The following is a 191,833-nucleotide window of genomic DNA, read 5'->3' on the forward strand; positions in this document are numbered from 1 at the left end:
CTGGACCGCTTGACGGTCGACGCAAGGCGGGAACTTTTACGGTTCTCCTTAAGGCCGCGCCTTGCGCCCGTGAAGTGCCGTTCTCCCGTCCGGGTGAGACTCCCGGGGCCGAGGTCTCCCTGTCGCGAAGCTTGCTCCCAGGGGCAGGCAAATCAAATCCGAAAGGAGCGAAAAGCCTGGTCATGGGGAGGCCGCCTAATAAGGATTGACATAATGTGTCAAGAATTGTTAGGTTTTTTGAACCAGGTCTACGTTATGGTCAGGGCTGAGGAAATAATGGTTAAAGACGTGGCGGTCGTGCGCCCGGACGATGTGGTGACCGACGTGGTGGGCCTCTTCGTTGAAAGGAACGTCACCAGCGCGGTGGTAGTCGACGAGAAAAATACCGTCAAAGGCATTATTACCGACGGCGACATTATGGCCGCCGTAAGGCGCCGTCGTCCGTTGGTGGTAGACTTTTTTAATTTTATATGGGCGGCCGGGGACGAAGTCGATCTGGCCGTCAAAGCGGAGGCCCTGTCGACAATGAAGGTAAAAGACCTCATGACCAAACAGGTTATAACGGTAGGAGAGGATACGGAGATACTTGAAATCGCCCGGCTGATGGCCGAACATAAAATCAAACAAATACCTGTAGTACGGGGAAACTTTTTAGTAGGACTGGTCCGCCGTTATGACATCGTCAAGGCTGTAGCCTGGCAGGTAAATAGATTACAGACCGATACAGAGTAGAGAAGCAGAAATTAATTTAGCAGACGGTGGTGTGGCGGCCAAAAATTTATTCTTTAGCAGGAGCAATAACTCAACCTGGATTGGAGTGCCCGGCTATAATATTGACAGAGGTAGCCAATAAATCAATCCCGGTTTACGCGGGATTTTCTGTTTTCGTGGCGTAACCATCAAAAAGCGTCATGACTACCATATTAACGAAAATAGTAGATGCTGGTAAGTTGAAATCATATAACGGTGGAAGTGCCGGTCAGGGATTCCTGGGGATGTACCTCCTGGCCGTTACTCCGGCGGAGCCCGGTGGAGGAGCATAGTCCGGCAGCTATCGAGATGTCTGGGGTTGCCGTTATGATAACCGGGGAACCTGAGGGTGCCTCTGGTGTAAAAATTATACCCGACCGTGATCGGGAACCTTTTAGCATTACAGAAGCGCCATAACTTAATAAAGGTGGGTCGGCTTTGAAAATATTAATCACCGGCGGTACAGGCCTTATAGGACGTTCCCTTTGTACAACACTCTTCCACGCAGGATATGATCTAATAGTTCTTTCACGTAACGCCTCAAAAGCGAGGGGTAGGTTACCCTCCGGGATTCAGCTTATCCAGTGGCAGCCCGGCGCGGAAGGGGTACCTTTGGAGGCACTGGAAGGTGTAGAAGCGGTTATCAACCTGGCCGGGGAGAATATCGGCGTCGGGCGCTGGACTGCTTCGCGAAAACAGCTTATTATGCAAAGCCGTGTGGGTATAACCCGGGCATTGGTAGAGGGCTTTCAAGGATTGAGTAAGCCTCCCCGGGTGTTCATTAGCGGGTCGGCAATCGGTTATTACGGCCCCTGCGGTGACGAAGAACTGACCGAAGCATCGTCACCGGGAAACGATTTTTTAGCTAAAGTCTGCCGGGCTTGGGAGCAAGAAGCCAACCGGGCCGGGGAATTGGGGGTGAGGGTAGTAACTATACGCACCGGTATTGTCCTGAGCAGGGAAGGAGGAACCCTGCCGCGTATGGTTACCCCTTTTCGTTTGTTTTTAGGCGGGCCGTTGGGCAGCGGCCGGCAATGGGTTTCCTGGATTCACATTGTTGATGCTGTAGGGATCATCCAACTGGCCCTCGAGCATACAAGCGTGGCTGGACCGCTAAATCTTACCGCACCCCAGCCGGTACGGATGGAGGAATTTGCCTCGGTTCTGGGAAGAGTGCTGCAGCGGCCTTCCAGTTTGCGAGTACCGGCATGGGTGCTGAAAATGGCCTTAGGGGAAATGGCCGCTCTTCTGCTTACCGGCCAGCGGGTGCTCCCGGCCCGGGCTTTGCAGGAGGGTTACCAGTTTCGCTATCCCGAGTTAGCAGGGGCCCTGGAAGATTTACTCATATCCTCACGCTATGAAAGAAGGGGATAAGGTGGACACCGGCGAAAGAAGGCTACTGTTGAGGAAAACATTAATTATAATGACCCTGCTACCAATCCTCGCCTTTACAGCCTGCGCCCGATCGTCTCCATCGCCAAAAGAAATTGGGGAGGCAGTAGCCATTGTAAATGGTCAACCAATAAGTAAGGAATCCCTGGAAAAAGAAATGCTTAGTATGCAATTCACGGCTGAAATGAGGATTCAATCAGGAACTGTTTCTATAGACGAGTTTCTAAAGAATTCCGGACGGGACTGGTCCGAGATGTCGCCAGAAGAAAAGCGTTACTACCTGCGGGCAAAACGTCAAAGCGAAATGACAGGGGAGAAGAATGAGGCTTTTAACCGGCTGGTGCGGGAAGAGGTTCTGTACCAGGAAGCGGTTAAAGAGGGATATAAAGTTTCTATAGACGAGGCCCGGCAGCGTTACCAGGAAATAGAGACCCTTTCCCGGGAAACCCTAAAAGAGGCGCTTAAAGATGCAAAAACCAAGGAAGAGATAGAAAGGCTGCAAGAGGTTGAAAAGAGGTTCATGGAATTGATGGGCTTTACCAGTCCGGAAGCGCTAACAGAATACCGGGTGCAAAGGCTCATGCGGACAATGCCCATTAGCCGTTTACGGGAAAAGTTTAAAGCGGATTGGGGCAATAAACACCCGGAAATCCGCGGGGATGAGTTCCGGTACATGGTGGAAAATCGCTGGGAAGATTATACTAACGAACTTTTGCGAAAGGCCGATATTCGTATCAAAGACAAAGACCTTGAAGTAATTTATGATTAGTCTTTTTCCCCACCTTAGCAGGAACTCCTGTTCTGTTGGCGAATAGCAAAAGTTGGGGAGAAAACCACCGGGGGGTTAACCATGCTAGCCATTGTCAATTCCGTCGTTCTCGTGGGTCTGGAGGGGCACGGGGTCAGGGTAGAGGTGGACATCAGCAGCGGGCTTCCGGTTTTTGATATAGTAGGCCTGCCGGACCCCTCCGTGAAAGAGGCGCGGGAACGGGTGCGGGCGGCAATTAAAAACTCCGGCTTTGACTTTCCTTTACGCCGGATAATCGTTAACCTGGCCCCTGGTGATATTAAAAAAGAGGGTCCCATCTATGACCTGCCTATTGCCCTGGGTATCCTGATGGCTGCGGAAGAACTTGGCAGCGGGCCGGCGGCGGCCATCTATGCTGTGGGCGAGCTTTCCCTGGAAGGGAGCCTCCAGCCTATTCCCGGGGTTTTGCCCATGGCCTTGGCCCTGCAAGAGTTTCAGCCGGGGGCCACCTTTATTGTTCCGGCGGCCAATGCCAATGAAGCCGCCCTGGCCTCCAGGTTAAAGGTGCTGGCGGCAGAAAGCCTGGCCCAGGTGGTGGCTTACTGGCGCGGTGATGAGGAGCTACCGGAAGTTAAACCGGCAACAGGTGATAGCCCACCCCCGGTTTTTAATGGGGTGGACTTGGCCGATATCAAAGGCCAGATAGCTGCCAAAAGGGGGCTGGAAATAGCAGCTGCCGGGGGCCATAATATTCTCCTTATCGGCAGTCCCGGGGCGGGGAAAACCATGCTGGCCCGGAGCCTGCCTTCGATCCTGCCGCCCCTCACCTATGAAGAGGCCCTTACCGTAACCAAAATTTACAGCGTCGCCGGATTGCTGGCTCCCGGCCAGGGGCTGATAACGGAACGCCCCTTCCGCACACCCCACCATACAGCCTCGACGGCCAGCATCATCGGCGGCGGCCGGATTCCCAAACCGGGAGAGGTCAGCCTGGCCACCCACGGCGTGCTTTTCCTGGATGAAATGGCCGAATACCGCCGTGACGTCCTGGAGGCCCTGCGCCAGCCGCTGGAAGACCGGGTCGTCACCGTGTCCCGGGTGGCGGCCGCCATTACCTATCCCGCCGATTTCCTTCTAATCGGTAGTATGAATCCCTGTCCCTGCGGATATTACGGCGATGGGGTTAAAGAATGCCTGTGCACCCCCCACCAGGTTGTCCAGTACCGGAAAAGGTTATCCGGGCCTTTACTGGACCGGATAGACCTGCACCTGGAAGTTCCCCGCCTGACTTATAGCGAAGTTGAGGCCGGGACCGCCAGGGAAAATTCGGCTGTGGTTAGGGAGCGGGTGCGAACTGCACGCCAGAGGCAGCTGGAGAGATTTAAAGGTACAGGCGTTACCTGCAATGCAGCCATGTCCTCCCGCCAGGTACATCAATTCTGCCGCCTGGACCCCCAGGCGCGCACCCTATTGCGCGATGCCTTTAACAAGCTGGGCCTCTCCATGCGGGCCCATGACCGCTTGCTCAAGGTGGCCCGGACCATAGCCGACCTGGAAGGGTCGGAGTTAATTGCTGCCGCCCACCTAGCCGAGGCTATCCAGTACCGCAGCCTGGACTGGGGGGAGGAGAAACAGGGTGCTTAGTTATAAAGTTATTTAAGGTAGGGCATGTTATCTGGTGTGAAACCAGGAGTTACCTGCCCGCCTCAAACATAAAAAGGAGGAGAACCTGCATGCCTGAATTTCAAGCCATGGGTTTAATCGCCGAGCTGATGGCCATTGCCGCCAGGACGGCGCCCAAGGCCGCCGGCAAAGACTTTATTGAGTTGAAAATCCTCCAGGGGGAAGCCCTGGAGCAGCTGGCCGCGGCTATGGTCCGCTATGGCCAGGAGAGCGGGAAAAAGAACTTTGACCGTGATGGCGATAATGTCCGCCGCTCGGATGCCGTTCTTCTGGTAGGGCTGAAAAATGCTGCTAAAACCGGCCTGGATTGCGGTGCCTGCGGAGTTCCCCGCTGTGCCGACCTGGAAAAGATCCATGATGGTCCCGAGTTTGCCGGGCCGATCTGCGCCTGGCGGTTAATGGACCTGGGGATAGCCCTGGGTTCAGCCGCCAAGATGGCGGGAATGCTCAACGCCGACAACCGCATTATGTACCGTATTGGTGTCGTAGCCAGAAAGATAGGCCTTATGGATGCCGACGTTATTGCCGGTATCCCCATCGCCGCTACCGGGAAAAACATTTATTTTGACCGCTAGGTTATTTCAAACGTGTTAACCTAATGACGCCCAGGGCCCTCCCCTGGGCGCCCATTCATTAAAAGAGCTTTGTGGAGGCGATTAAAATGACCTTCCGCTTTTACCTGCCTACCCGGGTATTTTTTGGCGAAGGGGTATTAAACGAGTATGGCGATTATCTCGGCCGGCTGGGCCGACGGGCCCTCGTAGTTACGGGTCGCAAAAGCGCCGTTGCCAGCGGTGCCCTGGCTGATTTTGAAGTCCTGGCTAAAAAGTTGGGGTTAAGCTGGGTTGTTTTCAACGAGGTACCGGCCAACCCGACCCTGGAGACAGTAGCTCAAGCTGTTGACCTGGCCCGCCGGGAGGGGGTTGACCTGGTCATTGGCATTGGCGGCGGGTCCCCCCTGGACACGGCCAAGGCCGTGGCTCTCCTGGTACCCAACAAAGCAGCGGCAGCCCGGCTTTACGAGGCCGACCTGCCGGAGCCCCCGCTGCCGCTGGCAGCAGTACCGACTACCGCCGGTACCGGCAGCGAGGTTACCCAGCATGCCGTTTTTACTTTACCGGCTAAGGAAATAAAAAAGGGTTTCAGCGACGACCGCTGCTTCCCCCTGGTGGCCCTGGTGGACCCCCGCTATACCTATACTTTACCCCGTGATATTACCATAGATACCGCCCTGGATACCCTGACCCATGCCATCGAAGGTTACCTGTCCAGGCGCTCCAACCCTTTAAGCGACACCCTGGCCCTGGAAGCCGTGCGCCTTTTTGCCGGGCAAAAGGAGGCTCTGCTGGCCGGAAACTTGCTCCCGGCAGCCAGGCGGGATCTCATGTATGCCGCCACCCTGGGAGGCATGGTCATTGCCCAGACCCGGACGACTATCCTCCATACCCTGGGTTATCCTTTAACCTACAGCCATGACATACCCCACGGCCGCGCCAACGGCTATTTGTTGGCGGCCTACCTGGAATTTATCCAGCCGGCAGAACCGGTTAAAGTTAACAATCTCCTTAAGGCCCTGGGGATGGCTTCCATAGAGGAAGTTCGGGAACTGATCCGGCACTTATTACCCCCCCTGGCCAAATTTCCAGCTAAAGAGCTGGATAGGATGGCCTCTCTGGCAGCAGCCAACGCGAGCAGCCTGGCCTGGACGGCCCGCCAGGCGACTGCTGCCGATTTAGGCAATATTTTATACCGGAGCCTGGGCTAGTATTCAAGAACCCGGCTCCGGGTTCCCATACCTTTAGGCCTGCCGCACCTCTCATGTCCCTCCAGGGGGACTTTTTTAATTCAGTCTTGACGGGACGGTAAAGAATAGATATGCTTTTAAAAAACCAGGTAACTTAAACTGCTAGTAGCAGGAAATTTCACCCAGACCGCGAAAGGTAACTGTTACAACTACTAAGCAGGGGAGAAACCATGGAAGAAAAACCGTTCTGGGTAGCCCTCCAGCAGACGCCGGGCCTGGGAGCTCGCCGGTTCCTCCAGCTGGTTAAAATTTTCGGCAGCCCCCGCGCTGCCTGGGAGGCACCGGATAAAGAGCTTCTGGCCGTAGAAGGTCTGGGTAAAGCAGCAACCGGCTTGATTAAGTGGCGCCGCCAGGTAACACCGGAAAAAATTATGGCTAAACTAGATACTGCCGGGATAAGAGTCCTGATCCTGGAGGATGCAGCCTACCCCCTGGAGCTCAAGCGCATTTATGATCCGCCGCCCGTCCTCTACTGGCGGGGCAGCCAGCTGCCGGGGGAAGGCCTGAAAATAGCCATCGTCGGTACCCGCCGGGCGACGGCCTATGGTCTTAAAGTGGCAGCCGATCTCGCTGCGGGTCTTGCCGCCGCCGGCGTCGGGGTTGTCAGCGGCCTGGCCCGGGGCATAGATGCTGCCGCCCACCGGGGAGCCATCCGGGGGAACGGTCTCACCTGGGGCATTCTGGGTTGTGGGGTAGACGTTATTTATCCTCCGGAACACCGGGAGCTTTACCATCAGGTAATGGACCATGGGGCCATCCTTTCCGAGTTTCCCCCGGGTACGCCGCCGGAGGCCGGCCATTTCCCGGCCCGTAACCGCATTATCAGCGGCCTGACGAGCGGTACAGTGGTCGTCGAGGCTGCAGCCAAAAGCGGCGCTCTGATTACAGCTGACCTGGCCCTGGAGCAGAACCGCGACGTCTTTGCAGTACCGGGGCCTATCACCAACCGTTACAGCCAGGGTCCCAATGAATTAATTAAACAGGGGGCCAGGGTGGTGACCGGGGTGGCCGATATTCTGGCCGAATATGAGCACCAATCCCTGTGGACCTTGTCCCCGCAGGAAAGCCGGGTGGAGGTGGCCCTGTCGGCCGCCGAGGAAAAGGTTATGGCTGCCCTCAGCGTTATGCCTGTTCACCTGGATACCATTATGGCCACAACCGGCCTGCCGCCGGGGGAAGTGAATACCGCCCTGCTTCAGCTGGAGATAAGAAAATTAATCCGGCGGTTGCCGGGAGGTTTTTACCTGCGCTGTTAGGGGGGAAAATTTTTGGCCCATACGCTGGTTATCGTGGAATCGCCGGCCAAGGCCAAGACCATTGGCAAATTCCTGGGGCGGAACTATACCATTAAATCATCCATGGGGCATATCCGCGATTTACCCAAGAGCCAGTTTGGCGTCGACGTCGAGCACGGTTTTGAGCCCCACTATATCACCATCCGGGGTAAAGGGGCGATTGTCAAGGAACTGCGGGCCGCTGCGCAGAAATCCCAGCGCGTTTTACTGGCTACGGACCCGGACCGGGAAGGGGAGGCCATTGCCTGGCACCTGCAGCATCTTCTTGAGCTGCCTCCCGGGCCTGTACGCATCGAGTTCAACGAGATAACTCGCAACGCCGTCCAGGAAGCTATAAAAAAGCCCCGGGAGATTGATCAAAACCGGGTCGATGCCCAGCAGGCCCGGCGGGTGCTGGACCGTGTCGTGGGGTACCGTTTGAGCCCCCTCCTGTGGCGCAAGGTACGTAAAGGTTTAAGTGCCGGCCGGGTGCAGTCGGTAGCCGTGCGCTTGATTGTCGACCGGGAAAGGGAAATCGAAGCCTTCCAGCCGGAAGAATACTGGAGCCTGACAGCCTGGTTGCTGGCCGGCGGTGACGGCGAGGCTTTCCCAGCGAAACTCTTTAAGTATGCCGGTGAGGAGCCGAAGATTAAAAATGAAGGCGAAATGCAGGCCATCCTGGCAGCCCTGGAAGGGGCTAGCTATGTCGTAACTGAGGTCAAGCAGCGGGAACGGCGCAAGAACCCGGCGCCTCCCTTCACCACCAGTACCCTGCAGCAGGAGGCTTCTCGCAAACTGAATTTCACCGCCAGGCGAACCATGCAGGTGGCCCAGCAGCTCTACGAGGGGATTGACCTGGGTGGCAGTGAAGGTCCTGTCGGCCTGATAACCTATATCCGTACCGATTCCACCCGTATTGCCAGCGTCGCCCAGCTGGAAGCCCGGGACTTTCTCATGGAGCGCTTTGGCCCCGAGTATGTCCCGGAGGACTTAAGGCAGTTTAAAGGCCGTAAGGATATCCAGGATGCCCACGAAGCCATCCGGCCCACTTCCGTCTGGCGGGAACCAGAAGCCTTGAAAAATGTCCTGACCCGGGACCAGTTCCGCCTCTACAATCTAATCTGGGAGCGCTTTGTGGCCAGCCAGATGCAGGCTGCCGTAATGGATACCATGACAGTGAAAATTAGCGCCGGTCCTTGCCTTTTCCGCGCTACCGGTTCGGTAGTTAAGTTTCCGGGATACTTACGGGTTTACCAGGAAGGTAGCGACGGTGAAGGTAAAGAGCAGGAACAAAGGCTGCCCGCCCTGGCAACCGGCGAGGTTTTAAAACTCCAATCCCTGGAACCCAAACAGCACTTTACCCAACCGCCGCCGCGTTATACCGAGGCCACCCTGGTGAAAACGTTGGAAGAGTTGGGTATCGGCCGGCCCAGTACCTATGCCCCGACCATTGAAACCATCCTGGAGCGCGGTTATGTGGTCAGGGAGCAAAAACAGTTTATCCCCACGGAATTGGGCCGGGTGGTGGTGGATCTCCTGAAGGAGCATTTTCCTGATATTATTGACGTCGAATTTACAGCCCAGATGGAACAGCAGCTGGACGAGATTGAAGCCGGAAAATTATCCTGGCGCCAGGTAGTAGCCGAATTTTACGAGCCCTTCAGCCGGGTCCTGGAACGAGCCGAAAGGGAAATCGACACCATAGAGCTCCCGGAAGAAGTCAGCGAAGAAAAATGTGAACTTTGCGGCCGCAACCTGGTTATCAAGACGGGCCGCTTCGGCAAATTTTTGGCCTGTCCCGGCTTTCCCGAGTGCCGCTTTACCAAGCCCTTGCTGGAGACCATCGGTGTTAATTGCCCCCGGTGCGGGGGAGAAATTGTGGCCCGGCGCACGAAAAGGGGGCGCAAATTTTACGGCTGCCAGAACTACCCGGAGTGCAATTACGTTTCCTGGGATAAACCCACTAACCGGAACTGCCCCCGCTGCGGGACCCGCCTGGTGGAAAAGGCTTCCCGCCAGGGGGTACGCCTGCTTTGCCCCAGCAAGGAATGCGGCTATGAAGAAAAGATCCAGCAGGCTAAATAGTTTGTTTACGGAGGCGATAAGTTGCCGGAAAAGCTGATCATTATTGGCGGCGGCCTGGCCGGCAGCGAGGCCGCCTGGCAGGCGGCCCGGCGGGGAATTAAAGTCGAGCTGTGGGAGATGCGGCCGGGTAAGATGACGCCGGCCCACCGTACCGGTTATCTGGCCGAGCTGGTCTGCTCCAATTCTTTGCGGGCCGATACCCTGGAGAACGCGGCTGGCCTGTTAAAGGCGGAGATGCGCCTGGCCCGTTCCCTCATTATGGCCGTAGCTGAGGAATGCCGCGTGCCGGCCGGCAAAGCCCTGGCCGTAGACCGGGAGGAGTTTGCCGCCCGGGTGACTGCGGCCCTGGAGGCGGAAGAACGGATTACCATTATCCGGGAGGAAGCCCGGGCCATACCCGTACAGGGCCCGGTGATCATTGCCACCGGACCGTTAACTTCACCGGCTCTGGCCGAAAGCCTTAAAGGTTTAACCGGCGCCGAGTATCTATACTTTTACGATGCGGCGGCACCCATTGTTACTGCCGAATCTTTAAATTACAGCCGTATTTTCAAGGCCTCCCGCTACGGGCGGGGGGAGGAAGACTACCTCAACTGTCCTTTGAATGAAGAGGAGTACCGGCGCTTTTACGAGGCCTTAATTACGGCCGAACGTCACCCCCGGCATGAATTTGAGCCCGAGGTAGTTTTTGAAGGGTGCATGCCGGTGGAAGTCATGGCCAGACGAGGACCGGATACCCTGCGCTTCGGCCCCATGCGCCCGGTGGGGCTTATAGACCCGGCTACCGGGAAGGAGCCCTATGCCGTGGTGCAGCTGCGGCGGGATAACCTGGCCGGTACCCTGTATAACCTGGTGGGTTTCCAGACGAGCCTCAAGTGGGGAGAACAGGAACGGGTCTTTCGCCTTATCCCCGGCCTGGAAGAGGCGGAGTTTGTCCGTTTTGGCGTCATGCACCGCAACACATATATTAATTCGCCCCGGGTGCTTAAACCTACCCTGCAGTTAAAAGAACACCCGCAGGTTTTCCTGGCCGGCCAGCTAACCGGCGTGGAAGGTTACATTGAGTCCGCCGCCAGCGGCCTGGTGGCGGGGGTCAATGCGGCGCGTTTAATCAAGGGCCAGGAACCCCTTACCCTGCCGCCGGCTACGGCCCACGGTGCCCTTCTTCATTATATTACTGATCCCACCCATACCCCCTTGCAGCCCATGCATATTAATTTTGGCCTGCTGCCGCCCCTGGAGCGCCGGGTGAAGGCCCGGGAGGTGCGTAATCGGGCTTTAGCAGAGCGGGCTTTGGAAATATGGTTCAGCCTCGGTGAATTTTCCGGCAATTGACTTGCACTATATAAGTGAATATGTTAGCATATATAGGGTTCGGGAGTGAGGGTATGATCGGTACTGCCTTTCAAGAAGGGCTGGAAGGGTTTATCTTATACCTGGAAGGTGAAAAGCAGGCCTCTCCCTGTACCGTTACCGCCTACCGGGCCGACATCGAGCAATTTGCTGCCTTTGTGTACGAGCGCCGGGGCCCGGGTGCCGGGCCGGGCGACGTTGATACCTGGCTGGTGCGCCGTTTTTTAGGATGGCTGAACCAATTGGGCCGGGAAAAGAGCAGCATGAACCGTAAGCTGGCTGCTTTACGGTCCTTTTATCGCTTCTTGCTCCGGGAGGGAAAGGTGGAGAGCAGTCCGGCGGCCCTGCTGGCAGGACCGCGCCGGGAAAAGCGTTTACCACGTTTTTTAAGCTATGCCGAGGTGGAAAAACTACTGGCCATACCGGCTGCTACCCCGCTGGGGTTACGGGACCGGGCCATGCTGGAAACCCTGTATGCTTCTGGCATAAGGGTGAGTGAGCTGGTCGGCCTGGACCAGGAAAACCTTGACCTGGAGGCCGGTTATGCCCGGGTTCTGGGCAAGGGACGGCGGGAAAGGATCGTCCCCCTGGGTGACCAGGCTGTTAGAGCCTTACGGGATTACCTGGCCCGGGGCCGGCCGGCGCTGGCCGCCCGTCGCAACCCGCCGGAAGCAAAAGCTTTGTACCTCAACCACCTGGGCGGCCGTCTGACCGTGCGGGGCGTGCGAGAGCGGTTGAACCACTACGTCGAGAAGGCGGCATTAAGGAGTGGTATCTCCCCCCATACCCTGCGCCACTGTTTTGCCACCCATATGCTGGAGCGGGGGGCGGATCTTAGGGTAGTTCAGGAACTCCTGGGTCATGTTAACCTTTCAACCACCCAGATCTATACCCATCTCAGCCAGGCCAGGTTACGAGAAGTATACCAGCAGGCCCACCCCAGGGCTAAAAGAAGTGAGGGGTAGAACCTGTGCAAGGTACAACGGTAATAGCCGTACGCCATAAAGGCAAGGTGGCCGTAGCTGGCGACGGCCAGGTGACCTTTGGCCATACCATTATGAAGCATAAAGCCCGTAAAGTACGCCGTTTATACCAAAATAAAGTCCTGGCCGGCTTTGCCGGCAGTGTAGCCGACGCCTTTACCCTCTTTGAAAAGTTTGAGGCCAAACTGGAGGAATACCACGGTAACCTCCAGCGGGCTGCCGTAGAGCTGGGGAAAGAATGGCGTACGGACAGGTTTTTACGGCGCCTGGAAGCCCTGCTGGTGGTGGCCGACCGGGATCATCTTTTGGTAATTTCAGGTAACGGTGAAATAGTTGAACCCGATGACGGCATCGCCGCCATCGGCTCCGGCGGTCCCTATGCCCTGGCGGCAGCCCGGGCCTTAGTAAAACATACCGACCTGGAGGCCGGTGCCATCGTCCGGGAAGCCATGGAGATTGCTGCTTCTATCTGCATCTATACCAACAATAATATTGTGGTAGAAGAACTCTAATGCCCAAGGGGAGGGGAAAAGTTTGGACCTTACACCCCGGCAGATAGTAGCCGAGTTAGACCGCTATATTGTCGGCCAGGAAGAAGCGAAAAAATGCGTGGCCATCGCCCTGAGGAACCGTTACCGCCGGCAGAAACTGGGCCCCGATTTACGCGATGAAGTCCTGCCCAAGAATATCATTATGATTGGCCCTACAGGTGTAGGCAAAACCGAGATTGCCCGTAGACTAGCGCGCCTGGTAGGGGCGCCTTTCTTAAAGGTAGAAGCTACCCGCTACACGGAAGTTGGTTATGTCGGCCGTGATGTAGAATCCATGATCCGGGAACTGGTAGAAAATGCCGTGAGAATGGTTAAAATAGAAAAGCGGGTTGAAGTAGAGGCAAAAGCAGCCAAACTGGCGGAAAAGCGTTTGCTGGACCTGATCGCCCCCCGGGTCGGGAAGGAAAGGGGTAGCCGTTCCCCGTGGGAGGTTCTCTTTGGTGGGGGATCGGCCGGCGGGGAAGGGATGGCGACCGAAGACGAGAATACCGCCGAACAGCGAGCCATCTTCAGGGAAAAATTAAAGCGCCAGGAACTGGAAGACATGATGGTGGAGGTGGAAGTAGAAGATAATGCCGTCCCGGGGTTTGTTATGGGCGGCCTGGGGCTGGAAGAGCTGGGGATGAACCTCCAGGATATGCTGGGCAGTATGCTCCCCCGGCGCAAGCGCAAGCGCCTGGTAACGGTGGCGGAAGCCCGGCGGATCCTCACCCAGCAGGAGGCCGATAAACTGATTGATATGGACGAGGTGGCGGCCATAGCTGTCCAGCGCGTGGAACAGGATGGGATCATCTTCCTGGATGAGATCGATAAGATAGCCGGGCGGGAAAAAGGGGGTGCCCCTGACGTTTCCCGGGAAGGAGTCCAGCGCGATATTTTGCCCATTGTGGAAGGTACCACTGTCCAGACCAAGTACGGCCCGGTGAAAACCGACCATATTCTCTTTATTGCCGCCGGGGCCTTCCATGTGGCCAAACCCTCAGATCTCATCCCTGAGCTCCAGGGGCGGTTTCCAATCAGGGTAGAACTTAAAAGTTTGAGCCGGGACGACTTCAAACGCATTTTAACCGAACCCCGAAATTCCCTGTTGCGCCAGTACACGGCACTTCTGGCAGTAGATGGTATAGAACTGCATTTTTCAGATGATGCTATTGCGGAAATTGCCGATATTGCTTATACTGTAAATAATCAGGGCGAAGATATCGGCGCACGCCGGCTGCATACTATCCTGGAAAAGGTTTTGCAGGATCTCCTTTTCCGGGCGCCAGAAGTGGAGGAACGCAAGATTGTTATCGATGCAACTTATGTCCGGCAACAGCTGGGCGACATAATGCAACATGCCGATTTACAAAGTTATATACTTTAAGGGAAGGAAGATGGTTGATGGAAACTTTGTTGGAAAGGTCAAGGAAAATCAACCGCCTGCTGCAGCGGGCGGCCGGTAATCCGGTGGACTTTCAAGAAATGGCCAATGTAATGCGTGATGTCCTGGGAGCCAACACTTACATTGTAGGCCGCCATGCCCGCGTCCTGGGATATGCCTTTGTTGAAGGTTTCACCTGCGACATTATGGAAGACATTGTCTTCCAGTCCGAGCGTTTTCCGGAACAGTACAATGAACAGCTCCTGCGCATTGACGAAACCCAGGCCAACTTTTGCCAGGTAGGCAACGCCTGCGTTTTTGACCTGGATAAAAAATGTGTCTTCAACAACAAGCTGACCACGGTCGTGCCTATTGTCGGCGGCGGCCAGCGCCTGGGTACCCTGGTCCTCTCCAAGTTTAACGTCCGCTTTGATGACGAAGACCTGGTCCTGGCCGAATATGGTGCCACCGTAGTTGGTATGGAGATCTTGCGTTCCAAAACCGACAAAATTGAGGAAGAAGCCCGCAAACGTGCTGCTGTCCATGTTGCCCTGGCGACCCTGTCTTACTCCGAACTGGAGGCCGTGGAGCACATCTTTGCCGAGCTGGACGGCGACGAAGGTATTCTGGTGGCCAGTAAGATCGCCGACCGGGCGGGTATAACCCGTTCCGTTATCGTCAACGCCCTGCGGAAATTCGAAAGTGCCGGCGTCATCGAATCCAAGTCCCTGGGCATGAAGGGGACCTATATCCGCATCCTCAACGATCACTTGCTGGAGGAGTTAGAAAAGCTTCGCCGTTAAATTGAGAGTATGACTTGCCGGGCACCATGGGTTTATGCTATACTAACCTCTGGTGCTTAATTCCACACGCACCGGAAGGTAGGAGAAGTGCCGTTTGCCAAGGTCCTCCTGACCTGATGAAGGTAGCGGCGGCTAAAACTACAGGAGGTGCAGTTCAGTGATTATTTCCATGAAGCAGTTGCTGGAGGCCGGTGTCCACTTCGGCCACCAGACGCGGCGCTGGAATCCTAAAATGGCACCGTATATTTTTACGGAGCGCAACGGGATTTATATCATTGACCTCCAGCGCACCGTCAAAAAGATTGAAGAAGCCTATAATTTCGTCCGGGACCTGGCCCGCGACGGGGGCAAAATCCTTTTTGTGGGCACCAAAAAGCAGGCCCAGGAAGCCGTCAGAGAAGAAGCCGAGCGCTGTGGCATGTTTTATGTCAACGTACGCTGGCTGGGTGGGACGCTGACCAACTTCCAGACCATCCGCCGGCGCATCGAGCGCTTAAAAGAGCTGGAGCGGATGGAAGAAGAAGGCACTTTTGAGGTGCTGCCCAAAAAGGAAGTAGCCCGTTTACGCAGTGAGAAGGAAAAACTGGAGCGTTATCTGGGCGGCATTAAGGAAATGAAGAACCTGCCTGATGCCCTCTTTATTATCGACCCGCGCAAAGAGCGAATTGCCGTGGCCGAAGGGCGGCGGCTGGGTATACCTATTGTGGCCATTGTCGATACCAACTGCGATCCCGATGAAATAGATTACGTTATTCCCGGTAACGACGATGCCATCAGAGCCGTCCGTTTGCTGACCAGTAAAATGGCTGACGCCGTTTTAGAGGGCCTGCAGGGCCAGGATCAACCGGAAGAAGTCGTGGGAGAATAATATTACTGAGCGTAGGTTTTACCTACGCTTACATAGTGTATACGTGCTGTCAATACCCGGCTGGCTGTTATAGTTTGTAACCTGCCAGTAAAAGTAAACAGTGGAGGAGTGAAGTTATGATTTCGGCTGCTGACGTCAAAGAGCTGCGGAACCGGACGGGAGCAGGAATGATGGACTGCAAAAAGGCCCTGGAAGAGTCGGGCGGCGACATGGAGCAAGCCATTGAATATTTACGTAAGAAAGGTCTGGCCACTGCAGCCAAACGGGCCGGTAAAATAGCCAGTGAAGGCCTGGTGCATGCTTATATTCATGGCGGGGGCCGGATAGGCGTTTTAATTGAAGTCAACTGTGAGACCGACTTTGTCGCCAAGACCGACGCCTTTAAGGAACTGGTCCACGACCTGGCCATGCAGGTAGCTGCTTCCCGGCCTGAGTATATAGCCCGGGAAGATGTACCGGAAGAAGTCCTGGCCAAAGAAAAGGAAATCTTAAGGGCCCAGGCGTTAAATGAAGGCAAGCCGGAAAAAGTAATCGACAGGATTGTTGCCGGCCGCCTGGAAAAATTCTTCCAGGATAATTGCCTCCTGGAGCAGCCTTTTATTAAAGATATGGATCGGACCATTCAGGACCTTATCAACGAGGCCGTAGCCAAGCTGGGCGAAAAGATTGTTGTCCGGCGTTTTGTCCGCTATGAAGTAGGCGAAGGTATCAAGGCGGAGGAATAAAGGGCAGAAAAAAAGGGCACCGCGGTGCTCTTTTTTTCCACGGGTGAAGAGGATTTTTCGGGAACGTGTAGAAAGTATTCAGGAGTTACGGAGGTATATACCAGGTATGGGGCAACCCAAGTTTAAACGGGTAGTTCTAAAGGTTAGCGGGGAAGCCCTGGCCGGCACCCAGGGTTTTGGTATCGACCAGGAAGTCCTCACTTCTATAGCCGCGCAAATAAAAGAAGTAAGGGATCTGGGAGTGGATGTAGCCATAGTTGTCGGCGGCGGCAATATCTGGCGGGGAGTTAAGGGTAGTGCCAGGGGTATGGACCGCGCCACGGCCGATTACATGGGTATGCTGGCGACGGTAATTAACGCCCTAGCCCTGCAAGATGCCCTGGAGAGCCAGGGTGTGGATACCCGGGTGCAGACGGCCATTGAAATGCGCCAAATTGCCGAGCCTTACATCCGCCGCCGGGCCATCAGGCATCTGGAAAAGGGCCGGGTAGTTATATTTGCTGCCGGGACAGGTAACCCTTATTTTTCCACGGATACTACCGCAGCCCTGCGGGCGGCCGAGATAGAAGCTGATGTTATTTTAATGGCCAAACGGGTTGATGGCGTTTATGATTCCGATCCCGAGATAAACCCCCATGCCAAGAGGTTGAAGGATCTCGATTACCTGGAAGTATTGAACGGTGGCCTGGGAGTAATGGACGCAACCGCTACTTCCCTGTGTATGGATAACCGCATTCCCATTATTGTCTTTGGCATAAAAGAAAAAGGCAATATCCTGAAAGTAATCATGGGTGAACCCATCGGTACCTTTGTCGGGAGGTTAGAGTGATGCTGGAGGAAATTTTAAAAGAAGCCGAGAGCAGAATGCAAAAGGCAGTCGAGAACTTACGCCGCGAGATGGCTTCTATCAGGGCGGGACGGGCCAATCCGGCCCTGCTAGAGAAGGTTACCGTTAACTATTATGGTACACCCACCCCCATTAACCAGCTGGCCACGGTTTCCGCCCCGGAAGCCCGGCTTCTGGTCGTCCAACCCTGGGACCGCAATATCCTGCCGGAAATGGAAAAGGCCATTTTAAAGTCGGACCTGGGGTTGACGCCGGCCAGCGACGGCACCGTTATTCGCATTGTTATTCCTCAGTTAACAGAAGAGCGGCGTACCGAGCTGGTCAAAATGGTCCGTAAGAAGGCTGAGGAATTCCGGGTACTGGTCCGCAATGCCCGCCGGGATGCCAACGACAAGTTAAAAGCTCAGGAGAAAAATAAAGCTGCTTCGGAAGATGAGGTCAAGCGGGCCCAGGACAGGGTCCAGAAGCTAACCGATAATTACATCCAGACCATTGATAAGATCCTGGCCAATAAAGAAGCGGAAATTATGGAGGTCTAGCTTTGACCGTACCTGACTGCCTGGGCTTAACCCTCGCTGAAGCCAAAAGGCTCTTGGCAGCTAGCGGATGGCAGGTGCATAATTACTCCTTTACCGGTCCCCTTCGCCCTTTACCGGGTGAGGAAGAAGAGGGCCGCGTCGTGCGTTTGCGCCTGGTGGGAGCCGGCCAGGTTGACCTGGTCCTGGCTTATGTAGATACTAACCACCAGTGAAAGGAGGTGTAAGGACCTATGCCCCATCGGATAACAGAAGAGTGCCTGTCCTGTGGCGTTTGTGCAGATGAGTGCCCCCAGGGCGCTATTTCCGAAGGCGAAGACACCTATGTTATTGACCCGGAACTCTGCACTGATTGTGGTACCTGTCGAGAAGCCTGTCCCAATGAGGCCATCGTCGAAGAATAGGATGGCGACAATCCCCCTCCTTGAGGGGGTTTGTTTTATAGGCTGCTAGCATTAGGGGGGAAACTGGTGGCTGGTTTCCTGACCAGATGGCTCCGCCCCGGACCAACCAAGGCAACGAAGGATACGGAACTCGAACCAGGCAAGCTACCGCGCCATGTAGCCATTATCATGGACGGCAATGGTCGCTGGGCCAGGAAGAGGGGCCTGCCCCGGGCGGCCGGCCACCGGGCGGGGGTCGAGGCTTTACGCGATATTGTCCGAGCTTGCGTTGATTGGGGCATTGCCATCCTTACAGTATATGCTTTTTCTACAGAAAACTGGAAAAGACCCCGGGAAGAAGTGGAAGCGTTAATGAACCTCCTGGTCGAATACATGCACCGGGAGTTACCCGAATTAAAGAAAGAAGGGGTCCAGGTGCGGGCCATTGGCCGCCTGGAAGCCCTGCCATTAGCGGCCCGGCAAGAACTGGCCCGAGCCCGCCGGGAAACGGCCGGCAACAACCGGCTCATCCTCAACCTGGCCCTCAACTATGGCGGTCGGGCCGAACTGGTGGATGCCTGCCGGCAGATTACCCGCGAAGTTTTGGCCGGTAAACTCCGTCCCGAGGATATAGACGAAGGGGTGCTTAAAGGTGCCATTTATACCGGAGACCTGCCCGACCCCGATCTCTTAATTCGCCCTTCCGGGGAAATGCGCCTCAGCAACTTTTTGCTCTGGCAGCTGGCCTATACCGAACTATGGTTTACTGATGTCTGCTGGCCTGATTTCCGGCGGGAAAATTTACGCCAGGCCCTGCTGGCTTACCAGCAGCGGGAAAGGCGTTTCGGCGGCCTAAAAAATTGACCCGTGGTGGTGTTGATTGTGCTAGGCACCAGAATTTTAGTTGCCCTGGTGGGTATCCCGTTATTACTGGGAGCGGCTTACCTGGGTGGCTGGTGGTTCCTCCTGCTGGTAATCCTGGTGGCCTTTACCGGGCTGGTGGAATTTTACCACCTGGCCGCCTGCCTGAAGCTAAAACCGCTGGTCCCGGCCGGTATTATAGGGGGGCTGATGTTTGTCCTGGCAGCATATCTTAATAAGGGGATGGTCGCTTGGCCGGGTGCTGGACTAACAGTGGGGATGCTCTTACTCTTCCTGACCCTGTTTCCCCGCGTGGCAGCGGCCGATGTGGCCATAACCTTACTGGGGAGCTGGTATGTAGGGGGGCTGCTGGCTTACCTGCCTTTGCTCCGCCTTTTACCCGGCGGTGCCGCGATCCTCATCCTGACCTTCCTCATGACCTGGGCCAATGATACCGGTGCTTATTTTTGCGGCCGTATCTTCGGCCGCCGCCACCCCTGGCCCAGCCTCAGCCCCGGTAAAACCTGGGCCGGGGCCATCGGCGGCCTGCTGGTAACTTTAGTGATGGCTGAAGTTTTGGGCCCTCTCATTTTGCCGGCTTTAAATAGCTGGCTACTGGCAGGGCTGGCAATACTCTCCGCTATTGCCGCCCAAGCCGGCGATTTAATTGAATCGGGTTTTAAGCGCCAGGCAGGGGTTAAGGACAGCGGCTGGCTTTTACCAGGACACGGGGGAATTTTGGACCGTTTTGATAGTTTGCTCCTGGTGGCTCCGGTGGTATACTATTATCTGGTCTTCTTTTTACCAAAAATGGAGTGAAACCTTTGGCTAACTTTGACGATCGGTTTAAACAAACCTTTCAAACTTTACTGGTAGCCTTAATGGCTGCCCTCCTTTTCCTGTTGCTTTTTTATTACATATTACCCGCTACCGGGGAAATCATTAGAGCCCTGGTACCGGTAGTGCTGCCCTTTGCCCTGGCCGCCCTACTGGCAGCAATTATCGATCCGGTTGTTAACTTTATTGAAAGCAAGCTTAAAATAGGCCGTGGCTGGGCAGTAATTATCACCCTCTTGTCTATTCTAGCCATCCTTAGCATAGCTATCTTTTATCTGGTGACCAACCTGATTGTCGAGCTGGAGAGCCTGGCCTTAACCCTGCCGGCCCAGGCACGGGCCTTGGGGGCTGCCTTCCAGGAGTATTTTACCCGCCTCCAGAGTTTTTATTTTGCGGGTAACCTGCCCGTTGAAGTCTTGAATACCCTGCAGTCCTTCCTGGACAATGCGGTTGCCTGGCTGAAGAACCTGCTTGGCCTTACGGTCCAGTGGCTAATAGCTTTTATCAGTTCCCTACCGGAACTCTTTATTTCGCTGATCATTACCCTGGTGGCCACTTACTTTTTCAGCCGGGATAAAGATTTTATCCTCCGCACCCTGCTCCAGATAGTTTCACCGCCCTGGCGGGAACGGATGAGTAAGGTTTTCAGCTCCTTGAGCCAGGCTATTATCGGTTACCTGCGGGCAGAAATTTTACTGGTAAGCCTGCAGATGACCCAGAGTATTATCGGGCTTTTAATTTTAAGAGTTGATTATGCCCTAACCCTGGCCTTTTTAATCGGCCTGGCCGATTTGTTGCCCATTGTTGGTCCGGGAACGGTTTTCATTCCCTGGATCATTGTCGAATTTATCCTGGGCCATTATGGCCTGGGGCTGGCCCTTTTAACCCTGTATGCCTTTATCATTATCCTGCGCCAGGTACTGCAACCCAAACTGGTGGCCGTCAGCCTGGGGCTGTACCCGTTGACAACCTTGATTGCCCTGTACACCGGCTTGAAGCTTCTGGGGATTGCCGGTCTGGTCATTGGGCCCATGACGCTGGTAGTCTTAAAGGCTTTTTCGCGTTCCCGGCAGGGGGTGACTAAATAAGTGGTCAGAGAGATAGCAGTTCTAGGTTCAACCGGCTCAATCGGCCGCCAGACCCTGGAGGTTGTAGCCGCCCATCCCGGGCAATTCAGGGTTGCCGCCCTGGCAGCCGCCAGAAATGTAGAACTCCTGGCCGAGCAGGTAAAGCGGTTTCGTCCCCGCCTGGCCGTCCTCCTGGACCCGGCAGGGGCCAGGGAACTGGCTGCCAGGGTTAGCGGGTTAAAGGTCAAGGTCCTGGCCGGAGAGGAAGGCCTTCTGGCAACCGCCTGCCTGGCCGAGGTGGAGCTGGTAGTGGCCGCTATGGTGGGAACCTGTAGCCTGCCGGCGGTCCTGGCCGCCCTGGAGGCCGGTAAGGATATTGCCCTGGCCAACAAAGAGATCCTGGTAGCTGCCGGTGAGGTGGTCATGGGCCGGGCCCGTGCTCTGGGACGCCAGATTATACCGGTCGACAGCGAGCACTCCGCCATTTTCCAGTGCCTGCGCCAGGGCGGCCGGGTGATGCAAGTGATCATCACGGCTTCCGGGGGGCCTTTACGCGAGAAAACCTTGGAAGAAATGGCCGCCGTTACCCCGGAGGAGGCTTTAAATCACCCTACCTGGGTGATGGGGCCGAAGATTACCGTAGATTCGGCCACCCTGATGAATAAAGGCCTGGAAGTCATTGAAGCCAAACACCTTTTTAACCTGGACTATGACCAGATTGCAGTTTTGATCCACCCCCAGAGCGTCGTCCATGCCCTGGTGCGCTACAGTGACGGTGCCCTTTTTGCCCACCTGGGGCCCGCCGATATGCGCCTGCCCATCCAGTACGCCCTGACCTGGCCGGAACGCTGGGATTTAGACAGCCAGGTGCTGGACCTGGCGGCCCTGGGACACCTTGATTTCAGCCAGCCGAACCTGGAACGTTTCCCGTGCCTAGAGCTGGCCTACCGCGCCGGCCGGGCCGGGGGGACTTACCCGGCGGTTTTAAGTGCCGCCGACGAAGTGGCCGTCCAGTATTTCCTGGCAAGGAGAATACCGCTGACAGCCATCAGCCAGGTCGTAGCCAGGGTCCTGGAAGAACACCGGCCGACAGCGGCTACTGACCTGGAAGCAGTTCTTGCTGCCGACGCCTGGGCGCGGCGACGGGCGGAAGAAGTGGCTGAAGGGTTTTGTAAGTGAAGCCCTCATGGGGGCTGACGCCCGCCCCACGAATTATGGAAATGTAGCAGACAAGGGGCTGGATGGTACAGGCGGAAAGCGACTTGGCTCGAGGCGTCAGCAAACTCAGCTAAGTCATAGTGAGGCGGCGGTGAACGGGATGGGGATCATAACGTAGCTTCAGGAATGAGAAATGCCACGCCCCGTTATGGTTGATCAAAGAAACAAAGTCGGGCCACCCCCGCCGCCGAGCAAGGCTGAGCGCCAAGTTTGCTAGCCGAGAACCTCCGGAGCCTGGAGCCTGTACCGTCCAGTCCAGGCTAAGGGATAGTATTAAGAACCATTTTTGGTAGAAGCAAATTTTCGAAGGAGCTGAAGCCCAGTGACCATTATCCTGGCCCTGGTTATCTTCAGTATTTTAATCATGGTCCACGAAGGCGGGCACTTCCTGGCGGCCAAAAAAGCCGGCATCAAGGTGGAAGAGTTCGCTATCGGTATGGGGCCGGCCATCTGGCAGGTGAAAAAAGGGGAGACGGTTTACTCCTTACGCGCCTTTCCCCTGGGCGGCTTTAACCGCATGGCCGGGATGGAGGGCCCGGATCTCGACGACCCGCGGGGCTTCAACCGGCAGCCGCTGCTTAAGCGCATGGGGGTCATTGCCGCCGGTTCAGGCATGAATTTCCTCCTGGCCGTCCTTATTTTTATTTTCGTTTTTATGGTCCTGGGCATACCGGCGGATATTAATGTTATCGGCCGTGTGGAACCTGGGATGCCGGCAGCCAGGGCGGGTTTACAGCCGGGGGATAAAATCTTAATGGTCGACAATACACCGGTCAATAGCTGGCGCGACCTGGTGCACCAGATCTACCAGCATCCGGGGGAGGAAATTATCCTCACAATCGAGCGGGACGGCCGGCAGCAGCGGGTGACCCTGACCACCATCAGGGATCCCCAGTCAGGGGTAGGCATGATTGGTATCGGCCCTACCTGGGAGCGGCAGGGTTTGTGGACCTCGATCATCCTGGGCCTCAGACAGGCCTATGAAATTACCAGGCTTATTATCTTAAGCCTGGTGCAAATGGTTACCGGCAAGGTGGCCCCCGAGGTTGTCGGGCCGGTGGGCATAATTCAGCTGGTGGGTCAGGCGGCTACCTATGGCCTGGCCAACGTCCTGAACTTCATGGCGGTTTTAAGCCTGGACCTGGGGCTCATCAATTTGCTGCCCATTCCCGCCCTGGATGGCAGCCGGCTGGTATTCTTAAGCCTGGAGGCGGTGCGGGGCCGGCCAATAAGCGCGGAGAAAGAAAATTTAATCCACCTCATCGGCTTTGCCCTCCTCATGGGCCTGCTTATTTTAATAACCTACCACGATTTAATCCGCATCTTCAGCTGAGGTGACCTTAATGGAGATTAAGCGCCGGCCAACGCGGCAGATCCGGGTGGGCAAGGTGGCCGTAGGCGGGGGGGCGCCCATTTCCGTCCAGTCCATGACCAATACCGATACCCGGGATATCGCCGCTACTGTTGCCCAGATCCAGAGGCTGGCCCGGGCCGGCTGCGAAATAGTCCGCCTGGCAGTACCGGATCAAGAAGCGGCAGCAGCCCTGGCCAGGATCAAAGCGCAGGTGGATATCCCCATTATCGCCGATATTCACTTTGACTACCGCCTGGCCCTGGCCGCCCTGGAAGGCGGGGTTGACGGCCTGCGCTTGAATCCAGGGAATATTGGCGGGCCCGGGCGGGTGAAGGCTGTAGTAAGGGAAGCGGCTGCCCGGCGGGTACCCATTCGCATCGGCGTCAATGCCGGCTCCCTGGAGAAGGAGGCCATGGCCGCCCATGGCGGTGTAACGGCCGCAGCCATGGTAGCCAGCGCCTTGAAACATGTCCACCTGCTGGAGGACCTGGATTTCTTTGACATAAAAATTTCCCTGAAAGCTGCGGAGGTACCATTGATGATCGAGGCCTACCGCCGGTTGGCCGGGCAGGTGGATTATCCCCTGCACCTGGGGGTGACGGAAGCCGGGCGCGGCCTGGAGGGAGCTGTCAAATCGGCAGTAGGGATTGGCATTTTACTTAACGAAGGGATAGGCGATACCATCCGGGTATCTTTGACGGGCGACCCTGTGCAGGAAGTGGTAGCCGGTTTTGCTATCTTGCGTTCCCTGGGCCTGCGCCGGCGGGGCATCGAGCTTATTTCCTGCCCCACCTGCGGCCGCTGCCAGGTAGATGTGGAAGGGGTGGCAGCCCGGGTGCAGCAGGACCTTCAGGATGTAGCCAGGCCCCTGAAGGTAGCCGTCATGGGCTGTGCCGTCAACGGCCCCGGCGAGGCTCGCCAGGCCGATGTCGGTATTGCCGGTGGTCCTGGCTTCGGCCTTCTTTTTCGCCACGGTCGTCCCGTCCGCAAGGTCAAGGAAGAGGATATGGCCCGGGCCCTTATTGAAGAAGCCAGGCGCCTGGCAGCAGAAGAAGGGGAGGAAGAGAATGCGCACGAGTGAATTACTGGCACCGACTTTAAGGGAAACGCCGGCCGAGGCCGAGATCGCCAGCCACCAGTTATTACTGCGGGCCGGCTTCATACGCAAGGCAGCAGCCGGGATCTATACTTATTTACCCCTGGGACGGCGGGTGCTGGCCAAACTAGAGCGGATCATCCGCGAGGAAATGGATCGGGCCGGCGGCCAGGAGGTTGTTCTACCCATTATCCAGCCGGCCGAACTCTGGCAGGAAAGCGGTCGCTGGGAGGTTTACGGGGAGGAAATGTTCCGCCTCCGGGACCGGCACCAGCGCCAGTTTTGCTTGGGTCCCACCCACGAGGAGATTATCACCGCCCTGGTACGGAGCGAAGTCAGCTCCTATAAACAATTACCCTTGCTCCTGTACCAGATTCAAAATAAATACCGCGACGAACGGCGGCCCCGTTTTGGCCTTCTCAGAGGCCGGGAATTTATCATGAAGGACCTCTACTCCTTTGACCGGGATCAGGAAGGGCTGAACCAGAGTTATGCCAAAATGTACCAGGCCTACAGCAATGTCTTTCGCCGCTGCGGCCTGGATTTCCGGACGGTCCAGGCTGACACCGGCGCCATTGGCGGCAACTACAGCCATGAATTTATGGCCCTGGCATCTACCGGGGAGGCGCTGCTGGTATACTGCCAGAAGTGCGACTATGCGGCCAACGTCGAAATTGCCGCGGCCAGGGCGCTGCCCAAACCGGTAGCGGAAACACCGCAGTCCCTTAAAGAAGTGGCTACCCCCGGACAGAAAACGGTAGCCGAAGTTAGCACCTTCCTGGGGATCACCCCGGATAGGCTGATTAAAACCATTTTTTATGAGGCCGATGGGCAGCTGGTGGCCGCTCTGGTCCGGGGTGACCGGGAACTCAATGAAGTAAAGCTTCAGAATTACCTGGGCTGCCGGCATCTCGTCCTGGCCGACCCCGAGAAGGTGATGGCTGTAAGCGGCGCGCCGGTAGGTTATGTTGGGCCGGTGGGCTTAAGGGGTGTACCAATTTACGCCGACCTGGAGATTCCATACCTGGTTAACGCTGTAGCCGGTGCCAACCGGGAAGGCTACCACTTGGTAGGCGTCAACCCCGGCCGCGACTTTAAAGCGGAAGCCTTTGCCGACCTCCGCCAGGTGGAGGCGGGAGAACCCTGTCCCCAGTGCGGCGCCCCCTTAAGCCAGGCCCGCGGGATAGAAGTCGGGCAGGTTTTCCAGCTAGGTACCAAGTACAGCCAGCCCCTGGGCGCCACCTATACCGACGAGCAGGGCCATGAGCATCCCATTGTCATGGGCTGTTACGGCATCGGCGTCAGCCGCACCATGGCCGCCGTCGTCGAGCAGCACCATGATGAGCACGGCATTATCTGGCCTTTGAGCGTTGCTCCCTATGAAGTGGTCATTATTCCCGCCTCTTTAAAGGACAGCGGCCAGCGGGAAATGGCCGAAGGCCTCTACCAGGAGCTGTTGGCTGCCGGTGTTGAGGTGGTGCTTGATGATCGCGACGAACGGGCCGGCATGAAATTTGTCGAAGCTGACCTTATAGGCTATCCATTACGCTTGACTATAGGTAAAAAAACCCTGAGCCAGGGTACGGTGGATGTGAAATGGCGGCATGGAGGGCAGGAATTAGCCCTGCCCCGGGAAGGACTGGTGCCCCGGGTAAAAGAAATGCTAGCCCGGGAAATGGAAAAGTACCGGTAACGATTGGGGTAAGGATTGATGGCCATGGCTGGCAGGGAAAACCTGTGGCAGGAATTACTCCGGCAGGGGGCCGTGCATAAAGTTACAATTGACCGCAAGAGCGGCAGATGTTACCTTTCCCTCTGCCCTCCCTGCAACCTGGAACCCGAGGATATTGAAGCCTGCCGGCAGCTCCTTGCGCGGCAGTTTCCCGGCTTTGAATTTATATTTAATATCCTGGGACCTTCACCCCCTGCCGACCTGGCAACCTTTTGCCGGGAAAAGAAGGCCGCCATCCTGGATGAGGTGGCCCGGCGCCTGGGTAATGGTACCTCGGCCTGGCTGGCCGGGGCGCGGCTGGAACCCGGTGCTGGGGTGTTGCAGTTGATACTACCGGTCTCCCTGGCCGTGGAGGCCTTACGGTCCTGCCGGGGCGACAGGGTTTTGCAGGAAGTCTTGCAGCAGTATGGCTACCAGGTGCAGGTGGAACTGGTCGCCGACCGGGAATACCAGGAAGAACTGGCGGCCGTTTCCCGCCGGCTCCAGGAAGAGCGTTTAGTCCGGGTCAGGGAAGAAGCGGCCGACGTGGGAAAGGAAGACGGCCCGGCTAAAAAGGACGGCCAGGAGAAAAAAGGGAACAGCCGGCAAAATATGGACAACGGTTTCCTCCTGGGGAAAAAGATTACGGCTCCTTTCCTGCCCTTGAAGGAAATCCAGGAGGAGGAAAAGCAGGTTGCCGTCCAGGGGGAAGTTCTGGATTTTACGGCGCGGCAGCTGAAATCCGGGCGCTGGCTGGTAAGTTTTAATCTCACCGATTATACCGACTCCATCAGCGTCAAAGCCTTTGCCGACGCCGGTCCCCTGGTGGAGAACGGTTTGGCAGCTGGAGAATGGGTGCAGGTGCAGGGCCCGGTCCAGTACGACCGTTACAGCCAGGAACTGGTGCTGATTGCCGACGCCGTCGCCCGGGGGGAACGCCCCGAGCGGCGGGATACGGCGCCGGAAAAAAGGGTGGAGCTGCACCTCCATACCAAGATGAGCGCCATGGACGGTGTAACCGAGGTAGCGGCGGCGGTGAAACAGGCGGCCCGGTGGGGCCATGGAGCGATAGCCATCACCGACCACGGCGTCCTGCAGGCCTTCCCGGCAGCCGCCGAGGCCGGAAGTAAATACGGCGTAAAAATCATCTACGGCCTGGAGGGCTACCTTTTTGATGAGGACGACCAGCCACCCGACCGCCAGCAGACTTATCACATCATCTTGCTGGTGAAAAACAAGCAGGGATTAGAAAATCTATACCGCCTGGTTTCCCGGGCCCATCTGGAATATTTTTACCGCAAACCCAGGTTGCCGCGCCGTTTAATCCAGCAGTACCGTGAGGGGCTCCTTTTAGGTACGGCCTGTGAGGCCGGGGAATTAATCAGGCATTACCTGGCCGGGGCAAGCGCCGAACGCCTGGAGGAGATTGCCTCCTTTTATGATTTCCTGGAGATCCAGCCCCTGGCCAACAACGATTTTTTAATCCGGGAAGGTAAACTTGCCGACCGCCAGGCCCTGATGGACATGAATCGGCAAATTATCGCCCTGGGCCAAAAACTTCACAAACCGGTGGTGGCTACCGGTGACGTTCACTTTTTAAACCCGGAGGATGCCATCTACCGTCAGATCCTCCAGGCCGGGCAGGGTTATGCCGACGAGGTCCAGGCCCCCCTCTACTACCGGACGACGGAAGAAATGCTGGCGGAATTCAGTTATCTGGATGCCGCAACGGCCCGCCAGGTGGTAGTCACCAATCCCCGGCTCATTGCCGACCAGATAGAAGAGTTAAAGCCTATCCCCGACGAGTTTTACCCGCCGGAGATCCCCGGCGCCGAAGAAGAGTTAACCCGGATTGTCACCACCCGGGCCCATGACTGGTACGGCGACCCCTTGCCGGAACTTGTCCGGGCCCGCCTGGACAAGGAAATGAAATCCATTATCGGCCACGGCTTTGCCGTGCTGTACCTAATCGCCCACAAGCTGGTATTAAAATCCAACGAAGACGGCTACCTGGTAGGCTCGCGGGGTTCGGTGGGTTCTTCCCTGGTGGCCACCCTGGCCGGGATTACGGAAGTAAACCCCCTGCCGCCCCATTACCGCTGCCCCGCCTGCCGCTACAGCGAGTTTATTACCGACGGCAGCGTCAACTGCGGCGCCGACCTGCCGGCGAAAGATTGTCCCCGCTGTGGGACCAGGTTGTTAAAGGACGGCCATGACATCCCCTTTGAAGTCTTCCTGGGCTTCAAAGGCGACAAGGTACCGGACATCGACCTCAACTTTTCCGGGGAATACCAGCCCCGGGCGCACCAGTACGCCGAAGAAATCTTCGGCAAAGACCATGTATTCCGGGCCGGCACCATAGCCACCCTGGCCGAACGCACGGCCTTCGGTTTTGTCCATAAATACCTGGAGGAGCGGGGCCTCAAGGCCCGCCAGGCGGAGATCAACCGCCTGGTCAGGGGGATTACCGGCGTCAAGAGGACCACGGGCCAGCACCCGGGGGGGCTCATGGTTGTCCCCCGGCGGGTGGATATCCATCTCTTTACGCCATTGCAGCGCCCGGCCGACGACACCGGCAGCAATACCATCACCACCCATTTTGACTATGAAGCCATCAGCCACCGCCTGGTGAAACTGGACCTCCTGGGCCACGATGACCCCACGGTGATCAAAATGCTGGAGGACCTCACCGGTGTCGACGCCCGTGAGATCCCCCTGGATGAGCCCCGGACCATGTCCCTCTTTTCCAGTGTCGAGGCCCTGGGGGTGCGGCCGGAAGACATCGGTTCCCAGGTCGGCACCCTGGGGATTCCCGAATTCGGCACCCGTTTTGTCCGCCAGATGCTGGAGGAAACCAGGCCCCGGACCTTCGCCGAGCTGGTCCGCATCAGCGGTTTCTCCCACGGGACCGATGTGTGGTTAAACAACGCCCAGGATTTAATTAAAAGCGGCACGGCCAAACTCAGCGAGGCCATTTCCACCCGTGATGATATTATGAACTACCTCATGCAGCACGGCGTGGTGGCCGATATCGCCTTCCGGACCATGGAGGATGTGCGTAAAGGCAAGGGTGTAAAAAAAGAGTATGAAGAGGCCATCCGGGCGGCAGGAGTACCCGAATGGTTCATCCAGTCCTGCAAAAAAATCAGTTATCTCTTTCCCAAGGCCCATGCCGTGGCCTACGTAACCATGGCCTTCCGCATCGCCTACTTTAAAGTCTATTACCCGGAGGCCTTCTACGCTTCCTTTTTCAGCATCCGCGCCGATGAATTCGACGCCGATATTGTCGTTGCCGGCCTGCCCCGTATCCAGGAGGAAATCGCGACCCTGGAGAAAAAGGGCAGTGAGGCCACCGCCCGGGAGAAGAACATCCTCACCATCCTGGAGGTAGCCCGGGAAATGTACTGCCGGGGCATTACCATGGAGCGCATTGATTTGCAAAGATCGGCTGCCAGCCGTTTTCAGGTGGGCAAGGGTAAGCTGTTACCGCCCCTGGCGGCCCTGCCCGGGGTAGGTCAGGCGGCGGCCGAGGCTATCGTCCGCGCCCGCCAGGAACGGCCCTTTACCTCTCTTGAGGACCTCCAGCGCCGCAGTCGGGTGAGCAAAACGGTCATCGAAGCCCTGGAGAAACACGGTGCCTTAGCCGGCTTGCCTGCCTCCGATCAGCTGGCGTTTTTTGGCGGTTTTCTATAACACTCCCACTTTAGCTTTATTAGCATATAGATTGGGGGATATTAATGAAATATAATAATCTGGTCATCGGCATCGACTTTGGCACCGATTCGGTGCGGGCGGTGGTGGTCGATGCCGTCACCGGAGAAGAGCTGGCCAGAGAGGTGGCATATTACCGGCGCTGGGCCGCAGGTATGTACTGCGATCCGGGCAAGAATCAATTCCGCCAGCACCCCCTGGACTATCTCGAAGGGTTGGAAGCCGCCGTCAAGGGGGCCCTGGCTGGACTCCCGCCGGGGGCGGCGCAGCGGGTGGTGGGCATCGGTATCGACACCACCGGTTCAACACCGGGTCCTGTCGATGCTGGCGGACGCCCCCTGGCCCTGCGCGAAGAATTTAGCGAGAACCCCAACGCCATGTTCATCCTCTGGAAGGACCATACCGCCGTGCAAGAGGCCGGGGAGATCAACTATGCGGCCCGCCATTGGGGCGGCAGCGATTTCACCAAATATGAAGGCGGGGTCTATTCCTCCGAGTGGTTTTGGGCCAAGATCCTCCACGTTTTACGTCACGACCCGGCGGTAAGGGCAGCAGCCTATTCCTGGGTGGAACATTGCGACTGGATACCAGCCTTGCTCACAGGCACCGAAGATCCCCGGCTACTCAAGAGAAGCCGCTGCGCGGCCGGGCATAAAGCCATGTGGCACGAAGAATGGGGAGGGCTGCCGCCGGAAGAATTCTTGGTACGTATCGATCCCCTCCTGCAGGGCCTGCGCGACCGGCTCTACAGCAAGACGTACACCGCCGCTACCCGGGCCGGGAATCTCACGCCCGCATGGGCGGAGCGGCTCGGTCTACCGCCGGGGATCGCGGTAGCGGTAGGGGCCGTGGACGCCCACATGGGCGCCGTGGGCGGCGGGATCACCCCCGGAGCCCTGGTGAAGATTATGGGCACCTCCACCTGCGACATAATGGTTGCTCCTAAGGAAACAATCGGCGATAAATTAATCGGCGGCATCTGCGGCCAGGTAGACGGCTCGGTCATACCCGGCCTCATCGGCCTGGAAGCGGGCCAGTCAGCCTACGGCGACGTCTATGCCTGGTTCAAAGACCTCCTTTCCTGGCCCCTGGAGGTTCTGCTGCCAGAAATCTCCCTGGTGGACAGGGAAATCGGGGCAAAGCTACAAGAAGAGATAGAAGGCCGCCTCCTCCAGCGCCTTTCAGAAGAAGCAGCCAGGATCCCCGCCGGTGAGACGGGATTACTGGCCCTGGACTGGCTCAACGGCCGGCGGACCCCCTACGCGGACCAGACACTGAAGGGAGCCATTACCGGCCTGACCCTTGGAACCACCGCGCCTAAGATTTTCCGCGCCCTGGTAGAGGCCACGGCCTATGGAGCCAGGGCCATCAACGACCGGTTTATGGAAGAAGGCATCGAAATCAAAGAAGTTATCGCCCTGGGCGGCATCGCCAGGAAGAACGACTTTGTCATGCAGGTCCTGGCCGATGTGCTGGCCATGCCCATTAAAGTAGCCGCCTCGGACCAGACCTGCGCCCTGGGGTCAGCCATGTTCGGCGCCGTTGCTGCCGGGCTGTACCCGACGGTGGAGGCGGCCCAGGAAAAGATGGGCTGCGGTTTCGCCAAAACGTACATCCCTGACCCTGAAAATGCCGCCAGGTACCGCGAGCTGTACCGGGACTATCTGACCCTGGGCATGGTGCTGGAGGATCATTTGCGGAAGATGTAGAGGGGTACAATTCCTCATTAAACCTGGCTTAATTATGAAAATGGGAACATAAGCGGAGGAAAAACGGCGATGGTGTGGAGAGGGTGGGGGATATCCGGGTTAAGTACAACTTAACACTAAGGGGGAAGCCATGGGCTGCCGCAATTTTTCACCCAATCAGCGCCGGGGTTGTTAACCCATTCCGGGGCATCCTCGGCCGCTAGAATACCGCGCGTATTTTTAAATGCTTGAACTTGCATTTCGCGCTAAAGGGTAGAGAAATGCAACTTCCCATTAAGCGATCTGAACCGGGGGGGCATAGGCCAATTTATTTTTTCCCTTGCAGCCCGGAGCAACCTGTGCTATACTATTTTCAGGTTGTTTTCACTCAGACATTACCTGGTGTGTTGCTGGAAAAGAGTGGGTCAGTGCCCACTCTTTTATGTTGAAAACCTGGGAGGCTACCCTTTTGAGCAAACTGACGGAATTAATTCAGGGCCTGGTGGAACCGGTACTGACCGGGATGGGCTACGAACTGGTCGACCTGCAGTACGGCCGGGAAGGAGGGCGCTATATCCTGCGGCTGTTTATCGACCGGCCGGAAGGTATCGGCCTGGATGATTGCGAAAAGGTCAGCCGTGCCGTCGGTGACATCCTGGACCAGGAAGATCCCATCCCCAATAGTTATTACCTGGAAGTATCGTCGCCGGGCCTGGAGCGCCCCTTAAAGAAAGAAACCGATTTTCAGCGTTTTGCCGGGCGAAAAGTGAGATTGCGTATGTTTGCCCCCATTGACGGTCAACGTCATTTTCAGGGGCGGCTCCTGGGTTACCGGGAGGGGCAGGTGCAGGTGCAGCTCGATGATGGTCGCCAGCTGGCCGTCCCCCTGGACCAGGTAGCGACTGCCAGGTTGGTGTTTGACCTGGCGGAGGATGAGGAGGCCTAAGGATGAATATTGAATTTATCCAAGCATTACAGGACCTGGAAAAGGAAAAGGGTATTAAGGTCGACATCCTGCTGGAAGCCATCGAGGCAGCCTTGATATCGGCTTATAAGAAAAACTTTGGGTCGGCTCACAATGTCCGGGTGGAAATCCAGCGTGACACAGGGGAGATTAAAGTCCTGGCCCAGCGCCAGGTGGTCGAAGAAGTAAGCGATCCCCGGACGGAGATTTCCCTGGCGGAAGCCCGGGTTATAAATAGCAATTATGAGATCGGCGATGTGGTAGAAAAGGAGGTAACGCCGCGGGATTTTGGGCGTATAGCCGCCCAGACGGCCAAACAGGTAGTCGTCCAGCGTATCCGTGAAGCCGAGCGGAGTTTAATTTACGATGAGTTTATTGGCCGGGAAAACGATATTGTTACCGGGGTTGTCCAGCGCCAGGAAGGTAAAAATGTTATCCTGGACCTGGGCCGGGCGGAGGCCATCCTCCTGCCAAGCGAGCAAAGCCCCGGTGAGGTTTACCGCCAGGGAGAACGCTTCAAGGCTTACATCCTCGAAGTACGCAAGACCAACAAAGGGCCGCAAATTCTGGTGTCCCGGACCCATCCCGGACTGATTAAAAGGCTTTTTGAACTGGAAGTGCCAGAAATTCATGACGGGATTGTGGAAATTAAGGGGGTGGCCCGGGAGGCCGGTGCCCGCTCCAAAATTGCCGTCCATTCCCGGGATGAAAAGGTGGACCCCGTCGGCGCCTGCGTGGGACCCAAAGGCTCTCGGGTGCAGGCGGTAGTCCAGGAACTCCGGGGCGAAAAAATCGATATTATTAAATGGAGCGACGACCCGGCTGTCTTTGTGGCCAACTCCTTGAGTCCGGCCAGGGTCCTGGACGTTACCGTGGATGAAGAAAATAAGGCCAGTCAGGTAATCGTTCCCGATAACCAGCTATCCCTGGCCATTGGCAAGGAAGGCCAGAATGCCCGCTTGGCAGCAAGGATAACTGGTTGGAAAATCGATATTAAAAGTGAATCCGAAGCTGGTGACTGGGATACCTGGGATAACGACCTGGAACTTGAAGGCGGGATAGAGGAGGAGTAAGCTTGCCCAAGCCCAGGAAAATACCCGTGCGCATGTGTGTCGGTTGCCGGACTCGTGATGATAAACGTAATTTATTACGAGTTGTCCGTACACCGACGCAAGAGGTGGTCCTTGACCCTACCGGGAAACGTGCCGGGAGAGGGGCCTATATCTGCCCCAGAGTGGAATGCCTGCGCAAAGCCCTTAAAAGCCGGGCCCTGGAGCGGGCCCTGGGTGTAAGCCTAACCCCGGAGGTCATGGCTGACCTCGAAGCCAGCCTCACCCGGGGTAATGGTCATGAATAAAGTTTATAACCTCCTCGGCCTGGCTTACCGGGCTGGCAAGGTAGCCTGGGGATACCAGGCAGTTATGGCGGCTATCAAGAGGCGAAAGGTTTTTCTCTTATTGCTGGCAGTTGACAGCAGCCCCCGGATGAGGGGTAAACTACTGGCAACCTGCCGGGAATCCGGCATTGAAGCAATTGTTTATGGCGATAAAGTTACCATAGGAGTAGCGCTAGGTAAACCTCCATGTGCCGTCGTCGGCGTTACTGATGCAAATCTGGCCAGGTTAATCCGGCAACATGTACGGGAGGTTGGTGCATGAGATTATGGGGGTGGTTTAATGGCCAAAACACGCGTCTACGAATTAGCCAAGGAATTACGGGTTTCTAATAAGGATCTAATGGACACCATGGCTCAACTGGGCATCTATACCCGTTCCCATATGAGTGTCCTGGAAAACGGGGAAGTAATAAAAATCCGCAACCATTACCGGCAGATGTGGCGAGCAGCCAGGGCGGCTAAGCTCAAGCAGCAACAGGCAGGAGCGACGTCGCCGGTGGAAGTTGTTGCCCAGCCCCAGCAGGTTATCGGGAAAGCACCTTCCACACCGGCGGCAGAGGCAGGGGTTAAGACCCGTCCGGAAAAAGAACAGAAGCCGGCTGCAGGGGAACCTGCCCCAGCGGCAGCGCAACCGGAACAGCACCGGGAATATGAAAGTAAGGAACGTTCCGGCAAGGGGGAAAACGGGAACCAGCAATCAGGGAAACAACAACCCGGACAGGCTAAAAAACGGCAGGATCATAAGCAGGCCCGCCGGCGAGAAAACAAAGGCCAGGAGCAGGAAGGCCGCCGGGGCCAGGAACGGGAGGAGCGGACGGCCAGGGTTGACCAGCAGGTACAGGTACCAGCCCAGGTGGCTGCCCCGCGCCCGGCAGGTAAAGGCGCCGGCAGGCCGGCGCGAAATAAACAGCTGCGTATACCGAAACCGCCGGAGGCAGTTGCCAAGGAGGCGCCGGAAAAACGGCGGGAACGGCCGGTGGGTAAGCCGGCTGCCAAACAGGCTGAAACTGGCCGCAGCCGTAAGCTGGTAGAGCTTGAACAGCAGCGGGAGGAACGCCTGCTGCGGCGGGACAAAGATAAAAATAAAGCTAAGGTCGCTCAGCAGGAAGCACCCAAAGTCGTCCGCCGGATAACTTTGACGGGCAGCATTACTGTCCAGGAACTGGCAAAAAGGCTCGGTAAAACGGCGGCTGAAGTTATCAAGTTTTTAATGGGCCAGGGCGTAATGGCCACCATCAACCAGGAGCTGGATATAGATACGGCCGCCATTGTCGCCCAGGAAATGGGGGCCATTGTTGAGGTTAAAGAGGAGAAACCCATTACCCTCCTGGAAGACCTGCCTGATGACCCGGAAAGCTTGCAAGAACGGCCGCCGGTAGTAACCGTTATGGGCCATGTCGATCACGGCAAGACCTCTTTGCTGGATGCCATTCGGCGCACCAATGTTACGGCTACCGAGGCTGGCGGTATCACTCAGCATATTGGTGCCTACCAGGTAAAGGTTAAAAACCGGAAGATTACTTTCCTGGATACCCCCGGTCATGAGGCCTTTACGGCCATGCGCGCCAGGGGAGCCCAGGCGACGGATATAGCCATCCTGGTGGTGGCTGCCGATGATGGCGTCATGCCCCAGACGGTGGAGGCCATTAACCATGCCAAAGCTGCCGGCGTACCCATTGTCGTGGCCATTAATAAAATAGATCGTCCCGAGGCCAACCCCGACCGGGTCAAACAGCAGTTGACGGAGTACGGCCTGGTACCGGAGGAGTGGGGTGGCGATACCATTATGGTACCCGTCTCAGCCCTTAAAAAAGAGGGCCTCAATGAATTGCTGGAAATGACCTTACTCACGGCCGATATGATGGAGCTAAAGGCAAACCCCAATCGCCCGGCCCGGGGGATTGTCATTGAAGCCAAGCTGGATAAAGGTCGTGGCCCGGTGGCTACCATGCTGGTCCAGAAAGGTACCCTTAAAGTAGGTGACAACCTGGTAGCCGGGGCGGTTTACGGCCGGGTCAGGGCCCTCTTTGACGATAAAGGCGAGCGGGTAAAGAGCGCCGAGCCTTCTATGCCGGTGGAAGTCCTGGGCCTTTCCGATTTACCCCAGGCCGGTGACATTTTCCAGGTTGTGGAGGATGAAAAGCTGGCCCGCCAAATTGCCACCTTGCGCCAGGAAGAACGCCGCCAGGAAGAATTTAAGGCAGCCAACAAGACATCACTGGATGACCTATTCAAGCAGATGGAAGCAGGCGAGATCAAGGAGCTTAACCTGGTGGTCAAAGGCGACGTGCAGGGTTCGGTGGAAGCCCTGCGGGCGGCCCTGGAGCAGTTGTCTACCAACGAAGTTAAAGTTAATATCATTCATGGCGGAGTCGGTGCCATTACGGAAACCGACGTCATGCTGGCCGCAGCTTCCAAAGCTATCATCATCGGGTTTAACGTTCGCCCGGACGCCAACGCCCGGAGGGCGGCGGAAGAAGCAGGGGTAGAAATCCGTCTCTACCGGGTGATCTATGAGGTAATCGACGAGGTCAAGGCCGCCATGACCGGTCTTCTGGAGCCGGAGAAACGAGAAGTGGTCCTGGGCCGGGCCGAAGTACGGGCGACCTTTAAAGTGCCTAGGGTAGGTACGGTGGCCGGCTGCTTTGTCACCGAAGGTAAGGTTCAGAACCGAGCTCTGGCCCGGGTAATCCGGGACGGGGTAGTGGCCTTTGAAGGCCGCATTGAATCCCTGAAACGCTTTAAGGATGACGTCCGGGAAGTAGCCCAGGGTTATGAATGCGGCATCGGTCTGGAAAAATTTAACGATATTAAGATTGGCGACGTTATCGAAGCTTATATTATAGAAGAGGTTAAACGGGAACTGTAGGGAGGCGATGGCCGTGGCGCTGCGGGTTGAGCGGGTTGCCGAACAGATGAAAAAAGAAATTGCCCAGATTTTGCGGGATGAATTGAAAGATCCCCGCCTGGAAGCCGGCCTGGTTACAGTTACAGGAGTAGAGCTTTCCAACGACCTCCACTATGCCAAAGTATACGTCAGCATCTACGGGGATGAAGCCCAAAAGAGTGAGGTCATGGAAGGCCTGGCCAGGGCAACCAGCTTTGTGCGGCGGGAAATAGGCCAGCGCCTGAAACTGCGTTATACTCCGGAAATTACCTTTAAATTTGATGCTTCCATCGAGCACGGCGATCATATCAACAGGTTGCTGGCGCGCGTCAAGGCAGAGGAGCAGGGACATGACGGCCGTTGAAAGTATAGTTGCCGTCCTGGCCGCGGCCCGGGATGTTGCCGTTGTCTCTCATATTATCCCGGACGGGGACTGCCTGGGTTCCACCCTGGCCCTGGCCCTGGCCCTGCGGCAGCGGGGTGCAAGGGCAGTGGCCGTTAACGCCGACCCGGTACCGGAGATGTTCCACTTTTTGCCCGGCCAGGAAACCATCATTCCACCAGAGAAGGTAACAGAGGTACCGCCGCTGCTGGTAATGGTCGATAGTACCGACATGGAGCGGGCCGGGGAAGGCTTCAGCCAGTGGCGGGAAAAAACCCGGATGGTAATTAACATCGATCACCATGTCAGCAATACCCGTTTCGGGCACCTGAACCTGGTGGACAGCCGGGCGGCAGCAACGGCCGAGTTAGTCTATGCCGTCCTGGAAAGAATGCCGGTAACCATTACCCCGGCGATAGCCACCTGTCTTTATACAGCTCTGGCTACCGACACCGGCTCTTTCCAGTATGAAAACTGTACGGCTACGACCATGCGCCTGGCGGCAAGGCTCATGGAGCTGGGGGCGGATTTATCCCTGATCAGGGAATACCTCTGGGATAGGAAGCCCCTGGCCAGTATCCGGTTGCTGGCGGCAGTTTTACCCACCTTGACCCTGGCCTATGACGGTAGGGTAGCTTGGCTGACGGTTTCCAGGGCCGCGTTAGAGGCTGCTGGTGCCCGGCCGGAACATGCCGAAGGGCTGGTAAATTACCCGCGCAGCATTGCCGGCGTTGAGGTAGGCCTGCTCTTCCGGGAATTGCCTGGCGGCCTGGTTAAGGTTAGTTTGCGCTCTAAAAAAATCGTCGACGTTAACGCGGTAGCCGCCCGCTTTGGCGGCGGCGGCCACCGCCGCGCCGCCGGCTGCACCGTTAAAGGTGACCTGGATACCATTGTAGCCATGGTTGTTGCGTCAGCAGGTGAGGAACTTTAATGGTAACAGGTTTTATCAACGTATTAAAGCCTCCCGGCCTTACTTCCCACGATGTCGTCCAGGACTTGCGCCGTCTTTTAAAGGAACGGAGGATTGGCCATGGCGGCACCTTGGATCCCATGGCTGCCGGGGTGCTGCCGGTAGCTGTGGGCAAAGCCACCCGTTTACTGGAATATATCCAGGCCGGTGGCAAGGCTTACCGGGCGGAATTTATCCTGGGGCTCAAAACTGATACTCAGGATCTCGGCGGCCGCGTCCTGGCCAGACCGGGGTGCCCGGGCTTAAAGCTCGAAGAGCTTCAGGCGGCGGCCCGGCGTTTTACCGGTACAATCGACCAGGTACCTCCCATGGTTTCAGCAGTTCATTACCAGGGACGGCGCCTCTATGAACTGGCCCGGGAGGGGCGGGAGGTGGAAAGACCGACCCGCCGGGTCAACATCGAGACTTTCCAGGTGCTTAAAGGATGGCCGGACGGGCCGTTCTTCCGGGTTGTGGCAGATATTACCTGTTCCAAAGGCACCTATATCCGTACCCTGGGAGCCGACTGGGGTGATTACCTGGGTTACGGGGCTACCCTGGCCTTTTTGCTGCGCACCCGCGCCGGCGGTTTTAAACTGGAGGAGGCCTGGACCCTGGAAGAAATTAAGGTGCAGGTGGCCGGTGGCAGCCGGGACTTTCTCCTGCCACCGGCAGCGGGTATTACCCACCTGCCAGCAATTACCGTCAGGGATAAGGCCATCAAAGCAGTGGCTAATGGCGCTATCCTCGACCCGGCTGACTGCGCCCTGGTACCGGCGCTCCGGCCGGGGAGCCTGGTCCGCCTGGAAACCCCCGGCGGGGTTCTCCTGGCCGTGGCCAGGGTGGTGCCAAAAGGTGAAGGATATTGTTTTAAACCCGACAAGGTTTTGCAGTAAAGGAGTAAAGCGATGCAAGTACGGCAGGGAATACCTGAAGGGGAAATAGCCAGGGGCTGCTATCTGGCCCTGGGGAATTTCGATGGCGTCCACCGGGGCCACCAGCAGCTCATTGGCAATATTGTTCAGAAAGCCAGGACGGAGGGGAAACTGGCAGTAGTTATTACCTTTTCACCCCATCCCGTCCAGGTACTAGGTGATAACCCGCCAGGCCTTTTAACGACCAGGGCCATGAAGGAAAAATTGATAGCCGCCCTGGGAGTTGACTTTTTGTTTATCCTGCCCTTTACCAGAGAACTGGCGCAGCTTCCCCCGGAAACCTTTGTGCAGGATATTCTCTGGCCCCATTTTCAACCGCGCCTGGTGGCCGTGGGCTTTAATTTCACCTTCGGCCACCGGGGCGCGGGCACGCCGGCTTTATTGCACCGGTTGGGAGAAGAGCTGGGTTTTAAGGTCGAAGTAATGGCCCCGGTAACCTACAAAGGGTTAACCGTCAGCAGTACCGCCATTCGCAACGCCCTTGACCGGGGCGATATTTTGCTCGCCAGAAAACTCCTGGGCTACTGGCCGGTCTTGGCCGGTACCGTCGTTGGCGGCGACCGGCGCGGTCGTGAACTCGGTTTTCCAACTGCCAACCTGGCCGTACCGCCGGAAATCAAGCTGCCAGGATGGGGCGTTTACGCCTGCCTGGCCCGCTTCCAGGGCCAGGTGCACCGGGCGGTGGTCAATATCGGCCGCCGCCCTACCTTTGGACCGGCCCTGCCGGCAACTATTGAAGCCCATTTACTGGACTTTGAGGGCAACCTCTATGGCCAGGAATTAGAACTCGAGCTGCGCGCATATTTACGCCCGGAGCGCAAATTTGCTTCTATCAGGGAATTAGTAGCCCAGCTGCAGGAAGACTGCGCCAGGGCGCGCGAGTTACCTCTCAACCCTGAGACCGGCAGGCGTAACCACACGCAGGGCCATGGCGTAAAATATACTGCGGAGAATCCAGAAATTTACCATGGCCAGATTGGGGCTGGGAAAAATGAAGGTATTGATTACTGCCCACGCCAGGAAACGCCTGCAGGACTTTCGCCAGGAACAAATTAATGAGCATGATATCCAGGTAGCAGCCAGGAGTATCCCCGGCCATATACCCACGGCCACCCGTTTTCGGGGTTTTATTGCAGCTTCCGGGCGCCCCTTTGACCTGGTGGTGAAAGATGTGCTGGCCGGGCGTCTGGTGATTACCATTATTGGTAAGTAACAGGCAGGCAAAAGGAATAGTTGCGTTTAGTGCCCGGTAGGCCTATAATATAGTTAATGAACCCGAGGCGAGGATTAGCGAAGCTCCGACGCTTTTCTTGGCCCGCTGGGGATTTTAAGGAGAAGGAGGTGACGCTGATGGCCCTGGATCCAGCCAAAAAAAGGGAAATCATCGCCCGCTACCGGCAGCATGAAAATGACACCGGCTCACCGGAAGTCCAGATTGCCATCCTGACGGAACGCATCAACCACCTGACGGAACACCTGAAGGTGCACCACAAGGACCATCACTCGCGCCGGGGTTTGCTGAAAATGGTCGGTCAGCGCCGAGGTTTACTTAACTACCTGCGGGACAACGACATTGAGCGTTACCGGCAAATTGTTGATGCCCTGGGTTTAAGGCGGTAAATTTCTTGGGAGCGGTCGGGCCGCTCCTTTTTTTAATGAGTTTTTGACAGTATTTAGGGCGACATTGGAAGGAAATACTATAACAAATGTCGAATGAATTAAAGTTTATTAATGGTATGATTTAAGGGGGCTACTTGAAACTAATGCAAGGGGTATTAAGGAAAACCCTCACCATTGCCGGCCGGGATTTAATCCTGGAGACCGGTCGGCTGGCACGCCAGGCAGGTGGTGCCGTCCTGGTAACTTACGGCGGTACCATGGTGCTGGTCACGGCCACAGCCGCAGCGGAACCGCGGGAAGGAATCGATTTTTTCCCCCTGACGGTTGATTACGAAGAAAGGCTTTATGCTGCTGGCAAAATCCCGGGCGGTTTTATTAAACGGGAAGGCCGCCCCAGCGAAAAGGCCATCCTCTCGGCCCGGTTGATTGACCGGCCCATCCGGCCCTTATTTCCCAAGTATTACCGCAACGACGTCCACATCGTCGCTACAGTCCTATCGGTAGATCAAGATTGCCCGCCCAATGTGGCCGGTATCATCGGCGCTTCGGCCGCCCTGACCATCTCAGCCATTCCCTTTGGGGGGCCCATAGGGGCGGTAGGGGTAGGTTTAATCGACAACAAGCCGGTTATCAACCCAACCCTGGCTGAAGACGAAAAAAGTTCTTTAAACCTGGTAGTAGCCGGTACGGATACGGCTATTATGATGGTTGAAGCAGGGGCCAAAGAGGTTCCCGAGGATCTGATGCTGGAATGTATCATGCAGGCCCATGAAGAGATTAAACGTATTGTCGCTTTTATCAATGATTTCCGCGCTGAAGCTTTAGAGCTGGGCCTGGCCAAAGAAAAGCAGGAAGTAGTCGAACCCTGCCTGACTCCCGAACTGGAAAGCCAGGTCCGGGAGATTGCCGCACCGCGCCTGCGGGAAGCCATCTACACCAGCCGCGATGAAAAGCTCGCCAAGCAGGAAAGGGAAAAGCGGCTGGAAGCCTGCCGGGAAGAGATCAAGAACCTGGTGCTGGCCGGCAAAGAAGAGATGCTGGCGGAGCACCCGGAGGTACCCCGGTTGGTCAATGATTTAATTGCCAAAATAGAGAAGGAAATTGTCCGGAGAATGATCCTTACCGAAGGCGTCAGGATAGACGGCCGCGCCCTGGATGAGATCCGGCCCATTACCTGTGAAGTAGGGGTATTGAGCCGCACCCACGGCTCGGGCCTCTTTACCCGGGGCGAAACCCAGGTATTAACGGTAACTACCCTGGGCCCCATCAGTGATGAGCAGATCCTGGACGACCTGGGGGTCGACGAGTCCAAACGCTATATGCACCATTATAACTTTCCTCCCTATAGTGTCGGGGAGGCGCGGCCTATCCGTGCTCCCGGCCGCCGGGAAATTGGCCATGGTGCCCTGGCGGAACGGGCCCTGGAACCGATGATCCCCCCGGAGGAAGAATTCCCCTATGCCATTCGCCTGGTTTCCGAGGTCCTTGGTTCCAATGGCTCCACTTCCATGGGCAGCGTCTGCGGCAGCACCCTGGCCCTCATGGACGCCGGTGTACCTATTAAGGCGCCGGTGGCCGGGGTGGCCATGGGCCTGGTCAAGGAAGGGGACCAGGTGGCTATACTCACGGACATCCAGGGGATTGAGGATGCCCTGGGAGATATGGATTTTAAAGTTGCCGGCACCAAAAACGGCATAACGGCCTTGCAGATGGATATAAAAATCCCGGGCATAGACCGGGCCATTTTAGAACGGGCCCTGGAACAGGCGCGACGGGGACGCTTGTTCATCCTGGAGAAGATCCTGGCCACCATCCCGCAACCGCGGCCGGAGCTTTCCCCTTATGCCCCCCGGATGCTGACCATGACCATTGATCCCGATAAAATCCGCGATATCATCGGGCCGGGTGGCAAGATTATCAAAAAGATCATTGAAGAAACCGGTGTGGAGATTGATGTCGAAGACGATGGCCGCATCTTTATCGCTTCCACCGATGCCGCCAATGGGAAGCGGGCGGTAGAGATTATCCAGGCCTTGACCCAGGAAGTGGAAACGGGTAAAGTATATAACGGCAAGGTGACCAGGATAACCGAATTTGGCGCCTTTGTCGAAGTTATCCCCGGGGTCCTAGGGATGCCCGGCAAAGAGGGCCTGGTGCACATTTCGCAGCTGGCCAACGAGCGGGTGGAAAAAGTGGAAGATGTGGTCCAGGAGGGCGATTATATTCTTGTCAAGGCCATTGGCTTTGATTCCCAGGGGCGGCTTAAACTGTCCCGTAAAGAAGCCCTGCCGCAAGCAGTACCTGAAGGGGGCGGGCGCCATTTTCGCCGGCACGGCCGGGAAGGCGGTAACCGCATTTTAAACAGCCGGCGGCCGCGCTAGCCGCCGAGTCTGATTACGGCGTGAAGGGCATATACATTGATCAGTACTCAATAAAAGGTGGTGCGGTCAATGTATGTGCTCTACTACCGGCGGCAGTGGCTGCGGCGGTTAGGGGTTTTAGCAGCCGCGGGGTTATTACTGGTCCTTGGTTTTACTGCCTGGCGCTGGCTGGCGGGAAGGGCAGTGCCGGCCATGAAAACCCAGCCCATTTACCAAGGTGACCCGGGTCGCAAGGCCGTGGCCCTGACCTTTACCATAGACTGGGGCGAAGAATACCTGCCTGCTATTTTGCAGGCCCTGCAGCAAGCCGGCGCGCGGGCCACCTTTTTTCCCACGGGCCAGTGGGCCGAACGTCACCCGGACCTGGTGCGGGAGATGCTGGCCGGCGGCCATGAAATAGGTAACCACGGCCAGAGCCATCCCCATCCCGATAATTTAAGCCGGGAGGAGAACCGCCGCGACATCCAGGCAGGGGAAGCGACCCTGATGGCCATTACCGGCAAGAAACCTGCCCTCTATTCTCCTCCCTATGGTGAGAGTAAACCCCAGGTGGTGGCAGCGGCTGGGGACCTGGGGTATAAATTCATCATGTGGACCATCAATACCGGGGATTATCTGCCCAATACCAAACCCGAGGATATCCTGACGACAATAATCCCTAAATGCCAGAACGGTGCCATTGTCCTGCTGCACCCAACCGCACCGACAAGCAAGGCCATGCCGGAGCTTCTAAAACAACTAAAAGAACGAGGTTATGCCCTGGTAACAGTTTCCGAGCTCCTTTAAAGAAGGTGCCCGTTTTTTATAAGGCCGTCCTTCCCTGGATATAATAACCTCTGTTTAATGAAAATTTTCCGGGGGAGTGAAGGCCTGTTGCGAAGGTTTGTTTGCGGGCTGCTTCTAATCATAGGTTACTTGTTCTGGTCCGGAATGGCAAAGGCTGCCAGTGAACCTTACCTTACGGCACCGGCAGCTATTTTAATGGAAGCCAGTACCGGCCAGGTTCTGTATGAGCACGGCGCCAGGAAAGAGCGGCCACCGGCCAGTACGACGAAAATCATGACCGCCATCCTGGCCCTGGAGCTGGGCCGGCTGGATACCCCCGTTAAGGTAAGCGAGTATGCCGCCACCACGCCCGGGGCCAGTATCTATTTGACCACGGGAGAAATAGTGACCCTGGGCGACCTGGTTAAAGGCGCCCTGCTGAATTCCGGCAATGACGCCACCGTAGCTATTGCCGAAAGCCTGGCCGGCACGGAAGAGGATTTTGCTTGGCTCATGAATCGTAAAGCCCTGCAAGTGGGGGCCTATCACACCCATTTTAACAATCCCCACGGCCTGACGGATCCGGGCCATTATACCACCGCCTACGACCTGGCCCTCATGGCCCGTTACGCCCTGGGCAACCCTGTCTTTCGCCAGTTAGTAGCGACGCAAGAAGACCAGATCCCGGCGCCGGAAGGTGTGCGCTATCTCTATAATACCAACCGCCTGCTTGGCTCCTATCCCGGTGCCGATGGAGTAAAGACAGGCACCACCGACGCCGCCGGTCAGTGCCTGGTCGCCTCGGCTACCAGGGAGGGACGCCAGCTCATTGCCGTCGTCCTGGGCAGTTCCGACCGCTATGCTGACGCCCGCGCCCTCCTGGATTATGGCTTTAACGGCTTTTATAACGAAACAGCCAGGGCCGGGGAACCTGCCGGCCAGGTGTATGTCAAAAACGGGGAAGTGACTGCCGTCCCTGTAGCGCCGCTGATGACGGCCGGTTTTACCGTGCCCGTGGCCCAGGCAGCTTTCCTGGAAAAGCGCGTGCTCCTGCCAGCTTTTGTCAAAGCTCCCATCAGCAAAGGTCAGGAACTGGGCCAGGTAAAAATCCTGTACCAGGGCCGGGAGGTTGCCAGCTCTACCCTGGTAGCCACCCGGGATGTTGCCGCCCTGCCCTGGTGGTCAAGGTTCAAGAAATAAAGCAGAAAAAGTTAGGGGGAAGGGGATGTACCAAAAAAATATCCTGGATAACGGCATCCGGGTGGTAAGCGAAGAGGTTCCCTTTGCCAATTCCATAGCCCTGGGGGTATGGGTGCGTACCGGTTCCCGCAATGAAGACGAAACCAACCAGGGTGTTTCCCATTTTCTGGAGCACCTGTTGTTTAAAGGGACAACCAGGCGGACGGCCCGGCAGATAGCCGAGGAACTGGAAGCAGTCGGGGGGATAATCAACGCCTTTACAACCAAGGAATATACCTGCTTTTACACCCGGGTGCTGGCCGAACACCTGGACCTGGCCATAGACGTTTTGAGCGACATGCTTTTTAACTCCCTCCTGGCCGTCGAGGACATCGAAAAAGAGAAAAAGGTCATCCTGGAAGAAATCAAGATGTACGAGGATTCCCCCGACGAACTGGTCCATGATCTCTTTGCCCAGACCATCTGGCCCGGGCATCCCCTGGGCAGGGCCATTCTTGGTACTTATGAAACAGTAACCAATTTAAACCGCGATATCATTTACCGCTACTACAAGGAACAGTATAACAGTGCCAACATTGTCCTGGCGGCAGCCGGGAAATTTAACACCGCTGAACTGGTCGCCAAACTGCAGGCGACCTTCGGCCTTAAAACCTGCCCCGGCAAGCAGGGGGAATACCTACCCCCAAAAAGCCGGCCCAGGGTTAGCATTAACATTAAAGACACGGAACAAGTGCAGATCTGCCTGGGGGTTCCGGGGCTGCCCCAGGATGATGCAGCCATTTATGCCCTCCAGGCTCTGAACAATATCCTGGGTGGGGGTCTGAGCTCCCGCCTGTTCCAAATTATCCGCGAAGAACAGGCCCTAGCCTATTCCGTATACTCGTACCATGCTGGTTTCAGCGACAGCGGCCTGTTTACCGTTTATGCCGGTACCAGCCCGGACAATTACCTCCAGGTAATAGCCTTGATTTTGGAAGAAATCGCTTCCTTAAAAAACAAAGGGATAACGGCACAAGAATTGAAGCGAACCAAGGACCAGATCCGCGGCAATTTGCTCCTTGCTCAAGAGAATGTCAACCATCGCATGAGCCGGCTGGGCAAGACGGAACTCACCTTTGGCCGGGTAATTACGGCGGAAGAAGTAATCGAGCGGTTAAATGAGGTAACTGAAGATGACGTCCAGGCCATCGCCAGGCGTATCTTCCAGCCGGAATACTTATCCCTGACCACCCTGGGGCCGGAAGTCGAACCCCTGGACCTGGCCGAGTGCGCCCGCCGGGCCGGGATATAGGAGGATCACCGGATGGATCGTTTAGAACATATCTTTGCGCTGCAGGAGCGCTTCGACCAGGACCTGGCCCGGCGGCGCAGGCTGCCGGATTACAGCGCGGCGGAATGGATCCAGAAAGAAGTCCTGGCCATGGTCGCCGAGCTGGGGGAACTCCTGGAGGAAGTAAACTTTAAGTGGTGGAAAAACCCCCATCCTTTAGACCGCGAAGCCATCAAAGGCGAACTCGTCGACCTCCTCCACTTTCTCGTCAGCATGTGCCTAAAAGCCGGCATTACGGCAGAGGAATTTTACCAGGCGTATCTCGCTAAAAATAAGGAAAACTTTCGCCGGCAGCAGGGACTGACGGACCGCCAGGAATATGCCGCCCGGGAGGACACGGAAGCATAAAGCAAACATCTCCCTTCATATGTTTTAGCGAAGGGAGATGAAATCCATGCTGACGATCTTTTTTTCCGGCCTCCTGCTGCTGCTTTTTATCCTGGCCCTCAGGGCCAAGGTCGGCTTTTATCGCAACAGCAGTGTGGAAGCGGCAGCCAGCCCCGTTTCCCGGGCCCTGGCCGAACTGGTGGCCCTTGCCGGGGGTATCTACCTCTCCCTCGTGCTCCTGGTCAGCTTCTTAAAGATCAGCCTGCCGGAAACGATAGCCATCGGGGGCCTGCTGGTCGATCCCCTGGCCGTTGTCGCCCTGGTAATAGCTCTTATCCAACCCCTGGTGCTGGGTCTCTGGCCGCGGCTGAAGGGGCGGTAGAGGTTATGCGCCTGTCGGAACTCATGGGCAAAGAGATAATTAACCTTTACGACGGCTCCCGCCTGGGGCAGATTGGCGATGCCGACCTGGTCCTGGACCTGGCCGGGGGGACCATTGCAGCCATTGTCCTGCCAGCCCGGGGGGGATGGTTACCTTTCTTTGGCGGCCGCCAGGAGCTGGTGATCCCCTGGGAAGCCGTCCACAAGGTCGGCACCGAAGTAGTAGTCGTCAGCCTGGATCCCACCTACAGCCGCCGGCGCGAGAAAGATTGACAGGAATTTTTCCTGATGGTATCATAAGATAAACAAAGCTATAAACTCATCTCGTGTGCAGTGGGGTAGAGGTGCAGCGGGCAAGAGTACTGCCGGTGAGGCGGGCACCGGTGAGCCGGCAGGAAAGGGTACGCTGCCGAAGGGAGATGGTTGGCCCGGGCCATCTCCCTGGGCCGGTCGCTGAAGAAGGGCCGGACTGTCACCGTAGAGGCTGGTGCCACGAAGGATCGTTGCCTATTTACGGTGGAGCGCTACTCGCACGAAGAGGCCTGGCGAGATGAGTATTCTGGTAATCCGGGGGAAAACCGGAGCGGGATGCTCATGGTTTTCCCTTAATTTTTTAAGCGGGGTGGATAGCAACGATCAGGGTTGTAGTTACCGGTGCCGCCGGCCGCATGGGCCGGGAAATGACGAAGGGCCTGCTGCAGGCAGAAGACATTGAAGTGGTAGGGGCCGTAGACCGGGTGGCGGTGGGTACGGATATCGGCACCTTAAACGGCCTGCAGCCGCACGGTGTGCCCATTAACGACGACCTGGCGGCAGTGATAAAAACCACTCGTCCTCAGGTCATGGTCGACTTTACCGTGGCGGCCGCCGCCCTGGCCAACGCCCGGCTGGCCGTAGAGCAGGGAGTAAGCCCGGTGATTGGCACCACCGGCATCAGCCTGGAGCAGCTGGATGAGCTGCACCAGCTTTGCGAATGGAGGCAAGTGGGCGCGGTGGTGGCACCCAATTTTTCTTTAGGGGCCGTCTTAATGATGCACTTTGCCCGGCAGGCCGCCCGTTACTTCCCCCGGGCGGAAATTATCGAAATGCACCATGAACAAAAAATCGATGCTCCTTCGGGGACGGCCTTAAAAACGGCGGAACTAATGGCCGGGGAGATAGGGACGGTGCCGGCCCCGCCGGTGGGGGAAGAAAAGGCTGCCGGGGCCAGGGGGGCCACCCACCGGGGCCTGTCCATCCACAGCATTCGCCTGCCGGGAGCGGTGGCCCACCAGGAGGTAATTTTTGGCGGCGAGGGACAGCTCCTGACCATCCGTCATGACACTATCAGCCGGGAAGCCTTTCTGCCGGGGCTTTTACTGGCTGTAAGGCGGGTCCTCCACCTCAAGGGGGTGGTTTACGGGCTGGAAAACTTGCTGGAATTATAGACCTGGCACCTCCCGGAGCGCCCTCACATATATTGCAAGTAGTACAGGTGTACTAACTTGGCAGGAGGTCGTTCCGGCATGGGCGGGATACTGTCAGGGATCAGGGTGGCAATGCTTGGTGGCGATGCCCGGGAAGTCCTTCTCCTGGAGGAGCTGCTGCGCCAGGGGGCCGAGGTCAGGACAGCCGGCCTGGGAGACCTGCCGGAGCAGGAAGGCTGTACCCGTTGTGACGATCCCCTGGACGCCGTGCAGGGGGCAGGGGTAATTATCTTGCCGGTACCGGGGATTAAGGCTGGAGGTATAATCCATGCTCCGCGAGCGCGGCAACCCCTATATTTCACCCGGGAACTGGCCGGGGCCATCCCGGCAGGAACGCCGGTCCTGGTAGGGGTGGCGCGGACCTACCTGAAAGAAATAGCGGCGGAGCGCGGCTGGCAGCTGGTGGAGACGGCCGAGATGGATGAAATGGCCATCTTAAATTCCATCCCTACGGCCGAAGGGGCCATCATGCTGGCCATGCAGGAACTCCCCATTACCCTCCACGGTAGTGAAGCCTTTATCCTGGGACTGGGCCGGATCGGTTTTACCCTGGCGCGGATGCTGGCCGGGATTGGAGCCAGGGTAACGGTAATCGACCGGGGCGCGTCCGACCGAGCCCGGGCTTATGCCGAAGGCTGGCCGGCCTTTACCTTTACGGAACTGGCGGCCATAGTCGAGCGGGCTGACGTCATTTTTAATACTGTACCTGCGCCGGTCCTGACAGGAGAGCTCCTGGCCCGGACCAGGCCCGATGTCCTGATAATTGACCTGGCGTCGGACCCGGGCGGCACAGATTTCACTGCCGCTGCGGCCCTCCGGCGCCGGGCCATGCTCGCTCCGGGACTGCCAGGTAAAGTAGCCCCCCGGACGGCCGGGCGGATCCTGGCCCGTATTTATCCCGCCCTCATATTAAAGTGCCTGGGACGACTGTAAACCCTACGTGGAGGTGCTGAAAATGCGGCTCAAAGGCAAAAGGGTAGGGTTTGCCGTCACAGGCTCCCACTGTACCCTGGCGGCGGTTATCCAAGAGCTGGACAGGATAGTTGCTGAAGGTGCCCAGGTTGTCCCTATTCTGTCCCCGGCTGTCAGGGACAGCGATACTCGCTTTGGCACCAGTGCCTTCTGGCGGGCGGAGGTAGAAAGGATTACCGGGCAAAAAGCCATCGATACTATTGTTACGGCGGAACCAATCGGTCCTAAAAAACTCTTTGACGTCATCGTAGTCGCCCCCTGCACCGGCAATACCCTGGCCAAACTGGCCAACGGGATTACCGATACACCGGTCCTGATGGCCGTGAAGGCCCAGCTGCGGAACCTGCGGCCGGTGGTGCTCGCCATTTCCACCAACGACGGCCTGGGGGCTAACGCCGTAAATTTAGGCCGGGTAATGAACATGAAAAATATTTACCTGGTCCCCTTTGGCCAGGACGACCCGCACGATAAACCCAATTCTCTGGTAGCCAGTATGGATTTAATTGTTGATACCATTCTGGCAGCCCTGGAGGGGCGCCAGATCCAGCCCCTTTTACTGGGTCCTCCGCCAAAGGGGCAGGTGACAGGAGGAAAGTAATTAGCTGATGAAGACTTACAATGTCGCTGTAGTTGGTACCGGAGCCGTAGGCCAGACCATGCTCAAGGTGTTGGAGGAGAGGAATTTTCCCGTCGGTCAACTGAAGGTCCTGGCTACCAGCCGTTCGGCGGGCAAGACCGTGACCTTCAGGGGCGAAGAGTATGTTGTCGAAGAGACTACACCGGCCTCCTTTGCCGGGATCGACGTGGCTCTCTTTGCCGGCGGCGAAGCCAGCAGGATTTACGGCCGCGCGGCGGTTGAAGCCGGGGCGGTGGTGATTGACAACAGCAATAATTTCCGTATGGACCCCGAGGTGCCCCTGGTGGTACCGGAGGTCAATCCCCAGGATGTCCGCTGGCATAAAGGTTTAATTGCCAATCCCAACTGCTCCACCATCCAGATGGTGGTAGCTTTAAAACCCATTTATGATGCTGCCGGCATCAAGCGAATTGTTGTTTCCACCTACCAGGCCGTATCCGGAGCCGGCCAGGAAGCCATTGATGAGCTGCGGCAGCAGAGCCGGCAGGTATTGGCCGGGGAAGAGGTAACAGGTAAAGTTTTTCCCTGGCAGATAGCCTTCAACTGCCTGCCCCATATCGATGTCTTCCTGGAGAACGGGTACAGCAAAGAAGAGATGAAAATGGTTAATGAAACTAAAAAGATTATGGGGGATGATCAGATCCAGGTCACAGCCACTACGGTCCGGGTGCCGGTCTTTAACGGCCACTCGGAGGCAATTAACGTGGAGACGCGGGAAAAACTGACGGCAGCGGCGGCCAGGGAACTCCTGCGCCGGGCCCCGGGGGTCGTAGTGGTGGATGACCTGGAAGCAAAGGCCTATCCCCTGGCCATCCAGGCCGACGGCCGGGATGAAGTCTTTGTCGGCCGTATCCGAGAAGATTTTACCATCGCCAACGGCCTGAATATGTGGGTTGTAGCCGATAATTTGCGTAAAGGTGCGGCTACCAACGCCGTCCAGATTGCGGAACTGTTGGTGCAGGAGGGCCTTCTATAGAGCGAGGTGACGGCCATGAAGGTCCTGGTCCAGAAGTTTGGCGGTTCGTCGGTAGCCACCCCGGAACAGCGGTTAATGGTGGTCCAGCATATCGAAAGGGCCTGCCGGGCCGGCTACCGGGTGGCCGTCGTCGTTTCGGCCATGGGCCGCCGGGGGGCGCCCTATGCCACCGATACTTTACTGGACCTCTTGGGGGACAATCAGGTTTCGCCCCGGGAGCGCGACCTGCTCCTGTCCTGTGGGGAGATTATTGCCGGTGTCGTTTTAAGCGCCACTTTACAGGGACAGGGTATACCGGCCGTTTTTCTCACCGGCGGCCAGGCCGGCATCATTACCGATGCCCGCTTTAATGATGCCCGCATCCTCAGGGTGGAGCCCCGGCGGGTCCAGTCTTACCTGGAGCAGGAGCGGGTAGTGGTGGTAGCCGGTTTCCAGGGGGTTACCGAAGCGGGGGAAATCACCACCCTGGGGCGGGGCGGCAGCGATACTACAGCGGCAGCCTTAGGCGTGGCCCTGAAGGCGGAAGCGGTGGAGATATTCACCGACGTCGACGGTGTCAAGACGGCCGATCCCCGCATCGTCAGCGACGCCAGGACCTTGAGTACCATCACCTATACGGAAGTCTGCCAGATGGCCTATGAGGGGGCGAAAGTAATCCATCCCCGCGCCGTGGAAATCGCCCGGGAAGGAAATATACCCTTAAAGATAAAGTCAACCTTCGGCGACGGGCCGGGCACCCTGGTGGTGGCCTGGCAGCCCGGACCCAGCGGCGTGCACATCAGCCGCGACCGGGTGATTACCGGTATCACCCATATGGCGGGCCTGACCCAGCTCAGGGTTACTTTACCTGAAGGAGAAAGGGCCGAAGCTGTTTTCCAGACCCTGGCCCAGAATAACATTAGTGTTGACTTCATTAACGTCTTTCCCGGGGAACTGGTCTTTACGGTTGCCGCCGGCGCCGCCGGCCGGGCCGTGGAGCTGATTGAGGGGCTGGGCCTTAGCGTTGCCGCCCGCCCTGACTGTGCCAAGGTGGCTGCCGTGGGGGCCGGCATGCGCGGCGTACCCGGGGTAATGGCGACCATTGTCACCGCCCTGAACCGCGAGGGAATAAAGATTTTACAATCGGCCGATTCTTATACATCTATATGGTGCCTGGTAGACAAGGCAGACATGGAGCGGGCCGTGCAGGTCCTGCACCGGGAATTCAAGCTGAACGATGAAGAAACAGGTGAGGTGAAAGCTTATGCCGTGGGGTAGAATCCTCACAGCCATGGTGACTCCCTTTACAGCCGACGGCAAACTAGACCTGAACGGTGCTAAGAAACTGGCCGCTTACCTGGTAGAACATGGCAGCGACGGCCTGGTGGTGGCCGGCACCACCGGGGAGTCGCCGGCTCTAAGCCACGAAGAAAAAATAGCCCTTTTCCGGGCTGTTAAAGAAGCAGTGGGAGACAGGGCGGCAGTCATTGCCGGCACAGGTACGAACTCCACTGCCGCCAGCATCGAACTTTCCCGGGAGGCAGAAGCCCTGGGGGTCGACGGCCTGATGCTGGTGGTACCCTATTACAACCGTCCTTCCCAGGAGGGCTTATACCAGCATTTTAGAGCCATTGCCGAGGCCGTTTCCCTCCCGATAATATTGTATAATATACCTTCCCGGACGGGGCGCAATATGGATGCGGCAACGACCCTGCGCCTGGCGGAAATTAATAATATCGTCGCCGTAAAGGAAGCCAGCGGCGACCTTGACCAGGCGACAGCCATTATCAGGGAGGCACCAGCCGGTTTTCTCCTGTACAGCGGTGACGACTCCCTGACTTTACCGTTAATGGCCGTAGGCGGGTATGGCATTATCAGCGTCGCCGCCCATGTGGTGGGCGATAAGATGCAAGCCATGGTCAGGGCCTTTGTTAGCGGGAATGTGGCCGGGGCGGCAGCCCTGCACCGGGAGCTCTTCCCCTTATTTAAAGCCCTCTTTATTACCAGCAACCCGGTACCGGTGAAGGAAGCGCTGCAAATGCTGGGCCTGCCGGCCGGACCGGTACGTTTGCCCTTAGTCGGGGCTAGCCCGGCGGAAAAGGAAAAAATCGCTGCAGCCATGAAGGCAGCGGGTATTTTACCGGCGGGTTGATGTTGCGGGATAAGGCCCCTTGAGGTATAATATATTATAGCTGGTTTAGAACGTGGGTTAAAACCGGGCCGGCAGCAGGCCCGGTCTTTAATTGTGGTGGCGCTATAATTTTTTCTTTGACAAATGGAGGTGGATTGATGGCCGAAAATGAGCAAAAGGTTTCCTTGATTCCCCTGGGCGGCCTCGGGGAAATAGGCAAGAACATGATGGCGATCAGGTACGGGAACAGCATACTGGTCGTCGACTGCGGCCTGACCTTTCCCGAGGAAGAAATGCTGGGCGTTGACGCGGTCATACCCGATTACAGCTACCTGTTGGAACACCGGCAAATGGTGAAGGGGATCATCGTTACCCATGGCCATGAAGACCATATCGGCGCTTTACCTTATGTGCTGAAGGACCTGAATGTACCCGTGTACGGCACCAGGCTGACCCTGGCCCTGCTCCAGGCCAAGCTAAAGGAGCAGGGGAACCTGAACGGGGTCAGATTACAGCAGGTTAAGCCCCGGGAGACGCTCCGGATCGGCCCCTTCAGGGTGGAGTTTATCCATGTCAGCCATTCCATTGCCGATACCGTCGCCCTGGCCATCCACACGCCGGTGGGGACCATCGTGCATACCAGCGACTTTAAGATTGACTACACGCCCATCGATGGCGAGGTATTCGACTTCTACAGGTTTGCCCGGCTGGGGGAAGAGGGCGTCCTGGTGTTATTGTCCGACAGCACCAATGTCGAGCGCCCCGGTTATACCATGTCCGAGCGGGTAGTCGGTGAAACCTTTGATGAAGTGTTCCGCCAGGCCAGGGAGCGTATTATTGTCGCCAGCTTCGCGTCCAATATACACCGGCTGCAGCAGATAATCTCTACCGCCTACAAGTATAATCGTAAAGTAGCCGTGGTAGGCCGGAGCATGGTCAACGTCGTAAACATTGCCATGGAGCTGGGCTACCTGGATATCCCGGAAAAAACCCTGGTGGATTTAAGCGAGCTGGCCCACCTGCCCAAAAACAGGACAGTGATTATCTCTACCGGGAGCCAGGGGGAACCCATGTCGGCCCTGACCCGCATAGCCAGGAATGATCACCGCCAGATCGAGATAGTTCCCGGAGATACGGTGATTATATCGGCGTTGCCGATACCCGGCAATGAAAAACTGGTAGCGCGGACGGTAGATCAACTCTTCAGGCAGGGGGCTGACGTTTACCACGAAGCTATAGATGGGGTCCACGTTTCCGGCCACGCCAGCCAGGAAGAGCTGAAGCTGGTCTTAAGCCTGGTCAAACCCAAATTCTTCGTCCCCGTCCACGGCGAATACCGCATGCTCATCAAGCATGCCCGCCTGGCGGAAGAACTGGGGATCCCGCCGGAGAATATCTTTGTGGCGGAAAACGGCCAGGTGCTGGAGTTCACGCGCAAGCGGGGCGCCGTTACCGGCAGGGTGCCGGCCGGGAGGCTCCTGGTGGACGGCCTGGGTGTGGGCGACGTAGGTAATATTGTCTTGCGGGACCGGAAGCAGCTGGCCCAAGATGGACTTTTGATAGTCGTTGTGACTTTAAGCAAAGAAAGCGGGGCCGTCGTTGCTGGGCCGGATATTGTCTCCCGGGGCTTTGTCTATGTCCGGGAGGCCGAGAAACTGCTGGAGGAAGCCAAAGAAAAGGTCCGCCAGACCCTGGACAAATGCGAAGAACGCAGGGTGACTGACTGGGCGACCATCAAAGGCCATATCCGCGATTCCTTAAGCAAGTTCCTCTATGAGAAGACCAGACGCCGCCCCATGATCCTGCCGATTATCATGGAGGTGTAATTTTTGCACCGGGTGCTGGAGGGCCCCGGTTCTTTTATAAAACCCTCTTAAATTAAAGTGGGTTTTAAATCAAGGCTACCAGGGTTAAAGACACGCCGGGGAGTAAATTCCAGGATTGTGCCCGGCTGGAAGGGGCCGGCCAGGTAGTCCACTGGGTCGGTGCTGATCAGACGGACCACCCGGGCCTGGTTGAAGCTTAAGGGTTCGATTTCAATGGTTAAGTGACCAACCTTGATGTCCTGGCGGCGGGGGCAGAAATTTTCTGCCCCTTCCCAGATAAGCTCCCACGGCATAGGGCTGTAGATGTACATAATTATCACCCTCTCAGTGGAGTTTCCCCGGGCCGGGGACGCCTTCGGCAATGAGTCTCTTTAAATGTTGGACGGCCTGGGAAAGCCCGCCGACTTCATTTATCAAGCCCACCTTCACGGCATCCTTCCCCACCAGGATGGTACCGATATCCCGCGCCAGCTCGCCTGTCTGGAACATCAAGCGGCGCAGTTCCTGCTCTGAAATATTAGCATGCTCCACAATAAAGCGTATGACCCGGTCCTGCATTTTGTCCAGGTATTCGTAGGTTTGGGGGACGCCGATGACCAGGCCGGTAAGGCGAATGGGGTGGATGGTCATGGTGGCCGTTTCGGCAATGAAGGAATGATTGGCCGCTACGGCAATGGGCACGCCGATGGAATGCCCCCCGCCCAGGACCAGGGAGACCACCGGTTTGGACATACTGATCAGTATTTCGGCAATGGCCAGACCGGCTTCAACATCGCCGCCTACGGTATTTAAAACCACCAGGAGACCTTTGATGCCGGGGTCCTGCTCGATGGCCACCAGCTGGGGAATAATGTGCTCATATTTGGTGGTTTTGTTCTGCGGCGGCAGGACCAGGTGGCCTTCGATCTGGCCTACGATCTGCACGCACTGAATTTCACTTTTATAGTCAGCGACATTAGTTTGCCCCAGCTCTTTAATGTTTTCTACCTCCGGGCTGGCAGGGGGGCGGGCGGTGACGCGCACCGGTTCCCCCGGCGGCTGGGGCGGGGATGTGGCCGGTTGATTGGGCACAGGGTTGGGACTGATCTCAGGGTTGGGCATAATTCAAACTCCCCCTTGTTTAATTTAAACCTGACTCAGTAAAGACCTGCGCAGGGTTATTATAGGAAATAAAGCCCGCAAACATACATCCCCATCTTTTTATTTAAGAAGCAAGGAATTTCAAACCATAGTGTAGAATAGTAGCAACCGGGGTGATGGAAAATGGCTCCTGCCAGGACACTGAATGAAAAGATAAAAAATGAAATTATCGGTGTGGCCCTGGTGGCCCTGGCCCTCCTCTGCCTGGCGGGGTTGTATGTCCTGGACCTGGGTTACATAAGTTCTGCTGCCAGTATTGGCGCCGTGGGTCAATTGCTGGTGGGTTTTTTAAAAGCCCTGACCGGCGAGGGCAAATATGTATTTCCTATATTCCTGGCTGCCTGGGGCATCCGCCTCATTACCGGGGGTAAAGTGAAGGATTCACGGCCGCGTTTGATAGGAGGCATTTTACTTTTTCTTACTTTTTTAAGCGCCCTGCACCAGCCTTTCTTAAATGGCAGTACTTATAAAGAAGCCCTGGCCTCTGGTGTCGCCGGCCAGGGTGGTGGTCTTCTTGGTGCTCTGGGTTCCCTGCTCCTGCGATCCATTTTCGGCCGGGTGGGCACGTGGATTGTGCTGGCGGCCTTAGTTCTTATCGCTTTTCTCCTGACCACTGGCGTTTCTTTAACCCGCTTTACCAGGCGTCTGGGCCAAATGCTCTGTGTTACCTTCCAGTCCATTAAAAGCTGGCTCCTGGCCTTTCTCTTTACCGAGGTTGAAGAAGAGGAGCCGGAGGTAAAGGAAAAGAAAAGCCCAAAGGCCAGGGGGAAGGCTTTGTCGCGAGAACGGGAAGTAGTGCCCGTGGTCATTAACCCCCCACCAGAACCTTCGCCACCGCTCATTCAGCCAGCGGTCAGTGCGGAAGAGCCGGCCCAGGCCAGGGTCTACCCGGAAAGCCCGGTACCGCCTGTCGGCGAGGACGAGAAGAAAGCCCGGCGCCGGCCCAAAGTTAATATTCAGGCGGAGGATCCTGCCGGGAAAGAGGGGGAAGATACCACCTCCGAGCAACCCGGCCCCTATGTTTTACCGCCTTTGAGTCTTTTAACCCGCCCGGTAAGGGTAAAAAATCCCCGCCTGGAAAAGGACATTACCGACCGGATCAAGATCCTGGAAGATACCCTGGACAGCTTTGGTGTCAAGGTCAAGGTGACGCAGGTCAGCTGTGGCCCGACGGTGACCCGCTATGAAGTCCAGCCGGCGCCGGGGGTGAAGGTGAGCAGGATCGTCAGCCTGGCCGACGATATTGCCCTGAGCCTGGCAGCCGCCCAGGTGCGGATTGAAGCCCCCATTCCGGGCAAGGCGGCAGTGGGGATTGAGGTGCCCAATAAGGAAATCGCTGTGGTTCACCTGCGGGAGGTGCTGGAAGATCCTGCCTTTATGGAATCCAGCAGCAAGCTGACGGTGGCCCTGGGTAAAGATATTGCCGGCAACCCGGTAATTGCCGACCTGGCGAAAATGCCTCACCTCCTGATTGCCGGGACTACCGGTTCTGGCAAGAGCGTCTGCCTGAACGCCCTGATTTGCAGCCTGCTGTTTAAAGCCACCCCTCAGGAGCTAAAACTTTTGATGATTGACCCTAAAATGGTGGAGCTGACCCAGTACAATGGCATTCCCCACCTGCTGGCGCCGGTGGTCAGCCAGCCGAAGAAAGCCGCCGCGGCCCTGCAGTGGATGGTCGGTGAAATGGAGAAACGCTATGAGCTTTTTGCCGGCGCCGGGGTCAAGGATATTACCCGCTACAACCGCTTGATGCACAAGGAAAACGGCGGCCTGGGGGCCTTACCCCTGGTAGTAGTCCTTATTGATGAGCTGGCCGACCTGATGATGGTGGCCCCGGCCGATGTGGAGGACGCCATCTGCCGCCTGGCCCAGATGGCCCGGGCGGCCGGCATTCATCTGGTTGTGGCCACCCAGAGACCTTCAGTAGATGTCATTACTGGCCTGATTAAGGCCAACATCTCTTCCCGGATTGCCTTTGCCGTTTCCTCCCAAATTGATTCCCGGACCATATTGGATATGGCCGGGGCGGAAAAGCTTTTAGGCCGCGGTGATATGCTCTTTTTGCCCATTGGGGCCAGCAAGCCCATCCGCGTCCAGGGGGTTTATGTTTCTGACCGGGAAGTGGAAGACCTGGTGACTTATGTCAAACAGCAAGGCCGGCCGGAATATAACCCTAATTTCCTGAAAGGAGAGGAGAGCAGCGAAGACAACAGCGGGGCGGAAGACGAGCTTTTCCCTGCAGCAGTCAAGGTGATCCTGGAAACTGGACAGGCTTCCATCTCCATGCTCCAGCGGCGCCTGCGGATAGGTTATACCAGGGCGGCAAGGTTAATGGATATGATGGAAGCCAGGGGTTTCGTGGGCGGCCATGAAGGCACCAAAGCCCGCGCCATTCTTACTAACTGGGAGGAATACCAGGAATTATTTGGCGCAAAAGAAGAATGATAAGGGCAGGAATCTCTTGATACGGTGTCGAAGATGATTTAAACACCGGGAGGTGAGGCCATGGAAAAGGTAGGGGAAGTGCTCCGCGCTGCCCGCCAGGCAAAGGGGATCTCTCTACGCGAAGTGGAAGAAGCTACCAAAATTCGCCTGCGCTACCTGGAAGCCCTTGAAAAGGGTGAGTATAATCAGATTCCCGGCCGGGTGTATGCCTTGGGTTTCGTGCGCAGTTATGCCCGCTATCTAGGACTGGATGTCCATGCTGTTATGCAGCAGTTTAAACAGGAATACCCTACCGAAGAAGATAATAACCCGGTGGAAGAGCAGCGCCTGGCAGCCAAGGGGTATGCGCGGGAGAAAAGAAGGCACTGGCTGCTGGTCCCGGCAGTACTTCTTGTCCTCTGGGGTATTAATTGGTTATATAATCATTACCGTCCTTCCTTAGACCAATCCGCCTCACCACCACAGCCACAGGTAACAGAACCGGCGCCGGTGGCCCCAGCACCACAGCAGCCCGTCACCGAGCCACCGCCGGTAGGGACAACGCCGCAGGTCCAGGGGGTGGAAGTCAAGGTCAGGGCTTCCGGGGACTGCTGGGTAGGGGTTACTGTTGATGGCAAAAACGATTTTGCCGGGGTTTTAAAGGCCGGCGAAAGCAGGATCTTCCAGGGGAAAGAGAAAATTATTGTTACCCTTGGCAGCGCCGGCGCTGTTGAGGTAACCATCAACGGCCAGGTCCAGCCATCCTTAGGTAGGGTGGGCGATGTAGTTACCTTTGAGGCTACTAAAGATTCCAGCCAGGCTAAAATAATGAGGAAACGATGATCAAAACTGCTGTTGTAACCCTTGGTTGCGCCAAGAATCAAGTTGACAGCGAGTATATGTTGGGCGTCCTTGATAAAAACCGTTTTGCCCTTGTTGGCGATCCCCGCGAGGCTGAAGTAGTTATCGTCAATACCTGCAGTTTTATTACAGCGGCCAAGCAGGAGGCCCTGGAAACTATTTTGGGGCTGGCCCAGGGAGAGCCACGGCCCTATATTATTGTTGCCGGGTGTCTCGCCCAGCAGCACGCCCAGGAGCTATGGCAGGAATTGCCTGAAGTCGCCGCTTTCATTGGTCCGGGAGCCATCAGCCGTCTGCCGCGGATTATTGAGCGGGTGTTAAAGGGGGAACGGCTTTTGGACGTTCCGCTTCCTGATAAAGAGGAGGGGGAACTACCCCGCCTTACAGAGAAGGGAAGGCCCTATGCTTATTTAAAGATTGCCGAGGGCTGTGATAATCGGTGCAGTTATTGTACCATCCCCGCCATCAAGGGGCCTTACCGCAGCCGCCCCCTGGAAAAGCTGGTTGCCGAAGCCAGGACCCTGGCCGCAGCAGGCGTAAAGGAATTGATCCTGGTGGCCCAGGACACTACCGCTTATGGTCTGGACTGTTACGGCGAGTATCGCTTGCCACGGCTTTTGCGGGAACTGGCCCGGATTCCGGAAATTGAGTGGCTGCGCATCCTCTATGCCTATCCCACCAGAATTACACCGGAACTGGTGGAAGTAATGGCCACAGAGGCCAAAGTGCTGCCTTACCTGGATCTGCCCCTCCAGCATGCCAGTGAACCCGTCCTGCGGCGGATGAACCGTCCCGGGAGCCTTACCGCCAGCATCAAGACTATCGAACGCCTGCGCCGGGCCATGCCGGAAATAGCCCTGCGCTCCACTTTCATTGTCGGCTTTCCGGGAGAAAGGGAAGAGGATTTCCAGATTCTCCTGGACTTTCTAGGCTCTATAAAGTTCGACTGGGTGGGTGCCTTTAAATATTCCCCGGAAGCCGGTACTACCGCCGCCGGTTTGCCGGATCAGGTGCCAGAAGAAGTAAAGGAAGAACGCTACCGGAAATTAATGCTTTACCAGCAGCCCATTACCAGGGCCTGCAATGAACGCTGGGTGGGACGGCAGGTGCAGGTTTTGACAGAAGGGCCGGGGGTAGGCCGCAGTTTCCGCCAGGCTCCGGAGGTCGACGGCTTGATTTATATGCAAGGCGGCACCCTGCCGGCGGGAACTATGGCCACAGTTAAACTCACCCGGGTTCATGGTAATTACGATTTAATGGGGGAGGTAGAGGCTAAAGGTAGATGTGGCAGTCCTGCCAGGTAATTCATAAGGCCTGATTAGTTGAAATTTGTTATAATTGAAGGTGTTATCCCTGCGAGAGGAGTGTTATCTTTGCCCTTCAAAGGGTGGCGCCTTCATTTTATTTTTCTGGCAGCCCTTTTAACCGTGGGTTTGTTGACCGGGGGCCAGTGGGCCTACCGGCATTACAGCCGGGAAAAACCCCTGGCTAATACCTTGAAGGCCATTCCTGCGGTCCAGGAGGCAACGGTAACCCGCACGGCTGAAAGGCTGGAAATAAGGGTTATCCTTGGACCAGGAGCCGATCTGCCCCAGGCCTACCGGCAGGTACAGGAAGCGGTGCACAGGCTTTATGGCGAAGAACAGGTAAAGCTGGTCATCCAGGACCGCCGTTCCCCGGCCCTGGAGAGCCTGTGGCGGGAAAGCCAGTTTGCTGTCTATGAAGCGGCAGTGCGCGGCAACTTTACCCAGATGGCGGCCACCGTTGACCGGCTGGCGCGCCAGGCAGGCATCGACCATTATGCCGTCAATGTGGACGATAACTATATTTATCTTCAATTCAGCCAGGGACAGGATTACCTTTACCAGGTGGTACCCAGGCTCAATTATGTAACCCGGGGGGAGGGGTAAAGTGTTTAAAGAAATTAAAGAGATAATTGCTGGGACAGGCCTGGGGTTAATAATCTTTTTAGTTATCAAAGGGGTGGACATTACTCCTTTTTTGCTCCTGGCGGGTATGGGTTTCCTGGCCTACTGGGTAATTGAAAAAAAGGGACTGCTTCCTTCAACCCTCGGGGGGAAGGGGTATACGCCACCGGTTAAGGTTTCCTTTGCTGATATCGGCGGCCAGACTGCGGCTGTCCGCGAGTTAAAGGAAGCCCTGGAGTTTTTACTCCGCAGTTCTGAAGTTGCGGCCATGGGCATTCGCCCCTTGAAGGGGATCCTTTTGAGCGGCCCGCCGGGAACGGGAAAGACGCTTCTGGCCAAGGCTGCCGCAACCTATACAGATGCTGTTTTTCTCGAGGCCAGCGGTAGCGAATTTATCGAGATGTATGCCGGCGTCGGCGCCCAGCGGGTACGGGCCATTTTCAACCGGGCCCGGGAACTGGCCCGGCGCCAGCAGAAAAAGCGGGCCATTATCTTTATCGACGAGCTGGAAGTCCTGGGCGGCAAACGCGGCAGCCACACTTCCCACTTAGAATATGACCAGACCTTAAACCAGCTCCTGGTAGAGATGGATGGTTTAAAAGGCAGTCATGATGTCCAGATTCTAGTTATCGGCGCTACCAATCGCCCCGACTTGCTGGACCCGGCCCTTTTACGCCCGGGGCGTTTCGACCGGCAGGTCAAGGTTGACCTGCCTGACCGAGAGGGGCGGCTGGCCATTTTAAAACTGCATACGGCCAATAAGCCCCTGGCGCCGGAGGTGGACCTGGAAGCCGTTGCCCGGGAAACCTTCGGGTTTTCCGGGGCGCATCTGGAAAGCGTGGCCAATGAGGCCGCCATCCTGGCCCTGCGAGAAAAATCTCCCCTTATCACCCAGAAACATTTAATGGAAGCGGTGGATAAGGTAATGCTGGGGGAAAAGCTGGGCCGCAAGCCGGCGGCGGACGAGCTGTACCGGCTGGCCATCCATGAGGCCGGCCACGCCATTGTCGGTGAGCTGTTAAGGCCCCGGTCTATTTCCCACGTGACCATCACCTCCCGGGGCCAGGCCCTGGGCTATACCCGGCAAAAGCCGGATAACGATATGTACCTGTACACCAGGGAATACCTTGAAACCCAGATGGATATCTGCCTGGCCGGCGCCGTGGCTGAGAACTTGATCCTTGGCAGCCGCAGTACCGGGTCCCTCAATGACTTTAAAGAAGCCATCCGCCTGGCGCGGGTGATTATTACTTCCGGGCTGTCGGACCTTGGGGTAGTGGCCGAAGAAAATTTGACAAAGGAACAGATGCACAACACTTCTTCTAGTATCATCAGCCGGGAAGAAGCAAAGGTGGCTTCCCTACTGCGGCCTTACCAGGAGGCTTTAAAGGCTTTAGCCGGACAACTGGTAGAAAAGGAAACGGTAACCGGCCGGGAATTGCGGGCTCTGTTACAGGAACAGGCCATGGCCTCTTGAAAATTTTGTCACGTGGCAGCAGGATTATCAGGATTGGGAAGCGAATAGATCCTAAAAACAGGTGATCGGCATGCGGCTGTTTGTGGCCATAAATTTCTCTCCCGACCTGAAAGATGTCCTGGCAGGATTACTGGAAGAATTACGCCAGTTACCGGTAACGGTTAAATGGGTGCCCCCGGAGAATATCCATTTAACCCTCAAGTTTTTAGGTGAAGTGGCCCCGGCTAGAGTCGAGGAAATAGGAGCAGCCTTGCGGCGTGCCGCTGTGGGGGTTAACCCCTGGCACCTGGAGGTAAAAGGCACCGGGGTTTTTCCTAATTGGCGCAACCCCCGGGTTGTCTGGGTGGGGGTGGACTCCGAAGAGCCATTGTATGCCCTGCAACAACAGGTAACCAGGGAATACCTGGCTCTTGGTTTCCCGGCCGCTTCCTTTACCCCCCATTTAACCCTGGGCCGTCTGCGGCCGGGGACGGCCTCCGGACCGCTGCAGGACAGGCTCAAGAGTCTGGCCGGTGTGTCCTGGGGGCGGGAAAGGGTGGCGGCGGTAAGCCTCATGGAGAGCAGTCTGACCCCCCGCGGGGCTGTTTATAGGCCGGTGCTAACAGTTCCTTTGCCGGCCCCTGACGGCGGCCCGCTGCCGGGTTCGGAGGGGCCCCTCGGGGACTGACGCCCCCTCCGACGAACAATGAAAATGCACTTTTGGCAAAGGGGGTGGAGGGTACAGGTGGAAGGCGACTTGGTTCGAGGCGTAAGCAAACTCAGCGAAGACGCAGCGAGGCGGCGGTTAACGGGATGGGGATCGTAACGCAGCTTTAGGAACGAGAAGTACCACGCCCCGTTATGATTGATCAAAGAGATAAAGCCACGCCACCCCCGCCGCCGAGCAAGGCTGAGCGCTAAGTTTGCTAGCCGAGAACCACCGGAGCCTGAAGCCTGTACCCTCCACCCCAAAGAACATGAAGTACAGATCAACCAGCAAAAGCATTTGTGGTAGAACTTTACTTTCGTAGGAGGCGAACTTAAATAGTGGTTTTATCGGACAAACAGCGGGCCCTGGAAAATGCCCTGCTCCAGATCGAGAGGCATTTTGGCAAAGGTTCCATAATGAAGCTGGGGGAATCCGGCGCCAGGCTCAACGTAGAAGCCATTTCCACCGGCGCCCTGCCCCTGGATCTGGCCCTGGGGGTAGGCGGGTTGCCCCGGGGCCGGGTGGTGGAGATTTTTGGCCCGGAATCCTCCGGTAAGACGACGGTGGCCCTGCACGTCATAGCCGAGGCCCAGCGGGGCGGCGGCACGGCAGCCTTTATCGACGCCGAGCACGCCCTCGACCCGGTGTATGCCAGGAACCTCGGCGTCGACATTGATAACCTTTTAGTATCCCAGCCCGACACCGGGGAGCAGGCCCTGGAAATCGCTGAGGCCCTGGTTCGCAGCGGCGCCATCGATGTTATTGTCATCGATTCCGTAGCTGCCCTGGTACCCAAAGCTGAACTGGACGGTGAAATGGGCGACGCCCATGTGGGCCTGCAGGCCAGGCTCATGTCCCAGGCTTTACGCAAGCTGGCCGGTGTTATTGCCAAATCGCGCACGGTTGCCATTTTTATTAACCAGCTGCGGGAAAAGGTAGGGGTCCTCTTTGGCAGTCCAGAGACGACACCCGGGGGACGGGCGCTAAAATTTTATGCTTCAGTGCGCCTGGATGTGCGCAAAGTAGAGCAGGTCAAGCAGGGAACCGAGATTATTGGCAGCCGTACCCGGGTAAAGGTTGTTAAAAATAAAGTAGCGCCGCCTTTCCGCCAGGCCGAATTTGATATTATTTACGGCCGGGGTATTGACCGCGAGGGCTGCCTTCTTGACATGGGTACGGAATTAGATATAGTAAAGAAGAGTGGGGCCTGGTATTCCCTGGGGGAGGACCGCCTTGGCCAGGGCCGGGAAGCAGCCAAAGAGTTCCTGCGTGATCACCCCGAATTGGCGGCCAGCATTGAAAACCAGATTCGCGTTAAAGTCGGGTTAATCAAGACGGCCACGCCTTTAGAAGACGAAGGTGCGCAAAACGGATAATACCCCGACGGGAGCTGCCTGGGGGTGTGCCCTGAAAATATTAGCCCGGCGCCAGCAGAGTGAACAGGAGATACGCTGGAAATTGCAGGCCAGGGGTTTTTCCGGGGAAGTAGTGGCGGCAACCATAAACCGGTTAAAGGATGCCGGATTGCTTGATGACGCCCGTTTTGCCCGCGATTGGGCTGCTTATCGGCTGGCTACCCATCCGGTAGGCCGGAGGCGCCTCCGGCGCGAGCTGCAGGAGCACGGCGTGGCCCCTTCCCTAGCAGAAGAGATAATCAGCGACCTGCTTTCTCCGGAAGCAGAGTTGGCCGCCGCCCGGGAACTGGCGGGGAAATATCACCGGCGCCCGGAAGAGAGCGCTGATCATTATTTTCAGCGCCTAGCCCGTTTCCTCTGGCAGCGAGGTTTTAACGGGTACATAGTTCGCCAGGTACTGAAAGAACTGGCAGGACATATTTATATTGACAGTGATGATATAAACCTATAAAATAAAGTGGGAGAAACTAGGTGTAGGATCACCACCATTACCCTTTTATTCATTGACTTCACTACCAGGTTTAGCCTGGATGGAATATAACTTCTCTGACCTGAAATATGGATAGATGTGCTGTATTTTTGGGTCCCCAACAGGCGTAAGAAGTCCTGGTTTTGAACCTAAAAAGGGGATATGTGGTTGGTGTGCCTATTTTCAAGCCGAGTTTCTACTCGGCTTTATTTTATGAAGGGGGGGTGAAGAAAAATCCAGTATATCTTTTATGCCCTGATAGCTTTCCTGGTGGGTGCAGCCGGCGGTTATGCTATCCGCAAGTACCTGACCGAGGCCAGAATTGCTTCGGCCGAGAAGGCTGCAGCTACCATTATCGAAGAAGCCAAAAAAGAAGCTGAGGCTAAAAAGAGAGAAGCGGTCCTGGAAGCCAAGGAAGAAGCCCACCGTATCCGTAATGAAATAGAGCGGGAAAGCCGGGAACGGCGCAATGAGCTCCAGCGTTTCGAACGGCGGCTGATGCAGAAGGAAGAGGCACTGGACCGCAAGACTGAAGCCCTCGAGCGCAAAGAAGCCAGCCTCCATCGCCAGGAAGAAGCTGCCCAGAAGCTGAAGGAAGAGCTGGAAGAACTGCGCCGCCGGCAGATCAGCGAGCTGGAACGCATTTCCGGCTTAACGACTGAAGAAGCCAGGGCCATCCTACTGCAGAATGTGGAAAAAGAAGTAAGGCATGAAGCAGCCATGCTGATTAAACAAATTGAAACGGAGGCCAAAGAAGAAGCAGAAAAAAGGGCGCGGGAGATTATTACTCACGCTATCCAGCACTGTGCTGCTGATTATGTGGCCGAGGCGACGGTTTCGGTGGTGAACCTGCCCAATGATGAAATGAAGGGGCGCATTATCGGTCGCGAGGGCCGCAACATTCGCGCCCTGGAAACCCTGACGGGTGTCGATCTCATCATTGATGACACACCGGAAGCCGTTATTCTCTCCAGTTTCGATCCTATTCGCCGGGAAGTGGCCCGGATTGCCCTGGAAAAGTTAATTATCGATGGGCGTATCCACCCGGCCCGGATCGAAGAAATGGTTGAAAAGGCCCGGCGGGAGCTCGAGCAAAAGATCCGGGAAGAAGGCGAGCGGGCTACCTTCGAAGCTGGTATTCATAACCTGCATCCAGAGCTGGTGCGCCTCCTGGGTAAACTTAAATACCGCACCAGCTACGGCCAGAACGTCCTAAAACACTCCCTGGAAGTAGCTTTCCTGGCCGGGGCTATGGCTGCCGAGCTGGGGGTTGATGTCCAGCTGGCTAAGCGGGCCGGTTTGCTCCATGATATTGGTAAAGCCGTTGATTTTGAAGTCGAGGGCCCCCATGTCGCCCTGGGGGTTGAGCTGGCTAAAAAATACCGGGAATCCCCGGAGGTAATCCATGCCATTGAAGCCCATCATGGTGACGTGGAACCGCGTAGCATCGAAGCCGGCCTGGTCCAGGCGGCCGATGCCATTTCGGCAGCCCGGCCGGGAGCCCGGCGGGAAACCCTGGAGGCCTATATTAAACGCCTGGAAAAACTGGAGGAGATCGCTGATTCCTTTGCCGGCGTGGAAAAATCTTATGCTATCCAGGCCGGACGGGAGGTAAGGATTTTAGTTAAACCTGACAAGATTGATGATGCCATGGCCATGCACCTTGCTAGGGAAATCGTGAAAAAGATCGAAAAGGAAATGGAATACCCGGGCCAGATTAAAGTGGTAGTTATTCGCGAAACCCGCGCTGTCGATTATGCTAAATAATTTAAATGGCAGGGAAGGAAATAGTTTTTCCATCCCTGCCATTAAATTTTCATCGTTTCCGGAGGACAAGGCAGGCAGGAATTTGCTTTTGGTTGCAGAAGTAGTGTCTTATTGGTGGTAACATCTTATACATATACATAAAAGTACGGGGCAGGTGTTAACCTTGGGCCTGAAGTACAAACACGGCGGCGAAGTATCTGATACTATCGGTCTCCTTATTTCTATCCTGGTACGTTACCCGGAAGTAGGTACCATTAACTATGAACCCCAAGACCAGGTTTTACGCTTTACTTTTATGCTGTCCCAACCCCTGGCCGGGGAGGCTATCCAGCAGTTTGAAAAGAAATTCCGTAAATCCCTGGAAGTATATAACTACCTGGAAGACCGGGAAGCAAGGGTCATTAACCTGAAATATACACCTTATGACCAGCTGACAGCCCTGGAGGTACAACGGGATGTAACCACCCTTTCCCGGGATGAAATTGACCTCATTATTGCCCTGGTGCGGGAGGAATTTGGGTCCAGCCTGGTTGCGGAGAACAATGATAATATCATGGAAGAAGAGCTTTTGCTCCAGGAAGAGTTAATTGACCGTATGCTGGAAAGTGTTAGGGGTACCGTCCCGGAGCGCCAGCTAATTGCCTTCCGGGAAGAAGGTCGGGTCATGGTGTTTAATAAATAGAACCGGCGCGAATAATAATTTTAAGGTAATTCGAGGGGAGCCTTGTTTTTGCGGGTTCTAATGATTGGCGATGTAGTGGGACGGCCGGGCCGTAAAGCGATCCGGGAACTCCTGCCACCTCTGCTCCAGGAATACCGGCCGGCCCTCGTAGTAGCAAACGGCGAAAATGCTGCCGGTGGTAATGGTATTACGCCGGCTATTGCCGGTGAACTTTTTGCCGCCGGCATTGATATTTTAACCATGGGCAACCATGTCTGGGATAAGCGAGAAGCGCTGGCCCTCCTGGAGGAGGATGAGCGCATTGTCCGGCCGGCCAATTATCCTCCTGGTACTCCTGGCAGGGGCTATACCCTGGTAAAGGTCAAGGAAGACCTGCAGGTAGGAATTATTAATTTATCGGGGCGGGTGTTTCTATCATCCCTGGAGTGTCCTTTTCGCCTAGGACGCCGCCTGGCAGAAGAGATCGGGGAGATAACTAAGATCATTTTAGTAGACTTCCATGCTGAAGCAACTTCAGAAAAGGTTGCCCTGGGCTGGTACCTTGACGGACTGGTAAGTGCGGTCATCGGGACCCATACCCATATCCAGACGGCCGATGCCCGCGTCCTGCCCCAGGGGACGGCCTATATCACCGATGTAGGCATGACCGGCCCCAGGGATTCGGTCCTGGGGGTAAAAACAGAACTTGTCGTTAAAAAATTTCTTACCCAGCTGCCGGTGCGGTTTGAAGTCGCCGGTGGCGTTATTCAGCTGGAAGCCGTGCTGGTAGATATTGATCCCGCTACCGGCCGGGCAATGGCTATCCAGAGGTTGCAGCACTACGGCACGGCGTAAATTAACCATTGGACAAGATATCTATGCAGCTAGCTGATTTACATACCCATACTACGAGTTCCGACGGTCTGCTTTCACCCCCAGAACTAATCAGGCTGGCAAAGGCCAAAGGTTTAACGACCCTTGGTGTCACCGATCATGATACGGTAGCCGGCCTGGCAGAAGCCCTGGCTGCCGGCAGCAGTTACGGCGTGACGGTCATTCCTGGGGTCGAGCTGAGCACCGAGTGGGAAGATAAAGAAATTCATATTCTGGGTTATTACCTTGATTGGCAAAAGGAAAATTTGCTGGCCTTCCTGGAAACTATGCGCCAGGCGCGTTACCGGCGCACGGCCCGGATGGTCGCCAGATTACAAGAGCTGGGTTATGATATCAGCATGGGCGAGGTCGAGCAGGAACTCAGGGGCGAGGCCGTGGGCCGTCCCCATATCGCAGCCGTTCTGGTCCGTAAGGGATATGCCCCCTCTGTGGAGGCGGCCTTCAAAACCCTGCTGGCACGGGGCCGGCCTGCTTATGTCCCGCGGGAAAAAGTTGAACCTGGCCGGGCGGTGGAGGTAATATTAAAGGCTGGCGGAGTGCCGGTCCTGGCCCACCCGGGCTTAAGCCCGGCTGATGCCCTTCTTCCGGCCCTTGTTGATGGCGGCTTACAGGGTATCGAAGCCTATTATCCTCTCCACGATGCCGCTGCCACCAGGCGTTACCTGGAATTTGCCTCCCGGTATGACCTGGTGGTAACCGGCGGGTCAGATTTCCACGGCATGGTTGACAACAGCCATGCCGACCTGGGGACCTGCCGGGTGGGCACAGCGGAACTGGAGCAATTACAGAGGCGAGCGGAAAAGATTAAAGCTCAAGCGACTAAGGTTTGATTTCCAGGCATATACTTTAGCAAACTAATAATGAGGGGGTGGGGCCGTTGGCTGGCAATGAGGCAGCTGGCCTTTACCGGCGTATCCAGGAGCTGGAAAGTAAGGTAGAACAATTACGGGTCAGCCGGCGTGTCTTGCTACGCCTGATAGAAAAAAGTGAAGCCGAAAAGTGGGAGATGGTAAATCGCCTGCGCCAGGAAAAGGAAAAGCTCCAGCTCCGCAACCGGCGCTATGCCCGGGCTATCTGGGAAAAGAATAAAGAGCTGGCTATGATCACAAATAAGTTGCAGGGCATATCGTTACCCAGGGCTTGACTGATAGGAGGGAGCGATTTATACTATAATTAACTTAATAGGGAACAGGTGCCTGAAAGGTTAAAAGGGAATCAGGTGTAAATCCTGAGCGGTCGCGCCACTGTAACCGGGGAGCCTGCTTCAAGGCCACTGGTATTATACCGGGAAGGCGAAGCCAGGCAAGGAGCCGGAGCCAGGAAACCTGCCTGTTCATTTCACCCTCGCGTTAAGGGGCCTAAAGTTAGGTGATGTGACTCCAGCTGCTTCGTGGGGGCTGGAGTTTTTATTTTAGGAGGCCATTCTATGGGGTACGGGTCGTTAATCATGGTAACCGGGGGGGCCAGGAGTGGCAAAAGCCGCCTGGCTGAAGAACTGGCTGCTGCCGGAGGCGAAAAAGTAGTCTACCTGGCCACGGCGACCGTGGACGATGCCGAAATGGCGGCCCGGGTGGACATGCACCGGCGCCGACGACCGGCTGCATGGCTGACGGTGGAAGCTCCCCTGGCCGTCACGGAAGCCGTGGCCCGGGAAGGGCGGCGTGCCGGTACCATCCTCCTGGACAGCCTGGGCATGTGGCTCAGCAACCTTTTGAGCCAGGAGGCGGCTGGAGCAGGAGACAGCTGGGAAAAAAGTACGGCGGCTGTAGAAGCCATCATGGTCAAAGTGAGGGAACTGGCGGCCGTAGCCCGGCAGGTACCGGCGCGGGTAATTATTGTTACTGAAGAAGCGGGAATGGGGCTCATTCCTCCCTATCCCCTGGGCCGGGTTTTCCGGGACCTGCTGGGCCTGGCCAACCAGGAGATTGCTCGCCGGGCCGACCAGGTCTACCTGGTGGTGGCCGGCCTGCCCCTGGTTTTAAAGGATAATAAGGCTAATGAAGAAAGGTTGTTGGGAGGAACTTCTCCGAAAATACAATAAAAACTGGAGGAGAAATCGTTGCAGAGGGAGTTACGGCGGGGTTATACCACAGGTACCTGTGCGGCTGCTGCGGCGAGGGCGGCGGCCATAGCTTTATGGCAGAAACAACTGGTGCGGGAGGTTACCCTTACCCTGCCGCGGGGGGAAAAGGTAACCCTGCCGGTTACCGTGCACCAGGGTCCGGGCTGGGCCGAGGCCGTGGTGGTCAAAGACGCCGGCGATGACCCTGACGTTACCCACGGGGCTGCCATCCACGTCCGCGCCCGGCAATCCGGCCGGGGGTTGACTTTGCGCGGCGGACCCGGCGTCGGGACAGTAACCCGTCCCGGCCTGGCTATACCGCCGGGGGAACCGGCCATTAATCCCGTTCCCCGGCAAATGATCGCCGCGGCAGTTGCCGATGTAACCCCGCCCGGCCAGGGCCTGGAGCTGGAAATCAGCATCCCCGGGGGGGAAGAGCTGGCCCGGCGGACCCTCAACCCCCGCCTGGGGATTGAGGGCGGCCTTTCGATCCTGGGCACTACCGGTTTTGTCGAACCCATGTCCGAAGAGGCCTACCGTACTTCCCTGATACCGCAAATAGACGTCGCCCTGGCTGCCGGCTGGGAGACCCTCATCCTGACCCCCGGCCGCCTGGGGCAGCGCCAGGCCGAAGAACGCTATCACCTGCCGGCTGCGGCCATTGTTCTGACCAGCAACTTTATCGGCTACATGTTGGAGGCCTGCGCCGGGCGGGGGGTGAAGCGGGTGCTCCTGTGGGGGCACGGCGGCAAGCTCATCAAGGTGGTGGGAGGCATCTTTTATACCCACAGCCGCCTGGCCGACGCCCGCCAGGAAATCCTGGCCGCCTGGGCCGCGGCGCGGGGGGCATCCCCGGAAGCCGTGCGGCAGCTTTTAGAGGTAACTACAGTGGAAGCTGCCCAGGAAATTATCCATAGCCACGGTCTGGGGCGAGAGTTCTGGGACACCCTGGCGGCCCGGGCCAGCCGGCGGGCCGAGGACTTTGTCCGTGGTGAGCTCACCGTAGGTACGGTTTTGCTCAACCTGCAGGGAGAAATTATGGGCCGGGATGCGGTGGCCCGGCAGATACTGGAGGCGTGGGGCCATGGGAGCTGATGGCCGGTGGCTGACCGTCATCGGGGTTGGACCAGGCAGCCCGGAATACATAACGCCGGCGGCCCGGCGGGCAGCGGCGGCGGCCGAAGTCCTTATCGGCGGCCCCCGGGCTTTGAACCTTTTTCAAGATTTAGAACGCGAGAAAAGGGTTATCACGGGCGACCTGGAGGGGTTACGCTCCTGCCTGTTGCAGATACGCGGCCGCCCTACGGCTATCCTGGTATCCGGGGATCCCGGCTTTTACAGCCTCCTCGCGTGGCTCAAGCGCCAGTTTCCCGGCGAAAAAATCAACGTTATCCCCGGCATCAGTTCCGTTCAGCTGGCTTTTGCCCGCCTGGGGCAGGGCTGGGAAGATGCCGTTTTCTTAAGCTGCCACGGACGCTCCCTGGAGGTTCTGGAACCGTACCTGCCCCGGCTGGCGGCCGGGCAAGCGAGGCTGGCTATACTCACCGGCGGGGCCAACACCCCGGCAGTTATAGGTAAATACCTGTCCGACCACGGCCTGGCCGGTATCAAGCTGTGGGTGGGGATCGACCTGGGCAGCAACCAGGAGCAGACGGCCTGGCTGACGGCAGCCGAACTGGCCCGGCAGCATTTGACCAGGCCCGGGGTGGTGATAGCCGGTTATGAACCGGATTCACTGGCCCTATAGTACGCCCGGGATACCTGACCATTACTTTAACCGCAGCCAGGTCCCCCTGACGAAAGAGGAAGTCCGGGTCCTAACCCTGGCCAAAGCCCGTTTGGGACCGGGTATGACCGTTTACGATATTGGCTCCGGAACCGGGAGCCTGGCCGTTGAAGCGGCCAGGCTGGTGGCTCCGGGACAGGTCCTGGCCGTAGAGGTAAACCCGGAGGCCTGCACCTTGATCCGGGAGAATGTAAAACGTTTTGGCCTGGATAATGTCCAGGTGGTGGCCGGCAGGGCCCCGGCGGCCCTGGAGGGTCTGCCGCCGCCGGACCGGGTTTTCATCGGAGGCAGCGGCGGGCACCTGGAAGAGATTTTACGGGTCTGCCATGAAGCTTTGCGGCCGGGAGGAATTATCGTCCTCAATGCCATCACCGTCGAGACCTTGAGTACGGCCCTGGCCTTCGGCTATCAGCGGGGCTACCAGGTAGAGGCCCTGGCTGCCAACTTGGCCCGCCTGGAACCGGCCGGCCGCTACCACATCTGGCGGGCCCTGAATCCCGTATATATAGTGCAGCTGGTGAAGCAATTGCGCCGTGACGAATAGGAGGCAGGAGTGGTGAGTGGAACCCTCTATGGCCTGGGGGTTGGACCGGGAGACCCGGACCTGTTAACCCTGAAGGCTAAAGCCATTTTAGAACAGGTACCGGTCCTGGCGGTACCGGTTTCCCAGCGTGGCGAGGAAAGCCTGGCCCTGCAGGTGGTCCGGCCTTTTCTCCGGCCTGAGCAGAAGATACTAAATCTTTTCATGCCTATGACCCATGACCTGGCTTACCTGGAACGTTCCTGGGATGCAGCGGCGGCAGAACTTTTGAAAAACCTTTCAGCAGGCCAGGATATCGCCTTCCTGACTCTGGGGGATGCTTCCCTTTACAGCACCTATAGCTACTTAATGCAACGCTTGCAAAAACTCAACCCGGATTTAAAGATTGTTACCGTTCCCGGGATCACTTCCTTTGCTGCGGCTGCTGCCAGTTTGAATGTTCCCCTGGCGGTAGGGGACGAACCTCTGGCCATCATCCCGGCCCTCAAGGACCCGGCTAACTTAAAGGAATACCTCTCCCTTTTTCCCAATCTCGTCTTAATGAAAGTCGCCCGCCATTATGACGCCATCGTTACCGTGCTGGAAGAGGCGGGCGTGGCCGGGCAGTCGTTCCTGGCCAGCCGCTGCGGCCAGGCCGGGGAGAGCTTCAGCCGGGACCTGGTAGCCGAAAAGGGTAAGAAACAGGATTATTTGTCATTAATTATAGTCAAAGGCACCCCATGAAGGGTGATTGTTAGCAGACAGGAGATAGAAAAGCTTCGGCGGCGATTATAGGTGGGGATATGTCCCGGAGCCGCGAATAGTGGAGCGCCGGTAACAGGACAGGCGAGGTGAGGTAACCGTTGCCGCCGCCGAGGACGCCTGAGCGTGCCCTGGCGAGGAATACAGAGTGACCTCATAGAAGGATTCAGGCCAGCGGAGCAGGAAGCCTTTTCATTGGCAATCCGCAGGCGGCGAGCAACGGTCCGAACCGAGCCGTAGTCCTGTCGGCGCGTAACTCCTGAGCGGCGAAGGGACATATCCCCACTAGAAGGCACCATTTTTAGCAGAACGTTATTTTTGGAGGAGCAGAGCAGGCATGAAGGTTTATTTTGTCGGGGCCGGGCCGGGAGACCCGGAGCTGATTACCGTCAAGGGGCGCCGCCTTTTAGAGGAAGCCGGGGTCATTATCTATGCCGGCTCCCTGGTGAACCCGGAAATTTTAAAGTATGCGCCGCCGGGAGCCAAGCTGTATAACAGCGCTTCCCTCACCCTGGAAGAAGTCCTGGCCATCATGCAGGAGGCGGTAGCCAGGGGCGAAAAGGTGGTCCGCCTGCATACGGGCGATCCTTCCCTGTACGGGGCCATCCAGGAGCAGATGGACGCCCTGGAGGGTCTGGGTATACCTTATGAGATCGTGCCCGGCGTCAGCTCCTTTGCAGCGGCGGCAGCAGCCGTCAGGAGGGAATTTACCCTGCCGGGAATAAGCCAGACGGTGATCCTCACCCGGCGGGCCGGCCGCACCCCGGTGCCCGCCGGGGAAAGTCTGCCCGATTTAAGCCGCCACCGCGCCAGCCTGTGCCTTTTCCTCAGCAGCCAGGACCTGGCGGCGGCAGCGGCCGAGCTGGCCCGTGGATATGGGGAAAATACCCCGGCGGCAGTAGTCTACAAGGCCTCCTGGCCGGAAGAAAAGATTATCCATGGTACGCTGGGGGATATTGCCGCTAGAAGCAGGGAGGCGGGCATTGACCGGACGGCCCTGCTCCTGGTCGGCGATTTCCTGGCCGGCAGCTACCAGCGCTCCTTACTGTACAACCCGGCCTTCAGCCACGGCTACCGCGAGGCTAAGACACCCCATGACTGAAGGACAGGGAATAGCCATTGTCACCCTGACCCGGCCCGGTTTCCAGACGGCCCTGCAGCTGGCCCGTTCTTTACCGGCGGGGACTACGATCTTCATCCCGGCCGGCCTGGTTCCAAGGGCAGGGGCCGGTGAAGGGGACCCGTTCAAAGTAGTGCCGTATGCGGGGCCTTTATCCCCGTTCCTGGGGCGGATTTTTCACCAGTACCGCGGGTTAATCCTTATTATGGCTGCCGGCATTGCCGTGCGGGCTTTGAGCCCCCACCTTGTTTCCAAAAAAGCAGATCCGGCCGTGGTGGTGGTGGACGTGGGGGGTAAATACGCCATCAGCCTCCTTTCCGGCCACCTGGGCGGGGCCAATGAACTGGCCCGCAGGGTGGCGGCGCTGCTGGGCGGCCAGGCGGTTATTACCACCGCCAGCGAAGTGCAGGGGCTGCCCCCCCTGGACCTGGTGGCCCGGGAGTTGAACATGAGTGTCTGGCCGGCAGCCGCCTTTACCAGGGTGATGGCGGCCCTGGTCAACGGTGAGCCAGTCGATTTGCTGGTAGAAAAGCCTTTACTTAAGTCCCTGGAGGAGGCCCTGCCCGCCTTAAGGCCCCGTCTCCTTGGGGCCTGTCCAGCAGGAGGGGAAGACAGGGCCGGAATTATGGTTACCTGGCGGCGCCTGCCCCTGCCGGGCCCGCGTTGGGTTTACTGGCGACCCATGGTGATCAGCGCCGGTATCGGCTGCCGCCGCGGCGTATCTGCCGGTACCATCCTCTACGCCCTGGGCCTGGCCCTGCGGGAAGCGGGCCTCAGCCGCCGGAGTCTAGCAGCCCTGGCCAGCGTTGATTTCAAGGGCGGGGAACCGGGCTTGCAGATGGCAGCCGCCCGCCTTGGTGTAAAGCTTCTTACCTTTACGCCCCGCCAGCTGACGGACTGCCTGGAACGTCAACCCCATTTGCATCGTTCGGAAAGGGTTAGGCGGTACGTTGGCATCCCCGGCGTTTGCGAGCCGGCGGCAATCCTGGCTGCAGGAGAGGGGGAATTGATATGTCCCAAAAGGAGTTACCGGGGAGTGACAGTAGCCCTGGCCCGGGGGAGATAATGGTCGTCGGCCTGGGCCCGGGCCGGGAGGAAGAAATGACGCCCCGCGCCCGGCAGGCCCTGGCCCGGGCGGAAGTAATCGTCGGTTACCGCACGTATATTGATTTAATAGCCTCCCTGACGGCCGGGCGGGAGGTAGTGGTTACCGGCATGACGGGGGAAGTAGCCCGGTGCCGGGAAGCCGTCGCCCGGGCTGCTGCCGGGGCCCGCGTGGCCGTTATTTCCAGCGGCGATCCCGGTGTCTACGGTATGGCCGGATTGATTCTGGAAGTCCTGGCCGAACACCCCCGGGGGAAAGAAATAATGGTGAGGGTTATTCCCGGGGTGACGGCAGCCACCGCCGCGGCAGCCGTCCTGGGAGCGCCCCTGATGCATGACTTTGCCGTCATCAGCTTAAGCGACCGTTTGACCCCCTGGGAGGTTATCGCCCGGCGCCTAGAGCTCGCAGCAGCGGCTGATTTCGTCCTGGTCCTGTACAATCCCCGCAGCCACGGCCGTCCCGATCACCTCCGCCGCGCCCGGGATATTATCCTCCAGTACCGCCGGCCGTCCACACCGGTAGGGGTGGTACGTAACGCCGGCCGGGAGGGAGAAGAAGCCTGGATCCGCGACCTGGCCACTTTCCTGGAACTACCGGTAGATATGGTCAGCACGGTCATCATCGGCAACAGCCAGACCAGGGTGCTGGATGGCCGCCTGGTAACACCCCGGGGGTACCGGCTGTGATTCTGGTACTGGCCGGGACGGCCGACGCCAGGGGAGTTATCGGCACTTTAAAGGCCGAAGGCTACCGGGTGGCAGCCAGCGCTGTTTCAGGGTACGGGGCCAGGCTGGCCAGGGAGGCTGGAGCCGATTTGGTCCACGAAGGCCCCCTGGGGGAAGAAGACCTGCTGGCCTTTTTAAAGGACCACGGCGTCAGGGCGGTGATTGACGCCACCCATCCCTTCGCCACCGCCATTACCGGTGCAGCCCGGCAGGCCTGCCGCACTCTGGGGCTGCCCTATTTCCGTTACCGCCGGCCGGAGGTTAAATTGCCTTCCCACCCGGCTCTGTTGCCGGCCGCTAGTTTTGAGGAAGCGGCGGCACTGGCCTCCCGGGGACAGGTAATATTTCTAACCACCGGCACGCGTCACCTGGAGTGCTTTACCACGGCACCGGCTCTGGCCGGCAAGAGGCTCGTTGTCCGGGTGCTGCCGGAGGAGACTTCCCTGGCCCGGTGCCGCCAGCTGGGCATCTGGCCGGGGGATATCGTGGCCATCCAGGGTCCCTGCAGTTATGAGTTAAACCAGGCCCTTTACCGGCAGTTCAAAGCCGATGTAGTTGTAACCAAGGACAGCGGCACCACCGGCGGGGTGGTGGAAAAAATCCAGGCTGCCCTGGACCTGGGGCTAACGGTCGTCGTCATCCGCCGCCCGCCGGAGCCTGACAGCTTGCCGCTGGCAGAGATCATCCCTATGCTGGGAGAAGCGCTGGAGAGATAAGGAGAGGGTAACAATGGGCACGGGTATTATTTTACTGGGCCACGGCAGCCGCATACCGGAGGCCAACGAGCACCTAAAACTCCTGGCGGCCCAGGTAAAGGAAATGCTGGGGGGGATGCGGGTACAGCCCTGCTATATGATGCGCACCCACCCGGATCTCATGGAAGGGATTACCATGCTGGTGGAAGAAGGCCTGCAGAAAATTATTGTGATACCAATGTTCTTCTGCAACGGCCTCCATGTCCAGCGGGACATTCCCGAGCTGCTGGAGGCGGCCCGGAAGCGTTTCCCGGACACTACCTTGATCTATGGCACCAACCTGGGCGCCGACCGCAGAATCGCCGAGGTTATTGTCGAGCGCATCCAGGAGGTGGCCCCCGGTGTCGTATCTGCATGATCCCCGGGCCATTGAGGCCCACAGCCGGGAGATCATAGCGGCCCGGGTGGGGGACCTCGGCCTGGGGTGCGGGGAAAGGGCTATTGTAACCAGGATCATCCATGCCACCGGTGACCTGGATTATGCCCGGCTGGTAGTCATTCACCCTCGGCTGGTTGAGACAGCGACGGCGGCCCTGCGCGGGGGGGCGGATATCATCACCGATATCGAAATGGTGCGCCAGGGGATCAGCAGCCCTTTACTTGCCCGGGGCGGAGGCCGGGTAATCTGTGCCATCCGGGAAAAGGAGGTCATCGAGGCAGCAGCAGCCAGGGGGGTGACCAGGGCCATGGCGGCCATGGAATACCTGGCACCCCGGATGGCGGGAGCCGTTGTGGCCATCGGCAATGCCCCCACGGCCCTTTTCCGCCTGCTGGAATTGATGGCCGCCGGCCGGGCGGCGCCGGCGGCCGTAATCGGCACGCCGGTGGGTTTCGTGGGAGCGGCGGAAGCTAAAGCGGCCCTGGAAACGGCCGGCATACCCTTTGTCACCGTCCGGGGTACCAGGGGCGGCAGCACGGTGGCGGTTGCCGCCGTCAATGCCCTGCTGCACCTGACCTGGGACGGGGAAGGTGACCATTAATGGCCCGGGCAGTTATGCTCCAGGGGACGAGTTCCAATGTCGGCAAGAGTGTCCTGGCGGCGGCCCTGTGCCGGATTTTTTACCGCGCCGGCTACCGGGTTGCTCCCTTTAAGTCCCAGAACATGGCCCTCAACTCCGGCGCTACCCCGGACGGCGGCGAAATGGGGCGCGCCCAGCTGGTGCAGGCATATGCGGCCGGGGTGCAGCCGCGGGTGGAAATGAACCCGGTCCTGCTTAAACCCACGGCCCACGCCCGCTCCCAGGTAATCCTCCTGGGAAGGCCGGTGGGCAACCTGGGGGCCCGGGAGTACCACGGGAACTTTAACCAGGAACTGTGGCGCCACGTCGAGGCGGCTTATGCCACCCTGGCCAGGGAATTTGAGGTTATCGTCATTGAAGGCGCCGGCAGCCCGGCGGAGGTTAATCTGAAAGCCCATGAAATCGCCAATATGCGGGTGGCCAAAATGGCCGGGGCGCCGGTGCTCCTGGTGGCCGATATCGACCGCGGCGGCGCCCTGGCGGCCATTGTCGGGACCCTGGAACTCCTGGACCCCGACGAGAGGGAGCTGGTGGCCGGGTTGATTATTAACAAATTCCGGGGCGATATGGATTTGCTGCAGCCGGCCCTGGATTTTCTGGAAAGGAAGACCGGCAAGCCCGTCCTGGGAGTTATACCCTTCCTGGCCCACGGCCTGCCGGAAGAAGATTCCGTGGTCCTGGAAGGAGCCTCCGGCCGTCCCACCGCTCCCGGCGAGGTGGAAATAGCCGTAATCAAGCTCCCGTGTATTGCCAACTTTACCGACTTTGACGCCCTGGAACGGGAAGACGGCGTTAACCTGCGCTATGTAGAGGATAAAAGTGCCCTCGGGAAGCCGGATCTCATCATCCTGCCGGGCAGCAAAAACACCATCGGCGACCTTTTATGGCTGCGGCAGCGGGGCCTGGAGGAGGCCATCAAAGAACTGGCGGCGCAGGGGACCCCGGTGGTGGGCATCTGCGGCGGCTACCAGATGCTGGGCCGGGAGATCGCCGACCCTGGCCATGTGGAGACTGACCACGACGGTATCGCCGGGCTTGGCCTCTTACCGGTGCGGACGGTATTTCAACCTACCAAGGCCACCAACCTGGTACAGGGACGGGTAACAGGTACGGGACCTTTCCTGGGGCCGCTGCACGGCCTGGAAGTAAAAGGATACGAGATTCATATGGGGGCCAGTTACCTGGTAGGAGGCCGGCCGGCTTTTAAAATTACCCGGCGCGGGAACAACCCGGTCGACATTGACGACGGGGCGCAAAGTCCTGACGGGCTGGTCTGGGGTACCTATATCCACGGTATCTGGGACAACGATCCCTTCCGCCACCGGGTACTGGCCGCTTTAAGGGCCAGGCGCGGCCTGCCGGCCAGGGAAAGCGGTCTGGACTTTACCGCCGACCAGGAGCGCCGTTTTGACGCCCTGGCTGCCGTGGTGGCCAGGCACTTAGATCTGAAACGATTGGCGGCGATCATGGGTCTGGACCGGCCCCTGGCAGGTGACGGCCTTGGAGCCTAGCGTCCTTTTGCTGGTCCTGGCCCTCCTCCTGGACCTGGCGGTGGGGGATCCGCCCTGGCTCCTGCACCCGACCCAGGTCATGGGTGCGGGTATCAGCGCCCTGGAAAAACTTTTGTGGCGGCCAAATGCTTCCCAGGGTTACCTGTTAGTTACGGGCGGGGTGGTAGTCGTCGGCATCGTCGGCGCCAGCTGGGCCATCACCTGGGGCTTGCTGGCAGCAGCCGGACGGATTAATTACTGGGTGGAGGTATTGCTGGCCGCGTGGCTGCTGGCTACAACCATAGCTCCCCGTGGCCTGGCGACAGCGGCCGCGGGAGTTGCCCGCTCCCTGGCGGCAGGCGACCTGCTGCAGGCCCGCCGGCAGGTGGGCTACATTGTCGGCCGGGATACGGCCGGCCTCTCGGCAGGCGAAGTGGTCCGGGCGACGGTGGAAACCGTAGCCGAGAATACCAGCGACGGCGTTATCGCTCCCCTGTTCTATTTTTTCCTGGGCGGTGTGCCCCTGGCCATGGCCTACCGCGCCGTCAACACCCTGGATTCCATGCTGGGTTATAAAAACGACCGCTACCTTTTTTTCGGCCGGGCGGCGGCCCGGCTGGACGATGTGGCCAATTATCTTCCCGCCAGGCTAACGGGGATAGCCTTATGTGTGGCGGCCGCCCTGCTGGGTTATGGCCGGCGGGCCTGGACGATTATGCGGCGCGATGCCCGCCGGCACCCCAGCCCCAACAGCGGTTTTCCGGAGGCAGCGGTAGCCGGTGCCCTGGGGGTGCAGTTGGGCGGCCTCAACTACTACCAGGGGCGACCATCCCGGCGCCCCCTGATCGGCGAGGCCCGACAGGCGTTAAGGAAGGAGCATATCTCGCAGGCTGTCTGCCTCATGGCGGCGACCACGCTATTAGTATCCCTGGTCGGCGGGTTAATCCTGGGCCTTAAGGGGAACTGGTACTAAAAAGGAGCACCTGTATGAGCCACAAGCGGATTGTTATTGCCGGCACCCGCAGCGGGGTGGGCAAAACGAGCATCGCCACCGGTTTAATGGCCGCCCTGGCGGCCAGGGGCTTGAAAGTCCAGGGCTTTAAAGTCGGGCCTGACTACATCGATCCCGGCTACCATACCCTGGCCACCGGCAGGCCCTCCCGCAACCTGGACACCTTTTTAATGTCTCCGGCAAACGTCCTGGAGGCTTTTTCCCGGGCTGCCGCCGGGGCTGAGATAGCCATTATCGAAGGTGTCATGGGCCTCTATGACGGCCACAGGAGCAACGGCAGCGGCAGTACGGCGGCCGTCGCCCGCCTGCTGGCCGCCCCGGTCCTCCTGGTCGTGGACGCTACCTCCCTGGGCCAGAGTGCAGCCGCCGAAATCCTGGGTTACCGGGACTTTGATCCCGGGGTGCACCTGGTCGGGGTGATCCTCAACCGGGTCAGCAGCGAAAGCCACCTGCAGCTGCTCTGCCGGGCCATTGAAGAATATACCGGTATAAGGGTGGTGGGCTGGCTCAAAAGGGGAGCTTTACCGGCCCTGCCTTCCCGGCACCTGGGGCTGATCCCGGCTGGAGAGCAAAAGGGATTAAAAGGGGTTCTGCAGGAGCTGGCTGCTGCCGTGGCGGCCGGCATCAACCTGGAAGAGGTTGTTTCCCTGGCCGCAAAGGCCGGGCCCGCACCGGTCGGGGCGAGCCGGAGCTTTGCCGCGGCAGCCCTGCAGGCCGGCGGGCCGGTGCCGGTGGCCGTCGCCAGGGATGAGGCCTTCACCTTTTACTACCAGGATGCTCTGGATTATTTAACAGCCCTGGGAGCCGAGCTGATACCCTTCAGTCCCTTACACGATACCGCGCTGCCGGGGGAAGCCGCCGGGGTGATTATCGGCGGCGGTTTCCCGGAAATCTTCCTGGACCACCTGGCAGGCAACCAGCCTATGCTTACCGACCTGCGCCGGCGGGTAGCTGAAGGTATGCCGGTTTATGCTGAGTGCGGCGGCCTCATGTACTTGACCCGGGGGATAACCGACCTGGAGGGCCGCACCTGGAAGCTGGCCGGGATAGTGCCGGCGGACTGCCGGATGCAGGCCAAACTGGCCGGCCTGGGCTACCGGGAAGCCGTTTTATACCAGGATAACCTCCTGGGCAAGAAAGGCGATCCGGTCCGGGGACACGAGTTCCACTATTCGCTGCTGACCGGTATGGCCGCAGACTTCCCGCCTGCTTATACCTGGTACGCCCGGGGGAACCTGTACTACGAAGGTTACGCCACTCGTGGGCTGCTGGCTTCTTACCTGCATTTACATTTCCTGGGCAACCAGCAGGCCGCAGCCAATTTCCTGGCGGCATGCAGGAGATTTTTTAAAACCTACCGGAGGAGGAATGCTTCGTGCAATTATTAAACCAGACTCTGGCCGCCATCAAACCCCTGGATGAGGAGGCCATGGCCAGGGCCCAGGCCCACCTCGACGACCTCACCAAGCCGCCGGGAAGCCTGGGGACCCTGGAGGCAATTGCCCGGCAGCTGGCCGGGATTAAAGGAGAAGTGCCGCGGCGGTTATCCCGCAAGACCCATATCCTCATGGCCGGGGACCATGGGGTGGTAGCTGAGGGAGTCAGTGCTTTTCCCCAGGAAGTTACACCCCAGATGGTAATGAACTTTGTTAATGGCGGAGCGGCAATCAACGTTCTGGCCCGCCATGCCGGGGCGGAACTGGTTCTGGTGGATGTCGGGGTGGCTGCCGAACTGCCGGACCTCCCGGGTTTACTGAAAAGAAAAGTAGCCCCCGGTACGGCCAACCTGGCCCGGGGCCCGGCCATGACCAGGGAGCAGGCCATTGCCGCCCTGGAAGTCGGTATCGAGGTTGCCAATGAGAAAATTGCCGCCGGCAGCGATCTGCTGGGCATTGGTGAGATGGGCATCGGCAACACCACCCCCAGCACGGCCATCCTGGCCGCCTTCAGCGGCCTGCCGCTAGACAAAATTACCGGCCGGGGGACGGGGGTTGATGATCAACGCCTGCAGCTAAAAATTAATGCCATTCGCCGGGGGCTGGAAGTAAATCGCCCCAATCCCGAAGATCCCCTGGATGTCCTGGCCAAGGTAGGGGGATTGGAGATTGCCGGCATGGCCGGGGTTATCCTGGCCGGGGCAGCCGGCCGGGTACCGGTGCTTATCGACGGCTTTATTTCCGGAGCGGCAGCCTTGGTGGCCGCCCGCCTGGCACCGGGGGCCAAAGCATACATCCTGGCCTCCCATCTTTCCGAAGAACCCGGGCATGCAGCCGCCCTGGAACTGCTGGGCCTTAAGCCCATGCTCACCATGCAGATGCGCCTGGGCGAGGGTACCGGGGCCGCCCTGGGAATGACCCTGGTCGAGGCAGCCATTAAGATCTACCACGAGATGGCTACCTTCAGCCAGGCCGGCGTTTCAGGGGCGCTTGACAGTTGAAAGGCCAGCTCAATGCCTTCCTTGCCGCCCTCCAGTTTTTGACACGTATCCGTTTAAGCAGCGGGGATAATCCTCCGGAAGCCTGGCAAAGGAGCGTCGCCTATTTTCCCCTGGTAGGGCTGCTTTTAGGGTTAATCCTTGCCGGTGCCTGGCAGGCATTGAGCTACCTGGTCCCTGCTTCCGCCCGGGCCGGCCTGGTTCTGGCCCTGGCGGTTTTCTTAAGCGGCGGCCTGCACCTGGACGGCTTTATCGACAGCATGGACGGCCTTTTTTCCGGCCGGGAGCGGGAACGCATCCTGGCCATCATGAAAGACAGCCATGTGGGTGCCCACGGCGTAACGGCAGTAGTCACCCTGCTGGTATTAAAATACAGCCTTTTGGCGGCCCTGCCGCCCGGGCACCTCTGGCTGGCCGGGCTGCCGCTACCGCCGTCGCTGGTGTTGATGCCTGTCTTGAGCCGCTGGGCCATGGTACCGGCCCTGACCTGTTTCCCTTATGCCCGCAAGGAAGGGCTGGGCACCCTTTTCCAGGCCGGCCGGGGCCGCCGCAGCCTGGTTACAGCCACCCTGATAACTGCCCTGCTGGGCTGGTTGATAATGGGACCTGCGGGCCTGGTTTACCTGCTGCTGGTGGGCCTGGTGTCCCTGGGCTGGTGCAACTGGATCCGGCGGCTCCTGGGGGGGCTGACCGGCGATACCTACGGTGCCCTGGCCGAAATAACCGAGGTCTTTATCCTGGCGGCGTATTTTTTCAGGCCGTGGTAAGGGGGTGGAAGCCATGCAGGGCGTAGCCCTGGCCCGTGGTGCCTGCGGCGAATTAGTGCAGGGGATGGTCGACGGTAAATACTTCCTCATTACCTGCCCGATTAATATTAGTGCCGAAGCGACTGTAACTCTGGTCCCCGGGGGCCGCTTTCAGGGTCCTCCCGGCAAGAGTAAGGCTCTGGCGGCGGCACGCCTGACCATGGCCCGGCTGGGAGAAAAGCAGTGGGGCGCCCGGTTGACCATAAACAACCCCCTGCCGCCGGGCAAGGGGTTGGCCAGCAGTACAGCCGATGTGGCGGCGGCAGCCGCGGCTACAGCCAGGGCCCTGGGAGCCGAACTATCCCTGGAAGAGATTAAAAGGATCGCCTTGGCCATTGAACCGAGTGACGGTACCTTCCTACCGGGTATTGTCCTTTTTGATCACCTCCGGGGTGAATTCTGGGAGAGTTTAGGGGAACCGCCGCCCCTGGCCATTTTAATCGTCGATCTGGGCGGCACGGTTGATACCATCCTCTTTAACCAGCGCCGCGATCTTATGGCTTTAAACCGGGCCAAGGAAGGGGCTGTCCGCCGGGCGGTGGCCCTGGTGCGGGAAGGGCTGGCCTCCGGCCGGGTGGAATTAATCGCCCGGGGTGCTACTTTAAGCGCCCTGGCCAACCAGGAAATTCTCCATAAACCGGAACTGGAAACCCTGGTGGAGCTGGCTACCGGCCTGGGAGCCCTGGGGGTAAATGTAGCCCACAGCGGTACGGTGGCAGGTATCCTCTATCGACCTGGAGAAGTAGATAGCGATGAACTGGAAAGAAAAATCCGGGCAGTATTTCCCTATGTACATTTTATCCGGGCTACCATGACCGGTGGTGGAGTGGAGGCCAGGGATGAATTATGGCTTACGGGCAAAGAGGTAATGGCGGCAGGAAGCTGGGCAGGCCGGTTCACGGCGGCGACTGGCAGGGGGCGGTAGAAAAATACGGCTGGCAGCCGGAAGAAATACTGGACTTCAGTGCTAATATCAACCCCCTGGGGCCGCCCGCAAGGGTCCTCGAAACCTTGCAGCAGAACCTGCCGGCCATCCGGCGCTACCCTGATCCCCGCTGCCGGCAGTTAAAAAAGGCCCTGGCTGATTATCTGCAGGTAGAACCGGCCGCCGTTATTGCCGCCAATGGAGCTACGGAATTGATCTATCTCATCTGCCAGACTTTAAAGCCGCGCCGCGTCCTTATCCCCGAGCCGACCTTCAGCGAATATCGCCGCGCCGCTGTAACTGCCGGCGCCGAAGTGGTGACGCTGGAGCTCAACCCTGCCTCTTCCTTTGCCCTGGATATAGACCGCTGGCGGGAAAAGCTGGAAAGAATAGATCTCGCCTTTTTATGCAATCCCAACAACCCCACTGGCCAGCTCCTGGAGAAAGCGGTTTTGAAAGAAATTGTGGAACTCTGCCGGCGGCGCGGCGTTTTTCTTGTTGTCGATGAATCCTTCCTCGATTTCCTCCCCAACTGGCCGGAACTTTCCCTGGGCAGCCGGGCGGCTGCCAGGGAAGGTTTATTTACCCTGCGCTCCCTGACAAAAATTTTTGCCCTGCCGGGGCTGCGCCTGGGCTGCGGGGTGACCCATCCGGAGCTGGCGGCCAGGCTGGAAGCGCGGCGGGACCCCTGGAGCGTTAATATCCTGGCCCAGATGGCCGGGGTTGCGGCCCTAGCCGACGGCGAGTATTTGAAGGCGACCCGGGAATTAATAAGGCGGGAAAAAGAATATCTTTATCATGGGCTGGCGGGGCTGGCAGGATTCCGGCCCTATCATCCCGAAGTTAATTTTATCCTGACGGATATTTCCGCCAGCGGCCTGACGGTTCCAGAGCTGGCAGCGCAGCTGGTGCGAGAACGCATCTTAATTCGCGACTGTTCTTCTTTTCCCGGCCTGGGGCCCGCCTATTTTCGTGTGGCCGTACTTGACCGGGGAGCCAACCAGAAGCTCTTGCGCGCTTTAAAGAGAGCAGTGGAGGAGAGTTAATTGGAAGGTACAAGGGTTTACCTGGTCCGCCATGGTGAAACGGAGTGGAACAACGCGGGGCGCTACCAGGGGCATTCGGATGTAGCTTTGAGCCCGAGAGGCCGGCAGCAGGCGGAATTGCTGCGCGAACGTTTTCGCCATGTTTCCCTGGACGGTGTTTACAGCAGCGATCTCAGCCGGGCCCGGGAAACGGCGGCCACCATCGCCGCCCCCCACGGCCTGGAAGTTAATACAGTTACGGGCTTAAGGGAAATAAACTTTGGCGCCTGGGAAGGCCTGACCTACCAGGAGATAGTGGCGGGCTTCCCCTGCGAGTGGGAAGCATGGCGGCGGGATCCTGCTAATAAGATTGTCCCCGGCGGTGAAAGTTTCCGGCAGGTCATGGAGCGCGCATGGCGAGCCTTTAACGGGATCGTCCGGCAGGAAAAGGGGCGCAATATCCTGCTCGTCGCCCACGGCGGCAGTCTCAGGGCCCTTATCTGCGCCATCCTGGGGCTGGATTTAACTGCTGTCTGGCGCTTTCGCCTGGACAACACCGGGGTGAGTATTGTCGATTGTTATGACGATAAGCATATCCTGGTGCTATTAAATGATACTCACCACCTGGAAACCATGGGCGGGCCCGACGGCAGCGGTATTTTATAATCAATCCAGGGTAAAAGGATACCCTTTAAGGCAAACTACCTCCAGGAGGTGTTTGCCGTGGATCCTACCTTCAAGCCCGCGCGAGTGCCCTGGAGCACCCGGCCCGGCTTAAAAGAAATGGCAGCTGAGGTCGGGGTGGATTTTGACCGCTTCCTGGCCGGACTGGCTGCCAACCGCTCCGATACCGAACTGGCAGCCGAATTTGGGGTGGATTGTCAGGTTATTTTTCGCCTGCGGGACCATTTTGAACGTTACGGGCTTCATTCCATCATGGGGCAGGATTAGCCGGGTTTCCCGGCTATTTTTTTATTTCCTCTGGGAGCTGATATCAGGTATAATTAGGAACAACCCTGATCAGCTTGGACAGGACAGGCGGCTGGTACTGGCTACCTTGTTTATGGTATAATTAAACAATAATTTGGTCCTGTAAGGGGGCTTGAACTTGTCAACGGATAAGATTATTGGTGAAGGGTTGACTTTTGATGATGTCCTGCTGGTACCGGGTGAATCGGAAGTCCTGCCGCGGGAAGTGGACATCAGCTCCAATTTCACCCGCCATATTCGCCTCAATACTCCCCTGGTAAGTGCCGCCATGGACACTGTAACCGAAGCCAGGATGGCCATCAGTATGGCCCGGGAAGGCGGTATCGGGGTTATCCATAAGAACATGTCCATTGAGCGCCAGGCAAAAGAAGTTGACCGGGTTAAACGCTCCGAACACGGGGTCATTACCGACCCCATTTCCCTGACGCCTGACCACAAGGTACGGGATGCCGTGGCCTTAATGGAGCATTATCACATTTCCGGGGTACCCATTACGGTTAACGGCAAGCTGGTGGGTATCATCACCAACCGGGATATCCGCTTCGAGGAGAATTATGACCGGCCCATCAGGGAAGTCATGACCAAAGAAAACCTGGTAACCGCTCCGGTGGGTACTACTCTAAGCGAGGCCATGGCTATCTTACGCCGCTACAAGATCGAAAAGCTGCCCCTGGTCGATGACAATTACAACCTGAAAGGATTAATTACTATCAAGGATATCGAGAAGACGCGCAAATATCCCTTGGCCTCCAAGGATGAGAGGGGGCGCCTGAGGGTAGCGGCGGCTGTGGGAACAGGGGCCGATACTATGGCCAGGGTAGAAGCCCTGGTAGGGTCCGGGGTAGACGCCATCGTCGTTGACACGGCCCACGGTCAAGCCCGGAGTGTGCTGGAAACCGTCCGCCGCATTAAGGCCGCCTTTCCGGCAGTAGAACTAATAGCCGGTAATGTGGCTACAGCCGAGGGGACCCGGGCCCTGTGCGAGGCGGGCGCCGACGCCGTCAAAGTGGGCGTTGGTCCCGGTTCCATTTGTACCACCCGGGTCATTGCCGGTATCGGCGTGCCCCAGATCACGGCCATTATCGAATGTGCCCGGGCGGCAGCTCCCTTTGGCGTACCGGTGATTGCCGACGGGGGGATTAAATATTCCGGCGATGTTACCAAGGCCCTTGCCGCCGGGGCCAGTACGGTTATGATCGGTAGCCTGCTGGCCGGGACGGAGGAAAGCCCCGGGGAAATTGAAATCTTCCAGGGCCGCAGCTTTAAGAGCTACCGCGGTATGGGTTCCCTGGCGGCCATGAAGGAGGGCAGCAAAGACCGCTATTTCCAGGAGGAAGCGGAGAAGCTGGTGCCGGAAGGCATTGAAGGCCGGGTTCCCTATAAAGGCCCCGTGGCGGAAACCATTTTCCAGCTGGTCGGGGGCCTGAGGGCCGGTATGGGTTACTGCGGTGCCCGAAGTATCGCCGAGCTGCAGGCTAAAGGTCGCTTTATCCGTATTACTCCGGCGGGCTTGAGGGAAAGTCATCCCCACGACGTCATGATTACCAAGGAGGCTCCCAACTACCGGATTTAAGGCCTGGGCATAACTTGGAGAGGAGTGGAAGCAAATGGCGGCAGAAGTATTCTGGGCCGATATGCGGACAGAAAAAGGGAAGAATCTGGTGGATAAAGTGGCAACTTTATGGCGTAAAGCCGGCTTTCAAAAGGCCATCGCCCCGGAAGATCTGGTTGCCATCAAGATCCACTTTGGCGAAAGGGGGAATCTGGCCTATATTAACCCGGTCTTCGCCCGCCAGGTGGTAGAACTGGTTAAAACCGGCCGGGGTAAGCCCTTCCTTACGGATTCTAATACTCTCTATGTCGGTTCCCGTTCCAACGCCGTCGACCATTTACAGACGGCCATTGAAAACGGTTTTGCCTATGCTGTGGCCGGTGCTCCCTTGATCATTGCCGACGGCTTGAAAGGCAAGGATTATTTTGAGGTGCCGGTTAACGGCAAGCACTTCCAGCAGGTTAAAATCAGCAGTGCCATTTACCATGCCGACAGCCTGGTGGTCATGAGCCACTTTAAAGGCCATGAATTGACGAGTTTCGGCGGGACCATTAAAAACCTGGGCATGGGGTGCGGCAGCCCGAGCGGCAAGCAGATGATGCACAGTGATGTTCTCCCCGAGGTCCGGGAAGAAAAATGTATGGGTTGTGGAAAATGCCGGCGCTGGTGCCCGGCAGGAGCCATTACCGTAAATGGGAAGGCCAGCATCAATGCCGAGCTGTGCATCGGCTGCGGCGAGTGTACCGTCACTTGCCCGGTAAGGGCCATTAAAGCCAGCTTCAAGAGCGATCCGGTGGTGCTGCAGGAAAAGATTGTGGAATTTGCCCGGGGAGCCCTCAAAGATAAAGAGAACAAATGCGTTTTCTTTAACTTCGTGACTCACGTTGCTCCTGAATGCGATTGTAATTCCTGGAATGATGCCGCCATTATCCCCGATGTCGGCATCCTGGCTTCCTGGGACCCGGTGGCCCTGGACCAGGCCAGTTTTGACCTGGCCAATGCCCAGCCCGCCCTGCCGGGAACGCGCCTGGACGGCCACGAGGGAGGCAAAGATAAATTCCTGGCCCTCAGTGGGTATGACGGGACCCCCCTCTTAAAATATGCTGAGGAGATGGGCCTGGGAACACGAGAATATAACCTGGTTAAAATCTGAAAAGTATAGTTGGCAATGGGGACTTTAACTTAAAAAGACATCGACACCTTTTTAGCAGGAGGATTGGAAAAAATGGCGAACTTATATGTTAAGAAGCTGGAAGGCAAGCCCGGCCGGCAGCTGGCCTACCGCCTGGCTTACGGCTGCGATCTCCTGGAAGCCCTGCAGGGCATTGTTGAGGAAGAGGATGTGCGTTTCGGGTCCATTAACTTTTTGGGTAGTGTACTAAAGGCCAGAGTAGGATACTTTTTAGTAGAGGAAAAGCGTTTTATAACCCTGGAATGGGATCAGCTTATGGAAATTTTAAGCGGCTTGGGTAATGTTTCCTTGAAAGATGGCAAACCCTTTGTCCATGCCCACTTGACTTTCCTCGACCGCGAGGGAAAAGTTTACGGCGGGCATCTACTGCCGGGGACCATTGTCTACGCCGGGGAGGTTTTCATCGAAGAAATTGAACTCCCGGCACCGCCGGAGCGAGTCTATGACCCGGTAACCGGATTAAATCTGTGGGAATAGAATGGATGGGGTTTATTAGATTTGCTTAGTGGGGGTGGGGATAATGCTCATACCGGTGAAGGTAAAACAGATAGTCCTTGATCAGACCTTGAGTCCGGTAGTGTTGCTGAGTGACCAGGAGGAAACTCAGGTTCTGCCCATCTGGGTGGGGCCCTTTGAAGCCCAGGCTATTGCCCTGGCCATGCAGGGTATCCTGACACCGCGCCCCCTGACCCACGACCTGTTACGCTCCCTATGTGAGAACCTGGGAGTGGAGGTCAAAAAGGTCCTGGTCCAGGATATCCGCGACGGTACCTATTATGCTGAACTTTACCTCCGCCAGGGGGATAAAGAGATAGTAGTTGATGCCCGGCCAAGTGATGCCATTGCCCTGGCCCTCAGGACCAACGCACCCCTCTATATCACGGAAAAAGTAGCCGCCTATACCTTAAATATCGAGGACCTGGTCAGTGCCGACCAGGTTGAGGAATTACAGCAAATGCTCCAGGATAATAAACCCGAGGATGATAAAAAGCACCTGCATTAACAGGTTTTCCATCCCGGCCGGGTATAAGGCCGGGATTATTTGTAGCCCGGACTACGAAAATGTATAATAGAAAGAGCTACACTCTATATTTCCGGAGGGTTCAGGTTTGGCGGGTCAAGGGAAAACCTTTAAGATTATCACCTACGGTTGCCAGATGAATCAAAGGGACAGCGAAATGATGGCCGACCTCCTCCAGGCAGCGGGTTATGAGCCGGTGGCTGATGAGGCAGATGCCGGCGTCATTATCCTTGATACCTGCTGCGTGCGGGAAAAGGCTGAGAATAAAGTTTACGGTAAACTGGGCCAGATAGAAAGGCTGAAAAGCGCCAACCCGGACCTGGTAATTGCCGTGGCTGGTTGTATGGTGCAGCAGCCCGGGGTCGCCGAGAAGATTCGCCAGCAGGCACCTTATGTCGACTTGCTCCTGGGAACCCATAATCTGACTGACTTGCCCCGGTTGATTGAGGAAGTTAAAGAAATGCACCAGCCTCGCATAGCTGTCCAGGAAGAAGGCCCGGTGGTAGAAGAGCTCCCCCGGCGCCGGGCCCGCGGCGCCCAGGCCTTTGTAACCATTACCTATGGCTGCAATAATTTTTGTACCTACTGCATTGTGCCCTATGTCCGCGGTCGGGAGAGGAGCCGCCGGCCGGAAGATATCTTAAAAGAAATCAAAGACCTGGTTGACCAGGGGGTTATTGAGGTAACCCTGCTGGGCCAGAACGTCAATTCCTACGGGCGTGATTTGGAGGAGGAAATTACTTTTGCCGGCCTGTTAACCATGGTCAACGCCGTTGAAGGTTTAAAACGCATTCGCTATGTCACTTCCCACCCCCGGGATTTTACTCCCCATCTGGTGGAAACCATCAGCCGCCTGGATAAGGTGTGCGAGCACGTACACCTGCCTGTTCAGGCCGGCAGCAACCGCATCCTGGAACTCATGCACCGGGGCTATACGCGGGAGCATTACCTGGAGCTGGTCGCTTCTCTCCGCCGGCATATTCCGGGAATCAGCCTGACTACCGACCTTATTGTCGGTTTTCCCGGCGAAACGGAAGATGATTTCAGGGAGACCCTGGACCTGGTGGCCAGGGTGCAGTTTGACAATGCCTTTACCTTCATGTATTCGCCGCGTAAAGGCACGGTGGCGGCAACCCTGCCCGGGCAGCTGCCCCGGGAAGTAAAGAAAGAGCGCTTGAAGCGTTTAATGGAGCTCCAGAACCAGATTAGCCTTAAGAAAAACGAAGCCCTGGTGGGGCAGGAAGTAGAGGTGCTGGTGGAAGGGCCGAGTAAAACTGATGCTTCCCAATTAAGCGGGCGCACCCGGACCAACAAGCTGGTTATCTTCCCCGGCGATCGCAACTTAACCGGCAAGCTGGTCAATGTCCGGCTAACCCGGGCCCAGACATGGTTATTAAAAGGGGAAATCAGCCGTGCCTAAAGGACAGGCCCTGACTCCCATGATGGAACAATACCGCCAGATTAAATCCCAGTATCCTGATAGCATTCTCTTTTTCCGCCTGGGTGATTTCTATGAGATGTTTTACGAGGATGCCGAAGTGGTATCCCGGGAACTGGACCTGGTGTTGACCTCCCGGGGCGGCAAGGAAGCGGCCCCTATGTGCGGGGTTCCCTATCACGCTGCCGATAGCTATTTAGCCCGCCTCATAGCTAAAGGCTATAAAGTAGCCATCTGTGAACAAATGGAAGATCCCCGCCAGGCCAAAGGCCTGGTCCGGCGGGAGGTTATCCGCGTAGTTACGCCGGGGACGATAATTGATGAAAAAGCCCTGCCGGCCAAGGGCAACAATTACCTGGCGGCCGTTGTGGGTGAAGGCGGCAGCTTCGGTCTGGCCTGGGCCGATGCTTCCACCGGGGAATTTCAATTTACCCTCTGCCCGGGCCTGGAAGAACTCCTTGACGAACTGGTACGCCTGATGCCGGCGGAGTATTTACTGCCCCCTGAACTGGCTGCCGATTCCTCCTTTTGCCGGCGCCTGCAGCTCTATACCAGAGGTGTAATTACCAGCTGGGCCCCGGCGGCCGGCCCGGCAGATGCCCGGCAGGCCCTCGGCGAGCACTTTGGTAAGGAGAAATTGAGTCAGATGGAATTACCGCCGGCAGCCGCCCTGGCCGCAGCCATGGTTCTTTCCTTTCTGAAAGCTACCCAGCATAGCTCCCTGGCCCACCTGGACGCCCCGACCCCGGCAGCTGCCACCAGCCGGATGGTCCTCGACCAGGCCACCCGGCGCAACCTGGAACTGGTAGCCTGCGGCCGGGAGGAAAAGCGAGAGGGTTCTTTACTGTGGGTTCTGGATAAAACGGTCACCGCCATGGGCGCCCGCACCCTCAGGCGCTGGCTGGACCAACCCCTGCTGGATGTCAAGGCTATTAAGGCCCGCCAGGAAGCCGTAGCGGAGCTGGTGGACGGTTTTATTTTGCGTCAGGAGTTAAGGGAAGCCCTGCAGGCGGTGCGGGATCTGGAGCGCCTGGCCGGCCGGGTAGCTTATGGTACGGCCGGCGGGCGGGACCTCCAGTCCTTGAGGGGATCCCTGGCGGTGGTGCCGGAAGTTATGGAGCTGCTGGCAGGTGTCCGGGCCGGCCTTCTGCTTGCCATCAGGGAACAGATGGACCCCTTGACGGAACTGGTGGACCTCCTTGGCCGGGCCATTGTTGATGACCCGCCCCTTAGCATCCATGAGGGAGGGATAATCCGGCCCGGTTACAACGCTGAGGTTGATCGCTTGCGCCAGGCGGCAGAGCACGGTCGCGAATGGATAGCCGCCCTCGAAGCTGAAGAAAGGGAACGGACGGGGATCAAGTCGCTGAAGGTAGGCTATAACCGGGTTTTTGGTTATTACATAGAGGTTACCCGGCCGAATCTACCCCAGGTACCGCCCGATTATGAGCGCAAGCAGACCCTGGCCAACGCTGAGCGCTTTGTTACCCGTCGCCTCCAGGAACTGGAGCGCCAGGTCCTGGGAGCGGAAGAGAGACTGGTCCAGCTGGAGTATGAGCTTTTTCAGGCCCTCCGGGATGAAGTGCTGCAAGTCCTGCCCCGCATCCAGCGTACGGCCCGCGCCCTGGGGGTACTGGATGCTCTCCTTTCCCTGGCTACGGTGGCCGTCGATCACAATTATACCTGTCCCCAGGTAGATACCGGCATGGTTATCCAGATCGAGCAGGGGCGGCACCCGGTCGTGGAGCTGGTAGAAACCCACGGCAGTTTCGTACCCAACGACACCTACCTGGACCAGGAACAAAGGGTGCATATTATTACCGGGCCCAATATGGCGGGCAAATCCACCTATATCCGCCAGGTGGCTTTAATCGTCCTCCTGGCCCAGATCGGCAGCTTTGTGCCGGCCCGCAGGGCAAGGATCGGGGTGGTAGACAGGATCTTTACGAGGGTAGGCGCCGCCGATGACCTCTTTGCCGGCCAGAGCACCTTTATGGTCGAGATGCAGGAAGTGGCCAACATCCTGCGTCATGCTACCCGGAGGAGCCTGGTCATCCTGGATGAAGTAGGAAGGGGGACAAGCACCGCCGACGGGTTAAGTATTGCCAGGGCGGTGACGGAGTATTTACATGATGTTGTCGGCGCCCGCACCCTCTTTGCCACCCACTATCACGAACTGGTAACCCTGGCCGGCCAGCTGGCCGGAGTAAAGAATTATTGCGTAGCCGTACGGGAGGAAGGGGAAGATATAACTTTCCTGCGCACCATTGTTCCCGGCAGTACCGATAAAAGCTATGGTATCCATGTGGCCCGCCTGGCCGGTTTACCGGCTGCGGTGCTCAAGCGTGCCCAGGAGCTTTTAGAACACCAGCCGGGCGGTGAAAGCCGGGCTGCCGTTATACCAGCAAAGAAAGTATCCCTGACCAGTATTGAAAAACAGGTTTTACAGGAGCTGGCGAGTTTCGCCCTGATGGCCGCCACGCCCCTGGAAGCCATGGAACAGATTTTCCGCTGGCAGCGGCAGCTTCACCAGCAGGGGACGGAAATAGTAAAAATTGGCAGGGGATGATCCTTTGACAGGTGAGCTTTGTCCCAGGATAGCCATTCTGGATGCCGAGACGGCCAATCAGATCGCCGCCGGGGAAGTAGTCGAAAGGCCGGCCTCGGTGGTAAAAGAGCTGGTGGAAAATTCTTTAGATGCCGCTGCCCGGCATATTGCCATCGAAGTTAAAGGGGGCGGCCTCACCCTGATCCGTGTCCGGGATGACGGATGGGGGATTAACCCTGAAGATGCCCCCTTGGCCTTTGCCCGCCATGCTACCAGCAAGATTCGCCGGGCCAATGACCTGTGGGGGATTACCACCCTGGGCTTCCGGGGGGAAGCTTTACCCAGTATTGCGGCTGTAGCCCGGGTAGAAATGGATACCAGACCTCCGGGAGAGACTGCCGGCGTCAGGGTAAGGATAGCCGGCGGCGGGGAGCCGGAGATTACCGCCATCGGCTGCCCTCCCGGTACCACGGTTACGGTGACCGATTTATTTTATAATACTCCGGCACGGCGGCAGTACTTAAAGAAACCGGCAAGCGAGGCCCGCGCCGTCGTTGCTGCTGTAGAAAGGCTGGCCCTGGCCCACCCGGAAGTAGCCTTCAATCTCCACCTGGAGGGCAAGCGCCTGCTGTCTACCCCGGGCAACAGCGATTTACAGGCGGTGGTGGCGGCCATTTACGGCCTGGAAACAGGCCGGGAATTACTACCCCTGGCCGGCGAAGGCGAGGGCTGGACGCTGAAGGGTTTCATATCGCCCCCCTGGCTGCACCGGGCCGGCCGCAGCCAGCAGGTGTTAACAGTCAACGGCCGCTATATTTTTAACCGCCTCCTCACCCGCGCTGTGGAGGAGTGTTACCAGGCCGTTATTCCCAGCGGCCGCCATCCCCTTTTTATCCTGCAGCTGACCATCGATCCCCGCCTGGTGGATGTCAATGTTCACCCGGCCAAACTGGAGGTCCGCTTTCAGCAGGAATACGAGCTGGCCCGGCAGATAGCCGCCCTGGTAAACAGGGCCCTGCATACTCCCCGGGCCGTCGCGCCGGCAACTACTGCCGCCGCGCAGGTAACCACTGGACGGCTGGAGGGAAGGAAGACGGCCGCGCCGGGGGCCCTCCAGCAAGATTTTGCTTTCCAGCGAAAGGAAGTACAGGCCCGTTTTTGGGGAGAATATATATTAAAGGAAAGGCCTGCGGATGAGGAAAATAGGGCAGAAAAGGTTGGAGAAGTTCGGGCGGTAAAACCTGATAAGGAAATTGATACCCGGAGCGACTTACAAACAGAACCGGTGGATGCGAACAGCCAGGTCCTGCCGCCTTTAAGGGCCATAGGCCAGCTACTTAATACCTACATCCTGGCTGAAGGCATGGATGGCCTTTATATCATTGACCAGCATGCGGCCCATGAGCGCTGTCGCTTTGAAAGCCTGCAACAACGAGTTAACTCTGGCAGTTGGCCGGCGCAGATGCTGGAGCCCCCCCTGACCCTGCACCTCGCCCCGGCCATGACGGTAAAACTTGTCGAGCAAATTGTCACCTTACGGGAGCTGGGGTTTATAGTTGAAACCTTCGGCGCCAATTCCTTTTTGCTGCGCTCGGTGCCGTCAGGTGTGCCGCCGGGTAAAGAAAGGGAAGTCCTGGAAGATTTTCTGGCTGACGAAAATTTGCCGGCAGAAGAAAGGCTTTTAAAAATCTTGTCCTGCCACGGAGCAATTAAAGCAGGAGACACTCTGAGTGGGGTCGAGATGCAGAAGCTTTTAGACGAACTGCAGAAAATTAGCCGGCCTTATACCTGCCCCCACGGCCGGCCGGCTGTAGTCCGCCTGGACCGGTCCACCCTTGCCCGTTATTTTCACCGGCCTCAGGGCGCAGCGGCCTTGAGGATGCCATAAGGAGGGGGCGGTGATTAGGGATAAAGGTTAGGCTGGCAAGGAGGAGAACGTAGCGATTGACTGCCAAGAAGCCCCTGGCGGCCATCGTCGGGCCCACGGCTACCGGTAAGTCGGCCATCGCCCTGCACGTAGCTACCAGGCTGCAGGCGGAAATAATCTCCGTCGATTCCGCCCAGGTTTACCGGGGTATGGATATAGGCACCGCCAAACTGCCGCCGGCAGAACGGGTGGGTCCCGGCGGTGTGCCCATACCCCATCATTTGATCGACATTGTGGATCCGGACGAGCCCTTTAGCGTGGCCGATTTTCAAAAACTTGCCCGGGAAACCATAGCGTCCATCCTTCAACGGGGACGCGTGCCCCTGCTGGTCGGGGGGACGGGCCTTTATTACCAGGCCGTAGTCGACCCCTACCTTTTTACTCCCATGCCCGGGGATAAAAAAATCAGACAATATCTGGAAGAACAGGCGCGAAGCCGCGGTAATGAATACCTTTATGAAGAGTTAAAAAGAGTTGACCCGGAAGCAGCACGGCGGATTCACCTTCATGACCGGCGCCGGCTGGTCAGGGCTTTGGAGGTTTATATCATGACGGGAAAGCCCATTTCAGCGGCTTTAGAATGGCGGCGACGGCAAGAAACGCCTTACCGCCTGGCGGCGGTGGCTCTCACCATGCCCCGGCCGCAGCTTTACCGCCGCATAGAAGCCCGGGTCGATGCCATGATTGCCCAAGGGCTGGTAGAGGAAGTACGGGGTTTACTGGCCAGGTATGATCACCGCCTGCCGGCTCTCCAGGCCGTGGGCTATAAGGAAATTGGCGCCTACGTCCGCGGTGAAATGGAACTGGAGGATGCCGTCGCCCTTTTGAAACGCAATACCCGGCGCCTGGCCAAAAGGCAGCTGACATGGTTCAAGCGGGATACACGCCTGCGCTGGTGGGAAGTAGAACCCGGAAGACAGGAGGAAATAGCGGCAGAGATTGCTAATTATATTGCAGGATACCTTGATATTGATGTAGAATAGGGTTATACTAAACAAAAAATACCAACCTGGAGGGTAAAAGATGAATAAAACAGGGAACCTGCAGGATTTGTTTTTAAATGTGCTGCGCAGGGACAATACCCCCGTCACTATTTACCTGGTTAACGGCTTTCAACTGAAAGGGATAGTACGGGGCTTTGACAATTTTACCGTGGTCCTGGATTCCGACGGCAAGCAGCAGATGATCTACAAGCATGCCATTTCCACAATCACGCCTTTCCGGCCGGTTAACCTCATGGCCGAGAGCAAGGCTGAAGCCAAATAGGTATATACTTACCACCCCGGAACTCCCCGGCCCGAACCGGGGAGTTTTTCTTTGGTTTAGCCAGGAGAGGGGTATAATCTGCGGTTCCAGGTTAAAAAATAGGACCAGGGAGGAATCTCATATGCCCGGACCCAAGGTAAAGTGCAAAGTAAATACCTGCAACCACTGGATGAACGGCGACTTATGTTCGGCGGGAAATATAGATATTATGCATGAAGAAGAGGGTAAGATGGCCCAGAATCCCGAACAGACCCAGTGCAAGACCTTTTACGCCCGCCGGGGGTTGGCCAACCTGCTGGGCTCCCTGGATAATTTCAACTGGAGTGGCTTCTTGAGCAATACCTTCCTGCCCGGGGGAGAACTTTATCCCTCTGTTACCTGTATCGTCAATACCTGTACTTACTGGGCGGAGGGAAACCACTGTAAGGCCGAAAAGATTGATGTGGTCGGCGTTAATGCCGACGAAAGCCAGGATACCAACTGTTTTACCTTTAAGCGCAAAAGCTGACAGGAAAGAAGTGGCAGGGCCGGTTCTCCCGGCCTTTTTTCTTGCCCGACCCGGTGGTGCGTATAAATAAAATAAAGAGAGAGCAGGGGAGGGCGGGTGAAAAAATTGCAGGTTAAATTTGGCACAGGTAACCCCAAAGGAAGCAGCAGGTCCCTGATTCGCCCCCTCCAGCGCGACCGGGGGAGCGGGGGAAATGAATTAAACAGCCGGCGGCGGGTGGATGCTGTTATGGCCGAGCTGGAAAAGATGATCGGCCTGGAGAACGTTAAAGGTTTGATCAAGGAACTTAGAGCCTTTATTGAGATTCAACGCCGGCGCCAGCGGGAAGGCCTGGTGAGCAGCACCAATACCCTGCACATGATTTTTAAAGGCAACCCGGGTACAGGGAAAAGCACCGTCGCCAGGTTCATGGGGAAGTTATTCAAAGAACTCGGCGTATTGACCCAGGGGCACCTGATTGAAGTAGAACGGGCGGATCTGGTGGGGGAGTATATCGGCCACACGGCCCACAAAGCCCGGGAACAGCTTAAGAAGGCCATTGGCGGCATACTATTTATTGATGAGGCTTATTCCCTGGCCCGGGGCGGGGAGAAGGATTTCGGTCGCGAAGCCATTGACGTTCTGGTCAAGGGGATGGAGGATTACCGCGACAATATGGTTCTTATCCTGGCTGGTTATAAAGATGAAATGGACTATTTCCTGGAGACAAATCCGGGGCTGCGCTCGCGTTTCCCTATCCAGCTGGAATTTCCCGATTATACCGTGCCGGAATTGATGGCCATTGCCCAGTTAATGCTGGCGGAAAAACAATATATGCTTACGCCGGCGGCTGCCGGGGAACTGGAAAGAATTTTACGCCGGGAAGTCCTTTTCGGCCACCCCTATAACGGCAATGCCCGCATGGTGCGCAATATTATCGAAAGGGCCATGCGCCGCCAGGCCCTGCGGCTGGTAAACAAGAAAACCCTCACCCGGCAGGAATTAATGAGTATTGAAAAGGAAGACCTGCTGCGGCCGGCGCCGCCGGTCGGGATAAAGGAAGGTGAAAGCGACTTTGCCGGGGGACCACCGATCTGTTATAATAACTCCCGGTAGTTTGAGGTACGGGGGTTAAGAAAAAGAATTGGACTGGTACAAAGATATATCCAGTTTTTTTCCCGTTGCCCCCTGGCTGGTAGAGAAGCTAGAGGAAGCCGAAAATAATAGCCGGGAAGCAATCGCGGCCGTAAATGCCGTCAGTGACCGGAACCACTTCAAGGTCCTCCGGGCCTTTCAAAAACACGAGGTAAACGAGTACCATTTCCAGGATTCTACGGGATATGGCTACGGCGACCTGGGGCGTTCCACCCTGGAGCGGCTTTTTGCCAGCATTTTTGGCGGCAATGCCGCGCTGGTTCGCCCGCAGATTGTTTCCGGCACCCACGCCCTGACCCTGGCTTTAAGCGCCCTCCTGCGACCAGGAGACACCTTGCTCTCCGCCTGTGGGCGCCCCTACGATACCCTGGCTACGGTCATCGGCCTTGGCCCACGGGTTGCAGGAAGCTTAAGAGAATGGGGGATAAAATACGCCGAAGTGGCCCTGGACACCAGGGGCCGGCCTGACTTGGTTAAAATCGGCGAAGCGGTAACCAGCCTCAGGCCCCGCCTGTGCCTTATCCAGCGTTCCCGGGGCTATAGCTTACGTCCTTCCCTGGGTATTGAGGAGATTGCCCGGATTGTCGGCACCATTAAAGAGGCCAACCGGGAAAGCGTCTGCCTGGTAGATAACTGTTACGGGGAGTTAGTAGAGGATAAGGAGCCGGGCGAGGTGGGCGCCGATCTGGTGGTAGGTTCTTTAATTAAAAACCCCGGCGGCGGCCTGGCGCCGGGGGGCGGGTACATAGTGGGCCGGGAAGACCTGGTAGAGGTGGTGGCGGCGCGCCTTACCGCCCCCGGCCTCGGTGGTGAGCTGGGGGCCTTTACTGAGAAACGCCTTTACTACCAGGGCTTATACCTGGCGCCCCTGGTGGTCAGGGAAGCCCTAACGGGAGCCATCGTCGCGGCTGCCTTTTTCCGGGACCTGGGCTTTAACGTTGATCCCCTGCCCGGGGAACGGCGGCGGGATATCGTCCAGTGTATTATCCTGGAGAAAAAGGAAGCATTACTGGCCTTTTGCCAGGGACTGCAAAGGGGTTCCCCGGTAGAGGCAGGTACGCTGCCGGAACCGGCCCTTTTGCCCGGTTATAAGGACGAGGTCATTATGGCCGGGGGCACCTTTATCCAGGGGTCTTCCATTGAACTCAGCGCCGACGGTCCCTTAAGGCCGCCCTATGCCGTTTTTCTCCAGGGGGGACAGGCCTATCCCTATACCCGCATCGCCCTCCTCATGGCAGCCCAGGAATTGATAAACCGGGGTTTGCTTCAAGAGAAACGGCGGTAAAGGCCGATGACTTTACCCAGAATGCTTACTTCCCGGGTTTTGATGGGCTGCAGGCGGCTGTTGGCGGGAACCAGTTCTATATGGTCTTCATAGCGGTAGAAATATTTAACGGTAGCTTCGTCGCCGAGGAGAGCAACGACAATATCCCCGTTTTCGGCTCTGTCCTGGGGCCTGACGATGAGGTAATCGCCCTCCAGGATACCCGCTTCGATCATGCTGTCGCCCTGGACCTGGAGCATAAAAGCGTCTTCACTACCAGCAAGTTCGGAGGAGAGAGGAAAGACTTCTTCGATATTTTCTACGGCCAGAATGGGCTGCCCGGCGGTAATTTTGCCCAGCAAGGGGATGGAAACTATATTTCTGGATGTATGGGGTAGTCCCGGGTGGGGGGTAAGGATTTCAATGGCCCGGGAACGGGTGGGATCGCGGCGGATGTAACCCTTTTTCTCCAGCCGGTTTAAATGACCGTGAACGGTAGAACTGGAACGTAGCCCGGTAGCCCGGCAAATGTCCCGCACTGTAGGTGGGTAACCGTGCACTTCGATAAAATGGCGGATATAGTTAAGGACCATTTCCTGCCGGGGCGTTAAATCGGATGACACCCTCAATCCCTCCTGGATCAAGCTCTAACTTATCCTAACATATTTTTATCCTGTAAACAACCGTTCGATATATAAAAATAAATATTTGCTGCTATTTGGATGGAGCCCTTTACAAAGCTGAGGGGCAGCCGGTAGTTGACAGCTCAAAGATGAGCAGGGTAAATGAGGGAGGCGGTATGGTTTAAGAAACTATAACTTCCTATAATAATTATTATGTAAACTAATGAGGGGGCTTGCAGGATGAGCAATGAGAATAACAAATAAACCGGTGCCTGGACCGGTTTATTTGTCAGCACGCATAGCTAATCCCCGGGCAATCACCGATTGCACCGCCGGGCCACATCAGGTTCCGGCGGGGTTTTGGGTAAGGCAGTCATGACCGGCGTTGGCACCCGTATGTTCCCGGATGTCCTTTAAACTGTGGCAGCATTGCCGGGTTACTATGTGAGCCAATATCTCATTATCCGTAACGTTATTACAGTAGCAGATTATCCGGGGCGATTCTTCTTTAAACCAGACCGGTACGCGGACATTTTCCTTGGTAAAAACGGTGCCGTTGTCGCCGTAGTAGACAACGTTACATGATGATGACAGGCATAAATTGTACTGGATAGCCTTTAAAGATGCCGCTGCTGGCGTATTAAGTAAACTAGCTACCGTAATCTCCGGAACTTTTTGCCCCTTTGTACCACAGACCGGGCAAGCCGTAGCAGCTTCCCTGCCTTTACCACCGCAAACTTCATGCGTCATTATGAGTACTTCCTTTCTTTTATGTATTAAAAAGCTGGCCCGTCTATCCCGGGTAAAGTCCAGGACCAGCTTATATTATACTCCTTTTATTATTTATTTCCTATTATTTATTTTCCGGGCCCCGTTCGGGATCAATTATAACCTGGTTGCCGCGGATGTGATGAAGCTCCCTGGCCCTTACTTTTGAACGGCGGTCCTGATTGGGGCCGTTACGGCTGAGTTTAAAACGCCTGGGCATCTCTTTCCACCCCCTTGCTAATTATTGAGTAAAAGACGGGCCTTGGAACTATGAAGCAATTCCTATCGCTAGTTTATATACCTTACCTTGCCTCTACCCAGGCAATTCCCGGTATTATGTTAATGAAATAGAGAATAGACACTGCCCTCAGGTATGATAATAAGCTTAAAGGGGGGATTTCAGGTGTTCCGAGCCCGTTTTACCATGGGGTCGCGCCCTCAGCGGCGCGGCTGGCCCTGGTGGCTCACCTTACTGGCTTACCCCATGGGCTTGCTGGATGGTTACTTGTTAAGTATATGGTTGCGACGACGCCAGCAACAAGAACCAGTCGGCTAGCCGGGGGCTAAGCCCCCTCCTTTTCTTACCGATTTTTTCAACCTACTTCCAGTTTCTTGCTACTTTTATATACCTGGGCGGGACGGTCGACAATAGCGGCAGAGCCTGCCTGCATGAGGTTTTTTTACCCCCGCAGCTTTTGAAGCTCTCTACGGCAGCTCTGGGTTTGCCCCGCCTATATTACCGAAGTAAAATAAAATTTTGCAATATACCGATAAAACCACAACCGATGCCACCTGTGCTATTATATAAGTAAGCTCAAGGAGGTGTCTTCGTTAGTGCGCCCTTTTCTTAAGTGGCCGGGCGGCAAGTACCGGATCGTCAACGCGATCAGGGCCAGGTTGCCTAAAGGCAAACGCCTGGTGGAGCCCTTCGCCGGGTCCGGCGCGGTCTTCCTTAACACCGACTACCCGGCCTACTGGCTGAGTGACAGCAATGCTGACCTCATCAACCTCTACCGCACGCTCCAGTCCCAGGGAGAAGAATTTATCCGGTACTGCCGCTCCTTCTTCGTTCCGAAGAATAACACGCCGGAAAGGTACTACGAACTGCGGGAAACCTTCAATAACACGAAAGACGTCGTGCTGAAGTCGGCCCTGCTGGTCTACCTTAACCGTCACGGCTACAACGGGCTGGTCCGCTACAACGCGCAAGGTAGCTATAACGTGCCCTTCGGCCAGTATAGAAGGCCCTACTTCCCGGAAGCCGAGATGAGGTACTTCTACCAGAAGTCGCGGGATGCTGAGTTTACTGTGGCTGATTTCACCGAGGTTATGGCCGCGGCCCGACCCGGGGACGTCTTCTACTGCGACCCTCCCTACGTGCCGCTTTCCGAGACCGCCAACTTCACTACCTACAGCGCCGGTGGCTTTTCCATGGACCAGCAGGCGGAGCTGGCCCGGCTTGCTATAGAGCTTTCGCAGGCGGGCATACCGGTCCTCATCTCCAACCATGAGACTGAGTTTACCAACAAAGCCTATCAATCGGCCAGTATAACCAGGATCCAGGTCCAGCGGTCCATCAGCTGTGATGGGAACAACCGTGGCAAGGTCGGCGAAGTGCTGGCCCTTTTCGAGGGGGCAAGGCTATGACTTAGATTGGATATGCCAATGACTCGCGCCTTTTGCTTGTCCCGCCATGGAAAATTAGAACTGACCTCGACAATTTTGCCCACGAAAATAGCCCCCTTCTAGCGTTACCGCTCTCTTTTAGGGGGCTAATCCGGCTGAAGCCTCGAATTTAAGGAATGGTAGCCCTACGGGGATTCGAACCCCGGTTACCGCCGTGAGAGGGCGGCGTCCTAGGCCACTAGACGATAGGGCCTCAACCCGGTATTTATTATAGCACAGATTCCCATGAGCCGTCAAGACATAGTTTTTGCACCAGGGCAATTTCAGACCCGTATTCTTTATAGTTGCTTACCGGTGTTTCTAAAAGCATGGTTAACTTACGAAGAAAAGGATCATTGACAATAGCAGCTATCCCCTGCTCCCCCAGTTCTCCCCTGCCGATACCGGCATGGCGATCCCGGTGACTGCCCAGGGGTACCAGGGAATCGTTTAAATGCATGACCCTGATTCGCTCCAGGCCGATCTCTGCTTCTAACTCTTTTACCAGTTGCCGGCAGCCTGATGGGGTTCGCAGGTCCCACCCGGCGGCGAATAGATGGGCCGAGTCCAGGCAAACACCCACCCTATCCGGCCAGTTCAGGCCCGCCAGGATGTAACGCAAATCCTCGAGGGAACCTAATTCTTTTCCCTGACCGGCCATAGTTTCCAGTAAAAGCATTGGGACCGGACCGGGGATACTTAAATAGGACTCTTTGATCACCTGGATAATCCTCTCCAAAGCGGCCTCGCGGTCGCCTTCGTAATGGCCGGGGTGAGTGATCAGGTATTCGCCCCCGATAGCAGCCACCCTCAAGGTGTCATCATGAAGTACCATACGGGCAAATTCCTGCTGCCTGCCTGGCACAGCTCCCAGGTTGACGGTATAGGGCAGGTGGCCGGCAATGGGATAGAGGCCGGCCCTTTGTCTGGCCTCCTGCCAGGTGGCTATTTCTGAAGGTGGGATTTCCCTGGCCGCGCCGCCGCGGGGGTTGCGGGTGAAATACTGGAAGGTATTGGCCTTTATCTCTGCGGCCATAGTTACGGTTTTCGGCAATCCCTTCGCTATGGAAAGGTGGGCTCCCAGGCGTAGCATTTTCATGCCTTCCTCCGGGTCTAATGATTATCACATTTTTCGAAACTGGACATTGTTATTATCCTCAATCACCGCTAGGAGCATGCCGGCCAGGATGAACAGGCAACCGGCCCCCTGGCGCCAGGTAAGGGTCTCCTGGCCCCAGCGATAGGCTGCCAGGGCGGCAAAAACGGGTTCCATGGTGAAGATAATGGCTGTATGGGCGGCGGTGGTAAACTGCTGGACTTTGTTTTGAATGAGGTAGGCCAGGGAGGTGGCCGGCAGGGCTGTAAGCAGGAACGCCTGCCAGACGGCGGGAGTAAACCTGGCCGGTAACCTTTCACCGGGGAGGGCCAGCAAAAAAGCAACTACGGCAACGGTGCCCAGCTGCACGCCGGTAAAGAGCAAGGAGTTATGGCGGCTGGCATAACGGTCTACCAGTAAAATCTGGCCGGCAAAACAAAGGGCGCCCAGGAGGACCAGAAAATCACCGGGATTAAAGGCTAAACCCGCATTTAAAGTCAGGAGAGCCAGGCCAATGGTTGCGGTAAAGGCACCGGTTATGGTGAAGGCACCTGGTAAGTTACGGTAGAAAATAGCGCTTAACAGGGGTACGAGGACTACCGATAAACCGGTGATAAAACCGGCGCCGGCTGCTGATGTAAACTTTAGGCCCAGGGTTTGAAAGATATAACCCCCACTTAAAAAAAGGCCCACCAGGCTGCCGTTAACCAAGGTAAACCGGTCAATGGCAAACCAGTGCCGCCAGGCTACAAGGGCTAAAAAAATAAAGGCCAGCAGGAAGCGCAGGGCGACAAAATATAAAGGCCCGATACCGGTTAAAGCCCGCTGCACGGCTACAAAAGTAGTTCCCCAGATAAAGGTTACCAGTAAAAGGGCGGTATCAGCCAGGAGCTGTTTTGGCAATGCAACTCACCGATTTTATTATCCATTTCCAGCGATAACCTGTCAAGAATTAACCTACCGCGGCAGGATTTTTATTAATTAAAGCGAATAAATATTAGATTGTTGCCCGGTGGCAAGTGATAATTTGTATAAGGAGGAAAAAGTTCATGAAGGCGTGGCAAAAGATATTTAGCTTACTGGTGCTGGTGTTTTTAGTCGCTGGCCTGGCCGGCTGCGGCAGCGGCGCTTCCCAGGAAAAAGGTCCTGATACACAAACCAAGCCAGCCGCTTCCGGTACCAGCACCTCCAGCAGGCCCAAATATTCTGTAGCTCTGGAAGCTACCTTTGCGCCCTTTGAATTCCGGGATATGAAGACGGGTGATTTTACCGGTTTCGATGTCGACCTGATCAAGGCCATCGGCCAGGTAGCCGGCTTTGATGTGGAAATTAAAGAAATGGGCTTTGATGGTATAATTACGGCCCTGCAGACCAACAACGTCGACCTGGCCATCTCCGGGATCAGCATTGATGATGAACGCAAAAAAGCAGTAGATTTTTCCCTTCCCTACTACCAGTCGGGACTGGTGGTGGCGGTAAAGGCGGATAACAATACCATCAAGGGCTTTGATGATTTAAAGGGCAAAAAGATTGCCGTCCAGATCGGTACCACCGGTGCCAAAGAAGCGAAAAAGATCCCCGGGGCCAAAGTCACTGAACTGGATAAAGTACCGGATGTCTTCCTGGAACTGAAAAATGGCGGTGTCGACGCTGTGGTAAATGACCTGCCTGTTACCGCCTATTATATCCAGCAGGGCAATAAAGATATCAAGATTGTTGGCGATGTAAGGTCGGCTGAGTACTACGGTATTGCCGTTCCCAAAGGTAAACCGGAAGTCTTGCAGAAGATCAATGACGGCTTAAAGGCCCTTAAGGCCAGTGGCCAGTATGCTGAGATTTATAAGAAGTGGTTCGGCCAAGAGCCGCCTGCTTTCCTGCCCGGCGAACCGCCGCAGCAGATACAATAAGTTCCTGGGAATCAAACAGTATGCGTAACACCGTCCGGTGTTACGCATACTGCTGTTCCGGGTCTAGTGAGGTGAAATTTTTTTGGGCTTAGTTATCCAATCCCTGCCCTATTTATTGCTGGGGGCCGTGCAAACTTTAAAGATAACCCTGGTTGCCGTTTCATTAGGGTGCGTTTTCGGGCTTATTGCCGGGTTGGGTCGCCTCTCCCGCCGGCGGCTGACCAGTTTTCTGGCTACGTGTTATGTTGATTTTTTCCGGGGTACGCCTTTACTGGTCCAGATCTTTATTGTGTATTATGGCTTTCCCCAGTTACTGAATGAAGGGCAACAGTTTTTAATGACCCACTTTGGCTTGCCCCAGCTCTTACAAACCACCCACATCCCTGTCTTTGTGGCTGCTACGGTATCTACCAGCCTGAATAGCGGCGCCTATGTGGCCGAGATTTTCCGGGCCGGTATTCAATCCATTGAAAGAGGCCAGGTGGAGGCGGCCCGTTCCCTGGGCATGACGGAAAGGCAGACCATGCGGTATATCGTCCTGCCCCAGGCCTTCAAGAGAGTTATTCCACCTTTAGGTAATGAATTTATCGCTATGCTCAAGGATACCTCTCTTCTCTCCGTTATCGGTTACGTGGAATTGACCCGCCATGGGCAGCTGATTAGCGCCGCTACCTTCAGACCTCTTGAGGTCTACTTTGCGGTGGCCCTTATTTATTTAGTTATGACCTTTACCATCTCCCGCCTGGTGGATTATCTGGAAAGGAGGCTGAGGACCGGTGACCATGATCGAGGTTAGAGACCTCCACAAGAGTTTCGGCTCCCTGGAAGTTTTGCGTGGGATTAACTGTACAATTGCCCCCAGAGAGGTTGTAGTCGTCATCGGTCCCAGCGGCTCCGGGAAAAGCACCTTTCTCCGCTGTCTCAACTTACTGGAAATACCCACCCGGGGGGAGATCATTATTGACGGCATCTCTCTGACGGATCCCCGGACCGATATTAATGCCGTGCGGCAGGAAGTAGGTATGGTCTTCCAGCGCTTTAATCTTTTTCCCCATAAGACGGTGCTGGAGAATATAACCCTGGCACCTATTAAGGTGCGCCGCCTGCCAGCTGCCCAGGCTGAAAAACTGGCCCGGGAACTGTTGGCCAGGGTGGGTTTAAGCGATAAAGCCGATTCTTACCCCGAACAGCTCTCGGGAGGCCAGCAGCAGCGGGTAGCCATTGCCCGCGCCCTGGCCATGCAGCCCAAGGTAATGCTCTTTGATGAACCCACCTCGGCCCTGGACCCGGAAATGGTCGGCGAGGTACTGGCAGTAATGAAAGATCTGGCCCGGGAGGGCATGACCATGGTGGTTGTAACCCATGAAATGGGTTTTGCCCGAGAAGTAGGCGACCGGGTGTTCTTTATGGATGGGGGTTTGATTGTTGAAGAAGGAACACCGGACCAGATCTTTAATAATTGCCAGAACCCGCGCACCAGGGCGTTCCTGAGTAAAATTCTTTGATATTTTAACTTTGAACATGCAAAAAAAGCCACCGCCGGAAATACCGTGGTGGCTTTAAAGTTTATCTATGGCTAGAGGAGGTGTGAGAGGAACGCTAACGGGGCTGCTTGTGCTGGAAAAATTTGCTCAGGTCCATTTGCTCTAGATTGTTTAAAATTTTATCGGCCTTATCGCGTGTCAGCTTGCCGCTGGCTACAGCCTGATCTAATTGGGTTTTAGCTTCATTAATTAACTTTTCTTTAAGCTGGGCCAGGGTCAGGCCCTTTTCCGTTGCTATTTGCTCCAGGGTTTTGCCAGCCTGGATTTCCTGGCGCAACTCCTGCGGCGTAATTCCCAGGGCGGTGGCGATTTCGTCGCCAAATTTGTATCCCCAACCGTGGGCGGGCCGCTTAAAACCGCCAAACCCGGGCCAGTACCCCTCTTCCAGGGCTTTTTGCAGCTTCTGGGCTTTGTCGCTGTCGATTAAACCGGACGCCTGGGCGGCTTCCACAGCCTGCTGCCCGGCGTTTTTCATGGCTTCCTGAAGCCGGCTTACATCTATCCCCAGGTTAGCAGCCAGCTTTTCCAGGTAGAGCTGTTTCAGGCTGGCCCCGGGCTGGGAAGAAGGATTGGCCTGGGCCATGGCCACACCGGCAGCAACCAGGCTTATGACCAGCACCAGGATTAAAACCAGGCTGAAGCGCTTTTTGATTTTAGTCAAGATTTCACCTCCTTCCTGGAGTTTATTTTATCCACTTCTGTTAAGAAAAAGATGAAATTAACCTGAGAAAATGATAAGAAATTATATGGCCTTTAACAACGGGAGGATAACCATGAAAGTGGTGCCCTCCCCTACCCTGCTTTCTACCTTGATCTCCCCCTGGTGTTGCTCGACAATCCAGCGGGCTATGGCCAGCCCCAGGCCGGTACCGCCGCTGCTCCGGGTGGCGTCGGCGCGGTAAAAACGTTCAAAAATGTGCTCCAGATCCTCAGGAGCAATGCCGGGACCGGTATCTTTCACCTGGATTATCAGTTTTTCATGTTCAACTGCTGCCGCCAGCTCGATCCTGCCTCCGGCAGGAGTATATTTAAAAGCGTTGTCCAGCAAGATAAAGAGCAGCTGCTTTAAATAATCCCGGTTGCCCAGAACCTGCTGTCCGGTGAGGCTTTCAAGGCCCCTGGCTGTAAAAGTTGCCTCGCCCAGCAGGGGAGCCTGGCGGACTATTTCCTGTAAAAGCCCGGCTATTTCCAGGGGCTCGCGTTTGATTTCCAGCCCGGCGTCCGCCCGGGCCAGGGTGAGGAGATCATTGACCAGGCGGCTCATGCGTTCAGCTTCGCTGGCAATATCGGCCAGGGCTTCTTCCTGGGTGGCCATGTCGGCACCCTTCATTTTGCGCAATAAATCGATGTTGCCGCGAATGGTAGTCAGGGGAGTACGCAGTTCATGGGAAGCATCGGCGACAAAGCGGCGCTGGGCGCTGTAGGCTTCCTCCAGCCGGGTGTAGGCTCTTTGCAGGCGCCCCAGCATGGCATTAAAGGTAGCCGCCAGCCGGCCGATCTCGTCCATGGGGCCATGGTAGGGGACGCGCTGGGCCAGGTCCCTTCCCTCCCCTATTTGGGCCGCTACCTGGGTCAGGCGCTCAATGGGCCTGAGGGCTGCCCGGGCCAGGATATATCCCAGGATGGTGGCAATCAAAACAGCAACCAGGCCCAGGAAGATAAGTACCCGCCGCAGGTCACTCAAGGTTTTTTTTACGGGACTGAGGAGACGGGCTACCTGCAGTATGCCCACCGGCTGGCCCTTGAGCAAAAGAGGAACATTATAAATCCTTAAGGGGTAATTATCAATAGACTCCGTGGTAAAGAAATCAATTCCCTGGTGGGCCTGGATTAAGGTTTGGGGTCCTACGGGCAGGGTCTGGCGACCTAGATTGCTGGATCTGGTAACGACAAAGCCCTCCCTATCGACTACTTGCAAAAAGATATCGGGTGCAGCAAAGACATTAACATCGGGCAGGGTGATGCGCTGCTGGCGCAGGAAATTGCTTTCAACTTTTATAGAACTGATAACCTCCTTGGCGCGGAAGGCCAGGGAACGATCAATGGCGCTGGTCAGATAGCGGCCCATGAGAATATAGACCAGGCTTCCCAGAACGAGAAAGGTGAGGGTCAGGATAACAGTGACTAAAAGGGTTAGACGCCAGCGCAGGGTCATGGCTGTTGCTCCTTAAGGACGTAGCCCACCCCGCGGACCGTCTGGATGAGGCGCGGTTCGCCCCCGGCTTCCAACTTGGAACGTAAATAACCAATGTAAACTTCCAGGACGTTGGATTCGCCGCTGAAATCATAACCCCAGATGCGAGTCATGAGTTCGTCGCGGGTAAGGACCCGGAGGGGATTTTGCAGGAAATAAGCCAGGAGTTCATATTCCTTGGCCGTGAGGGTGAAGGTGCGTCCTCCCCTTTTTCCCTCCCGGGTGGCAGTATTTAAGGATAAATCGCTGTACTGGAGGATTTCTGCCTCTTTGCCCCGCGACCGTCGCCGCAGGAGGGCGCGGATGCGAGCGAGCAGTTCTTCCAGGGCGAAGGGTTTAACCAGGTAGTCGTCGGCTCCGGTATCCAGGCCCAGGACCCGGTCGGCGGTATCATCCCGAGCCGTCAGCATGAGGATGGGAATATCACTGTGGGCCCGCAACTGCCGGCATACGGCTAGACCGTCAATGCCGGGCAGCATGATATCAAGGATAATGAGATCGGGCTGGCTGGCCGCCAGGGCCAGGGCCTGATGCCCGTTGCTGGCGACTTCTACCTCATAACCTTCGTAGGTCAGAGCCCTTTTTAGCATGGAGGTTATTTTGGCGTCGTCATCGACAACCAGGATGCGGGTCCGCAAAAGTATCACCCCTCAAGTTGTTTCAAATATAACGCGGGGTTAAAATACTGTCAAGGGTAGCGGCCCGTGTTTTATGCCGACCGGGAGGGCGCCCTGCCCTTCGTCGAAGGGGCCAGCAACTTATGCTCGCGCTAAGTTGTCTATAGAGTTAGATTGCTGTAACTTACAGGTTGGCCTGAAACCCCAAAAATGAATCCGGGTACGCTTGACTTTAACATAGTTTTGTGCTAATATACATGTTGCGCGGAAAAAACGATGCGGGATGGTGTAGCGGTAGCACCCATGACTCTGGATCATGTTGCCCAGGTTCGAATCCTGGTCCCGCAGCCAGAATTTAATCCCCTTTCCAGATGGAAAGGGGATTTTACTTATTTGGGGGCCAGTATGCTAATACTGGCCCCCTGCCCTTTTTCTAACCCAGGTTTTCCCGGATCCACCTGGAAGCCCGGGACAGGCGCTCGAGGACGGTTTCCCTACCCAGGAGTTCCAGAATTTCAAAGAGGCCGGGGCCCATAGTGCGGCCGGTGACTGCCAAACGGGTGGGATGGAAAAGCTGCCCCGTACTTATTTCCTTCCTTTCTGCCAGGGTGCGGTAGGCCTCTTCTGCTGCCGCGGCGGTAAATTGGGGTAAAGCTGCTAGCTCTTCCCTGGCTTCATCCAGCAATGCGGCTACCCCTGGTTTGCTGAAGTACTTGCGGACACCCTTTTCCTCATAGGAGGTTACATCGGTAAAGAAGTAACTGGCGGCATCGGCTACTTCGGCCAAGGTCTTAACCCGGTCGCGGACGGCAGCGATGACAGCCCGGACATGGTCATAGTCCTCCTCCGGTAACGGGTCAGGAAGGAGCCCTTTAGCCTGTAAAAAGGGGATGGCCAGGCGGGTAATCCGGTCGAGATCACCCTCTCGCAAGTAGTGACCATTAATCCAGGTTAACTTTTTGGTATCATATATTGCCGCATTTTTAGAAACCCGCTCTAGAGAAAAACTGGCAACCATCTTTTCCAGGGGAATAATTTCTTCTTCGCCTTCAGGAGACCACCCCAGCAGGGCTAGATAGTTAATAATAGCTTCCGGCAGGTAACCCTCATCACGGTATTCTTCTACCGAAGTAGCACCGTGGCGTTTACTTAACTTGCTGCGGTCGGGGGCGAGGATCATGGGTACATGGGCAAAGGCCGGCATCTCATAACCCAATGCTTCATAAACAAGTATCTGTTTGGGAGTATTGGAGAGGTGCTCCTCTGCCCGGATGATATGGCTGATTTGCATTAAGTGATCATCAACCACGGTGGCAAAATTATAGGTTGGCATGCCATTGGATTTAACAATGATGAAATCATCGATAGTATCATTCTCAAAGGTAACTTCACCGCGAACAATATCCCTGACCGTCGTTGTCCCTTGGTCGGGGATCGCCAGGCGAATAACCGGCTGCCTACCCTCCTTCTCCAGGCGGGTACGATCTTCCGGCGTAAGATAACGGCAGCGGCGGTCGTACATGGGGGGGCGACCTTCGGCCTGGGCAATCTTACGCCGGGCGGCGAGTTCTTCCACGGTACAGTAGCAGAGGTAGGCTTTACCTTCATTTAACAGGCGTGCTGCTTCCCGGCGGTAAAACTCCAGCCGCTGGGACTGAAGATATGGTCCATAAGGGCCTCCCTTTTCAGGGCCTTCGTCCCAGTCCAGGCCCAGCCAGCGCATGGCAGCCAGGATTTCCCGGTAGGAAATATCCGTTGAACGTTCCATATCGGTATCGTCAATACGCAAGATAAAGGCACCGCCATGGTGCCGGGCAAAAAGCCAGTTAAACAATGCTGTACGGGCCCCGCCGATATGTAAGCTGCCGGTGGGGCTGGGGGCAAAACGGACACGAACCTTCGACAAACGACAACACTCCTATCATAATATCTTTACTAAATTTAACGTAATAATAATTGATACTGGGCCTCCAGGCGGCGGGCCATGGCTGCTGCTGCAAAGGCTACGGCATTTTGACGGGCCTGTTCGCCCATCTGCCGCCGGAGGCTTAAATCCTTAACTAATTGCAACACACAGGCGCTAAAGGTATTTATATCTAACGAAGTTAAAAAACCATCTTTTTCATTGACAACCATTTCCTCGACACCGTAGGCCTTAACGGCTACTACCGGCAGGCCGGCAGCCTTGGCTTCCGCGATTACCAGTCCCTGGGTTTCGGTGACTGAAGCAAAAATAAACAAGTCGGCCCCCGCATAGACGGCCGGCATTTGTTCAAAGGGAAAAGACCCAGCAAAGGTGACGGCCTGGTTGATTCCTAAAGAACGGGCCTGGCTTTGCAGAGTTTCCTTTAAGGGGCCGCTGCCCACCAGAACTAGGCGGGTATCCGGTACCTGCTGGTGTACAAAAGCAAAGGCCTGCAGGATAAAGGTGATGTTTTTTTCCTTACCCAGGCGCCCGACATGGAGGAGAATGATTTCCTCCGGTGGCAGCTGTAGGTATTTGCGCAACCAGGTGGAATCGAGGTTTTGAAAGCGGTCCAGTTCAATACCAGTGGGGATACTAACCACCGGTACTTTGACGCCGTTTTCCCGTAAGTAAGCGGTAATAACCTCTGTCGGTGTAATTACCAGCTGGCAACGGTTACAAAAAGATACGGTATAATGGCGGACTGCTTTGCGCATCAGCCTGGGTGCCAGGGGAAAATAGTGCACATATTCTTCATAAAGGGTGTGATAAGTGGCCACCAGCGGTAACCCCAGCTGCCTGGCCATCCGTGCCCCCAGTTGCCCCATTAAAAAAGGGGAATGTACATGGATAAGGTCAATCCTTAACTCCCGCAAGACCCGGGGTAAAGCCGGCGCCACCGGGATGGCCAGGGCAAATTCTTTAAAGGTTGGTGCCCTTAGTGAATGGAAACGGTAGATATCTTTTTCGGGCCTGGAGTTACCATAGCTGGGAGCAAAAATGGATACCCGGTGCCCCAGGCGCCGTAGTTCATTACTGAAGGTGACAATGGATCTGACTACCCCGCTGGTATATGGCAAATAACTATCTGTAAAAATACCTATATGCAACTTTAAGCCGCCTTTCTTCAGGTGGCATTATCCTTATTATATCACTACGGTCGCAGGGTAGCTACTACCCGCTGGGGTTTTAAGAGGAAATCAAGGGCGTCCAGGATATCGGTGAAAACCATGTCCGCCTGTTGCATGGCCTGGAAGGCGGCTCCTTCGGGTCCTAAAACCAGCAAACCCAAGGCGGCCCGGCCGAGCATCTGAGCATCATTGACGCCATTGCCAATGGCAGCTGTATGTTCTGCTCCTAATTCCGTAATTATCCGTTCCTTATCCGGCCCGCCGGCCTGGCTGTCGACTTTTGTTAATACCACCGGCAAGTTCCGGCAGGCGGCGGCAGCTGTGCCGAAGGTATCAGCCGTCAGGATATAAACCTTAAGCCTTTCCGCCAGGGCCTGCAGGCGCCCTGCCACCCCCGGCAGGAGCTGGCCGTCGCAGGCAATGGTACCGTTAAAGTCCAGGACAACCTGGTGAATTTCTATCCTGCGCCCGGGTACTTCATAAATTAGCATGTGCTTTCCCCTGCCAAAAATATTTATAATGTTCTTCCTGCTTGCCGGCAGGATTTATAAAAGGGTAAACGAAATAAAATTAATTAGACATTAACAAAGGAGGTTAGCCGGGATGTTTGTCCGCGACCATATGACTCCCAATCCCATTACAGTTACCAGGGAGACTTCCGTCCTGGATGCCCTCGAGCTAATGAAGAAGCATAAAATCCGGCGCTTACCTGTGGTCCAGGATGGACGGCTGGTAGGGTTGGTTACTGAACGGGATATCTTGAGGGTTTCTCCTTCCCCGGCTTCAACTCTCAGCGCCTTTGAAGTCAATTACCTGGTAGCCAAGATGACGGTTAAAGATGCCATGATTAAACGCCCCATTACCGTTCCTCCGGATATGACCATTGAAGAGGCGGCTCTTTTGATGCGGGAGCATAAAATCGACAACCTCCTGGTCATGGAAAAGGAAAAGCTCGTCGGTATTATTACCCAGACCGACCTCTTTGAGGCCTTGATTAAACTCTTCGGCCTGCGGCGCCCGGGTGTGAGGGTTACCCTGGAAGTAGAAGACCGCATTGGCGTCCTGGCTAACATTGCCCGGCGGGTAGCAGACGCCGGCATCAATATTATTAACGTTGCCAACCGCCATAAAGACGATGTCCATACCTATGTCGTCCTGCGGCTGGCAACGGATGATGTCAGCGCTCTCTTACCCGCTCTGGAAGCCGAAGGCTACCGGGCAATTCACGTGAGTTCTTACAACGGCTAAAATTTAACCGCATTTACTGAAGCCACAACTGCAGGTGACACAGCCTTCCTGGAAATGGAGGTTAGAACCGCACTCCGGGCAGATGCCTTTCTGGATGAGTTCGGCTTCTTCAGCCGGGCTTAAAGGCTGGAAACTGGGCTGCTGGTTTTCAATGGTAGCGCTAATCTCGGCCAGGGCGCGGGCGCTGAAATCAGATGGTAGTTGGTAAGAACCGTGGTCGTGCCAATTTTTTAGCTCCTGGGCTAGGACGCGGCCGATGATGTCCGGGCAGGATTTACCGACTATACTTTTATCGGTGGCCCGGCGCCGTAAGAAATTGGGGCAGCTTACCGAGGTGAGTTGGTCAATAATGGCCTCCGGGGCAATATTGGCCCGCAGGGCCAGGGAAATCAGCCGGCTGACACCTTCGGTAAAACCGCTGCAGCCGCCGGAAGAGCCGGTGGTGATAAAGGTTTCGATTAAACCCTCCTGGTCATAATTGACGGTGATATACATTTTACCGCAGCCCGTCTTAACCTGCTCGGTAACACCGCAGGTACGTTTCGGCCGCGGCCGGGGATGGGTTTTCTGGCTGGAGGGAATTTTGGTAGCAATATTTTTGGTGCCGCTGACAAGCACTTCCTGTTCCCGGCTGCCGGAACGGTAAACTGTCACCCCTTTACAACCTAGCTGGTAGGCCAGCTCGTAAACCCGGCGCACATCTTCCCTCGTGGCGCTGGGCGGGAAATTAACTGTTTTGGAGACGGCATTATCGGTACTGGCCTGGAAGGCGGCCTGCATGCGGATGTGCCACTCCGGGGCGATTTCCAGGGCTGTGGTAAAGACCCGGCGCATATCCGGCGGGATCTGCTTGATATCATGGATACTTGTCCCAGCGGCAATTTGCTGGAAAATTAACCTGGCCTCGTTCGGGGCAAAGTTTTCTTCTATATAAGCCCGGAAAACAGGGTTAACTTCAATAAGACTTTCGCCATCAAGAACGTTTTTAGTATAGGCCAGGGCGAAAACCGGTTCTATCCCTGAACTGGTACCGGCAATCATGCTGATGGTACCGGTAGGGGCAATGGTGGTGCAGGTGGCATTACGGAGCTTCTGCCCCCGGTAAATGCTCCTGTCGATATTGGGAAAGCTGCCCCGCTCTTCCGCAAGTTTCCGGGAAGCCTGGCGGGCTTCTTTTTGAATAAAGGCCATGACTCTGCGGCCCAGCTCCACTGCTTCTTCTGTATCATAAGGAATCCGGAGCAAGAAAAGCATATCGGCCCAGCCCATGACTCCCAGGCCGATTTTCCGGTTACCCATGACCATGGCCTTTATCTTTTCGAGGGGGAATTCATTGATCTCAATAACGTTGTCCAGGAAGCGTACCGACCAGTAAACTGTTTCCGCAAGCCTCTTCCAGTCTACGCCGCCCTCCCGGACCATATTGGCCAGGTTCAGGGAGCCAAGGTTACAGGCTTCATAAGGTAAGAGAGGCTGTTCCCCGCAGTTATGGGCGTAGATGCCGTTGGCGTCGAAGGCGTTGATGCCGGGAACCTGGACGTCATATACGTCTTCGATCCCGTCATCTTCGATGGCAAGGACCGTGGCTGTAAAGCGCTCACGATTCATTCCTCGCCGGTAAGACGCAAGTAGTGAATTTAATTTCCTAGCCTTGTCGACATCGCCAAAGCCGATCCGCTCGGCGAAAAAGGCCAGGTTATCCCCGCTGATGACTAGCTCATGCTGGGCCTTGATCTCATACTCCCGGGTACCTCCTTTACCATCGGGCAAGGGCCGGCTACCGGCCGGACGCCGTTCTGCATAAATGGTACTGACAATGCCCAGGCGAAGGAGCATGCGCTGTACCGTGCGCAGGAGATCAAGGTTGCTCTGGGCCAGGCGGATGCTAACGCCCTTTTGCTGGCTCCCCTGGACCGAGGCATCGCAGTCAAACAGACCCCGTAGGAAGCCCCGGTAGCCGTCTGACGAAGCACGTTCGATTGCCGGGGTAACGGTCTTGACACCGGGCCCCATACCCATCCGCCCGGCTAGCATTTTCAGACTGGATGACTTGAGGCGGAATTCGTCGCGCCCTTTAACGGCCATCCAGCCGGTAAAGTCGGAACGGTGGGGTAATGCTCTGGCGTAGCTTAAAGCCAGCTTCATGACTGAGGCTGTACCGTCTTCTGCCTGCAGGTCGCCAACTGCCTTCTCCCTGGCCCAGACGGAAAGAATAGCGCTGTCCTTCTTGAGGACGCCGTCACCGACCAGGAGACCAAGGAGGTAACCTTCACCTTCCGTCAGTTCGCCAGGCCACCCTGCCAGGGGGCGGTGGTTATGCAGGAGAATCTGGTCGCCGGGCTTCAGCTCTTTGACCGGGACCCATTCGGAAGCAATACGGTAGCGCGTCCGTTCAACCACGCGCAGCACCCGGTGGTCAGCGGTGAGCCGGACACTGTATCCTTCCCGGGTGTGCAGGCTGACGACCGGCTTTGTCGCCGTCTTGAAGAAGCCTTCTTTATCTGTGGCGTAGGGCCGGCCGTTGACTACTGCTGTAAAGGGGCGGCCCACCAGTTCCCATACCTGGCGCGGGCCTTCACTTGTAGTCACCCAGGTATCGCCAGTCACGCAAGGGTTGGTGGCTTCTATCTCTCCCAGTTCAGGAGTGGGATTATCTTCATTCAAACGGTCCAGGAAAATGATGCCCGGTTCGCCGTTGGCCCAGGCATGGTTTACGATTTCCTCGAATACCTGCTGCGCTTTCAGCTTCTGGTATACTTTACCGTCAAATTTTAGCTCATAGTAATCGTCCCGGGCCAGGGCTTCCATGAATTCCTTTGTCAGGCCCACGGAGATGTTGAAGTTGGTCAGTTCATTGTTATTTTCCTTGCAGCTGATAAATTCCAGGATATCGGGGTGATCCACCCGTAAAATTCCCATATTGGCCCCCCGCCTGGTCCCTCCCTGCTTGATGGCCTCGGTGGCGGCATTGAAAACCTTCATAAAGGATACGGGTCCGGAGGCCACCCCGCCGGTAGAGCGTACGGGGCTGTTTTTCGGCCGCAGGCGGGAAAAGGAAAAGCCCGTCCCCCCGCCGCTTTTATGAATCAGGGCCGCGTCTTTAACCGCGGTAAAGATGGCCTCCATACTGTCGTCCACCGGCAGGACAAAGCAGGCCGACAGCTGGCCCAGCTCCCGGCCGGCGTTCATCAGGGTGGGGCTGTTGGGTAAAAAGTCCCAGCTGGTCATAAGCTGGTAAAAACGCTCGGTATATTCCTCCACTTTTTCCTCTGTTAATGAGGGGTTAAAAATTTTTTCCGCCCCGGCTACGGCCCTGGCCACCCGGCGGAACATCTCCTCCGGTGTTTCTACGGGGACACCATTTTCTTTCTTTAGGTAACGTTTTTCGAGAATTATGCGGGCATTGTTCGTTAATTTCATTTTGTCACCATCCATATATTGACATAAAAGAAAGTTATCTACATAGTTATCCACTTTATCCACTGGTTCCAGTTTAAGTTACAGGCAGGTAAATGCTGAAACAACTTCCCTCCCCTACTTTGCTTGTAACTTCTATTTTACCACCATGGCTGGCAACGATACGGTTGCTTAGGGTCAGTCCCAGACCGGTGCCGTTTTCCTTGGTGGTATAAAAGGGTTCAAAGATCAATTTCAGTTGTTCCGGGGGAATTCCCGGGCCATTATCTTGAATGGTAGTGACGACCTGGCCGGCAGGCGCATCCAGGTAAGAAGCTACAATTACCTCGCCTCCTGGACCGGCCGCCTGGATGGCATTGGAAGTGAGATTGAGAATGACCTGTTTCATCTGGCCAGGATCCAGGCATAAAAGGGGCAGCTCTGGTGCCAGGTGCTGGACCAGTTTTACCTCATGCATTATAGCTTCCTGCTCGGCCAGGAGCAGGGCTTCGGCCACCAGCTGGCCAAAAGGAGTTATCTGCAACTGGGGCTGGGAAGGCTTGGAAAGAGATAGGAACTCCTTAATAATATTATTGATGCGATCGAGTTCGTCAAACATGATGGCAAAATATTCTTGCTCGAGGGCTTGGGGGTCAAATTTAGTTTGTAAGAGTTGTAAAAAACCGCGAATGGAAGTTAGAGGATTGCGGATTTCATGGGCCATACCGGCAGCCAGTTCACCGACAATGGCCAGTTTTTCTGTTAAATATTCCCGGTCCTCTTCAGGAAAAGAATAAGCCACTACCCTCTCACCTCCGGCCATAACTAATACATTTCCACAAGATGGCCCTTTTTCCTCCTGGCAGCAGATTATCAGCGGTAATTTTGTTGCATCTCCTGGAGAATCTGTCCCAGTTTCTTCATGTTTTCGCCATAACCGGCCCAGTCGCCCAGTTTCAGTTTTTCCTGAGCCTCACTGTAAAGGCGGTTGGCTTCCTGGATGGAAGTTGCTAAATTGCTAGTTGTAAGCGACCCGGAAGGAGGTGCCGTTGTTGCCGGTGGCGGGGTAACAGCTGTCCGGTCACCGAAAATGGCCTTCAGGGCACCGGCCAGGGTGTCGGCCATGACTATTTTCTCCCCGTAAGCAACTACCACCTGGCGGAGTTCCGGCAACTTGCTCTCCTGGGCCTGGAGGAAAATTGGTTCCACATAGAGCAATGCTTCTTTAATGGGTAGAACCAGGAGATTACCGCGGATAACCCGGGAACCGTGCTGGTCCCAGAGGGTAAGTTGCTGGGAGATGGCGGGTTCCTGGTCAATACGAGCTTCAATTTGCATGGGACCATAAATGGAACGATTTTTAGGGAACGTATAAAGTAGGAGCTGGCCGTAGTGGGGGCCGTCATTGCGGGCCGCCAGCCAGGCCACCATATTAACCCTGCGCGCCGGGGTGAAGGGCAGCATCAATATATATTCCTCTTCCTGTTCGCCGGGCAGGCGCAGCAAGGTATAATAGGGTTCCATAGCTCGGCGCTGGTCGCCCACCATTTCCTCGGCGATGCTCCAGGCATCTTCCTTGTTATAGAAAAGCATGGTGTTTTCCATGTGGTAGCTGGCCAGCATCCTGGCCTGGATGGCCAGCAGTTCTGCAGGATAACGCAGGTGTTGGCGCAGTTCGGACGGCATGGCCTCCAGAGGTTTGAAGAGGCCGGGGAAAATTTTGGCCAGGGTCTGGCTTAAAGGCTCATGGGGATCAATAAGGTAATAGTCGACCGTACCGTTATAAGCATCAACTACCACCTTTACCGCATTGCGGATGTAATTAAAACCCTCGTCGACTGGTTCGGAATAGGGGTACATATTGGTTAAAGTATAGGCGTCAAGCAGCCAGTACAGCCGCCCGCCGGCGACCACCAGGTAAGGATCGGCGTCATACCGCAAGTAAGGCATAATCTTGCGGACCCGTTCCTGGATATTGCGGTAGTAGAGGATTTTGCTTTCGGGCGTCAATTCCCTGCTCATCAATAACCGGTAGTCATTAAAGCGGAAGGCAAAGATGAGACGCCGCCAGTAGTTATTGAGGGCCACTCCCCCCTTCCCCGCATACCGGGTTTCGACGAAGTTATCACCCTCACTGGAGGGATAATCGAACTCAGCCGCCCTGCCGCCAGTAATAACGTAATCACCGGTTAACTCACCGTAATAGATGCGGGGTTCGTTCAGCTGGATTCCGGCACTGCTGCGGAAGGGTAAATCGCCGGCAATAAATTCGGGCTGGCCTCCCGGCGTAACGGTGCTGGCCAGATTCATAGCCAGGCCGTATCCGTGAGTATAACGCATTCTTTCGTTGATCCAGGTCCTGGCACGGTCGGGTAGTTTATTCTGGTCCAGCTCACGGGCTGAAAGCATGACCTGGCGCAGGCTGTTTCCCAAGGTATAACGGTCGACGTCGATGTCCTTAAAGCTATAGTAGGAGCGGATTTCCTGGAGCTGGCTGTAGGTTTGCTGCAGGGGCCGGTAATCCCACAGGCGGATATTATCCAGGGTAATCTTCTCCTGTTCCAGGTCGGCCGGGGTAAGATTATTACGGGCCGGGAATTCCCGGACGGCTATTTTATCTAAACCAAAGGCGCGGCGGGTAAGGTCGATATTAAAACGCAGGTAGGGTTCTTCCCGGGCAAACTCATTGGGCTCTACCTGGAATTTCTGTACTGCCAGGGGTAGAATAACTACCAGCAAGGCATAAGCAGCAATGAAAGCCAAGACACTTATGCCTACCAGCTTGAGATTGCGGCGGAAGGCATTGAGGAAGATAATCAAGGCACAGGCTACGGCTACGCCGGCCAGGATGTTATACCCCGGTAGCAGGGCGTGGATATCTGTATAACTGGCGCCAAAGGCTACACCCCGGGGTGAACGGACCAGATCAAAGGCCCGCAGGCGGAAACCCCAGGCCTGGACCAGGAAGAAGAGGGCCACCAGAGTGGAAAAATGAACCTGGGGACGGGCAAAGCGACCCTTTCTAAAGCCCAGGAGTTCCCCGGGATTAAAAAGCAGGTAGAAAAAGCCGGTAACCAGGGCGGCTCCTACCAGGGCCGTGACTATAAGGATATAGAGAAAATTGTAAAACGGTAATTTGAAGACGTAAAAGCCAATATCTCTGGCGAATAAGGGATCAGTAAACCCAAAGTTAGTTGCCTGCAGGTATTGCCGGACAACCAGCCATTTACCAGCTGCCAGGGGACTGAAAAGCAAGGCGCCGGCAAGGCTGATCATGAGGAAAAGGATGGTCAACCGCCGCCGGGTAACGAAACGGTCAACCAGGTACTCTTTTAAGCTCCAGCTTTCCCGGCTGGGGGAAGGAGATAAATTTAGTCCTCTGTAGGTAAATAGCAAGTTGAAGTAAAAGAAAAGGAAGAAAAAGGATAGGACTCCCAGCCGCAGGCTCCAGTCGGATAAAAGCCTGGTGATGAGGACCTGGCGGTAGCCGACTTCGCCAAACCAGTACCAGTCAGCCAGGAAACGGGAACCCAGGAAGGCAATACCCAGCCCGCCAAAGATGAAGATTAATAGGATTACCCGTATGCGGTTCAGGATGCTCATAATTAAAAACCTCCTGCAGAGGGGTTACAGTAATACTTCGCCAGTCGGGGTGGCCTTTCCTTCCGGTTAAAAGAAAAAGCCCCGTGGTACCGGGGCTGCCTCCTTACACTTCTCAAGCTTCCAGGGCCAGTTCGACTATTTTTTGCACCAGGGTCGGGAAGTCCAGCCCGGCAGCCCGGGCAGCGTCGGGAACCAGGCTGGTGGCCGTCATCCCCGGCACGCTGTTGACTTCGATGACCTGGGGAGACTGCCCTCCGGCCACAATCATATCCACCCGGGCAAAGCCGCGGCAGCCCAGGAGGATATAAGCCTGGCGGGCCAGGGAGGCGGCTGCGGCCAGGACGGCCTCCGGCAGCCGGGGTGGGATAATATGATCACTTAAACCCGGAGTATATTTAGCCGTATAATCATAAAAGCCGGTATGGGAAACAATTTCAATAAGAGGCAGGACCAGGGGATCGCTATTGCCCAGGACGGCGGCCGTTATTTCCGGGCCGGGAAGAAAAGCCTCGGCCATAAAGCACGGATCATACTTTAAGGCGCCTTCAATGGCGGTAGCTAGCTCTCCTTCCTCCCTGACGATAAAGGTGCCGATTGTAGAACCCTGGGTCGGGGCTTTAATGACCACCGGTAAACCCAGGTCCTTTAAAATGCGTTTCTTTACCTCTTCGCAGCCGGATGCATACTGGGCGGCAGTCCAGTTTAAAAAATCCGGTGTGGGCAGGCCGGCCTGGCGTAAGATGCGTTTGGTCATGATTTTATCCATAGTAATAGCGCTGGCCAGGACGCGACTGCCCGTATAGGGGATGCCCAGAATCTCCAGCAAACCCTGAACGGAACCGTCTTCTCCCGGCTTGCCGTGCAGGGCGTTGAACACAACATCGGGAGCAAAAGCCTTTAGTTTAGCAACTACTTCCTCATCCAGGTCGATTTTTTTAACCTCGTGCCCCAGTCCTTCCAGGGCTGCGGCAACAGCGGCCCCGCTCTTTAAGGAAATTTCCCTTTCGGAAGAAGGGCCTCCCATTAAGACGGCGATTTTCATATTTTTACAGGTGCCTCCTTAAAATCCTTTAGCCTTTTAACCATCCTGGCGGAAATACCCATAGAGCCCATTTCTACTGGCGTATAAATACCGTGGAAATCGGTGCCACCGGTAATGAGAAGCCGCCGTTCCAGGGCCAGCCGGTAGAAATAACGGATAGCGGCTCTTCCTTTATCCCCTAGATAATAATAAAATACCTCCAGGCCGTCAATGTCCTCTTCCAGGATGAGATTTAACAGCCCGTCGTCTCTGATCAGGCCTGGATGGGCCAGCACGGCAATCCCTTTGGCGGCGTGAATCAAGGCGATTGCTCGAGGCAAGGGGTTACCTTCATAGGGGATGTAGGCCAGGCCCCCGGGGGATAAATAACGCCGCAAAAATTCGATTGTCTGGGCAGGTTCCCGGATATAACCAGCCTGCCGTAAAAGTTGCAGGATGTGGTTTTTTCCCAAGACCCCGCCAGGGGGTATTAGCTTTAAGGCCTGTTCCCAGCTAATATTAAAACCAAGGGCTTGCAGGCGCTGGATAATTTTGCGGGCAAGGAAATTTCGTTCCCGGCAGATTGTTTGTAAAGCGGAGATTAGTACGGGAGAATAGGGATCAAAGTTATAACCAAGGAGATGGATTTCGTGACCTTTAAAACTTGTAACCATTTCAATCCCAGGCAGGAGATCCAGTTCGAGTTCCCGGGCATAATTGCGAGTCTGGTAATAACCGGCAAGGCTTTCATGATCGGTAAAGCTAAGGGTCTTGAGACCGATTTTTTTTGCCTGTTCCAGGACTGCAGCCGGCGTTAGGCTTCCGTCCGAAGCCAGGGTGTGAATGTGGAGATCAGCGTATACCAAGGGCAACACCTCGAAAAGTTGACATTATATCTATATTCGGCTTATAAAAAAAGAAACCTGCCTGGTGGTAAAAATGTTATCCTTGACTGGCGGGCGGAAAGGGGGTATAATAAAATTGCTGTAGGGGTGTAGCTCAATTGGTAGAGTAGCGGTCTCCAAAACCGTTGGTTGCGGGTTCGAGTCCTGCCACCCCTGCCAACCAGATATATCAAAATTTATGGCCTCTAAAGGACCAGTTGGTGACCATGGTTCTTAGGAGGCCATATTATTTTAATTCTCTATCCTTCTCCCTGCCTTAAGGTGCCGGATGATAAGACCTGTTAGCGGGGTTTCTCCTGTCAAGCGGGTCGGAGCTATGCCACGCGCCCACTGCATGATTAATTTTCTTCCCCGGGTATTCGCAGCGCCCGTAAAATGTGCAATCAAATCGTTGATTTGGGTATTGCCTTGCCTTCCCAGTAAACAGCCGGCAACCCCGGCAGCCAGGCCGAGGAGAAACAGCAGCCGCCGGTGAGTGTTCACCCCGCCGGTGCTTCCAAACATCTTTTGCTCGAAGTTATAGCCTACCATCCTCGCCCTGGCAAGGACTGTATGCCCAGACCTATAGCTGCCAAGGTGCCGAAGGCCTGGGAAAGGACCGCAAAACTGGCGAGAAAGGTCCAATAGTTCATATTGCGGTCGATTCCCGGGCCTTTCTTGGGCTTACAAAACCGGAAGCAGACCGCATGGCAGCTTTAAATAGCATACCGGTCGTGCACTTTTCCCCGTTCTCGAAGGCTGCCTCGTCCGCGCTTGCGTTAAATGACACGAAAACCTTAGGATCGTAACTCTCGACGAGCTCGAAAACCGCGTTCTTTTATATCTTTTAGACTGGTCAATACCTTGTTTTCGCCTGGTCTTAAACTCCGTACCGGGGGAGCGGCTTTTCTTCCCACCGGTGTTCGAGCAAAGGCGCCTTGAAACAGTAAACGGTTACCTGATACCTCATCCGGTATGAACCTTCCTAAATAGAATTCTCAACCCAGAAGACTTTACCTTATATTTTACTGAGGATGTTAATCAACAAACCGCCAATTATAAGCATAATGGCACCACCGATCCGCGAAGAGATCTGCGCGAATGGCATTATCTCCATCCGTCGGGCAGCGCTCAGGATAGCCACATCTCCCGTTCCACCCATGTTAGCCATACACAACCCGGCGGTTATCGAGGACTCGATCTCGTAGAATCCGACGAGTTTTCCGGCATACCAGGTGCCAATGATAGCTCCCAGGACGGTTATACCTACTAACAAGAGATAAGCAGGCGTGAAGGCCTTAATGATATCGGCCAGGCTGGTGTACTTGACCCCAATGCCCACCAGCAGGACCCCGGTAAAGTTACTCATCACGAATTGGAACCAATAGTACGCGGCCGCCTCATATTGATGGGGGATCAACCCCAAAGCCTTCACCACCGCTACGGCAATGATCATCCACGCGAAGGCGTGGATTGAAGGGAAGAGCATCCCAAAGAATTGGCCTATGACAAAGAAGGTACCCGCCAATAACAAACCGGTGCCTAGCATCTCAAGCTTAAGGGCCGGTTTTTCGTCGGCCTTGATAATGGAATCGTCCGCCACCTTCATGAGCTGGCCATTACCCGTGTACTGGGGTTTGACCCGTCCCAGACGGTCGAGCAGGCCCGCGAATATAATCGCAAGGGCATTACCCAGGGCCACTGCTGGGATCATCATCGATAGGAGCTTGGCAGCATCCCCACCGGATGCGCCGGCGTAGATCTTAGAAAGGGGCACTGCTCCGGCGCCCATTCCGCCGCCCATTATAGGAATGCCTATGAACAAGATGGCCTCCCGCCAGCCGTAACCGGTAACGGCACCCACTATGCCCACCAGACCCAACGCGGCAACGACGCCGGCCAGGATAGCAGGAATGTAGCGGGCAAAGGCCTTCACCAGCAGTTTTCTGTTCATGCCAAGGATGGAACCGGTTATGAGGGAGGCAATATACCACTCCAGGAAACCCCAATCCTGCATAAAGTTGCCGATTAGGTCAGTGAGGGGTTTAGGTAAGATTTTAAAATGTACCAGAGCAGCGGTCCCGAAGATGATGACTATGGGGCCGCCCCCTAAGTAGGTGTTTATAATCGGGAAGCGGTTGCCCACCTCGTTAAAAATCGCCCCGAGGACAGCCATAAAGGCAAACGCACCAATGAGGTTAAGGGGAAGCAAAGTCTTCTTACCGAAAGTCCATAGCCCCGACATAAGGACGATAGCAGCAGCGATAGTAAAGTAATACCATGGCAGACCCAGAATAGTGAATGTGGCAACCTGTTTCCGTTCTTGGACTATCGCCATCGAAACCTCTTCCTCCTGCAGACAGAGTAATGTTGGTTTTTTAGAAAATATGAAAACTATATTCGTTCTCCCCTTTTTTCCACCTCCTTTTGAAGAAGTATAGCTCTGGGAAACAAAAATATTTTAAATAAATTATAAGCTCCTCCGCGCCGGCGGAGAAGCTTATTGGTCATATCGGTATTTTTGTTCATTTTGTTCGTCTTACTGTCTATTCTCGCCACTACCCTCGTTCCAGCGGTAGCGGTTCAGGGGCCTCCCTACGCTGCCGTATTCAGGTTCTGCAATCACGAGACCGAGGCCCAGCAGGTATTCCAAATAACGGCGGGCGGTGATGCGAGAAAGCCCTGCCATTTCAGCCACTTCCCGCGCGGATAAGGAGGATGGCGACCGGGACTTTAGTACCTGAATTACCAAATCCAGGGTCTTATCCTGCAGGCCTTTAGGAAGGTCCGGCCTGTTGGCTTCTGGTCTGGTCTCCAAGATCCGGTCCAGGTCTTCTTGTTTCAGCTCATTTGTCTTTAACTGCATTAACTGTCGGCAGCGGTTACGGTAGCGCTCCAATGCCTGCCGCAACCGCTCAAACCTGAATGGTTTAATAAGATAATCGACGGCGCCAAGCCACAAAGCTTCCTGCACTGTACTTGCTTCCTGGGCGGCTGTAACCACGATAACGTCTACAGGGACGGTAAGCTGGCGGAGCTGGCGTAGAAGGGTAAGCCCGTCTATCTCGGGCATAAAGATATCCAGTATAACTAGCTGCGCCCCGGTGTTCTGCACCCCTTCTAAGGCCGATTGACCGTCCTGGGCCGCACCTACCACCTGGAAACCCGGTACCGACTCTATGAACCGCCTGTGGATCTCCAGCACCATTGGATCATCCTCGACAATAAAGACGCCCACCGCCGTCATCAGTCTTCCACCCTTTCAGGCCAGGGTATGCGCACGCTGAACAGGGCTCCCCCCAAGGGTGATTGTCCCACCGTTATACTCCCGCCTAGATTCTTCACCAGCCTCTCCACCAGGGCCAGGCCGATACCCCGGCCGTTGCTCTTAGTAGAGAAACCGTTTCTAAATATTTCTCGGCGCAGCGAGGGCGGGACACCGGAACCGGAATCGGCCACGAGGATCTCTAGCTGCTCGGGGGAACTCTCTAACAAAACCTCTATACGCCTCCGGTCGGCCGGTAAAGTCAACACCGCTTCAAAGGCGTTCTCTATAAGGTTGGCCACAATAGTACAGATGTCGTTCTGGTCTATGTCCGGCGGAAGCCAGTCCACCCGGGTATTAGGCAGCACGACAAACTTTATCCCCAGCTCTCGCGCCCTGCCGCTTTTACCCAGCAACAATGCGGTAAGGGTCTCAGCCTTGATCCTCCGGTTGAGAAACAGGAGTAAATCCTGTTGGGGGTCTATTGCCTCCATGATATAGTTCAACGCCCTCTCATGGTCTCCGAGCTGCAGGAAGCCAGCAATGGTATGGAGCTTGTTGCGAAACTCGTGGGCCTGTGTACGGAGGGCTTCCGCGTAGCGCCGGACACCGCTTAGTTCATCGGCCATTTGTTTCACCTCAGTCCTATCGCGGAAGCTGGCCACAGCTCCGACTAACTCATCCTTCACCTTAATGGGCACTACGTTGCTCACGATCACCCCGAAGTTCGTCAACTGCTCCCGGTTTAGCTCGGCCAGCCCCGTCTTGAGCACCGCCAGCAACCTGGCGCCCGGTATAACCTTTTCTACGTTGCGGCCGATTACTTCGGGGTCGCAGCGCAGGATGCGCCGCGCATTATCGTTGACAAAGGTTATCCGGCCCTCTTTGTCTACCGTGACTAAGCCTTCGTGCAGGGAGGTCAAAATGGCTTCTCTTTCCTTCAAAAGTTTTGCTATTTCCGAAGGCTCCATGTTAAACATAATGGCCTTTATCCTTCTCACCACAAAATAGGAGCCTAAAACCGCAGCCAAAATCCCTACCACTAAGGCAAGGTAGACTTGCTTTAGTACCTTGCCTATCTGGAATTTTACGTCCTGGGCGAGAAATCCTACCAGAACGGCACCGACCTGCTGCCCCCTGTAATCATATACAGGGGCAAAACCTCGGACCGAAGTGCCCAAGGTACCCACGGCTACCGATACATACTCTTTACCCTGTAAGGCAGGACCTTCATCCCCGCCAACTACATGCTTGCCTATCCTTTCAGGAACCGGGTGAGAGTAGCGGATACCCTTATTGTCGAAGGTCACGATGAACTCAGCGCCCGTAGCCCGGCGGATGTCTTCCATCACTGGTTGGATGAATATGCTGCCGGAGGGCTGACCCAAATACCGCCGCAACACATCATGGCGGGCGACGGCGCGGGCCAGGTTCAGCGCTTGTCGCCCCACCCTTTCCTCAAGTTCGATCTTAACGGCCCTATTGACGATTAACCCGACCAGACCAAAGGCAAGCAATAAAACAGCCAGTAGCAGGGATAAGACCTGCCCTTGGAGGGTTGACGGTCTAAGGCGGCGCATGGGGATAAATCTCCTACCCTTATCCACAGATGGTGTCAGCCAGATGACTATTTATTATCGTTTTTCCGCGCAATTAGTCCAACTTAGAGGTATCAGGGAGGGTTAAATTATGCTTAACCCGCAATCCCTCCCTAATTTCTCCCCTTTTCCTCGCTTTTGTAAACGAGAAATCAGAGCCCCCTCCTGATGAGGGGGCTACAAGGTGCCTACTCTTCCTTTTCTCGCCTGGCTTCCTGGATAATCTTTTCGGCAATATTGGCCGGGACTTCTTCGTACTGGGCAAAATCCATTTTAAAGTGGCCGCGGCCCTGGGTGATAGACTTCAAGTTGATAGCGTAACGGTACATTTCTGCCAGGGGTACCTGGGCGCGGATTACCTGGTTTTTGCCCTTCGGCTCCATTCCAAGAATTCGTCCCCGGCGGCTATTTAAATCGCCCATGATGTCACCCATGAACTGTTCGGGCACGGTAATTTCAACGTTCATGATAGGCTCCAGCAGTACCGGCTTGGCCTGTTCGACGGCCTTGCGGAATGCTATCCCGGCGGCAATCTTAAAGGCCATTTCCGAGGAGTCGACCGTATGGTATGAACCGTCGGCCAGGTTGACCTTAATATTGGTAACCGGGTAGCCGGCCAGGATCCCTTCCTGCATGGCTTCCCTGATGCCCTTCTCTACGGCTGGGATATACTGCCGTGGCACGGCACCGCCGAAGATGGTTTCGGTAAACTCAAATTCCTTGTCGGGCAGGGGGGCCATGTCGATAAAGACATGCCCGTACTGGCCGTGACCGCCCGTTTGTTTCTTGTGCTTGCCTTCCACCCTGGTAACACTGGTGCGAATGGTTTCCCGGTAGGGTACCCTGGGTGTGCTCATTTCCACTTCGACACCGAATTTCCGCTGCAGGCGCTCCAATGTAATGTCCAGGTGGGACTCGCCCATACCGGTGAGAATGGTTTCCCTGGTCTCTGTATTTTTGCTCAGGCGCAGGGTCGGGTCTTCTTCCAGTAGCCTTGCCAGGGCATTGCTGAGCTTATCTTCGTCACCTTTACTTTTAGGTCTGATGGCTACAGGAAGGGTTGGTTCGGGGAAGTTGATTCCTTCCAGTTGGACCGGGTCGGCTTTGGCGCTGAGGGTATCACCGGTAGTAGTTACCTGTAATTTGGCAACGGCCCCCATGTCCCCCGGCCGCATTTCGGCCACGGCTACCTGGTTTTTGCCCTGGAGGGCAAAAAGTTGGCCGATTTTTTCTTCGCTTTCCCGGTTGGCGTTGTAAACACTGGAATCAGATTTCAGGATACCACTGTAAACCCGGAACATACTTAACCTGCCGACATAGGGATCGGCCAGGGTTTTAAATACCAGGGCGGCCAGGCTTTCCTTTTCCAGTTCGGCCGCTGTTTTACCGGCCACGTCTACGGGCGAAGGTAAATAGTCCACAATATAGTCTAGCAAGGGTTTAACCCCCATATTTTTCAGGGCTGAACCGCACAGGACCGGGACCACTTTTCCTTCGGCAATGGCTTTTTTAAGACCCAGGCGCACCTCATCCGGCGTAAGTTCCTCGCCTTCCAGGTATTTCATTAAAAGTTCGTCATCGCCTTCGGCCGCAGCCTCGACCAGGGCTTCCCGTAAAGAAGCAACTTCGTCGGCGTATTCCGCCGGGACGGGGCCCTCTTTTTCATTGCCGTTATCGTTATAGGTGTAGGCCTTTTGATTTAGAATATCGATGACACCGCTAAAAGTTTCGGCGGCTCCTATGGGTAGCTGGACGGGGACAATACGACCGCTCAAACGTTCCCGCATGGATTCTACGGCCTTCTGGAAATTGGCGTTTTCCCGGTCCATTTTATTAACATAGGCCAGCCGCGGCAGGTGACGGGCCTCGGCTTCTTCCCAGACAACCTCCGTCTGCACTTCCACGCCCGCTACGGCGCTGACAACTACCAGCACACTATCAACTACCCGTAAGGCACTTACCACATCGCCAAAGAAATCGCTGTAACCCGGCGTATCGAGGATATTTATCTTATGATCCTGCCACTCGGCAAAAGCGAGGGAGGTATTAATGGTTACCTTGCGTTTGATTTCTTCCGGGTGGTAGTCGGTTACGGTGTTGCCCTCGTCCACCCGGCCCAAACGCTTGGTGGCCCCGGTATTATACAGCAGTGCTTCCGTGAGGCTCGTTTTGCCGGCGCCGCCATGGGCTACAATGCCAACGTTGCGGATATTGGTACTGGGGTAAACCTTCATTAAATTAAGCCCTCCTCATCCTTCTGCTGTTAACGAAAACTTAACAAGGTATATATTAGCCTTCCTTTTGTAAAAATCCTCTTTTTCTACTCAAATATTTTTACGATAGGCAGTTTCTACTTTTCCCCACTTCTGGTTCTTCTAAACATTTACCGGCTGGCATAAGTTTAGATGGGGTGAAAGTATGCGTGCATCTATCTGGCAGGGTGCTGCTATTCTCATGCTGGCCAGCCTGTTAAACAGGATCGTCAGTTTTGCCTATCGCATCCTGGTGGTACGTTACATTGGTGCCGAAGGAATGGGCCTTTATGAAATGGTTTTTCCCTTCTATAGCCTGGTTTTAATGATCGCTACGGCCGGTGTGCCGGTGGCCCTGGCCAAGTTAGTAGCGGAACGAGTAGCCCTCCAGGCCTGGGGAAAGGTACGCAGTGTTTTCCGTCTCTCTTTATATTTTTTAACCGGTAGCGGGCTCATAGCAGCCTTAACTTTATGGTCCCTGGCTCCTTATCTAACTGGCAGGTTCTTCGCCGATACCCGGGTTTACCCGGCTTTTATGGTTATGTTGCTGGCCCTCCCTGTGGTCTGTACTTGTTCGGCCTTTCGTGGCTATTTCCAGGGATTGCAACTGATGCAGCCGGTGGCCCTGGCCCAGGTAAGTGAACAGGTGGTCCGCGTGGGTGCTGGTCTTTTCTTTGGCCTCCATTTTCTTCCCTACGGGGTGGCCATGGCTGCCGCCGGCCTGGCTATGGGTATGGTCCTGGGGGAACTGGCAGGGCTGGTTATAAGTATCGTTATTTTCTGGCAGGCGCTTTCCTACTATGAAGTTGCTCCCTACCAGGAAGGTTCAATGCAGGCCGATATCTTACCCCTGGCCCGCCTGTCCTTGCCAGTCATGCTGGCCCGGGCAGCCGGCGGGTTGATGTTAACCATGGAGGCCCTGCTGATCCCCCGCCAGCTGCAGCGTTGGGGAGTAAGTGTAGTGGAAGCAACGACAATTTATGGCCAGTATGCCGGCATCGCCCTGACCCTGGTTTACCTCCCTATGGTTATTACGGTGGCAGTTGCTATAGCTATGGTCCCGGCCATTGCTGAAGCCCAGGCCATTAAGGATTATGATCTTTTATCTAAACGCTGCCGGCAGGCTTTAAAACTTACGGTTTTAAGCGGTTTACCCTTTGCGGTCATCTTTTATCTCCTGGCTACACCACTTTGTGACCTCATTTTCTCTACCCCGGCAGCCGGGGTGGCCTTGAAAATGCTTGCCTGGGGCAGCGTTTTTATCTACCTCGAGCAAACTACCGTCGGCATCCTCAACGGCCTGGGGGCTATGCCCATCGTCCTCAGGACGACCGTTACCGGCGGGATTATTGATATTCTGGGAATTTATTTCTTTACTCCCTTGTTGGGGATTACCGGAGCTGCCCTGGGAGTGAACCTGGGTAGCGGGGTGACGGCTATTTTAAATCTCCTGGCTCTGTCCAGGTATACCCCTTTACGCCTGGATCTCCGGACATTTGTTTACTGGCCCCTGGTGGCCTCCTGCGGGCTGGTCCTGGTTACTTCCTTTATCTGGACGGTTCTCGCTGCTGTACCGGCAACCTGGCGTCTTATCCAGGCTATTGCCGGCGGCGGCTTGATCTATCTCTTAATCCTCCTTGCTTCTGGCGTGATTAACCCCACCCACCTTTATTTATTACCGTGGCCCGGCCACAAGCCTGGTAGATAGCTGCTTAATTCTTCCTGGAAGGCGTAATGGGTTAAATCTAGCTGCAGGGGTGTCAGGGAAATCAAGCCGCAACTCAAGGCACCGATATCGGTATCGGGACCCTGGTCAAGGTCCTCTTTCTCACCGGCCAACCAGTAGTAAGCCCGCCCGCGGGGATCTTTCCGGCTGCTGACGGTATTGACGTAACGCCGCCGGCCCAGGCGGGTGATGGCTATCCCCTTTATTTCAGCCTCAGGCAGGTGGGGAATATTCACGTTCAACAAAGTACCCTGCGGCAGCCCCCGCTTCAGTATTTCCCGGGCCAGACGAGCCGTGAAACTGGCGGCAAAGGTGAAATCAAACTCCTCTTCCCCTACCAGGGATACCGCCAGGGATGGAAGGCCGTTGATACAGCCTTCAATGGCTCCCGAAACGGTACCAGAATAAAGGACATCAGTACCCAGGTTTTCACCGCGGTTAATGCCGGAGACAACCAGGGCCGGTGGTTCCTCCAGGAGGGCATCCAGGGCCAGTTTAACGCAATCGGCAGGAGTGCCGTTAATGGCCAGACCCTTGCCGATGGGCTCTTCCCACGGAACTTCGGTAACCCGTAACGGTTTATGCATGGTTATACCGTGACCTATGGCGCTGCGTTCTTTTTCGGGGGCTACGACTACCACTCTGCCGATGGCCGTCAGGGCCAGGCTCAGGGCTTTGATACCAGGTGCATGGATACCGTCGTCGTTAGTTACCAGGATTAGCAATGTTACACCTCGTAAATGGACAGGGTCATGGTATGCCCATCTGTATCTTGGGACAGGCCGAACATCAGGTTATAATCCTTCAGGGTTTTATTTAATAAGTCAACAATTTTATATAATTCATCGTTGCTGGTAAAACTCTTGCTGACTAGCAGGCGCATGCAGGCCCATTCTCTCCTTTCTTTCTTCTTTACTGGCGGGAGTCAATCCCCAGGCCCGGTTGTAACATCCGGCGGCAGTTTCAGGCTCACCCATGGCCTCAAACAGGACGCCCAACAGTTGCCACCCATCGCTATGCCTGGGGTCAAGGCGCAACAATTCTTCTAGGACTTCCCGGGCTTCCTCTAACCGGCGTAGCTTGATCAAGCAGGCGGCATAATTTCGCCTAACCTGCAGGTCGCCCGGCTGGAGGGCCAGGGCCCGGGCATAGAGAGGGGCAGCCAGGTAATATTTACCAAGAGCTTCCAGACAAATGGCGGCATTATTGAGGACGGAGAAGTCCGCCGGTAACAGGCGCAGGGCCATTTCCAGGCATTCAATTGCTTCCAGCCAGCGCCGTCCCTGGGCCAGGGCAGCCGCCAGGTTGGCGATAACTTCCCCCTGTCGCGGGGCCAGGGCCAGGGACTGGTGATAAAAGTTGATGGCTTCTTCAGTACGGTTGAGCTGGGCCAAGCAGACACCTATGTTATTCAGTAGTTCGGCATCCCTGGCACCATACTGGCTGGCCCGCTGAAAATACCGGTAGGCCTCCTGCCATTGCCCCAGGCACTGGTAACAGAGCCCGGTATTAATTAAAATGTCCGCATCCTTGGGAGCAAGTTTCAGGGCTTTCTGGTAACAGGCCAGGGCTTCCTTGGCTTTTCCCATTTTAAAAAGACAATAACCCAGGTTGTTCCACCCGGCAGCGTACCGCTTCCTGGTATGAAGGATAGATTGATAAAGCCGGGCCGCTTCTGGATAGCGCCCCTGTTCCAGCAGCCTCCAGGCCTGCTCTTCTTTACTTAATGTTTCTTTATTGGAGAGGGCAACTGGCTGCTGGTCTCGTCTGTAAGCTGGATTTTGGACAGGACTGGACACTGTGCATCGCTCCTTTTCATATCCATCCTGTCCTTAATTTTTCGTCCTCCTTCATACCATATCCTTCCATAAATACCAAAAATCGTACGTCAAATAACGTCGCTACTCGACTTCCCCCGGTCTTTGGCAGCGCATTCACGACAGTATCCGAAAAATTTTAGCTGGTGATCGGTAATATGGAAACCGGTCTGCCGGGTTAAAATTTTTTCCAGGGATTCCAGCAGGTCATCATCAAACTCCTGGACCCGGCCGCATTCCAAGCAGATCATGTGGTGATGGTAGTGGGTTTCGTGCTGGTCCAGTTCATACCGGGTACGGCCATCACCGAAATTGATTTTCTGCAAAATATCAAGTTCGGCCAAGAGATCAAGGGTGCGGTAAACGGTAGCCAGCCCAATATCGGGGTAGCGTTCCTTGACTATATTATATACCTCTTCGGCACTCAAATGCTCGGCTGCATTCTCCAGGAAGGCCTTGAGTATCACCTGGCGCTGGGGGGTTACCTTATAATCCAGCTGGTGGAGCTTTTGACATATGGCATTGAAAGTATTTTCCATAAGTAACACCTGCAATCCTTTAGTCCCTGGCAGTAAAGGTTTCCATAAATCCCAGTCCGGAGACTTCTTCTTCCGGCCGGGTGGCCAGCCTTAGTTGCCCTTTAAAGCGGCAGTAAAGACCTCGTACCCCCTTGGCGGTAACTAATCGCGGGCCTAAAGCTGTTGTTTCTTTAATATCCAGCCTGATGAGGGGTGTAGTACCGGCCTGCAAGGAAAGTTCAGCAGGATAGCTCAAGTTATCCTTAGTTAGCTGTTCAAAAACCTGCACTTCCAGGTTGCCGGTGGCAGCCAGGATTTCTTTATGGCGTGCCAGGTAAAGGGCCCTTACGTGTTTACCACTGTAGAGGAGGTTGCCCCAGAAGTCGGCCCACAGGAGGGTATAGGCATCGGTATAATAACGCCCCAGGAGGGCTCCTCCTAAGGTCTGCGGTAAAGGGAAATTATAACGCCGGTGCTCAATATATCCCTGGCCGCTAAAGCTCTCCTCTTGTCCTGCCAGGACTATCTTGCCACTGACACGGGCGCGAGGTACCGGAACGGTCCAGAACAGGTATTTATTACCCTTCTCGCCGTAGTTAATCCGGCCGTGGCCCGGTTGCCAGCCAGGCAATTGGGGTTCATACTCTAACTCCAGCCCCGGCTCTCCTGATCGCCATTCCAGGCGGAAAAAGTTTCCTTCCTGGTAGATATGATTACCAGCCATGCGGACATCGAGGCGATCGGTGGCGGCCGTAAAAGGGGCAGTGACTTCCCGGGTAATTATTTCCTTGCCCGGTCGGGCCAGTAGGAGACGAGCTTTTCCTTCTTCACCGCAGACGGTAAAGAAAACGTTCAGGTAGGTACCTTCACCGTTGCTGGCTTCCCAGAGCCAACTCTCTTCCTCACCGACCTGGCCCTGGTAAGCATTGTCGGCTGCCGCCAGGGGTTTACCTGGTAAAGCGTTAAACTCCGTATCCTCCCAGAAAGAAAAGGTACTTTCACGCAAGCCCCTCCACTCCTTTCCTATTCACCAAGGGTATCCCATTTGCCACAGCGGCTGCCCCAGCGGGCAACTATACTACCTTCTTCTTCTATATTAACAATTTCACACAGGTTTGAACACCCCTGGCAGGTAAAACTGTGGGCCCGGAATTCTTCTTCGGCTACTTCGAAACCTTTAAATTTAGTTTCCCGGTTATTGTTGACGTAATCTCGAGCCAGGAGGGCGGCGCCCAGGGCTCCCATAACGGCAAAGTGGCGGGGCACGATTATTTCCTGTCCCAGGGCTTTACTGAAGGCGGCCCGGATACCGGCGTTGGCCGCTACTCCCCCCTGGAAAACGATGGGGGCGAGTATCTCTTTGCCTTTGGCGACGTTATTTAAGTAGTTGCGGACCAGGGCCTCACACAGGCCGCCAATAATATCTTCTATATTGTGCCCCATTTGCTGTTTATGAATCATGTCGGATTCGGCAAACACTGTGCAGCGGCCGGCAATGCGTACAGGATGCCGGGCCTTTAAAGCCAGTTCGCCGAAGTTTTCAATGGGAATCCCTAAGCGGGCGGCCTGTTGATCCAGGAAAGAACCCGTCCCGGCGGCACAGACGGTGTTCATGGCAAAATCGATCACTACTCCCTGGCGGAGAATAATAATCTTGGAGTCCTGGCCGCCGATTTCCAGGATGGTTTGTACCTCCGGTACTTCCAGGCGGGCGGCCACAGCATGGGCTGTAATCTCGTTTTTAACAATATCAGCGCCGATAATGGCCCCCGCCAGATAACGGCCGCTGCCGGTGGTACCGGCCCCAGCGATGCTCACGTCTCCCGGCAGGGTGGCCTTCACCCGGCGAAGGCCCTCTTTCACGGCCTGGATAGGCTGGCCGTGGGTACGTATGTAAAGACTGCTTAATACTTCGCCTGCAGCGGTAATGACAACGACGTTGGTACTGACGGAACCGACATCAATACCCAGGTAACAGGACTGCATTACTCCTGGCCTCCATTTGCTCGCGCCGCTGGCGCAAAAGATCGACAAAGGCTTCCAGCCTGGTTTCCACTCCGGCCCGGCCGGTCTGTTCGTCAATAGTCAGGCTTAAGATGGGAATGCCAAAGTCCCGGCTGATTCGCGGCAAAATACTTTTGGCTACTATTTCCGGAATGCAGGTAAAGGGTGCCAGCTGGATGACACCGTCAAAACCATTCCGGGCGTAAAGGATGGTTTCGCCGACGCTATTCTGGCCGTGTCCCCCGACAAATTGATTTAGATAAGGGTGGGCCAGCTGGCGCACGTCCTGGGCACCGTGGGCCAGAACGTCGGTGGCCGTGTACTGGGTCAGGTAAATAGAGCGGTGGGTAATAACCCCCATCTCTCCCAGGGTTTTTTCTATATCCAGATTCATAAAGGGCTCCAGCAGGACGTAAATTTCCCCGACAATACCCACCTTGAGGGGACGGCGGCCGGTATCCCGGGGAATATTTTGTAAAAGCTGCCGACATTCTTCCCGGGCAGCAGCTATTTCCTTCCGGCTCCGGGCTTGTTCCACTATTTTGAGACAGCTGTGGAAGGTACGGGTAGTTTCCCCTTTTTTTAATTCATAGGGGCGGATGCTGGTGGCCAGCTGTTCCAGCTCATCCAGGAGCTTTAACTTGGCCCAGGCACGGCGAACGACTTCCACAAAGGCCAGCCAGGAAAGGCCGGCTGTTTTGAGTACGCGCCTTAATTTGATAAAAAATGGCCATAAACCCGTCAGGGGGGGATCAAAAACAAAGATATCAAAGTTAAACCCCAGGTTGCGTAAAATCCTTTCGTGCATCATGCCGTACAGGCCAGCGCGGCAGGGACCTACTCCCCCGGAGGTAATGATTATCTCCGCCCCCCGTTCCAGGACTTCCAGGTAGGTGCCCAGGACCATTTTAAAGGGGATACAGGCATATTCCGGGGCATACGTAACGCCCCGGTCCAGGGTGGCGGGGCTGGGGTTGGGCGGGACGACGGCTTCGAAGCCCATATCTTCCACCAGCTGTTTGAAACCCAGGTAGGAATATCCCATATGGGCAAAGGACACCTTTTTCACCTGTTCCCCCTCCTCTGGTGCAGCATATCGACAAAGGCCTCCAGTCGGGTGGTTATACCGGCATCACCCGTTTGCTCATCAATGCTTACAGACATAAAGGGTAGTTGTCCACGACTTAACTTCCGTATGTCCAGTTCCATAATCTTATCCACCATGGCATCGGGGCCGCAACCGAAGGCAGTGACGTGAATGATGCCGTCTATATTTCCCTGGTGGAGATAATGATAGGTTGCTCCAAGAACCAGGTTGGAATAATGCCAGAAAAGGCGCTTGGGAAGGCGGCTGCTCAACCGGTAAAGCCTGGCCGGGTGGACCATTTCCATGGTCCAGACGTTCACGCCCATCTTTTTTAACTTGCCAATGATATCCAGGCTGATATATTGATCGTAAACCTGGTAGGGATAGCCCAGGACGGCCAGGTTCAATTTTCCCGGTTCCCTGATTGGAGCTTCAGCTGCCTCGCCCCGTAGTTTGGCCATGGCCTGCAGGGGCAGGTAACCTGCCAGGAGCAATTTCTGGTAGGCATGCTGGTGGTGCCTTCCTTCCAGGTAGGCAGACCATGCCTGCCGCAGGCTAAAACCCAGCAGTTCGGCCAGGCCCCGGCAGGTCGGCCATAAACCCCATAGGCCCCGGCCCGCATCGACCTGGAGATCGATGATGGGGGGCAGGTGGGGCAGGCTAGCACGCACCATATCCGGTAAACCTAAAAATTTGGGACAAAAAGTGGCGCGCTTACTTATCCTTACCATGCGCGGGATAAAAATGGCATCTACCTTATCTTTAAGGGTCAAGACGTGACCGTGGTAGAGTTTAATAGGAATGCAGGCATCGGCTACTGCTTCGCGGGAGCCGTCATCCAGGATAGCCTTGGTAGTAAGGGGTGACGTGACAATTTCGATTCCCAAACGGTTAAAAAAGGCTAGCCAGAAGGGAAAATGGCTGTAATACATCAAGGCTGTCGGGAAGCCAATATGTAACGCCAAAGAATTCTTCCTCCTGTTGAACTGTCCTACCTAGATTTCGACGTTCATTAAAAAAAACCTTCTGGGATTATAAAGAAGCAGGTATTTTCTTTAGGGGGCCGGCATAGGGTTTAGGTGAGACAAGAATGGGGTTCGGGGGTGGAAATTTTGCTGCGGGCTGTTTTGACAGGGTTACTTTATGCCATGTTAGCCGGTCTGGGTATGGCCACCTTGCTGGGGTTACTGCTGTATTTCACCCCCCTTTCCGAGGGACTGTTACCCTTGCTGGCCAGTATTACTGTAGCCCTGGCCGTCTTTTTTGGGGGGCTGCAGGCAGCAAGGATCGCCGCGGCCAGGGGGCTAGTCCAGGGGTTAGGGGTAGGCTTGCTCTTTTTCATAGTAACCCTGACTATGGGCTGGACCGGAGGGCCTCTAACCATTGGCGCTACCGGCCAGAAGCTGGGGCTTTGTCTCCTGGCCGGGGCCATGGGCGGGGTAGCCGGCATGGCCGGCCGTTAATTTAATGCCGGAAAGCTACCAGTAACCAGCAGAGGAGCCCCCCTGCCAGGAATGCAAGGCCGAAGATCAAGCGGAAACGCGGCCCCCCGTGTGGGGTAAAATAGACAGGCCATAGGGCCTGTTTTTCTTTGGGACGCATGAAATTCATTGTTACCCCTGCTCCTTGATATCCTGTATTTTCCATACACCTTGCTCGTTCAGAATGATAATTGTTTGGGGAACGGAAATGGTACCCTGCCGTGACGATACCCACTCGGCACTTCCCCGCACCCGGGCAATCCCAGTTTTAAGATCTACCTCCTGTTCTTTGATCAAGAAAAAAACGAACCGCAGGGACGGATCTTGCTGCCGGCGTTGCTGCCACCTCTGGAGCAGGGAGGTACTTTTCAGAGCAGTGCCAAACTCCCGGGTGACCAGGGTGGAAAGCTGATCCTCCCTTCCTGCGGCCAGAGCCTGGTAAAAGCTATAAATAACAGCAAAGGGTGCCGGCTGTTGACTGGCCGGAGCCAGGGCCGGCAGGGCAGGTTCTGCCTTATTTTTTTCGCTAAAGGAAAACCACCCCCAGGTCAGCACGATTCCCAGAATTAAACCCAAAGCGAAATATTTACAAAGCCTCATTCTCAATCCCACCTCCATGGTTAATTGTAATGGTGGGACCGGCCTTTTATGCTAAAAAAGAAGAGAGGTTGCCCCCTCATTCCTGGTGTAAAAATTTTTTTAACAGGCGTTTCAAGAAGGACGGTAAAGGAATAAAGTAAACCCGCATGCCATTCACCTCGCTCCAATCTTGCCTCCGTAAATGGATGTGGGAAGTGGGAGGTTAGGGGTGGGAGACTAGTAGAAACTGGCTACGCCAGTTTCGGATTCAAAGCTTGTCGCACCCCCTACTTTCTCCCGTTCGGCTCACGGTGGTCCGCCGCCATGAGTCGTTCCTCTTTTTAATTATAGTATTAAGGAGGCAACTAAAAAGTGCATATCAGGTGTGAGCAGGCGGGTTAAACCAGGTTGCGAGCCTTGCAGGGAGTTCAGCCGGTGTCACTTCAGCTGTGGTAACCGGCGGCAGGGATTGGAGGAAGTGGCGTCCGTAGCGCTGGGATAGGAGGCGCTGGTCGAGGACTACCAGGGCGCCGCGATCGGTAGAACTCCGGATCAGGCGACCAAATCCCTGGCGGAAACGGATTACAGCCTGGGGCAAGCTTAAAGTTGTAAAGGGATTTCCTCCTTTAGCAGCCAGATGTTCCATGCGAGCGGCCAGAGTCGGCATGCCGGGAGAGGGAAAAGGCAGGCGGGGAATAATTACACAGCGCAGGAGATCCCCCGGAAGATCGATACCTTCCCAGTAACTGTTGGCCCCCAGGAGGACAGCCCGGGGTGTTTGCCGGAATTCTTCCAGGAGCTGGGAACGACCGCCATCAATCCCCTGGGCCAGGACGCTAAAATCGCTGTCAGCCAGCATAGTGCTCAAGATGTTGTACATATCGCGCAAGAAACGGTGGGAGGTACAGAGGATCAGGGTGCGACCGCCCACGGCAGGCAGAATCTGCTTTATCACCGGCGCAATAGCTGCGGCGTAAGCACTGTCATTAAGCTGGCCGGGGTTTGGGAGGCCCCTGACGGTACACACCAGGGCCTGGGAACGGTAGTCAAAGGGCGAGGCCACCTGGCAGGTAGTGATCTGCCCGGGAGGTAACTCCGTTAATCCCACCTGTTGCTGGTAAAAATCAAAGGTATTATCAACAGTTATAGTAGCCGAGGTTAAAATTACGGCTTCTTTTCGGGCAATGAGCAGTTCTGCCAGTAAAGGCCCAACTTCCAGGGGGGCCAAACGTAACGTATACTGGCCGGCATTATTTTTTTCCAGCCAGCTAACGTATGCTTCCGGGTCGGCTTCGAGAATTTCCCCCAGATCATGGCTGTACTGGGCAAAGATGTTGCCCAGGTTGGTGGCATCAGCCGCCATTTCTTCAGCACCGGCAGCGTAAAGCAATTCCGCCAGGCGACCCAGGCGACCGGCCAGGCTGTTCAGCGTCTCCTCCAGGTGACCAAAGATGCTTAGCAAGGTGTCCCAGGCCGGCGTTTCCTTCAAGCGGGCCGTGAAGCGTAAAGTGGAGTTACTATTTTCCCATAGGGCCGCCACACTTAATTGCGCCAGGCCATCCCAGAAGGCTTGCCATTCATGATGAACCCGGACAACGGTACCTTCCAAATCTTCAAGCAGGGGCAACAGTTCGGCGTTTCCTTCCCCGGTTAAACGGCGAGCAAGGTTCCAGGCCCGTCCTAAAAAGCTAAAGTTACTACTTCTACCTCCCAGGCGCTGGAGAAAAAAGTCACAACTGGCCTGCCGGACCGAAATGCCCAGGTGTTCGGTGGCCGCTTCTTCCAGGTGATGGGCTTCATCAATAATGAGATAGGGATAATCGGGCAGAACCTGGTTGTTTAAGCGGACATCACTTAAAAGCAGGGAATGATTTAAAATTAAGATATTAGCAGCTTCAGCCTCCCGCCGGGCAGCATTGACAAAACAGCTGTCATTAAAGGGACAGCTGTTACCGGCACAGGTGTCTTTATCAGCGGCCAGGGCAAGCTTCAAAGATTCCTCTTCCGGTTTCAGCTTCATTTCGCTCCAGTCTCCGGAAGTAGTCAGCTTGAGCCAGCGCAGTACCCTGAGAATAAAATGGCGTTCTTCTTCCCCTGGAGGGGGGTTATGCTGGTAATCCCTGAGTTTACGCCGGCAGAGGTAGTTATTGCGCCCCTTGGCCAGGGCGGCCTTGAAGGGGAAAGGAAGGATTTCCTTTAAGAGGGGCAAGTCTTTATGCCAGAGTTGTTCCTGGAGGTTTATAGTATGGGTGGCAATGGCTACTCTCCTGCCCTGGCGGCAGGCCCAGTAAATGGCCGGCAGGAGATAGGCCAGGGATTTGCCCGTACCTGTTCCGGCTTCAACAATGAGATATTGATTCCTGCTCAAAGCCGTAGCTACGGCTTTGAGCATCTCTGCCTGCTGGGGGCGGTATTCATAACCGGGGAGTTTACTGGCCAGCAGGCCCCCTGGAGTCAGGAGGGCGGCTATTTCGTCCGGGCTGAAGTCGGGAATTACCGGCGGTGATGCCTGAAGTTCCTCCAGGGCAAAGAGCCCGGTGGCGGCCACCTCGGCCGGGGCCGCCGGGATGGATTCGGCGGCCAGGGCTGCCTGAAACCAGGGCTGCAGGCCGGCCGGAGCCAGCTTGAGCAGGCTGGTTAATAGATGCTTATCCAGGGCCAGGGTAGCCCGCCAGAGGGTATGCAGCAGCTGGACGGTGGCCAGTACGTCTCCCAGGGCGCGGTGGTGTTCGGTTACTTCGAGGGAAAATTTTTGGCTTAAAAACTCCAGCCGGTAGGATGGCAGGCAGGGATAGAGTATACGGCTCAAGGTTAAGGTATCCAGCAAGGGGCGGTGCCAGGCAGTAGTACCCAGTGCCCGGTTTAAAAAAGCCAGGTCGAAATTGCCATTGTGACCGGCGGGAATAGCCTCACTCATAAAATCCAGCAACCCGGGGAGGATTTCTGTCAAACGGGGGGCTTCGCGGACCATGGCGTCATTGATACCGGTGAGCTTCTGGATATAGGGCGGTATCGGCCGGCCGGGATTGACCAGGGTATGCAACTGGCCGGTTATCTGGCCTTTCTCCAGGCGGACGGCGGCAATCTCAATGATCTGGTCCTGGTTTGGGTCCAGGCCGGTTGTCTCTACATCCAGGACGACATAAGTATGAGGTAGCACTTCCCAGCACTTCCTTTTGCGGGGCTGATTAGCCCAGTCTAACCAGGGGCTGGCCGCTGGCTACGTTACTACCGGTCTGGACCAGGACCTCCTGGACAACTCCCCCGGCTGGAGCCTGGATTTCATTTTCCATTTTCATGGCTTCGATAATGAGCAGGACCTGACCGGCAGCTACTTTCTGCCCCGGTTTAACCCTTACTTCTACTACCGTACCCGGTAAAGGCGATGTAACAGTGCGGTTATCCTGGGGTAAGGGGGGTCGCGGGGAAAGGCCGGCCTGGTAGAGAGGAGGCGTTTTCTTCACGGGAGCTTTCATTGCCGAGCGTAAATGATCAAGTGCCCCACCTACCTCCTCCACTTCGACGCTAAAAGTTTCCCCATTAACAGTAACCTGAAAATGACGCTTCAACCGGCCATCCGCCTCCTTACTAACGCCAGCGAACTATGCATTAGCTCCTGCCGCCCGGCCAGGACCCAGCGTCTGGTGTTCCTGTTCAAAGGCCGGATGGCCGTGATTTGCCAGCCGGTTTCCGCTGACATATATACAGCTATGGCAGCGGTAATGGCGGCGACGATTTCCGGGGCAACTGCTTTATCTAAAACAATTTGCTGGTAAGAAACGACCACAAAATATCACCTGCCCTGAAAATAAATACAGTTAAACGGGAAAATTACCGTGTTTCTTAGCCGGGCGGCTTTCCCTTTTATTAAGTAAAGTTAACAGGACCTGGACTAGATGCCGGCGAGTGAGAGCCGGGTCAATGACGGCATCCACCAGGCCCAGGCCGGCGGCTACATAGGGGTTGGCAAATTTCTCCCGGTATTCGGCTATTTTTTGCCGGCGTACCTCAGGCGGATCGGCGGCCTGGCTGATTTCCTGGCGGAAGATAATATTTGCCGCCCCTTCGGGACCCATGACGGCAATTTCCGCCGTCGGCCAAGCTACCACATGATCAGCCCCCAGGGAGCGCGAACACATGGCCAGGTAGGCACCGCCGTAAGCCTTGCGCAAGACCAGGGTTATTTTCGGAACGACGGCTTCGGCAAAGGCATACAGCAGTTTGGCCCCATGGCGGATAATGCCGCCCTGCTCCTGGTCGACTCCGGGTAAATAGCCGGGGGTATCGACCAGGGAAAGCAGAGGAATGTTGAATGCGTCACAGAAGCGGACGAAACGAGCGGCTTTATCGGCAGCATTGATATCCAGGCAGCCGGCCAGGTGCCGGGGTTGATTGGCAACAATACCTATAGTATACCCGCCCAGGCGGGCCAGGCCGATAACTATATTGGTTGCAAATTGAGCCTGGATTTCCAGAAACAGGCCGTCATCTACCACCCCGTGGATTATTTCTTTGACGTCATAGGGTTTATTGGGATCGACGGGGACCTGATTGCGTAAATTGGGGCACTGCCGGTCAACCGGGTCATGGCTGGGTACATAGGGCGGATCTTCCAGGTTGTTACCCGGGAGGTAGCCGAGCAAGGTTCGGATTAAATGCAGGCAATCTTCTTCTGTAGGAGTATAGAAATGGGCTACCCCGCTTTTCATGGCATGGGTGGCAGCCCCGCCCAGCTCTTCCGGCGTTACCTCTTCGCCGGTAACGGCTTTGATGACCTGAGGCCCGGTAATGAACATTTGGGCCGTATGATTGACCATGAAAATAAAGTCCATTAACCCTGGCGAATAGACGGCACCGCCGGCACAGGGTCCCATAATGGCAGCAATCTGGGGGATAACGCCGGAAGCATGGGTATTGCGGCGGAAGATTTCCCCATAACCATTGAGGGCCGCCACCCCTTCCTGGATGCGGGCACCGCCGGAGTCATTTAAACCAATAATTGGCACCCCTGTCTTCAAGGCCAGGTCCAAAACTTTACAGATTTTGGCGGCATGCATTTCCCCTAAAGAGCCGCCCATGACGGTAAAATCCTGGGCATAGACATAAACCTGGCGGCCGTTGATGGTACCGGAGCCAGTAACTACCCCTTCCCCTGGTGTTTCTATATTTTGCATGCCAAAATCTGTGGCCCGGTGGCGGACAAATTGGTCCAGTTCCAGGAAACTGCCCGGGTCCAGCAATAATTCGATTCTTTCGCGGGCCGTTAGCTTGCCAGCAGCATGCTGCCTGGCGATGCGTTCCTCACCGCCGCCGGCTAAAATTACTGCACGCCTGGCTTCAAGGTCGGCCAGCCTGGCTTTAATATCTTCACTCAATTAATCTATCCCCCTTATTATTCCCTACCTCCTTATATTACCAGGTAATAAGGGCAGCTTGCAAGTCCTGCCTACAAAACTTTCAATCCATCTTCCTGGCTATAGCTTGCCCTGGCGCTCCCACAAACTACCCTGAACAGCAAGAGCACAACTTTTTAACTATTACCGGAAATGATTATAACCACCGGGGTTTAAAGGCAATCTCTTTCCCTCAATGATAATGGTAATACCCTCAGCGGCCGGAACCACATTGCCGATGGGGGTCACGGGGGTCTGGCAGGCTTCGGCTATGGCTTTCTGGACGGCAGCTACTTTGTCCGGCCGGCAGGTGAGGAGGAGCTCGAAATCTTCACCTCCGTAGAGGGCATAATCCAGAGGATCTTTTTGGTAAATAGCGGCCAGCTGCCTGGTGGCCGGGGCGATGGGCACGGCAGCGGCTTCCAGGGTAATGCCTACACCAGAGGCCTGGGCAAGGGTATATATTTCAGCTACCAGGCCATCGCTGATATCATCGGCTGCCGTTATTCCCCCTGCTGGCAGGGCGGCACGAATTTCAGCTACCCTGGGGGTGGGCCGGAAGTGGCGTTCCCGGGCGAAGGCCACGGCCTCCGTTGGAGCCGGGCGCGGTGAGAGCAGGGTATCCAAGCCGGCAGCCGACCCGCCGAGATCGCCCGTTACCAGCAGGACATCCCCCGGCCGGGCGCCGCTGCGGTAGAGACAGGCTCCCTCTTCTACCCGCCCCAGGATGGCCAGATTTATAACCATGGCCCGGGGGGAAGATACGGTATCGCCGCCGATTATATTGACCCCAAAACGCTGGCCGCATTCCCGTAAGCCCGCGTAAAGCTCGTCCACAAACTCCACCGGCTGCTCCGGCCTTAAACCCAGGGAAATAAGGGCCTGTTCTGGTATACCACCCATGGCGGCAATATCGCTCACATTTACCGCCATGGTTTTGTAGCCTATTTCCCGGGCCGTAGCCGTGGCCAGGGTAAAGTGGATATCTTCCACCAGCATGTCCGTAGAGGCCAGGGTCAGGTAACCTCTTTCTCCTTTTAAAACCGCAGCATCATCACCGATACCCATAATGACCTTATCCGGGACAACTACAGCTCCGGCTTTCAGGCGTTCGATGAGGCCAAACTCGCCGATAGTTTTCAAATTCATGGCTTATTCCCGTCCCCTTTTTCTGGCTATCTATATATTGCCACAGGGACAGGACGGGTGCAAGCCTTCCGTGCTGGGACACGGAAGGCCGCCGGTTTGAATATGCTTCCTTAAACTGGTAAAACCTCAGTTTTGCTGCTGTCCTGAGGTTGATAATAGTTGCTGTAATAATGATAGAATATCCTGGAGGCGTTCCTTGATGAAGGTGTCTTCCGGATCCAGGTCATGGGCGGCCCAGTAACTGGCTAGAGCCGGGGCAAAACGGCCATGGTATTCATGGATGACTCCCAGGGCCAGCCGGGCTTCCAGATCCCGGGGGTCATTTTCTACCCGGCGCAGGTAGGATAGGTATTTTTCTTCATCTTCAAGGAGGTCCTGGTGAAAAAAGACGCTACCTATTTTAACCCGCCAGGTACAGCTATTATCCTGGACTTCAAAGGGACAGGTGCAACTAAAACGAATACCGCGGTTTTGTAAGGCTTTTCGAAAATAGCGGCAGAAGGCGCAGCGGCCGTCATAGCCCAGGCCCTGGATAGCCAACTCATTACCTTCCAGATTGATGCCGGCACAGGTGGGTATGCGCTTCCGGGTCAGGTCCAGGTAATAGGCAATCGTTTTTCTCTCCCCGGCGTGCCTGGGCTTGCAATTAATCCGGCAGATCGTAGGGTTGCCACTGGTGACAGCCATTATTTCTCTCCCCGTTCCTGTTATATCCTATTGCCAGGAAGGGAGAGAAATGACTACTAATTCGTAGAGGTGGTATTTGCCCCTGGCAGGCCTGGCAAGGGGGGATTACCTTTTATTTGTGCAGGCAGTAAAGGGAGGGCAACCAGCCTAACTTCCCGGCCAGAGCCGGGTACTGGGGCGCTGCAGCCCCCAGGGCCACCATAATGGCTTCCATGGCATTGGCCGCCGGGCTGAGACCATCGATGACAGGCGTTGTTGCCAGAAGCCAGGCGGCCCCGCGCCGGCGCAGGAGTTCCTGGTCGGCAGGCGTAGTGCCGCTGGTAATAATTACCTTGCCGGCCAGAGAAAGAGGTAAATGATGACGGATAAAATGCCAGTCCCCGGCAATAATTTTTACCCTGGCGAAGAGATGGCGGTAACGGGGATGAGATTTTTCCTGGTCAAGGCCCAGGGGGTAAAGGTAGGCCAACGGTAAACGGGCCAGGAGGGGCATGGTTAAATAACCCAGGATCATGAAAGTTGATAAAGGAAAACCCAGGGGAAGTTTTAAACCAAAAGCGGCATCCCCCGCCAGGACGGGATAGCCGCTTGCCTGTAAAGCCCGAGCCAGCCAGAAGCGGTCCAGGACGGAAACTACCAGCGCCCTGCTACCGGTGGGTAAAAAAGCCAGCCGGCTTATGGCCCGGGGCTCTATCCATTGTTTCCAGCCTGAGCCATCCACCAGGGGGGTCTCTTTAACCTGGCGGGCTAAATACCGGCCTGCCGGGCAGGGATAACACCGCAAACCCAGGTGGTAGTTAAAATTGGCGCCACCAAGCCCCAGGGCATCCACCCGTCCATCCAGTTTTTTAAGAAGGCGGGCTGCCAGGTCTAGGCGGCCATTGCAGCCGCGCCGCTCCAGGAGGATTGTCTCCTGGCCGCAGTTCAGCTTTACCTGGTAATCCCTGCTATTAGTACCCAAACTGATGCTGACTACATGCTTGATAGCTACTTCGACTCCCTCGCCTGGCTTTTTAAACGTTTGACGAGGTATTCAGCCAGGACGGCGTAATCTTCCGTGGCCAGGATTGCCGCCGCGGAAGCGTCGAAAAGGATAGTCCCGCTGGGGGGAATTTCTTCATCGCCGGCCCAGATAACCAGCCTTATCGGCAGGCTAGGAAAGGGATAAAGTTCAACGGCAGCATCTCCATGGTTTACTGGCCGGCCACCAAGGGGCCGGGCGGCCTGGAGGAGGCCGGCGGGATCCTGGCCGAAGGTGCGGACCAGGGGCAAGACGGCCCGGCCAAAAAAGGGTTGCTGGTAAAGATGGCCGCCGGGTAATTCCTTAAAGGAAATCCATTCACCCTTAAGGGCAACTGCCGGTCCCACCAGGTAGTGGAGGATTAAAACCTGCACCCGCGGGTCGACGCTGCTACCGTCACTGGTACTGATGGTCCCGCCGGGGCAGGATATGTGAAATACGTCACTTAAAGAGGGCAGGATTAACACCTTTTTTTCCCCATCCCAGGTAGCCCCCTTATTGACGGCTATTTCCCGGGGGTTGCCTTGCTCCAGTTCCTTACGGGCCAGGTCCAGGGTGACATCCAGGTTATAGGGGAGGGCCAAGTTAATCACGTCCTCTTTCATTATTTGCCTGAAGAGGGTGTTACCGTTATCAGGAGTTCCTTCCTGTTAATGTTTTTTATAGAGTACCATGGTTTAAGAAAAAATAAAAGCCGGCTCATGCCGGATCGGGGTGCCTAATGTAACGGGACAACGATGCAGTTTTGTTTTTCTTCTTCAGCAGCCAGGACCTTTTGTAACTCCTGAGCGCTGACAAACCGGTAATCTACCTCTTCCCCGTTAATCCAGGTCAGCAGGTAATCCATAACCCCCGCCTCCTCCGGTGTTTTGTATACACCATCCTGTCTTCAGGATAACACCTGGAGGAGAAAAATGCAAGGGGAAAATTAAAATTTAGTTAATTATTACTGGCGGTGGGTTTAGATTTAAATTGGTTTTACAAGGCTTTCTGAATATTAGCTGGCCATAGTTAACGGACGGCGATTTGTAGACAGATTCGCCGTGTGTTAGTAAGGTAGATAAAAATTAAGTCCCGCAAACTTTTGCGGGACTTAATTTTTCCTGGTGCGCCAGGTAGGCTTCGAACCCACGACCCGCTGATTAAGAGATATAAGATCGCATTTTTCAGTACGTGCTCTCACGTGATCCGCTGTTATCCATGGTGATGCGAAGTCAGCATTTTCAAGGCTTCGGGAGATTTTTCATCTCATCTAGTGATGCCTCGTGATTTCTAATTATCCCCCGGTAGTAGTACGGGTAGTAGTCAAAATAGTAGTCAGAATGAAGGGGGGTTCCTGCAAGGATTCGCAATGCTTTTGAGGATCATCTCACTGACTTTTTCAATTTCAAAGGGATAATCTTTTCTACCCCAGCGGCGGAATTCTCTTCGCAGGTTTTTTCCATCCACCGGAGCAACGCTTCACGGGGGATACGGATGGTGCGACCGATTCTTATTGTCGGAAAATCCTTTCTGTTAGCGAGCTCATACGCCGCCGCCCGTCCTATCCTTAAAAGCCTCGCCACTTCAGGCACGGTGAGCACGGGGGGCAAATCGTCAGTCTCAAGTTTCTTGACAGTGGGTTCCGCTTCTTGCATTGAATCATCTCCTCCGGTCGAAAAATGGCACCGGAAAAGAACAGCCCTGGCGTGAGCCAGGGCTGTTGAGATTAACTCGGAAAATTATAAGCGTACTGCTCTTATTACAGTTTGTGATTCACATAAACTATAAATCCATTCTTTATTAAGTGCTTTATATGTTTTCATTTCCCCGTAAAACTCCTTCGAACCTCGCCCTTACCAACAGGTTGTACAGCTCTGCTCCAGCGTAGAGCCAATCCACCACGGTCCGGAAGCTCTTTCCATAGTAGTAAAGCGCCACCGTGGCTTCATTCACCGTTTTCTGCAACGTCCGTAGGGGCAGCCCTGTACCGGTAGCTATAACGCGGTTTATATCGTCCATAAGCACCCTGTTCCCGTACACCCTCAGCCTGGGCGTCAACGTCCTCTTCCGCCCGATCCGAGTTACATCCGCGCTTCCGTGCAGCTCGACCCACGCCCGTACGAAGCCCCGGTCGTCTAAAGGGCCGTGCGGGTACGGCCTCTCCGGGGCCTTCCTGGGCGTCCAGCCGTAGCGTTCTAGAATGGTTTTCACGGCGGCCACGTCTGCCGCGCGGGTTATTTTCAGCCGCCACTGTGTACCAGTGTTTGAATGGCTTTCATGCCCGCAAGATGCTATTCTAAAATACTGTTTAACCACTTCGATATACCATCTGTCGCGGTGGCGGAGCCAATAGCCTTCATCGGATATGGAGAAGGCACCCCAAAGTATACCCAGTATGTATGCACCCAAATCGGTTGTTGGGTCAAAAATTTTGCATAATCTATCTCCGCATTTTTGAGAGAGGTTCTGCTCACGAAGAAGAATATCGTCCTTCATTCTCTGCTTGCCAGGTTCCGTGGTAGTATTTTGGTAGCCAAAGTAATGTCGCTTTTTGTATTTACATCGCTGCCCTGGCCTATTTCTAAAGTTATGCTGACCAGCTTCCCGCTATCAGGTTTTACCATGAAATTCTTTACGTTTCCAGCTATTTGCACCCCGCCGGTTTCATTAATGACTACTGACCCGTTGTCTGGATGTACGCTTCTATAAAGTACACCATCATTTAAATAATAGCTGACAACGCTTGTTCCTGCCAGATAGGCGAACCTGCTGTAATCCGGCGAATCAAATGTAACCGCCCCGGCGCCCCTTATCCCTTCAACCCTAGCGCCATTATTCGTAAATCCGTCGCAGATTTCTTCCATCACCTTCACTGCTGCGTCCTGAGTGTTTGTCTGTCTAAAAGCCTTGGTGTTAGCCTGCCAGCCGCGGAGATAGATATCATAGATAGGAATCGCGATTAGCCCGATAATAGCGACAACAACCATAACTTCTACTAAGGTAAAACCCTTGCTATCCCTTAAATGCTCTCGTAGCATCAAATCCCCCCTTTATAGAGGAGAAAAGTCAGAGAATCAACCATGTTACCGTTCTTATCCAGTTCCAGCGTAACTTTTTTTACCACAGCGCTCCCACACTGGCCCGGCATTGAATTTATCGTGCTGACATTTTGTTTAAGCGTCCACGCGCTCCCGCCATAGTTAGGATAAGCCGTCTCGCCAACAGGCAGGTTGTCATATCCAGCAGCTTTAATTTCCTCCGCCCGCTGCTGGAGGAGGTAACTGGCGACAGACCTGTCGCGGCCGCGGTAAAGCATCATGATGCCATTGGTCAGCGCCCCCATAAAAGGTACGAGCACAATTATAAGCAAAGAAACCGCAATCACCATTTCTACAAGGGTAAAGCCGTCCTGCTTTCGTCCGCATCGCATATAATTATTCCCCCGCCCAAGAACCGGCCTGGATTTTCCAGGTGCCATTGCTCCCGCCACCGACGTTCTTCAAGCTTTCATCATAGTTAATAGCTGCATGGTTTTTTAAACTTACCTGCTGGCCTACTACACCACCATTTATTGTGGCGTTATTGCCAATATTAACCTGGCCAGTCGCATTAAACAGGCCGGCTTTAATGGCGGCATTGTTGTTTACATCCACGTCATGGCTTTTGTCGGTCGTCAGATAAAAGAGCAGGTTGGCCGCCGGTATGGTTCCCAGACGACAGTTATTGCCCGCGTCTAAATCGCCTTTAATGTAAAAGACTGCCGGTTGCATTTGGGTTAAAGTAACGCCGTTTTGGAATGAGGCATCGTTGCCGATATACCACGTTGTCATCCCCAAAAGGTTTAAGCTGCTGTTGTTTTCCAGATGCAGGTCTCTTGAGATGTAAAATGTGACCTGGCCGTTGACTGTAAGGCCGGCATTATTGTCGAGCTGGAAATCTCCGGTCACATATATGTTCGCTGGGCCGGTGATAGTGGTGCTTTTGTTGTTTTGCAACTCAAAGCTGGTAAAACAGTGGTCGCCGGGCCCCACACCCTGCCCGGGGTTTAACGTTTCCGGGTTCAGGGCCGGTGGGACAGCGGGTAGATTGAATGTTATCGCTGGATACTGGTAACCTTCATAATAGCCATCTTCCTCGGGTTGGGCGCTCAAGTCCACTATAGCCTGGGGGAACAAAGTCTCACCCACATAGTAGACCATCAGGCTTGCCGTATTTTTGACACCCCGGTACGTGCCCGTAGATGTTATTTTTAACTTGTCGCTTCCTGCGGGAATGAGCTGGACGCTGTAAGAAGCGTCGCTGCCCATTACCGCAGGGTCGCTGTTGATCTGTGCCGGCTGTTCGCCTTTTTCGATAAGGTGATAGAGGGCATCATTAATCCCCGACTCGGCCAGGTAAAGGGCTTTGGTTTTGTTATCCCAATAGGTTGCATTTTTGTAGTTAGTTAGGACCAGAGAATAAATAGCTGTGATAAGGAATGACAGTATAACTATGACAATAAGGGTTAACGGTAAAACGGCCCCTTTCTTGTCGCGAAGTATTCTGGAGATGGAATATTGCTTTTCTTCCAGCCAGGAACGGACTTCCCGTGCTATGCCGAAACAAATAAAGACAATACCGGTAAATAAAGCAATATCTGCTAAATTGGCGGCAACCCCAAGATTAGGCAGTAGTATGTAATCTACGACGTATCCCTGTATCAGCCAGGATAGGCCGTTGCTAATGGCGCCGCCGGCAGCCAGCCCCGTCCCCAAGTATAATCTGAAATCTTTATGGGGTGGATTATACCTTGCAAGGTAGAATACACAGACAATTATTATTGCGAAAAGTAAAATTCGGCCTGCGAAAGAGGGGCCAAAGGGGCAAAAGGGATTAACTGCTGGCCCGAAGCTTATGCCTTCCAAAATGGTTATTGGCTGGGGAATCATATATCTGGCCGTCAATTTGATTATCTGATCGCAGAGAATAATTCCTAATCCCAGAAATAGATGATGCATGGGTTTTACATTGTTTTGCATCTCGTACTTCTCACAATTTTGCTTTAGATATTTTTACAGCAAGTCAGGGTGATGGCCGCAGCCTACCGCCGGGCTGCAGCCTTTAACCCGGCTTGCTGTTTCGCTCCGCTGATAGATTCTTCGACAAGATATTTGTTCTTCCTTCTTTTTTCTGCATCGCCTGCAAATAGTCACCCGAGTCCCCTGTAAACTACTTTGGCTTATCACCTCCATCAACATGGCAGTTTGTGCTGTTAATCGTTTGGAAATATTTTTAGCCTCTTAATGTTTTTCCCACCCCTGTTATATTACCCAGGGGCAAGTGGCCACTACCTTTAAATTCTACGAAATCGGGGACAACGCCTTACTTGCCGATAATAGGTTAATTATTTTATGGTTACTATAAAATTCATAGTTAAATGTTAAATAAATTCGATATCATTAAAGTTCAACATAATTCTCCACGCTCCACGATTGGAATTCCTAGTTAATGGCTTACAGTTATTATCTACATAGATTAACCTAAAAGAATGCTCAATAGTAACTTTATCTGTATTTTTCTTTTCAAATGTCAATTTGACCTTTATTTCTGTAATCGCAGGTGCTCTATCTTCTACCGATATAAATTTAAAGTCAATCAATCTTTTTCCCTGAAAAATCTTTCTTATTTCTCCTGCTAGTTTTTTTATAGAATCATCTGAGGGAAAAAGCTTTGTAGTTAAAAGTGCCATTTTGCCATAATTACCTTTAAAAAGATACTCAAAATATTCTACTAATGTTTTCTCCGGGCTCCCCTCTTGGTAATCGGAGACCTGCCCTTTTTCCGGGAAATCAGCATTAACATTAAGTGTTCGCGGTTCCCATTGTTCAATTAGTTTTTTCTCATTCTGTATCTGGTTATATTGTTCTAAAGAATCTTTGATTGATTGAATTGATTCTTTAATAGTAGGTGCTTTAAATTCTTTATTTATCCCTTTTTTCCCACTTTTAACAGCTCTTGCCCAATCACCGAGTGCAAATAAAGTTGCCCATGTTTTAAGAGCAATTATTTTGTTGTCATATCCTAAATCACGCCCATGCAAGATGCCATGCCTATATGGAAGATATATTTCATCAGTGCTTGTCTTTTTTCTTGATTCTCCTAGAATTTTAGTCAATGTATTTAAGCCGCTATCATGGGCTGCTATCGAATCCCAAACATTTAAATCAATGCCAGTTGCAAAAAATCCTTTTTGCTCAATGTCGTTAACAAAACCATCAATCATCATAAGCACAACCGGTATACATGCATGATATCTGCCCGCAATATAGTCATCTAATGCTTTATGAATAAGTCTTATTCTAGGTTGAAATTCTTCTATACCTTTTAGTCTAGAAATCATAAAAAGGAGGTTTTCTTTATTATCATAATAGTTAATCAAAACCTCTTCAGCTTTGTCCATTTTACCTTCTTCAGCAAATTTTACTGCTTCAGCCATAATATCAAAGTTCATAGATTCATATGCAATCCATCCACGTTGAGCAAAATATTGGTTAAATTTATCTGGTATTTCCTGTAGTTGTTTAAATTTTTTGTCTATCTCTTGTAGTTCTTCAAAACTCTTTTTGATGCTTTCATTCTTAAAACCAAAAAAGTATGCCAACTTGTATATTGCCTTCAAGCTTTTAAATCCTTGTAAATTAAATTCCATTTCTTTAAAAGAATAATTATCCTTAATTTTTTTGCCTGACATAACATCACCAACCACAATTTTGCTCTACCCTGAAAACCCATAATCCTAGTTAAAGTATAAAGAGACAAAAAACCTACTCGGCCTAACCCTTGAGCTTTTTGTTAGGCTGGTTCAGCTTAAAATATATAGAACCCTATCCCGCCCTCTCCAGAAGCGGCTCATAGGGCCGCGGAGTAAGGGGGGGCATACGTTTCCACACTGGAACAGCAGAGCCGGAGGTAACAGAGACGGCTCTGATACTGAAACTTGCTGCGGCTACTAGCAGCTAACGTTCGTTTTGGACATTATTGAGGTTGGTTAATATAATGTTACATTCTTAATGAGCCTATCAGATTTTAACAAATTGCTAGACGAATTGATCTTATAGTGGTTTAATTTTTTGCTATAATTATGCATTAGTCGTCAAACATTAGTATCCGGGAATATTATCCTTAAAATTTTATTAAGTAATTGCTGGCTTTTACAATTAATAAAGTCTGGTCTGCGCATAGGCAAGGAACTAATGTGGAGAAAGTTTTTGAAAGTTATGTTAGGATACAGCTTCGCTTTATTTTCTAAAATGCGGAAAATAGGGCGACCGTTCTTACGACTAATTAGATAGCATAGCAATTCAAATTCCTCAATATCTACATGGAAATATGCATCGATTGGTAACTCGAAGTATTGATTAATCGTTTGCTGTATTTTATTTTCAAAAGGAAGCAGTGTGGGAAAGTTCTCCAGGGTCACGCCCATTAAATATATATTCTTTACATTAGATAGGTTAATGGGTATACCTGGCAGCTGAAATAGTTCTAATAAACGAGAATGCATCTGTCTGATGGGCTCGATTACCATCTTCGACATATCTTTATCAACTGAAGTGGGGTCCCCATCAACTAGCGAGCTTAATTTCATTCTTCTGGCTTTTCCCTCAACGACAAGTAGATTGTCTCCTAACTTCAACATAATCTCAGGAGACCTTTTGCCTCCCCCTTTACCGTATCGAAATTCTGGCACAACTTCGTATGGAATGGGCGATTGCTTAACAGCCTCCTGCATTAATAATCTAAGATAAATTTCAAACGGTCTCCCAATAAATCTTAAGAACCGATTATCTTGGTAGCAATAAGCGATTTTATGAAAGAGACCAATAAAAACTTGCTCCTGAACAAACTTAACCATGATAGGCAAAAAAATCTTCTTATCAATAAGAAGGAGAGGCTTGTCTTTGAATAATAAAAAATTCCAGGGGGAGTCTAAAGTCTGCCTTGCCCATTCGCTAGCATCATCAAACTCAACTAGAAGGGGTTTAATGATATCTTTGGATAAAGCAGTCTTGGAAAAAACTTCTTCTAAGTTCTTACTCCAAACGGGACGAATCTCATAATCTTTATTCATAAATAGCGCAAACAAAGCACATACCGCTGCAAGATACTCTTCTAACGTGCAGCCATAATGCTTATTAAATTCCGTATTGAAATCAACGTACTCCTTCTCGTTAAATAAAAGCTTATTCTGCGCCAATTCTATATACACATATGCAGCCCTTCCAATAGAAGAATACATATCCTGCTGCGAATTAAAAGCAGCATTTCTTAACATTTCATATTCAATATTAACAGGGTTACCGTCGCTTTCGTATAAATAGTCGGAAACAATCAGGCATAAATAAATTAGAATATTTATGCCCCTTCTTATCTCAACCCCACTTCCTAATTTATTTTTGTCACCATAAGCTAGTAACCATTTCCAGACAGTTAATAAGCCCTGGTGACTATATAACATACGGTTTTGTAGACGATCTCTTATGGCAACGTGATTATTTTCATCTATTGATTCAATAAACGAAATGAAATGTTCTCTAATCCGATTATCATTAAGGGGTAAAGACGTTATCTGGGACAAAATGTTTAGTAACCCCCCCAAGGGAAGGGACTTGATAAAGCTAATAAGTTCCTGTTTATCAAACTTTCTACCAAATAAATCACTAAAAGTTGCATAGATCTTCACGTATTTCAATATGCTATTAACCACAAATAGTCGTCCCTTCTTTTATTGAACCCTAATACTTTGCCGCTAAATGTTTTCCTGCATAATATATAAGAATCCTATACTCAAACAACTAAATATCTAAACTTGCCCCATTTTCATCTAGCCATTGCTTGTGTTCGCGGTAATCTGGCATAGCCATCTCTACCCGCTCCCAAAAGGCTTGGTTATGGCGTGGCTCCAACAAATGAACTAATTCGTGAACCAGCACATAACGGACGACAGCAGGAGGAGCCATGAAGATGCGCCAGTTAAGATTAATGACCCCCTTGCGACTGCAGGAACCCCAGCGATAGCCCAACTCTCGAATTTTAACTGTAGGCTTATCAACCCCGATACGCCGCGAATAATACTCAAGGTCCTTATCTATCCACTCCAGGCCCTTGCATTTGTACCAGTTGATGAAATGATCCCGGCCGCGATCCACTTCGCTGGCCAGAAGCTCAAACCAGCCCCCTCGTAATACAAGAGGAGGCAGTTTTTTTTGCTTATTTGCGTTACCGCCAACACCATGTTTAAAGTCCTGGGCCGTCTCCTGGCCAAAACGAACACCTCGGGATTCCCTCTGCCGGTCATTCTCCCCGGGGTTTACCAGGCGTAAACGATAACTTTGGCCCAGAAAAAGAAAACCTTCTCCAGGTACGAATTCCTTCGCCGTGGCTTTTTTCCGGACCAACCTTTCCTTTTCCTTCAGCTTTAAATACAACCAGAGGTTCTTCTTTTCCACGAACCTGTAAATATCTTTGTCCGGACATTCGACTGGAGCTTTGACTGTCAACCTGCCGTCCCTCTCCACAACTAGGGCCAGGCTTTTGCGCTGGCTGCGTTGTATTTCAAATACCAAATCATTCAACTGTAATACTTTATCCCCCAGTCCCTGAAGCTCCATATTGAACCTCCCGTAATTTCCGTAGTATTTCTTTCGAAATTAATTCTCACCCGATCAGCTTTAAGATGTCTTATCGCTTTACCAGAAGGGAGTGGCGTTTTCGTGCCTGGGCCAGCAGGGCATCAACCGTCTTTTCCAGGCAATCGTACGGGACCACGTCATTCTCATCAAGATACTCAATCAACCAGCGGCGCAGATTGTTTTGTAGCGCAGGAGCTCTCCAGAAATCGGTATAGCTGATGTGTTCCCGGATAGTATCTAACATAGTTCGTACATGCCTGGCCAACTGCAAACGCTTTTCCTGGCCAAGATCAACACCGCCGAAGCCCTCTTTCTCCAAAACGCCCAGGAACGGCTTTTCCGTCCGGGGATCGAGACCGGTACCATCGTCGGGCCGCCCGGCCCGGACCCGATTTACCAGGTCTTTCATATACTGCTCAAGTTCATCCCAATGTTCAGCAAACTTGTGTAAGATATTCTCCAGGTGCTCGCTAAGTTTCTGGTAATAAACCGGGTCATCATCCTCATGCTCCCTGATATATTGGCGCAAAGCATGGACCATAGTTGAGGCCCGGGCCTTGCTTGTCTTTTTCTCACCCACTACCTTCGGAAAGTCTTCATCAGTAACTGATATCGGCGGTATTTTAGGGTCGATACCCCTGGAAACCAGATACCGATCAAGAAGGCTTCTTACTTTGTCGCTGCACCCCACCAGGTTTAAGATACGGTCACGATAAACGTTGGCCGCAGCCTGGTTGATGAAGGCCAGAATTTTCATGTCGTTCATGTAAGGTTGCCCCTCGGGCCGGTACACAAACAGGTCCATGCTCTCCAGAAAGCTCTTAAACCTTTGAATAAATTCCGCCCGTATCTTCAGATCACTCAACAAATCCACACAGGCATCGATGTCCCTGATATCAGAGATACCCCTGCTATGGAAGACATCTAAGACCAGGCGGTGCCGTTCAGTTAGAAGGGGCAATTCGTCCTCAATTTTGGGGAGCACTCCTTCCACATCTTCCCCGCTGTATACATCCAGAGCCTCCTTCAGATGGGTACCGATCCCACAATAATCCACCACATACCCGCATTTTTTACCGCCAAAGGTTCGGTTAACCCGGGCTATGGCCTGGAGAAGTTGATGCCCTTGCATAAAGCGGTCCAGATACAGAACCTGCTCATTGGGTGCATCAAAACCTGTGATGAGCATATCTTTGACGATGAGGAAAGCCAAGCCATCCTGGACTGCGGGATCTGGGTGAACCAAGGGTTTCTTAAAACGTATGATGTTGGCCTGCTGTTTTTGTTTGTCAGTAAATTTATCCCAATCAGAAGGCTGATTCTGTTTGGGGGAGAACACGCCGGCAAATTCCAGCCGCCTAATTGTTTCCTCGTGTCGTTTGGCGCGGATAAGGAACTGGGTATCTCTGTCGTACTTTTGAATTTGCTCGTCGGTAAGTTCCAGGTAAGAATCCTGAAAGGCGGCCAATTCCTTCAACAATTCCCGGTGGGCATCCTGAAAGGCGTCATAATATCTAGCCACGGCAAGACGACTCGAAGCCACCACCTGAGCCTTGAACCCGTTGGGTAGGACCTGATCCACATAGTGGCGGAGCATGTTGGCTGCTTTGGCCCGGATAAGCTTTTCAGATTCCATAACCGCCGTGGTGGTGGCATATTTCTTCTTGATGGCCTCGATCTCCTCTGGTGTACGATCACTGAATAGGTCTTCAAAAAGCTGGTCGAGGGTGCTGGGGCTGTCTACGGCCCCTTTTGTTGTGCGGCCTTCATACTTGACAGGAACGATCACCCCGTCCGCCTCTGCATCTTTCATGGGATACTTATCAATAAAGGAGCCGAAAATTTCCTCGGTTTTTGGCCTGTCTCCCATTAGAATCGGGGTACCGGTAAAACCAATCAGGGCGGCGTTAGGTAAGGCCGCTATTAGGTTTTGATGCAGGACATTGCTATGTGAGCGGTGAGCTTCGTCCACTATAACCACGATTTCTTCAGAGGCATTGAGCACTTCCATTTTTTTAGTAGGCAGCCGTAGCTTCATGGTCTTACCTTGCGGTTCTTGTTCCGCTTCGGCTATGACCTCGCCGACCGCCTCAGCAAAAACTGTGGCCTCACGTTCTTCCTGCGCCTTCAGGGCAGCCCGCTCCTGTTCCAAAAACTTTTGGGGATTAAACTCAATAATTTCCGCATCCTCATCAAGTACCTGCATTTTTTGAATCATACCAAAAACCAGATCTGGACTGTTTCTTCTTAGTAAGCTAAAAAGTTCCTTAATATTGTTAGCCTTATAGATAGTTTCCCCGGTAAGGGCCGCCGTCTTTTCCAGTTGTTCCTCCAGATCGGTGCGGTCGGTGACTATCACCACCTTAAAGTTCCTTAGCTCTTGGTAGGTCCGTAGCTTGCGCACCAGAAAAACCATAGTCAAGCTCTTGCCCGAGCCCTGATAATGCCAAACGATACCACCACGCTGGTCCTTTGTCCCGTGTCGGTTCCTTGTCTGGCCGGTCAGCAATCGCTGGATAGCCTTATGTACCGCTCTAAATTGCTGGTAACGGCAGACGAGCTTGGTCGTTCGATGTCCTTCTTTCTTGAATACGATAAAATTCCGTATAATATCCAATAAATGGGTAGGCCGTAGCATCCCCGCCACCAATAACTCCTGGGCGTTCAAAGAATCGACCCCCAGCTCAGCTCGCACCTCATCCTGGGGTACCGGACTGGTATCTCTCCAGGGAGCAAAAAATTCCGGGGACGCCCCAATGGCTCCTACCCGAGCCTCATAACGATAGGTGGCAATCATAAGCTGGTTATAGTGAAATAGGCGCTCGGCCCCTTCGGGCTCCCCACCTCTTTGGCGCTGGTTGGAATATCTGAGAAGTTGTTCAATGGCCTCATTCATGGGATCGGGCCGCTCGGGATTCTTACATTCCACCACCACTAGGGGGATGCCGTTGACAAAGAGCACCAGATCCGGAACAATAAAGCCCTTATTGCCGACCACCCAGGGCGGGTCAACCCGGAACTGGTTAATGACCAAAAAATCGTTCTTCTCCGGGTGGCGAAAATCAATATAGCGGCAAATCTGCCCCCGCCCACCGTCCCAATCCGGCAAACCTTCTACCTCGGTCCCTTTGAGCAGCAGTTCAGTAACTCGCTCATTGGCCTCCATAAGCTGCAACGGCCCCAGGCTTTCCAGGCGGCGGATCATGGTGTCAATGCGCGCATCATCCAACCAGGGATTACCCTCATCATCCAGGTTGATCCTGCGCAATGCTTCCCGCAAACGAGGAAGCAGGAGAACCTGGTGGAAATTCTCACGCTCGGTCAAATAAGGAATGTCGATATCTCCCTCAAGATGTTCCCAGCCCATTTTCACCAGTTGATTAATGAACGGTTTCTCCACCAGCTCGTACTCTGTTAGACGGTCGACATCAAATAGATCCATTACTCCCCCTCCTCGTCCAAGGGTACCCTTACTTTTCCGGTTAAAAGATCGTGCATGAGGCCGGATTTAAGCTTTATAAGTTTACCGAGATAACGTTCTTCAGTATTGATCTGATTTTCAAGTGAACTCATTACGGATACAATATTATCCTGTTCTTCCAATGTGGATGGAACAGGAATCAACATTGCTTTTAGACTTTTTAAACTGATAGCAGGCTGGGCAGTTTCGGTTTTAATAAGGTTTATTTTGCCTGTATCGTAATAGTACTTAAGTAGCAAATCTAAATAAGCAGTACGGCATTTATTGTTATCCACGGAAATCTTAAGTGCATTTCCGGCTAAAACCCCGATTGGATGGTCACTTGGTAAAATAGCACAAGAACCGCATTGGGCTCCTATTTTTGCCATAACGATATCCCCTGGTTCCACTGCACTTCTCTTTTGGGCAAGGAATAAGGAAGTGTCAACATAAACATAAGAATTAGCTATAAATTTACCAGTAGTTACAAATCCACTTTGAATTACCGGAACTCCTTGCTCTTTGTAGTGTATGGATTTTAAATTACTTCCAAATGGACCATCTACAATTGCATGGGGCCTGTCGGCTGCTATTGTTTGGATTGTAACACAATCCCATCCTATCGGTATTCTACCCAACGGCGAATCCTTAAACTGCTCCGGATGAGCTACCGGGTCGCGTAGTTCCCCGTTTTCATCCAATCCGCGGGTTAACAGGTCGTGGAGAAGCCCGGCTTTGATTTACTTAAGTTTGGCAATAAGTTGTTCAGTTTTACTTATTGCATTATCAATATTTTGTAGGATCTTAATTATTTTGCCCTGCTCACTAATGTTACATAACGGTATTTCAATTTCCCTTAACTCGTTTTGATTAAGTTTTGACCGAGTACCGCCTCTAATGTAGAATCTGATATCTTTGTGAACCAAATTATAAAAAACCCATTGATTAGTTGTAATTTCTTTTCTAGCTCTTAAAACATGGGCATGATTATTAACCCATGACTTGCCGCTAATGACATAAGCTATTGGGCGAGTCTCATATTCGTCAAAATAACCACCATCTTCGGCAATCAAAACAAGTTCTTCATCAAAGATGTAATCATTAATCCAGCCTTGTTGCCCGTTGGCGCCATAATATGGTATGGTACCTTGTCGTTTCCAACGTTCCTCACTATTAACTGGAATTCGTTGGTTATCTAATATATCGCAACAATCGCCTATCCGAATGTATTGCCAATCATTTGGTAATTGGGGTTTATAAAGCATACCCCAACCTCCGCAACCAGTCGGCCAGCTCTGCCGCCGCAGCGTCCCGCTCCTGCTCGATTTCACCCAGTGTAACCCGGTACTTATCCCACCAGTTTTCGAAAACCGCTATCACTTCTCGCCGGTGTTCTGCAATATAGCGTTCCAATTGCTGCTCTAATTCTTCCCTGGCTATATCCAGCACCAATCTTTCACAATCCTCTGGGGTCAACTTCTTACGCGCCTGATCCATGCGTTCGATTAACTGATTCTTTAAATCCCTTAACTGTCGTTTTGCCTCCTTTAATGCTTCTTTTACGTCAAGATAAGGTTGAAGAATGGCGGTAAGACGTTCTATTTCCCTTTCCACCGGTGCTACAGCGGCCATCAATTCATCTCTTTCCCGGATGAGGTGGCTGGCATCCTGGCCTTTTTTCTGTAAAGCGGCGATAGATTCACCGGACCTGATGTTCGGGCCCCGGTTCAATTCCTTAATACGTGCCAGTTGATTCTTGATGTTTTCTTTCAGATCCTTGATATAGTCTTCCAGTTCCTTGGCGATGTTTCTCTTGTTATCTCCGTTCTCCTCATCATCTTCTTCACCGGTATCCTCGGACCAGCCTTCTAAGCCTTCACCTCTTTCATAAGCCTCCTTCTGGGCTTGAAGTTCGGCCAGGCGGGCCTCGGCATTCTTTATCTCATCCAGGTATTCCGGAAGCAGGCGAACGATCAGTTTATGCTGCAAAGGGTCAAAGCCATTCTTTCTCTCTTCTTCATCCTCCAGGGCACTTCTGATGCTCTCGCACCAGCTATCCACCAGGCCCTCAAAACCCTGGGCAGCCAGAGTTTTTAGATCGTACTGTATTTCACCCCACCAACTGGCTACCACCCCTGCCACTTTGTAACGGTCAAGCATACCTACCGGGAGCATGGCTTCCGCAAAGGAGTCCAGCCATTCCTTCCGCAAGGCAAAAAAGTTACGGTCGGCAACCAAACGACTCATTGCTGCCGAGTGTTTCTCCCACCACTCTTTCAATGCGCTACGCATTTCTTGCTCCCGGCGCACAACACCCGGATCTTTTTCAATGAGGGAGCGGATATCTTCCCTGGAGGCCAAAGATGGTGCAAAATCAAAATATCGCTCATCTTTGTCCACCAGCAGAGCAGCCGGGTCCAGACCGTGAGCGGCCAGCAATTCCCGCTTTGCTTCCACTTCATACCGGGGTATCCCACCCTGCAGGTGGGCCCGGACATCCTGGGGTTCGGGCGGTGGAGTATTGTCAGCATAACGGCGGATATTCAAGTTATAGTCGTTTGCCTCCAATTCTTCTCTTGTCACCACCGCGGCATAGCCTGGAACAGGTGCAAAAGCTTCATAGGTAGACACTATTTTCTCAATGTGCTCTGGTCTTAAGTAGTTCTGGGCCCTTCCTGCCTGGTACTCAGCTTCAGCATTGATAAACAAGACCTTTCCTTTCCGCTCGGGAGGCTTGCTGCCAGGAGAACGCATAACCAGAATACAGGCGGGGATCCCGGTGCCGAAAAAAAGATTATTGGGCAACCCGATAACCGCCTCCAACTGGTCCTGTTCGATAAAATGCTTGCGGATTTCTTTTTCCACGCCGCCCCGGAACAACACCCCGTGGGGCATTACGGTGGCCACGATGCCGCCGGCGCGCAGCACTGCCAGCATGTGCTGGACAAACATCAAGTCGGCCTTTTTGCCTTTTTCTGGGCACCAGTGAGTAAAGCGTTCCGGAAAATCAATCCCTTCCTTACTGTAGTTCTGGCTAAAGGGCGGATTGGTAATTATCCGGTCAAAACGCATCAGCTTCCCGTCCTCAATATGCAAAGGACGGGCAAGTGTATCTTCATTTCTAATATCAGCATCTTCGATGCCGTGCAGGAGCATATTCATCTTGCAAATGGACCAAACCCCGCCATCGCTCTCCTGGCCATAAAGGCGAAGGTTCCTGGTATCTCCCCCGGTTTCCTCTACATATTGGTGAGCCTGGATAAGCATACCGCCGGAACCCACACAAGGATCATATACCCGCATGTCCGCCTGGGGCTTGACCAGGCGTACCATAAGCCGCACCACGTCCCGGGGAGTGTAGAATTCTCCGCCCTTTTTCCCGGCAGACTCGGCAAACTGACCAATCAGGAATTCATAGGCCGCCCCGAGTAAGTCGGGGAATTCAAAGTCCTCGTCGCGAAGCCGGTACTTATCAAAATGCCGTATTAAATCTCGCAATCTCTGGTCAGGTATCCGGGATTGCCCTACCTTCCTGGTAAAATCGATGTGCGTTAAAACTCCGTCCAGTTTATCGAGATTGGCCTCCTGAATACTCTGAAGGGCCTTGTTTAAAACATTGGCCACGTCTCCATGCTGCTCTTTTTTGATATATTCCCAGCGGGCACGCTCCGGAACCCAGAAGGCACGGCCCGAATAAAAGCTCGGGTTTTCCGCCCGTTTTTTTGCCTCTTCTGGGCTGCGTCCGAGCTCGATCTGGCGTTGGTAAATGGCATCGTACTGCTCATCAAAAACGTCTGATGCCCGCTTTAAGAAGAGCATGCCGAAGATGTATTCCTTGTACTGGGAGGCGTCCATCTTACCCCGCAGGATGTCGGCTGCAGCATACAAGTGGCGGTTTAATTGTTGTAATGTTAGCTTAGGCATAAGGCACACCTTCATATTTCTTAGCTTCTTTATTTCTCTTTAGTAAAGCTTAACTTTTTAGCATCCCAAAATCTTTAAAAGCTTGTTTGATAATAATCAATTTTATTCGGTGAACAAGAGTTAGATCTCTTTGCCGGTTCAGTTAATTAACCGTTGATTTCTTTTTTTAACTTCTCCCTTATCATTTAATGCCAAAAAGTTACTCGCCGTATGGAAATTGTTTTATGGAAATAGGATATTTATCACAAACCCATTCCCATCTCATACAGCGCCTTTCAAAATTAAGCTGGTTGACGGGATCTTTAATAAAACATACAGCAAAACTCTTTTCATATGGTTTTACCAGAGCTAATATATAGTTCTCGCCATATTTACTGGCCATAGAATATTCATTATTGGTCAATGAAAAAGGAAGTCCAATTTCTTCAACACATTTGACCTCTATGTATTCCACTGTCCCATCAGGGTTTCTAACCTCTAAGTCATATCCAATATTGCTTTTACTTACATCTATAGCCTCAATACCATCGATTGAGTTAAATAAAGCTGCTAGATTTAACTCTGCTGATCTCCATTTTGTTATTACTGATTCTGTTTCTGGTATAGGGCCTTTATTGGAAATCTGTTCCAAATATTGTGTCCATGACTTTTTTAAGGGAGTTTGGTCTGATGATAACTGTATAGAATTAGGTGAATGACAAATTTCAGCCGTAGGGATTATATTATCCTGCGCCTTATTTTTAAAGGTTATCGTTGAGTATTTACTCAAACCTATTTGATTAAGAAACCATATTAAATCTCCTGTACTCGGGATTAAATTTTGAACCATATTTATCCATTTTTCTGCTATTTCCTTTTTATTTTTTTGCAATTCATTAACTGAATGCAATTGTCCATCATCACATTCAAACAACTTAGCGTGGCTTAAAAGATTTTTTATTTCAGATGGTATACCAAAGCGATACCTTTTTATGCATTCAGCTATTACTTGGGCGGCTCCTTCTGATGATAAAGTATAAGAAACGCACAGCGTCAAAACCTCTGACATATCTAATTCAGTGGCTCCGCAGTTAGTTATAAAGCCGGTTATACCTGGTAAACCTGTTTCCCAAACCTTGTTTACCGGATAAAAGGGAGAAGCGCTAACAAGTCCTTCGTAATCATCCAAGTTCAGCCAGTCCGGTTTTGTTTTTATTTGGGTAGGTTTACAATATAAACCGTCAGAAGTAGGTATCCATGATGTGGCCTTCAGTTTTTCAATTAACGTGGTAAGAAATAGATTTCTAAACTCAGAGCGTTTTAAATACCGTTCTAATGGATCAAAATGGATCTCAATGACCTCAAAAAGGGTTCGCCAAAAATCGTGCTGCAATTTTTTACTTAAAACGTTTTTAAGTAAGTTTACGAGAATATCGGTACAATTTTGGCATGCTTTTCTAGTGAATTCATCGCAATCTATTTTGGTCCGGGACGGATCCGTACTAAAATCACCATTTACTTTACAAGCGATACCAACAGGCTCTTTAGTTGGTGTAAAAGCATGAGCTACACTAGTTTCAGGCGTTGCTTTTATTAATGTATTTTCCGGTCCTAACTGAAAAGCTACAGCTTCTACCGGATGGCTGTTCCTGACAATAACCCATCTCTGTTTCCCCTCATCTGTTGACAACTCTGCAATTTCTATGTCGTTATCTCTTTTACGTTTGATGCTAATAAGTTTTGATAGCTCTGTTTTAAATTCAACTTGTTTTATGTTCTTTAAAAACAAAAGTGAGGTGGGGTCAAAGTTTTCCAGTTCTATATTTAAAGCCTGGGTATTGATACCTTCAAATATAAATAAGGTAATATAACCTTCTTCCCAAAGTTCCTCTAAATTTCCTTCCAATTGGCTGCTTTTATTGTAAGGGTTATAATGGTGTGGTATCCGGATAAGGGGCACATTTATATTTAAACCTAAAGCTCGTTGTGATAATTCACGGCAGAATGTCATTTTAAGTTCTCCACTTAAAACATGTACCCTTCTAGCAAGATTAACTACCGATTTGAATCCTATTCCTCGATAGCCTATGGTATCTCCGCCTCTTCGTTTTCCGGAAGCTCCACTACGACATATTGCCCAAACATCCTCTTCTGTAAAATATCTCCCGTCATTTCCTATGATTAAAATATCTTGAGCTTCCATTACTATAAACCGTCTAGCCTTAGCATCATCAGCGTTTTGTAGAAGTTCTATAAAAGAACGAGCTTTATAACTTTCCGCCATATAAGTTTCCATATTTGCTAAATCAATCAGTAATAATGGCGAATTTCGGGCCTCCTTAATAAATTGTTCTTGTATATGTTCTACTAATTTATCCATCTGCCATCAACCACCCTTGTGCAATTTTATTTCCCGATGGGGAAAACTCTTACTTTAGCCGGTCTTATAGGCGCATAATATTCTGTCCCGTCTAAAATTTTTATGCCGTCAAAATCATCTTCTCTTATATTAAAAGTATAGGTATATAGTATATCATCTTCTTCTGTGTAAGCTACAAATTTCAGTTCTAAATCTTGTTGAATACTTGAGCCGTTTAAAGCAATTACTTCAGAATATACCATAAAACGCTCATTTACCAAATCGTAATAGGCGCTAACACCTCTCAAATAAATTCCATATCTTTGTTCTAATTGTTCAAATCTTTCTATAGGTAGCTTTACCCTTTTTTCGGTATTTGCTTTTAAAAATTGGGTTTTTAACCTTATTTTAAAAGGAGCGGCATCTTTAGGTAAGTCATACCAAATACGTCCCAACAATTCGATGTTAGGACTTATAGGTTTTACATGGCCTACGTAATCCCCATCTTTATCGGGAATTGTCCATACGTACTGTGAAGCAGCCGGGTGTATATAACCGTCTTTGTCTACTAATCGAAATATTTTGGTGTAAATAGAACGTTCTATAGGAGTTGGGTTAAAATGCTTTATGGCTAAAGTAAGAGAATAATATTCGCTATCCGCGATCATTGTTTCATTGGTCAGTTCAATTTTTTTACCTATAGGTTCAAATGCTTTGGGTTTGAAGATAATCCTAAACTCATCTGTCTCTAATTTTATCTTGCTCTCATAATACTTCCTTCTCCTTATTGCTTCTAAGATGTCGATATCCCCACTTACAGGGATTATACTTTGTGATGATGTCATTCGCCTTCCCCCTAGTATTAATCTACATTACATTTTTAATTGCGGAAAGCTTATTAACTATATTCCATCTGGTAAAAAGGTTTACAGTTAAAAGTCTTATGTTATAATGTTATAAGCATTTATACCTTCACGGCCGGCATACTTTACATGGCTGGTAGCCGGCCTTTATAGCATCTTCTCTACTGTTAAACTCTACGCGATTTTTCGGGCTTATCTCCTTTGCCCACTTGCAGTCGGGATAGTGGAATTTCTTGGAGCTTGAGTTGCCTATGTATTTCGCCGCGCTACCGCTTTTACCGCCAGAGGCTGGTGAAAGAGCGGACGCAGTTACGGCCGCACCCCAGAGGCCCTTGCCCGCCTCCCGGGCTTCCCTTTGGAGCTTGACAAAAAGATCGGCATACTTAACGTTGGGTGGTACAGTCATCACCTGCGCGTAGCCGTTTAAAAGCAGCTCGGCGTTGTACATCTTGGCCCGGACTTCAGCTTCGCTGTCGTTTACCGGTTTCTCCAGCCATACGTAGGCCAGGAGCCGCCCGTACTTATCGCGCTCGCCCACATCAAGCTCCAGGTAGACCTGCCTTCCGGCCAAACGCTGCTGGGTGTAGGCAGAGGCCTCTTTGCCGTAAGGCTCCACCTCGCGTGTGCTCTCGGGAGTATCGACGCCGATAAACCTGACCTTTTCCTCACGGCCGTTTAAACTGGCATAAACGGTGTCGCCGTCGACCACTATGGTCACAACGGCTGGTGTGACTTTAACCGACCCGGGAGGCGCCGTCTGCTCATATACTTCTGCAGGGGCCGATTTATTTTGCCCCGTCTGGTTAATGGTGTCATTTTGGGTGTCATTAATTTTCTCTGTCCTCTTTAATGTTTCTTTTAAGGCTACTTGCGGTGGCGCCACAGACGATGCTTCAAGGGCCGTCTGCGGGGGGACGAGGGAAGAGCTGGATTCGGGACCGGCACCGCAGCCGGCCAGCGCCGCTCCTGCCAGCAGTGCCACAAGGAGGAAAAGCGCCGCCGTAACCGCCGGTCTGATCCACTTGGGATTTGCGTTGATGAAGCCTCTTCTGTTTTGCGTCATGTTGGCCCCTTCCCGCTGTCGGTTCTGGGTTTCATTATTATGACGACATCAGCATTGCGTCATAAGGTTTGATAAGGGTTACTATTGTTATTCGCGTTTTGTTTTCGTTTTTCCTTCCATTCTCCAAAAATACCTGCTCTGCCCACTCCCTGTGTATTCCTTTTTCCGCCCGCCCTTTTCAGATATGTGCCATCACGCCAAAACAAAAGCACCCTGAAGGGTGCTAACAGTGTGGCTATTTCCCATGCTTGGTAGGGTCCACCTCTTTAACTTCAACCCAAGCTCTGGGGACGCGGTTGCCATAAAATCCATTAACCTTAGCGGCACTATGTGTTCTTAAATATCCTATCAACTTGTTGACGCACCTTTTTTTGGTCAGGCTCTTTCTCAAGGGCTTTTAGATCTGTTACGATTTTATCTATACGATCAGCATACCAGTCGAGGCTTTCAATTCCGTCAATTAAGTTATTATTGACAAAATCAAGAGGGTCATTAATAACACCGGAGCGAAACGCCGAAGCCAGATGAGACAAAGTTTCATAAACATTCAAGGCCAATGATGAGAACCAGTAATTTGACATGCCATACTGGACGATGGCAGTCTCAATAGCGAACGAGGAAACTTTGAAGTTGTAGGCCGTACGGATATACTTGTATAAACGGATTACGTCGCGAAAATACTCTTTATTCTTTGCTACAGAATTAAGAAGATCAATATCTTCTCTGGGAGCAGTTAAAATCCAACTGTTATTAGCATCTCCTTTAGGAATATCGTAAAAAATCCTACCATTGGAGCTTTGAAAAATACCGGCCGGCACCAAGTCTATTTTGAGGTTTTTACTCTTGATTATTGCCGTAACCGCTTGCCCATTACGCTCTGGGGCTTCTCCCCCGAAGCTGCTAACAACTGTTTGAATAACACCCTTGAGCCAGTTGAGCATCTTGGCAGGACTTACTCCTGACCCATCTGATTTCTTATATTTGTCATAGTATCTTGGGTTGGGTGACACTGAGCCGAGGCCTTTTCCTATTTCCACCCCACCGCTAACAAAATGCCCGGTATTACAATCAAGTACCACCAGGATATCAAACTCATCTACAGTGGCAACCTTGGTTCTTTTAAAATAGCTGCCAAATCGGACAAACGGCTCAGGTTCATAAAGCACCGGTTCGTCAATACGCCTGGCGATCTCATTCTTGATACGGTCCAGGAACCATTCTCTACTTGCTACTGCCGAACTAATATCTGACTGGCTCAATTTGATTTCATCTGCGATAAAATCAGCAATTGCCTTTGAAACATCGCCCATAGTTTTATTCCTCCTAACTATTAAGTTCCTCATGGGTGTACTCTTCTTCACCTTCATTAAATCCCTTTTTGGCCTTTTTATAATCATTGTCGTTCGTTGGGAAGGCTTCTGCATCCTTTACTACTTGGTCATAAACTTTGGCGAGACGCTCCAATTTTTCTCGCAATGCGTTTAGATCCATCTCCCCGTCCAACACATAAGCCTCAAGGCGACTGCATTCATTTGCAATTTCGAGATAACGTGAAGCAATGGAGCGATGTCCCTCGATGACCTTTGGGTAATTGCAAAGTGTTTGTAATAAGCTAAGGAAAGCAGCGATTAGGGATAGGAAGGCGCCAGCCCATTGCATGGCTATGGGAAGCGAAATGCTTAAATATGCAAATAAAATTGATCCTAAAAAGAGGTTAATCAGGATAGTAAATACACTAAATGTAAAATTATATTTCGCTATTCGATCAGCAGCGTTATAGTGCTTCTTTTTGCCAAACAGTGCGTCAACCCGAAGTTCTTTTACTTTCTTTAGGGTATAGGGGGCGTCGATCACGAACTACCACTTCTCTTTGGCCTTATATATCAAACGATATCTTAAGCAACTGGTTTTTGTAACCCACCACAGGATATACTCACTTGCAACATTATTGCCAAGAGGATCGTTGACTTAACTAAATCTACTACCTGAATATTACTTTATCAAGTGACATTATTCTACAGTTCATTCTACTCTTTCATGGCCTGCACACTTTGCAGGGCTGGTAGCCGGCGCTAATAGCTTCCTGACGTGAGGTGAACTCCACCCTGTTCCTGGGACTAATCTCCTTCGCCCACTGACAGCTAGGAAGGTGGAACTTTTTCGAGCTCGAGTTACCAATGTATTTCGCCGCGCTGCTACTTTTGTCACCGGGGGCTGGTATGGGAGCGGGAGCGGTTACGGTCGCACCCCAGAGGCCCTTGCCCGCCTGCCGGGCCTCCTGCTGGAGTTTTATAAACAGGTCGGCATACTTGACGTTGGGTGGAACGGTCATCACCTGCGCGTAGCCGTTTAAAAGCAGCTCGGCGTTGTACATTTTGGCCCGGACTTCAGCCTCGCTGCCGTTTGCCGGCTTTTCCAGCCACACGTAGGCCAGCAGCCGCCCGTACTTATCTCGCTCGCCTACGTCCAGCTCCAGGTAAACCTGCCTGCCGGCCAGCCGCTTCTGGGTGTAGGCCGCCGCTTCTTTACCGTAAGGCTCCTCTTTAATCCCCAAATCCTGGTGCGAAATCTCAGGGGTGTTAACCCCGATCAATCTTACTTTTTCTTCCCGGCTGTTTATTTTTACATGCATGGTGTCGCCATCGGCAACCGAAGTAACTGTGGCCGTTATTACCTTTACCGCATCTCCAGCCGCAGGGGGATCTTGCCGCCCGGTATTTTCATCTGCCACTGATACCGCCCGCTGCGAGCCAGTAGACCCGGCCGGAATACCTGAAGCCTGCTGCTTTACTGCCCCGCCTTCAGAACCGCTGCTGCAGCCAGTAAGGATCAGGAAAAGCGCAAAAACCAATGCAATGATACCGGTACGCGCGTACCTATGACCGTAAATCACATTCTCAACCCCATTATATAGCATGGTTTCAATGGTATTATTCCTGTTTCTGTTAGATTGGGTGACTATTATTTTCTTTCTATTACCTTAAGCTTAATTTCTTATTTCTTTTTTTCTACGGGAAATCCTGCTATCTTTACCAAAAAGATTGACTGCAAACACTTGTTCTGCAATAGGGGTTATGGTAAAATAAAGTAAAGTTATTCTCCAGGAGGGGTTTCCATGCCCGAAGGTTTAACCCCAAAACAAGAAATGATCCTGCAATATATCCGCCAATTCACTAATACCCATGGCTACCCGCCTACTGTCCGGGACATCTGCAAGGCAGTTGGATTAAACTCTACTTCCACAGTCCACGGCCATTTAAGTCGTCTGGAGAAAAAAGGCTACATCCGCCGGGACCCTACCCGTTCCCGCGCTATTGAACTAGTCGAGCGCGCTCCAAAGACAGGCGGAGACGTCGTTTATGCTCCCCTGGTGGGCAAAATCGCTGCCGGCCAGCCCATACTTGCCGTGGAGAATATCGAAGATACTTTTCCCCTCCCTTCTCAGATAACTGGCAAGGAAGAAGTCTTTATACTCCGCGTCCAGGGCGACAGCATGATTGAAGCCGGTATCCTGGACGGCGACTACATCATCGTCCGGCCGCAGGATACGGCTGAAAACGGCGATATCGTCGTCGCCCTGCTTGGCGAAGAAGCTACCGTCAAATACTTCTACCGTTACGACGACCATGTTGAACTGGTACCGGCCAACAGCCGGATGCAGCCCATAAAAGCCCGGGAAGTGACCATTATGGGTAAAGTAATCGGACTTTTGAGGCGCAGTAATTAACCGGCAGGGTGATTTTTCTATCCCCTGCCGCAAAATCATCGTACATCTGTTCTTTTCCCTCTTGCTTTCTCTTCACCGCCAGAGTTATAATAAATCCAAACATTTGTTCCGGCGGTGAGCTTAAGTGTCTTCCTCCTGCACCATCCTCCTCTGCGACGCCAACAGCTTCTTCGCCTCCGTCCACCAGGCCCTGGACCCGGCTTTACGCGGGCGCCCGGTCATCGTCGCCGGCCTGGAAAGCACCCGCCACGGGATCGTCCTGGCGGCCAGCTATGAGGCCAAAAGGGGTTACGGCATCAAAACCGGAATGACCGTCCGGGAAGCGAAATGCCTTTGCCCGGACGGCATTTTCATCCCTCCCCACCACGACCTGTACATCGAGTTTTCCACCCGCATTTTACGCATCATGCGGGATTTTACTCCCCTGGTGGAGCCCTTCTCCATCGATGAAGCCTGGCTGGACGTTAGCGGTTGTGAAAATCTTTTCGGCTCACCTTTGACAATCGCGCGACAGCTGAAAGAAAGGATTAAAACCGAGGTGGGCATCACCACCAGCGTCGGTCTGGGGCCTACAAAGCTATTGGCCAAGATGGCGGCCGAGATGCAGAAGCCCGACGGCCTGACGGTCCTTGATTACCCGGACGTTCCTAAAAAGATGTGGCCCCTGCCGGTGAAGGAGCTTTTCGGCGTCGGCCTCCGCATGGAGGCCCATCTGGCCAAGCTCGGCATCCATACCATCGGCGATCTGGCCCGTTTTCCCGTCGAGGTACTGGTCAGGCGTTTCGGTGTCGTGGGGCAGGTTTTACACCAGTGCGCCAACGGCATCGACTACAGCCCGGTGGACCCTCATTCCCTGGACAGGGTTAAATCCGTCGGCCACCAGATCACACTTCCCCGGGATTACTACAGTTACGAAGATATTGAGGTGGTTTTACTGGAGCTTTCCGAGCTGGTGGCCCGGCGGGCCCGCTTGGGAAATTACCTGGGCCGCACGGTGAGTATAAGCCTTAAAGACGCCGAGTTTAACTGGCTGGGTCGGTCTTACACCCTGCCCTATTACACCGATACGGCTGCCGATATTTACGCGGCGGCCCGGCAGCTCCTCCGCCGCCACTGGCCACCCGGGCGGCCGGTGCGGCTGGTGGGAGTGAGCCTGGCCAGGCTGGTACCGTCAGCGACACGCCAGGAAGACCTTTTCGGCCGGGTGGAAAAACAGGCCCGCCTGGACCGGGTATGCGATAGGTTGAAAAATCGCTATGGGGAAAGGATTATCTACCGGGCGGCATCCCTGACGGGGGCAGGTGTCCTCTATGGGCGGGGATAACGCTTTCTATGAGGGTCATCGTTTAATATTGCCCGGGATTAGGGATCGGGCAATGGCCACTTGCCAGGGCTGTCGCTTTTGTGTCCCAGTCATAGGCCGGGAAGAGACACGGTTGGCGTGTTTGGCCACCCTGGACCTCTATCTTTCCGGGGAACGTCGGGTGCCAGCCCAATTGCGGGCTGGAGACTTTATCGGGCTGGCCGGGAAGGAAATCCTGGTCAAGGCTGTGGAAAAAGTCCGGCCGGTAAGGCAGGCCTGCGGCTTCTACTGCCCAAAGATTTAGCGGTTCTTCGCCATCTTTTTGCCACAAAAACATGGTATAATAGTATCCAGAAGAAGGTGATCTCTTGCCGGAAAACGCAGGGCAGCCCCGGCCTCCCCATCACCCCCACGACAAGGGTTACCGGCAGCTCCTGGCCGACAAAAGGGTGTTCCTGGAGCTGCTGAAGACCTTCGTCCGGGAAGAATGGGTGGAGGCCATTGACTCAGACGACCTCATCCTGGTGAACAAATCCTATGTCCTCCAGGACTTCAGCGAGAAAGAAGCCGATATCGTCTACAGACTTAAGACGAAAGATAAAAACGTCATCTTTTACGTCCTGCTGGAGCTGCAGTCAACGGTAGATTACCTGATACCTTTCCGCCTTTTGCTCTATATGGTCGAGATCTGGCGGGAAATCTACAACAATACCCCGCAGCACGAGCGGGAGAGCAAGCATTTCCGCCTGCCGCCCATCATCCCGGCGGTGCTCTACAACGGGGCCGGATCCTGGACTGCGGCGCTTTCCTTCAAAGAAATGCTGGACAGTTACCGGGATTTCAGCGGGCATCTCCTGGACTTCCGCTATCTTCTCTTTGACGTCAACCGTTACAGCGAAGAAGAGCTTATCAGGGCGGCCAATCTAATCGCCAGCGTCTTTCTCCTAGACCAGAGGATGCGCCCTGAAGAGCTTGTTGGACGGTTGCAGAAACTGGCTGGGGTCTTAAGACGGCTCACGCCTGACGAGTTTCGCCATTTTACGACCTGGCTGAAGAACGTCGTCAAGCCGAGAATACCAGGAGATTTTAGCGCAAAAATCGACGGTATCCTGGACGCAAGCAATCCCTGGGAGGTGGAACAGATGATTTATAACCTGGAATTAACCCTGGAAGAGATGCAGCGGCAGGCTTTATTGAAAGGCGAGATGAAAGGTAAGATGGAAGTTGCTAAAAATTTGTTGCGGTTGGGCATTGAATTAGATAAGATTGCCCAGGCGACAGAGCTTTCTCCAGAGGAAATCGCCACGCTGAAGAAACAGCTGGAGTAGTGATTTTTTGCTGGCCGTAAATTCAGGAAAAGGCCCGCCTCATCCACCGGGGCGGGCCTTGTTATTGTGCGCCCGGCATGGGCGTTAACTTAGTGGTGAAAGTCCACTGCAGGCGAGGCAGCACGAGTCTGCTAGCCAAAGGCAAGGGTGCCCATCGCGAGGTGGGATCTGAAGGAAGCCGGAGGCAAAGCCACGGCCCGATGAACAAGAACCCCATAGGAGGCTAGACCATCTGGATGAGCTGGCGAAACACAGCGAAATCCCAGGCTGCCAAGGGATGGTAGAGTATATGGGGCGGGCGCGGGGCGAAGGTTAACGCTCTTACCCGGGGAGGCCTGCCGGATAAGCCAGGAAAAGCTGGCAACCCGTGTCGAAAGGCACGGCTGAACCGGCAGGAGTCAGCAGAAGGCATAGTACCCTGGGGGTCATGAACTCCAGGGGAAGGCCCGAACATCAAGTCAGAGGTGAGACCGATGCGTTCGCGAGAAGGGCGAAGACAGCAGAAACCCCCGGAAGGGGCCTGCCCGCGGGAGGAAGTGGTGAAGCCACAGGGGACCGCGGGAGGGCCGAGTTCTTCTCCGGCACAAAGCGGGACGTCACCTCGCGGAGGCCAAGGTAGCGGCCTGATGGAACAGGTGGTGGAAAGGCAAAACATGCTGGCCGCCCTAAAGCGGGTAGAGCGGAACGGAGGCGCACCCGGCGTGGATGGCATCCCGACCGAACGGCTTCGGGACCAAATCCGCGCCGAATGGCCGCGTATCCGGGAAGAACTGCTCGCGGGAACCTACAGACCAAAGCCCGTGCGCCGGGTCGAAATCCCGAAACCCGGGGGAGGCAAACGGATGTTAGGGATACCCACCGTAATGGACCGCCTGATCCAGCAGGCACTCCTGCAGGTATTGACGCCAATCTTCGAGCCGCAGTTTTCAGAAAGCAGTTTCGGGTTCCGACCCGGAAGGAGAGCCCACGACGCGGTAAAGAAGGCACGTCAGTACGTAGAAGAAGGATACGAATGGGCGGTAGACCTGGACATCGAGAAATATTTCGACCGGGTAAACCATGACACCCTCATGGCCCGGGTGGCCCGGAAAGTAACGGACAAGAGGGTACTTACCCTTATCCGCCGCTATCTTACCGCAGGCGTCATGGTAAATGGAGTGGTCATGGAGACGGTAGAAGGAACGCCCCAGGGTGGACCAATAAGCCCGTTATTAGCCAACATTCTACTAGACGACCTGGACAAAGAACTGGAAAAGAGGGGCCACAAATTCGTCCGTTACGCCGATGACTGCAATATTTACGTCAAAAGCAAACGGGCGGGAGAAAGGGTCATGGCAAGTATCCGTAAGTTCCTGCAGGAACGGTTGAAGCTCAAGATAAACGAGGAAAAGAGTGCGGTAGACCGGCCGTGGAAACTGAAATTCCTGGGGTTTAGCATGTATAAAGCCAGAGCAGGGCAAATCCTTATCCGCTTAGCACCGCAAACTATCGACCGGGTGAAAACGAAAATCCGGGAGATAACTGCCCGGAATAAACCCGTAAGCATGGCCGAGCGCATAGAGCACCTGAACGCCTATTTGGGCGGATGGATAGGATACTTCGCCCTGGCCGACACGCCCAGCACTTTTAAGAACATAGAAGGCTGGATGCGGAGGAGGCTGCGCATGTGCCTCTGGAAGCAGTGGAAGCGAGTACGGACCAGGTATCGCGAACTACGCGCACTGGGTTTACCAGAATGGGTAGTACATGAATACGCCAACGCTCGCAAAGGGCCATGGCGGATGGCCCATGGGCCAATGAATAGAGCCCTGGGCAATACCTACTGGCAGTCCCAGGGCCTCATGAGCTTAACCGAACGCTATCTCAGTCTTCGTCAAGCTTGGTGAACCGCCGGATGCGGACCCGCATGTCCGGTGGTGTGAGGGGACGGGGGCTAGCCGCCCCCTCCTACTCGATATAACTTGCCGGAGCCGTGCCGCCCCTTGCCGGCAATTTTGCCCTCGTTTTCCCAGGAGTATTCCAGGAAATATCAACCCTGTATAACCCTTTTTAAAGCCGCTTGCTGGCTTTCTGAAGGGTCATCTATGCCCGGGAAATATTTTTTTACCTTCGGCAAAAATCGGCCGCTTGCGCCAAACGACAGGGGCTGCCTTAAGAAAATATGCGTTTAACCCATTTTTTCTTTAGATTTTTATTCCACCGCTGTTAAAGGTAAGAATGTGAAATATTTATCAAGTATTATAGGACAAGACATTTTGCCGCCGTCGCCCTGCAGTGGAAAGCAGTTCCTGCCGGACCTTCCGCGTGGTCTTGAGCGTTTTTCCCCGTCTTAGCCCAACGTTATCAGAGACATCTCCGGCGCATGAAGGGGACATGCATCAAGGCAAGGCACATTGCCTTGAGGGGTTGCCTTCGGTTTTACGCTCAAAATTTTCCTCCCCAGGTAGGAAAAAGGCAGAAACCTGTAGAATAAAAGCACTGCAGGAGGGATGAACCGTGACCATTGACCACGACGAACTCCTGCTGACCCGCGCGGTAACCGGCATCTTCCGTATTACCAAGCGCATTTTTTGGAATTGGTAGCAGGAGGGCTTCCTGATCCCTGTCCGCCTGCCCACGGGGCAGAAGCGGTACATGAGGGATGAAGTGTAAACGCTGCTGCAGGCGTTTGGCGGAAAAAGGAACGCAGCCGGAAAAACCTGAGGAGGCGAGGTAAGTCATGTGGCGAAATACCAGGTTTCTGACTACGACCGCCCTGCTGCTGGCCCTGACGGTCGCAGTCCAGATGGTCGGGCTCCCACAGCCGGTGACAGGCCCGCTGGTAAATGCGATGCTGTTCCTGGCGACTTTAACCGTAGGCATGGGGGGCGGTGTCGTCATAGGCGCCCTGACGCCGTGGATCGCCCTCATGCGGGGCATCGTGCCCCCGCTCGCCCAGCCCGTAACGCCGTTCATAATGGCGGCCAACGCTACGCTGGTGATAGTCTTCAGCCTGCTGGCAAGGTTTAACCCGTGGGTCGGCGTCGTTGCTGCCGCAGTATGCAAGTATGGGGTCTTCGTATGGCGCTGAAATTCATCCTGGTCTTACCTCCCAAGCTGGCGCAGGCTTTCCAGGTCCCCCAATTGCTTACGGCACTGGCGGGAGGGGTTATAGCGATTATCGTGCATAAAGCCCTGCCCGAGCAGTATAGGAGGTCGCTATAGCTTACGCCGCCGTTCTCGCGGCCGGCGAGGGAAGACCTTGCTCCGGGGCGCGCATGTTCAGGAGGAGCCACGGCAGGTGTGATTGAAATTGGCGAGCTGCCAGCGGCCAAGATAGGCAACCGCTACCGCATCGCCCAGGAAGATCTGGAACAGTTTATTGAGGAGAGGCGAACAGTCAAAGAGGGGGTATCAAACATTGAGTGTCTCCAAGGATGAGTTATACCGGCTGGTGGAGGCCTTGCCTGAAAAAGAAACCCTTATGGTTAAGATGTTTTTGGAGTTTGTATTGAGCGAGGCTGAAGCCAAAAACAAGGACAAAGTTTCAGAACAAACATTAGGAACCACATTTTACATCGAAGGACCTAGTGGTAAATATGCAGAAATGGAGTTTTGTTATCACCTCATGAAGCTTGATGATGTTGGAGGACAGGGTTATTTCGTATGGTACAATGACGCATTGACACAACTAGGGGATGTTGACTTTAACAAAAATGATTTACCAGCAGTATGGCCAGTTTATTATGCATTAGCTGCTAAATGTACTATTGTACCAGAACCTTTCTTTGGCGACTTTAAGAATCGAGAAGAAGTGGAGATGTATGTTAAAGGGAGCTTTAATCCAATCCCATTAAACAAAATCCCAATGAAACTTTCTTCAAATCTAGAGGTTGCTAAATTAATGTGGAGCGGTAAGACCTATTCTAAAGCCTTAACTATTATTGCGCAGCAGAGAGACTTAAAATCAATAAGCACAGTAGGGGATCAATGTACTCGTCAAATGGGATTAAACGCAAAACAATTTAAGGAATTAGTCGATAATAAGGAAAAGTTTATGGATCACCTGATAAAGCATTTTCCAGCTTATAAAGATTTTATAGTTAAGGAGTTATCTTAGAAAGCATCGTAAAGAGTATCGCTAAAGCTCTTTCGTAAAGCTGCTTTCTGCGGTCAACAAGGGTGGCACAGACTTCCATTTTTGTTATTTATGAACCAGGCTTGTTTTGTACCGGAACTTAAAATTACTTATCCACCCGGACACCAAAGCACTGCACCAGTATCTCCCGGACGGCCGCCACGTCGGCATCGGTGAAGGTACCGGGATCGCGACCTTTCATCACGGCGTATGCCGCCGCCACCCCGGCGGCATCCCCCAGGACACATTGATTGGGCAAGACCCGCAGCTCAGCCCAGGCCAGGGAGGAGATGCTGGCCGCATAGCCGGGGATGAGCAAATTGGGCACCGGGCGGCTGAGGAGGGTGTTAAAGGGGATATAGACCGGGTTCTGCGGCCACCCGCCCGGTCCCGGCATGGTCCGGGGATAATCAGGCCGTAAGAAAGGCGTCACCGGCCAGCGGTAGCGACCGTCGCCCCCCTTAAGGTCGCTGAAATGATAGGCATTGATATCCTGCCAGTAAAAGCCCAGGCCGATACGGTTTACATAATTGCCAAGGTCGTTGCCTTCCGCCGGACCTGGCCCGGCGCCGTGTGCAGCCGCCGCGGTCAGGGCGTAGTTGCTGTCCTCCGTTCCCGGTCCCGCTTCCCGGGGTTCGACTACCGTATGAATCGTTTCCCGCAGGTACAGCATCCCGCCGGCAAAGGGTTTCCCATCCGCATCCAGCACCACTTCCGCCTCATGGAAGCCATCGAAGCGGCGCAGTGCCCGGATGAAATCAGGATTCGCCAGCATCTCCCGCGCCCGCTGCCAGGCCGTGTCCGTGTCCAGGGCTTCCGGCGCCATATCCCCCGGATAAGCATCGTGCCCGCGGTCGCGGGCATTCGCCCGGCCGTCGACGTTAAAGATGAGGAGGGCATTGACCCACCACTCCGGGTTCCCCGGTCCGTCCTGGACGGCATTGAGGGGCTTTAAAGCAAAGCCCGCCGGGCCGTACCTGTCGTTAAAGGCGGTAACCACCGTGTCGTTTATGTAAACTTCCCTGCCGCCGTAGGCAGACCATACCCCTCGCTCCTGGCGGAAAATCATATCCCGGTAACGGCCGGGCTGCACCCCGCGCACCTTGAACATGAGGGTAGCAGCCTGCTGGCGTGGTCGCAGAGTAAGGTCGATAAAATCCCCAGCCAGCAAATCCGCCGGCCAGTCGGCGCGGCCCACCGTCACCCCGGCATGGCTCAGGCGACTGAGCCGCCCGTCTTCCGAAGCGTCGACAAAGATGGTCGCGGCAAGTATTAGGCGCTCTTCACCCCAGATTACCGTCCCGGCGGCATCCCTCTGCAGCTCCCGCAGGGCCAAGGTCTTGAGCCGCCCGCGCCGGTCCTTCTGGATGGCAGTTATATCCATAGCCCAGTAAGTATGAAGATTGGGCAGTCTCCCCAGGTCAGCAGCAATCTGCGCCGAAAGATCTGCCGTACGGTAAAAAGGTCCCACCGCTTTAAACCAGTGGGCAAAAGACCCCCCCTGGGCCAGCCGCCCGTCCCGCGCCCAGTAACGCACGTCCCAGAAGTTCTGGCCGCCCACCGTAGCCAGGCCGCCGTACTCGTGCTCGGGGTAGGGAACCACTAGGACCACCGTTCTATCCGGTGCCGTTGCCGCTGCCTTCCAGGCCGCCGCGCAGCCGGCCAGGCCGCCGCCGTAAACGACGATATCCGCCCGGACCGCAGGCGCCGCTAGGGGCCAGCCCTCCGGCCGGATCCCCGTGCCGGAGAGACTTAACATAAAACAGAAAACGATAAAAAATAACAGTAACCGTTTCCCCATCAGCCAATTCCCAGTCGTTCTTTTATAGTTAACATAAAATGATGCAAATCACCAAGATCGCGTTTTAATATGCCCCAGATGACCTCAGCATCAAGTTGAGTATAATCATGGACAATAATGTTACGAAATTGGGCCATCTTCATAAGTTTTTTAGCCAGTTCCTCGGGCAGGTAGCCGGCTTCACCTAAAACAGCAAAAATATCTTTATTATCCCGTGGCTCCCTTAATCCCTCATCGGAAATAATGTGGCTGGCAATATCTATGCAGCTTTCTATAGCCAGATGTAAAGTCCGTTCAGCATACCGGCGCAGCCGTTTATCAGCCAGGAAGTCTTTTAAGCCGATTTCCTTTTCTGCCTCCAGGTCAGCTATATATTCACTTAACAAAGCCAGGCGGTGTCTTATAACTTCGATATCAACCATATCAGCCACTCTCCAGGATTTTAGCGATAATTTTTTTATGTCGTCTCTGAAGAAGGGGTTGCAGATCAAAATAAGTGCGCCTGGACCAAACTTCAAACGCCACCCTGTAACGGGGATCTTTATCGACCAGTAAAATTCCGTCCTTTAAGATCTGGTGTTGCAGCAGTAAAGGTGCCGCCTGAATGTCAATGACATCTACCTTTTTTCCCGTTACCCTTTCCAGATCGATAATTATTTCCAGCCGGCGGTCAAAACGCTGCAATTTCTCTTCACTGCCGGCAAATAACACGGCCACGTCGATATCACTGCGCTCCCGGCTGGTCCCTCGGGCGTAAGAACCAAAAAGGTACGCCGCCACCACATCCTGGCAGCGATTGAGATACCCGGTTAGAGCATCAGCTATTGCTTTATCCAGGCGCGTTTCGGCTGGCAAATATTTTGGGGAGAACAAAATTTGCACCTTTCTATAACTCCCGTATTCCTAAAAATTTACCAATGCCATAAATAAATTCTACCAGGTCGTCCAGGCCAGTTTGTAAGTGTTTATACACCAGGCGGCGGTCAATGTCCATGTATTCATAGACAAGGATGTTACGAAAGCGTACTGTCTCAGCCAGCTTCCGGGCTAGATCCTGCGGGATAATCCCTTCAGCACCAAGAATTAAAGGTATGTCGGCATAGGTTTCCGGTTCGGGTAAATCCATGGCGCTGATAATATAATTGCCTATATCTATGATGCAGACAATGGCCAGCTCCATGTCCCTTTCTACCGTGGAATAAATTTGATGGTTATGCAGGAATTCATCAAGGCTCACGTTTTGATATTCCTTTAAGAAATTCACATATTCTTCGAGCTTCTTGAGGCGCCTCAAAACCCGTTCTAAATTCACGGCCGGCTTCCTCCTTCTTGATTTTAACTATAAACTGGCGCCGGTAGAAGGCCCGTAAGGGCTGGGTATCCAGGTATTCGCGCCTGGCCACGGTTTCGAAATCAAGCCTGGCCTGTCAATTTTAGGTATATAAGATATGCCTTCCCGTAAGACACGGCGTTCCTGGATATTTATTTTACCGGGGAACGCCGGGTGCCTGGGCAACTTCAGACACGGGATTTTATCTGGCTGGCCGGGAAGGAAATTTTAGATAGGGCCGTGCAGAATGCCCGGCAGGGGAGCCAGGCTTGCGGGTTGTATTGCCGGAAAGAGTAGATGTACAAATTGCATGGGTAAAATTAAGGCGTGGGTAAAATTAAGTCGCAGAATTCGACGGTTCGTTAAGTCCGAGAATCTGCCGCATTTTTACGATAAAATTCTTGAGATCCTGTTTAAAATCGGTAGCCAGCCCCGGAAGTTCTTTCAGGAGAGCCATTATTTTATCCGGTGCCCGTTTAAAATCATAAAGGTCGCGAAAATCCTGCCTGAAGTCCCGCAGCGCTTCCAGCTTCCGCGCCGTTGCGGCAGAGAGTAGCGCCGGACGGACGCCGGGCACCTCAAGGGTCATTTGATCGAGTAATTCTCTATCCCATAGATCGTCTTCAGGGATGGAGCAATCGATGTCTTTCGCTACAATCCTAAAGATTTTTTCTATGCCCGTATAATAGTCGTGCAGGATGGAACCTATTAGCCGCTGGGAGGTCTCGTCGCTAAGGCTGAAGCCCCCAAGGGAATCCGTTTGAATCTTCGGGAATAGGTTATATCGCACCAATTCTTTCTCTAGTTTTTCAAGGTTTGATAGTTCTTTGTGGATATTGGCCTTTGCTAGAAGCCACTTTTCAGGGAACAAAGCCCCACTCCTTTCTGTATGCTCTTTGTTAATAAGTTTTTTCCAAATAATAGCCAAACAGGGACTTTACGGCATAATTCGGGAAACGTTTTTTAGTATTCCAATTAACCTAAAAAACTGATCCATCTTCGTCGTTAAAAAATCTTCACTGCCCGTTATGAAAAGCACCGCTTTCCGTGGATTTTATTGCGAGAAGGTGCCAGAAAACCTGGTGACGTTCGTCTTCATTGAGATTGTTTTTGGGTTCGGTTAAATAATTAAGCAGCCATTTCTTGTTTACGACTCGAACCCCCTTAACAGGCTGGTACACCTTTACGAATGCCCGTGTGAATACAACAACCGCATTTATGTAGGGTACTTTTATGCCTCGCCCGGACATCTTTTCTTTAAGCCAGAAGCATTGACCAAGTACTTGTTTTAGAAAATCCTTTTCCAGAGGTTTCCCATCTCGTAGCAATTTTCCTTCCGGAGATATGGTTATTTCGCCTGTGTGGCTTTTTGTTTCGATGACAAAGACTCCCGTAGGGCCCACAACGATGTGGTCTATATTTCCCATAGGACAGGGAAAGTCGTTGAAGACGGCAAATTTCTTCGGCAGCCCATCGAGGATTTCTGAAATCTTTTCTTCGGCTTTAGCCCCTTTAACTGCCCGCGTGATGGCAGTCTCGATGTCTTTCCCGTCTTTCCCGGTCGAAACTTTGATAACGGAAATCAGAAAGCCTATTCCCATTCCAATTGTTAAATATCCTAATAAGGAAGTAACCCACGTATTAAGGTGCAGAAGTTTATTTCCTGTCAACGTTAAGACACTACTAATTACGATAAGAGCCAGGAGAGCCAAACAAATCCGCAAGGCCCTCTTTCTGGCTATTTCCCTTGTCCCTGCTCCAGCTTTACCTATTTGAAAGGGCACCATTGATTCTCCTTTTATTTTTTAATAATAACTATCCCTCTGTTTCAATATGTCCTCCTGCTGTTCCTCGGTAAAAATGTCTTTAGAACTCTCGACGAAATCTGCTATTTGCTCTGGCGTTTCTAAGGGCCAGCTTCTGTCTTCGTCCTCAAAAAAATTCCATTCGTCATCGTAGGGCTTGCCGTAAACGCAAACCGCGTCGGCGGTCACGCCGACGGCCCTTTTTCCTTTATCGCCTTTTAAAACCATGTCTTTTATGCTGACGTATACATGCCCGCCGGTATCCAGCATCTTCCAATCGCCCATTTTTAACTCCCCTTTCCTTATTTAGCATAACTTACAAAGGCACGGTCTGGCAAGAATAAATCATTCTATAAAGCGAAACGGCGCCCTTTGCCGCGAAACTTTTGGAACCCTATTTTAATTTGCTGTACCCTAATTTCCCCACAAAATAGTTTTCCCAAAAATGGTATTTATGATCCAATTCCGGCCGGACTTCCCTGTACTTTCGCAATTTGTCCCCAGCTTTGGCGGCCCTTTCTTCGTCCAATATTAGGCGGGCACGGGCCGCTTCGGCCTTGGAGCGTGCCCCCGCAATGATCCGTTTACGGTGAAACAGGAAAAACAACTTTTCCCGCCATCCGCCGCCGTCAAGCATCGACGCTGGGTCGGAAGACCATTTGCTCCATTTGGCAAATTCTTCCCGGGTTTCTCTTGCCGTTTTCGTAGCGTATTCAAAATTTCGTTCTAAATTTCCGGCATACTCCTACCGTAAATCTTTAAAAGTGTGGCGATAAAAGTCAAATTCTATTATTGGTTAATCCTGGAAGCATATTATGCAAGACGAAGGATAATAGTTTTTGTTTTTAAGAGAAATTTCCACTTCAGAATCCAAATCGCCGAGGTAACGGGCAATTATACCAGCCAGTCGTTCTTGCATCTGGTGATAATACATTCGTTGCAAACCGAATTCTTCAGAATGCTCTACGGCACGAAATGGGAATTCATAATACGGGTGAAGCAATGAAGGATCGAACAGCCTGGTAAGAATAAGTTCCGGTTCTTGCTCCAACCTGGCAAATATTTCTTTTTTCTTCCGGATGGCATTTATGGCAAGATCAAATAAAGTTAAGATTTCTTGCATGACGGCTTTTCTCTTCCTTCCTACCAGTAAAACAACAACCCCCGCTCCGCCGCCCTCCGGTAAAAGGCGGGGTCGGCCAGGTAAATCAAGCTCACCGACCACCCGCGGGCATCTTCTTCACTCCCCTGATGCCGTCGTTTTTGGGTCTGCCAGGCGTGCCTGAATTCGTGGGCCAGGGTAGTAACGGAAAACTTAGGGAGATGGATGGCGTTATCGTCCGGGACGTAGCATCCAAAACCGCTCCTCGCCGCCAGCAGCGTTCCCATCTTTAAAGCGGGCACCCGCAGCCCGTAGACCGCGCTCGCCTCTTCCAGCCACGCCCGGCACGCTCTGTAGGCCGCCTCGAACTCGGCGCGGCCGCCCCGGCCGGGGTTGCCGCGCCAGGGCCGGGCGGCGATGAGGCGGCGGGTGGCCTCGACGGTGCGGCGGTCGATGTTCGGGAAGCGATCTTTGTAACTTGAAGGCATGATAAACATCCTTCCTTTTCAGAAGTTTAATCTTTTGGCCGCCAGGGCTGCTCGCTGAAAGGTATTTTCCAGCCCTCCGGCTTGCCGTTCCAGACGTACACCCACGCCCGCACCGTGCCGCCCCCAGCCATCTCCACTTCGGCTTCCTCCCGGCGGTAGAGGTCGGGCACGCCCTCGTAGCGGTCCAGGTTTGCAAACGCTTGTCGGGGAACATAGAACACTTCGCCCATCACTTTCCCGCCGGGCTCAGGAACGATGCCCGGAAACTCGGGCGTTACCTGGTACATGGCGTAGCCGCGCAAAACGCCGAGGTACGGCCCGTCGCCGCCGAGGCGCTGCATGCGGTTGCTGTGGATGCTCATTAGAGTGCCGTAGACGAAAATGGGGTTTTTTTCTTGCTTCGGCATAGATATGCGACACCGCCTTATTCAAACTTTAAAGGGCGAGCGGCTTTCTAACGCCCCCGCCCTTAAATTAAACTAAAGAGCGATCTGCTCGTCGGCATCTTCCAGGATCCGGGCCGTCAGCATGTAGTACCTCCGGCCCTGCTTAGACCGGACCTCGCTGATCGTCACCGCCAACGCGTCCCAATCTTTTCCGTCGTTGGTGAGGCCCTCCATCAATTTCTTCACAGCTTCCACTACCGGCCCGGAGGAGAGGCGGTAATAGTGCCTGTTGTCGCCGCGAATGGTGAAAAGGACGTTTTCGTTATTATAGAACTTGCTCGTCACCACCGCGACGTCCTCGAAGATAATTTCCCTTCCGATAAGATTCCTTACGTCGCCCTTCGCGCGGTCGCGGAGGAAACCCAGCTCGCTGTTCGACGCTTCGTTGACTTGCCTTACGGCTTCCTGGAGATTCATAAATGATTCCCCTTTCTTTTAAAATTTTACCGACAATTTGCCGCTTTCTTTTTGGCAACCTGCTCTTCCCAGTAATCGATGTACGAGCGGTAACGGCGTTTCCCTTCCAGGGACGTGGCAACCCGCGGCCCTTCCTCACGGGCAAACATCGTCAATTGCGTTTTCCCGGTGAACGCGGGGACGATACGCCGCTTCTTCACCACCCTCCCTTCTCTCGCCACGTACAGCCACCCCGGTTCGGCTTCTTCCCAGCCTTCTTCCGTGTAGAGCGGCCGGGTGGCAACGATTAACGCCCTCTGGTCGGAGCGTTTGACTTCCCGGAAATACAGCCCGCCGACGGCCGCCGGGTGGTTCGCGGAAAAGAACAGGTTTTCGCCGTCGGCAAGGAGGAAATTCAGCTTGCCGCTGTCCTTGTATTTCCCCGCCACGCGGCAGATGACGTCCATCTTTTCTTCGGTCAATTTGACCTTGCTGATCTCCAATTCGTCGGCCACGGCGCAGAAGAAGGCTTCAGAATCGGTCGTCCCTTCCGGCCGCCGCAAGACCGGGGCGGCTTTCCTTATGTAGCCGTTGTGGGCCCCCGCCCAATCGGTCTCGCCCACGCGGAAGAGGAACGGGTGGGCGTTGGCCGTGCTTTTAAGCGACCATTTGCCGCTGGTGGTGCCCAGGCGGACGTGGCCGATGACCACGGTTGCCGGCACGGGCGTCGAAGCTAAAGCCGCGGCCAGGGGGCTTTCATTGGCGGCTCTGGCCTCGCGGATTACCGCCGGGCCGTGCCCGTCGCCCGCCCAGTATGCGATCCCCCAGGCGTGGGGGTTGCTCTCTCCCCTCTTGCGGAACTCGGCGAAGAGTTTATTGAAAGGCTTAGGCTCGGAAAAGCTGACGCCTAACAGCTGGCACATTTGAACCACCTCTCAATCATTTATCAAATCATTCTATCATTCTTTCTTGCTTTCATTATAGTATGGTTCGTCTTTTTTGTCAAGCACTTAATAAAAAAAACCGCCTTTTTGTAGGCGGGATGGGATAGAAAAACTGCTTAACGGTCTTTTGGCTTCGGCCGCAAGGGTTCTGGTACGGTCTTGTCGAAGCCTATAGGGGGGTTGCCAGTCTCTATCATCCATTTGATATAGGTATTGAGGATGTTGGCCATCGTGGTCTCGTTCTCTGTGGCCAAGATCTGCAGAAATTTTTTATAGCTGCTCGGCGTCCAAAACTGTAAAAGCTTTGCGTCTTCCGTATCTCTCTGGCTGCGTTTGAACATTATAAATGCCTCTCTTCCATTTTTCATTATTTCATTCTTTAATTATACAATCACTTCGCTGGCTTGTAAAGCGTCGTTATCGGTGTCATGTTCCAATTTTTAGGAGAAAGAAACCGAAATTCTTAACCGGTTTTAACTTTCCCTGCCGGGAAGTCCCCGCCCGTAAGGGCGGGGATGAAAGGCAGGGAGATAATCTCGCCATATTTCGATTCTTATAGTAAAATAAAGTCATGAAGTATCAATTGGACAAAGGATGCCATGCCGTTTACAGCCTTCGGTTCCACTATGTGGCGTGTACCAAATACAGGCGTAAGGTATTGACACCTGAAATTTCTGGTTTTCTCAAGCAGGTCAACCTAAGCGTAGCGGAAAAATTCGGCGTTCAGATAATCGAACAGGAGACAGACAGGGATCATATCCATATCCTCTTTGCCTCCCAACCTCAAATACAGCTTTCAAAATTCATCAACTCCCTGAAATCTGTTTCGGCGCGGCTGATATTCCGGAAGTTTCCGGAAGTGAAAAAGCAGCTTTGGGGCGGCCATTTCTGGTCGCCCAGCTATTTCCTGGCTACCGTAGGAGAGGTGAAGCTGGAGGATGTCAAACGCTACGTCCAGTCTCAAGGAAACCAGGAACTATAAATTCCGGCTTTATCCTAACAAGGAGCAGGAATCCCTATTGTTGCGCTGGCTGGAAACCTGCCGGTGGATATACAACACCGCCTTGGCCCAGCGAAAAGAAGCCTGGGAACGGGAAAAGAGATCTGTTACCCGGATCGAGCAGCAGGTATGGCTCAAAGAGGCCAAGAAGACGGATGAGCGTCTCCGGGAGATACACTCTCAAGTAGCCCAGGAAGTGTTGTTCAGGGTCGAGAAGGCCTTTGCCGCTTTCTTTCGCCGGGTCAAGAACGGGAAAACGCCGGGCTATCCCCGGTTCAAAGGGAGAGGACGTTATAAATCTATCACCTTCACCCAGTTTGGAGAAGGGAAAGGCGCTTCTTTCCAGGACGGCAAGCTGAGATTATCAAAAATCGGCCTGGTGAAGATAAGGTTACACCGGGAAATACCTGGCACTATCAAGACTGTTACCGTCAAACGAGATGCCGCCGGCAAATGGTGGGCCATTTTTGCCGCAGAAATAGAGCTTGCCCAATCGCAGGCTCATACCGGACCTGCCGCAGGTCTGGATGCTGGTCTGGAAAAGTTCGCGGCCCTTTCAGATGGGAGTATCATTGAAAATCCCAAGTACCTGAGAAAAATGGAAAAACGCCTCAAACATACCCAACGCAACCTTTCCCGCAAGAAGAAAGATTCCCGCAACCGGAAAAAGGCCAGACAAAAGCTGGCCAAGCTGCACGCCAAAGTTTGTAACCAACGAAGGGACTTTTTGCACAAGCAATCCCGCAGGCTGGTGGAAACTTACGGCCTGATTGCTGTTGAGAAGCTAAACATTAAAGGAATGGTCAAAAATCATCACCTAGCCAAGAGCATTTCTGATGCAGGCTGGGGAGAGTTCATGGCTATGCTTGAGTACAAAGCGGCAGAGGCTGGTACTAAGCTGGTCAAAGTGAACCCCTCCGGCACTTCTCAGGTATGCAGCGGGTGTGGAATGGATGTGCCTAAAGAATTATCCGAGCGGACTCATTGCTGCCCTTATTGCGGCCTAATACTCGACCGAGATGTGAACGCCGCCCGGAATATCCTGAAAAAGGCGTTGGCTCTGGAAGCGGCATGATGCTTCCCTACCGTGGGAACCACGGGACGTTACGCCTGTGGAGCTGACCCGTTGGGGTTACGATGAAGCAGGAAACCCTACCGAAGCCCCTCCCTAACCCGGAGGGGTTAGGGAGGGGTAGTTCAC

191 protein-coding genes, 3 tRNA genes and 2 riboswitches are annotated in these 191,833 nt (G+C 54.4%); of the genes, 119 read left to right on the top strand and 75 right to left on the bottom strand.

The window, feature by feature from the left end; genetic code table 11:
- Positions 1-213 precede the first annotated feature (213 nt).
- From E308F_RS07415 to E308F_RS07680, 54 genes are all read left to right on the top strand, one after another.
- A complete protein-coding gene (locus E308F_RS07415) occupies positions 214-732 on the top strand; it encodes a CBS domain-containing protein (RefSeq protein ID WP_253260423.1) in 519 nt (172 codons plus the stop codon).
- A gap of 179 nt (positions 733-911) precedes the next feature.
- The gene (locus E308F_RS16645; protein WP_256369527.1) at positions 912-1,043 is read left to right on the top strand and encodes a hypothetical protein; all 132 of its coding nucleotides are present in this window, start codon (positions 912-914) and stop codon (positions 1,041-1,043) included.
- Between the two features lie 145 nt (positions 1,044-1,188).
- Positions 1,189-2,124, top strand: a complete 936-nt coding sequence (locus E308F_RS07420; protein WP_141264319.1) for a TIGR01777 family oxidoreductase — start codon at positions 1,189-1,191, stop codon at positions 2,122-2,124.
- Between the two features lie 202 nt (positions 2,125-2,326).
- On the top strand, positions 2,327-2,911 hold the full coding sequence (locus tag E308F_RS07425; RefSeq protein WP_216364489.1) for a hypothetical protein: 585 nt from the start codon (positions 2,327-2,329) through the stop codon (positions 2,909-2,911).
- An 81-nt stretch (positions 2,912-2,992) separates the two neighbouring features.
- Positions 2,993-4,534, top strand: coding sequence for a YifB family Mg chelatase-like AAA ATPase (locus E308F_RS07430; protein WP_141264320.1), 1,542 nt, complete (start codon positions 2,993-2,995; stop codon positions 4,532-4,534).
- Positions 4,535-4,623: 89 nt separating this feature from the next.
- Positions 4,624-5,148 (top strand): ferredoxin domain-containing protein, encoded by a 525-nt coding sequence (locus tag E308F_RS07435; protein ID WP_141264321.1) that lies wholly within the window; start codon positions 4,624-4,626, stop codon positions 5,146-5,148.
- An 86-nt stretch (positions 5,149-5,234) separates the two neighbouring features.
- A complete protein-coding gene (locus E308F_RS07440) occupies positions 5,235-6,338 on the top strand; it encodes an iron-containing alcohol dehydrogenase family protein (protein ID WP_141264322.1) in 1,104 nt (367 codons plus the stop codon).
- A 209-nt stretch (positions 6,339-6,547) separates the two neighbouring features.
- Positions 6,548-7,633: a DNA-processing protein DprA gene (gene dprA, locus E308F_RS07445; RefSeq protein ID WP_141264323.1), complete on the top strand. Its 1,086-nt coding sequence runs from the start codon at positions 6,548-6,550 to the stop codon at positions 7,631-7,633.
- 12 nt (positions 7,634-7,645) lie between these two features.
- Positions 7,646-9,736: a type I DNA topoisomerase gene (gene topA / locus E308F_RS07450; protein WP_141264324.1), complete on the top strand. Its 2,091-nt coding sequence runs from the start codon at positions 7,646-7,648 to the stop codon at positions 9,734-9,736.
- Positions 9,737-9,757: 21 nt separating this feature from the next.
- Positions 9,758-11,071, top strand: a complete 1,314-nt coding sequence (gene trmFO / locus E308F_RS07455; protein WP_141264325.1) for a methylenetetrahydrofolate--tRNA-(uracil(54)-C(5))-methyltransferase (FADH(2)-oxidizing) TrmFO — start codon at positions 9,758-9,760, stop codon at positions 11,069-11,071.
- Positions 11,072-11,124: 53 nt separating this feature from the next.
- Positions 11,125-12,054: a tyrosine recombinase XerC gene (xerC, locus tag E308F_RS07460; protein ID WP_141264326.1), complete on the top strand. Its 930-nt coding sequence runs from the start codon at positions 11,125-11,127 to the stop codon at positions 12,052-12,054.
- 5 nt (positions 12,055-12,059) lie between these two features.
- A complete protein-coding gene (gene hslV, locus E308F_RS07465) occupies positions 12,060-12,584 on the top strand; it encodes an ATP-dependent protease subunit HslV (protein ID WP_141264327.1) in 525 nt (174 codons plus the stop codon).
- A gap of 22 nt (positions 12,585-12,606) precedes the next feature.
- A complete protein-coding gene (hslU, locus tag E308F_RS07470) occupies positions 12,607-13,989 on the top strand; it encodes an ATP-dependent protease ATPase subunit HslU (protein ID WP_141264328.1) in 1,383 nt (460 codons plus the stop codon).
- 17 nt (positions 13,990-14,006) lie between these two features.
- Positions 14,007-14,789: a GTP-sensing pleiotropic transcriptional regulator CodY gene (gene codY, locus E308F_RS07475; protein ID WP_141264329.1), complete on the top strand. Its 783-nt coding sequence runs from the start codon at positions 14,007-14,009 to the stop codon at positions 14,787-14,789.
- A 169-nt stretch (positions 14,790-14,958) separates the two neighbouring features.
- Entirely contained in the window at positions 14,959-15,657 is a 699-nt protein-coding gene (gene rpsB / locus E308F_RS07480; protein ID WP_141265215.1) for a 30S ribosomal protein S2, read from the top strand.
- 116 nt (positions 15,658-15,773) lie between these two features.
- The gene (tsf, locus tag E308F_RS07485; protein WP_141264330.1) at positions 15,774-16,382 is read left to right on the top strand and encodes a translation elongation factor Ts; all 609 of its coding nucleotides are present in this window, start codon (positions 15,774-15,776) and stop codon (positions 16,380-16,382) included.
- Between the two features lie 106 nt (positions 16,383-16,488).
- Complete coding sequence (gene pyrH, locus E308F_RS07490) at positions 16,489-17,211, top strand: UMP kinase (RefSeq protein ID WP_141264331.1); 723 nt, start codon at positions 16,489-16,491, stop codon at positions 17,209-17,211.
- Entirely contained in the window at positions 17,211-17,768 is a 558-nt protein-coding gene (gene frr, locus E308F_RS07495; protein WP_141264332.1) for a ribosome recycling factor, read from the top strand. Before pyrH ends, frr begins: the two co-directional genes overlap by 1 nt.
- A gap of 2 nt (positions 17,769-17,770) precedes the next feature.
- Positions 17,771-17,980 carry a PASTA domain-containing protein gene (locus E308F_RS07500; RefSeq protein WP_141264333.1) on the top strand — a complete coding sequence of 70 codons (210 nt, stop codon included), beginning with the start codon at positions 17,771-17,773 and terminating at the stop codon, positions 17,978-17,980.
- 18 nt (positions 17,981-17,998) lie between these two features.
- On the top strand, positions 17,999-18,169 hold the full coding sequence (locus tag E308F_RS07505) for a DUF362 domain-containing protein (protein ID WP_054937938.1): 171 nt from the start codon (positions 17,999-18,001) through the stop codon (positions 18,167-18,169).
- A 66-nt stretch (positions 18,170-18,235) separates the two neighbouring features.
- A complete protein-coding gene (locus tag E308F_RS07510; protein ID WP_172613876.1) occupies positions 18,236-19,012 on the top strand; it encodes an isoprenyl transferase in 777 nt (258 codons plus the stop codon).
- Between the two features lie 18 nt (positions 19,013-19,030).
- The gene (locus E308F_RS07515) at positions 19,031-19,828 is read left to right on the top strand and encodes a phosphatidate cytidylyltransferase (RefSeq protein WP_141264334.1); all 798 of its coding nucleotides are present in this window, start codon (positions 19,031-19,033) and stop codon (positions 19,826-19,828) included.
- Between the two features lie 5 nt (positions 19,829-19,833).
- Entirely contained in the window at positions 19,834-20,934 is a 1,101-nt protein-coding gene (gene ytvI / locus E308F_RS07520; RefSeq protein WP_141264335.1) for a sporulation integral membrane protein YtvI, read from the top strand.
- Positions 20,935-22,092 carry a 1-deoxy-D-xylulose-5-phosphate reductoisomerase gene (locus E308F_RS07525; protein WP_141264336.1) on the top strand — a complete coding sequence of 386 codons (1,158 nt, stop codon included), beginning with the start codon at positions 20,935-20,937 and terminating at the stop codon, positions 22,090-22,092.
- A gap of 361 nt (positions 22,093-22,453) precedes the next feature.
- Complete coding sequence (rseP, locus tag E308F_RS07530; protein WP_141264337.1) at positions 22,454-23,464, top strand: RIP metalloprotease RseP; 1,011 nt, start codon at positions 22,454-22,456, stop codon at positions 23,462-23,464.
- Between the two features lie 10 nt (positions 23,465-23,474).
- A complete protein-coding gene (ispG, locus tag E308F_RS07535) occupies positions 23,475-24,566 on the top strand; it encodes a flavodoxin-dependent (E)-4-hydroxy-3-methylbut-2-enyl-diphosphate synthase (protein WP_141264338.1) in 1,092 nt (363 codons plus the stop codon).
- On the top strand, positions 24,553-26,274 hold the full coding sequence (locus E308F_RS07540) for a proline--tRNA ligase (protein WP_141264339.1): 1,722 nt from the start codon (positions 24,553-24,555) through the stop codon (positions 26,272-26,274). Before ispG ends, E308F_RS07540 begins: the two co-directional genes overlap by 14 nt.
- Positions 26,275-26,292: 18 nt before the next feature.
- Entirely contained in the window at positions 26,293-29,985 is a 3,693-nt protein-coding gene (locus E308F_RS07545; protein WP_253260424.1) for a PolC-type DNA polymerase III, read from the top strand.
- A 44-nt stretch (positions 29,986-30,029) separates the two neighbouring features.
- Entirely contained in the window at positions 30,030-31,712 is a 1,683-nt protein-coding gene (locus E308F_RS07550) for a ribulokinase (RefSeq protein WP_141264340.1), read from the top strand.
- A 448-nt stretch (positions 31,713-32,160) separates the two neighbouring features.
- Positions 32,161-32,637 carry a ribosome maturation factor RimP gene (gene rimP, locus E308F_RS07555; RefSeq protein WP_141264341.1) on the top strand — a complete coding sequence of 159 codons (477 nt, stop codon included), beginning with the start codon at positions 32,161-32,163 and terminating at the stop codon, positions 32,635-32,637.
- Positions 32,638-32,639: 2 nt separating this feature from the next.
- A complete protein-coding gene (nusA, locus tag E308F_RS07560) occupies positions 32,640-33,728 on the top strand; it encodes a transcription termination factor NusA (protein WP_141264342.1) in 1,089 nt (362 codons plus the stop codon).
- A 2-nt stretch (positions 33,729-33,730) separates the two neighbouring features.
- Positions 33,731-34,012: an RNase P modulator RnpM gene (rnpM, locus tag E308F_RS07565; RefSeq protein ID WP_141264343.1), complete on the top strand. Its 282-nt coding sequence runs from the start codon at positions 33,731-33,733 to the stop codon at positions 34,010-34,012.
- Positions 34,005-34,313 carry a L7Ae/L30e/S12e/Gadd45 family ribosomal protein gene (locus tag E308F_RS07570; protein ID WP_141264344.1) on the top strand — a complete coding sequence of 103 codons (309 nt, stop codon included), beginning with the start codon at positions 34,005-34,007 and terminating at the stop codon, positions 34,311-34,313. Before rnpM ends, E308F_RS07570 begins: the two co-directional genes overlap by 8 nt.
- Before the next feature lie 18 nt (positions 34,314-34,331).
- Positions 34,332-36,920, top strand: a complete 2,589-nt coding sequence (gene infB / locus E308F_RS07575) for a translation initiation factor IF-2 (protein ID WP_141264345.1) — start codon at positions 34,332-34,334, stop codon at positions 36,918-36,920.
- A gap of 7 nt (positions 36,921-36,927) precedes the next feature.
- Positions 36,928-37,302, top strand: coding sequence for a 30S ribosome-binding factor RbfA (rbfA, locus tag E308F_RS07580; RefSeq protein ID WP_141264346.1), 375 nt, complete (start codon positions 36,928-36,930; stop codon positions 37,300-37,302).
- Positions 37,289-38,251, top strand: a complete 963-nt coding sequence (locus tag E308F_RS07585; protein WP_141264347.1) for a DHH family phosphoesterase — start codon at positions 37,289-37,291, stop codon at positions 38,249-38,251. Before rbfA ends, E308F_RS07585 begins: the two co-directional genes overlap by 14 nt.
- A complete protein-coding gene (truB, locus tag E308F_RS07590; RefSeq protein ID WP_141264348.1) occupies positions 38,251-39,165 on the top strand; it encodes a tRNA pseudouridine(55) synthase TruB in 915 nt (304 codons plus the stop codon). Before E308F_RS07585 ends, truB begins: the two co-directional genes overlap by 1 nt.
- Before the next feature lie 12 nt (positions 39,166-39,177).
- Positions 39,178-40,260, top strand: a complete 1,083-nt coding sequence (locus tag E308F_RS07595; RefSeq protein ID WP_141264349.1) for a bifunctional riboflavin kinase/FAD synthetase — start codon at positions 39,178-39,180, stop codon at positions 40,258-40,260.
- The gene (locus tag E308F_RS07600) at positions 40,196-40,417 is read left to right on the top strand and encodes a hypothetical protein (RefSeq protein WP_141264350.1); all 222 of its coding nucleotides are present in this window, start codon (positions 40,196-40,198) and stop codon (positions 40,415-40,417) included. Before E308F_RS07595 ends, E308F_RS07600 begins: the two co-directional genes overlap by 65 nt.
- A 137-nt stretch (positions 40,418-40,554) precedes the next feature.
- Positions 40,555-40,824, top strand: coding sequence for a 30S ribosomal protein S15 (gene rpsO / locus E308F_RS07605; protein WP_054936069.1), 270 nt, complete (start codon positions 40,555-40,557; stop codon positions 40,822-40,824).
- 143 nt (positions 40,825-40,967) lie between these two features.
- Positions 40,968-43,205, top strand: coding sequence for a polyribonucleotide nucleotidyltransferase (gene pnp, locus E308F_RS07610; protein ID WP_141264351.1), 2,238 nt, complete (start codon positions 40,968-40,970; stop codon positions 43,203-43,205).
- A 69-nt stretch (positions 43,206-43,274) separates the two neighbouring features.
- Complete coding sequence (locus E308F_RS07615) at positions 43,275-43,991, top strand: polysaccharide deacetylase family protein (protein ID WP_141264352.1); 717 nt, start codon at positions 43,275-43,277, stop codon at positions 43,989-43,991.
- 144 nt (positions 43,992-44,135) lie between these two features.
- Complete coding sequence (locus E308F_RS07620; protein ID WP_141265218.1) at positions 44,136-45,170, top strand: D-alanyl-D-alanine carboxypeptidase family protein; 1,035 nt, start codon at positions 44,136-44,138, stop codon at positions 45,168-45,170.
- 25 nt (positions 45,171-45,195) lie between these two features.
- Positions 45,196-46,461: a M16 family metallopeptidase gene (locus tag E308F_RS07625; protein ID WP_141264353.1), complete on the top strand. Its 1,266-nt coding sequence runs from the start codon at positions 45,196-45,198 to the stop codon at positions 46,459-46,461.
- 12 nt (positions 46,462-46,473) lie between these two features.
- On the top strand, positions 46,474-46,848 hold the full coding sequence (locus E308F_RS07630) for a dUTPase (RefSeq protein WP_141264354.1): 375 nt from the start codon (positions 46,474-46,476) through the stop codon (positions 46,846-46,848).
- A 46-nt stretch (positions 46,849-46,894) separates the two neighbouring features.
- Positions 46,895-47,209, top strand: coding sequence for a hypothetical protein (locus E308F_RS07635; protein ID WP_141264355.1), 315 nt, complete (start codon positions 46,895-46,897; stop codon positions 47,207-47,209).
- 5 nt (positions 47,210-47,214) lie between these two features.
- Entirely contained in the window at positions 47,215-47,481 is a 267-nt protein-coding gene (locus E308F_RS07640; RefSeq protein ID WP_141264356.1) for a YlmC/YmxH family sporulation protein, read from the top strand.
- 58 nt (positions 47,482-47,539) lie between these two features.
- Positions 47,540-47,743: riboswitch (Lysine riboswitch) on the top strand.
- 91 nt (positions 47,744-47,834) lie between these two features.
- Positions 47,835-48,635, top strand: a complete 801-nt coding sequence (gene dapB, locus E308F_RS07650; RefSeq protein WP_373995959.1) for a 4-hydroxy-tetrahydrodipicolinate reductase — start codon at positions 47,835-47,837, stop codon at positions 48,633-48,635.
- Between the two features lie 78 nt (positions 48,636-48,713).
- On the top strand, positions 48,714-49,607 hold the full coding sequence (dpsA, locus tag E308F_RS07655) for a dipicolinate synthase subunit DpsA (protein ID WP_141264359.1): 894 nt from the start codon (positions 48,714-48,716) through the stop codon (positions 49,605-49,607).
- 22 nt (positions 49,608-49,629) lie between these two features.
- Positions 49,630-50,244, top strand: a complete 615-nt coding sequence (locus E308F_RS07660; RefSeq protein ID WP_141264360.1) for a dipicolinate synthase subunit B — start codon at positions 49,630-49,632, stop codon at positions 50,242-50,244.
- A 7-nt stretch (positions 50,245-50,251) separates the two neighbouring features.
- Positions 50,252-51,259, top strand: coding sequence for an aspartate-semialdehyde dehydrogenase (locus tag E308F_RS07665; RefSeq protein WP_141264361.1), 1,008 nt, complete (start codon positions 50,252-50,254; stop codon positions 51,257-51,259).
- 15 nt (positions 51,260-51,274) lie between these two features.
- Positions 51,275-52,516, top strand: coding sequence for an aspartate kinase (gene dapG, locus E308F_RS07670; protein ID WP_141264362.1), 1,242 nt, complete (start codon positions 51,275-51,277; stop codon positions 52,514-52,516).
- Positions 52,503-53,390: a 4-hydroxy-tetrahydrodipicolinate synthase gene (dapA, locus tag E308F_RS07675; RefSeq protein WP_141264363.1), complete on the top strand. Its 888-nt coding sequence runs from the start codon at positions 52,503-52,505 to the stop codon at positions 53,388-53,390. The genes dapG and dapA overlap by 14 nt, the downstream gene beginning before the upstream one ends.
- A 137-nt stretch (positions 53,391-53,527) precedes the next feature.
- The gene (locus E308F_RS07680) at positions 53,528-55,195 is read left to right on the top strand and encodes a ribonuclease J (RefSeq protein WP_141264364.1); all 1,668 of its coding nucleotides are present in this window, start codon (positions 53,528-53,530) and stop codon (positions 55,193-55,195) included.
- Positions 55,196-55,242: 47 nt separating this feature from the next.
- Here E308F_RS07680 and E308F_RS07685 read toward each other — a convergent pair whose 3' ends face one another.
- Both E308F_RS07685 and E308F_RS07690 read right to left on the bottom strand, forming a co-directional pair.
- Positions 55,243-55,488: a YlzJ-like family protein gene (locus E308F_RS07685; RefSeq protein ID WP_216364490.1), complete on the bottom strand. Its 246-nt coding sequence runs from the start codon at positions 55,486-55,488 to the stop codon at positions 55,243-55,245.
- A 31-nt stretch (positions 55,489-55,519) separates the two neighbouring features.
- Positions 55,520-56,296, bottom strand: coding sequence for a ClpP family protease (locus E308F_RS07690; protein ID WP_141264366.1), 777 nt, complete (start codon positions 56,294-56,296; stop codon positions 55,520-55,522).
- A gap of 162 nt (positions 56,297-56,458) precedes the next feature.
- On the opposite strand from E308F_RS07690, the gene E308F_RS07695 reads away from it, so the two are divergent.
- The 45 genes from E308F_RS07695 to E308F_RS07915 all read left to right on the top strand — a co-directional run bounded on the left by E308F_RS07695 (position 56,459) and on the right by E308F_RS07915 (position 101,326).
- A complete protein-coding gene (locus E308F_RS07695; RefSeq protein ID WP_141264367.1) occupies positions 56,459-58,780 on the top strand; it encodes an FtsK/SpoIIIE family DNA translocase in 2,322 nt (773 codons plus the stop codon).
- A gap of 60 nt (positions 58,781-58,840) precedes the next feature.
- A complete protein-coding gene (locus E308F_RS07700) occupies positions 58,841-59,602 on the top strand; it encodes a helix-turn-helix domain-containing protein (protein ID WP_141264368.1) in 762 nt (253 codons plus the stop codon).
- On the top strand, positions 59,599-60,924 hold the full coding sequence (gene rimO, locus E308F_RS07705; RefSeq protein ID WP_216364491.1) for a 30S ribosomal protein S12 methylthiotransferase RimO: 1,326 nt from the start codon (positions 59,599-59,601) through the stop codon (positions 60,922-60,924). Before E308F_RS07700 ends, rimO begins: the two co-directional genes overlap by 4 nt.
- A 69-nt stretch (positions 60,925-60,993) precedes the next feature.
- The gene (locus E308F_RS07710) at positions 60,994-61,530 is read left to right on the top strand and encodes a hypothetical protein (protein WP_141264369.1); all 537 of its coding nucleotides are present in this window, start codon (positions 60,994-60,996) and stop codon (positions 61,528-61,530) included.
- A gap of 1 nt (position 61,531) precedes the next feature.
- A complete protein-coding gene (locus E308F_RS07715; protein ID WP_253260425.1) occupies positions 61,532-63,025 on the top strand; it encodes an AAA family ATPase in 1,494 nt (497 codons plus the stop codon).
- A gap of 70 nt (positions 63,026-63,095) precedes the next feature.
- Positions 63,096-63,692 carry an RNA 2',3'-cyclic phosphodiesterase gene (gene thpR / locus E308F_RS07720; RefSeq protein WP_141264370.1) on the top strand — a complete coding sequence of 199 codons (597 nt, stop codon included), beginning with the start codon at positions 63,096-63,098 and terminating at the stop codon, positions 63,690-63,692.
- Between the two features lie 359 nt (positions 63,693-64,051).
- Complete coding sequence (recA, locus tag E308F_RS07725; protein WP_172613655.1) at positions 64,052-65,089, top strand: recombinase RecA; 1,038 nt, start codon at positions 64,052-64,054, stop codon at positions 65,087-65,089.
- On the top strand, positions 65,073-65,579 hold the full coding sequence (locus tag E308F_RS07730; protein ID WP_141264372.1) for a regulatory protein RecX: 507 nt from the start codon (positions 65,073-65,075) through the stop codon (positions 65,577-65,579). Before recA ends, E308F_RS07730 begins: the two co-directional genes overlap by 17 nt.
- A 288-nt stretch (positions 65,580-65,867) precedes the next feature.
- Positions 65,868-67,364 (top strand): ribonuclease Y, encoded by a 1,497-nt coding sequence (gene rny / locus E308F_RS07735; RefSeq protein ID WP_373995611.1) that lies wholly within the window; start codon positions 65,868-65,870, stop codon positions 67,362-67,364.
- 154 nt (positions 67,365-67,518) lie between these two features.
- On the top strand, positions 67,519-68,046 hold the full coding sequence (locus E308F_RS07740) for a hypothetical protein (RefSeq protein ID WP_253260426.1): 528 nt from the start codon (positions 67,519-67,521) through the stop codon (positions 68,044-68,046).
- A 48-nt stretch (positions 68,047-68,094) separates the two neighbouring features.
- On the top strand, positions 68,095-68,880 hold the full coding sequence (locus tag E308F_RS07745) for a TIGR00282 family metallophosphoesterase (RefSeq protein WP_141264375.1): 786 nt from the start codon (positions 68,095-68,097) through the stop codon (positions 68,878-68,880).
- A gap of 23 nt (positions 68,881-68,903) precedes the next feature.
- Positions 68,904-69,749, top strand: coding sequence for a PHP domain-containing protein (locus tag E308F_RS07750; RefSeq protein ID WP_141265221.1), 846 nt, complete (start codon positions 68,904-68,906; stop codon positions 69,747-69,749).
- Positions 69,750-69,796: 47 nt separating this feature from the next.
- Positions 69,797-70,063, top strand: coding sequence for a translation initiation factor 2 (locus E308F_RS07755; RefSeq protein WP_141264376.1), 267 nt, complete (start codon positions 69,797-69,799; stop codon positions 70,061-70,063).
- Between the two features lie 29 nt (positions 70,064-70,092).
- Positions 70,093-70,266: riboswitch (cobalamin riboswitch) on the top strand.
- A gap of 79 nt (positions 70,267-70,345) precedes the next feature.
- Positions 70,346-70,960, top strand: a complete 615-nt coding sequence (gene cobU, locus E308F_RS07760) for a bifunctional adenosylcobinamide kinase/adenosylcobinamide-phosphate guanylyltransferase (protein WP_141264377.1) — start codon at positions 70,346-70,348, stop codon at positions 70,958-70,960.
- 18 nt (positions 70,961-70,978) lie between these two features.
- The gene (gene cbiD, locus E308F_RS07765; protein WP_141264378.1) at positions 70,979-72,076 is read left to right on the top strand and encodes a cobalt-precorrin-5B (C(1))-methyltransferase CbiD; all 1,098 of its coding nucleotides are present in this window, start codon (positions 70,979-70,981) and stop codon (positions 72,074-72,076) included.
- The gene (gene cbiE, locus E308F_RS07770; RefSeq protein ID WP_141264379.1) at positions 72,066-72,728 is read left to right on the top strand and encodes a precorrin-6y C5,15-methyltransferase (decarboxylating) subunit CbiE; all 663 of its coding nucleotides are present in this window, start codon (positions 72,066-72,068) and stop codon (positions 72,726-72,728) included. The genes cbiD and cbiE overlap by 11 nt, the downstream gene beginning before the upstream one ends.
- Positions 72,703-73,311, top strand: coding sequence for a precorrin-6Y C5,15-methyltransferase (decarboxylating) subunit CbiT (gene cbiT / locus E308F_RS07775; protein WP_141264380.1), 609 nt, complete (start codon positions 72,703-72,705; stop codon positions 73,309-73,311). Before cbiE ends, cbiT begins: the two co-directional genes overlap by 26 nt.
- Positions 73,312-73,323: 12 nt before the next feature.
- Entirely contained in the window at positions 73,324-74,031 is a 708-nt protein-coding gene (cobI, locus tag E308F_RS07780; RefSeq protein ID WP_141264381.1) for a precorrin-2 C(20)-methyltransferase, read from the top strand.
- Between the two features lie 355 nt (positions 74,032-74,386).
- Entirely contained in the window at positions 74,387-75,151 is a 765-nt protein-coding gene (gene cobM / locus E308F_RS07785; RefSeq protein WP_141264382.1) for a precorrin-4 C(11)-methyltransferase, read from the top strand.
- A complete protein-coding gene (locus tag E308F_RS07790; protein ID WP_141264383.1) occupies positions 75,144-76,235 on the top strand; it encodes a cobalt-precorrin 5A hydrolase in 1,092 nt (363 codons plus the stop codon). The genes cobM and E308F_RS07790 overlap by 8 nt, the downstream gene beginning before the upstream one ends.
- Complete coding sequence (gene cobJ, locus E308F_RS07795) at positions 76,235-76,960, top strand: precorrin-3B C(17)-methyltransferase (protein ID WP_141265222.1); 726 nt, start codon at positions 76,235-76,237, stop codon at positions 76,958-76,960. The genes E308F_RS07790 and cobJ overlap by 1 nt, the downstream gene beginning before the upstream one ends.
- A complete protein-coding gene (cobK, locus tag E308F_RS07800; RefSeq protein WP_141264384.1) occupies positions 76,957-77,715 on the top strand; it encodes a precorrin-6A reductase in 759 nt (252 codons plus the stop codon). The genes cobJ and cobK overlap by 4 nt, the downstream gene beginning before the upstream one ends.
- A 13-nt stretch (positions 77,716-77,728) precedes the next feature.
- A complete protein-coding gene (locus tag E308F_RS07805; RefSeq protein ID WP_141264385.1) occupies positions 77,729-78,112 on the top strand; it encodes a sirohydrochlorin chelatase in 384 nt (127 codons plus the stop codon).
- Positions 78,096-78,734: a precorrin-8X methylmutase gene (locus tag E308F_RS07810; RefSeq protein WP_141264386.1), complete on the top strand. Its 639-nt coding sequence runs from the start codon at positions 78,096-78,098 to the stop codon at positions 78,732-78,734. The genes E308F_RS07805 and E308F_RS07810 overlap by 17 nt, the downstream gene beginning before the upstream one ends.
- Complete coding sequence (locus E308F_RS07815) at positions 78,734-80,284, top strand: cobyric acid synthase (RefSeq protein WP_141264387.1); 1,551 nt, start codon at positions 78,734-78,736, stop codon at positions 80,282-80,284. Before E308F_RS07810 ends, E308F_RS07815 begins: the two co-directional genes overlap by 1 nt.
- Positions 80,265-81,236 carry an adenosylcobinamide-phosphate synthase CbiB gene (gene cbiB / locus E308F_RS07820; RefSeq protein WP_253260427.1) on the top strand — a complete coding sequence of 324 codons (972 nt, stop codon included), beginning with the start codon at positions 80,265-80,267 and terminating at the stop codon, positions 81,234-81,236. The genes E308F_RS07815 and cbiB overlap by 20 nt, the downstream gene beginning before the upstream one ends.
- A 14-nt stretch (positions 81,237-81,250) precedes the next feature.
- Positions 81,251-82,663: a cobyrinate a,c-diamide synthase gene (locus tag E308F_RS07825; RefSeq protein WP_141264389.1), complete on the top strand. Its 1,413-nt coding sequence runs from the start codon at positions 81,251-81,253 to the stop codon at positions 82,661-82,663.
- A complete protein-coding gene (gene cobT / locus E308F_RS07830) occupies positions 82,651-83,712 on the top strand; it encodes a nicotinate-nucleotide--dimethylbenzimidazole phosphoribosyltransferase (protein ID WP_141264390.1) in 1,062 nt (353 codons plus the stop codon). Before E308F_RS07825 ends, cobT begins: the two co-directional genes overlap by 13 nt.
- Entirely contained in the window at positions 83,709-84,476 is a 768-nt protein-coding gene (gene cobS, locus E308F_RS07835; RefSeq protein ID WP_141264391.1) for an adenosylcobinamide-GDP ribazoletransferase, read from the top strand. The genes cobT and cobS overlap by 4 nt, the downstream gene beginning before the upstream one ends.
- Positions 84,477-84,489: 13 nt before the next feature.
- Positions 84,490-85,440, top strand: coding sequence for a GHMP kinase (locus E308F_RS07840; protein ID WP_141264392.1), 951 nt, complete (start codon positions 84,490-84,492; stop codon positions 85,438-85,440).
- Positions 85,362-86,486, top strand: a complete 1,125-nt coding sequence (gene cobD, locus E308F_RS07845) for a threonine-phosphate decarboxylase CobD (RefSeq protein ID WP_141264393.1) — start codon at positions 85,362-85,364, stop codon at positions 86,484-86,486. Before E308F_RS07840 ends, cobD begins: the two co-directional genes overlap by 79 nt.
- Entirely contained in the window at positions 86,487-87,131 is a 645-nt protein-coding gene (gene cobC / locus E308F_RS07850) for an alpha-ribazole phosphatase (RefSeq protein WP_141264394.1), read from the top strand.
- Between the two features lie 57 nt (positions 87,132-87,188).
- Complete coding sequence (locus E308F_RS07855) at positions 87,189-87,416, top strand: helix-turn-helix domain-containing protein (protein ID WP_141264395.1); 228 nt, start codon at positions 87,189-87,191, stop codon at positions 87,414-87,416.
- A 157-nt stretch (positions 87,417-87,573) separates the two neighbouring features.
- Positions 87,574-89,028, top strand: coding sequence for an IMP dehydrogenase (gene guaB / locus E308F_RS07860; protein ID WP_141264396.1), 1,455 nt, complete (start codon positions 87,574-87,576; stop codon positions 89,026-89,028).
- Between the two features lie 34 nt (positions 89,029-89,062).
- Positions 89,063-90,160, top strand: a complete 1,098-nt coding sequence (locus E308F_RS07865; protein ID WP_141264397.1) for a DUF362 domain-containing protein — start codon at positions 89,063-89,065, stop codon at positions 90,158-90,160.
- 72 nt (positions 90,161-90,232) lie between these two features.
- Positions 90,233-90,676: a PPC domain-containing DNA-binding protein gene (locus tag E308F_RS07870; RefSeq protein ID WP_141264398.1), complete on the top strand. Its 444-nt coding sequence runs from the start codon at positions 90,233-90,235 to the stop codon at positions 90,674-90,676.
- A 43-nt stretch (positions 90,677-90,719) separates the two neighbouring features.
- Entirely contained in the window at positions 90,720-91,202 is a 483-nt protein-coding gene (locus E308F_RS07875) for a bifunctional nuclease family protein (RefSeq protein ID WP_141264399.1), read from the top strand.
- Positions 91,203-91,308: 106 nt separating this feature from the next.
- Positions 91,309-92,640, top strand: coding sequence for a tRNA (N6-isopentenyl adenosine(37)-C2)-methylthiotransferase MiaB (gene miaB / locus E308F_RS07880; RefSeq protein ID WP_141264400.1), 1,332 nt, complete (start codon positions 91,309-91,311; stop codon positions 92,638-92,640).
- The gene (gene mutS, locus E308F_RS07885; RefSeq protein WP_141264401.1) at positions 92,633-95,227 is read left to right on the top strand and encodes a DNA mismatch repair protein MutS; all 2,595 of its coding nucleotides are present in this window, start codon (positions 92,633-92,635) and stop codon (positions 95,225-95,227) included. Before miaB ends, mutS begins: the two co-directional genes overlap by 8 nt.
- A 4-nt stretch (positions 95,228-95,231) precedes the next feature.
- The gene (gene mutL, locus E308F_RS07890) at positions 95,232-97,094 is read left to right on the top strand and encodes a DNA mismatch repair endonuclease MutL (RefSeq protein ID WP_141264402.1); all 1,863 of its coding nucleotides are present in this window, start codon (positions 95,232-95,234) and stop codon (positions 97,092-97,094) included.
- Between the two features lie 56 nt (positions 97,095-97,150).
- The gene (gene miaA, locus E308F_RS07895; RefSeq protein WP_141264403.1) at positions 97,151-98,116 is read left to right on the top strand and encodes a tRNA (adenosine(37)-N6)-dimethylallyltransferase MiaA; all 966 of its coding nucleotides are present in this window, start codon (positions 97,151-97,153) and stop codon (positions 98,114-98,116) included.
- A gap of 40 nt (positions 98,117-98,156) precedes the next feature.
- Positions 98,157-98,399 carry an RNA chaperone Hfq gene (gene hfq / locus E308F_RS07900; RefSeq protein ID WP_141264404.1) on the top strand — a complete coding sequence of 81 codons (243 nt, stop codon included), beginning with the start codon at positions 98,157-98,159 and terminating at the stop codon, positions 98,397-98,399.
- 121 nt (positions 98,400-98,520) lie between these two features.
- A complete protein-coding gene (locus E308F_RS07905) occupies positions 98,521-98,907 on the top strand; it encodes a DUF1540 domain-containing protein (protein ID WP_141264405.1) in 387 nt (128 codons plus the stop codon).
- Positions 98,908-99,012: 105 nt separating this feature from the next.
- Positions 99,013-100,002 carry an AAA family ATPase gene (locus E308F_RS07910; RefSeq protein ID WP_141265223.1) on the top strand — a complete coding sequence of 330 codons (990 nt, stop codon included), beginning with the start codon at positions 99,013-99,015 and terminating at the stop codon, positions 100,000-100,002.
- A 28-nt stretch (positions 100,003-100,030) separates the two neighbouring features.
- Positions 100,031-101,326, top strand: a complete 1,296-nt coding sequence (locus tag E308F_RS07915) for an aminotransferase class I/II-fold pyridoxal phosphate-dependent enzyme (protein ID WP_141264406.1) — start codon at positions 100,031-100,033, stop codon at positions 101,324-101,326.
- Here the strand turns inward: E308F_RS07915 and lexA (E308F_RS07920) are convergent.
- From lexA (E308F_RS07920) to E308F_RS16650, 3 genes are all read right to left on the bottom strand, one after another.
- The gene (gene lexA / locus E308F_RS07920; protein WP_141264407.1) at positions 101,308-101,928 is read right to left on the bottom strand and encodes a transcriptional repressor LexA; all 621 of its coding nucleotides are present in this window, start codon (positions 101,926-101,928) and stop codon (positions 101,308-101,310) included. The genes E308F_RS07915 and lexA (E308F_RS07920) overlap by 19 nt on opposite strands.
- Positions 101,929-102,270: 342 nt before the next feature.
- Complete coding sequence (locus tag E308F_RS07925) at positions 102,271-102,678, bottom strand: (2Fe-2S)-binding protein (protein ID WP_141264408.1); 408 nt, start codon at positions 102,676-102,678, stop codon at positions 102,271-102,273.
- Between the two features lie 103 nt (positions 102,679-102,781).
- Positions 102,782-102,916 carry a hypothetical protein gene (locus E308F_RS16650; protein ID WP_256370596.1) on the bottom strand — a complete coding sequence of 45 codons (135 nt, stop codon included), beginning with the start codon at positions 102,914-102,916 and terminating at the stop codon, positions 102,782-102,784.
- 183 nt (positions 102,917-103,099) lie between these two features.
- Between E308F_RS16650 and E308F_RS15805 the strand changes: the two genes are divergently transcribed.
- Together E308F_RS15805 and E308F_RS07930 are read left to right on the top strand one after the other, a co-directional pair.
- Positions 103,100-103,252, top strand: a complete 153-nt coding sequence (locus E308F_RS15805) for a hypothetical protein (RefSeq protein ID WP_172613879.1) — start codon at positions 103,100-103,102, stop codon at positions 103,250-103,252.
- 278 nt (positions 103,253-103,530) lie between these two features.
- Entirely contained in the window at positions 103,531-104,343 is an 813-nt protein-coding gene (locus E308F_RS07930) for a Dam family site-specific DNA-(adenine-N6)-methyltransferase (RefSeq protein WP_141264409.1), read from the top strand.
- A 156-nt stretch (positions 104,344-104,499) separates the two neighbouring features.
- Here E308F_RS07930 and E308F_RS07935 read toward each other — a convergent pair.
- The 3 genes from E308F_RS07935 to E308F_RS07945 all read right to left on the bottom strand — a co-directional run bounded on the left by E308F_RS07935 (position 104,500) and on the right by E308F_RS07945 (position 106,360).
- A tRNA-Glu gene (locus E308F_RS07935) sits at positions 104,500-104,575 on the bottom strand.
- 15 nt (positions 104,576-104,590) lie between these two features.
- Positions 104,591-105,454: a deoxyribonuclease IV gene (locus E308F_RS07940; protein ID WP_141264410.1), complete on the bottom strand. Its 864-nt coding sequence runs from the start codon at positions 105,452-105,454 to the stop codon at positions 104,591-104,593.
- A 30-nt stretch (positions 105,455-105,484) separates the two neighbouring features.
- Positions 105,485-106,360, bottom strand: a complete 876-nt coding sequence (locus E308F_RS07945) for a DMT family transporter (RefSeq protein WP_141264411.1) — start codon at positions 106,358-106,360, stop codon at positions 105,485-105,487.
- 146 nt (positions 106,361-106,506) lie between these two features.
- Between E308F_RS07945 and E308F_RS07950 the strand changes: the two genes are divergently transcribed.
- The 3 genes from E308F_RS07950 (at position 106,507) to E308F_RS07960 (ending at position 108,869) form a co-directional block, all read left to right on the top strand.
- Positions 106,507-107,364, top strand: a complete 858-nt coding sequence (locus E308F_RS07950) for a basic amino acid ABC transporter substrate-binding protein (protein WP_141264412.1) — start codon at positions 106,507-106,509, stop codon at positions 107,362-107,364.
- 82 nt (positions 107,365-107,446) lie between these two features.
- On the top strand, positions 107,447-108,160 hold the full coding sequence (locus E308F_RS07955) for an amino acid ABC transporter permease (RefSeq protein WP_141264413.1): 714 nt from the start codon (positions 107,447-107,449) through the stop codon (positions 108,158-108,160).
- Positions 108,147-108,869 (top strand): amino acid ABC transporter ATP-binding protein, encoded by a 723-nt coding sequence (locus E308F_RS07960; RefSeq protein WP_172613736.1) that lies wholly within the window; start codon positions 108,147-108,149, stop codon positions 108,867-108,869. Before E308F_RS07955 ends, E308F_RS07960 begins: the two co-directional genes overlap by 14 nt.
- Before the next feature lie 94 nt (positions 108,870-108,963).
- On the opposite strand, the gene E308F_RS07965 is transcribed toward E308F_RS07960, so the two are convergent.
- The 3 genes from E308F_RS07965 to E308F_RS07975 form a co-directional block, all read right to left on the bottom strand.
- The gene (locus E308F_RS07965) at positions 108,964-109,569 is read right to left on the bottom strand and encodes a hypothetical protein (protein WP_141264415.1); all 606 of its coding nucleotides are present in this window, start codon (positions 109,567-109,569) and stop codon (positions 108,964-108,966) included.
- 81 nt (positions 109,570-109,650) lie between these two features.
- The gene (locus tag E308F_RS07970) at positions 109,651-111,063 is read right to left on the bottom strand and encodes a sensor histidine kinase (protein ID WP_141264416.1); all 1,413 of its coding nucleotides are present in this window, start codon (positions 111,061-111,063) and stop codon (positions 109,651-109,653) included.
- The gene (locus tag E308F_RS07975) at positions 111,060-111,740 is read right to left on the bottom strand and encodes a response regulator transcription factor (RefSeq protein WP_141264417.1); all 681 of its coding nucleotides are present in this window, start codon (positions 111,738-111,740) and stop codon (positions 111,060-111,062) included. Before E308F_RS07975 ends, E308F_RS07970 begins: the two co-directional genes overlap by 4 nt.
- A 256-nt stretch (positions 111,741-111,996) precedes the next feature.
- Between E308F_RS07975 and E308F_RS07980 the strand changes: the two genes are divergently transcribed.
- Positions 111,997-112,070: transfer RNA gene (locus tag E308F_RS07980), tRNA-Gln, on the top strand.
- A gap of 82 nt (positions 112,071-112,152) precedes the next feature.
- Here the strand turns inward: E308F_RS07980 and gltX are convergent.
- From gltX to E308F_RS07995, 3 genes are read right to left on the bottom strand one after another with little or no spacing between them, the layout of a single operon-like run.
- The gene (gltX, locus tag E308F_RS07985; RefSeq protein WP_141264418.1) at positions 112,153-113,625 is read right to left on the bottom strand and encodes a glutamate--tRNA ligase; all 1,473 of its coding nucleotides are present in this window, start codon (positions 113,623-113,625) and stop codon (positions 112,153-112,155) included.
- Positions 113,626-113,660: 35 nt separating this feature from the next.
- Positions 113,661-114,794, bottom strand: coding sequence for a glycosyltransferase family 4 protein (locus E308F_RS07990; protein ID WP_141264419.1), 1,134 nt, complete (start codon positions 114,792-114,794; stop codon positions 113,661-113,663).
- A 44-nt stretch (positions 114,795-114,838) separates the two neighbouring features.
- Positions 114,839-115,306, bottom strand: a complete 468-nt coding sequence (locus E308F_RS07995) for an HAD family hydrolase (RefSeq protein ID WP_141264420.1) — start codon at positions 115,304-115,306, stop codon at positions 114,839-114,841.
- A 112-nt stretch (positions 115,307-115,418) separates the two neighbouring features.
- Here E308F_RS07995 and E308F_RS08000 point away from each other — a divergent pair, with 112 nt between their 5' ends.
- Positions 115,419-116,063, top strand: a complete 645-nt coding sequence (locus tag E308F_RS08000) for a CBS and ACT domain-containing protein (RefSeq protein WP_141264421.1) — start codon at positions 115,419-115,421, stop codon at positions 116,061-116,063.
- Between the two features lie 3 nt (positions 116,064-116,066).
- Here the strand turns inward: E308F_RS08000 and E308F_RS08005 are convergent, their stop codons facing one another.
- The 5 genes from E308F_RS08005 to E308F_RS08025 all read right to left on the bottom strand — a co-directional run bounded on the left by E308F_RS08005 (position 116,067) and on the right by E308F_RS08025 (position 124,949).
- Positions 116,067-119,483 (bottom strand): LAGLIDADG family homing endonuclease, encoded by a 3,417-nt coding sequence (locus tag E308F_RS08005; RefSeq protein ID WP_141264422.1) that lies wholly within the window; start codon positions 119,481-119,483, stop codon positions 116,067-116,069.
- Between the two features lie 73 nt (positions 119,484-119,556).
- A complete protein-coding gene (locus E308F_RS08010; RefSeq protein ID WP_141264423.1) occupies positions 119,557-120,261 on the bottom strand; it encodes a two-component system sensor histidine kinase NtrB in 705 nt (234 codons plus the stop codon).
- Positions 120,262-120,332: 71 nt separating this feature from the next.
- Positions 120,333-123,062 carry a UPF0182 family membrane protein gene (locus E308F_RS08015; protein WP_141264424.1) on the bottom strand — a complete coding sequence of 910 codons (2,730 nt, stop codon included), beginning with the start codon at positions 123,060-123,062 and terminating at the stop codon, positions 120,333-120,335.
- A gap of 112 nt (positions 123,063-123,174) precedes the next feature.
- Positions 123,175-124,104, bottom strand: a complete 930-nt coding sequence (locus E308F_RS08020; protein ID WP_141264425.1) for a D-alanine--D-alanine ligase — start codon at positions 124,102-124,104, stop codon at positions 123,175-123,177.
- A complete protein-coding gene (locus E308F_RS08025; protein ID WP_141264426.1) occupies positions 124,101-124,949 on the bottom strand; it encodes a PHP domain-containing protein in 849 nt (282 codons plus the stop codon). Before E308F_RS08025 ends, E308F_RS08020 begins: the two co-directional genes overlap by 4 nt.
- A gap of 122 nt (positions 124,950-125,071) precedes the next feature.
- On the opposite strand from E308F_RS08025, the gene E308F_RS08030 reads away from it, so the two are divergent.
- A tRNA-Trp gene (locus E308F_RS08030) sits at positions 125,072-125,147 on the top strand.
- A gap of 72 nt (positions 125,148-125,219) precedes the next feature.
- Here the strand turns inward: E308F_RS08030 and E308F_RS16880 are convergent.
- The 5 genes from E308F_RS16880 to fusA form a co-directional block, all read right to left on the bottom strand.
- Positions 125,220-125,612, bottom strand: a complete 393-nt coding sequence (locus tag E308F_RS16880) for a triphosphoribosyl-dephospho-CoA synthase (RefSeq protein WP_256369525.1) — start codon at positions 125,610-125,612, stop codon at positions 125,220-125,222.
- Between the two features lie 373 nt (positions 125,613-125,985).
- Positions 125,986-127,305, bottom strand: coding sequence for a 2-hydroxycarboxylate transporter family protein (locus tag E308F_RS08040; RefSeq protein ID WP_141264428.1), 1,320 nt, complete (start codon positions 127,303-127,305; stop codon positions 125,986-125,988).
- Between the two features lie 201 nt (positions 127,306-127,506).
- Positions 127,507-128,214: a response regulator gene (locus E308F_RS08045; RefSeq protein WP_141264429.1), complete on the bottom strand. Its 708-nt coding sequence runs from the start codon at positions 128,212-128,214 to the stop codon at positions 127,507-127,509.
- Complete coding sequence (locus tag E308F_RS08050; protein ID WP_141264430.1) at positions 128,214-129,812, bottom strand: ATP-binding protein; 1,599 nt, start codon at positions 129,810-129,812, stop codon at positions 128,214-128,216. The genes E308F_RS08045 and E308F_RS08050 overlap by 1 nt, the downstream gene beginning before the upstream one ends.
- 206 nt (positions 129,813-130,018) lie before the next feature.
- Complete coding sequence (gene fusA, locus E308F_RS08055) at positions 130,019-132,064, bottom strand: elongation factor G (protein WP_141264431.1); 2,046 nt, start codon at positions 132,062-132,064, stop codon at positions 130,019-130,021.
- Between the two features lie 184 nt (positions 132,065-132,248).
- Between fusA and E308F_RS08060 the strand changes: the two genes are divergently transcribed.
- Positions 132,249-133,790: a putative polysaccharide biosynthesis protein gene (locus tag E308F_RS08060; protein WP_141264432.1), complete on the top strand. Its 1,542-nt coding sequence runs from the start codon at positions 132,249-132,251 to the stop codon at positions 133,788-133,790.
- Here E308F_RS08060 and surE read toward each other — a convergent pair.
- The 8 genes from surE to E308F_RS08100 form a co-directional block, all read right to left on the bottom strand.
- On the bottom strand, positions 133,751-134,533 hold the full coding sequence (gene surE, locus E308F_RS08065; RefSeq protein WP_141264433.1) for a 5'/3'-nucleotidase SurE: 783 nt from the start codon (positions 134,531-134,533) through the stop codon (positions 133,751-133,753). The two genes, E308F_RS08060 and surE, sit on opposite strands and share 40 nt — an antisense overlap.
- Positions 134,534-134,535: 2 nt before the next feature.
- Positions 134,536-134,691 carry a YpmA family protein gene (locus tag E308F_RS08070; protein ID WP_141264434.1) on the bottom strand — a complete coding sequence of 52 codons (156 nt, stop codon included), beginning with the start codon at positions 134,689-134,691 and terminating at the stop codon, positions 134,536-134,538.
- Positions 134,651-135,607 carry a tetratricopeptide repeat protein gene (locus E308F_RS08075; protein WP_141264435.1) on the bottom strand — a complete coding sequence of 319 codons (957 nt, stop codon included), beginning with the start codon at positions 135,605-135,607 and terminating at the stop codon, positions 134,651-134,653. Before E308F_RS08075 ends, E308F_RS08070 begins: the two co-directional genes overlap by 41 nt.
- A gap of 89 nt (positions 135,608-135,696) precedes the next feature.
- Positions 135,697-136,164: a Fur family transcriptional regulator gene (locus E308F_RS08080; RefSeq protein ID WP_141264436.1), complete on the bottom strand. Its 468-nt coding sequence runs from the start codon at positions 136,162-136,164 to the stop codon at positions 135,697-135,699.
- Between the two features lie 19 nt (positions 136,165-136,183).
- Complete coding sequence (locus E308F_RS08085; RefSeq protein WP_141264437.1) at positions 136,184-137,149, bottom strand: hypothetical protein; 966 nt, start codon at positions 137,147-137,149, stop codon at positions 136,184-136,186.
- 17 nt (positions 137,150-137,166) lie between these two features.
- On the bottom strand, positions 137,167-138,129 hold the full coding sequence (locus E308F_RS08090) for an acyl-CoA dehydratase activase (RefSeq protein WP_141264438.1): 963 nt from the start codon (positions 138,127-138,129) through the stop codon (positions 137,167-137,169).
- Positions 138,104-139,216: a 2-hydroxyacyl-CoA dehydratase gene (locus E308F_RS08095; protein ID WP_141264439.1), complete on the bottom strand. Its 1,113-nt coding sequence runs from the start codon at positions 139,214-139,216 to the stop codon at positions 138,104-138,106. The genes E308F_RS08090 and E308F_RS08095 overlap by 26 nt, the downstream gene beginning before the upstream one ends.
- On the bottom strand, positions 139,213-140,199 hold the full coding sequence (locus E308F_RS08100) for an acyl-CoA dehydratase activase-related protein (protein ID WP_141264440.1): 987 nt from the start codon (positions 140,197-140,199) through the stop codon (positions 139,213-139,215). Before E308F_RS08100 ends, E308F_RS08095 begins: the two co-directional genes overlap by 4 nt.
- Before the next feature lie 114 nt (positions 140,200-140,313).
- On the opposite strand from E308F_RS08100, the gene E308F_RS08105 reads away from it, so the two are divergent.
- Positions 140,314-140,697 (top strand): TIGR04086 family membrane protein, encoded by a 384-nt coding sequence (locus E308F_RS08105; protein ID WP_216364492.1) that lies wholly within the window; start codon positions 140,314-140,316, stop codon positions 140,695-140,697.
- A 150-nt stretch (positions 140,698-140,847) separates the two neighbouring features.
- Here the strand turns inward: E308F_RS08105 and E308F_RS08110 are convergent, their stop codons facing one another.
- The 28 genes from E308F_RS08110 to E308F_RS16515 all read right to left on the bottom strand — a co-directional run bounded on the left by E308F_RS08110 (position 140,848) and on the right by E308F_RS16515 (position 173,738).
- Positions 140,848-141,315, bottom strand: a complete 468-nt coding sequence (locus E308F_RS08110; protein WP_141264442.1) for a hypothetical protein — start codon at positions 141,313-141,315, stop codon at positions 140,848-140,850.
- A 358-nt stretch (positions 141,316-141,673) separates the two neighbouring features.
- Positions 141,674-144,454: a helicase C-terminal domain-containing protein gene (locus E308F_RS08115; RefSeq protein ID WP_141264443.1), complete on the bottom strand. Its 2,781-nt coding sequence runs from the start codon at positions 144,452-144,454 to the stop codon at positions 141,674-141,676.
- A gap of 28 nt (positions 144,455-144,482) precedes the next feature.
- A complete protein-coding gene (locus E308F_RS08120) occupies positions 144,483-144,863 on the bottom strand; it encodes a biotin/lipoyl-containing protein (RefSeq protein WP_141264444.1) in 381 nt (126 codons plus the stop codon).
- Positions 144,860-145,081: a hypothetical protein gene (locus E308F_RS08125; RefSeq protein ID WP_141264445.1), complete on the bottom strand. Its 222-nt coding sequence runs from the start codon at positions 145,079-145,081 to the stop codon at positions 144,860-144,862. Before E308F_RS08125 ends, E308F_RS08120 begins: the two co-directional genes overlap by 4 nt.
- Positions 145,082-145,112: 31 nt before the next feature.
- Positions 145,113-146,669 carry an acyl-CoA carboxylase subunit beta gene (locus E308F_RS08130; protein WP_141264446.1) on the bottom strand — a complete coding sequence of 519 codons (1,557 nt, stop codon included), beginning with the start codon at positions 146,667-146,669 and terminating at the stop codon, positions 145,113-145,115.
- Positions 146,670-146,831: 162 nt separating this feature from the next.
- Positions 146,832-147,836, bottom strand: a complete 1,005-nt coding sequence (thiL, locus tag E308F_RS08135) for a thiamine-phosphate kinase (protein WP_141264447.1) — start codon at positions 147,834-147,836, stop codon at positions 146,832-146,834.
- A gap of 126 nt (positions 147,837-147,962) precedes the next feature.
- Positions 147,963-148,523, bottom strand: coding sequence for a tetratricopeptide repeat protein (locus E308F_RS08140; RefSeq protein ID WP_141264448.1), 561 nt, complete (start codon positions 148,521-148,523; stop codon positions 147,963-147,965).
- A 112-nt stretch (positions 148,524-148,635) separates the two neighbouring features.
- Entirely contained in the window at positions 148,636-149,484 is an 849-nt protein-coding gene (locus tag E308F_RS08145) for a quinate 5-dehydrogenase (RefSeq protein ID WP_141264449.1), read from the bottom strand.
- A 26-nt stretch (positions 149,485-149,510) separates the two neighbouring features.
- Positions 149,511-150,149, bottom strand: a complete 639-nt coding sequence (locus E308F_RS08150; RefSeq protein ID WP_141264450.1) for a DUF3786 domain-containing protein — start codon at positions 150,147-150,149, stop codon at positions 149,511-149,513.
- Positions 150,150-150,262: 113 nt separating this feature from the next.
- Positions 150,263-150,391, bottom strand: a complete 129-nt coding sequence (locus E308F_RS16655) for a hypothetical protein (protein ID WP_256369524.1) — start codon at positions 150,389-150,391, stop codon at positions 150,263-150,265.
- 517 nt (positions 150,392-150,908) lie between these two features.
- Positions 150,909-151,181 carry a helix-turn-helix domain-containing protein gene (locus E308F_RS08155; protein ID WP_141264451.1) on the bottom strand — a complete coding sequence of 91 codons (273 nt, stop codon included), beginning with the start codon at positions 151,179-151,181 and terminating at the stop codon, positions 150,909-150,911.
- A 154-nt stretch (positions 151,182-151,335) separates the two neighbouring features.
- Complete coding sequence (locus tag E308F_RS08160) at positions 151,336-152,022, bottom strand: hypothetical protein (RefSeq protein WP_141264452.1); 687 nt, start codon at positions 152,020-152,022, stop codon at positions 151,336-151,338.
- Positions 152,019-152,564: a prepilin-type N-terminal cleavage/methylation domain-containing protein gene (locus E308F_RS08165; protein ID WP_141264453.1), complete on the bottom strand. Its 546-nt coding sequence runs from the start codon at positions 152,562-152,564 to the stop codon at positions 152,019-152,021. Before E308F_RS08165 ends, E308F_RS08160 begins: the two co-directional genes overlap by 4 nt.
- Entirely contained in the window at positions 152,564-152,956 is a 393-nt protein-coding gene (locus E308F_RS08170; protein ID WP_172613652.1) for a type IV pilus modification PilV family protein, read from the bottom strand. The genes E308F_RS08165 and E308F_RS08170 overlap by 1 nt, the downstream gene beginning before the upstream one ends.
- Before the next feature lie 4 nt (positions 152,957-152,960).
- Entirely contained in the window at positions 152,961-154,544 is a 1,584-nt protein-coding gene (locus tag E308F_RS08175) for a signal peptidase II (protein WP_141264455.1), read from the bottom strand.
- A gap of 401 nt (positions 154,545-154,945) precedes the next feature.
- Positions 154,946-156,271 (bottom strand): zinc chelation protein SecC, encoded by a 1,326-nt coding sequence (locus E308F_RS08180; RefSeq protein WP_141264456.1) that lies wholly within the window; start codon positions 156,269-156,271, stop codon positions 154,946-154,948.
- Between the two features lie 387 nt (positions 156,272-156,658).
- Positions 156,659-158,257, bottom strand: a complete 1,599-nt coding sequence (locus E308F_RS08185; protein WP_141305203.1) for a hypothetical protein — start codon at positions 158,255-158,257, stop codon at positions 156,659-156,661.
- Positions 158,258-158,360: 103 nt separating this feature from the next.
- Positions 158,361-159,176 (bottom strand): M48 family metallopeptidase, encoded by an 816-nt coding sequence (locus tag E308F_RS08190; protein WP_141264458.1) that lies wholly within the window; start codon positions 159,174-159,176, stop codon positions 158,361-158,363.
- A gap of 70 nt (positions 159,177-159,246) precedes the next feature.
- Entirely contained in the window at positions 159,247-162,639 is a 3,393-nt protein-coding gene (locus E308F_RS08195) for a type I restriction endonuclease subunit R (RefSeq protein WP_141264459.1), read from the bottom strand.
- A complete protein-coding gene (locus tag E308F_RS08200) occupies positions 162,639-163,295 on the bottom strand; it encodes a restriction endonuclease subunit S (RefSeq protein WP_172613881.1) in 657 nt (218 codons plus the stop codon). Before E308F_RS08200 ends, E308F_RS08195 begins: the two co-directional genes overlap by 1 nt.
- 102 nt (positions 163,296-163,397) lie before the next feature.
- Positions 163,398-163,922, bottom strand: a complete 525-nt coding sequence (locus tag E308F_RS08205; protein ID WP_141264461.1) for a restriction endonuclease subunit S — start codon at positions 163,920-163,922, stop codon at positions 163,398-163,400.
- On the bottom strand, positions 163,912-166,581 hold the full coding sequence (locus E308F_RS08210) for an HsdM family class I SAM-dependent methyltransferase (protein WP_141264462.1): 2,670 nt from the start codon (positions 166,579-166,581) through the stop codon (positions 163,912-163,914). The genes E308F_RS08205 and E308F_RS08210 overlap by 11 nt, the downstream gene beginning before the upstream one ends.
- Positions 166,582-166,780: 199 nt before the next feature.
- Positions 166,781-168,940, bottom strand: a complete 2,160-nt coding sequence (locus E308F_RS08215) for a DUF3883 domain-containing protein (RefSeq protein WP_141264463.1) — start codon at positions 168,938-168,940, stop codon at positions 166,781-166,783.
- Positions 168,941-168,966: 26 nt separating this feature from the next.
- Positions 168,967-169,764 (bottom strand): hypothetical protein, encoded by a 798-nt coding sequence (locus tag E308F_RS08220; RefSeq protein ID WP_141264464.1) that lies wholly within the window; start codon positions 169,762-169,764, stop codon positions 168,967-168,969.
- 127 nt (positions 169,765-169,891) lie between these two features.
- On the bottom strand, positions 169,892-170,845 hold the full coding sequence (locus E308F_RS08225; RefSeq protein WP_141264465.1) for a thermonuclease family protein: 954 nt from the start codon (positions 170,843-170,845) through the stop codon (positions 169,892-169,894).
- Positions 170,846-171,171: 326 nt separating this feature from the next.
- Entirely contained in the window at positions 171,172-172,155 is a 984-nt protein-coding gene (locus E308F_RS08230) for a hypothetical protein (protein WP_141264466.1), read from the bottom strand.
- A 13-nt stretch (positions 172,156-172,168) separates the two neighbouring features.
- Positions 172,169-172,699: an SLATT domain-containing protein gene (locus E308F_RS08235; RefSeq protein WP_141264467.1), complete on the bottom strand. Its 531-nt coding sequence runs from the start codon at positions 172,697-172,699 to the stop codon at positions 172,169-172,171.
- Between the two features lie 181 nt (positions 172,700-172,880).
- Positions 172,881-173,738, bottom strand: a complete 858-nt coding sequence (locus E308F_RS16515) for a thermonuclease family protein (RefSeq protein ID WP_253256508.1) — start codon at positions 173,736-173,738, stop codon at positions 172,881-172,883.
- A 222-nt stretch (positions 173,739-173,960) separates the two neighbouring features.
- Here E308F_RS16515 and lexA (E308F_RS08245) point away from each other — a divergent pair, with 222 nt between their 5' ends.
- From lexA (E308F_RS08245) to ltrA, 5 genes are all read left to right on the top strand, one after another.
- Entirely contained in the window at positions 173,961-174,572 is a 612-nt protein-coding gene (gene lexA, locus E308F_RS08245; RefSeq protein WP_141264469.1) for a transcriptional repressor LexA, read from the top strand.
- A gap of 124 nt (positions 174,573-174,696) precedes the next feature.
- Positions 174,697-175,896 (top strand): DNA polymerase IV, encoded by a 1,200-nt coding sequence (dinB, locus tag E308F_RS08250; RefSeq protein ID WP_141264470.1) that lies wholly within the window; start codon positions 174,697-174,699, stop codon positions 175,894-175,896.
- Between the two features lie 112 nt (positions 175,897-176,008).
- Positions 176,009-176,179: a hypothetical protein gene (locus E308F_RS15810; protein ID WP_172613650.1), complete on the top strand. Its 171-nt coding sequence runs from the start codon at positions 176,009-176,011 to the stop codon at positions 176,177-176,179.
- A 64-nt stretch (positions 176,180-176,243) separates the two neighbouring features.
- Positions 176,244-177,203, top strand: coding sequence for an Rpn family recombination-promoting nuclease/putative transposase (locus E308F_RS08260; protein WP_141264472.1), 960 nt, complete (start codon positions 176,244-176,246; stop codon positions 177,201-177,203).
- Between the two features lie 473 nt (positions 177,204-177,676).
- A complete protein-coding gene (ltrA, locus tag E308F_RS08265) occupies positions 177,677-179,089 on the top strand; it encodes a group II intron reverse transcriptase/maturase (RefSeq protein ID WP_141264473.1) in 1,413 nt (470 codons plus the stop codon).
- A 538-nt stretch (positions 179,090-179,627) separates the two neighbouring features.
- Here the strand turns inward: ltrA and E308F_RS16155 are convergent.
- A complete protein-coding gene (locus tag E308F_RS16155; RefSeq protein WP_216363912.1) occupies positions 179,628-180,248 on the bottom strand; it encodes a hypothetical protein in 621 nt (206 codons plus the stop codon).
- Between the two features lie 15 nt (positions 180,249-180,263).
- Between E308F_RS16155 and E308F_RS16160 the strand changes: the two genes are divergently transcribed.
- The 3 genes from E308F_RS16160 to E308F_RS08280 all read left to right on the top strand — a co-directional run bounded on the left by E308F_RS16160 (position 180,264) and on the right by E308F_RS08280 (position 181,302).
- A complete protein-coding gene (locus E308F_RS16160; RefSeq protein ID WP_216363911.1) occupies positions 180,264-180,407 on the top strand; it encodes a hypothetical protein in 144 nt (47 codons plus the stop codon).
- Positions 180,408-180,485: 78 nt separating this feature from the next.
- Positions 180,486-180,623 (top strand): helix-turn-helix domain-containing protein, encoded by a 138-nt coding sequence (locus tag E308F_RS08275; RefSeq protein WP_141264474.1) that lies wholly within the window; start codon positions 180,486-180,488, stop codon positions 180,621-180,623.
- A complete protein-coding gene (locus tag E308F_RS08280; protein ID WP_141264475.1) occupies positions 180,604-181,302 on the top strand; it encodes a hypothetical protein in 699 nt (232 codons plus the stop codon). Before E308F_RS08275 ends, E308F_RS08280 begins: the two co-directional genes overlap by 20 nt.
- Before the next feature lie 124 nt (positions 181,303-181,426).
- On the opposite strand, the gene E308F_RS08285 is transcribed toward E308F_RS08280, so the two are convergent.
- The 14 genes from E308F_RS08285 to E308F_RS08345 form a co-directional block, all read right to left on the bottom strand.
- Positions 181,427-183,079 carry an FAD-dependent oxidoreductase gene (locus E308F_RS08285; protein ID WP_216363910.1) on the bottom strand — a complete coding sequence of 551 codons (1,653 nt, stop codon included), beginning with the start codon at positions 183,077-183,079 and terminating at the stop codon, positions 181,427-181,429.
- Between the two features lie 41 nt (positions 183,080-183,120).
- A complete protein-coding gene (gene hepT / locus E308F_RS08290) occupies positions 183,121-183,543 on the bottom strand; it encodes a type VII toxin-antitoxin system HepT family RNase toxin (protein WP_141264477.1) in 423 nt (140 codons plus the stop codon).
- A gap of 1 nt (position 183,544) precedes the next feature.
- Positions 183,545-183,976 carry a type VII toxin-antitoxin system MntA family adenylyltransferase antitoxin gene (gene mntA / locus E308F_RS08295; RefSeq protein ID WP_172613649.1) on the bottom strand — a complete coding sequence of 144 codons (432 nt, stop codon included), beginning with the start codon at positions 183,974-183,976 and terminating at the stop codon, positions 183,545-183,547.
- Between the two features lie 31 nt (positions 183,977-184,007).
- Positions 184,008-184,433 carry a type VII toxin-antitoxin system HepT family RNase toxin gene (gene hepT / locus E308F_RS08300; RefSeq protein WP_172613648.1) on the bottom strand — a complete coding sequence of 142 codons (426 nt, stop codon included), beginning with the start codon at positions 184,431-184,433 and terminating at the stop codon, positions 184,008-184,010.
- A gap of 355 nt (positions 184,434-184,788) precedes the next feature.
- The gene (locus E308F_RS08305; protein ID WP_253256507.1) at positions 184,789-185,379 is read right to left on the bottom strand and encodes a hypothetical protein; all 591 of its coding nucleotides are present in this window, start codon (positions 185,377-185,379) and stop codon (positions 184,789-184,791) included.
- Between the two features lie 88 nt (positions 185,380-185,467).
- On the bottom strand, positions 185,468-186,235 hold the full coding sequence (locus E308F_RS08310) for a nuclease-related domain-containing protein (RefSeq protein WP_216363909.1): 768 nt from the start codon (positions 186,233-186,235) through the stop codon (positions 185,468-185,470).
- A gap of 21 nt (positions 186,236-186,256) precedes the next feature.
- Complete coding sequence (locus E308F_RS08315) at positions 186,257-186,541, bottom strand: hypothetical protein (RefSeq protein ID WP_141264481.1); 285 nt, start codon at positions 186,539-186,541, stop codon at positions 186,257-186,259.
- 109 nt (positions 186,542-186,650) lie between these two features.
- Positions 186,651-186,893: a hypothetical protein gene (locus E308F_RS16165; RefSeq protein ID WP_141305200.1), complete on the bottom strand. Its 243-nt coding sequence runs from the start codon at positions 186,891-186,893 to the stop codon at positions 186,651-186,653.
- Between the two features lie 159 nt (positions 186,894-187,052).
- Positions 187,053-187,379 carry a hypothetical protein gene (locus E308F_RS08320; protein ID WP_141264482.1) on the bottom strand — a complete coding sequence of 109 codons (327 nt, stop codon included), beginning with the start codon at positions 187,377-187,379 and terminating at the stop codon, positions 187,053-187,055.
- A 20-nt stretch (positions 187,380-187,399) separates the two neighbouring features.
- Positions 187,400-187,846 carry a hypothetical protein gene (locus E308F_RS08325; protein ID WP_141264483.1) on the bottom strand — a complete coding sequence of 149 codons (447 nt, stop codon included), beginning with the start codon at positions 187,844-187,846 and terminating at the stop codon, positions 187,400-187,402.
- A 26-nt stretch (positions 187,847-187,872) separates the two neighbouring features.
- A complete protein-coding gene (locus E308F_RS08330) occupies positions 187,873-188,253 on the bottom strand; it encodes a gamma-glutamylcyclotransferase family protein (protein WP_141264484.1) in 381 nt (126 codons plus the stop codon).
- Between the two features lie 72 nt (positions 188,254-188,325).
- Positions 188,326-188,709 carry a hypothetical protein gene (locus tag E308F_RS08335; protein ID WP_141264485.1) on the bottom strand — a complete coding sequence of 128 codons (384 nt, stop codon included), beginning with the start codon at positions 188,707-188,709 and terminating at the stop codon, positions 188,326-188,328.
- A 26-nt stretch (positions 188,710-188,735) separates the two neighbouring features.
- A complete protein-coding gene (locus tag E308F_RS08340) occupies positions 188,736-189,611 on the bottom strand; it encodes a class II glutamine amidotransferase (RefSeq protein WP_141264486.1) in 876 nt (291 codons plus the stop codon).
- Between the two features lie 137 nt (positions 189,612-189,748).
- Positions 189,749-189,973 carry a hypothetical protein gene (locus E308F_RS08345; protein WP_141264487.1) on the bottom strand — a complete coding sequence of 75 codons (225 nt, stop codon included), beginning with the start codon at positions 189,971-189,973 and terminating at the stop codon, positions 189,749-189,751.
- Positions 189,974-190,203: 230 nt separating this feature from the next.
- Here E308F_RS08345 and tnpA point away from each other — a divergent pair, with 230 nt between their 5' ends.
- Together tnpA and E308F_RS08355 are read left to right on the top strand one after the other, a co-directional pair.
- Entirely contained in the window at positions 190,204-190,614 is a 411-nt protein-coding gene (gene tnpA / locus E308F_RS08350; protein WP_141264488.1) for an IS200/IS605 family transposase, read from the top strand.
- Positions 190,571-191,707, top strand: a complete 1,137-nt coding sequence (locus E308F_RS08355; protein ID WP_141264489.1) for an RNA-guided endonuclease InsQ/TnpB family protein — start codon at positions 190,571-190,573, stop codon at positions 191,705-191,707. Before tnpA ends, E308F_RS08355 begins: the two co-directional genes overlap by 44 nt.
- Positions 191,708-191,833 lie beyond the last annotated feature (126 nt).

This window comes from Moorella sp. E308F, assembly GCF_006538365.1.
In the GTDB taxonomy this organism is placed as follows: Bacteria; Bacillota; DSM-521; order Neomoorellales; family Neomoorellaceae; genus Neomoorella.

Excerpts from the sequence above, each read along its gene's own strand:
- cobM (WP_141264382.1), top strand. The coding sequence starts at position 74,387 with ATGAAGGTTTATTTTGTCGGGGCCGGGCCGGGAGACCCGGAGCTGATT.
- dpsA (WP_141264359.1), top strand. The coding sequence starts at position 48,714 with ATGGGCGGGATACTGTCAGGGATCAGGGTGGCAATGCTTGGTGGCGAT.
- xerC (WP_141264326.1), top strand. The coding sequence starts at position 11,125 with ATGATCGGTACTGCCTTTCAAGAAGGGCTGGAAGGGTTTATCTTATAC.
- E308F_RS08140 (WP_141264448.1), bottom strand. The coding sequence starts at position 148,523 with ATGGCTGTCACCAGTGGCAACCCTACGATCTGCCGGATTAATTGCAAG.
- rpsO (WP_054936069.1), top strand. The coding sequence starts at position 40,555 with ATGGCCCTGGATCCAGCCAAAAAAAGGGAAATCATCGCCCGCTACCGG.
- thiL (WP_141264447.1), bottom strand. The coding sequence starts at position 147,836 with ATGAATTTGAAAACTATCGGCGAGTTTGGCCTCATCGAACGCCTGAAA.
- E308F_RS08210 (WP_141264462.1), bottom strand. The coding sequence starts at position 166,581 with ATGCCTAAGCTAACATTACAACAATTAAACCGCCACTTGTATGCTGCA.
- pnp (WP_141264351.1), top strand. The coding sequence starts at position 40,968 with ATGCAAGGGGTATTAAGGAAAACCCTCACCATTGCCGGCCGGGATTTA.
- E308F_RS08335 (WP_141264485.1), bottom strand. The coding sequence starts at position 188,709 with ATGAATCTCCAGGAAGCCGTAAGGCAAGTCAACGAAGCGTCGAACAGC.
- dapA (WP_141264363.1), top strand. The coding sequence starts at position 52,503 with ATGCCGTGGGGTAGAATCCTCACAGCCATGGTGACTCCCTTTACAGCC.
- E308F_RS07570 (WP_141264344.1), top strand. The coding sequence starts at position 34,005 with ATGAATAAAGTTTATAACCTCCTCGGCCTGGCTTACCGGGCTGGCAAG.
- E308F_RS07505 (WP_054937938.1), top strand. The coding sequence starts at position 17,999 with ATGCCCCATCGGATAACAGAAGAGTGCCTGTCCTGTGGCGTTTGTGCA.
- E308F_RS07970 (WP_141264416.1), bottom strand. The coding sequence starts at position 111,063 with ATGACCCTGCGCTGGCGTCTAACCCTTTTAGTCACTGTTATCCTGACC.
- E308F_RS08355 (WP_141264489.1), top strand. The coding sequence starts at position 190,571 with ATGTCAAACGCTACGTCCAGTCTCAAGGAAACCAGGAACTATAAATTC.
- E308F_RS07865 (WP_141264397.1), top strand. The coding sequence starts at position 89,063 with ATGGCGGCAGAAGTATTCTGGGCCGATATGCGGACAGAAAAAGGGAAG.
- cbiE (WP_141264379.1), top strand. The coding sequence starts at position 72,066 with ATGGGAGCTGATGGCCGGTGGCTGACCGTCATCGGGGTTGGACCAGGC.
- E308F_RS07425 (WP_216364489.1), top strand. The coding sequence starts at position 2,327 with ATGAGGATTCAATCAGGAACTGTTTCTATAGACGAGTTTCTAAAGAAT.
- E308F_RS07430 (WP_141264320.1), top strand. The coding sequence starts at position 2,993 with ATGCTAGCCATTGTCAATTCCGTCGTTCTCGTGGGTCTGGAGGGGCAC.
- E308F_RS07635 (WP_141264355.1), top strand. The coding sequence starts at position 46,895 with ATGCTGACGATCTTTTTTTCCGGCCTCCTGCTGCTGCTTTTTATCCTG.
- E308F_RS08230 (WP_141264466.1), bottom strand. The coding sequence starts at position 172,155 with ATGGGCGATGTTTCAAAGGCAATTGCTGATTTTATCGCAGATGAAATC.
- E308F_RS08325 (WP_141264483.1), bottom strand. The coding sequence starts at position 187,846 with ATGCCTTCAAGTTACAAAGATCGCTTCCCGAACATCGACCGCCGCACC.
- E308F_RS08205 (WP_141264461.1), bottom strand. The coding sequence starts at position 163,922 with ATGCTTTATAAACCCCAATTACCAAATGATTGGCAATACATTCGGATA.
- E308F_RS08060 (WP_141264432.1), top strand. The coding sequence starts at position 132,249 with ATGCGTGCATCTATCTGGCAGGGTGCTGCTATTCTCATGCTGGCCAGC.
- thpR (WP_141264370.1), top strand. The coding sequence starts at position 63,096 with ATGCGGCTGTTTGTGGCCATAAATTTCTCTCCCGACCTGAAAGATGTC.
- E308F_RS08195 (WP_141264459.1), bottom strand. The coding sequence starts at position 162,639 with ATGGATCTATTTGATGTCGACCGTCTAACAGAGTACGAGCTGGTGGAG.
- rbfA (WP_141264346.1), top strand. The coding sequence starts at position 36,928 with ATGGCCGTGGCGCTGCGGGTTGAGCGGGTTGCCGAACAGATGAAAAAA.
- E308F_RS07815 (WP_141264387.1), top strand. The coding sequence starts at position 78,734 with ATGGCCCGGGCAGTTATGCTCCAGGGGACGAGTTCCAATGTCGGCAAG.
- E308F_RS07905 (WP_141264405.1), top strand. The coding sequence starts at position 98,521 with ATGCCCGGACCCAAGGTAAAGTGCAAAGTAAATACCTGCAACCACTGG.
- E308F_RS08090 (WP_141264438.1), bottom strand. The coding sequence starts at position 138,129 with ATGCAGTCCTGTTACCTGGGTATTGATGTCGGTTCCGTCAGTACCAAC.
- E308F_RS07545 (WP_253260424.1), top strand. The coding sequence starts at position 26,293 with ATGGCCATGGCTGGCAGGGAAAACCTGTGGCAGGAATTACTCCGGCAG.
- E308F_RS08225 (WP_141264465.1), bottom strand. The coding sequence starts at position 170,845 with ATGACGCAAAACAGAAGAGGCTTCATCAACGCAAATCCCAAGTGGATC.
- hepT (WP_141264477.1), bottom strand. The coding sequence starts at position 183,543 with ATGGTTGATATCGAAGTTATAAGACACCGCCTGGCTTTGTTAAGTGAA.
- tnpA (WP_141264488.1), top strand. The coding sequence starts at position 190,204 with ATGAAGTATCAATTGGACAAAGGATGCCATGCCGTTTACAGCCTTCGG.
- E308F_RS08285 (WP_216363910.1), bottom strand. The coding sequence starts at position 183,079 with ATGTTAAGTCTCTCCGGCACGGGGATCCGGCCGGAGGGCTGGCCCCTA.
- E308F_RS07625 (WP_141264353.1), top strand. The coding sequence starts at position 45,196 with ATGTACCAAAAAAATATCCTGGATAACGGCATCCGGGTGGTAAGCGAA.
- E308F_RS07690 (WP_141264366.1), bottom strand. The coding sequence starts at position 56,296 with ATGCCCAACCCTGAGATCAGTCCCAACCCTGTGCCCAATCAACCGGCC.
- E308F_RS08005 (WP_141264422.1), bottom strand. The coding sequence starts at position 119,483 with ATGAAATTAACGAACAATGCCCGCATAATTCTCGAAAAACGTTACCTA.
- E308F_RS07685 (WP_216364490.1), bottom strand. The coding sequence starts at position 55,488 with ATGCCGTGGGAGCTTATCTGGGAAGGGGCAGAAAATTTCTGCCCCCGC.
- E308F_RS07640 (WP_141264356.1), top strand. The coding sequence starts at position 47,215 with ATGCGCCTGTCGGAACTCATGGGCAAAGAGATAATTAACCTTTACGAC.
- E308F_RS08020 (WP_141264425.1), bottom strand. The coding sequence starts at position 124,104 with ATGAAAATCGCCGTCTTAATGGGAGGCCCTTCTTCCGAAAGGGAAATT.
- E308F_RS07960 (WP_172613736.1), top strand. The coding sequence starts at position 108,147 with ATGATCGAGGTTAGAGACCTCCACAAGAGTTTCGGCTCCCTGGAAGTT.
- E308F_RS08315 (WP_141264481.1), bottom strand. The coding sequence starts at position 186,541 with ATGGGCGATTGGAAGATGCTGGATACCGGCGGGCATGTATACGTCAGC.
- dapG (WP_141264362.1), top strand. The coding sequence starts at position 51,275 with ATGAAGGTCCTGGTCCAGAAGTTTGGCGGTTCGTCGGTAGCCACCCCG.
- E308F_RS08220 (WP_141264464.1), bottom strand. The coding sequence starts at position 169,764 with ATGACATCATCACAAAGTATAATCCCTGTAAGTGGGGATATCGACATC.
- infB (WP_141264345.1), top strand. The coding sequence starts at position 34,332 with ATGGCCAAAACACGCGTCTACGAATTAGCCAAGGAATTACGGGTTTCT.
- rpsB (WP_141265215.1), top strand. The coding sequence starts at position 14,959 with ATGAAGCAGTTGCTGGAGGCCGGTGTCCACTTCGGCCACCAGACGCGG.
- E308F_RS08340 (WP_141264486.1), bottom strand. The coding sequence starts at position 189,611 with ATGTGCCAGCTGTTAGGCGTCAGCTTTTCCGAGCCTAAGCCTTTCAAT.
- rimO (WP_216364491.1), top strand. The coding sequence starts at position 59,599 with ATGATCAAAACTGCTGTTGTAACCCTTGGTTGCGCCAAGAATCAAGTT.
- E308F_RS08320 (WP_141264482.1), bottom strand. The coding sequence starts at position 187,379 with ATGCAAGAAATCTTAACTTTATTTGATCTTGCCATAAATGCCATCCGG.
- E308F_RS16165 (WP_141305200.1), bottom strand. The coding sequence starts at position 186,893 with ATGCTTGACGGCGGCGGATGGCGGGAAAAGTTGTTTTTCCTGTTTCAC.
- E308F_RS08045 (WP_141264429.1), bottom strand. The coding sequence starts at position 128,214 with ATGACGGCGGTGGGCGTCTTTATTGTCGAGGATGATCCAATGGTGCTG.
- E308F_RS07680 (WP_141264364.1), top strand. The coding sequence starts at position 53,528 with ATGGCCGAAAATGAGCAAAAGGTTTCCTTGATTCCCCTGGGCGGCCTC.
- cobJ (WP_141265222.1), top strand. The coding sequence starts at position 76,235 with ATGGTCGTCGGCCTGGGCCCGGGCCGGGAGGAAGAAATGACGCCCCGC.
- E308F_RS16650 (WP_256370596.1), bottom strand. The coding sequence starts at position 102,916 with ATGCCCAGGCGTTTTAAACTCAGCCGTAACGGCCCCAATCAGGACCGC.
- E308F_RS07995 (WP_141264420.1), bottom strand. The coding sequence starts at position 115,306 with ATGCTAATTTATGAAGTACCCGGGCGCAGGATAGAAATTCACCAGGTT.
- fusA (WP_141264431.1), bottom strand. The coding sequence starts at position 132,064 with ATGAAGGTTTACCCCAGTACCAATATCCGCAACGTTGGCATTGTAGCC.
- E308F_RS07630 (WP_141264354.1), top strand. The coding sequence starts at position 46,474 with ATGGATCGTTTAGAACATATCTTTGCGCTGCAGGAGCGCTTCGACCAG.
- E308F_RS07550 (WP_141264340.1), top strand. The coding sequence starts at position 30,030 with ATGAAATATAATAATCTGGTCATCGGCATCGACTTTGGCACCGATTCG.
- lexA (WP_141264469.1), top strand. The coding sequence starts at position 173,961 with ATGCCCGAAGGTTTAACCCCAAAACAAGAAATGATCCTGCAATATATC.
- cobU (WP_141264377.1), top strand. The coding sequence starts at position 70,346 with ATGGGGTACGGGTCGTTAATCATGGTAACCGGGGGGGCCAGGAGTGGC.
- E308F_RS07940 (WP_141264410.1), bottom strand. The coding sequence starts at position 105,454 with ATGCTACGCCTGGGAGCCCACCTTTCCATAGCGAAGGGATTGCCGAAA.
- E308F_RS16645 (WP_256369527.1), top strand. The coding sequence starts at position 912 with ATGACTACCATATTAACGAAAATAGTAGATGCTGGTAAGTTGAAATCA.
- E308F_RS07435 (WP_141264321.1), top strand. The coding sequence starts at position 4,624 with ATGCCTGAATTTCAAGCCATGGGTTTAATCGCCGAGCTGATGGCCATT.
- E308F_RS07595 (WP_141264349.1), top strand. The coding sequence starts at position 39,178 with ATGCAAGTACGGCAGGGAATACCTGAAGGGGAAATAGCCAGGGGCTGC.
- E308F_RS08050 (WP_141264430.1), bottom strand. The coding sequence starts at position 129,812 with ATGCGCCGCCTTAGACCGTCAACCCTCCAAGGGCAGGTCTTATCCCTG.
- E308F_RS07660 (WP_141264360.1), top strand. The coding sequence starts at position 49,630 with ATGCGGCTCAAAGGCAAAAGGGTAGGGTTTGCCGTCACAGGCTCCCAC.
- E308F_RS08070 (WP_141264434.1), bottom strand. The coding sequence starts at position 134,691 with ATGCGCCTGCTAGTCAGCAAGAGTTTTACCAGCAACGATGAATTATAT.
- truB (WP_141264348.1), top strand. The coding sequence starts at position 38,251 with ATGGTAACAGGTTTTATCAACGTATTAAAGCCTCCCGGCCTTACTTCC.
- E308F_RS08215 (WP_141264463.1), bottom strand. The coding sequence starts at position 168,940 with ATGGATAAATTAGTAGAACATATACAAGAACAATTTATTAAGGAGGCC.
- E308F_RS07925 (WP_141264408.1), bottom strand. The coding sequence starts at position 102,678 with ATGACGCATGAAGTTTGCGGTGGTAAAGGCAGGGAAGCTGCTACGGCT.
- cbiT (WP_141264380.1), top strand. The coding sequence starts at position 72,703 with ATGAACCGGATTCACTGGCCCTATAGTACGCCCGGGATACCTGACCAT.
- E308F_RS07665 (WP_141264361.1), top strand. The coding sequence starts at position 50,252 with ATGAAGACTTACAATGTCGCTGTAGTTGGTACCGGAGCCGTAGGCCAG.
- cobD (WP_141264393.1), top strand. The coding sequence starts at position 85,362 with ATGGCTTACGGGCAAAGAGGTAATGGCGGCAGGAAGCTGGGCAGGCCG.
- E308F_RS08015 (WP_141264424.1), bottom strand. The coding sequence starts at position 123,062 with ATGAGCATCCTGAACCGCATACGGGTAATCCTATTAATCTTCATCTTT.
- E308F_RS08110 (WP_141264442.1), bottom strand. The coding sequence starts at position 141,315 with ATGAGGCTTTGTAAATATTTCGCTTTGGGTTTAATTCTGGGAATCGTG.
- E308F_RS08155 (WP_141264451.1), bottom strand. The coding sequence starts at position 151,181 with ATGCAAGAAGCGGAACCCACTGTCAAGAAACTTGAGACTGACGATTTG.
- E308F_RS07415 (WP_253260423.1), top strand. The coding sequence starts at position 214 with ATGTGTCAAGAATTGTTAGGTTTTTTGAACCAGGTCTACGTTATGGTC.
- E308F_RS07540 (WP_141264339.1), top strand. The coding sequence starts at position 24,553 with ATGCGCACGAGTGAATTACTGGCACCGACTTTAAGGGAAACGCCGGCC.
- E308F_RS07950 (WP_141264412.1), top strand. The coding sequence starts at position 106,507 with ATGAAGGCGTGGCAAAAGATATTTAGCTTACTGGTGCTGGTGTTTTTA.
- codY (WP_141264329.1), top strand. The coding sequence starts at position 14,007 with ATGGAAACTTTGTTGGAAAGGTCAAGGAAAATCAACCGCCTGCTGCAG.
- E308F_RS08170 (WP_172613652.1), bottom strand. The coding sequence starts at position 152,956 with ATGCGATGCGGACGAAAGCAGGACGGCTTTACCCTTGTAGAAATGGTG.
- nusA (WP_141264342.1), top strand. The coding sequence starts at position 32,640 with ATGAATATTGAATTTATCCAAGCATTACAGGACCTGGAAAAGGAAAAG.
- dprA (WP_141264323.1), top strand. The coding sequence starts at position 6,548 with ATGGAAGAAAAACCGTTCTGGGTAGCCCTCCAGCAGACGCCGGGCCTG.
- E308F_RS08150 (WP_141264450.1), bottom strand. The coding sequence starts at position 150,149 with ATGAAAGAGGACGTGATTAACTTGGCCCTCCCCTATAACCTGGATGTC.
- E308F_RS08345 (WP_141264487.1), bottom strand. The coding sequence starts at position 189,973 with ATGTTCAAACGCAGCCAGAGAGATACGGAAGACGCAAAGCTTTTACAG.
- E308F_RS07585 (WP_141264347.1), top strand. The coding sequence starts at position 37,289 with ATGACGGCCGTTGAAAGTATAGTTGCCGTCCTGGCCGCGGCCCGGGAT.
- E308F_RS07600 (WP_141264350.1), top strand. The coding sequence starts at position 40,196 with ATGAAGGTATTGATTACTGCCCACGCCAGGAAACGCCTGCAGGACTTT.
- hfq (WP_141264404.1), top strand. The coding sequence starts at position 98,157 with ATGAATAAAACAGGGAACCTGCAGGATTTGTTTTTAAATGTGCTGCGC.
- E308F_RS08160 (WP_141264452.1), bottom strand. The coding sequence starts at position 152,022 with ATGAAGGACGATATTCTTCTTCGTGAGCAGAACCTCTCTCAAAAATGC.
- E308F_RS08175 (WP_141264455.1), bottom strand. The coding sequence starts at position 154,544 with ATGCAAAACAATGTAAAACCCATGCATCATCTATTTCTGGGATTAGGA.
- E308F_RS08330 (WP_141264484.1), bottom strand. The coding sequence starts at position 188,253 with ATGCCGAAGCAAGAAAAAAACCCCATTTTCGTCTACGGCACTCTAATG.
- tsf (WP_141264330.1), top strand. The coding sequence starts at position 15,774 with ATGATTTCGGCTGCTGACGTCAAAGAGCTGCGGAACCGGACGGGAGCA.
- frr (WP_141264332.1), top strand. The coding sequence starts at position 17,211 with ATGCTGGAGGAAATTTTAAAAGAAGCCGAGAGCAGAATGCAAAAGGCA.
- pyrH (WP_141264331.1), top strand. The coding sequence starts at position 16,489 with ATGGGGCAACCCAAGTTTAAACGGGTAGTTCTAAAGGTTAGCGGGGAA.
- E308F_RS07440 (WP_141264322.1), top strand. The coding sequence starts at position 5,235 with ATGACCTTCCGCTTTTACCTGCCTACCCGGGTATTTTTTGGCGAAGGG.
- E308F_RS07695 (WP_141264367.1), top strand. The coding sequence starts at position 56,459 with ATGGCTCCTGCCAGGACACTGAATGAAAAGATAAAAAATGAAATTATC.
- E308F_RS07805 (WP_141264385.1), top strand. The coding sequence starts at position 77,729 with ATGGGCACGGGTATTATTTTACTGGGCCACGGCAGCCGCATACCGGAG.
- E308F_RS07790 (WP_141264383.1), top strand. The coding sequence starts at position 75,144 with ATGACTGAAGGACAGGGAATAGCCATTGTCACCCTGACCCGGCCCGGT.
- E308F_RS08080 (WP_141264436.1), bottom strand. The coding sequence starts at position 136,164 with ATGGAAAATACTTTCAATGCCATATGTCAAAAGCTCCACCAGCTGGAT.
- E308F_RS08165 (WP_141264453.1), bottom strand. The coding sequence starts at position 152,564 with ATGCTACGAGAGCATTTAAGGGATAGCAAGGGTTTTACCTTAGTAGAA.
- E308F_RS07875 (WP_141264399.1), top strand. The coding sequence starts at position 90,720 with ATGCTCATACCGGTGAAGGTAAAACAGATAGTCCTTGATCAGACCTTG.
- E308F_RS16160 (WP_216363911.1), top strand. The coding sequence starts at position 180,264 with ATGGCGCTGAAATTCATCCTGGTCTTACCTCCCAAGCTGGCGCAGGCT.
- ispG (WP_141264338.1), top strand. The coding sequence starts at position 23,475 with ATGGAGATTAAGCGCCGGCCAACGCGGCAGATCCGGGTGGGCAAGGTG.
- E308F_RS08000 (WP_141264421.1), top strand. The coding sequence starts at position 115,419 with ATGTTTGTCCGCGACCATATGACTCCCAATCCCATTACAGTTACCAGG.
- E308F_RS07615 (WP_141264352.1), top strand. The coding sequence starts at position 43,275 with ATGTATGTGCTCTACTACCGGCGGCAGTGGCTGCGGCGGTTAGGGGTT.
- E308F_RS08040 (WP_141264428.1), bottom strand. The coding sequence starts at position 127,305 with ATGGCGATAGTCCAAGAACGGAAACAGGTTGCCACATTCACTATTCTG.
- E308F_RS07750 (WP_141265221.1), top strand. The coding sequence starts at position 68,904 with ATGCAGCTAGCTGATTTACATACCCATACTACGAGTTCCGACGGTCTG.
- E308F_RS07840 (WP_141264392.1), top strand. The coding sequence starts at position 84,490 with ATGCAGGGCGTAGCCCTGGCCCGTGGTGCCTGCGGCGAATTAGTGCAG.
- E308F_RS08190 (WP_141264458.1), bottom strand. The coding sequence starts at position 159,176 with ATGGAGCTTCAGGGACTGGGGGATAAAGTATTACAGTTGAATGATTTG.
- E308F_RS07620 (WP_141265218.1), top strand. The coding sequence starts at position 44,136 with ATGGCAAAGGCTGCCAGTGAACCTTACCTTACGGCACCGGCAGCTATT.
- E308F_RS07700 (WP_141264368.1), top strand. The coding sequence starts at position 58,841 with ATGGAAAAGGTAGGGGAAGTGCTCCGCGCTGCCCGCCAGGCAAAGGGG.
- E308F_RS07825 (WP_141264389.1), top strand. The coding sequence starts at position 81,251 with ATGAGCCACAAGCGGATTGTTATTGCCGGCACCCGCAGCGGGGTGGGC.
- E308F_RS07870 (WP_141264398.1), top strand. The coding sequence starts at position 90,233 with ATGGCGAACTTATATGTTAAGAAGCTGGAAGGCAAGCCCGGCCGGCAG.
- E308F_RS16655 (WP_256369524.1), bottom strand. The coding sequence starts at position 150,391 with ATGGATTACCTGCTGACCTGGATTAACGGGGAAGAGGTAGATTACCGG.
- ltrA (WP_141264473.1), top strand. The coding sequence starts at position 177,677 with ATGCGTTCGCGAGAAGGGCGAAGACAGCAGAAACCCCCGGAAGGGGCC.